Below are 230,686 nucleotides of genomic sequence, written 5' to 3' on the forward strand. Positions count from 1 at the left end.
AATCCATCGTGTTCAATGACTCTAAAACTCCAATACCGTCCAAATGTGGCATGATTAAGTCCAGGATCAACACATCAATTTCATTCTCCTGGACCTTCTCTAAAGCCTGCAGACCATCCTCTGCGACAAAAGAGACTTCTATGTCATTCTGCTGCCCAAAATAATTTTGCAGCACCTCACAGAAGTCTTTGTTGTCGTCAACAATTCCTAACTTAATTTTTCCCATACGCATAATCCTCCCTCGGGACATTTTTCAAGAAAATTCATTTTCTTATGATATTATTTTACAATGAATTCCACTATTTTTCTGCATGTATTTATCGCAATTTGTTTTTAAATTACTACAAATTCGCACAAATTCGACAGTATACCATTATTTATCTATTTCTTCTACCATCCATTCGGCGAAAATTCCATATCCTTTTTGAGGGTTATTTACAAAAACATGGGTAACTGCCCCGATAATCCGGTTATTTTGTATAATTGGGCTGCCGCTCATCCCCTGAATAATGCCGCCGCATGATGCAAGGAGGTTTTTATCCGTCACTTGAAATTCCAAACCTTTACTTTCGGCAGAACCTTGATGATGAATTTTTGTAATTTCTATCTTAAACTTTTCAACCTCGGTTCCATCAATTGTGGTCAGAATATAAGCGTCGCCCTCTTCAATTTCTTCTTTTGATGCCATTATCATCGGCTCGTTGGTTTCAAAACTCTGCGCATTATCAGCTTTCCCATAAATACCAAACTCGGTGTTCTTTTCAATAGATCCCAGCGGTCTCTGGAAATTGTAAATAATACCGCCAATTTCACCTGGTGTTCCCTTCGATCCTGCTGTAATCTGATTGACCTTTGTATTGAGTAAACTACCGTTTTTGGTCTGTAAAAGGGTGCCAGTCTCTGGTTCATAGATTCCGTGGCCCAAAGAAGCGAATTTATTCGTTTTCGGATCGTAGAAAGTCAATGTGCCGATGCCGGCAATCTTCTCTTTGATCCAGAAACCTAATTTATATTCCTTGCTTGACTTGTCATAGTACGGTGTGATTTCATAGTTGATGGGCTTTTTATTCCTCATAACGGTAATTTCCACCGTTTTCCCTTTATCCCCTACTATTTCTTCCACATCGTCCGGTCCTGCTACTTTTTCCCCATTGACGGCTACAATCATATCGCCAACCTGTGGTCCTGAATTATTCTCTACGCCGACAATCAAAGCACCTTTTACATTCATCTGAATACCGACAGACTGCCCGCCCGGAATCAGTACCCTTTCAGATACTACATTATCAGACCCTGTAATCACTGACAATTTTTCAGGGAACAACACACCTGCACACGCGACAAAAGCCAGGACACCTGCAAATAAGACTGCACATTTTTTCAGTCTGCTTTTTAATTTTGTACTTTTAAAATTTACATCAATCATTTAATTTAACTCTCATAATCCATCATTAATCTATTAAGATCATCTCTGTTCTCAACCTTGATTCCCTCACGGAATTTTGCCTGATCTCCTTGAGATAATGTCTCATAGACGATAGACGTGCTCTCTAGCTCCGTAAGTTTTCCTGTTTCATCAGAGAAATAGATCTTTATAACATTATTATCGTATTTGACCAGATAATATGACTGATAAAATTTCTCCGCATCAGATTCTGAGTCCTCGGGTTCTTGTACATCCGTTGCATTATCTGCGTTCGGTTCTGTTTGATTTTCTTCGCTAACTTTACTCTCAAGATTTGTACGTTCTGCATCTTCCGCATTTTTGTTACTCAGTGCCCCAATCAATATAAACACTGCGATAACTGCAATGAGTAATATAATGCAAACGTAAATCCAAGTTAAATTTCTTTTTTTCTGGCTGAACATATTATCACCTCGAAAGATATTCTTGCCAGATATATGCATTTTATACTAGGCTTGCCAAACAAAATATGTGGGAGTTTACTCAGGTAGTAATCTTGTCTTTCATTTTTTCATAAGTTTTATCTCCGATACCGCTGACATTCTTAATATCTTCTTTTGATGCGAAGCGGCCGTTTTCACTGCGATAGGCAATAATTTTGTCGGCTGTAGCGGGTCCCACTCCCGGAATTTCCTGCAGTGTTGTGCTGTCAGCCGTATTGATATTGATTAAACCGCTGGTAGTCATGCCAGATCCTGTCAGGCTATCATTGTTTTCTCCTTTTGCCGGGATGATGACCTTTTCTCCGTCACTGACGACTTCGGCTTGATTAAATCCGTCCTTATCTGCGTCTGCAGTCAAACCTCCTGCCATCTCGATCACTTCAAATAACCGAGTTCCATCCGTAACCTGATATACGCCTGGCTTTTTTACTTGTCCGCTGATATCGACATAAATTTCCGTCTCCCTCTTTGCTTCCGAATCAGAGTCGGTTATTCCTGCCTCTTCATTTTCTACAGGTAATTGTACTGGAATTTCATCTTTTTCCTCATTATGTCCAAAAAATACGACAGCGACAATCATGATGAAAACGATTGCCGCCATTCTTGCGATCTTCTTATGTTCTTTCAAATAATCTGTATACGACTTCAGCTTATCCATGAGTTGTTCCATCGTTTCCTTCCCCTTTCCATATACACATTTTTATTTTACATAATTTTACATGTGTTTTATGGGGAAGTCAAGCTAAAATTGTAATTTACTGTCAAAATTAATCTTCGTTCGTTCTACCTCTACGTCATATCGTTTTACATCCAGACCAGTATAGGCTAAGAAGGTTGCGATTACCTGTTCTGGACTCAGATTAGAATTACTGCCGGAGTCCAATTTCAAATGAAGCGTCAGTTTCTCGCCTGCTGTTATAGCCATTTCTCTAATCTTTCCCTTGATGTCTACAGCAACCATTTTCCTTGTTTTCTTCTGGCGCTTTTCTGCAATAATCTGTTCTTGATTCAAGTAATTTTCAACCAGCTTTTGAAAATTTACCATATCAGCAGGTACAGGGAATATGACTTCATATTCAGCCTCTGTCACTACAGAAGCCAGGGATTTTACATCCGTATCCAGTCTTCTACAGTCCAGAAGTTCCACTCCTTCCGGCATGACATTGGTAAGCCGCTCTTTGATTTCCAGCGGATCAAAGGATTTCGTCGTCTCAAACTCTAAAAGCTCGCATTTGCTTGTATAACCCAAGGATAGAGGCTGTGCAAACCCCATTTTGGGATGAGGGTTGAAGCCTTGCGAATATGCAAGTAGAATCCTCGTTTTTTTGAATGCTCTTTTGAATAATCTAAGCATGTCCAAGTGTGAAGTATATTTAATATAACCTTCCTTGGAAAATCTAATGATGTATCTATTCATAAATGCCTCCCATTTTACATTTCACTCTTCGATTAATGCCACAGCCACTGCAGCCATATCTGCAATCTTTCGTCGTCACTTCCTTCATTGCCTTTTCTGCCTCGGATTGTAGGAATTTCTTGGTAATGGAAGAATCAATGATATCCCAAGGTAACACTTCGTCATAGCGCCGTTCTCTTGTCGTATAGAAGTCTGCATCTATCCCCGACTGCTCTATAGCGGTCTTCCACTTCGTCAAGTCAAAGTGTTCCGACCACCCGTCGAGGCGGCAGCCTAGTCTGTGAGCCGCCAATAAAAGGGCTGAAAGGCGTCTGTCTCCGCGGGCAAAGATTGCCTCAAAGGTGCTGACAGCATCGTCATGATAGTTAAAAGTTACACCCTTGATTTTCAGCCTCTCATGGAGGTAGTTGTGTTTCTCGGTGAATGTTTCTGTACTGTTCTGGCTGACCCACTGAAACGGAGTATGAGCCTTAGGTACGAAATTGGAGACACTGACTGTCACGTTAAATCTACCACCATGGCCAGATTTCCTATGAATATTTACGATGTTTTGAGCGATCTCCGCAATACCGTCGAGATCTTCATAGGTTTCTGTCGGCAGCCCAATCATAAAGTAAAGTTTGATATGTTTCCACCCTAGCTCAATTGCTTGTTCGACTGCGTCGTAGATATCTTTCTCTGTAATGCCTTTGTTGATAACGTCCCGCAAACGCTGGGTGCCTGCCTCCGGCGCAAAAGTCAGTCCTGACTTCTTATATCCCTGAATTTCCTCTAAAACATTGAAGGAGAACGTATCCAATCGCAAAGACGGCAGAGAAAGGGACACATTCTCGCCTTTGCATTCTTTCATCAAATCTATAGCCAATGACTCAAATTCCGAATAATCGCTGGTTGAAAGAGAAAGCAGCGATAACTCTTCATGCCCCGTATTTTTCAGCTGTTCGCTCGCCAGGCTCATGATGGTTTCTTTGGATCGTTCTCTGACCGGCCTGTAAATCATGCCGGCCTGACAGAACCTACAGCCTCTCGTACAGCCTCTGAAGGTTTCTATAACGGATCTGTCGTGAACCGTCTCAATGAAAGGCACGATGGGTTCTGTCGGAAATTCGGTGTTCTCAATATCATCGATGATGCACCGCGTTACTCTGTCAGGCGCTTCTTCATATTTTTTTTCATAAGATGCGATTGTTCCATCTGCATGATAGGTTACATCGTAAAGCGACGGAATATACACGCCTTCTTCATTTGCGATCTGTTTCAAAAACTCGTTTTTGCTGATTCCGCTGTCTTTTGCCTCAGCATATTCTTTCATCAGGTTTGGCAGGCTCTCTTCTCCGTCGCCAATTAAGAAGACATCGATAAAGTCAGCCAAAGGCTCTGGATTAAAAGCACAAGGACCGCCAGCAACAACGATAGGGTCCGATTCTAAGCGGTCGGTCGATTTCAAGGCAATTCCCGCCAGTTCCATCATGTCCAAGATGCTAGTGAACGACATCTCATACTGCAGCGTGAATCCCAGGAAATCCATTTCTTTCATCGGCGTCTTGGTTTCTAAAGTAAAAAGAGGCACTTCTTCCTCTCTCATCAGTTCTTCCATATCCGGCGCCGGTGCAAAGACTCGTTCGCAATAAACGTCTTCTTCTTTATTTAAAATGTTATAGAGAATCTGTAATCCCATATAGGACATGCCAATCTCGTACAAGTCTGGGAACGCAAAAGCAAATCTGACTTTCACATCTCGAGGATCTTTTATTACAATATTGGTCTCTCCACCGATATATCTAGCTGGTTTTTCTACTCGTTTTAGTAAATTGTTCAACTTTTCATTCAGATTCATTTTTCAGCCTTTCATAAATAAACTATCTATAGTTTGTCCTATAGATTCTTCTATGCGGTTCATGAAGCTCTCGGTTTCTGCTTTTTTCTGTAGAATCCTTTGGGTTACTTCCGGTACATCCCCTGCCTTATGAATGATATACTCAATTCGATCGTTTAAGCCTACATATCGATCTTCTTTGACCAGCCTGTCTCCCAGACAGACTAAATCAGTTTCATCCAGTTTATCAAAAGCGTGAAAATCATATGTCATGTGAACCCTGACGATCTCTGCTTCATCTCTATAACCCAGATTCTCCAAGATTTTTGCCCCGACTTCCCAGTGCTGATCGCAGACTCTGGCCACGTCATGAACAAGGCCTGCTCCTTTGATCAATTCAAGATCCAAAGCAAAGCCTTGTTCGTTGAGTTTTCTGCCGATTGTCACAGCTGTATTGCTGACAGCCCTACAGTGACCGATTACATGATCTGGCGTATGATATTTTTTAAATAACGCCTCACACTCTTCTTCTGTAATTCTCTTTACCATGAATTCACCAGCCTTTCAACTAGCATAAGTATATCACATATTCTTCTGCAGGTCATAATAAAATTCTTTGCCAGAATTTGTATCGAAGCTACCGATGATTTCTCCTCGCTGTACTCGTTCAGATTCAAATACACTGATATCCGATAGATTTCCATAAACAGATATCGCATCTTCGTGTTTAATCTTTACGTACAGTCCCATTTTGTCATCTCTGCCCGAACTGAGCACCATACCACCTGCTACTGCATGTACCTGTTTAATATCTGTATCGGATTTTTCGTCCATCGGTTCTCCATATTTAGAAGCAGAATTGACATCAGCTACAACTGAAACTACCTTTGCCGGCGCATCAGCCAATGCTGTCGACAGTTGTTTTCCCGCCTCTTTTACATCTTCCAGATTCAACTGATACATGACTTGCGCCTTCGCCTCTGCATAATACTTTGCAAAGGTTTCGTTTTTAATATTTCCGCCATAGACCGCTACTGCAGAAATCACCATGCAGGCAGCAATCTGCCAGTACAATTTATTCTTATTCATAAAATCACCTCTATATAAAGTATTATATAGAGGTGCAAGTTATGACATTCTGTCCAGCGAAATTCATTGAGCTGCATGACATTTAATACTCGTCCCAATATTCGAATTCATAGTCGAATATCCGAATGGTATCTCCTTCTTCCAAACCCATTTCTAATAATTTTTCTATAGCGCCCTTTTTCTCGATATATTTATAGAGATATCGCAAGGACCCCATATCGTTAAAGTTCGTAGAATCAAAGATCTTTTTCAGCTGTTTTCCCGTTATCACGTATACATCACCCTCTTTTGAGGCATAAACTTCCTTGAAATCAGGCTCTTTACCGTCCACTTCAAAATCAAAGTATTCGTATTCGTCCTCTGGTTCGGGATTTTGCGCGGCTTTCTGCAGTTCTTCTGCTGCAGCTGCCATCAGCTCATGGACACCAAGATTAATTGGCGCAGAAATTGGAAAAACTCTGTAACCCTTTCCTTCAACATAATCCTTAAATTTCATATACTGAGGATCATCTTCTTCTATCATATCCATCTTGTTGGCCGCCACCAGCATCGGTTTCTCTGATACTCTCTCACTGTACTGATGCAGTTCATTGTTGATTTTTTCAAAATCATCAATGGGGTCGCGGCCTTCGCTGCCCGAAGCATCTACTACATGAATCAAAACCTTTGTTCTTTCGATGTGTTTAAGGAATTTCAGTCCTAGACCCAGCCCCTTGTGTGCGCCTTCAATGATGCCTGCGATATCCGCCATGACAAAACTGGTGTCAAAAATCTGCACTACGCCCAGATTTGGTGCGATCGTAGTAAAATGATAGTTCTCAATCTTTGGCTGTGCACTGGTTGCGGTGGCCAGGAGGCTGGATTTTCCTACATTTGGAAAACCTACTAGTCCAACATCTGCAATCATCTTCATTTCCAAAATGACACTTCGTTCTTTTGCAAAGCCGCCCGCTTCTGCAAAGTTTGGGGCTTGTCTGACGGAATTTTTAAAGTTAGTATTTCCCTTTCCGCCTTTTCCCCCTTTTGCCGCAACAAAAGAGTCACCATCTTCCGTGAGATCTTTCATGACCAAACCGGTTTCTTCATCTATAACCACCGTTCCCATAGGAACTTTTATGATCAAATTCTCACCATTTTTTCCGAAGCGTTTTTTCTTCATGCCATCTTGACCATTTTCCGCTTCGTATTTTCTCTTGTAGCGAAAGTCCATCAAGGTTCTCAGGTTTCTATCTGCCTGAAAAACAACGTCTCCGCCTTTGCCTCCGTCGCCGCCGTCAGGACCGCCTTCCGGTACAAACGGTTCTCTTCTAAAGGAAACACAGCCATTGCCGCCTTTCCCTGATTTAATATATATTTTCGCTCTATCTACAAACATAACAGAACCTCCTTACACTTTTAGTATGTGCTAGTAACTAACAGAAAAGCCCCTAAAAATTTAGGGGCTCATGGTTCTTATGCTTCTTTTGGATAAACGCTTACCTGTTTTCTAGTCTTGTCTTTTCTTTCGAACTTAACAGTACCTTCTATCTTAGCAAATAATGTGTCATCTCCGCCGATGCCTACATTATTTCCTGGATGGAATTTTGTACCTCTCTGTCTAACCAAAATGCTGCCAGCGCTAACAAACTGACCGTCTCCTCTCTTCACGCCTAAACGTTTGGACTCGGAATCACGACCGTTCTTAGAGCTACCTACTCCTTTTTTACTTGCCATAGACCAGACACCTCCTTGCTATTTCGTGGCTAATGGCTCTTACCATGATCTTCAAAGAAAATCGATGGGAAGGCCTTATGTTATAACGCCCCGGCTTCAGCCGGCTTGGCGTTAGTCCTATAACTAAAAACTTATTACTTTATTGCTGCTTCGATTGTTTCAATAATGACAGCTTTCGTTGCCTTTTCATCTACTTCAATGCCATGCTCATTAGCATAAGTAATTAACTCATCTTTTTTCATAGATGCTGAAATTTTCTTTTCAGTTTTTGACTCAGCTGTCTCTTCAGCCTTTACTTCTGCTTTTGCAGGAGCAGCCTTCGGTGCTGAACCATCCAAGGATTCAATCTTGACCATTGTATATGGCTGTCTATGACCCTGTTTCTTTCTGTAGTCTTTCTTAGCCTTGTATTTGTAGATGATGACTTTCTGTCCTTTGCCGTTCTCTACAACTTCTCCAAATACTTTAGCGCCCTCTACGTAAGGTGCACCTACCTTAAGGTCTCCTTCTTTAGCTAAAACCAGCACTTTGTCAAATTCTACTTTGTCTCCGGCTTCAACATTTAACTTTTCGATTGTTAAAACGTCGCCTTCCTGAACTCTGTACTGTTTTCCGCCTGTTTCAATTACTGCGTACATATTCTTTTCTTACCTCCTCTATCCAGTCTCGCCTTTTCAGGTAGCATCTCTTGACGCTTTCGCTGTTCTTTTGAACACCTTTTCCGAGCGGTCTAACTCAATTAGTTTAGCACATTGGACGAGTATTGTCAAATGCTTTTACCAGGTATTTGCAAAGTTTTTTCGGGTTTCGTGTTCAGCTGGCAAACAGCTCCGGCTCATTCTCAACCAAATCCTCAGCCAGATATTTGTAGTCCAAATTTTCAATGCCATATTGTCCTTGTTCGATTTCCACGGACAATCTACTCCGATAGTAAATATCCATCGCTTTTCTCAAATCAAGGTCCTTAATCTCCGCCAGATACATAATAATTCTAGTTTCCAAATCTTGTTTATAGATAAAATCCATACTATCTATTTTAACCATGATTTTCTCCCATCTGATAACTACCTTTATAAATCAAAACTTCATCTAATACTTTTTGTGTTATGATACAGATTTGATCATTTAGTTTAAAATATCGTAGCTCTTCTAATGCTTTATCCTTACTCCAAAGACCGCGAAAATACATGTCTACAGTTCTGAAAACATCATCATTTGCCACATTTCCGATTATAACATCATATTTTTGAAAGATTAATTGACCTTTACGACAGGCACATACGAAATCCAGCCACTTTTCATCATCTTCTTCAAAAGACAATACACGGTAATCCCTTAAATCATCGATAAGCTCATAGACATTTACAAATGCTGTTTTCTTTGTTCGTAAACTTTTTCTTTTTGCCCATCGCTTTGCTTGTTCTTTATAGCTGGTCACGTAGAATCCTTTGCCGAAATCTAAGAACTGCTTTGAATAAGAGATATCTGGCTTTTTGATTATGGAAATACTCCCATGATAGACAATCATAAATCTACCTCTTTTTCTTTCACATACTCAGTGATATCTTCCACCAGGTATTCTGCTCCCAAGGAATGAAGAGTATCATAACAAGGGATAATATACTCGTCCATGATTCTCGTTGTATTCAATATCCGATAGACTTCAGATGGGAGCTTTTCCCAATTTTCCGCAAGCCTGTGTATTAGAAAAATTGTAAAGTTCAACGTTTTTTCATCACACAACTCCTCCACCCCACTTTTCATCATTTTCATTTCTATTTTACCATAATTTCTGTATTTACGCACGAAAATACGCTGATTTCTCAGCGCATTTTCGACCTCCTATTACCCCTATTTTTTCCTCGACCTGACGCACTCTGTCAGAAGATATTCAATTTGGCTGTTGATGGAACGGAAATCTTCATCTGCCCACCTGGATATCTCTTCCCACAGAGAAGGTGCAATGCGCAGAATGACTTGTTTTTTTGCTTTTTCATTCTGCTTGATGGATTTTTCCTTTTCCTTAATCTCTTTTTCCATTTGCTGCAGTTTCTGCAGTCTTTGCGTGAGTTCCCGCTCTTTTTCCTCTATACTTTTATCTTTATCCATGGATCCCTCCGCTTTCTAATCCCTTGTCCCCTTTTGAACTTAGTAGATGCTTCCGCTGTTTACAATAGGCTGCGTATCTTTTTCGGAGCAAAGAACTACCATGAGGTTAGATACCATAGCAGCCTTTCGTTCTTCATCCAGGACGACGACCTCTTCTTCCCCTAATTTATCAATCGCCATTTTTACCATGCTGACTGCGCCATCAACAATTTTTGCTCTGGCAGCAATGACAGCTTCAGCCTGCTGTCTGCGCAGCATAGCCGCTGCAATCTCTTCTGCGTAAGACAGATGCGTAATTCTGACCTCCTGAATTGCAAGACCTGCAAACTCGACTTTTTTACTAAGCTCCGTCTTCATATTTTCTGCAATTTCTTGAGCGCTGCCTCTTAAGGTTTTTTCTGTCGAATTGTCGTGTTCTTCATTCTGCAACAAATCGTACGGGTACATTCTGGAAATATTTCTAATGGTCGAATCCGTCTGAATAGAAAGGAATTCTGTGTAGTCTTCTACATTAAAGACTGCCTTCGTCGGGTCGATAACCTTCCAGATTACGACTGCTCCGATAATGACTGGGTTACCCATAACGTCATTGACCTTCTGAATGCCATTGTTCAATGTCGTATCCTTTAGAGAAATCGTTTTTTTAGCATTGACTTTGACAGAGCCAGAACTACCTCTGCGTCCTTTCTCTGTATCTGCCGATGCTGCAGCTTTCGCCTTTTCCAAGGCATTCATATAAGATGGATTATTATATGTGGCAAATGGATTCACATAGTAGAATCCCTGTTTCAAAATTGTTCCGTAATAATTTCCGAACAACGTCAGCACCAGTGCTTCGTTAGGACCGACTACTTTGAGCCCTACGTACAATATCGGGCAGATCACTGTACCGAGAATTCCGATAACCAGCATTGCTACACCTGCACCAATAGACCCGTCATCCAAGAAAAATGCCCCAACGACAATCAGTGCGATGGCAGCGAGAATGCCAATTGTAATGATTATCAACATCAATATGCCGTTAATTGGTCTTATTTCCTTTTGTGTTATCTGTTTCGTTTCCATGATAGCCTCCTCATTTCTTTCTCTAATTCGATATTAATTTGATATCAAAATAGTATCACATAACATTATGATTGTCAAGTGTTGCCAGACGAAAAAAAACAGAGCATACACAAAGTATACTCTGTATCTATGACATCTGTCTAACCCCCCGCCTTACAACATTGCATTTGGCAGACGATATGGTTGCAGCCTAAACAAAGCGCACCAGTTCTTCTACTTCTTTTCTTCTTGGTGCTGCTGGTACTTCTCCTTCTGCATAACCCATGGCAATGAGTGCTGCCACTCTTTGTCCGTCTGGAAGTGAAATCGCATGAGCGACCTTTTCCTCATCAAATATGCCAAGAATAACGGTCCCTACACCTTTTTCATAGGCTGCCAAACAGAAGGTCTGTGTGGCAATTCCTGCATCAAAATGTTCCCATCTGTCTTCTTTAGATGTGGAATAACTTCCATCTTTTTCAAAGCCTGACCTGCCGGCAACATAAGTCACCGCTACCAACTGTGGTGCACCTTCAATTGTTTTCGCATTAAAAGTAAACCCAAGAACACATTCTTCTGCAATTTTCTTTTTAACAGCTTCGTTTTCGACTACTACATATCTTGTAATCTGTGTATTTTTCCAAGATGGTGCAAAGGCGGCCGCAGCTACGATTTCCTTGACGACTTTGCAGTCTACCTTTTCTCTCCTAAACTTTCTAATACTTCTTCTGTCTGTAATACATTTGATTGTTTCCATTGATTTCTCCTAAATTTTTGTAAGTATTTATTCGATGACTACACCATCTTCATCGACTTCTAAATCAACAGCCGGCTCTTCTGAAACTTCTTCTGGTTTCAAGGTTTCCAACAGCTGACCTTCAATCTTATCCAATATAGTCGGATTATCTTCCAGCCATTTCTTTACGTTTTCGCGACCCTGTCCAATTCTCTCGCCTGCATAGCTATACCAGGAACCAGCCTTTTCGACAATTTTTTCTTCTACAGCACAGTCCAACACATCCCCAGCTTTAGATATACCCTGACCATACATGATGTCAAACTCAGCCTGCTTGAATGGCGGCGCGACCTTGTTCTTTACGACCTTGACCCTGGTTCTGTTTCCCAACATCTGATCACCGCTTTTAATGGTTTCAATTCTTCTGACATCGAGACGCATGGAAGAATAGAATTTGAGAGCACGTCCGCCAGTCGTTGTCTCTGGATTGCCGAACATGACACCAATTTTCTCACGCAATTGGTTGATAAAAATAACGCAGGTATTAGATTTATTTACGGTACCAGCAATCTTTCGCAGTGCCTGAGACATCAGTCTTGCTTGGAGGCCAACGTGGGAATCTCCCATCTCTCCTTGAATTTCCGCCTTAGGTACTAATGCTGCAACAGAGTCGATGACGATGACATCCAGTGCTGCACTCCTTGCCAGCATATCACAAATCTCCAGTGCCTGTTCTCCTGTATCTGGCTGAGAAACCAAGAGATCATCAACCTGTACACCTAAATTTCTGGCATAAACCGGATCCAAAGCGTGCTCTGCATCGATAAAGGCTGCCTTTCCGCCTTTTTTCTGTGCTTCTGCAACAATATGCAAAGTCAGCGTAGTCTTACCTGAAGACTCCGGTCCATAAATTTCCACAATTCTACCCTTGGGTACACCGCCTACACCTGTGGCCAGATCCAAGCTGATAGATCCTGTTGAAACGGTTTCTATATTCATCTGCGCTGCCCCTTCGCCCAGTTTCATGATGGCGCCTTTGCCAAACTGTTTCTGGATTTGGGACATTGCGGCTTCTAGGGCCTTTTCTCTTTCATCTTTTGCTGTACTCATTTTTCACCTCCGAAAATGTGAACATTTGTTCTTAAACAATCATACCTTAAATTCTGTGAAAGGTCAAGTCATTTATCTTAAATGTAAAGAACGTGGAAATGACGGAATCAAAGATTCCCAATTTCCTGCATAATAGATAACTGTAATATCCTTATTATACCTTATTTTCCATTATATGTCAAACAGCCTTTTGCTCCAGCATCTTGTTGACGATATCCAGCATGCACAGGACTGCATAGTGCCGGTTCCACTCTCGATTCACATTTCGCATTCTGATTTCTTTCACTTCTGTTCTGTCATCAAAAATACAGCCAATATAAATCAGCCCCACTGGTTTTTCAGGGCTTCCTCCGCCCGGACCCGTGAGACCAGTTACTGAAATGCAGATTCTGCTTCCGGTTTTCTCCTTGAGGCCTTGAACCATCTCTAGAGCTACTTGGCTGCTCTCTGCAGTGTATTTCGAGAGCGTTTCTTCTTTGACAGCCAGTTCTTTCATCTTTGCATTATAGGTATAAGTTACCAGACTGCGATCAAATACTTCCGATATACCAGGTACGCTTGTCAATGCACCAGCAAACAATCCGCCAGTGCAGGATTCGCAGGCAGAGATAGAAATTTTTCCTTTAATCAATTTTTTCCCCACTACCTGAGCCAATTCTTCATCATCATAACTGTAAATATACTGGCCGACACGTTCTGCAACCTGTTCTGCCATTTCCGAAACAGCGCGCTGTGCTTCAGACAAACTGTTCCTCTTTGACGCAATTCGCAGACTGCACTCCCCTTCTTTTGCGTAGGTTGCAATCGTCGGATCCGTCTGTGCGTCAATCAAATTCAATAGTTCGGTTTCTAGTGAGGATTCCCCAATGCCAAAGAGTCTCAGTGTCTTATAATAAATCACAGCAGTCTGTGATTTTTCAAGATAAGGCTGCACCCTCCGTTCCCACATTCTGATCATCTCTCTCGGCGGTCCCGGCATACAGACAACGGTCTTTCCACCCTCAGAGAGTGCAAAGCCCGGAGCACTGCCTGCGTCGTTATCAAAAACAGTCGCTCTTGATGGCATCATTGCCTGTTTATAGTTGTTTTCTGTCATCGGTCTGCCTCGTTTTTCAGCTATTTCATGCAATGCCCTGAGACTGGGTTCATGCATGACCAACTGATCGTGAAGCGCCTGGCAGACTGTTTCTTTGGTCAAATCATCTTCCGTTGGACCGAGACCTCCCGTCGTAATAATGAGATCGCAATCACGAAAAGCCAACTCTATCATTTCAGCCAGTCTGCCGGAATTGTCACCTACCGTATAATGATACATAACGTCAAACCCCAGCAAATTAAGTTGCTGGGATAAGTAGACAGTATTTGTATTTGTGATCTGGCCAAACAGAACTTCTGTTCCAACACTTAAAATCGCAGTTTTCATCCTTACCTCCCCTTATTGAGCAAAGACATTTTTGTTCTTTGCTATGTATTCGACACCCGAATACACCGTCATGATCAACGACGCCCAGAGGAAAATCTGCGCAGCCAAATTGACATAATAAAAAACATCGAGATTGTCAATTGCCGCTGTCAAAAGCAAGAGAGGTACTGCAATCATCTGCAAGACAGTTTTAATCTTGCCGCTCATGCCTGCAGCGATGACAGTTCCATCAGATGCTGCTACAGTTCTCATACCTGCAATAGCAAATTCCCTCGCCAAAATGACAATCAGCATCCAGCCTGGAACAGTTCCATCCTCCACCATGAGACAGAAGGCGGAATACACCAAAATCTTGTCTGCAAGCGGATCCATGATTTTTCCAAAATTGGTCACCAGATTATACTTTCTGGCAATTTTTCCGTCCAGCATATCAGTGAAAGATGCCGCGATAAATAATACAAAAGCAAGAATATAATAGCCAAACATATAGGCCGCAATAAAAAACGGCACCGATATAATTCTGGCAATTGTTAATTTGTTAGGTAAATTCATTTTATGAAACCTCCCGTCCCACTAGATCATAGTCAAAAGCATCATCAATCAAAACTTTTACGATGTCTCCCGGCTTGTGCTCACGATCAGAAGTAAAAATAACCGCGTTATCAATTTCTGGTGCGTCGTATCTGCTTCTGCCGATATAACTGCCATCTTCATCTTCTTCCTCAACAAGGACTTCCAGCGTACTGCCAATCTTCTCTCGATTCAGCTCCAGGGAAACATCCAATTGACGTCTCATAATTCCATCCAGGCGCTGCTCCTTAATCTCCTCGTCAATCTGATTTTTCATTTCTCCCGCAATTGTATTCTCCTCTTGCGAATAAGCAAAGACACCCAATCGTGCAAAGCGCTCGCGTTCTACAAAATCAATCAGCTTTTCATAATCTGCTTCTGTTTCGCCTGGAAATCCGACAATCAATGTCGTCCTGATATGAATGTCCGGGATAGAGCTCTTTAATTTTTTTACAGTTTGATCAATGGATGCAGCTGTAGATCGCCTGTTCATGGCTTTCAGTACATTGTCACTTGCGTGCTGAATTGGAATATCAAGATAGTTGCATACCTTCTCTTCACTGGTTATGGTCTCAATTAATTCATCGGTGATTCTATCTTCATAACAATACATCAGTCTGATCCAGACGATGCCCTCGATCCTGCAAAGCTGTCTGAGCAGTTTCGCCAGTCTATACTCACCATATAAATCTTTGCCATAGTATGTGACATCTTGGGCAATGAGAATCAATTCTTTGCATCCAGCCGCTGCCAGTTCTTTTGCTTCTTCGATAATATCTTCTTCACGTTTACTTCTGTATTTACCCCTGATTTTAGGAATTATGCAGTAAGCGCAGATATTGTTGCAGCCCTCTGCGATTTTTATGGTTGCTGTATAGGGATTTTCATCCAGCTTTCTGACGGAACGCTCTAAAGTATCGAGATTACAGCCATTTCTGACAATCTGTCTCCCTTTAAGATTCTCCAATAGCTGTGGAAGTTGTTCATATTCGTTGACGCCGATAAAAGCATCAACCTCTGGCATCTCTTCAAAGAGTTCATCTGCATACCTCTGCGAAAGACAGCCTGAGACAATCAGTTTACGCCCATTTTCTTTGAACTGTGCCATATCAAAAATGCGGTCAATAGATTCCGTCTTCGCATCGTTGATAAATCCACAGGTATTTACGATAATGACATCCGATTCTTCCGGTGATTCCACCATAATATGATTATTCTTTTCTAATATTCCCGCTGCCACCTGAGAATCGTTAAAATTCTTTGGACAGCCTAACGTCTCTATATATACCTTCATCCATTCTCCACTTCGTATTACTCGTTTACTTCGCTTTTCATTTCTGCCAATTCCTCCTCAGACAGCAGAACCTGTCTCGGGCGGCTTCCATCTTGTGGGCTTACGATGCCCCTGGCTTCCATCATGTCTACAATTCTAGCAGCCCTGTTGTAGCCGATGCGGAATCTTCTCTGCAGCATCGATACCGATGCTTGTCCTGCTGTCACAACGCATTCGATAGCCTCCGATAAAAGTTCATCTGCATCGTCATCCTTTGACTGGGGCAAGTTTCCCTTTTCGATCGTGCTGATCACATCCCCAGAATATTCCACTTCCTCGACTTGAGATTTGACGTGTTCTATCACGCTATGTACCTCACTATCCGATACAAAGGTTCCCTGCACCCTGACAGGTTTGCCCATGCCTAATGGATTAAACAGCATATCACCTTTTCCCACCAACTTTTCTGCACCAGACATATCCAATATAGTCCTGGAGTCAAATTGAGAAGATACGGCAAAGGCGATTCTGGAAGGGATGTTGGCCTTAATTACACCTGTGATGATGTCAACCGACGGTCTCTGTGTGGCTACGATCAGGTGCATGCCTGCAGCTCTGGCCATCTGTGCTAAACGGCAGATCGACTCCTCCACTTGAGAAGGCGCCGCCATCATCAAATCGGCCAATTCGTCGATGATAATTACAATCTGCGGCAGAACCTGGTCATTCTCACCCACTAAGCGCATGGTGTCATTATAACTTTCCAAATCTCTCACTTGGTTTTCTGCAAATTTCTTGTATCTATCAGTCATCTCCGCTACAGCCCAGTTCAATGCGGCGGCAGCCTTTGCTGGCTCTGTGACCACTGGAATCAGTAGATGGGGAATACCGTTATAATTTCCCAATTCAACCACTTTTGGATCGATCAATACTAGTTTAACCTCATCAGGGTCTGCTTTATACAAAATGCTAGTGATGATGCTGTTGATGCACACGCTCTTACCCGACCCGGTGGACCCAGCAATCAGCAAATGGGGCATTCCTTTCAAATCTGCCACGATCGCTTTGCCCGCAATATCCTTGCCCACAGCAAAGGTGATCTTGGAACTGGCACTCTTAAACTCGTTAGAGTCGATGATTTCTCTCAAAGTGACCATGTTGATTTTGTCATTTTCCACTTCGATTCCCACTGCTGCCTTGCCTGGAATCGGCGCCTCGATTCGAATGCTCTTCGCTTCCAAATTTAGAGCGATATCGTCTGCCAATCTGACAATGCTGTTTACTTTGACCCCTACGTTAGGCTGAATTTCATATCTGGTTATCGCCGGACCCTGGGTTACTTGCACAACCCTCGCATCTACATGGAAGTTCTTCAGTGTTTCTTCCAGTTTAGCGGCTTTCATCTTCAAATCGATGTTAATATTGCCTTTGTTTTTTACTTGGGGCTTGTTTAGCAGACTGATGGACGGCTTTTTATAGTTACCAGTTTTCTTTGTGGCTGCAATCTCTCCTGGTGCTAAAGTGATAGATTCTGCTTCCTTCTTTGACAATTTCTGCGGAGTCTCTGCGACAACGACACCGCTGACACCCTCGCCTTCAAGACCCAAGCCCTGGGCCGGCTCAGCACTTTTCGTCTCGCCATCGAGGCCAAATCCCTCCCCATAGCTGACCTTGCCTTCCAGACCGAAAGCTTTGTTTTCTTTTTCGCTTTTCTCTCTCTGATCGGATGGGCTGAAGAGACTGTCATCGTTCATATATTTCAATACATTATTCTTTTTATTTTTCGAGACAGAACGACCTGCATTTTTTCCCAGAGGTCCTTCGTCATCGAAAGGTGTAATGATTTTTATATCATGCTTCCCCCCGGAAAACATACTCAGTTGAGAGGTCTCTTCTCTGTCCGGTGAGGTTTCATAAACCGGTTCCGGCACATACGTCTCTCTTATAGCTCTGCGTTCCTCCGCTCTACTGGAAATCTTTTCAATTCCTCTCGAAAATGGTGTGTTGATGACCAGCAATAGGCACACGATAATCACCACGATGGAAAAGACATACAGACCTACCCGTCCAATCGTCTTAATCAAAAATGTGCCTATGGTCATGCCAAAGACACCGCCACTTTCCAGTTCAATGCCGTTCTCGTAAAATTCTTTGTAAGCGTAGACCAATTCATTGCTGTCAATAAATCTGCCCGAATTGAGTAGACACAGCATTAAGAGCGCAAGAAAGACCAGTGCAAGAGACTTTCCTGAAAGATGCACTGTCTTATTTGCAAAAAGAAGGACTCCAAATCCTATCAGGTACCAAGGAAGCAACAGACCAATCATTCCAAAGACACCTTTTAAAGCATTTCCAATACTGTTGCCAAGTTCTCCAGCCGCATTAAATTGTACGGCGGCAAAGAGAAAGATTCCAATTGCTATAAAAATTACGCCCCATATTTCATCAATTACTCGTTTATCTGCTTTTCTTTTTTCTTGTATTTCCTTTATCTCTGTTTTGGCCTTGCTATTGTTTGCATTTTTTTTGTTTTTTGATCCCGGCGGTCTGCCAGGTTTTTTCTTAGCTTGAGCCACTTTATATCTCGTTCCCCCTCCTAATAAATTATGCGAAGCATTCTCAACCAGTTATGCCCAAAATACACCATATGCAATTGTACAGGCACCTAATATCCATACATAATATGAAAAATAGCTTAATTTCTTATTTGAGACGATTTTGATCATCGTTTTAATCGCAAATAACCCAGATACAGCCGCTACTACGACTCCGGCAGCTATCGGACCCATCAGAGTGGGATCCGTTCCAGCCTTAATTGCATCAGGCAACTCTAAAATTACAGACCCCAAAATCGATGGGATTGAAATTAAAAATGCAAACTTTACTGCAAATTCTCGTTTCAATCCTGTCGTCAAACCGCCTACCAATGTAGAACCAGATCTTGAAATTCCCGGATAAATAGCTACCCCCTGCAACAGGCCGATGAAGATTGCGTTTCTGAAGTTCATCTTCTCAATTCCCTTGTTAGCTGAACTCATCTTTTCAGCCAGGAACATGATAACGCCTGTAATGAGAAAACCCGCGCCAACAGCAATCATGGAAGTGTATAATCCTTCAAAGAAGTCGTTGAGCAGCAGCCCGATGACCGCAGTAGGAATCGTAGCCACGATGATCATAATTCCCAGTTTTCTGATCGGTCGCTCCTCAAGTCTGAGCCCTTTTCCAGTGCATAAATCTTTTATGGTGATCACCAATTCAACCAGCAGCTCCCAGATGTCTTTCCAATAGACGATAAAAACAGAAACTAACGTTCCTAAGTGGAGCAGCACTGCAAAGAGCAGGACTTTCTCTGCATCTACATGAAAAAGATCCTGCAGCAGCGCTAAGTGTCCAGAACTGCTGATGGGCAGAAATTCTGCCAACCCCTGTACTAATCCCAGAATAATCGCTTCAATATAACCCAATGGCTTTACCCCCTACTTTATTTACTCTCAATATATCCTTTTTCCACTAATGATTCTGCACACAAAACAGCTCCGCCGGCAGCGCCTCTGACTGTATTATGGGCAAGACCGATAAACTTAAAATCGTAAATAGAATCTTCTCTCACTCTGCCGATCGTTACGCCGAATCCATTTTCGTAATCCACATCCAGTTTCACCTGTGGCCGATCATCTTCTTCCATGTATTTGATGAACTGCTTCGGTGCATTAGGCAGCCCTGCTTCCTGTGGAAAGCCCTTGAAGTTCTGCAGTTTTTCAATTAACTGTTCCTTTGTCGGTTTCTTTCTGAACTTCACAAAAACTGCTGCCGTATGTCCGTTCAGCACGGGAACTCTGATACACTGACAAGTAATAACTGGTTCTTCAGCCTTAACGATCTGGCCGTTTTCTAAATGACCTAAGATGCGAAGCGGTTCCTGCTCGCTCTTTTCTTCTTCCCCACCGATATATGGAATGATGTTCTCCACCATTTCCGGCCAATCGGCAAAGGTTTTTCCTGCCCCTGAAATTGCCTGGTAGGTGGTGGCGACGACTTCGTACGGTTCAAATTCTTTCCATGCGGCCAATGCCGGTACGTAACCCTGAATAGAGCAATTCGGTTTTACGGCGATAAAGCCCCTCTTCGTCCCCAGCCTTTCTCTCTGATATTTGATGACATCGAAGTGATCGATATTGATTTCAGGAACGACCATCGGCACATCCGGCGTCCATCTGTGAGCGCTGTTGTTTGAAACGACTGGTGTCTCTGTCTTCGCATACTCTTCTTCAATCGCTTTGATTTCTTCTTTTGACATATCCACTGCGCTGAAAACAAAGTCAACAGTTTCAGCTACAGCTTCCACGTCTTTTACGTCCATTACTTCTATGTTCTTAACAGCCTCCGGCATGGTCGTGGTCATCTTCCATCTCCCGCCTACTGCTTCTTCATATGTCTTGCCTGCGCTTCTTGCGCTTGCAGCGATTGTTACAACCTCAAACCAAGGATGGTTTTCAAGAAGAGATATGAATCTCTGGCCAACCATTCCAGTACCGCCCAAAATGCCAACTCTTAATTTTTTCTCTAACTGTCTCATAACGTCTCCTTTTAATCTATTTATTTATACAATAAATCATATCGTTATATTTTACCATTTATTCGTTGATTTTTCAACACATAAAAAGGATGATTGAGGAGAATTCTCCTTGCCCATCCTTAAAAACCTATATTTAGATTAACTTTTTGCCCTTATCGCTTTTTTTGTATCCAAATCCAGCTTACCACACCAATTGACCACCTCTTTTCCGGCACTTTTCAAGCCATCCAGGTTCAGCTTCAAGACTTCCAAAGAAGTGCATCCCGCAAACGCACCTTTTTGTAACCTTGTAACAGTATTCGGCAGTGTAACTGCTTTAATATTCCGTTTATAAGCAAATGCATAGGCTCCGATTACAGTAATTGGTTTGCCATTTATTTCAGTTGGCACAGTGACTGCCTTTTCATTCCCAACATACTTTGTGATTTCTATATGATTTACAAATTCTTTATAGTCATAGTCTCTCGTCACACCACGTTTATAATAATTTGGAAGAACATAACTATCCAAAATCATTTCTGTCATATCCCCAAATACAGGGCCAGTCAAAACCTGATGCATCCTTAAATCACCAAAAAAATTAGCTTCAATAATTTCTGCCTCATTTTCATCATCGACGGCAATATCCCATGAAACAACCTTAATCTTTGGAATGCAGTAATGGGCTTTTTCAGCCATTTCTATAACACTGTCAAAGCAAGGAACCTTGGTAAATCCTCCCTCACCTAGTTGTACACCCGAAGGAAGTTCCGTAATTCTTTCTCTTTCGATATTTAATGCCCAGGGCAAGACCGTACCATCCAAATTGACGCCCAGCAGACATCCTCCGTATTTATAGTTGTCTACTCTCGCATTGGGACTGCCAATTTTGATTAACGCGGCGGCTGCACTAAACTTTCCTTTATGCAAAACCGTAGTCAGCCTTACTGTATTTACTGTGCTCGGGTTAAGCTTCGCCATCTCAGGATGCTGTTTTATCGCCTTCTGCACCGAAAATTTACTTTTAGTCTTAAACAGATTGCTCAGTTCTTTTGCCGTCGTACTAGAGAGAAATACTACACCCTTTCCGCCTCCTTGTCCACTTAGTTTTACAACGATTTCTGTACCGCTTTGTAAAACGTCCAGACATATCTGAACAGCCTCATTCTTGGTAATATGTTCAAACTCACTGTTATAGTAAATACCTTCTATTTTTCTAATAATCATCTCAGGTTGTTTCGCATTGCTCAGCAACCTTGGTAAATATGCCTTAATTTGAAACGGAATTGCATATTGTTCTGGTACTGTATTGGGACGTAAAAAATATGAATAGATATATTGAGGAAGATATCTGGGGTCAAAAATACCTGAACGATTATAATATGTCTTAAATGCCCTGGTATCAATTTTTCCTAGAAATTCATATTTACTCCAAAACGCGTCAATTTCCGCTACCTGTTCCGATGTTAAGTCTCTATCATCAGGAAGTGCATAATCATCTTCACTCTTTTTTCTGTTTGCAAGATCTCTTGCAAGATTTCGCTCTTCCTCCTGGATAAGCATCTGTCTTGCATGATAAATACTGCTATTTTGATGACTCTTTGAGGATTTTCTGATTCGCCCTAGTATTCCCATCTCGATCCCTTTCTTTCTAACTATTTGTGCAAAACATTTTATAACAATATCTAAAAACAATCAATAGTTATCACTAAAAATTAACACAAAAATCACTTTATGAATACTATAAGAAAAGAGCGTATGAAGGAATCTGTCTCCCATTCACTCATGCCGCCTTGCAAGGGGCAACTCTTCGCAAGGTACGTTCTTTGTCGTTTCGACCCGGCTCTATGCCCAGAGCGATACGGACAGCGAAAGGAGCGTCAGCGACTGGCGGAGTGAACAAAGCGAATGATGAAACATACGGAACTCCGCCCTTCGGACGATATTTCCTATCTTATAAAAAATCGTCAAGTTATAAAGTGCACGATCTTACGACGTTGTCGCAAGATAGAACCCATTGAAACATGTGCTGGAATGATATATTCAAAAGAAAGCACATGATGTAATAAAACATTAAAGAAAGGAGCAGCCTATGTCATTATTTAAAGGTTCTGGTGTAGCTCTGGTTACACCATTTAAAGACGGACGGATAGATTATGATGCGTTAGAAAGGCTCATTGAATGGCACGTTGAGTCCGGTACTGACGCTATCATCTCCTGCGGTACTACAGGCGAAGCATCAACACTCACTGCCGTAGAAAAACTCTCTGTTATCGAATTTACCGTAAAAAAAGTCGACAGGCGTATTCCAGTCATTGCCGGAGCTGGCAGCAACGATACATCTCACTCCATGTATCTTTCTAAAGAAATCCAGTATTCAGGCGCTGACGGTCTGCTCGTTGTGACACCATATTATAACAAGGCTACCCAGCAAGGTTTGATACGCCATTATAATATGATTGCAGACTATACAGATCTGCCCATCATTCTCTACTCCGTGAAGAGCAGAACAGGTGTGAACATAGAACCAGACACAGTAAAGGAACTCAGCAAACATCCAAATATTGTCGGTATCAAGGAGGCCAGCGGTGATATTTCACAAATCGCCCGCATCGCTTCCCTGACAAGTCGTGATTTTGACATATACTCAGGCAACGACGATCAGACCATTCCAATTATGTCTATTGGAGGCGTCGGATGTATCTCAACAGTCGCTAACATAATCCCTGCAGATTACCACCAGATGACAGCTGATTTTCTCAAGGGGAAATACAAAGCTGCCGCTAAAATGCAGCTGAAAATGGTGCCTCTGATTCGGGCAGTCTTCGGCGAAGTCAACCCGATTCCAGTCAAGGCGGCGTTGAACATGATGGGATACATCGAAAAAGAGTACCGCATGCCGATGTGTGAACCGACCAACGAGACCCTTTATTGGCTCTACGATGAAATGCTGAGATACGGAATACGCGTATAACGAGTATTCCTTGCCCGCAGCGAATAGTGCTGTCTGGACGGAAAGCGGTCCAGCCTTACCGTCCAGGCCGCATTCATTTCTATACAACAAAAAACCTGAGTGCGCACGCACTCAGGGAAAAGTACTTTTTTCTATGGTCTTAAGCTTCTACAGCTTCAGCAACAACTTCCTTGCCATCATAATAATTGCAATTAGGGCATACTCTGTGTGGAAGTTTTGGCTCGTGACACTGCGGACAAATTGAGAGCCCTGGTAAAGATTTCTTCATGTTTGGAGATCTTCTCTTGTCTCTTCTAGCTTTCGATGTTTTCCTCTTTGGAACTGCCATTGTCTACACCTCCTCGTCTGTGGTTATATGAAAAAAAGCGTTCATTTTTCGTCAACTTCTAAATTATATACGTAAAGTATTAGAATGTCAACATTATTTTATTTTCTTTGAAATATTATATGTGTCTCTAGCAATCATCAGCTCTTCGTTTGTCGGAATCAGAAGGAGTTTCACTTTTGAATCTTCTGTAGATACGATAGTCTCTTTTCCTCTGACCTTGTTCTTGATCAGGTCTAGTTTGATGCCCAGATTTCCGATATCTGTGCAAATCAGCTCCCTCATGTTTACGTCGTTCTCACCGACACCGGCAGTAAATACGATAGCATCTACGCCATTCATCTCTGCGATATATGCACCGATATAGAATCTAACCTTCTTAGCGAAGATACGAAGCGCCAAAGCAGCTCTTTCGTTGCCTTCAGCAACAGCGTCTTCCAAGTCTCTGAAGTCGCTGGAAACGCCAGAGATACCCAGTACGCCAGACTTCTTGTTGAGGATTTCGTTAGCAACACCCTGTGGCAGGTTCTCTTTCTTTCTGATGTAGGTTACGATGGCTGGGTCGATATCGCCGCAGCGAGTACCCATTACCAGACCTTCTAGTGGAGTGAAGCCCATGGATGTATCGATACATCTGCCGTGCTTGATTGCAGAAACAGATGCACCGTTGCCCAGATGGCAAGTGATCAGTTTGAGGTCGTTGATGTTGACATTGAGCATTGCAGCTGCTCTCTGTGCTACATATTTATGTGAAGTTCCGTGGAATCCGTACTTTCTGATTCCATACTTTTCGTAATATTCGTAAGGAAGTGCATACAGATATGCTTCTGGCGGCATCGTCTGGTGGAATGCTGTGTCAAATACAGCTACCATCGGAGTGTTCGGCATCAAATCTTTGCATGCAGCGATACCTAATAGGTTAGGCGGATTGTGAAGCGGAGCCAGTTCAACACACTCTTCCAATGCTGCGATTACAGCATCGTCAATCAATACAGATTCAGCAAACTTTTCGCCAGCGTGTACGACTCTGTGTCCGACTGCGCCGATTTCGTCCATGGACTTGACAACGCCGTACTCTTCGTTCTGAACCGCATCCAGAACCTGCTTGATAGCGTCTTTGTGATCCTTCATCGGAACTTCTGTCTTGACCTTGTCCATTCCGATCTTCTCGTGAGTGATGACTGAACCGTCCATTCCAATTCTTTCAACTAATCCTTTTGCCTGCAGACTCTCATTGGTCATATCCAGAACCTGATATTTCAGTGAAGAGCTGCCGCAATTTATTACTAATACTTTCATTCCAATCCTCCGTGTTCATATTTGGTATAGTGACCATAAGATTATACACCCAACGCATCGGTAAATCAAGGGGTATTTACAGCTTCCTGTATGGTTTTACAATAAAATCTGCATAATCATACAGATTATTTTTAGTGATGATATTATAGATATCTGAAGCGAGAATGTCCTTCTTCAAAGTCTCTTGAATGTCGTTATGGTTGAATAGTTCCCTATTGATATTGGTGATGATCGGCAGCGTCGCACACTCCTTTTTCTTCATCTCTTTTACAAATTTTGCGCCAATCTCGTCAAAGGCCAGAATGCGAATATATCCTTTCGCATTTTCGACTGCTGCTTTATCAATATCTAACAAGGTCTGCGTCAGCAGTCTGGATATACGGCTATAAGTGTATACCTTTGACTTGATTCTGCCGATGAGCTCTTCCGTAGATGAAGCATATCGAATTTCTTTTTTCAATTTGTTGCCCAGTCCGTCGCCAGCAGAAAGAATTTTTTCTAATTCTGCGCTATCGGATTGTAGAACTTTTGCTGCTACAAGCGCCCAATACGTCCTATCCATCTGTGCAAAAGCCTGCGGATTCTCATCTGCAAGTTTTTTCCTGATCATCGAAGCAGACTGATGATAACCGCAGCCTTTTCTCTTAATGGTAAGAGGTTTCAAAGTCTTTAATTGTTTCAAGTACTCGAGAGCCAATATATTATTCGGCTCTCGAATCAAAGTCTCATCCATACCAGGACATAGATCCGCGGCGGCAATCTGCCGTGCCTTTGGATAAGAATGTCCCATCTTCATGAAAGCCTGAATCCTGCTATGCAGTTCTTCATCTCTGTCCTTCAAAAATGCAGCGGCTGACTGTAATTGTCCAATGTCACCGCTCTCACTGCCAAAGGCTAGCACATCTATACAGCCGAAGCCCTCCAAGATGCCAACGCCGCCTTTGGCGAAGTATTCAGCACTGCTCACTGCATAGACCGTAGGAAGCTCGACGACAAGATTGACGCCATTCTTAACGGCTTCTTTCGCCCGTGTCCATTTGTCACTGACGGCAGCACTTCCACGCTGCATAAAGCTGCCGCTCATCACCGCAACACAGACTTCTGATGCAGTCTGTTTCATGGCTTCTTCTATCAAATACTGATGTCCCTGATGAAAGGGATTAAATTCCGCAATAATTCCTAAACTCTTCATGCATCTCATCATACCACAAAACTGCAAATTGAAAAAGCAAAAATTGCACTGATGATGCCTTGCGTCAGTTTCATCTTACAAATTTGACCAAATCCTATGTCACAGTTACGGAGCATGCTCATGGACTGGCCTGCAACAGATAGCCCTCCAAATGTGATAATAAAAGATGCCAGGGTGGTTCTGAGTGTATCACTGCACCCGCATACCATCAGGCTGTTACAGCCTACGGTCATTTCCAGAGCCCCTTTTATAATTGCCACAATTTCCGGACTATCGATAAACATGAAAATACCTGAAAACTGCAGCAGATCTGTCGCAATCATGAACATGACAATATATGCCAGTATAATGGCAATCGAGCGAAAACTGTCGACAATTGCATCGGTCAGTATGTTGTAATAGCTCTCATTCCTCGCTATTTTATTACCGCGCAGCGGTTTTTTGGAAGCGCTCCCCAGACCATAAAACGTACAATTGACAAGGGCGCTGGCATAATGACTCACTGCCAGGATCAGACCCAGTTTATGAGAGCCTAAAAACTCGACACCGACAGCGCCGATTAGAAAAGCCGGTCCTGTCACCATGCTGTAACTGAGAATCCATTTCATCTGATCTTTGTCGATGAAACCGTCTCGATAATAATCGCCGGTAATCCTGGCTCCCATGGGATAGCCGGATAACAGCGCCATGGCGAAGGGATAAACCTTTGGTGAAATTTTGTTGACAATGCCCGTTTTTTTCAAAAAATTTGCCACAATAAAAAAAGGCAGCAACGTCGGTACAATTGAATTCAGCCACAGATTGATTGCCTCCTTGGATGCTGTAGCCGTGACCTCGGGAAATACCACCATGATCAGACAGCAGAGAATTGCCCCGCCGATTACGATTCTGTTTTTTCCTATAAATTTAAAACCCATAGTAGAGAATATTCTCCATCCATGGGTTTTATGTGTGAATTCGTCACCTACTCTACTTTTCGCAGATTATCGATGATATTCCCTCTATTGTAAATCCGGTCAATTGTATAAGCAATCACTGCTGCAAGGAAAAGGAACAGCACCGAAACGGCAAAGGCAGGCACTACCGTAAAGTGATATTGTGAGAACCAGAAGCCTGCGGTGATGGATTTTATCACTGTTAACGACATCACACCACTGGTCAGGATACTGAAGATTAAAACGAGAACCATGTAGGAAAGGCCTTCGTATATAAACAATTTTCTCAGCTGTTTTCTCGTCATGCCAATACTTCTCATGACGGCGAATTCGTTCTGTCTGGCGATAGCGCCTGTCATTATGACATTCAGCAGGTTCAGCAGACCGATGCTGCCAAATATCAGCGCCAGAATTGCTCCACTGGCATCGTAAGTGGATGTAATGTCGTCAAAGTTCTGCTGCGCCTTCTGTTTTGTCATGACGCTGATACCATAATCACTGCTCGAGCGGTCAATATACTTCATCAATGAATCAAAGTATTCTTTCTCCGCATCAAATACACAGTGAAGCGGATTTTCTTTCGTCTGTGGATAAAGGTTTAAAAACTTTTCCGCCGGCAAAATGACACTTTCAAATCCTCCAGAACTGTAGTCTGTCAGTAACTGAGTCGGCACGCCTACCACGGCCATGACTGTATAATTTTTGACCGTTCCCTTTATATTAAGGCTGACCACATCGCCTGTGTGAAATTCCTGTGCCTCTTTATCATACTCGCTCTTATCACTTAAAAAGCCAGCCATAAGAACGTAATCCCCGGAATTCATCTTCTTATAATCGATTTCACCTTCCACAATTTTTACTCGTTCTAGAGATTTTTCGTCAAAGCCGAAAAGCTGTCTGTTAGGATCAAATTCATCAAGATTCTCTGATACCGCATCGCCATTGATAGATGTGATGCGAATCAGTTCTTTGTTTTCTGCCGTCTCTTTTTCCTGATCCACAGGGTGGTAATAGATAAATCCCAAATCCTTCACACCGTCTTTTTTCTTGATATCTGCCGCAAATTTTGCAGGGACGATTTTCTCTCCGTTCGGTACCGACTTTGTCCATGCACTGCTAGATACGTTAAAGTCGGCTATGGCATCTCTGCGCACATACGTCTCTTCGTCAAAGCACTGGGTCAGGTTTAAAACGCTGTTGAGCAAGACGATAGAAATGGAAATGGAGAGCACCACTAAGAGGGTTTTTCCCTTATTTCGTTTCAGATTAGCAAAGGCCATGGAGGCAATTCGATGACTGCTCTCCTTCCCTTTCTTTTCTCTTTTCTTTCCAGTTTCCTTTTCCTGATAGCGCAGCGCTTCCACTGGTGAAACTCTGCCTGCGAGTTTTCCTGGCTTGCTGCAACTGATCCATACGGTTGCAAAAGTAAAAACCGCAGCAGCTGCCCATACGAATAGGTCGGGTACGACAAAATCCGGTTTGCTGTAATTAGTGCTCTTCATCAGAAAGATTAAAAGCAGGTTTCCGAGAAGCCATCCCAAAACAAGACCTGCAGGCAGCCCGAAAACTAACAGTTTCAGCCCCTGTCTTCTTACCATATATTTGATCTGCCTCGGCGAAGCGCCTACAGTTTTCAACTGCCCGTAAAGGCGAATGTCTTTCAGCACCGAAATTCGGAAGATATTGTAGATAATCAAATAACCAGCAGCCAGCACTAGCAGAACACTGATCAGAGCACCGAAGATCGTTCCGCTGTCACTACTTTGGTCATAGGCATAACCCTGACAGATATCGTGTGCGGTCTTCTGCGGGTTCATTCCTGCATCCGCGAGTACCTGATCCAGGTGTTCTGCCAGATGCTCTTCAGAATCAAAAATTCCGCTTACAGCATAAGTTTTTTCAGGACTTCTTTTTTCTGCAAATACCGCTGAAATCAAAACTTGTGCTTTCTGTTCATATTTTTCCCCTTTCCAAATACCACAAAGGGTCATCTCTTTTTCCGCAATCTCTCCATTTATTTCGTATTTCAAAACAAATTTTGATCCTATCTTTGCTGGAATTCCAAGTTTTCGAATCACCTCTGTATCGCAGGCTGCCTCGTTTTCCTTTTGGGGCAGCCGTCCCTGGGTAAGGCTCTTATAAGTGTTCTGCGCATAATTTTCATCTCCCCATATCAGTTCAGCGGTGATACTGGTCAATTCTCGGTTCTGCACTGTACCTACCGTACGAGACATGCCAGCTTCTAAGAAGTCGGGATGCTCTTTGATTTTTACTGCATCATTTCTGCTCAGATAATTTGCAGTAACCATATATCTGCTGCCTGCCATTTCTAAGTCTTGCTGTTTAATTGTCTCTTCTGAACCTTGAAAAACCGTAGCGACCGCCATAAAAAGGATGGTAGTGAGGACGATGGCCAGAACTGCAATCCGGTTTCTATTCTTATTGGCCGCAAGGCAGCTTGTAGACAAGGTTTTGATGAATTTCTGATTGTCGTTTTTTAATAACATCTCTCCCGCCTCCTAAAGCTCTTTATATCCAGTGACAATTCTTCCATCTTCAATGCGGATCATGCGATCGGCAACCTGAGCGATTTCCGGATTATGTGTGATCATAACCAGCGTCTGATTGAACTCAGCCGTCGTCAGTTTCAGGAGCTGCATAACCTCCAGCGAGGTTTTGGAATCCAGATTTCCTGTCGGTTCGTCAGCGAGAATAATGGCCGGTTTGCTGGCTAAGGCTCTGGCAATAGCGACTCTCTGCTGTTGCCCGCCCGACAGGTTATTGGGCAGGTTCGTGAGTTTTTCTTCCAGATGTAATAGACGCACGATATTATCGATATATTTCTGGTCAATCTTTCCGCCATCCAGCTCGATAGGTAATACGATGTTCTGATATACGTTTAAAATTGGCACCAAATTATAGTTTTGAAAGATAAATCCGATGTTTCTCCTGCGGAAGACAGAAAGCTGTTCATCGTTCATCTTGGCAATTTCCTTTCCTCTTATGACGACACTTCCTGATGTGGGCACGTCCAATCCTCCCAACATATGCAGCAAAGTGGATTTTCCGCTTCCTGACGTACCAATAATAGACACGAATTCTCCCTGCTCAATGCAGAGGTTGACACCATTCAAGGCTTTTGTAACGTTCGGTTCACTCCCATAATATTTTTTTATTTCCGTTGCTTCTAATATATAACTCATTGACATTCTGTCCTTTCTCTGTAGATTGCCTTTAGTATAGAAAAAAATTATCTCATTCTGTTCTCAAAAAAATCACAGCATTGAGATAATTTTAATTTTCTATGGTTCTATAGGCAGATTGAGAGAAAAAAGAGAGCCGATGCCAATTTTTGACCGCACCTCGATAAAACCCTTTTCTTTGGTAATAATTTCTCTCGCCAGGTAAAGACCAATACCTACGCCTTCTACTTCTGCCGCCGAAGGTTCTCGGTAAAATCGTTTGAAGATTTCTGTAATATGCGATTCTTCGATTCCTCTGCCATTGTCTCTGACCTGGATTCTGATGAAAAAATCAGTAGCGCTGGCAGAGATTCTGATTTCTCCGCCTTCTTTTGTATACTTTACCGCATTGTCTATGATATTGAACAGAGCCTCCGTGGTCCATTTCTTATCAAAATACGCAAATAACGTCTCCTTGCAATCCACAGAAATTCCAATATTCTTGGCTTCGGCCTTTAATGCAACGTCACAGACCGCGGCTTCAACCAGCTGATACACAGATTCTAACTTAGGAGATACGTTGACAATACCGGTTTCCAGGCGAGACATTTTGATCATCGCCTGAATCAGGAACTCCAGTTTATCTACTTGCTTCTCAGCATTGCGGAGAAATTCCATTCTGTCTTCTTCATTGATACCTTGACGCATCAAAATGTTCTGATACATTCTGATGCTGGCAATCGGCGTTTTCACTTGATGTGACAAATCAGAGATGGTCTTCTCTAAATTTTTCTGGTTTCTTTGGCTGTCTTCTGTGCGGCTCTGCAAAATTTCATACAGCTTACGCATTTTGACTTGTACCTTACCCACCAGGCTGTCCTCTTCTTCTTCAAATGCTATCTCTTCATCGCCGGCAATCATACTGTCCAGACAGTCTGAGAGTTTTTTGGTATACATGATGAGACTGTGTCTGGTGTAGGCTATGATTCCTACTGCTGCCAGAAAAAGAAGCCCTGCTGCGGTGAATAAAATGATTGTTGTCATTTTTCCCCCTTCCACTGATATCCCATGCCATACATGGTTTTGATATATTGATGGGTTTCATCTTCCAGTTTTTTGCGGAGTCTATTGATATTGACCGCCACCGTATGTTCATCGACGAAATTTCCAGCATGATCCCACAGTTTTTCCAAAATCAATGTTTTGGTCACCACTTTCTGGGCATTGGCGATGAGAAGCCGTAACAGTTTAAATTCAGTAGGCGTCAGCACCAGCGATTCTCCATCCTTATATGCAGTCAAACTGTCAAAATCAATTAGCAAATAACCGTCGTTATACAGATTTTTTTGGGCGTCGTTCTTATGGACACCTCTGCGAAAAACAGCTTCGATTCTCTTATGCAGCACTGCCATGCTGAAGGGTTTTGTGATATAATCATCCGCACCACAATTAAATCCTGTAATTTCATCCGCTTCCAGATCCCTCGCTGTCAGAAAAATGACGGGCAGGTCCTCCTCTGTCTTGATTGCCCTGCAGAAATCAAAGCCGTCACCATCAGGCAAGTTGCCGTCCAGGAGAAGCAAGTCTACCTCCTCTTCTTTCAGAATCGTCATGCCCTCGCCAAGGTTTCTGGCAGAATACACCTGATAACCTTCTGCTCTCAAATCATAGGTCAGACCTAGGCTCAGGTCTTTGTCATCTTCAATTAATAGTATTTTATTCATCGTTTTCTCCCAAAGCTCCCCATGAAAAAAGGCAACAGAAAAATCCGCTGCCGTGGCATTTCTTTAATGACTATTCATCGTCTCGCCTAACAATTACGCCGTCTTGTCCATTCTGAGTCATATAGGCCATCTCTTTAATTTCGTCTCTGTTATTCTGCAGTACGCCGTTGATTTCCTCAAAAGATTTTTCCAAGTTCGCATACATTTCACCAAAATATTTAAGGTTCAAATCGTCCATCTTGGCCTGCATATCGAAGAGCATTTTGTCAACATAATCATATGTACGCATCTTCAGCACCTTGGCGTAATCTTCTGCCGTCTTCTGGATGTTTTCAGCCATTTTCTGTGCTTTTAGAGTGATATCATCAGTTTCAACTAAGTAATCGGCCTGTTTCTTCGCTTCGATGATGATTTTCTCGTATTCCGATTTAGCCTCACTTAAGATTCTCTCTTTTTCATCCTTCACCCATTTTGCCTGCTGTACGTCGTCTGGAAGACTCAATCTGATTTCCCTTACAATTTCGAGCACTTCATTTGCATCTACCATGATCTTGCCGGTAAGTGGCAAACCAGGGGCAGTATCAACTATATCCTCGATTTCCTCTAATAATTCTAATACTGTCATATTTTCTATCCTCGATTCTCTTATTTGATGTATTTTGCTTTGATCTCCTTGAGGATGATTTCTGGCACCAATCCATCTACACATCCGCCCAGAGAGACCACTTCTTTAATCATACTTGAACTGATAAATGAATACTTTGGACTGGTCATCAAAAATACCGACTCTATGCCTTTGTCAAAAAGGCAGGCGTTCATCTGTGCCATTTGAATCTCGTATTCAAAGTCCGATGTCGCTCTAAGGCCTCTGACAACCGCATCGAAGTGATTTTTGTTCACGTAGTCCGCTAAAAGTCCGTCAAAACATTCTACAGTCACATTTTTTAAATCTGCCGTGACTTCCTCTATCAGTTTGACTCGTTCTTCTTTTGTGAATAACGGTTTCTTATTTGGATTGACGATGACACCGACGACCAGTTCATCGAACATCTTTGATGACCTGGTAATAATATCCAGGTGGCCGTTGGTCATAGGATCAAAAGATCCTGTGTATAAAGCCCGTTTTGTCATTCTTCGTCCCCCGCTGCATATCTGTAAATGCTGACCAAGATTTTGCCATATTTTCGCTCTTTGACTTTCATCAATCGGCCTATTTGATCTGGCACTTGATCACGTACACCGTGTTCTGCTATTATTATACCTTCCTCTGTCAATAAATCAAGAGAATCAATCATCTCCAGACATTTTTCATATAAGCCGGCCTGATATGGCGGGTCAAGGAAAAAAATATCTGCCGGTTCCTTGATTCTGGTCAAAGCTTTCGTGTAATCTCCGGCCAAAACCACGGACTGATCTCGTGCACCGCATTTCTCAATATTTGTTTTTATCAGATTCAGGCTCTCTCTGGAATTATCACAAAAATAGCACTTTTTTGCGCCTCTGGACAGCGCTTCCAAGCCCAAATTTCCTGTTCCAGCAAAGAGATCCACACATACAGAATCCCAAATATCATTCATCAATATATTAAAAACTGCTTCTTTTACTTTATCTGTCGTAGGCCGAACGTCTGTGCCTACAGGCGTTTCTAACTTTCTTCCCCTATAATCTCCAGTAATTATTCTCATCATCTATCTCCTAAAATTTTTCCTATGCCAATATCCGCCGAAACGACCATGCCCATGAACTGTGCCGCTGCTTCGTGACAATGAATCGGTTTTCTTGCGTGAAAAGGAATCGTCAAATTCGCTTTTACACAGATGCCCGGTGCCTCGCCAGTCTTCATATCTCCGGACAGCCCGCTGGGAATATCCAATGCGGCAACATAAACGTTTGCCTCATTGATTCTGGTTATGATTCTGTCTGCCGGATAGCGAAGCTGTCCGTGGAAGCCTGTCCCATAAATGGCATCAACGACAAGGTCCGTCTCTTGAATATGCAGTATATCATGTGCTGTGAGAATCGGCATATGCTCTCGTATCAATTGATAATTTGTCTTCGCATCATTAGTCGCAGGTGGACCCTCTACGAGAATGACTTGTGTATGTACACCAGCTTCTCTCAGCTTCCTTGCTACGACAAAACCGTCACCGCCGTTATTTCCTTTTCCACAAAATACCAGGGCATTTTCTGTCTGCCCATGGTGCTGTAAAATCAATTCAGCGGCTCTCGTTCCCGCATTTTCCATCATCTGATAGTAAGACAGTCCTGCTTCGTCAGCCGCCTTTTCTAAGGCTTTCATTTCACTGCAGGTTACAATTTCTTTTTTATATAAAAATTTCACCTTTGTCACCGCCTTCTAAACTAACAGTATACCATGAATTATCAAAGAATGCTATTAATTTATGCTTTGGCTGAATGGATCTTAAAACGAAAAAGGACCGTCTCAAAGTTAATTGAGACAGCCCCTTTAAGCAAAAAGTTTATTTCAACTTCTTATTTAAGGAATCGAATTCCTTATTTGCCAGCTAACTGCTGTTCAGCCATTTCTACAAGCTTCTTAGTCATATAGCCACCTACATAACCATTCTGTCTTGCAGTTAAGTTGCCCTTATCAGTCTGTTCGTAGTTAGAAAGACCAAGTTCGTTTGCAACCTCTGTTTTCAGGTTGTTTAATGCTGGTTTCACATTAATTCCCATCTGCTGTAAACTGTTGTTATTGTTGTTGTTGTTACTCATTTTTTTTCACCTCCTGTTTACGTTATTAATTTAACCCGAACGGAGATTTCTATGTCTTGTAAAATATGGATAAAATCATAATTCTAGTTTAATGTCTTCGCCAAACATTTTTCTGATCCGATTTTTCAGCTTTACAAATTTCTGTGCCTGCAAATTGGGATCTCTGTCTATGATCGCTTTCGCCGTATTCTTTGCCTTTTCCAAAACGTCAGCGTGCCGCACCAGATCGCTGATGTGCATTTCAGGAAGTCCATGCTGTCTGGTTCCAAAAAGCTCACCTGGTCCCCGCAGCCGGAGATCTGCTTCTGCGATTTCAAAGCCATCATTGCTCTCGCACATGATTCTGTTTCGTTCTTTTGCTACATCGGTTTCATTATGACAAATCAAAAAACAATATGATTGGTCGCTGCCGCGGCCTACGCGTCCTCTCAGCTGATGCAACTGAGCCAGGCCAAATCTCTCACAGTTTTCAATTACCATGACGGTAGCATTAGGCACATTGATGCCTACTTCTATTACAACAGTGGAAACCAGCACATCGATATGTCCATCAGAAAATTCACTCATGATAAAATCTTTTTCTTCCTGTTTCATGGCACCGTGTATCAGAGCCACCTGATATCCCTTAAATTTCTGGCTCAGTTCTTTATGCAGTTCCTCTGCCGATTTGGCATCTATCTTGTCTGATTCTCCAATCAGGGGTGCTACCACATAAGCTTGTTTCTTTTCTTTCAATTGTTTTTTAACAAAATCATAGACCCGGTTTCGATTTTCCATGTCTGCCTGCAAGGTTTTGATCGGCTGTCTGCCCCTTGGCATAGTCCTGATCTGTGAAATATCTAAATCTCCATAAATGATAACCGCTAAAGTTCTTGGAATCGGCGTTGCCGTCATGACCAGTACATTAGGATTTTCTCCTTTTTTGGATAAAAGACTTCTTTGGTTGACTCCGAATCTGTGCTGTTCGTCTGTGATTACCATTCCCAGATTTTTAAACTTTACATCCGGCTGAATCACAGCATGGGTGCCTACCAAAATTTGAATTTCGCCTGTCGCCAGCTGCTGCAGAGTCTCTCTTTTTTCAGAGGTCTTCATGCTGCTGCACAAAAGCCCCACTGCTATGCCATATTTTTCAAAATCTGCGGACAGTGATTGCAGATGTTGTTTCGCTAAAATTTCTGTTGGAGCCATCATGACACTCTGATAGCCATTTTTGGCGGCAGCGAACATGGCCATTTCCGCGATCACTGTTTTTCCAGAGCCGACATCGCCTTGAATCAGCCGATTCATCACTTTTTCTGCTGCCAAGTCCTTTTGCATATCGTTCCACACGCTTTTCTGTCCTTCTGTCAGTTCAAAAGGCAGATCTTTGGCAAATTCGTCAGCGCAGGCGGCATCGATGACAATGCCGCCTGTATCTTTTCTGGTCTCATTCTTTATATAAAAAAGCCCTGTCTCTAAAGTAAGAAGTTCGTCAAAGATTAAACGAAATTTGCTTTTTAGAACCTGTTTTCCATCTTTAGGAAAATGAATATTTTCGATGGCATAGGAAGGACTGGCCAGACGATTTTCCGATACGATTTCCTCTGGCAGCCACTCTTCTACTTGTGGATAGAGTTCCTGCAGCTGCAGCTGAATTTTACGAAGTTCGTTTTGAGAGATGCCGTTGATCTGAGGGTAGATAGGAATAATACCTCGGATATCATTAGGATCTCCAATCCGGTGGAATTCTGGATGAATCATCTGTTTGCGGTCGAAGTTTTCGGAAACTCTGCCATAAAAAGAGTAATCCTGATTGATGTTAAATAAATTCGCAATATATCTTCCATTAAAGAAAAGAATTTCTATCGTTCCTGTTTCATCGGAGACTAAAAGTGTCAATGGCGTATTCTTTTTATATGGATTGCCGGCATATCTGCGAGATAACACCTTGCCACAGATCAGATATTCTTTGCTCGGCTGTAAATCTGCAATTCTGGTCTCCTGCCGTCGATCCTCATATTTTCTGGGGAACAGATAAAGCAGATCTTCTAGTGTATCAATGTTGTTTTTTGAAAGATTCTCTGCTTTTTTCGGTCCAATTCCCTTCAAGCTGCCTACTTTGTCATTCAGATTCATATCTTTTCACAACCTCTAGATTTCTTCTTGCCACCTGTCTCGATTTGACACCGGCAATTCTGATTCTAATCTGATTTGGTTTTTTGCCCTGTTTCATATCGATAACACTGGCGATATAATCACTGATATCGTCAGTAATATTTCTGATACTAGTACCAAACTTTACGATGATATTGAATTCAATATCTACGCTATCTCCATATAAGCTGCGCTCCACTTCTATATTGTTAGCAAATTCTGAGATATTATATTTTGCATCGCTGCCAATCTGACGACCTTTTTTTGTTGAAGGCCATACTTTGCCTTGACAGCTTTCTATCTTAAAGCTGTCTGCAATAATCTGTGCGAAAAGCAGATTAGAAATGGTGATCGTCCCCAGATCCGTTTCTCTTGATAATGTCAAATTACTTACCTCCATAGATTCTGTTAACCAGGCATCTGGCAGTTCGCATACCCTTACCCGGTATACGGGGCATGTTAGAAATGAAAAATGCCTAAAATGCCTGGATTTGGTGCTTAATTAGGCAGATGTCTGCAGCAAACCCATGTTTCACATCGTATCAGCCCTGTGCTCAAGGTTTTATAAGGCAATAAAAAGCAAAAGAACGGCAAAAAAACAACTCAGCGTTCGGATATCGCTGGTTAAATCAGATCATTTTTCTTATTTTGAACCGATATACCCCTGCCCATTGGTAAAATCTGCCTAAAATGCCCTATTTTTATCTGTTTTATGGCACTTTTCCCTGCGGCAACGCCGGAAGATTATAGAACTATTATAACATGACGATTCCTTTGAAATTAGAATCAAACGTCATGATTCAATGGTTCTTTCCCTGCGGCAACGCCGGAAGATTGTAGAACCATTATAACACATACAGTAACAAAAATGACCTTTAATTCATAAAATATACCGAGGTGTTTTATGAACAATAATAGAAAGAGAAAACCGATCTGTAAATATAAAGAAGCCAAAGACATCGGATTCGTCCTCATAGTCTTCGGTATCGTTACGGTATGTGCATTTTTCTTGCCGCCGAGAGCTTGGATTCTGCTCCTTGGTGGAGTTCTAGTCTTATGCGGCATCAGCCTGCTGCGTCACTACTAACATGCAGCAGGCTGTTTTTCCCTATCGAAATACAGCCTTCGAGCCCAATGCGATGACTTTATAAGCCGGGTTCTCTAATCGCTTTACAACCTGCTGTAACCCACCTCTGATGGCGATTTCCTGCGGGCAATGCATCTCACACTTGCCACAGCGAATACATAGAGAGGCATTGGTTCGCTGTACACGGAAAGTCGTACACATCAAATATTCTCTCATACCCGTAATGAAGCTGTCTGCATAGCTGGCGTTATAGCATCTGAAAATCCCAGGAATATCCACGCCTTTTGGACATGGCTGACAGTAGCCGCAACCAGTGCAGGGTATTTTAATCGTCTCATTGATTGCCGCTTTTACCGATGCAAAGACTCGATGTTCTTCATCTGTAATCTCACCTGCTTTTACCGACTGCGCAGTTCTGATGTTTTCCTGCAATATTTCCATAGAATCCATACCCGAGAGCACTGTGGATACCGCTGGCTGGTTCCAGAGCCAGCGCAGTCCCCACTCAGCCGGACTGCGTTTTGTTTCAGCTTCTGCAAAAGTCTCCTTCCCTTTCTGAGGCAGCCCTTCCGTCAAAAGACCTCCGCGAAGGGGTTCCATCACGATGACGGGAATTCCCTTTTCCGCCGCATACTCCACGCCTCTTCTTCCAGCCTGGCTGTGTTCGTCCATATAGTTGTACTGTACCTGGCAAAAATCCCAGGGATAAAGATCGAGAAGTTCCATGAACTGACTGCTGCCTCCGTGATAGGAAAAGCCGATATATTTAATCTGTCCAGAAGCCCGTTTCTCTTCAATCCAGTGCAGGATGCCCATTTTGACCAGTCGTTCCCAGATCTTCGCATCGGGAAGCATGTGCATCAGATAGCTGTCTACATAATCGGTCTGCAGTCTGTCGAGCTGCTCTTGAAATACCTTTTCCAATCCCTCGATGGACTTAATCAGATAATGGGGCATCTTTGTGGCTATCATCACTTGTTTCCGCCAGCCGTTTTTTGCCAAAACAGCTCCAAGAGCTTTTTCACTGCCCTTGTAAATATAGGCAGTATCAAAGTAGTTGATACCGTGGGAAATTCCGTAAGCAATCAATTCTTCTGTTTTTTTCATGTCGATGCGGCTGCCCTTTTTAGGAAACCGCATGCAGCCATAACCCAATATCGACATGCCTAATTTTCTCTGTTCCATAAATCTAACTCCTGAAGGCGGCGAGGGGATTCCCCTCTGCACACCCCTTTTTTGTTTAATAGGAAATTGATATTTATTATTAAACAAAAAACCCGCCATAAGCGGGTCTTGTCACCAAAATAAATTAGATGGCACGGTTAATCTTGTTGGATCTGATGCATCTTGTGCATACGTTAGCTCTTCTTACTGTACCATTGTCGTTGATTCTTACAGTCTGAATGTTTGCATTCCACTTTCTTCTAGTGTGTCTGTTTGAGTGGGATACATTGTTTCCGGAAACCTGTCCTTTTCCGCAAATCTCACATTTTCTTGACATCTACCGCACCTCCTTTAATATCATTAAGCGTATAGCATATTTTTTTAAATAATCTAGTAACATATTTTTGATTATCAGTTCAGTCGAACAAACGATATTATACCATAGTGTCTATTCGCTTTACAAGCATTTTTTCAATAATTTGCCTAGAAATTTTCTGCAAGGGCGGCTTCCCCTCGCTTCCAAGCTTCCTTCATGTCGATGATTCTTTGATTCCGACTGCCCCGGAAAGATAAAGTCAAATCTCTCTCGATCGCCTCATATCTTCCGTCTACTAGGATGTCAACATATTCTAACAGCTGGTACAGTGCCTCGTTTTCCTCCGCTAAATTCTGCAGCTCTTCAAAAGTATATCCGGAATACATCATGATATGCAGATTACGCTTCTTAATCGCTTTTGCTAAAGTCAAAAAACCCTCAGGCTGACAAGCCGGCTCTCCCCCACTGAAGGTTACACCGTCTAGCAACGGATTTTCGTCTATAGCCTTTAAGAGCTTGTCTGTCTCACATTCATAACCGCCGTCAAAATCGTGGGTCACCTTGTTGTGGCAGCCCTGACAATGATGCGGACATCCCTGGCAAAAGATGACGAAACGAATTCCAGGACCGTCCACAATAGATTCTCGCACAATTCCAGCTATGCGGATGCTGTCCTCATGATCTGTCATAGTCTTTCAAATCCTTCCCCGATTCCATGCTTCACCCTGTCTTTTTCTTCACTGGTCTTCGCATCATTCCAGTGATCCATGGTACCTACCAGATAGCCAGTAATACGTCTGATTCGCTCAAAATCCTCGTTTCCATCGCCTTCTCGTCTTCCGCAAGCCGGGCACTCATTGTCGATAATCCCTGTATACCCGCAGACTGGATCTCTGTCAACTGGATGATTGATGGAACCGTAACCGACACCACTTTCTTTCATGCATCTGACAACTTTTTCAAAAGCGTCCAGGTTCTTCAGCGGATCACCGTCCAACTCTACATAAGAAATATGTCCTCCGTTGGTCATCTCGTGAAATGGCGCCTCTTTCTTGATTTTATCAAAAGCACTGATATTATAATAAACAGGAATATGAAAGCTGTTAGTATAATAGTCTCTATCTGTTACACCAGGAATCACGCCATATTTTTCTTTATCAAGCCTGATGAATCTGCCGGAAAGACCTTCTGCCGGCGTACCGATCAATGACCAGTTGAGACCTGTCTTCCTGGCCTCCTCATCCATGCGTTTCCTCATATATGCAACAATTTCCATCCCCAGCTTCTCGGCTTCTTCTGATTCTCCATGGTGCTGTCCAATCAAAGCTTTCAGGCACTCTGCTAATCCAATGAACCCGATTGTCAGTGTTCCATGTTTCAGCACTTCTTCCAGAGTATCTTCCGGCTTTAGCTTTTCGGAGTCTATCCAAATGCCCTGTCCCATGAGAAATGGGAAATTTTTCACTTTCTTCATGCACTGAATTCGAAATCTCTCGTTGAGCTGTGCGATAGCGATATCGATGACGTGATCCAGTCCATCAAAGAAAATGTCCACATCCCCTTTGGCTTTGATAGCAAGTCTCGGCAAATTGATAGATGTAAAGGATAGATTGCCTCGCCCATATACGATTTCTCTTGATGGATCGTGAACGTTCCCGATGACCCTGGTCCTGCATCCCATATATGCACATTCTGTCTCCGGCTGTCCCGGTCTATAATACTGCAGGTTAAATGGCGCATCCAGGAAAGAAAAATTAGGGAATAATCTCTTAGCAGAAACCTTGCAGGCAAGCTTAAACAGATCATAGTTGGGATCCTCCGGATTATAGCTGACGCCTTCCTTCACCTTGAAAATCTGGATTGGGAAAATCGGTGTTTCGCCGTTTCCAAGTCCGGCTTCTGTCGCCTCCATGATGCACTTCATAACCAGTCTGCCTTCCTCGGAAGTATCTGTGCCGTAATTTAAAGAACTGAATGGAACCTGAGCCCCAGCTCTGGAATGCATGGTATTTAAGTTGTGAATCAAGGCCTCCATAGCCTGATATGTTTTCCGTCTGATCTCTTTGTCAGCGAATTTTGTTGCCATCTCCTGCAGTTTCTTCGCCTCATCCGCAGATGCAAACTCCTCCAGATAGCCGCATTCCAGTTCTTTATAATTATGGTTCCACGCCATACAAGGATAAATGCCTTCTTTTTCCTCTATGTACTGACCAATCTGTTTCGCTTTGCTAATGCCATCTTCTATATCGTACATGCATTCCAGCATTTTGCCAAGATTGGTCCAATATAATTTTTTATATGACTTTTTAACGCCCGGCGCCATACTGTAATCAAAATTCGGCACCGATTGTCCGCCATGCTGGTCATTCTGATCCGACTGAATTGCAATGCATGCAAGAGCCGCATAACTTTCGATATCGTTGGGTTCTCTCAGATGGCCATGTCCTGTTGAGAATCCGTTTTTCAACAGTTCTAGTAGGTCAATCTGGCAGCAGGTCATCGTCAGTGTATAAAAATCCATGTCGTGAATATGGATATCCCCATTGTCATGGGCCTTTGCATACTTGGGATTGATGACATACATCTTGTAAAACTCTTTTGCACCTTCAGATCCATACTTGAGCATGGTTCCCATGGCGGTGTTGCCGTCAATGTTGGCATTTTCTCGCTTTACATCGTTATCCTTCGCCTCTTTAAAAGTAAGATCTTCATAAATGCGCATCAGCTTCGTATTCATGTCTCTTACTCTGGTCCGCTCAGCTCGATATAAAATATATTCTTTTGCAGTTCTGGCGTGTCCGCTTTCGATTAAAATCTTCTCCACGGCATCCTGAACCTGTTCTACAGTAGGATATGAATTATGACAAACTTCCAACAGATACAGTTCTACCTGTTTTGCCAGATATTCTGACATCTCACGGTCTTTCCCCCCGAGGACCTGCGCCGCCTTAAATATGGCACCGGCAATCTTGTCTACATCGAATTCCACAGTCCTTCCGTCTCGTTTAATGATTTTCATGATACGTTCCATCTAGTCTCTTCTCCTTCGTAACACACAATATATAGTACCTTTTCCAAATAATCCAAACAAATTATACTATCATTGCAGGCATTGGTCAACATTGAATCTGATCAATTCCATAGGAAAAGCTGGCCAATAATCAGCCAGCTTTAGTGATTGCATAGGTTTGCGGATTCTAAAAAAATATTATTATTTTTTCCTTTTATTTTGTATGAATTTTGTCATAATATTCTGCTCTCAGCATGGATTTCAGCTGCAGATTTACATATTTTCCATTTTTCTTTCCAGCGTTCCTCATCAGCCCTTCCGTCTGGAAGCCGATCTTTTCATATAAGGATGCTGCCGGTTTATTCTTTTCGAAGTGATCTATCGTGACTCTTTCCATATGGAGATTGATAAAGGCGTACTCTAAAACCAGGCGAAGCGCCTCTTCGCCATATCCCTTTCCTCGCTTGTCAACGTCAGCGATGTATATTCGCGTGATATCCAGGGAATCATCCGCTCTGTTGATTCTTGACAAAAAAATCTTGCCGATGGGCTTGTCCTCCGGTTTGAGTGTAATAGTAAACTGCATCTTGGTCGGATCCAGATTGTTCCTTACGAACTCAGTTACAACCTGTTCGTAGGTTCTCTCCTCGTCCATTGTAAAGAACTCTGTGACCTCAGGCTGTTTCTCCCACTCTGCAAAATATTTGCAGTCGTCAAATACAGTTTCTCTCACAATTAGGTTTTTTGATTCCATCTCGTTATCTCCCGTCAAAATCTTAAGATTATGTGAAGTTTCATAAAAACGCTACTAATTTCTTCACGATTATGTTATCATTATATATGATTTTTCATACAAAATAAATGATTATTTATAAATTTTATAAAAAAATAACAATAAAAGGAGATTGGGCAATGAAGAAGTTGACAACGATAGCTTTGCTTTTCACCATGATAGGTTCTATGTTCCTTCTCTCTGCATGTGGCGAAGAGGAAGAAGACCTTTCATCAAAAATAGAGGAGAAAGTCATCGCATATCAGACAGACCTTGAAGATTCAGCCAGTACCCTGACTTCTACAGAAGCTATTAGAGATTATCTTTCAAATTGGGCAAAATCAAAGGGAATCAAATATTCCGTCGACAGTCATAATAATGTGATTATGAGTGTCAATGCAAGCAAAGAGTACAAAGAGGCTGACCCAACAGTCATTGTCTGTTCTTACGATGCGAAACAGTTCAATAATAACATAGAGCCTATGGCCATGGCTTTGTATATTGCAAAGAATAACGAATCTACAGGAAAGCTGGACGTCATTTTTACCAGTGAAGTTGGACATGATTATGCCGGTATCAAATCCTTGGATCAGAAATATTTCAAGGACAATTCCAATGTGTTCTGCCTCAATGGAGGAGAGAAAAATATGTGGTCTACAAGCACTGGTGCCAGATCGTCCTATACCTTCAGCAACAACGTAGCCTATACCGCCCCGACCGGCGAAAAGGCTTACAAAATCAAAATCAGCGGCCTGCCTGGCGGTATCCCTGATTCTAAGATTTCCTCCTACCCTAATCCCATCAAGGAGCTGGGAGATTTGTTAGCCTATTTTAAGACCAACGCTCTTATTTATGAACTGGCGGATATTACAGGCGGAAGCAGCGGAAATCTCTATCCGAAATCCTCATCGATGACCATCGTCATTGATGAAGATGATATCGACAAATTTGAGTCGAGGATGGAAACGGCAATGGAGAATTTCAACGATAACTATCTGGAGGATTATCCAGAAATGACTTACACTTACGAAGAGGTGCCTCTGCCGGAAAAAGTCGTAACAGAAGAATATCAGAACGAATTTGTCAGCATGTTATATACCCTGCTGGATGGAGTCTATTATAAAGACGACGACGATAATTTAATTTCTATTACTAGTATCGGCGCTATCCACAGTAAGGATGGGTCCTATACGATTTCGGCCGTAGGCAACAGTTTATCAGAATCCAACATGTCTGAGATTGATACCACGTACAAGACAATCTGCGGCCTCTCTGATATCAAATACAAGAAATATGATGAGCAGCTTGGATTTTCAAGCGACATGGAATCTGAATTTGCCAAAGCAGTCGCAGCTGCCTTTAACAAATATTCTGATGCTGATATGGAATATAAGGATTGTGTTCCTGCCACCAACGCCAGCTATGTATACGAAAAGAACAAAAAGAGCAACATCATCAACGTGTCGGTCAATGAAGACAAAATGGAAAGATATACGGGTACCATCATTACCTTTATGATGGAGCAAACGCATACAGAAGTGGCCGATTAAAAAGCAGCATTAAAAATTACAATCAAAAACGTGAGCCGCAGTGCCTGGGAATTTCATTCTCTATGCTGCGGCTTTCTTGTTATCTCCCCTAAATGGATATCGTCGTGGAATCAAAAAAGCACCTCTAAAGTCAGAAAGGCTTTAGAGGTGCTCTATCTCTGTAATCATCTATACGATTATTGTTTCGCCAATTTTTTCTTGTTAGCAATATCTGCAGCAGCTGTGAACAGCACGTCTGTAGATGAGTTCAGAGCTGTCTCGCAGGAGTCCTGTATCACGCCGACGATAAAACCGACGCCGACGACCTGCATGGCAATGTCATTTGGGATACCAAATAGAGAACACGCCAATGGGATTAAAAGCAGTGACCCGCCAGCTACGCCAGAAGCTCCACAAGCGCTGACAGCAGCCAATACACATAAAATCACTGCAGTTCCGAAGTCAACCGACTGCCCCAGAGTGTGAACAGCAGCCAGAGTCAGAATGGCAATGGTAATGGACGCGCCGCCCATGTTAATGGTCGCACCCAGAGGAATTGAAATCGAATAGGTATCCTTGTCCAACTTCAGTTCTTCACAAAGCTTCATGTTGACAGGAATGTTGGCAGCAGAACTTCTGGTAAAGAAGGCTGTAATACCGCTGTCTTTGAGGCATTTGAATACCAGTGGATAAGGGTTTTGTCTCGTTTTGACATATACGATAATCGGATTGACGATCAAAGCATCGAAGAACATAGCTCCTACCAATAAGCCAATCAATTTTCCATAGCTGAATAAAGTCCCAATACCGCTCGTAGCAATGGCGTTGAATACCAGCCCCATGACACCGAGAGGCGCAAACTTGATGACCCATCTGACCACCTGTGAAACGGCATTGGCAACGTCAGCGAGCATGCTCTTTGTCGAATCAGATGCAAATCTCAGAGCTACACCTAGAAGCAATGCCCAAGTCAGAATGCCGATGTAGTTAGCGTTGAGAAGCGCATCCACAGGATTTGCAACGATATTGAATACTAATGTCTTCAAAACCTCCGTAATTCCGCTTGGCGGAGTCACATCGCCGGTGCCTTCTACCAATGTCAGATTCACTTTAAAAATGAAGCTGGCAATTACTGCTACACATCCTGCGGCAAAGGTGCCCACAAGGTAGAGAATAATAATTGACTTCATGTTAGTCTTCTGACCAGACTTATGCCCTGATATTGCAGACATCACCAAGAAAAATACCAGAATCGGCGCTACGGCTTTCAAGGCGCCGACAAATAAGTCACCTAGAATCGTAATTCCAGATACCTGTGTAGGAACTGTCAAAGCCAGGATAATCCCCACAAGCAGGCCGATGATAATCTGTTTGACCAGGCTGATCTTGTTCCATGCCTTAAATAAATTTTTTAAAAACATATCCATCCTCCAAATTATAATTTCGCAGTTATACTTAATTATGCCACTTTCAAGCCGCAAAATCAATCATTATCTGTCAAACGTCGTCACGTAAGTTATCATTCCGATCCTTGATAATCGGCATGGCTACTGCAATTAAAATAAGGAGACAACTGATCAGTTTCAGCGCCGGCAGTCCCTCTCCGAGAAACATAACCCCTGCAATGACACCGGATACCGGTTCCAGCATACTAAAAATGGCAGCATTCCCTGCACCAATCAGCTTGACACCGACGATGAGCAATACATATGCAAAGGCCGAATTTGCCACAGACAAAATGAATGTATACAATAGAACCAACGGCTCCAATGCATATACGATATTGCCGCTCGGCAGATCAAAGATGCTGACTGAGATACCACAAAAAATGCACATGTAGAACATGGCCTTCATAGAATCCATTTTGTGTACTGAGGTCTGTTCGATAGCTAGTAAATAACCAGCGTAAGTAATGGCCGATGTCACAGCAAGAATGATTCCTTTTAAAGCAAAGGAATCACTGTTGCCTGTTGCCAAAGCGACGCCGACTGTTGCCAGGATTAACGCAATCACTTTGACCTTATCTGGCCTTTGCTTAAAAAGCATCCATCCAAATAAGACCGTAAACATAGGATATAAAAAGTGCAGAGTTGTAGAAAGTCCAACCCCGATATAGTCATAGGCTGCATACAGAATATATGTCGTCGGCGCACTAAAGACAACACTGATGGCGGCCAAGGTTAAAAGTTCTCTGCGCGTTACACGCAGATTCACTTTGCGTATGAGCAGCACGACCAGCAGAACAGGAACAGCCATGGTATTTCTATAAAAAGTCAGAGTGAGTGCATTGCTGCCCATGTCAAAAGTGATACTGGCAAGAACAGGTGTAAGTCCAAAGACTAGGGCCGAACAAATGGCACAAATGGTGCCCTTTTTCACATTACTTTTCATCCTGTCGCTCCATCACTATTATGCATAAATTTGTTTTGCTGCATCTGCGGATTCTTTTGCATCCTTTACGTGGAAGTCCGCGCCGATCTCCATGGCGTAGTCTTTTGTCAGCACCGCACCGCCGACCATGATCTTGCAGTATGGAGCCTGTATCCTGAGTAATCTGATGGTTTCCGCCATGCTGTGCAGCGTAGTGGTCATCAGAGCCGACAGGCCTACCAGCTTGACGTCTTTTGCCTTGACAGCATCTACAATCACTTGCGGTTCCACATCTTTGCCCAGGTCTACAATTTCGTAGCCGTAGTTTTCCAAAATAACCTTGACGATGTTCTTGCCGATATCGTGGATATCTCCCTTTACGGTAGCGATGACGATGGTTCCTCTGGATACTTGTTGCGTACCGGTAGCTTCAATCTTCTCCTTGATTACATCAAAGGCCTGCTGGGCAGTAGAAGCACAGAGCATCAGCTGCGGAATAAAGGTGATACCAGCTTCAAAATCCTTCCCTGCTCGATCGAGAATTGGAATCAAGGTATTGTTGATCACATCCAGCGGCTCTCTATTTTCCAGTTCCTTTTCTATCAGTTCTCTGCACTTGGGGCCCAGGCCATTGTTAATGGCATATTCCACTTCGCTCTCCTGTGCATGTTCCTGTTTTGTTGCCTGTTTGCTTACTGTCGTATTCGCGACAACTTCTCCACTGTAATTATTGATGTAATGCCTAGAGCCTTTATCGATGTTCATAATCAGCTTATAAACAGCTATGGCCTGCATCATTTCCGGTGAACCAGGATTCATAATCGGCAGGTCCAGCCCCGCGGTCAAGGCCATCTGCAGGAAGTTGTGGTTAATAATCGGTCTATTAGGCAGTCCAAAAGAAATGTTGGAGACGCCAAGTACCGTTTTCAGTCCCATCTCTTCCTTGATATATCTGATGGCATCCAGAGTATTGGCAGCATTTTCTTGCTCGGCAGAGACTGTCAGCGTCAGGCAATCAATATATATATCCCGCCGTGGAATTCCCAGGGCAAGCGCTCTGTTTAAAATTCGTTCTGCAATTTCAATTCTCTTTTCTTTTGTCTTGGGAATCCCCTCCTCGTCCAGCGTAAGTCCTACTACTGCAGCGCCGTACTTCTTCACTACAGGAAGAATTGAGGCCAGAGACTTCTCTTCACCATTGACAGAATTGACAATAGCTTTCCCACTGTAAACACGCAGTGCCGCTTCAATGACCTCTGGATCGCCTGAATCAATCTGCAAGGGTGCATCGGTGATACCCTGCAGGGCTTTTATGATGTTTACGATAATACTTTTCTCGTCTATTCCCGGCACACCGGCATTGACATCTAAAATTTCAGCCCCATCTCTGATCTGATCTGCCGCTTGAGAGAGAACATAATCCATATCGCCATTTTTTAGAGCTTCCTTCAGCTTCTTTTTACCCGTAGGATTAATCCTCTCACCAATGACTCTAGGCTGATCGATGATGACGGTTTTCTCTGGTGTACAGACCGCAGCTGGTATCTCTGGCTGTTGCTGACAGTAGTGTTTTCCCTCAAAAGCGTCACGGATAGCTTTGATGAAGTCTGGTGTGGTGCCGCAACATCCGCCCACCAATTTGACACCATAAGGAATCAAAGCAGCGGTCAGCTCTGCAAACTCCGCAGGCTCTATATCATAGTCCCCTGTCGCAGGGTCAGGCAAGCCCGCATTGGCCTTGGAGACAATTGGAAGTGTGGTCCATTTGGACAGTTCTTCCATCAGCGGTTGAAAGTCAGCCGGTCCCAATGAACAGTTCATGCCGATTGCATCAGCTCCCAGCCCCTCCAAAGTCAGAGCCATAGAGCGAACTTCCGTTCCCGTAAAAGTTCTCTGATTCGCTTCGAAGGTCATGGTTGCAATAACCGGCAGATTGGAGTTTTCTTTGGCTGCCAGCACGGCTGCCTTCATCTCGTAGAGATCTGTCATCGTCTCAATGATGATGATATCAGCATCACTACCGGCTTCAATCTGCATTCTGAATATCTCATAAGCTTCTTCAAAAGTGAGGTTGCCATTGGGTTCCAGCAAACGGCCGATGGGACCGATATCCAGAGCGATTTTCGTATCCGTCCCCTTTGCCGCTTCTTTGGCATTTTGGACAGCAGTACAGATTAACTCTTTTACTGAGTAACCGCAGCCTTCAATTTTGTATTTATTGACACCAAAAGAACAGGTACAGATTATGTCTGCACCTGCGTCGATATAAGCCCTTTGTATTCCCTGTACGACCTGTGGATGAGTGATATTCAGCACCTCTGGTACACGTCCCACATCCAGGTTCTCCTTCTGCAGCATGGTACCAAACCCGCCGTCTAAAAAAATAAATTCTCGATTCTTAAATAATTCTAATAGTTTGTTCAAAATAACTCCTCACTAAAACAAAGATTTTACACTTTCGCTGATTCTTCTGGCAATATACGGATTGTTCATCGTGTAGAGATGAACGCCGTCTACCCCCTGGGATACCAAATCTACAATCTGGTTTACAGCATAAGCAATACCTGCGTCTCTCATGGCCTCCGGCCTTGTCTCATATCGGGACATCATCTTGGTGAATTTAGCAGGCAGGCTGGCACCGCAGAGAGAAACCATTCTTTCAATCTGCTTCTTGTTGACCACCGGCATGATGCCCGCTTCGATTGGCACGTTGATGCCGGCAATCCGCGCCTTATCCAAAAAGTCATAAAATAAATTGTTGTCAAAGAAAAGCTGTGAAATCAAGTGCTGCGCGCCAGCATCTACTTTTTTCTTTAGATTTAAAATATCTTCAATCTGGTCCCTGCTGTCCAAATGTCCTTCTGGGTAGCAAGCACCCGAGATTCCGAAGTCATATTCGCTCTCTTTGATAAAAGTAATCAATTCACTGGCATGTTTGAAATCTTCCTTCGGAGACACATCTGGCACCAGATCACCTCTCAACGCCAAAATATTCTCTACTTCATTCTCGTGCAATTGCTTCAATACTTGTGTCACCTCTTCTTTGGTTGAATTGACACAAGTCAGATGCGCTGCAGATTCAATCCCGTATCTATGTTTGATGGCCGATGCGATTTCGCAGGTGGAATTGTCCGCCAGGCTTCCGCTAGCTCCATATGTAACACTGATAAAATCCGGCTTGAGATCTTGTAACTCGTCTAAGGTATGATAAATCGTCTCAATGGGATTGTTTCTTTTCGGTGGAAACACCTCAAATGAAAATACTGTTTTTTTGTTCTTAAATAATTCTGCTAATTTCAAATGTCTTACCTTCCTATTTTTCCTGATATATGTTCTACTGAAATCTCTACCATGATGAACTTCTCTTCTGAACTCTTGTAGATTTTTTCTGTATTACAAACCGATGATGGGGAGAGCCCTGCCAGCAGCAGCCGCAATGCCTCCTTCGTTTCTTCTTTGGAGTTGATGACCCTGGCACGTCCGAAAACAATGACACTGGTGTACATGGTATCCAGTTTTTCGGGAATCAGCTCGTGTTCTGTCACGATGGTGAAAGAAACTTTTTCGTTTTTCCTGATCGCCTCAATCTTGTGGCTCTCGGAAGAAGTGCTGTGGAAGTAGATTTTACCTTCATCATAAACGTAATTGACTGGTACGCCATAAGGGTAACCGTCATCTCCGCATACCGACAAAACACCAAAATCTCTTGATCTGAGCAATTCTTCTGCTTTTGCTATATCGGTGGCTTTTTCGCTGCGTCTCATTTTTCTAAACATCATTCTTACACCTCATAAACTTTTCCATAAATAAATATTTATTATTTCTATTTTATAACTCATGACATTTTTTTTCAATACTTTTAACCAATAGAACAGGTATATTATATTTTTGCATAGAGAAAATACTATTGCAAGCTATAGAAAGCTTGGCACATCATTTCTGAGAAAGGAAAGAAAAAATGAATTTTAATGATAATAATTTAGACACACCAAACATGGGCAGTGCTCTGGCGATAAACGCTCTTGACAGCATTCCCCAGACAAAACCAGATGCAAAGCACATCGTCGCGCTCGTTAAAAAGAGTGGCAGAATTACAGGATATCAATTATCAGATGGAAATGTCATCACCAGGGAACAAGGTGTCAACATGGCCAAAAGTGGGGATATCGCAGGCGTAGGCATTGCTCATAGAAAAGATACCGAATATCTGAAATCCATTCCCGATGGAACAGATGATAACAATCTGAGCAATCTGCCTACAGTATAACTTGCCAGTTCTCAATCAACTGGTTCAAACGGAACTTGGCGTTAGCAGGACTAGTAGATGGCAATTTGATTGCTTCAATACCTGTAACAGGTAAGGCGAATCTGTCATACAGCCTCTTTGCCAAGTTTCCATTTACATAAATTCTCTCAATCCTCGTTTTGGCGAGGAGTCCCGCTATGTCTGCTGGAATCACATTTTTGATGGAACTGTCTGAAGAACCGATGATATCGCAGCTTTCGATGACATCCCATATGGCAATATGGTGACTTAGGACCAGCGTCTTTTTCTCTTCTACTGTCTGCGGCAGCGGTTCGTCAAACAATGCCGCCATCACCTTCCAAAATCTGTTTTGAGGATGTCCATAATAAAAGTTATTTTCTCTAGATTTTACAGATGGGAAAGTGCCAAGGACTAGGACTTTCGAGTTCTCATCATAGACTGGCGTAAAAGGCTGATTATGATGCTCATACTCTGCCACAATCTTCACATCCTTTCTATAATACTAAGATTCAATAAAATACATGTTCAGATCCACATGGCCTTTGATACCGTCGATTTTGCCTGTATGCGAATACTGCCACATCTTAAAGTCATACGGGTAGTCCGTCTCATCGGCATAATGTGCCAGCCAAGTATCATATTTGGTCAGGTATTCTCGATTTATATGTTTTCTCAGCCATTGTGGATTGCCGTAAATCATCGGCCGATAACCATTTCTGTCGATGACCTGGCAAAAAGCGTCTGCAATCTCAGTCTTTTCATCTGCATTCAGATCGGTAATTCGATCTGCCCCATCGATAGGTTCCATGTCGAAAACTACTGGATATGTAATGCCCTTTCCTCTGATGTGTCTAACAACAAATCTGGCTTCCTTGATGGCTTCTGCCGTGTTCTTCGCTTGGGAGAAAAAGTAGACCCCAACGTCAAGCCCTGCTTTTTTTGCTCCTTTGAGATGCTCTTTAAATCTAGAGTCTAGAACCAGCTCACCATCCTCGTCATAGCTTCGATAGCCCACCCTGATCATAGCAAAGTCAACGCCCGCTGCCTTTACTTTTTTCCAATTAATTTCCTTTTGATAGACCGATACATCAATACCCGTAACGGATTGATAGGTGCCGTCATCATAATGGAGAAATCCGTTTTTCTCATAGACATAACTCATATCATAGGGATTTTTCGGAATGGTCTGGCGCAGACCTAATCCATCATAACTTCCCAGGATGAGGTAAAAAACGGTAACCGTACATACGAACATAACCAAGGCTGCTGATATGATGATAATCTTTATTCTCATTGATATTTTTTTCTGTTTGGTTTTTCTCATGCTAACATTCTAACATATGTTTATGATGAAGGAAAGAATATTTGACTATCCACTTTTTCTCATTTATTATAGTAGATAAGAGAGGTGCGCGTTATGATAGATTACAATCAATTGTCACATGAAATTATTCAATATCGAAGAGATTTACATCAGATTCCAGAGCTTGGATTCTATGTTTATAAGACCAGCGCTTATGTGCAGAACATCTTAGCAGGACTCGCCTGCGAAGTGGAGCAGATCGTAAAAACAGGTTTAATTGCATATTTTGACTTTGGCAGGAAAGAGACTGTCGCTTTTCGTGCGGACATGGATGCTTTACCAATCCAGGAGGAGACCGGTCTCCCTTACGCTTCCAGTCACGAAGGCTGTATGCATGCCTGCGGCCACGACGGCCATATGGCAGGACTCTTGGGGTTTGCCAAGGTTCTGGACGATTACAAAAAAAATAACGTCCAAATGCCTTGCAACGCCTTGTTGCTGTTCCAGCCAGCAGAAGAGACTATCGATGGTGCTCTCAGAATCTGCGGAACACATATCTTTGATCGCTATAACATCAAAGCAATTTTTGGGCTTCATCTATGGCCTATGCTGTCTAAAGGTGAAATCGCCTCCCGCCCCGGTCCGATGATGGCAAAATCCACTGCCGTAGCAGTCGAATTTGAAGGAGTCAGTGCTCACTGCGGAGAACCGGAAAAAGGTAAAGACGCCTTGGAAGCCGCCTGCAAATTCGTCAGCGACATCTATACTTTTAAATCCCTCTATGTCCGCGATCGCTGTGTGCTGAAATTCGGCAAGATGCGAAGCGGCAATGTGAGAAATGCGATATCCCCATTCTCCCGTCTGGATGGAACTATGCGAACCTTCCACGATGAAACCTGGGAAACCCTGGTTAATGCCATGAAAAGTCTGGGAGAAGAAATCGAAAAGGTATACGGCGTCAAATTTGATCTGGATGTGAGCAAAAGCCACCCTGCCGTCGTCAACGACGAGAAACTGTACGCAGGCGTCAAGCCGGTACTCATGGATCTGAACTTCGTTGAATTGCGCAGGCCAGTTATGATTGCTGAGGATTTTTCTTTCTTTGAGCAGCAAATGCCGGGAGTGTTCTTTTTCCTCGGAACTGGCAGTGGCATTCCTCTGCACAGCGACAATTACGATTTCGATGACAGCGTGCTGATTGACGCTGTAAGATTATTTGATACATTATTAAAGGGCGCTGATTAGCGCCCTTTCGTTTTCTTCTATACACTATTCATCACTTTCGTAAAAGCTCCAAAAATGAATTCTCTTTGCTCTTTATCCAAATGTAATTTCCATTTGCCATCTGTCTTTTCTGCTCTTAAAACAGTTGTGCACGATTCGAATTTTTGATCAGCTGCAGCCTTTTCTACACAGTCCTCTGATGCATCGACCATCTCCTGAATATCTTTCTTTGACATGGCATAGAACGTCACATCTGACAGTTTCAAGGAATCAATTTTCCTTTGGATTTCTGCATCATCCAAGCCACAGGCCTTCATGCCGATCTTCATGATTTCAGCCGACCATGTGTCAGCCACTTCTTTCCGGTCCACATTACTGAGTCTGGCCTTCACTTGGACAGTTCCATCTTTCTGCTCTTCTGAAGATAAGATTTCATAGTCAAAATGGGTAAAGAGCGCTTTGATGATGGTCAGTATCTGTTCTTTTTGTACATCGTCTTCACTAAATTCCATATTCGTAAACTCTGTAAGATCGTCTGCATTCATGTACTGGTCTGCACTTTCCACATCGCCCGACTGCAAAGCGGTAAAAGCCTTCGTAACAGCATTCTCAGCAGCTACTGTGGATTCTTCTCCGCATGAGATATACATCAAAATCATACTTATAGTAATAAATAAGATGATAAGAGTTTTAAATCCTTTTCTCATAAGACCTCTCCTTGACTTGTAAAATTATCACCTTTTTTTATTGTATCATAGAAGACTAATGTCTGCAAATCCATATCAAAAAAGAGCGTCCGAAGAACGCCCTTTCTCATGCTTCTATTTTCTTACATAAATAGTCTTTCCGTCCTTAATTGTCTCAAGAACCTTGATATCTTTCAACTCCATAGCTTCTGTTTCTAGCGGATTCCTATCTAATATGACTAAATCTGCCCGCTTGCCTTCTTTGATGCTTCCCTTGCTGTCTTCCTCAAAATACTCATATGCAGCGTTGATGGTCACAGCCTTCAGTGCCTCGTATACCGATATCTTCTGGTCAGCGCCGATGATATTTCCATCACGGCTGATTCTGTTAACCGCACACCATACGGAATGCATCATGTAAGGTTTGGTCACTGGCGTGTCCTGATGGAAGTTCACTGACAGTCCTCTGTCCATGGCGTCTTTCACCGGGCTGATATGATTTCCCCGTTCTTCACCAAAATTCTTTACATGGATGTCCCCCCAGTAATAGACATGGCCAACAAAGATCGAAGCCACCATGTTCATCTCTGCCATGCGATCCAATTGGTCGTTACGCGCTGTCTGACAGTGAATCATCACCGGGCGAAGATTATTTTTGTTGGGATTACTGCTCTTAGCTAAAGCACTCTCATATGCGTTTAAAAACTGATCTCCCGCCGCGTCTCCATTGCAGTGAGCCAACAACTGCTGATTGTCATTGACTGCCTGCAGGGCATATTTGCAGACCTCTTCATCGGGCATCCACGGATAACCACAGTAGTCTTCCTCGCCACCCAGGTATGGCTGGCTCATCCAGGCAGAACGCCCTTGCGGCGAGCCATCTAGAACAACCTTGTATCCTCCTAATTTGAGATGTTTTTTGTAGGTTCTGTCCATTTTCGGATTGTCTTTGATGACTTCCCGCCCGCCATCGTTCATCAGAGGATAAGCTACCACGTCGATCTTCAATGCTCCTAAAGCATTGCTCAATTTCAAAAGCTTCAGCGCCATCTTGTTCGTTGCGCCGTCCTGAACAGTGGTCACACCGTTTTCAATGTAGACCTTCTGCATCCCTTTCATCATTTCCCTGATATTGACTTTGACCTTCTTCATGACAGTGCCTTGAACCGAAAGCATGCCAGCTTCTTCCAAGTAACCGTCTGGTTCCTGTGATCCCTGCACTCTTCCAATTTTCCCGCCCTGCGGATCTGCGGTACTGCTGTCGATGTCCGCCAAAGCAAGCATACTGCTGTTGACACAGCCCAGATGTCCGGAAACATGCATGATCATGATGGGGATATCCCTGCTCACCTGATCCAGCACAGCTTTTCCCGGATGGCTCTGTTCCTTTAAAAAATTATGGTCATAACCAAAGCCGATAACCACGTCTTTCGATGTCAATTTCCTGTCGGCGATATATTGTTTCATGACAGCGATGATGTCATCGAAAGACTTGCACTCTGACAAGTCCGCACAAAGGGACATCTGTCCGTTCATGGAAATGTGTCCGTGAGCATCGATAAAAGCCGGCATCAGACATCTGCCGTCGAGATTGATCTTCTTTACATTTTTGTCAGCGGCGTCTAAAACTTCCTTTAACGTCCCTGTCTTCTTTATCATTCCTTTTTTAACGAGAATCGCTTCTGGGTGATCACTCTGCTTTTCCATAGTCAGAATCGGTCCGCCATAATAAATTGTTTCCATTCTCTTCCTCCTTTGATTTTTTCCAGCTGAAGGTTTTTTGTCCCCAAGTACGCGTTACTTTCATGAAAATCAGGTAAACCACACAGAGTCCGGCTAGCGCAAGCATCGCCATGTTGGTGGAAAGATCTCCTGACGCCATGGCAAGCAGAACCAGATAGACCGGAACCGTCAACAACATGACCAGATTCATCAGACCCAGCTCCACAGCAGTGGAAGTCTTGAACTCCGGATCTACAATACGAACCAATGCGATACCGCTAGGCACAGTTCCTGTAGCAGTACCGTAGAGCCCCAGGGTTCTCTCGAAGTCGTTGCTGCCGCCAATCCGCTGTCCGAAGTAAAAACAAACGATAAACGTAACGACTGTGATAATCAGGCTTTCAACGATGATTGGCACCAGCCAGCTGCCCAGAACATGAAATCCGACAGCCATGAAAGCACAGACTACCAGATAATCAGCCGTCCAGCCAGTGATTTTCGTCTGCAGTACATCTTCCTGCAGAAAGTCAATGTTCAGTTTCTTCATCAAGAATTTGACGATGTACGCTGCAACCATGCCGTTCATAAACATCAGTCCGCTCATGGACTGCCCCAGGAAGCCTGGAATCAGAGCGAAGACCTTAGAAATGCCGATGGCAAAGATGTAGCAGAGGCCCATCAGTGCGAAGTGAAAGGTCAAGGTTTCGATATTGCTGTTACAAGTGGTATCCTTGACCATGTAGTTGGTCTGTTCCTCTTTTTTCAGGTAACCTTTCAAAATACTGCTGTCTATAGCGCCACAGTTCTTTGCAATTCCACGGGAGACGCCCAGCTTTGCTGCCGGTATGCCGACCAGAAAAGCTACAACAAAACCGATCGCTGCAAAGGTGACGCCAACCATAGCCGCATTCTCCCATCCAAATTGTTCATAGAGAGCTCCGTAAGAAGCTGCCTGTCCTGGACCCTGGGTAAAGGCGAAAGGAATCAGTGTCCCGTAGACGGAATCCATGTCAAAACTCTTACCCAGCAGTGTGATGAGTCCGAATCCAATCAGCGGTGTCAAGGCATAAAGCAGACACCAGACGCCGCCCATGCCTAAAGTGCCTTTAAGAATGTGCTTTGGCGTATTGTCTTTGCTCTTGCTAGCCCCAGTCAGACAAATAGAAATAAAGGATATGGTAAACAGATGATTAACGATTTCTGTATACATCTGTGAATCCGTCCCGATATTAACTTTGAACTGGGTTGCCAGGTTCATAAATATCACGCCGATGATACCTGCGATAACACTTGCAGGTACCAACATATTCCTTAATGCCGGTATCTTTGCTCTTAAAAAGGTGCCGATGCACAGTGCCACGCTGGCAAGGCCGAATGCAGTCATAAAACTATTCATGTAATATCCTCCCAATTATATCAAATCTCAAACTCTATATAACTATAGGATAACAGATATCACAACTGTGCAGAAAGCAAGAAGCGGATAGAACAGGAATAAGTTGAATCAACAAATTCAATTTATTCCACATCGCAGAGCAGACCTGCCGCATTGATTAAGTTGTCTAACTGCTCTAAGATGAGCTGTCTTTCAGAAACGACTACATCCTGTCGGTCAATCCAAATTTTGTCGTAAAAGGTGTTGAAAATCTCCCGCAGCTTGTTATCACGAATTAATAATATATTCTTGTCATAATAGTTATTTTCTAATCTTAAATAATTAATCGAATCAGACAAAAAAATGCATGGATTCGTAATGTATCTGAAATCGTCGCTGAAACCGCCGCTGATCATTTTGATACGTAAATCACTTTGCACATCCAGCAAATCTTTGAAATGCTCCAGCTGCACCTTGCGTTCTTTTGCATCTAAGACCACCTTTTTATTGAAGAAGTCCAATTCCCCAGATAACATAAAGTTCGTCAAAGCCGAGTTGTAAATCATGATAAAAACGTCTTCCCGTGCAAACAGATTTTGAGCAATTAAGTAGGCTCTGCTCGCTTCCTTTCGTGCCAAATTATCTTCTGAAAATTCTCTTTCAAGCAAACGATCGAACAAATCTTTTGTAATAAATAGTTCCATCATGTGGCCCACCAGCCATCTGTTATTTTTCTCCAAAAGCAGCTGCATATATTCATGCGTCTCCAGCATGGACGCCAGGGTGAGACTGCTGAAGAGATTTTGATCAGGACTTTCATAAGTGATGATGTTGTCGTAGATACTGTGTCCGACCTCTCTGTCTCTGCTGGACACGGTACAGAGAATCTGTCCGTTATCCGTCAACATGCTGATTCCTGCATAATGTTTTATGACAGAAAACATCAATTTTCCTTTGGCCGCTTTGCTCTGTGATAAAGTGAAATCTAAAAGAGAATAATTGGTCAGCATATGGATAAATAAGATTACATCATAGACAGAGTGTCCATCCAGTTGTTCAATGTCGAGAATAAAATGGAGATGGATGTCACTTCGTTCTCTCGTCACGCGGAAATGATGTTCCTCCATACCAGCCAGAAGTAATTTTGACATGTGATCCAACGAGAACAAATCCGCCAGAATGGCAATCTCAACAGGTTTTGCAGTATCCACACTCTTCGCATAATCTTGCAGCAGCGGATATTGACCCTCTGGCCTGATTATGACAGACGCATTATTCACATATTTAGAATAGTCAAAATCTCCAACAGTCTCGTGATATGCTGCCAGCAAATCTCGTTTCAGCGCATCACGGAGCAGTTCGTCATCGTCAACATTGTATTCTTTTCTGATTTGATTCTTAAACGCACTGCTTCCATTATTGATTACCAAACTGCATACTAAATTGACAATGGATTCAATATTTTTCTTGGAAGGAACAGCTTTTCCTGAAATCCATTTGCTGATATAGGAGACATCATATTTCAAATTTTGTGCGACAGTCAAGTTTTTGATATCTGCTGCTACTAAAAGCTGTCCTAGTTTCTGCCCAAAACAATTATTGTGATCCATGGCTGCACCTCCGGCATAAAATATAAATAAAATTCTTTGAATCTTTTCTGATCGGCTGTTTCCTCACCACAAACATAGCTTCTCTTTATTCTACCATATATGAGGCTGATCGTCATGCCTTCCATGCCGCTTCCAGCAGAAAGTCTTTCAGGAAATGAACCCCTGCCTCAATGTCTTCTGCCCTGGTAAATTCGTTTTCGTTATGACTGATGCCCTGGACGCTGGGGACAAAAATCATATTGACGGGGAAAGACTGCGCTAAGACTTGCGAATCATGACCAGCCCCACTGACAATTTCCATATAGTTATAATTGCCATTGTCTGCAATTTGTTTCATCAATGCCACACCTTCTTCGTCCAGGGAAACTGGCGGCTCATTGCAAGGTACTACGATAGAAATTTCAATCAGTCCTTCCATTTCATCTTTTAATTGCTCCACCACTTCCGCCGCTTCCTGCATCAGTTCTGCTTTTGAAGAACGTATGTCAAAAGTAAACATGACTTCATCAGCAATGACATTGGCATTGCCCGGTTTTATGTTCATCTTACCGACAGTGCAGACCAGGTCATACTGATGGCCCATCGCCCACTGGTTTAATCTATAAATAAACTCTGCTGCAACTGGCGTCGGATCTTTCCTCATATACATCGGTGTCGTTCCAGCGTGATTCTGGTGCCCTTTGAAATACACTTCTCCGCTGAAGAGGCCTACAATTGCCGTAACGATGCCGATTTCTTTCTGTTTCTGTTCTAAAATGCCTCCCTGCTCAATGTGCAATTCCACGAAGCGCTCTAAATCCATTCGCTTTCCTGCTAAGGATTCTTTTAAATAGCCCGCCTGCTTCATCGCTTCCCCCAGAGGGATGCCTTCTGCATCCCGGTCTGCAAGTTCTATTTCACTGAATTCACCGCACAAATACCTGCTGCCCAAATAACTAGTAGGGAATCTGCTGCTTTCTTCTTCACAAAAAGCGACCACTTCCACAGTCTTCTCCGGTATACCTGCTTCTTCCTGCAGAGAACCTGCAGCCTCTATCGCTGTCAATACGCCCAGCATGCCGTCATATTTGCCGCCTCTTCTGACAGTGTCTCTGTGAGAGCCGGCCATGATCACCTCCTGACTGCGACCCGGTATACGTCCAAAGAGGTTCCCTACTGCGTCAGAGCAGACTTCCATCCCCTTTGCCTTCATCAGTTCTTTCAGCAGTGCTACTGCCCTATCATCTTCTCTCGTGTAAGTACTTCTCCAGTATTCTCCGTCTTCTCTAAGAGCTGTTTCTGCCACCGCTTCTACAGCTTCTGTAATCCACTTTGCATGCTTATCCATTTGTGCCTCCTTATGTCTTTTTCGTGTTATACTTGAAAGTCTTCCCCATCTTCCAGAAATACGACTCGCTCCTGTAATGCGCCTACTCTGATATTTTCTGGATCCTCTGTGTGGATGGGGATGATTTTTTTGGCGCAGACTGTATTTGCAGCCTCCCAAATCGCTTCCTCGGAAGCGTGACCAGATGTATGAAGTTTTATGTGATAGCGAAATCCTCCAATCATCTTTTCAATTGTCTGCTGATGTTTTTTTAAATACCCTTCCGACATCGAATAAATCACCAGGGATTCTTCATTATGTTTTTCTCTATAAGGCTCCATAATTTCCAGAAAATCTTTTTCGTTGCGTACAGCCATGCAGAATCCGTCTTGCAGCCCATCCAAGTCTTCAAAATAAACGCTGCTTCTGTCAAAGCGATAGCAGTCAGTCAGTGATGAGCCGTATTTTGCCGCTGTTTCCAGCAATGACATCTGATACGCATCACAGAGGAAACGTTTCTTCCTGACAGACGCTTTGTGAAATACTGCCAGCCTGTCAATATCTGTCGCACTACATATGACAAAGACGTACCTGTATCGCTCCATTAAAATCTCCGCCGCCTCTGCTAACAGATATTCACTGGTCACAACAGGGTTTTTATAAGATAAATTTGTCCCCTCCGTAATCATGACATCAACCAGGCCGTGAAGACTGTTCAGTCGTGGAATGACTATTTTTCCTTTGATGCCATGGGTTCTAAAGTCACCTGTATGAAGGACTCGTTTCCCGTCAGCTTCAATGAGCAGCATATACGCATCAAAGGCAGAGTGATCTGTCAGAATTGGTGTAATTTTTATATCTCCTACTGTAAAAGTTTCTCCGTCTCTGTAGCTGTTCATCTGTTCTATACGCGATATGAGGTCACTGTCTTTATGCTTCTGCGAAAGAAGAAAAATTTTCTTTGCACCCTCACCCATATACAGGGGAATTCCTTCAATCGCTTTTCCGAGTAGTCCTGTATGATCATTGTGATAGTGCGTAAACAAGATGGCATCGCACTTCTGATGTCCTATATAGGTCACCCCTTCAATCACTAGATTTTCTTTTGGCATCTTGCCGTTTCTATAGGGCAATACAGTTCCCAAATCTATGATAATTCTGGTTTTCTCTGTGGTTATTTCTGTAATGCAGCCTCCAATCTGATGGGTGCCGCGATAAATTTTGATTTTCAATTGCAAATACCTCCATACAACATTTTAGTCAGATATTCGCCTGTTTATGACTCCATCACACTGAGGTTCTTTCGCTTTATTTTACTATATTCTCAATCTATGGGCAATCCATTCCTCTCGTCCCGCAAAAAAAATGCTTTCTCCTCTTGACTTTTTTGTTAAAAGTGATAAATTATATTATAGTTTTAGCACTCATTATTTCAGAGTGCTAACAATATCCGATCTTTAAAAAATCAATATATACGGAGGCGAGATTATGGCAAAGAAACAATTTAAGGCAGAGTCAAAGAGGTTATTAGACCTGATGATTCATTCTATCTATACTCATAAGGAGATTTTCTTAAGAGAACTGATCAGCAACGCCAGCGATGCGCTGGATAAGCTGTATTATCAGAGTCTGCAGTCCGGCGATACCGGTATCAAACGTTCTGATTTTCAGATCAACGTGTCAGCAGATAAAGACGCTCGCACCCTGACCATCAGTGATAACGGCATCGGCATGTCAAAAGAAGAATTAGAAGCGAATTTAGGAACCATTGCTAAAAGCGGCAGCTTGACCTTTAAAGAAGAACATGCAGAGGAAGACAAGGACAGCAAAGAGAAAAAAGCCATCGACATCATCGGTCAGTTCGGCGTTGGTTTTTACTCAGCCTTTATGGTTGCTGACGAAGTGATCGTTACCTCAAAAGCCTATGGCAGCCAACAGGCTTACAGATGGCAGTCCAAAGGCGCAGACGGTTATACTGTAGAAGAGGCCGAAAAATCCAATTACGGCACAGAAATCGTCCTTCACATCAAAGAAGACACAGAAGGCGAAAATTACAGCAAATTCTTAGAAGAATACACCGTTCGAGACCTGATCAAGAGATATTCTGACTACATCAGATATCCGATTCAGATGATGGTAGAAAAACACCGTCCAAAAGAAGGGGCAGAACCTGAAGAAGGAACAGCGCCTGAGATGGAAAGCTACATGGAACTTGAAACCCTCAATACTATGGAGCCGATTTGGAAACGTCAAAAGAGCAAAGTAAAACCAGAGGACTATAACGAATATTATAAGAGCAAATTCGGTGACTACGAAGATCCTGTCAAGGTCATCAGAACGAGTGTGGAAGGTGTTTCAAGCTACACAGCTCTTCTCTTTATCCCTGGCCACACGCCATATGATTATTACACAAAGGACTACGAAAAAGGCTTGCAGCTCTATTCTTCCGGCGTCATGATTATGGAAAAGTGTAAAGAACTGCTGCCAGATTACTTCAACTTCGTCAAAGGTCTCGTCGATTCTCAGGATTTGTCTCTGAACATCTCCCGTGAAACCCTGCAGCACGACAGACAGCTGAAGAATATCGCCAAAAATTTAGAGAAGAAAATTAAAAAAGAACTTCTCGACTTTCTCAAGGAAAACCGTGAAGGTTACGAAAAGTTCTTCGATAACTTTGGCAGACAGATTAAATACGGGCTGTATGACGACTTCGGTATGCACAAAGAAGTGCTGGCTGATCTGGTTCTCTTCTACTCTTCTATGGAAAAGAAACGGATTACCTTTGACGAATATATCGCCAAGATGGGTGATGACCAGAAATACATTTATTATGCAGCCGGCGAATCTGTAGAAAAAATCGATATGCTGCCGCAGACCGAGTTTATCAAAGACAAAGGCTATGAAATCCTCTATCTGACCGACGAAATTGATGAATTCGTCCTGCAGATGATGCGCGATTACAAAGAAAAGGAATTCAAGTCCGTTTCGGCGGAAGACCTGGCAGAAGAAGGTTCCAGCGAACAGCAGGAAACCATCAAAAAAGCAGAGGAGGAAAACAAAGAACTGCTTGATTTTATCAAAGATTCCCTGGGAGATAAAGTAACGGAAGTAAAGCTGTCTCCACGACTGAAAAATTCTCCAGTCTGCCTGACTACCAAGGGCGGTATTTCCCTGGAAATGGAAAAGGTCTTAAACGCCATGCCGACTGATCAGCAGATCAAAGCAGAACGGATTCTGGAAATCAACCCAGATCACGAAGTGATGAACACACTGCAAGAAGCCTATGCTGCTGGAGAGGAAGGAAAAGAAAAAGTAAAGACTTACGCAAGTCTGCTATATAATCAGTCCCTTCTCATCTGTGGGCTGACCGTAGACGACCCTGTTAAATTCAGTGAGGATATTTGCAAGCTGATAGTAAAATAATATTGAAAACAAAAGCGCAGAGAATTATGAATAAACTGATTCCCTGCGCTTTTTATTTTTCTAATTTATTGAACTAGATAAATAGATTGACATTTGATTTCTCCGCATCGCCCAGATAACTGGCAACGCCAGCCAGCTCCACGCCGTCTATCAATTCCTCCGGTCTGATTCCCATGACATCCATGGACATAGTGCAGGCTACCAGCTTAACACCATTCTTCTTCGCCTGCTCCATCAGTTCTTCCAGAGAAGATACGTTCTTTTTCTTCATGACGCTCTTCATCATTTTTGTCCCCATACCCAGCATGTTCATATTTGAAAGCTTCAGCTTTGACGTTCCTCTCGGCATCATCCTGCCAAACATCTTTTCAATAAAAGACTTCTTTACTTTTACATACGTCGATTTCCGCAGCGCATTGAGCCCCCAGAAGGTAAAGAACATGGTTACCGGACGGCCCATGGCTGCGGCCCCATTAGCGATGATAAAGGATGCCAGCACCTTATCCAAATCTCCATCAAAGACGACCATTGTTTTTCCCTGCGGCAGTTCTGCGGCTGCCTGGCAAGACTGCTGCGCCATGGTCACCTGACTTCCCTTTCTGATGGTTACGATGTTCTCTTTTCCTTTGCGTTCTCTTCCTTCAAAGGTGTTGCCAGTCCGCTCGCACCAACTCTCTACGTCCTTTGCAAAACCCATGTCTGTAGCGGACACTTTGATACATTCTCCCTCTTCCATACCATTTAATGCCGCATTGACTTTCATGATCGGACCGGGACACTGCAGACCACAGCAATCCAGAATTTTGATCTCTTTATCTGACACTTCCCTCACCTCTTCTTTTATTTGCTCAAAGCCTTTTCTCTCTGGTTTACTATAAAAGGTCTTATAGAACCCTGAACCGCCTGCTAAAACCCTCACGTCATGAAAACCGTTCTGCATCAGCATTCGCGCCCCATTATAGGACCTAACACCGATCGCACAGTAGGTTACAATGGTTTTCTCTTTCGGAAGTTCACCCATCCTCGCTCTCAACTGTCCGAGAGGGATGTGGATGGAGCCTGGCATCTGCCAAACGGATCGTTCCACATCTTCTGACACATCCAATACCACCATATCATCAGAAATTTCCTCCGGCATCACGAAACGAACCAAACCTTTGATAATATTATCAGCTACGAATCCTGCCATATTTACTGGATCTTTTGCCGAAGAATAAGGAGGTGCATAAGCCAGCTCCAATTTTGCCAAGTCTCTGATCGTGCCGCCTACTCTCATGGTCGTCGCAATGGTATCAATTCGCTTGTCAACACCATCCTGGCCAACGATTTGGGCGCCAAAGATTTTTCCGTCTAGACCAAAGAGCAGTTTCAATGTCAGCGGAATCGCCATCGGATAGTAACCAGCGTGAGACTTCTGATTGATCAGCGCCACTTCGTAATCTTTTCCTTTTGTCATACCCAAACTCTGCAGTGTCTTTTCGTTGACACCTGTTGCAGCGGCTGTCAAGTCGAAGACCTGCGCCACGGAAGTACCTAAAGAGCCTTCATATTCCTCCATCTGATCATCCAGCCTGCAGATATTATTCGCTGCGATTCTGCCCTGTTTGTTGGCGGGACCAGCCAGAGGAATCATGACATTTTTGCCTGTCACCAAATTTTCTACCTCGATGACATCACCGACTGCCCAGATGTACGGGTCTTCTGTTCTCAGTGTCTTGTCGGTTTTGATGCCTCCCTTTTCGTTAAGGGGAAGTCCTGCCTCCTTTGCCAGCTGGCTGTTTGGTCTGACACCGATGGAAAGCAGAACCATATTCGCCGCTATGGATTTTCCACTGGACAGGTTGATCAGGGTTCCATTTTCTTTTCTCTCAAAAGAACTGACTCCGTCGCCCAGACAAAGCTCTACGCCGTTCAGGTCTATATTTTCGTGGAGCATCTGCGCCATTTCGAAATCTATCGGTGCCATGACCTGATTCTGCGCCTCGATGATAGAGACGTGAATTCCCCGTTTATGAAGATTTTCCGCCATTTCCAAACCGATAAAACCGCCGCCGATGACAGCTGCCGTCCTCGGATGCTGCGTATCGACCAATTTTCGAATTCGATCGGTATCATCGACATTCCACAGCGTATAGATTCCTTCACCGTCAATGCCTGGAATTGGCGGTTTCAGCGGTGAAGAGCCTGTAGCAATAATCAAGTTATCATAACTTTCTTTATAAAGTGTTCCGTCACTATTTTTTACATCAACAGTTCGTTCCTCTCTGTTGATTTTCACTACTTCATTTTCAACCCTTACATCTATGTTAAATTTCGATTTCATCGCTTGCGGCGTCTGTACTAGAAGAGAATCTCTACTTTTAATGACATCGCCAATGTAGTACGGCAGACCGCAGTTGGCATAGGAAATATACTTTCCTCTCTCCATCATGATAATTTCCATATTCTCATCTAATCTGCGAAGTCTTGCTGCGGCTGTAGCGCCTCCAGCTACGCCTCCGATAATGACTGTTTTGCTCATGATAAGTCCTCCTCGTTATCAATGTAACTTTATTTTACCTTGTTTTGAGCCCGAAGTTCTGTAACAAAGTCACAATAGCATGAATTTCTACGTTTTGGGGTATAACTAAGCACAAATCAACATTACAAATTTGGAGGTTAGAATATGTTAGAAAATAAAGTCGCAGTCATTACAGGCGGAACAAGGGGCATCGGCTATCAGACTGCAAAGACGTTCCTGAAAAACGGCGCAAAGGTTTTTATCTTTGGGACGAGAAAGGAAACGGTGGAAAAAGCTCTTGAACAGCTGAAAAAGGAGATTCCAAACGCTGATGCCGAGGGAATGCATCCCGATATCACAAATTTTGATCAGGTGCAGAAAGCGATCAAAGAAGTGAAGGAAAAGTCCGGCAGGATTGACATTTTGATCAATAATGCAGGCATTTCGTCAAAAGAGTCCTTCTATGAATATACGTCAGAGTCCTTTGAAAAAATCATCAACCTCAATGTGAAGGCGGTGTTCAACTGTGCCAAAGCGGCCGCCCCCATCATGAAAACCCAGGGAGGCGGCGTCATCCTGAATACCAGCTCCATGGTCAGCCTCTACGGACAGGCTGCCGGTGTCGGATACCCGACGTCAAAGTTTGCCGTCAACGGCCTGACCAAGTCTCTTGCCAGGGAATTGGGCAAAGACAACATCCGCGTCAACGCCGTAGCGCCGGGCATCATCGAAACCGACATGTTCAAATCCCTGCCAGAAGAGCTGCGAAAAAGCGTTACAGAAGGTATTCCGCTAAAACGTCTGGGCGAGCCGCAGGATATTGCCAACGCCTTTCTCTTCCTCGCCAGCGACCTGGCCACTTATGTGAACGGGGAAATTCTATCCGTCGATGGAGCTGCCATGGTGTAGGACATTTCCCTAAAATGGAAAAAGTACACTGCATCTCATTTGAGAAGCAATGTACTTTTTTATTTATAAGTAATTTGATAGGTATGATTCTTTGATGAAATGTTGTTCTGCCCGATAACCTGGAAATTATATTACTTTTTTGCCGTAATAAGATATAGCGACTTCATCGTATTGGGGATAAGCCCTATACTTATATCCTCAAATCCGGCCGTGTTTAAATATCCGCTTACTCTTTTTTTATCTGTAAAGATGCCGCCATCTAATTTCTGCATTAACAATCCAAGAATACGATTGCTCATCCAATCTTCAAGTAACGGATCACCGATGATAATTCTGCCGCCTTTTTTAAGAACTCGATATATTTCGCTGACTCCTCTGTTTTTTTCTTTCCAGTGATGTAACGACAGTACGGTAATAACCAAGTCAAACGATTCTGAAACAAAGGGCAGTTGTTCAACACTTCCTTTCACAAATGTTATATTGTCAGATGAAAAAGACTTGGGAACAGAAGTGTCAACAGCAGTAATATCGCTATGCGGAAATGCCGCAGAAACTGCTTGCGTAAACGCCCCATCTCCGCAGCCGACATCTAAAATAGTTTGCGGAATTGTCGATGAACAACTAATTTCATTTAAAACTGCATGATGTATCGCTCTCAATACCTTCACCTCAATCTCTATTTCTGAATAACCCAAGATCTGACAATTTCATATTTTTCATAGTACCCTAAACTGCATTTTATCTGCTCAACTCTAAAAAATATTCTCGGTTATCAAAATGACGAACACCATCAACATGGGAAACAATACCATCTCTTTCATAAACGAAGCCAAGCTTTTCAAGCACCTTTGCAGAAGCAAGGTTTTCCTTTGCATGACTGCCAGCAATTCGTTTTATTCTCAAATTGGCGGCGGCAAAACTGAGTATTGCCTGCATCGCTTCGGTGGTATATCCGTGATTCCAATGCGTTTTCATGATGTTATATCCGATTTGAAATTGTTGCCATCGTTCTTCCCAAATTAACCCACCAGAACCAAAAAGCTGCCCTGTTTCTTTCAATACAAATCCCCAAATGTAATTGTCATTTTCTAAAATATTTCCTATATCATCCTGTTTCCACTCGATTTCCTTCAGCCATTCAATTGTATCATCAATCGAACGGTGAGGAAGCCAACTTACATATTCTGCTACTTCCGCATCGCCCGTCCACCCATAATAAGCGATATCTGCATCTTCAAGTGTAAGCGGACGGAGAAACAAACGTTCTGTTTCCATAATATTTATCATCTCAGCACCCCTACAAATTCGAATTTGAATCGCAATTACATATTAACGATTTTTCTAGTGGTGTTGGCAGTTCTGATCGTCAGCTTGTCGCTGATCGTTGTACTTGCCGTCTTAGGCCACCAATTGGTTTTTTGATACTCTTTCAGACGAAAAGACCAGAATATCGTTTCTTTGTAATTCTGTATCTTTTCCAATCCTTCCTTTGGCTCACCGATTTCATGAAATACATCAGAAAATGTGGCCGGCGGTATCATAAAAATCAGATTATCATAGATTTCTTTATTGTCATCTCCCCACCACTCCGGGGCATTGAGCAGAATCTCCTCCAGTCTTTTCTGAGGGATAACAAATACAGGAATATCAAAACCAAACTGTTCTTTTATCATTGTTTCAATCTGTTTTGTCAGCTTTTCTATTTCCTCATTACCACTTGAGAAAATCACATTACCGCTGTTCAGATATGTCTTAACCTCTTCAAAATCGAGCTTTTCGAATCCCTTTTTTAACTCTGCCATTGGTATTTTATTCTTTCCGCCTACATTAATTCCTCTTAACAAGGCAACGTATCTTTTCATATCCTCAAGCACCTCTTTCGACTTCTAAACACTATTTTTTTCTTTTATGCCCGTAATATATTGCAACGGCGGCACATATGATCGCCGCGCCTATTGCTATCCACAATGCAAAGTTCATCCGAACACCTCCCCGTATTCCGTAAACAGTTTTATTTCAGAGAACATCTTGTGCAGCTTATGTTCATCAAAAGGCAGGTACTCTGCAATAGTAAAGCCGACCACGTCAGATTCCTCTGTGATAACCTTCAGCACCTCGGCGGCACTTTCCATCGTCATCTTCCCGCCGCCGGAGCCATCGCCTATGCCTTTTAAAAAGTTCTCCTGGTACTCATGCAGCGGCTGCAGGCCGACATACATCACTTCATCGGCTTTAAACCTTTTGTTCTCCATCTGTTCAGAAAGCTGTGATGCTCCATACCCCAAAAGGGAACCCAGCACCATGGCGTGAGCGTTGGGATAACCGTCTTCTGTGGTGGACACGTCAGGATGGGCATCAATCCAGATTATTACCATATTTTCATATGCATAGAATGCTTATTTCATGCGCTTGGCATATAGATCAAAATTAACATGCCACTTGCCGTCATCTTCAACCATAACGTCCTGCCAATGAAAATGCTTGTCCTCGATTTTGGCAAAGACCCATTTTCTTCTATCGTCCTCCGTATTCGTAAGGACGATTCTGTCACCCTGCTTTCTTGCCTCAAACCGCATAATTTTGCCGGTAAAGCAATATGCCACATCCCAGCCTCGCGTGTCAGGGTTGAAAACGCGAAGTGTTGTTCCGTATTCAAAACCGGGCAGGACAATCACATCCTGTATCGCCATTCCTTCAAGCACCCATGAAAAATGCCATTCGCCTTTTCGCACGCGAGAAGTGCTGTTGTCGATATAGTCGATTTTCCAGCTGCCGATCAGTTTCCCGAAATAGTTGCAGTCTTCGGGCAGCTCTGTATTTTTCCTTTCGCTGGTCAATGCTTTGATAAAGTTTTGCATATATCAGTCCCTCCTCTTCATATACAAAAAATCACGATTTCAAATAATATTATGAAAACGTCGTTAGGTCGTGAAAACATTATACCGTGCTTTCACCTCGCTTTCAATTCATTCCAGAGAAAAAACACCCCGCTTTCCGCAGAGTGTCTTTCCTTCATTTAGAAATGACCCATATTATTTATCTATCTTTTTAACCAGGCCGTTCTTCCCCATTGCCTTCGCTTCATAAAGCGCATCGTCTGCAATCTTAAATAGCCGCTCCAAACTTTCATTTTTCTTTTTCGCGATGACTGCGCCCATGCTGCAGGATATCTTAAAGTTTTCCTCATCTAACGTCAAACTTTCAAGCAGACTTAAAATCTCTTCACACTTTCTCTCAATGATTTCATCGTCAAAGATATTTTTCATCAGGACGACAAACTCATCGCCGCCAAAACGGCCTACAATATCATTGCCTCTGAAAGCTTCATGCAAAATCTCGCCCACCTGATTTAACAACCGGTCTCCAACTTGATGACCATATTTATCATTGACTTTCTTAAAATTGTCCAAATCGATGATAAGAAGCGCGCAATTGGTATTGTCAATCCTAGTCAGCAGGTAACGGCCAATTTGACTGAGGGCAGTGGATTTGTTCAGCACGCCTGTCAAAGAATCCGTCATAGATAGATGCCTGTATGTCAGTTTGTCGTAATTATCTTTGCTCCTCAATCTGAGAATGATGGCAGTCACCAGCATGCCAAAAGAAAGCCCTGCCAGTGAATAGAAAATATCCGCGTAAACAAGTATGGCGTCCTTTACCATGAACAATGCGATAATATATTCAATTTCTACCAGTATCATCGTCAAATAGATTCTGAAAAGACTCAATACGAAAGCCGCCGGTGTCACTACAAACAAGAGCGGAATAAAAGAGCTCAAAGTTTCTGGCTCGTAGAATACGTCAATTTTGATGATACATGTTGCAATCAGCAGCATATATATCATACAGAGATTCGCCACCACTTTGTCGTTTTTGTAGTGTATCGATTTCAGCTTCGCAGCTAAAAATATAAAGCCTAAATTGATCATAGCCACCTGCAAATGCTCTTGTTTCAGCACCCATGACGGTAAGAGCATTTTAGCAAAACACAATAATACCATCTCTATGACAATGGTAAAAATGCCAATCCATATCATTAAATGTAAATTTGTATCTGAAATTTCCTCCTTTGCAGTCGAAAAATATTTTTCCCTGATTTCCTTATTTTCTCTCAACACACATAACACTTTGTTCATACCCAATTTGTAACTATCAGATCCTTTCTATCTCTTTTTCCTTTCCAAGAGACAGATGCACTCTGTATGTTTCGTTCCCGGAAAGTTGTCAAAGCATTTGGCATATCTGACCGCATAACCTTCATAAACGAATTGCTGCAGGTTGATAGCCAGAGTCTTTGGGTTACAGGAAATATAGATGATCTGATCAACACCATAGCTGACAATCTTGCCTACCGCTTTGGTACTCATACCGACCCGCGGTGGATCAACCACAATCACATCAGGCTTCTCTTCGCGCTGTTCCAGCACTTCAAAGACATCGCCTGCGAGAAACCGGCAGTTTTCCAGTCCATTCAGCTTGGCATTTTCCTTTGCTGCCTCCACTGCTTCTTCTACGATTTCGATTCCCAGCACTTCTTTTGCCTTCAAAGCTAGTACCTGGCTGATCGTTCCCGTACCACAATATAAATCGAATACGGATTTGCCTGCAAAGTCTTCGACCAGCGCTAAAGCCTCACTGTAGAGTCGCTCTACCGCCTCAACGTTGGTCTGGAAAAACGAAAATGCACTGACCCGAAACTGCAGACCCAATATGGTTTCCATATAATAATCTTTTCCCCAAAGAATTTTTAGCTCTTCACAGGTTACTTTGTCGGCGATATTGTCATTTAAAGTTCTTAAGATTCCACTGATTTTATTAGTAAGCGGTAATGCTAACAAACCATTGACATAAGCTTCCTCATCAAAACCGTCCTCTCTTGAAGTGACAATATTGATTAATAGTTCACCGGTCCTGATCCCTTTTCTGACAATCAGATGCCGCAAAAGACCTGTGTGAGATTTCTTATGATAATGTTTATAACCCATCTCAACTGCAAAGTCTAGGGAAAACCGTAGAATTTTGTTGAAGTCCTCATCAACTAATTGACAGTGGTCTACCGTGACAATCGACATGAAATTTTTCTTCTTATGCATACCCAGGCAAATCGGTCCATCCTTTACAAAATCGCCAAATGTATACTCCATTTTATTCCTGTATCTATATCGATGTTCCTCGGGACAGCCCTCAATTCCGTCGAAAATATCCGCCTGAATGTCCTTTTCTGCAAAAATATTTTTTACTTCTGCCTCTTTGATTGCCAATTGTTCTTCGTAAGGTACACCTTGGTAAATGCATCCTCCACAAAATTCGTCGTGTTGGCATACTTTAAAATTTTCCATACTGATCATAAAACTCCTTCTTGAACTCTAAAAATCGATCTTCCTCTATTGCGGTTCTGATATTTTCCATCATCTTCAGCAGAAAATGGAGATTGTGATTGGACAACAGCATCGCAGACAGCATCTCATCAGCTTTGAAGAGATGACGCAGATAAGCTTTTGAGTAATTTTTACAGGTATAACAGTCGCATTCTGCATCCAGCGGTGCAAAGTCTTTCTCGAACTTGGCATTTTTGATATTGACACGTCCATGACTGGTCATCGCCAAACCGTGACGTGCAATTCTAGTCGGCAGAACACAGTCGAACATATCCACGCCTCGCTCTACCCCCTCAAAGAGATAGTCCGGACTGCCGACGCCCATCAGATACCTTGCCTTTTCCTGCGGCAGATAATCTACACAATCGTCAAGCACCTCCAGCATCAGATCCTTAGGCTCACCGACAGAAAGCCCTCCAATAGCATAACCTGGTAAGTCTAGTTCGACGATTTCTTCGGCGCTTTGCTTGCGCAGATCTTTGTACATACCGCCCTGCATGATACCAAAAAGAGACTGACGTTCTATATCTTTATGGGCTGCTTTGCATCGTTTCAGCCATCTGGTCGTGCGTTCCAGGGAATCTTTGACGTATTTTCTGTCAGCCGGATAAGGCGCGCACTCATCAAAAGCCATCATGATATCCGATCCCAAAGCGTTCTGTATCTCTATGGCCTTTTCAGGCGTCAGCATGTGTCTCGACCCGTCAATATGGCTTTGAAACTTCACGCCTTCTTCAGTAATTTTTCTCAATTTTCCCAGGGAAAAAACTTGAAATCCTCCACTGTCGGTGAGAATCGCCTTGTCCCAATTCATGAACTTGTGAAGGCCTCCCGCTTCCTTGATCAGCTCATGTCCCGGTCTCAGATATAAGTGGTACGTGTTAGACAGGATAATATTAGCGCCCATCTCCTTTACCTGCTCCGGCCGCATTGCCTTTACTGTAGCCTGGGTGCCCACCGGCATAAATACCGGCGTCTGTATATCGCCATGAGGGGTGTGAACGATGCCCCTGCGAGCTTTTGTCCTGCTATCTGTTTTCAGCAGCTCATAAGTAACCGCGTGTTTCATAAAAGAACCTCTCTATTCAAAAATATATTTCTGCAATAATTAACGGTACGTCATCTCTAGTCTGACGTACCGTATATCTGTCATAAATTATACAATTTTAGGGCACCAAAGTCAACCTGTTATACCGCGGTGCTTTTCGAGTAAAACTTCATATTCTTTCTGTAAGCCGTAATAGGTCCTTAGAATCGGCGTACACTTGTCTTTGACCTCCGCAAGAATATCATCAAAGTTCTCTCTGATGATAGAGACAATCTGAGAATTGATCTTTCCATTGGACGCCTGTTCCTCCAAAATAGACAACGTCTTTTCTTTGGAGTAAGCTTCTTTATAACTGCGCGTGCCTAAAAGCGCACTGACGATATCAGCTACAGCTACCACCTGCTCTTCCATCGACATTTCGTCTCCGCGCATACCTCTGGGATAACCACTGCCATCCAGTTTTTCGTGATGGCGAATTGCGATTTTTGTAATGTCCGGAGTAATCGTACCAGCGAGAATTTCTTCTGTTATATTGACATGGGTGCGCATGATTTTCATCGCCTGAGGACTTAATTTTCCTGGAAACTCTAAGATTTCCACAGGAATACCGATTTTCCCCAAATCGTGAAGTAAAGCGCCATAATAAATATGACGTATTTGTTTTTCATTCATCCCCATCAAGCGTGCCGTACTGGTGGTGGTAATCGTATGGGTCACTGTATGCTGGTTTCTAAAGTCGATGGCAAAGATCATCATTTTTAGATAGTCTTCGCATTCTTCAGCGCTGAGAACTACATCAGGCATGACCTTTTTCAAATCTGTCTCAGCGTTTAAATCCTCTATCACATGATAGTTCTGCTGGGTTTCCATAAAAAGATCCACAATTTCACTGCGAAAACGGCTGCCACGGCTTCTGTTTAAATACTGGTTCAACGCCTCCCGATGGGGATGATGCAGCCAAAACATATCTACTCTGTCAGCCAGATTCACAACCTGAGAGATTTTTGCGATTCGCTCCGCCACACCGTCAAGGTGATCTGCAGAAATGTGATGATAGAGAATGACATCAGCCCATTCCCTCAAAGGTGATAAATGATAGAGGAAGAGATATCCGTAGATGGAATGCTCCCAAATATCCACAGTCTCAAATTTTGCCATTTCGTTGATTTCTTCTGTCTTGTATGCACCGACATCGTGGAGCAGTGCGAGAAAGAAAATATCCTGTTTCTCCTTCTCGGAGTATTCCCCTGAGGTTTCCAGCATACGAGAGACCAGGTAGGCAACCCTCTTTCCATGGTCTACCAGTCTCGGATCAACATGGTTCAACGTTCTCTGTATCAGTCCACTGATATTATTGCTATTTACCACTGAAGTCATCTTCTTTATGCCCTCTCTATCTATGATTTAGACATATTCTACCATGTAAGACTCACTAAGTAAACAGAAATCTCTTCTACTATGTACCTCATTAAACCGATGGAAATACCTTCCTCAGATTATATTTCCTATGCATGAAAAAACAGCACCTGTCTGTAGCAGATGCTGTCAATTTTCATGCCAATTCATACGCAATATCTATAACCCGCCTATCATGTCCAGCAATTGGCGGATGTTTTTCTTACCGAACATAGGTTCTCTGTCATTGATAACCATACAGGGTACGCTCATAACCTGATATCGGTCCTTTAAATCTGGAAAATGATTCAGGTCATAAACTTCCGCTCTGACAAATTCACTTTCTGCCGCGATTCTCTGAGCAGCGGTTACCAGTTCCGGACACATGGTGCAGGACAGAGAAATCATGATTTTCATCTCCACAGGTTTTTTAATGGTCTGTATCATTTCTATCACTTCTTGCTCTACCGCCTGTCCCGGTCCTGCCGCATTATACAGACCCAGTATGAAGGAAGTGAATTCGTGACCGCCTGGTACACCATGGAAGGCGAGGCCGGTTTCAGTTCCATCCTCTGAACAGATTTTCACACAAGGATAGGATGAATCTGTTCCCTCTTCTGCGACTTCGACAGAAAGCTTCTCTGTCAGCGCAGCCAGAACCTCCATATAGTTGCGCAGCTCTGCAGAAATTGGCCGGTTGTCCAGATACAGCTTCAAAATCAAAGAATGCTGCATCTTTTCAAAGACGGCGTTGAGCTGCTTCAGCATGTCCGCAGTAAATAAGCTTTCCCCATCAGATAAATGTACTTCTTCAGAATCACGTTCTTCTGGCAGCTTAGGGCCTTGCGGTCGTGGCTGTATACCCGTTTTTCTCTGCATGGCCGCTGCGTAATGCTCCAGTTCCGTAGCAGCAAGGGCGCCTTCGCCAACTGCCGTCACCACCTGGCGCAGACTTTTCACACAGATGTCTCCGGCGGCATATAGGCCTTCTACATTGGTTTTCTGGCGCTCGTCTGTCAACACATAACCCTGGTCGTCAAGCTCTGCGATGTCGCGCACCAGTTCGGTTGCCGGCTCATAGCCGGCAAAGATGAACAATCCAAAGGTCTCGCCAGCCGGCGGCCTGTATTCAGTCACTTCTCCGTTTTTGAGGTTTCGATAACGCAGATAGCGAAGTACCGAGTCGCCCTTTACCTCTTCTACTTCTACATTTGGTAATATCTTAATCTTTTCGTGACTGCGGGCCATATCTGCAGTCGCCTTCGCACAAGTAAAATCGTCACTCCGCATGAGTATGGTCACTTGCCTTGCATACTTAGCCAGAAAGACGCTTTCTTCGGCAGCTGCAAACCCTCCGCCGACGACAAAGACATCCTTGTCAGTAAAGAATTCACCGTCGCAGGTTGCACAGTAGGCGACACCATGTCCGCGAAATATCTCTTCTCCTAAAAATCCTGCCAGCCGCGGTTTTGCACCAGCCGCCAGCAGTACGCAGAAGCAGGATAATTCTCCTCTGCTGGTCTTCACAGTCTTTATATCCCCGGAAAGTGATAATTCCTCAGCCTCAGCCATTAAAAATTCAACGCCAAAGTTCTCTGCCTGCAGACGCATGGTCTCTGTCAATTCCGGTCCGCTGGTCTTTTCTACGCCTGGATAGTTGACGACATCTAAAGTCGTCGCAATCTGCCCGCCAAATTGTTCTTTTTCTACGACGACGACTCTGTGACGGGCTCTCGCTAAATAAAGGGCGGCGGTAAGTCCCGCAGGACCTCCGCCGATGATAACCACGTCATAAATCTGGTCGTTTCTTTGATTTTTCATAGGCTTACAGCTGCCCTACCAGATCCAGACTCGGCTTTAAGGTTTCCCCACCTGGCTGCCACTTCGCCGGGCACACCTCATCGCCGTGCTCATGGACAAACTGGCTGGCCTGCACTCTGCGCAGCAGTTCGTCGGCATTGCGGCCTACGTTTCCTGCGATGACTTCGTAAGCGACGATTTTACCCTCTGGATTGACGATGAAGCTGCCTCTTTCCGCTACGCCGCCCTCTTCAATATACACTTCAAAGTCCTTGGAAATGGTGTGAGTCGGGTCTGCCAGCATCGGGTATTGGATTTTTTTAATCTTTTCCGAAACATCGTGCCACGCTTTGTGGACAAAATGCGTATCACAGGATACCGCATAAATTTCACAGCCGATTTTCTGAAACTCTGCATACTTATCTGCCAGATCCTCTAACTCTGTCGGGCAGACAAAGGTGAAATCTGCCGGATAAAAGAAAAACACACTCCACTTACCTAAAAGTTCTTCCTTTGTTACCGTTCTGAAATCACCATCCTGAAAAGCCTGTACGGCAAAATCATTTATTTCTTTATTTATCATAGACATAAAACGAATCCCCTTTTCAATTTAAATATAATCAAAAGTTAGTATTCCCTAACTCATGTATTTTATTATATTTTTTTGCACCCTGTTTGTCAATACATGTTCAAGAGAAGGAAGAATTTACATATGCAGAGTTCTAAATTTTCCGCTTCTCTCAAGGTTTTTGGGCAATTTCAAAATGATTCACAGCCAAAAAATTCAGCGAGGGAAACCCTCGGCATGGAATGCTGTAAATCCCGGATAAACGCCGCCTTCACCCAGCTCCTCTTCAATACGCAGCAGCTGATTATATTTTGCTGTTCGTTCACTGCGGCTGGGGGCGCCGGTTTTAATTTGGCAGGTATTCAGTCCAACGGCCAAGTCCGCGATGGTGGTATCCTCCGTTTCCCCTGACCTGTGAGAAACGATAGCAGTGAAACCGGCTTCATGGGCCATCTTAATGGCTTCCAGGGTTTCTGATACACAGCCGATCTGGTTCAGCTTGATCAAAATGGAATTGCCGCAGCCAAGTTCGATACCCTTAGCCAGACGCTGGGTATTGGTGACGAACAGATCGTCGCCCACCAGCTGGACACTGTCGCCCAACTCTTCGGTCAGCAGCTTCCATCCTTCCCAGTCCTCTTCGTCCAGACCGTCTTCAATAGAGTAGATCGGATATTTTTCGCAGAGTGATTTCCAATGTGCCGTCAGCTCTGCAGAGGTAAATCTCAGCCCGCTCTTAGGGAGAAGATAGGTTCCCTGTCGTTCACCTTTCCACTCACTTGCTGCCGCATCCATAGCCAGGACAAAGTCTTTTCCCGGTTCATACCCGGCTTTGTCAACTGCCTCCAAGATATAGTCCAGGGCTTCTTCGTCACTGGCAAGATTCGGTGCAAAGCCTCCTTCATCTCCTACAGAAGTAGCCAGTCCTCTGGACTTTAACAGGTCGGCTAGGGCGTGGAAGACTTCGCTGCACTGGCGCAGGCCTTCACGAAAAGACGCTGCACCTACGGGCATAATCATAAACTCCTGTACATCCACAGTATTTGCCGCATGGGCGCCCCCATTTAAGATATTCATCATGGGGACAGGCATGCGGTTTCCGGCAAGCCCGCCTAAAAACCGATAGAGGGAAAGTCCCAGGGCCTGAGCTGCTGCTCTCGTACAGGCGATGGACACGGCGAGGATTGCGTTGGCGCCCAGACGGGATTTGTCCGTAGTGCCATCTGCGCGGAACATCGCGCGGTCTACCTTGTAGATATCGCGGGCATCCATACCGCGCAGAACCTCGTCGATGACCGTATTGATATTGTTCACAGCCTTTGAAACCCCTTTTCCTCCATAGCGCCCAGAATCACCATCTCTCAACTCCAGGGCTTCCCATTTGCCAGTAGACGCTCCGCTGGGAGCCATACCACGTCCCTCGGCGCCGCCTGCAAGGCGCACCTCCGCCTCTACAGTAGGATTTCCTCTGGAATCGATGATTTCACGTCCAATCACAGTTTCAATCAAAAATGTATTCATATTCAATCCTTTCCCATTACACATAAAGTTGATAGAAGTATTATATCCCCATTTGCCTCTGTTAAATCAATTGCGACGGATTCAACGCAGCAGGTGCCCCTGCATATAATAATAAGAAAAGGAGGTGAATTATGAAATATTCAAATCAACTAAGCGACGTAGCAAAGAACTATCTCTCTGCCTATTACTGTATTTTGGATGAAATGATACGGGGGATGACCCAGGCGGAATTAACCAGCAGTATTTCCGCAAATTTTATCGTGCAGATGATTCCTCACCACATGGCAGCCATAGAAATGTCCCACAACATCTTAAAATATACGACCAATATCCCTTTACAGGATATTGCCTCAAATATTATTACATCCCAAACAGAGAGTATCCAGAACATGCGTCAGATTCAGGGAACCTGCAGTGAACACCAAAACTGCGACCGTGACATAGAACTGTATCAGCGCAGGGTAAACCAAATCCTGCAGACCATGTTTACAGCTATGAGCGGTGCTCGTGCTGACAATAGAATCAACTGTGACTTCATGCACGAGATGATTCCCCACCACAGAGGTGCAGTGGAAATGTCGAAGAACGCCCTGGGGTTCGACATCTGTCCCCAGCTAAAACCCATATTGGATGCGATTATCACTTCGCAGCAGAAAGGAATCAAGGAGATGCAGCAGCTGCTCCGCTGTCTCGGGTGCTAAATGAATCAAAGAAGGTCTCACATCATTAAAAAAGGATGGAAGACCTTCTTTTCCTTGATTAAAAATACAATTGTTGACCTTATTGAAAGATAATGCAGATAACCAGTCCCATTGCACCAATGGTCAGAAAAATCAATCCTGCTCCTGCTGATTTTTTCCGTCTCTCTATTTCTTTGCTGTCCTCTGCGGACATATTTATGACGGGGTATTTTCTTCTGCCAATCAGATACATGACCAAACCGCCCGAATTATTACCATTCATTGCAAACAGACCCCAAAATTTAGGGTGTTTTAAACCTCGTGCTTCTGCATCTATTCTGGTCATATGATAAATCTGATAGCTGCATTCAAAAGCGCCTACGAGTGTTACAGCAGCAAATGCCACCAAAAATATGATTATTTTCATTTCCATCATAGATTCCTCCTTAAAATTTCCTTATAATTTGATAAAGCAAGACTGCTGAACTGATAATCGTCAGACAAAATACTCCAATCAGAAAAAAATAGTTATTCGGGATGAACATATTTAATACGACCAACAGAACAACCAGTAAAATATTAATTATAATCGCACCAATCAATCTTTGATTGCTCTTTACAATATTTGTGCTCTCTTCCAAGTGTTCTATCATTCTGCTATCTCCTTTCAGCAACTCGTCAAGGCTGATCGCATAAAGGTCGCTTAGTTTTATGACACTTATAATATCCGGGTAAAATTTTTCATTTTCCCAGTTTGATATCGTTTGCCTTGATACGCTGATTTTTTCTGCCACATTCTCCTGTGTAAGTTCAGCTTTTATACGAGCATCCTTTAGTTTCTTCCCTATTTCCATTTGGCTGTTTCTCCTTTCACTGTTATTTTGTCATGTTACAAGCAGAATGTCTATCAAAAACCTTTTACATGCAGCAATTTTGATGGAAAAATCCTTTATACATGGTTATCAGATCAATTAAAAAAGAAGCTGATGCTGGCATACCTGTTTGCCTGCAAAAGCTTCTTACGATTGATTTCCCTTATCAGTACCATCTTACCAATGGTAAGTCATTATTAATACCTTTGGTCATCAAAATCTGGTGGATATCTATGACCCCATTGTGAAATGTCGCTGCACAAGATGCCAAGTACAGATCCCACATGCGTACAAAACTCTCATCGAACATCTGCCGTACCAGATCGATGTGCTGTCTGTAATTTTTCTGCCAACAGAGCAGTGTACGATTATAGTGGGGTCTCAGGTTTTCCACGTCCTGTATGTGAAAGCCTCGCTCAGTGGAATAGGCAATCATCTCTCGCAGGCTGGGCACTACGCCGCCGGGAAAGATATATTTTTTGATCCACGGATCGCCGGCATTTTCTCTCAGCGCACTGATAAAGTGAAGAAGGAATAAGCCTCCCGGTTTCATGACTTTGTCCACACAGTCTATGAATAGGGCATAGTTATCCCTTCCGACGTGTTCCACCATGCCTACGCTGACAACTCTGTCAAAGTGTAAGCCGCACTTGGGAAGATCGCGATAATCCATCAGTTCTACCTTGAGCAAGTCCTCTAATCCTTCTTCTGCAATTCGTCTTTCAAACTCCTTGTGCTGCTCCTGGCTCAGAGTAATTCCAAGACCGTGAATCCGATACTTTTTCGCCGCTTCAATTAAAAGAAACCCCCAGCCGCATCCGATATCCAGCAGAGACATTCCCTCTTTCAAATTGAGCTTTTCCAAGATATAATCCACCTTGTTTTTCTGTGCCTCATAGAGAGTATTATCTTCTCGTTTGAAATACCCACAGGAATAACTCATCGTTTCGTCCAGCCACAGCTTGTAGAAATCGTTGCCTATGTCGTAGTGACTGCGTACTTCTTTCTGCTGATTTTTCTTGGTAGCAGCAGTAAAGATCAGTTTTTTCAAGGCTCCCTGATCCGTAGAAAACTTTCCCATCTGTCCTAGAAAGTGGTCCAGCGCGTAATAAAGATCTCCTTCAATTTCCAAAACGCCATCCATATAGGCTTCTCCAAGTGCCAAAGATGTACTGGTAATCAAATCTGAAAAAGGTATCGTTTTTGACAGTTTTACCGTAAACGCCGGTTCTCCTTCACCTATTTCATATACCCTGTCCCTTATCTTGACGCGAAACGGGTTTTCATCAAACTTTCTCAAAAAAGAAATCAGCATGTTCTCTTCTGATACAGCGCTCTTCACTGCATTTACAACATTCATCTGTTACACCTCCATTATTTATCAGTATTATGACCATTGAAGGCTGATTATAAACCCTATGGAAAAGAAGTGATAAACGTCTTTGTCAAATTATTTTTTAAAATATTCAAATAATACTTGACATCCCTAACTGTAACTTCTATAATTACAGTATAAACTGTTACTATATTAATTACAGATTGTCAGTAGTGGTATCTCTCTTTCGCAGAGATTTTACACAGAGGAGGAAAAAATGAAACGATTATCACTGGTATTGGCTTTGGTGCTCGCCTGCATCTTAGTATTGTCAGCCTGCGGCAACGGTACCTGCCCTATGGAACGCAGAAACTCGCAAAAAACGGAAAAGCAAGAGACCAGCAGCGCCTATCATAAGATTACTGCTGAAGAGGCAAAAGAAATGATTGATAAAGGAGACGTCACAATCGTCGACGTCCGTACAGAAGAAGAATATGCCGAAAAACATATTCCTGGCGCAATTCTCGTGCCGAACGAGTCAATTGGAAACGATTCGCCGAAAGAACTGCCTGACAAGGAGGCTGTACTCCTTCTTCATTGTCGTACAGGGGTTCGGAGCAAGGAAGCGTCAGACAAATTAGTAGCTCTCGGATATAAGAAAGTCTACGATTTCGGCGGCATAACAGACTGGCCTTATGAAACAGAAAGTGAGAAAGCATAATGAATACAAGAGAACATGAAATGATGAAAATGAGAGGCAGCGCTGATGTATCTTACTTAGGGCGCACTGTCGATGAAATGATTTGGGAATTTATGGAGCAAGAGGAAATCCCAGGCCTGACCCTAGCCATCGTCCAGGCACCTTATATTCCAAGAGTCGTAGGCTACGGCCTTTCAGACGCAAAGCAAAAAAGATTGGTTTCGGCTAATACGTTATGGCCTGCCGGTCCAATTTCCCAAGCTTTTGCCGCAGTTGCCGTCATGCAGCTGTATGAAGACGGAAAATTGCAGATGGACGACAAAGCCTCTCGATTGATTCCTCAATTACCTGAACCTTGGCAAGACGTTACAATCCTGCAGCTGCTGCGCCATGCATCGGGTATTGCAGACTACAGAGAGGCTGACAAATTTGACCTTTTCAGCCAGTGGTCCTTTCAAGATCTGATCAACTTGATTTCAGATGAGCCGTTGCAATTCGTGCCAGGCTCTGAGGTGAAGCAGAGTGCCACCAACTTTCTGCTTTTGACGGAAGTTGTGGAAATCGTTAGTGGAAAATCCTATCACGATTTTGTCACGGAACGTCAAATAGAATATCTCGGTCTCCGTCACACCGGCTTTGCCGAAGATCTTGGGGATTTTGTTTATGAAGACGTCTCTTTGACGGACTACGTCCATCAGTTATTTAAAAAAGATGGAAAGTACATCGATCCGACCGAACCAGCCGCCAGCTATGAGGAACAGGGCGCGCCCATACCTCGGATTCCATCGTCGGCGCTGCGGGGGTTTTCTGACATCTGGGCCTCCGCACAGGATATCTCTACCTGGGATATCGGACTTGCAGGTTCCGTACTGATTCACGACCCTGAAAACCGCGCCCTGGTCTATGCGCCGTGGAAGCTGCCTGACGGACGAGAAGTCCCGGCAGTCGCTGGCTGGCAGTTTTACAAGCATCGCGGGCTGATGGACATCAAAGGCTCCATTCCTGGCTATTCGATGTTTCTCAGCCGTTTCACTGATCCTGAAGAACTGGTCTGTGTCACACTGATGGCCAATAAGGAGGGCGTAGATTTTACCAACCTGGGCCGCCGCATTGCCGGTGCCTTCGGGGATCTTCTTTCAACCAATTACGATGACAACAAGCTGTATCTGATGGAAGGCCAGCTCTCCGTCAGCGACACGGTAAAGAATCTGGAACGAGAACTGGAGGAACGAGAAATCCCGTTATTCGCCAAATTCGACCATGCACAGAACGCAGCAAAGGCTGGGCTCACATTGAGACCGACGACAGTATTGGTATTCGGTTCACCAAAGGTGGGAACAGCATTGATGCAGACAGATCAAAGCATCTCCCTGGAGCTGCCACTTAGAATCTCCGTGTGGGAAGATGAAGCTGGCAGCACCTGGCTGGCATTCCCTCGGATTGCGGCCATGGCTGCAGACTACGGTTTGGCGCAGCACCCGGCTGTATCCAAAATGGAGAAACTCATGGAAAGACTGGTACAGACTGCCGGAAGTGTGTATGAAAGATAGAAAACTTCGATGCCTCCTAAACGACAAAAATGACAGACTAAATTGCCTGTCATTTTTGCGTCATCCATGACTTCTTTCGATTTACTTATTCGGTCTTCTTGCTCTTGATCCCGGAATATTCGCTATAGACTTTCTTCCCTTTGACAACCCGATAAGAACGCATCTTGTAGTAATATTTGTGGTTGCTCGTCAGCCGGACGCTGGTGTAGCGTCTCAGTTTGCTGCGGGAATCCTTGATCATTCTGTAGCTGCCATTTTTGCTCTTGGCCCGGTAGATGCGGTATCCGTCCGCGCCACTCACCTTATTCCAGGAAACCTGTATTTTATGATTCCCTGCGGTCAGTTTGAAGGTCGGCGCTTTGGTCCTTGGCACGGCTTTTGTCTTAATTGAGAAGCTGCCGTAGACGGTCTTACTTCCTGATTTTTTGTAAGCCCGCACTTTATAATAATAGACTTTTCCGGTCGTCAGTTTTTCATTTGTCCAGCTGGTCTTTGCCGTCGTCCTTACCTTTTTGTATTTTCCGTTCTGGCTGCTCGCCCGATAGACCTGATAGCCGGCGGCGCCGCTGACTTTCTTCCAGGAAATTCTGGCGCTGTTATAGGTGGTAGTCACCTTGATCTTTGGTGCTACGGTTATCCTGACAGCCACCCCTGCTTTTTTCGTCGCAGTCTCTTTGTATCGCACAAACCAAGTCCCTGCTTTCACAGCTGTACTTCCGTTTTTACAGGCGCTCCATTTTTCCGCATGGGAGGAAGCCGCGTATTCCATGGATTCTGTCGTCCCCACGATGCGGCTCTCGCCGTTCTTCAGTCCGGACGGCGCATTCTGGGCCGCTTTCCCGGCAGCAGATTTTAATATGAGAGACACGTCCGCGGTTGGTATACCAAAGACGGTGATCTCTGTGTAGCTGTCCCTTTTCACTTGAATCCCCTTTACCGCCTCTATGCTGTAATCCTCTGGGAAATAGTAGCCTTTATCCGCCTTGTACACTACCGGCTTCATAGACTTTGTGTAATACACGTTCTGCTTATCAGATCCATTGCCCGCATCTACGCTGCGGGTCATGTGACTGTCCGTCGGGTTAACAATTGTCACCGTATAGAAGACGGATGGGGTAGATGGAACGGATGGAACCGATGAGCCGGATGTCACCATCAGCGAAAACGCAGCACCTGCATTCTTCATGTCTGTTTCCTTATAGCGCACGAACCAGGTGCCCGGCTCAACTGCCGTTGTGCCCTCATCACAGGTAATCCAGTTCACAGCGTCCAAAGAAGCCGCATACTCCATGGTCTTATCCGTACCACTGATCTTCCTTACACCATCGCTGATGCCGGACGGCGGACTCTGATCCGCTTTCTTTGTCGTCGGGTTTAGCGTGAGGGTCGTGTTCGTAGTCGGCGTTCCAAATACGGTGATCTGCGTATTGCTGTCCCGTTTCACTTCGACTCCGTTCACCCCATCTACCCTGTAATCCTCTGGGAAGTAGTAGCCTTTTTCCGCTTCAAACACCACGTTCTCCATTGCTCCTGTGATGCCGCTTTGTGATACTTCCCCGGAAATCTGTCGGATGTGATTCTCCTGCGGATTTACAATCTTTACGGAACATGGGATTTTCACACTGGCCTCCAGCGTTCCTACGTAAGCTTCTTTGTACGCGGTGACTATGACCTCTTTTCCCGCATCCTCTTCTTCTACTACATAGGTTTGAGCAGTTCCTTTGTTACCGACGCCTTCCACATACCACTGATATTGAAGGCCGTCTGAAGATCCTCCCTCAGTCTTGGCGGTCAATGTCTCCCCTGCCTCTGGCGTTCCTGTGATTTCCAGATTGCTGATGTCGTCGGACAGGCGAAGGCCAGTTTTGGTATATTTTGGTTTTTGGCTGCTATCCGTATAGGTTATTGCTTTTAATCTCGGGTAGTACCATGTCTGACTATAATTCGGTGCGGTTCCGGTTATCTCGCTGTCCGCTTCAAATTCCCAAATACTCTCATCAAAACCGTCCATCGTTGTCTCCGCCCTTCCCGGGCCCATGCCGGTCATTTTCCTTGGGTCCAGGGCAGTTCCCGCCTTCTCTATCTTTTGCCCGCTCCCCCCACTAGCGGTAGGCTTTACGGTGTTGTCCCAGTAGTTATTCTCAACCAACCCTGCGTTCTGGTCATTCTCTCCCAGCAGACTTCCTGCAAACACCGGACTGGGAGCATCCCCATTAACAACAGCCCCCGCAGTTCCTGCAGTATAACTTTCCGTTATACTGCCCTGATTTCCATTCTTTCCCACCAGACCCCCCGCATAGGCAGAACTCGTCTTAGCAGAAGACTTCACGTCTCCCGTACTATAGCTTGCCGTTATCACCCCTTCATTCCATCCCGCCAGACCCCCTGCAAACGCCGGATTGGTGCCACCAAGGATAGACTCACTAACAGATGTCGTGGCTCCCGTGCTCCAACTTTCCGCTATACTGCCCTTATCTCCATTCCATCCCACCAGGCCCCCTGCATGGGTAGAATTCTTTATAGCAGTAGACTTCACGCCTCCCGTACTATAGCTTGCCGTTATCTTCCCTTGATTCTCTCCCACCAGGCCCCCTGCATTAGACTTAAGTTCATTTCGATTATAAGAAGCTATCATGGCTCCCGTACTGTAACTCGTCTCTATCTCCGCCCCCTTGTCGTTTTGCCCCACTAAGCCGCCTGCTTGATTCGGGGCGTCGCCACAAGTTAATACGTATCCCGTACTATGGCTTGCCGTTATCTTCCCACTATTCTTTCCCACCAGACCCCCTGCACCTGAGATATTGGTGTACGTAGAAAAAGAATAAGACATCGCGGTTCCATCACTATAACTTTCCGTTATACTGCCCGTTTTTCCATTCCATCCTACCAGGGCCCCTGCATAGGCAGAAGTGTAAGGAGCAAAGGTAGTCTTAGCTCTCTTAGTAATAGACGCTACGTCTCCCGTGCTATAACTTTTCGTTATACTTCCGTTATTCTTTCCCACCAGGCCCCCTGCATAGGTAGAAAAATCTTGTTTCTCACCAGAATCGTAGTTAACAGCAGATAGTACATTCCCACCTGGAATTCTCAGGTTTTGAATTGTTCCACCTTTAGCAAGAACCCCAAAAAAACCGGAATACACGTTAGCTTCAGTAAGCTCATTTAAGACCACCATACCCCTAATCTCGTGATCCTTTCCGTCAAACGTGCCTCGGAATGGATGATCGGGATCAATTCCAATCGGCTTCCAGACATTGTCACAGCTCCCACTTATTTTTATCTCATACTCTGATTTGTAGCTATTGTAGCGCTCTATATTAAATTTACCTCCATTAAGCTCAATATCATCTGTTAGTTCAACATATTTGCCTTGGAAGTCATATGTTGATGATCCCGTTTCGTTAACAACCTTCGCGAAGGCTGCCAACTGCTCTGCAGTCTTAATTTGCAATGGTTCGTCCTTACTGCCATAGGAGGCTGCATAGTTCTTTTTTATTTCATCATAGAAGGACTGGTCATACATCCCCTCCTGGTCCCACGATGAGTTGACTGTAGCCTCGCTCTTGATTTCCTTTAGATTCATCTTTTGCTCTTGCTCCGACGGCGCCCACCCATAGACTGCCTGTGGATTTCCAAAGGCAAAGGCCCCCAGGAGCAGGCACAGGCACAGTGCCTGCGCAATCACTTTCATAGTCTGTCTCTCTTTATACATCGTGCTATTCCTTTCTCTTTCCTTTGTTTTCTGACAATCAAAATGATAGATGCAGCAATTGAGGCGGCATCTGCTGCCATCACTAAGTTGATTTCTCAGTTTGCTGCAAGAGCTCCAGCAAAGCGCTGCCTTCTTCTCTTATGGGAAGACTCTGCTTCTCTGTAAGGTATCCTGCGTATACTGCCATCTCAATGATGAAGTCCGCTTCTTTGATATTTTCTGCCGCAAGCTTATGCAAATCTTTTTCTTCCTCCCCTTGCCGACAGTGCATTCCTGCCTCAAGGCCGCAGGAAAGGAGCTTCTCTGAAAGCGGAAATCCTTTTTTCTGTTCCTGCAAGTACCGAACCAGTTCTGCGGTCCGTATTGAATATTGAAACCCCTTGTTTCTTATCGTATGGCTTTTCATGACGAGACCTCCAATCACAAAACTGAAGCCACTAGTTTATTAGTATTATACATTATGTACAGTGACAGGCCATTCAACCAGTATGAGGTTTTTGGATAAAATATATTGTTAATTAAATAACAGTATGAGGTTTTTGCCTTGAGGATTGTCAGCGTGTGAATTTTGTCGTATACTGATATAAGAAATCAATCACTTACATAAGGACTCATAATACGTATTACATAAATCGACAGCTAAGGAGAAAAGAAATGTCAGAATTGAATTTTCTCAGTGAAAAATTCGCTCCCAATAATCTACCCGAAATTTACGCACCGCGTCAGACGCTGTTATCTGTATTTGACCGCGCCGCCAGGTATTCCACCGTCTATGTCTGTGCGCCGGCCGGAAGCGGCAAGACGGTTTCTGCGCTTCTCTGGCTTGCCCGCAGCGGCAGAAAACCTGTCTGGATCGGACTCGATGCCTATGATAACTCCCCTTCTGTCTTTTACAAACAACTGGCTACCGGCATTTTTTCGACGCAGCCGGATAATGAAGCGATGAAACAGGTTCTGACAGATCCTGCCTTTTCAGCGACCCCGGTAGAACACATGGTACAACTGCTGACAGATATGGTACCTGAAGACGGGCACTATGCACTGGTTCTTGATGATATGCACACCATCACAAGCGGCGAGATTCGCAAGTCTCTCCCTGCTGTCATCAGAAGGCTGCCCCACTCTTTTACTCTTTTGATTCTATCTCGTCATGAAGCACCTGAAGAGTTTATGCCTCTAATCCATGACAGAAACCTGCAGATCATCACAGCTCAACAGCTTCGTTTTTCAGAGGATGAAATCCGTGAATACTTCAACAGCCTGGGACGGTTCCTGACTCCGGAAGAATCCCGTTTCGCCTATCAGGCCACCGAAGGCTGGGCTATGGGAGTCAATACAATGGCCCAGAGCGGCGAGATTGATCTGCGGAGCGGATATATCTTTGATCAGTATTTTAAAACGCAGGTGTGGGACACATGGGAGATGCCGCTTAGAGAGTTCTGTCTGGCGACCGCCATTGCCGACGAATTCGATATTTCTCTGGCTTCGCTGTTAACAGGCCGCAAAGATGCAGGGGCCGTCATGGAACATCTGAGCCAGACCAATTCCTTTCTCAGCCGCCTCCATGGCGATACATACCGTTATCACCACTTATTTCTGGACTTTCTCCGGGAGCAATTACTGCTAAACGGTCACGATAAGAATAGCGCCCTCTACAAAAAAGCCGCTATTTACTACCGGGAGCACAAAGATTATTCCAGGGCTTTGCGTTTCTGGCTGGACAGCGGCGATTATAAAGGTATTGATACTTATCTCTATTTATTTCTTTTTGAAAATAACAAGGGTATTATTGCAGATTATGCAGATTTTCTGCGAACGTTCTTTGCACGTGATTTCCCCAAGGAAGCCTTCAGGCAAGTGCCTGCCCTCCACATCCTGAGCGCCTGGTATTACTACCTTACCAGCCATCATCAGGAGTTCGAGGAACACATGGACGCAGTCTACAAAATGCTCCCCCGCATCGCACTAGGAGATTCCAAGTTTGTAGAATATGCGATCCTGGCCTACAGTGTGGATCACCGCACCAGTATGCTGACTAAGATTCGCCAGTTCAAGCGCTTTGGTCGTTATGTAAAAAAGTTTACTGCAGGCGGACTGGCAACGAACATCGCTTCCTTTAGTCACAATATGCCTTACATGCATCGAAGCAACCTGGATTATACGGATCTGGCCCTGGACCCGAAAAGTGTTGAAAAGCTGGATAAGACCTTTGCTGTACTTCTGGGGGCGGAGTGGAATTATATTAAATACGGTCTTCCCGCCTGCTTCTCCTATGAAAGGGGAGAGCTGGACACTGCCTTTGCCGAAAATGACCGTGCCTTGAAAGCCTTTCGTGACGAGAATAAAGAAGAAGGACTGATCTGTATGTTGATTCTTCATCACAGCATTTTATGGCGGCAGCGCAGATATATACAAGCCCGCCATGTACTGGATCGTCTCTCAGAGGTTACCCAGTCCCGCGCACAATTTTTTATTCCTAACCTGGAAGCCTATCAGACCAGGCTAAAGCTCTGGGATGGCAGTAAGAGCGCAGCCTCTGCCTGGCTGGATCAATATTTTGTCATTGATACGCAGCATATCGAATTGTTCCGCTCCTTTCAGCATTTTACTACTGCAAGAGCCTACATTGTACTGGAAAATACCCCGATGGCCTTGAAGTATTGCAATCTGCTAAAGGATTTTGGCAAAAATGTCCGCAGACCTCTGGATCTGGCCGAAGCCTGTGTTTTGTTGTCATCGGTCTACTGGGCCGTAGGAAAGAAAAAAGAAGCGGTGACAGAATTGGAGGAAGCGCTATTAATCCTGCAGCCTTATGGTTTTATCATGACGGTTTCAGATGAAGGGGCTTCGATTGTCGCTGTCCTGAAAAAAATTCTCACCAAGATCAGTCATGAGGATTACCATGGAGCATTACAGCGGGCCTTTGTCCATGATACGATGCTGGCGGCCTATGAAACTGCTAAACATCAAAAAGGCATTACCTTCCATCTGTCCCTAAACAGTAAACCCATAAAGTTATCGGCGCAGCAGCAGCGAATGATCGAGTTTCTGTCCCAGGGATACAAAAACGCAGAAATCTGTGATATGACAGGGCTCAAACTGACGACTGTAAAAACACATATTTCCATGGCCTATAAAAAGCTGGGCGTGAACAATGCTATGGATGCGGTTCTAAAAGCACGGGAGCTAGAGTTGATCTAACGCAAGGAGTTCACTTAAATTTGTCAGCCAAAAGAAATAATCATATCATCATCTGGTCGAGGTTTTGTCGATCCGAGGGAACAATGCGCTGCTGTACCCAAAGCTTGCTCCAGTAAGCATTCACAGTTCGTTCTCCGCGCTTAACAAAAGAAGACAACTGCAACGGTGTCTCCCATGGGTCGGCATCGTCCGGCACTTCAACATAAAAGCGTTTTACACCTTCATAGTAAACGAGATGAGCTTGATCCACACTTTGCGGATCAAGCTCATCCCTGCTTGCAAAAATCTTCATACACTTCCATCTCTATAGGATTACACCTGCTTTGCTTGTCGTATATCAAGTATCAGAAATTGTTTTAGCACGGCAAAGACAGGAAACAAACCGCGCGCCTTCATTTACTGATAATTGTTGATTTCTTGCGCGTTTCAGCGATTTAGGCGGAATATTTTCTCTTTATTTTCCATTTAAGGGATATACTGTTTTCAAAAGAGCGATGAAAATCAATAAAAAAGATAAATCTGCTTGTTTTTACCATTTTTGCAAAGGGAGTAGCGCAAGCAAATTCAAAAAAATCAAGAATGAAGGCGAGCAGTATAGCAGATCACAGTTATTTCATGCGTTTGCCGTGGTTGTTTTAGTTGCGACCGATCCGATGTGCTTTTGAGGGCGTTTCCCTTGCAGTGATAGACAAAAATATTGGTACGATTATGTGAAAGTCCCTTTCACTTCCTTATATTCTAACCTTTTAAGCCAGACGCTTCATTTTTCATCTTTTCCTGGCACTCGCTGCATTCTCTGTCGTGAATGGAAATAATGCCGCCGCATTTTGAACAGGTATATTTTTCTTTCTGCTTCCTCATAAATGCTTCCAACCCATACTGACGAACAGACTCGCTATTTTCCATAAGACTTGCCTGGTACCTCTTGTTATAGCTTTTTTCAAGATTCTTTATCATCTTACACGGATAGTCGGAACACTCGAAGCAATAAGACAAGCTTTTGTCTTTGATGCAGTCTTTGATCTTGCATTTACGGCAATGCTCCGGCTTTCCCACATCGCTGTTCAGGCACCCGGCACATGGTTTTCTGTGATAGCAATGCTTATAACATACCTTGCAATTCATTCCACAAGGAGCGAACATGACCGTATCGATATTTTCTGCTGGCATTTTCATAGACGATTATCCCTCCGCTATTTGACTCTCCGATAAACTGAAATTTAGTAAATCCCCTTGGTCCATTATGACATAACTTTTACTTTTCGCTTTTTATCAGGATAAAAGTCTAGAAACAACTTGATGTAATCCGGTATTCTTGCAAGGTCAGGAGAAAAGAACCAAAAAGCAAAACCGTCACAGAATTCATACTGTTGATTGTGAACCGTATAGCTTTTTCTATGATTACATGTCCCATCCTCTTTCATATTATGGCAATGCTTACAAGCTCCATACTCACCAGTAAATGCCTGCTGAATATAGTCAGGAGCTTGTTCAATTGCCTGCTTATGTTGATCTACATTACTGAAATACATACGGAGAATCAGGTCATTATCACGTAAATAAATTCGAGCATATGATTTTTTGCTTTTTACGCCTGCTTTTGTGTAAATAATCATTTTCCTTCCCCAACAATATCCCTCTCCTATTGTTTGGTTACAAGTATAGCCTAACTTTAACATTTCAGAATCGAAAGCCACTATAAACTGCTTATCCTTAGAATTAACGAAATCGTATTCTTCGCTTCTTAATAAATCATTCATCAAATTTATCCCTCCTCTAAAAAATTCTAATACAAAATCTAATTTTTAATCAATACTGCAAACTGGAAGTTGTCAAATCAGCTTAAACACCATTTTACAATATCTGTAATCAGTTCTGTCGGCAACGCTTTATTATAAGGAAAATAGATTGCATTTTTCTTTGTGACAAATACGCTTAACTCTGAGGCAAATTCTTCAATAGCTTCAACCCCTGCATAAAAACTAATGTGCTTTTTACAAGCAGAAAAAGAGATAGATTTTCCTACTTTTTCATAATACGGCATACTCCATAGTATACGTTCATTGATACATGGAACACTATTTTGCAATGTAATCATCATTTCTGTTAAATGGGAATGTGTTTCTAATGGTTGCGAGTCTATGTACTCTAGTACCGTTTCGGGTGCTTTTCCGCAATAATGTCCCTGATTTGTTCTTTTAAACTCTCTTCCACATTTGGGGCATGCCCACATGCTTTATTCCCTCCTTCAAAATTCCGATATGTGAAAAATCACACTCCGACTATGGGGATTTTATTTTTCCCATTTCGAACAACTCACTTCTGCTCCTTGCCTTTTTGTTCCAGTCTCTTTATAGTTTCCAGATCAGCATTTCGCCATGATTATCCACCGTAATGACCTCCTGATCTTCCCGCTTCGCAGCGGGCTCTTATATGCTCAATTCTTTCATTCACTTAATCAACATCGCATCCCCATAGCTGAAAAACCGGTACTTCTCCTCCACGGCAGCCTGATAGGCTTCCAGGATTTTTTCTCTATCGTAAAGAGCTGAAATCAACATTAGTAATGTGGACTTTGGCAGATGGAAGTTGGTGATCAGGGCATCTACGACCTTGAACTCATAGCCAGGATAGATGAAGATTCCGGTGCTGCCCTCTCCTGCCCGAATCAGATTTTTGCCGGAGGCCTCGTCGTGATAAGCCGCGCTCTCCAAGGTCCTGGTCGAAGTGGTTCCCACGGAGATAATTCTGCCGCCCTCTATAATGGTCTCGTTGATGGTCTTTGCCGTTTCCTCATCGACAAAATATTCCTCAAAGTGCATGTGATGGTCTTCCACATTCTCACATTTGACCGGACGGAAGGTGCCGATGCCCACGTGGAGCGTCACATAAGCCAGTTTGACGCCCTTGTCCTGGGCCTTTTGCAGCAGTTCTTCCGTAAAATGCAGCCCCGCTGTCGGCGCCGCCACGGAACCTTCCTCTTTGCAGTAAACTGTCTGGTACATATCCTTATCTTCTAAGGTGCTTTCCCGTTCGATATATGGCGGCAGAGGCATTTTGCCCAGTTCCTCCAGACGTTCCATGAAGATGCCGTCATACCGGAACTCTGCAATCCTGGTGCCGTCAGGACCATAGTCCAAAATATCCGCCCGGAAATGATCGCTGAAAGTAACGGAATCCCCCGGTTTCAGACGTTTACCCGGCTTGACCATGGTCTCCCATCTATCCCCTTCTATTCTCTTAATCAACAGAAATTCCACCTTTGCCCCAGTGCCTTCTTTCTCGCCGAAGAGCCTTGCCGGCAGTACCTTGGAATTGTTCAATACCAGACAGTCTCCTGGATTCAAATAGTCAATCACGTCGTAAAAGTGTTTATGTTCAATGGTTTCCTCCTGCCGATCCAAAACCATCATACGGCAGATGTCCCGCTTTTCTGACGGTTTCTGCGCAATCAATTCTTTAGGCAGTTCATAATCAAATTCATCTATTTTCATGTTTTACTCCATTCACAGATTAAAATAGTTTTTCCTGGGCATTCTCTTCTTCCTCTGGCACTGCAGAATCTTCAGCGCCTGGGAAGTCAAGTCCCAGGTGTTTATAACCCTGTTGAGATACCATTCGCCCCTTCTGGGTACGATATAGCAGACCGGACTGAATCAGATAAGGTTCATAGGCGTCCTCGATGGTGACTCGTTCCTCTCCGATAGAGGCCGCAATCGTATCGATTCCCACGGGGCCGCCGTTGAATCGTTCAATAATCGTGGTCAAAATCTCCCGGTCGAGCCGTTCCAAGCCCAGCTCGTCTACACCCAGAGCCGCCAGTCCTTTTCTCGTAATTTCAGCGTCTATGACGCCACTTCCGCGAACTTGCGAAAAGTCTCGCATTCGTTTCAGCAGCCGGTTGGCTACACGAGGTGTCCCGCGAGAGCATTTTGCCATCTCGCAGAGGGAATCGGTATCAGTCTCGATATTCAAAAGGCTGGCAGAACGTCTGATGATTTCTGCCAGTTCCTCTGTGTCATACAGTTCAAATTTGCTGATCACGCCAAAACGGTCGCGCAGCGGCGCTGACAGACTTCCTGCTCTTGTGGTCGCCCCGATCAAAGTGAACTTGGCGATATCGAGACGGATGGATCTGGCAGAAGGTCCTTTGCCGATGATGATGTCCAGGGCAAAATCCTCCATGGCAGAATATAGCACCTCTTCTACGGAACGGTTCAGCCTGTGAATCTCGTCGATAAAGAGCACGTCATTTTCGTTGAGATTGGTCAGGATCGCAGCCAGATCCCCTGCTCTTTCGATAGCAGGTCCAGAAGTGATTTTGATATCGACGCCTAACTCGTTAGCGATGATTCCTGCCAGAGTCGTCTTGCCCAGACCGGGCGGTCCGTAAAAAAGGACGTGATCCAGCGGTTCCCCTCGCAGTTTCGCCGCCTCTATGAAGATCTTCAAATTCTCTTTGGCGGTCTTCTGTCCGATAAAGTCCTCCAAATGCTGCGGTCTTAGGGTCGTCTCCTGTTTCTCCTCCATAGGCGCGGCACTGGACTGTGTAATTCTCTCTTCACTCATATTCTATCCCCTAAAATAAGTTTTTCAGTGCGTTTTTAATGTATTCTTCGCAGGTCAGGTCTTCTTTCTTGACTTTTCCCACTGCATCGGCAGCCTCGTTCTTGGTATATCCCAAAGCAATCAGTGCTGCAACGGCTTCGCTTCGTTCATCGCTGGCAGGGACAAATACGTCGCTTTCTGCCAGGATGTCGTCATCAAAACTTCCCACCTTGTCTTTCAATTCTAATATGACCCTCTCTGCCGTCTTTTTGCCCACGCCGTTGGCTGCAGAAATGGCTTTCGCATCTCCCATGGCAATGGCACGCTTCAGCTCTGACGGAGGAAGGGCGCTCATGATAGACATGCCGGCTTTTGCACCGATACCGTTGACCGTGATCAGCAGTTCGAAGAGTTCCAGATTCTCTTTGTCGGAAAAGCCGTAGAGGCTCACGTCGTCTTCCCGCACGATCATTGAAGTGTACACTTTGACCTCTTCCCCTTCCAGATTCTTGTAAAGACTGGAATTGGCAGGAATGTTCACCTCGAACCCCATCCCAGACGCTGTCTCTATGATTACGGAACCTGAAAGCCCCGGATGAAAAATACCTTTGATAAATCTAATCATATGTTTCCTCTTAATCTATTACTTGACTTTCAATAACTTTCTCACTCGATTACCTGCGGAATGGCCATGACAGATGGCTGCCGCCACTGCATCCGCCGTATCGTCCGGCTTTGGCACTTCGCTCAGGTTGAGGACTGCTTTTACCATGGCTTGTACCTGTTTTTTGTCGGCCCGTCCGTATCCTACCAAAGCCTGTTTGATCTGCAGGGGCGTGTATTCGCTGATTTCAAGTCCTCCGTTGACACAGGCTAAAACAGCAACGCCTCTGGCTTGTCCCACCATGATGGCCGTCTTGGCATTGTTGTTAAAAAAGAGTTCTTCTATAGAAGCCTCTTCTGGCTGATACTGTCCTATAATGGCAGTAAGTTCTGTATATAGATGCTGCAGTCTCTGGGGCATCTCCATCTTGGCATCGGTGGTGACGGCTCCGTAATCGACTACAGAAAAATGATTTCCCTTCATGTCCAAAACACCCCATCCTAAAATGGCGTATCCCGGGTCAATTCCTAATATACGCATTCTGATCCTTTCTAATTATAAGGTGACTTTCTCACTCTATTTCCCTTATACTCAATTGTCCTGATATACACCTTGGCTGTCTACAATTTCTTCCAATGTAGACTTAATCATCCCGAGCATGAACTCTACAAATATGGTACATTCTCCAGCCGTATTGGAAGCATTGATGGCTTCATAATATGCTTCCTGATGTTCGTGAATCATCGTTTCTACTGGAAGCCAAGCGAAAAAAGACTGCCATTTTTGTAATAGCAATGAATGCCAAAGTCTTCCTGTCCGTCCGTTACCATCGGCAAAAGGATGGATAAATTCAAATTCATAATGAAAAATACAGGACTTTATCAAAAGGTGTATTTGTGAATTCCTCATCCAAGTAAAGAGATTATACATTAACTCCGGGACATAGTTTGCCGGTGATCCTGCGTGAATCAGCTCTGTCCCGCTATATACGCCTGCATTTTTGCTCCTGAATACACCTGCTTCCTTTATTAACCCGCTCATCATATAACGATGGGCTTCTAACAAATCTTCTAAAGAGTACGGATTCAGGTTCTGCAATCTTTCATAAGCTTCATAAGCATTTTTTACTTCCCGTATATCCTGCGGTGGTGCTAACACTTTTTTTCCCTCTATGACAGCTGTAACCTGCCCTAAGGACAGCGTGTTGTTCTCAATTGCCAAAGATGAATGGATCGTCTTGATTCTATTTTCGCGACGCAGCCTCGGATTGGTTGACAACTGATCATGTGCGGTAATCTGTCCTGTCAGTTCACCAATCTCAATCACCATGTTCATAATACTCTCTGTCATGGAAAAGGGTTGCTCATATCGTTCTGCCATATCATTCACCTGCTTCTCTTTTCGACTTACCATTAACTCTAATAGACTTAATGAAATTAAGTTATAGTATACCACAAGAACGTACGTTTGTCCACAAAAGGCGCTTACCAACGATATTTTGGTAATATTTTACAAACGATTATACATCATATACAGTGGCAACGGCAACCGTTAAAAAATAAGGCAAAAAACAGCTATGCGTCTGAATCCTCGGCTTTTTGTCTCTCTCAAATAATATTTATTCTTTCTTTTTGATGTATACCATGGTATAATCATACATGAATTTAGGATTTGATTATACGGTTAAAGGAGAACATCATGCGCTATTCAAGACAAAACAAGATATTGGAACTTATAGCAAACAATGAGATAGAAACACAGGATAAACTGGCTGCCATGCTGAAGGCTGAAGGATTCGAAGTTACCCAGGCAACTATTTCCAGAGATATCAAGGAATTACAGCTGATCAAGGTATTGTCCTCTACAGGCAAATACAAGTATGCAGTCAGCGCCAGACAGGATGCACCGATTTCTGACAGATTCGTCAAGATTTTCAGAGAGACGATTACGTCCTTTGCATCCGCCCAGAATTTAATTGTGATCAAAACATTGTCTGGCTGCGGACCAGCTGCAGGCGAGGCAGTCGATTGTATCGGACTGCCCCACGTGGTAGGTTCTGTGGCAGGAGATAATACACTGCTCCTCATCATCGACAAAGAGGAACACGTAGAAGAAATTATGGCTATTTTTAACGATATGTTAATCATGAGGTCAAAAGGACAATGATCAATCACATCAGTATTAACAATTTTGCTATTATTGAGAATACAGAAATCGATTTTGAAGAGGGTCTGAATATCATCACTGGTGAAACCGGAAGCGGAAAATCCATAGTGATCGAAGCCATTAGCCTTGCTCTGGGGAGCAGGGCTGATTCTGCTTTTGTCCGTCACGGTGCCGGCAAAGCGGTTGTGCAACTGGCAGGCGAACTGAACGGAGAGGAAATCGTCATCACTCGGGAAGTCTCCGCCGCAGGCAAGAACCTTTGCAAACTCAACGGACAGCTGGTGACTCTGGGCGAGTTATCGGAGACCTGCCGCAAGCTGGCCGATATCCATGGACAATATGACAACCAATCTCTCCTCAATGCAGAAAATCACATCCGTCTGGTAGACAGCTATCACGCAGATAAGATTTCACCTCTTCGCAGCGCTTTTGACACCGCTTACCAGAAGTATCACGAAGTAAAGTCAAAGCTGAACAAACTGCTGAACATGGAAGCTGATAATTTAAAGAAAATGGACTTCTATCGTTTTGAGAAGAGCGAAATCGACAAGGCCGACTTGAAGCCCGGTGAGGACGAGGAACTGGCAGAACGAATTTCCCTACTGCAAAACAGTGAAAAGATCTTTGCCGGTATTGAAACCGCCTATGGTCTGCTCAACGAAGGCGAGGCCAGCGCTATGTCAGCATTAGGCGGCAGCTTACGCGCTTTGCAGGGGATTTCTGAGTATTCCAAAGAGGTTTCCGCTCTCACGGAAGAATTTGCCGACATGTATTATCGGATGGAAGACATCTCTGCCGCTCTACGCGATATCAGAGAAAAAATCACCTTCACACCAGAGGAACTGGATCAGGCCATCTCCCGGTTGGATTTAATTGAAAACCTAAAAAAGAAATACGGCAGCAATGTAGAGGAGATTTTGGCTTATCGGGATCGCATCAGTGAGGAATTGAATCAAATTGAGAACTTTGACGAAGTTAAAGCTTCTCTCGAAAAGGAAACGGCTAGATGTTATGAGAGTCTGAAGAAGCAAGCTGATCTGCTGACTAAGGCAAGACGTTTGAGCGCCTCTATGCTGGAAAAGTCCATCGAAAAAGAACTCCACGACCTCAACTTTGGAGAAGCGAGGTTGTCCATAGATTTTAAGAGTCCCGATGTCATCGGCCCCGACGGCAACGACATCGTGGAGATTTTGATCACCACCAACAAAGGCGAGCCGTTAAAACCACTTGTCAAAATCGCCTCCGGCGGTGAAATATCCAGGATCATGCTGGCCATCAAGAACATCACGGGAACTTACGATAACATCCCTACTATGATCTTTGACGAAATCGATGCCGGAATCAGTGGCATTACAGCCAGCATCGTCGGACGCAAGCTGCGGGAGATTTCCCAAAATCATCAGATTATCTGCATCACCCATCTGCCCCAGATTGCAGCCAACGGAGATGCCAATTACCGCATTCAGAAAGAATCCGATGAAAACAGCACTTATACTCATGTAGACAGGCTGCCTGAAGCAGAAGTCGTCGATGAAATCGCCAGACTTTTAGGTGGAGAAAATATCACAGAAACCACGCGAGCTAGTGCACGGGAATTGATTGCCTCCGCCTTAGAAAAGGGAACTGCTAAGTAAATACACCACATTTAGTACAATCAAAAAATTCTCATACCCTTTCCCTGGAGGAGTATGAGAATTTTAAATTTATGCTAACACGTTCCTGGCTTCAGCCTGAAAAAGTTTATCCAGAACAAAATTCCCGCCAATGCCAACGCACAGCCAAGTCCAGTGTAAAAAAAGCCGATGAACAATCCCGGTGCCAGGCCAGATGAACGAAGCCAGATACCCCCGCCCATCATAAAACACATGATGCAGTAGGACTTTATGTCAAAAAAATGCCAGAAGGGCCGCTTCTCCTGTTCATAACCGAGAATTCGCCTGGAATGCTTGACCGACATTCCATAAAACATCAGGCCAAAGATGCAGAATACCGCAAGGGACAGCAAAATATGAATCCAGGTGATCTGATACTCCATAAAAGACAAAATGCCCAGTCTGGCCACATTGATTCCAGCTGCCAGCCAGACCCATCCCGCAATACACAGCAGTGTTCTCTTTTTAACGTGAAATAAGGTATGTTCTCCCATGACTGCCTCCTAATTCTTCGCTATTCTCTTCAGAGACAGGATAAACAAAATCAAACCCACTCCTGTGAGAATATGGCCGATTCCCGCAATCCCTGATATGGCGGCACTGGCCCCTGTAGATAGTGTCGTTTCAAGGACCTGTGTGATACCCCGAACCGCCAGCATCACCGCAGTCAACGGCACACCGATATTGTACACCTTGAGAAAGATGCGAAACAGCTTCTCTTCTTTCAGGTCGGTATGAGCCGCAAACAACGCTACAATTAAAAAGAGCACCATACCCAGCAGAAACAAATGTGTATGGACCTTTCCCAAAGCTGTAACTCCAGTGTATCCATTCCACTTGGTAAATTCCCTGTAAAAAACGCCTCCCGCCATGGCTGCAATGGCATAAATCAGCGATAGATTCAAATATTTCTTCATCTTATTACTTCCTTTCCATCAATGTGAACAAAGTTCATATTGAGTTCTTTGAAATCCCGCCTGGCGGCGGGCATTTATTTTAGTATATGCTTCGGCGAATCATCTCGCTCAACACAGAGCAGTTCTCCTCCTCTGCGAGAGCTGATAATAAACTCCTCAGTACAAAGTCAGCAAAGGCTGACTGTGTGAAAGTGTCAGAAAATGCATCTTGTCGAACACGCTGATCGGCCTTCAAGACTTGAAGCAGTCCCTCCCTCATATGAGAAAAATACTGTTCCATCGTTTTTCGTGCGCGGCTTACAGCATTGCTGGCAAAACTGATCGAATGGGCTGTAAAAAAGTTAGGATATTGCTCAGCCCCCTTTTTTACATTTTCAAAGATCCAATTCACATAGTCAGGAAAAGGCATGTCCGTCTTGCATTTGCTCTCTGTGTGAAAAATATCCCGCCACACGCTTTCAATGGTCGACGTGACCAGATCTTCTTTAGACGGGAAATAGTTATATAATGAACCGAGAGCCACGTCACACCGTCTCGCTACCCCACGCATGTTGATTGCCTGGAGACCTTCCTCTGACACCATTTTTCTACAGGCCCGCAAAATGGCCTCTTTAGAAGTCACTACATTGTTAACGGAAATCACCCCCAAAATGAACATTGTTCATTATAGCATTTCAAAAGGTTTTGTCAATCATGGCTGCCTCAGCTTCGCCACTGCCCGGAGTTTAAACTATTTCTGACAGCTGGGGCAATATGTACTGCTGCGGCCAGCCACAATTACACGACAAAGAGGTTCACCGCAGGTAGGGCAAGGCTGTCCTTTTTTGCCATAGACTTTAAAATAAGGTGTGCTTCGATACCCCCGGCCTTTCTCTTTCAAATATTCTTCTGGCGATATGCGATTTTGCTCAATAGCCCGCAGCAGCACCTGCGGTATCAATTCAGACAATCGCTGGCACTCTTCAGCTGACAGGCTCGAAGCGGGTCTCTGGGGATGGATTTTTGCTGCGAACAATATCTCATCGCCATAGATATTGCCGATGCCTGTGACAATATGCTGGTCGAGCAGGCAATCTTTGATCGCCCGCTTCTTATTGATCAAGGCATCCTGTAGATAGCCTCCGTTGAATTCTACAGCAAATGGCTCTGGTCCCAGCTTCGTGATTCCGGAAAAAGAGTCCTCTTCATCCCGGCGCAATAGCCACAAGCGACCAAAGCGGCGCATGTCCACAAAGCGTAATTCCCTATCACCTTCCAGCTTTAAAATCACATGGGTGTGTTTTTCCAAAGGAAAATCTGTCGGTGCTGCATAGAGGCTGCCTGTCATCCGCAAATGCACGACAATATCATCTCCACTTTCCAGATTTATGAGCAGGAATTTTCCTTTTCTATCGGTCCCTTGCACCCTCTGCCCTCTCAGCGCATTGCAAAATACATCAGCTCCCGGATGCGCAATCACTTGTGGATGCAGTGCGATTCCCTGTAAAATATGCCGCCCCACAATTTGCGGCTCAATCAGACGCTTTACGGTTTCTACCTCTGGCAATTCCGGCATAATCCTCTCCTCCTGTCTTTTTTATGAATGTATCAGATTCTCGTCGAAAAATCAAGGGGAATTGGCTTTAATGTAAATGGATCACTTTTTTTAGGATTGATTTTTCTCGTTGGCTCAGCGGCTCAAATCCTTCATATGGTACATGTTATCCTGCACATCTTCCAATAGAATTTATTAAAACTAAAAGCGCTATACATGTGATACACTTTGCATAACGCTTTTTACTTTAAATTATTGAATCTGTTTGTTCTCCCCCAACTCTTTATACAACTGCGGCAGGAAACTTGCCAAATGTGAAAACTCTTCTACATTGTGAAAAGCCAGGCCCATTGGTACGATCTCTGGTACTTTGATGCCTTTCGGTAGTACACACACGGGATTGCCCTTGATGATGCGGTACCCCAGCCAGAACCGGGTTCTGGACTCGATTCCCTCTGTAGTCTCTCTGTAATAATGCATCATAATGGCAGGTGTTTTCCCTGTCGGATGTGCACGGTTTTCAGTGAGTCCATATCCGCCAATGATGTAAGCATGCTGTTTTGCTAAGTCTTCTTTTGAGAAACCCAATTCTTCTGTAGGTCTGAAGTGAATCACAACATCTTCCATCCCTCCGCCGATATCCTCCATGACAAAATGGACTACGTCAGCAATTTTTTCTTCTACAGGAAGGTTTGGATTGAGAATCTTCTCTCGATCCTGATCCGAAACAGCCACAGACTGATGGCAGTATGGGTTCCAGATTCTGTACCTCGCCTGTTCTAACGGATGCCAGGCGAACCACCACTTTATCATGTCAAGGGTAGCTCCAGGAAATTTGTTATTGACCGCCAGATATCCTGCGCCGTTATCCAAAATGCAGTAGCCTGTTTCTCCATTCACATATCCCGGCTCCAGTAATTTTGCTGCATCCTCCGGATAGATTGCAAGGCCAGCGTCCATCGGTCCTTTTAACAAGTCTGCCATCAGCTGCGGATTTGGTTCTGCCATTTGTTCGGTAAAGTACTTTGCATAGATTCGTCTGCTTTCTATTTCATTCAAAGGCATTGCCGTTTTTTCTTTCATTTCCATTATTCTACCTCCTTATTTGGATACTTCTCGATAGGAAGTTTCATCGGCTCTACAACAAAATCCGTGCCCTCACCTGTCGGCGTTGCCGTGTACCACGTCAATTCTTTGCCATGATCAGGATAATCTTCTCGCAGGAACCAGCCTCTGGATTCTTTTCTGTAGAGAGATGTCGTAAAGAACAGCTTCGCACAGAGCAGCATCGACTGGACTTCATTACACCCAAAGAGGTCGTGGGCAGATTCCGCCTTCAGCGTCCCCAATTCGGCCTGCAGTTTTTCTATTTCCACCAAAGCTGCCTGCAAGCGCTCCTCTTTCCGGTACAGGCTGTTTTCCAGCGGCTGCATCACTCTGTGGATCTTTGGCAAAAACTCCATCACCGTGACACTTCCTCCTTTTTTCATCGGCTTCCTAAACCTCTGATCGATGGTTCTGATGTCATCTTCGTCGATTGCTCCGTGCGATGTGTTCACCACATATTCCGCCACACTTCTGCCAGCAATACAGCCTGAGTTCTGGGCAAAAGCCAAACCACTGCCTCTTACTCTGCCTGGCGGAGGTGGAACTGCTCCTGCCGCAGCACTTCCGCCATAACAGATATCACCTGCCGCAAAGAGTCCATCGAGGGTCGTTTTCATATCCTTATCCACCATCAGTCCAGAAAACTCTCCAATCAACCCCGGTACGATTTCGTCACTAATCTGCTGGGAATAAGCGTTGAAGAAGAGGCTTCCCCAGAAAGCGTCTGCAAAAGGTCTATGAAAATAGTCATCGCAAGCAAGCGTCGTCATCAGATAAGGCATCAAAGGATTCTCATGCTGCCGATAATGCATAGGGCCGTTTCCCGCCACGGTCTGCTTATACCACTCAGCCAGTGAATCCTGGTCCACGTCAGGGTGCTCTCCCTGGGTATGCGCAAGACCGACATTCTCGCCTTTGTCGTTATAGAGTGCAAATTCTACTCCCATGTTGGATTCGAAGTTCTGTAGGCTGATCCAGTTGTAGAAGGAACCGAATTCACAGTTTCTGAATTTCGCACCTGCTCTGAAGGCTGCTGCCAACCCCTCTCCCCTTCCTGGCGACCACATCGGCATGATGCGGTAATTCTGAGAACCTGTAGCAAGGACCACTGCTTTTGCCTGAAAAACCGTCTGACTGCAGTCATCAATATTGTAGCCGACTGCGCCACCGATTTTTCCGTCTGCCAGCAGCAAATCCACGACACCAGTTCTATCAACAAATTTAATACCAGTCTTCTGTGCGTATTTCCTTACATTAACCATGAAGTCAAGATCTATGGCTACCAGCGTCCACGGAAAATGATCTGGTTCATCAAAGACGAATTGTCCATTCTCATCCTTTCCCTGCACCTGTGCCAGCCATTTCAGCGTCTTAAAGGAGCCGTCTTCTTTCTTGTCAATTTTACCGCCTGACCACTTATCCAGCAGTTCTACTCCTCGGTTGAGATTGTCAGCATACTGCAGCTGGGCTTCCTGATCGTTCAGATAATCCCCTATGTACTTGGTATGATAAGCGACATAGTCCTCCGGTTTTGCGTCCCCAAGCATGGTCATGATTCCAGCGCCGCGGTTTGCTTTGCCTGCATAACCTGCGGTATACTTTTCAACTACCGTGACTTCTGTCTGCGGATTTGCTTCTTTTGCCGTAATGGCCGCTGCCATTCCTGCCAGGCTGCCGCCGATTACCAAAATATCAGTTTTGATTCTTTCAGCCATTCTTTTGTTCCTCCTTGTTCATTCTGCAGATATATTCCCTTGGGAACAGATAACTGTCGTAATCCGGTTCTACTTTAATCGCCCGTTTCGGGCAGTTCAGCTCGCAGAACATGCATTGGACACACTCCTCGGGATATTGAATGATCGGTCTTTTTGCAACATCATCCCATTTGATGACATCGATAAAACAGGCTTTGAAGCAAATTTTGCAGCCGATGCACTGTTCTTTATTGACTATAATGGTATTCATCGGACATCCTCCTCTTTGTAATTTTTTACATTCTCTGTCTCCATTATATTGCTGCAACGCATTTAATTCATTTACAGAACTTACAATTTTCAGAAAAATCCGCTCATCCTTATTGTAATATCCTACAATAGGGTGTACAGTAGATGTGGAGGTAAACCGATGAAAATAACGATGGATTTGATTTTTACCAGGCTGTTCATGGAGCAGCCCCAGATACGCTTTGATATATCCGCTTTAGACAAAGAAAAAGGTCTGACTGGCGTCAGATTGCTGCCAATTGAGAAAATACATTTAAAATACGACTGTCTTTACGTGTGCGATGGCTCTCACCCAATTCTGCAGGACGGAATTCCCGAGGAACTCTACATCGTCTGCATCGACGACAGAGCAAAATCCACCATCAAAAATGGCAGGCAGGTCTTCCTGTACAGCCCTATGGAAGTCGCACTTTTTTTAAACATCTTACAAGAGATTTATGTATCTTTTAAGGACTGGCATTCTAAGTTAGAACGAATGGTTATCGAAAATGTCTCTGTGCAGGAGATGCTCAGTGCATCAGAATCGATCATTCAAGCACCTATGTTGATTTACGACCCCAGTTTGAAAATCATCGGTGCGACAGAGCATATGGATGTGGAGGATCAGATTTTCAACGAAGTAGTCAGGCAGGGATATCTGCCCAATGAATACATCAGTTTTTTTGAACACGAAAAAGTATTTCTCAGCTTGAACCGACAGGGCGCTGCGGAATCAGAGCCAAAGGACTTGCGGCAGCACAGGGATTACATCAGAATCATACAGACGAAGACGGCAGTCTTAGGCCACGGCGTGATTTTGCTGCTGGATTCTGCCAGCAGGGATTATCAGGTGTACCTGTTCAACGTCCTTTGTGACTTGATCTTGGACAACCTGAAGCTCTATAATGCCAAAAATGCCGTATATGACTATGTTCTTACAGACATCTTGAGCGGTTCTCTCAAGGACGAGACGACCATTGCCGACAGAATCAAGTATGTAGGCTTATCTTTTGATGGGGACTTTGCTCTGATGGTGCTGAGGTTTGAAGATTTCAATTCCGTACCTGTCCGCTTCATTATCAACTCTCTAGCTACACTGCTGCCTTCAGCAAAGGTCTTTTCTTACGGCAAAGATGTGTTGGTGCTGCTGCAGCTGAAGGATTTGTCCACCAAAAAATTCCGAGAGCAGATTGATGAAATCCAGGCTGTAATCGGAGAAGAATTGTCTCAAAGGCGGCTACGCTGTAGTGTAAGTAAGAGTTTTGACTGTATTACAAAAATCACCAATGCCTATGAGCAATGCCGTGTCGCCTATGATCTGGAATCTGACACAAAAAAATGCCTGATCTTATACGAGGACTACTGGCTCGAGCATTTCTTCGAAACCTGCAGCAAGGTAAGTCCTCTGGACAATTTCTGTAATCCTGTTATCCGGCAGATTGCCGCAAAGAAGCAGACAGGTACGGCTTCGCCTTTGGAGATTCTGACGGCCTATCTGGAAAATGACAGGCAGCTGACCCAGGCGGCAGAAGTCCTCCATATGCACAGAAACAACGTGCTCTATCACATCAGCAGGCTGGAAAAGGAGTACAATCTGGAGCTTGATGACAGCGACAAACGGCTGCATCTGCTGATTTCTCTAAAAATCTGGCAATATCTCAGCAAGTAGCAAGATATCTGCATACCCTGTTGTATGAAATACATTCTCAATGCCTTCAAAAAAAACGAACCTCTGCAATGTTGTACTGCAAAGGTTCGATTTTTTAATTTAGCGAACTTACCGTGCGATTGCACTCCAACTCTTCTAAATACGGTTCCGTTAATCAGTATTGCATAATCTTTTTACACCCGATACGAAACACTTAAAACTTTCTGACGTGTTTCGTGCGATATCCATATGTACTGCAATTTTTCTAGCTCCATCAATTTGCTGATGTTTAGGGATTAGTTTTTTTAACTCATCTTTTGGATTTCCGATTCTATCCGGTACCCTATATTTAGATTTTTGTGACAATTTAGCTACATCTTTCCCATATGCTGCCGATACCGCCTCTAAGTCACCAAAATACCATGATTCTAATTCCCGACAGGCTATTCGAATCAAGACATCACGGTTATATGGGCTACTCAATTCCTTTAACTTCTGCTTCACATCAACACAGTCCCCGCTATCCTGATCCCTGATAATTACAAACTTTGTATTTGGCTGATTCCAGGACTTCAGTTTTTTCGGAATTGATGCTTCCAAATCACTTTTTCCATTATGGGGGATCGTAATAAAGGTAACCTCGCCAGGCAAGATTTTAGGCAGGATAATATCCAGTACCTCCTTCATAGAACGCTCTTCTAACAAAAAAATCAAGTTCATTTTCCTACCTCTTCAAGCAACACCCCTTGTCTCCACAGTTGTCCAAGCTGGTCGCCTGCATCATATAATTCACGAATAATCTGACTTTCAGATGCCTTTTGAATTCTCGTATATCCATCTTTTTTTATCAGGCAAAATAATTCATTCAGTTCAACTGCATTCAAAAAATCCGGAGAATGTGTCGAAATGAACACCTGTCCGCCATCGAGCGCATAACTCCTGAATTCTTCCGTCAATTCCTCCAAAAGGTTGGGATACAGTTGATTCTCCGGTTCTTCGACACACAAAAGTGCATGTTTCTCAGGATCATGTAGTAAAATTAAATACGTAAACATTTTGATCGTACCGTCTGACACAAATCTAGAGACAAAGGGGTCTTCAAAATTTCCATCCTGAAACCGCAGCACAATCCTGCCATCGGCAGTCTCTTGTGCTTCGACCTTAGATATTCCCGGAACTCGTTTTTCCATAGAAACTAAAATTTCTTCAAATATTTCCTGGTGATTATCATAAATATATTTAGCAACTAAAGCAAGATTATCTCCCGACGGAGAAATTCTCTCACTGTATCCTGCATCCTTTGTTCCTCTGGCGTCTTCGATATGAAAATCTGACACATACCAATCTTCTATCAGTCTGCGCAACTGAGATACCGCAATAAATTCCTTAAACTGGCCTAGCCCCTTAATTGCCAAAATATCAGGAGAATCGAGTTTCTGGCTGTCTCGTTTGGCTAACTGAACATCTTCATATTTCACAAGATCTCCCGCAGCAGCCAAGCCCTCACCAAAAGAAAAATCAAGTATTTTCCATGGGGCGCCCATCTGTCCTCTACGAAATCTCATGATTTCTTTTTTAATCACAGGTTTTTTATCCTCAGAAAGGCAAATTTCAAGCTGATAAGTAATCAACGGCTCATTTTCTGACGGTCGAAACTTAATTTCAAATTCAATATCTCCATCTTGACCTCTGGATCTGACTTCATTAAAACCACCTCGCTTTGCCAGTGCTGCCCGCACATTAGACTGCAGTGCATCATGAAGAAATCCAAAGACATCAAAGAAAGTGGTTTTGCCCACTCCATTCATACCTAAAAAAACCGCCATATTCGGTATTTCCTTGACTTCAACATCCTGAAACACACGATAATTTTTGATCTTTATAGATTCAATCTGCATGCGGCTCCTCCTTCTTTTATTTTTTCAGTTCAATATCATTTCTTGTCTTATTAGTATACGCCAAATCAAAAAAAATCACAAGAAAAAGCATGATTTGTTATACATAATTCGAGTAGACAGTAATTCTACATCATTTTTCAATATCAGGCGAACAAAAGAACCGACTCTCGCATCTTCTGCAAAAGTCGGTTCTCACCTTCTGTATTCGTCTTAGAGTTTCATATCCAAATCCCAGTTCTCCAAATCCGTATGTAAGAGCTCATGTGCTCTATGGGAGTTTGGTTTTTCCAGATACTCCTCATAGGTCAGCTGTACCGCCGAGTTCTCATGGGAAAAGCGGAGACCGGAGAATTTGTCCAAGCCGTAGAGGATCTCGCCTCTTGGTGCGGCATATTCGCAGCCGTCGTGAACAGGCTGGCCGCCTCCGCCCACACATCCGCCAGGACATGCCATGATTTCGACAAAATCATAATGAACCTCGCCTTTTCTGATGGCTTCCATGAGCCTTCTGGTATTGCCGAGACCACTTGCGACAGCAACCCGGACCTGAAGTCCCTTGATTTCAAAGGTCGCTTCTTTCCAGCCCTTCATGCCGCGCACGCTTTTAAAGCTGTCTGGCTCCGGATTTTCCCCGGTAATCAAGAAATATGCACTGCGCAGAGCAGCTTCCATCACTCCGCCTGTGGCTCCGAAGATAACGCCTGCACCAGATCCCTCACCAAAAATCGGATCAAAGGTTTCTTCTTTCAAATCATCCGGCTGAATGTTATCCGCTCTGATCAGGCGGTCCAACTCTCTCGTCGTGAGTACCAGATCTACATCTTTTCCATGTCCCGCATCGTCCACTTGATCCACGTTGTGTTCATACTTTTTTGACAAGCAAGGCATGATAGAAACAGAAAAAATCTTGTCGGGATCAATGCCCAGTTTTTGTGCGATAAAAGTCTTTGCCATGGCACCGAACATCTGCTGCGGTGATTTTGCCGTCGATAAATTCTTCACGTAATCCGGATACTGTGTCTTTGCAAATCTGACCCAGCCTGGACAGCAGGAGGTAAACATCGGCCAGCTGTAATCTTCCTTATGGGTAAACCGCTCGATGAATTCACTACCCTCTTCCATAATGGTTAAGTCCGCAGTGTAAGTCGTATCGAAGATATAGTCAAAGCCGATTCTCCTGAGAGCGCTGACCAGCTTGCCTGTAGTCGCTTCCGTCTTTGACATGCCAATGCCCTCTGCCCAGGCAGTCCTGATAGCCGGCGCAATCTGTACCATAGTGATCTTGTCCGGATCAGCCAGGGCGTCGCGCAGGATACCGATATCGTCTCTCTCCCGGAGCGCACCTACAGGGCAATGTGTAATGCACTGTCCGCAAAGAGCGCAGTCAGCATTCGTAATTTTTCTGTTGTTGCCAACGCCTACAGATGCCCTGTAACCAGAACCTGTAATATCCCATACATTGAGGCTCTGAATTTTGTCACAAATTTGAACGCAGCGCAAACATTTTACGCATTTGGATGCCTCTCGGATAATCGGCAGATCAAAATCCCAGCGATTTACTTCATGAATATTCTTGTACGGCTGTTCAATGATACCCAGGTCGTTGGAAATTCTCTGCAAGGTGCAGTTGCCGCTCTTAACACACTGTACACATTTGCAGTCGTGATCAGAAAGAATCAGTTCTACGTTGATTCTTCTCACTTCTCTTACTCTCGGGCTGTTGGTGAGAATTTCCACCCCCTCCTCGACTTCTGTGTTGCAAGCCGTAACCAATTTATCCATACCAACTTTTTCTACGAGGCATACTCTGCACGCCGCTATTTCGTTGATATCCTTTAAATAGCAGAGATGCGGAATTTTAATTCCTACTTTTTCCGCTGCCTCCAGAATCGTTGTTCCGGCAGGAACGGATAGCTTCTGTCCGTCTATTTTTAAATTTACCATTTCTGCTCTCTGCCTCCTCTAAATGATCCATAGCCGCAGGTGTCACATCTGAGACATCTTGCGCACTCTGTCAATGACTCCTCTCTCGTCATCGGAAGTTCAACTTCTCCAAAGTCTCCGCCTCGTTCTGAAGCATAACGTTCCTTCAGTTCAATTCTGCCTCTCGCTTTCTTATCTTCAGTTAGAGGTGCCGGAATCTCTACATCCACTTCAATCTGATGATTATATCCCAGGTAAGCATCTATATTTGCTGCCGCTACCTTGCCGGCAGCAACGGCATTGATGACAGTAGAAGGACCCGTTACGCAGTCTCCTCCCGCATAGATGCCTTGTACCTTGTCGACCACATTGCTTTTTTCGGTCTTGATATTCCCTCTGAATACTGGAATTCCATAGTTTTCAAAGAATTCAAGATCAGTCGCCTGACCGATTGCCGAAATGACGATATCACAGAGGATTTTTTCTCTCGGCTGGTCTGCGTCCACCGGCCTCGGTCTGCCTGACTTATCAGCTTCTCCTGCAATCTGAGGCTGCACATAGAGACCTTTCACCTTGCCGTTTTTATCCACGATAATTTCTGAAGGCGCTTTCAGCTGGAACAGCTGGCATCCTTCTGCAATTGCACCGTTTATTTCATCTGGCAGCGCTGTCATATCATCGCGTCTTCTTCTATATACGATACAGACTTCTGATGCACCCAGACGTTTTGCTGTTCTGGCTACGTCCATTGCTACATTTCCCCCGCCGATGACCGCAACAGATCTTCCGTTGAAGTTAGGCATGGCATCGTCGCCGATACCACGAAGCATCTCTACTGCCGGAACGACACCCTTCGCATATTCACCTGGAATGCCGATATCTTTATGGTTATGGGAACCGATGGATATGTAGATTGCATCGTAGTTCTCTTTGATCTTCTGAATTGATTCTTCCGACTGCACATCATAGTCAGTTTTAAATTCGACGCCCGTCGCCGCAATGGCATCGATATCCCACTGCAGTCTTTCTCTCGGCAGCCTGTAGCTTGGAATACCATATCGAAGCATACCGCCTAACTGCGTTCTCTTTTCATATACTGTCACATGATGTCCCATAATGGACAGGAAATAGGCGGCAGAAAGTCCGGAAGGACCGCCTCCGATGACTGCAATTCTCTTACCTGTGTCGTCCATCTTCTCTGGAACCAAAACCTTTTCTGAACAATTATCAACGGCATACCTTTTGACGCCTCTGATGTTCAGCGGCGCATCGATGATATTTCTTCTGCATTTTTCCTCACACGGATGTTCACAAATCAGTGCACAGACTGTCGGGAACGGATTGTCCTTTCTGATCAGCCTGATTGCATCATCATATCTGCCAGCATGAACTAGCGAAATGTATCCCGGCACGTCTACGCCAGCCGGACAGGCGCCTACGCAAGGTACTGACTGCCTCTGATTAATGACATTGTCAGCACAGCAATGATTGAGAATGTGAGATTCATAATCTTCACGGAATCCTGCAAGCCCTTTCAGGACCATGGTTGCAGCTTCTACGCCGATGGCACAGTCAGATGAAACCTGAATTGCCTTTGCCGTTTTTTCTAATTTCTTTAATATTTTTAGATCAGTATTGGTGTCCATGGACAAAATATCTTCAATCATAATCTGAAGCTGTCCTAAACCTACTCTGCATGGAACACATTTACCACAACTTTGTGCATGGCACATTCTGAGAAACGCCGAAGCCATGTCCACAGGACACTGACCCGCGGGGCTGGAAATAATTCTTCTTTCCAGATCTCTGTACAGACCCTCTACTGCCATCTGTGCACTGTCTTTCGACTTCATGTACAGTCTTTCCATTCTTTAATAAACCTCCAATCACAGCGGCTCTCTGCCGCCAATAAAAACTATTTTTTCAGTATAGCATAATTCACCAAAAATTTACACGTTTGGGCAAAAATACAATGTATACTTTTAGTCCATCATACCATGACAATCCCTCCTTGCGACGATATCACAAGATCAGTACGTCTATTGTACCAAAAAGTTCAGAATATTTAAATTCTTACTTTTTTCTTACTGAGTAACCACGCAGTAATGCAATCAGCCGTTCAAATTCTGAAATTTCTTTTTTTAATTTGACCGATTTTTTGTTTCTTTGTCTAAGTTTGTCGCACCTTTTTCCACATCATAACTTTCCCTAAATTTAGCGTTTTCCACATCTTATGCACAATTATTTCCAAATTGTATACAATTTTCTTCACAATGACATGTGGATAATTAAAATCAATGTAATCAAGTATTATCAAGGGTTACACGTTTTTACACACTTGTCAAGATGGAAGTTATCCACAATTTTATTCAAGTATTTCCAGAGAAGTTCATAATGTGATTTTTTTCAAGCTATAGGCCGCAACTTTGTAAAATAAGCTCCTATTTACTGCCGTAAATCCTTTGCCGTCGCAGTGATCAGAAAACTCATTTTGCAATACCTGCAAAAGCGTTCGAAGTGTCAAACAGGTGCCAATACAGTGTTCACAAAATATTTCCGGCTCATTTTTGCAAACAACATTTAGAACATTCTTGCCATCATATGTAAAGATAACAGTATGCCAAGTTCCATCATTTACTAAGGCTTGTCCTCTGCCATTAATCAGTGATAGGAACTCCACTTGCTCTTTCTCAAAGCAGCCCATTCCTAGTTCTAAGGCAATTTCTGATGCAAAATCGCAATATCCTAACTCATTCAGGGCTAGAGTAAATCCACCTGCAGCCCTGCTGTTCTCTTTTCTTTGAGGAGGCAATACCCAGGATTTGAACTGTTGAAAGGAAATTGCCTCTTCGTCAAAGCAGAACATATAAGGACCGTAACTGTAGTAAGTGCCATGTACTTCGACTGTAACCTTCTCTAAAACCCGATTATATTGATTCTCATTGAGAAAATCCGTTTCTGTCACTTCTTGTACCTGACCTGGATTTCTCCACATTTTGCCCTCGACATATACTACGTCTCCAGGCAATAAGTCATGCCTATCGTCAAAATAGGTGTACAACCTGTTTACCCCCTCAAAAGCAACGTTTACCTTTTTTGGCGTCATGGCCAATATCCTCCCATTTCACATGCAGCGAGTAATTTTTAGAATATTCAATTTATTAAATTATCGCATAAAAATGGGCTATAGTAAAGTAAAATTCTCCTATAGCCCCTTATTATTTAATAGGTAGTAACCGTTTTTTCCTCGTTGTTTCACCTGATACATAGCCGCATCTGCTGCTTTGTATAATTCATGGTAATTTCTTCCATCATGAGGATAGCTGGCAATTCCAATACTGGCAGATAGAGCATATTTTTCCCAGTTTGCCAGTCGCAGCAGCAGATGCTCTGCTTTGATACAGGCTGCCTCTTCTTGATCGGTGTTCGACATAAATACGATAAATTCATCTCCGCCTACTCGTCCGATCAAGTCTTCCTGGCGAAAACTGTCTTTGATTTCAGATACAAAATGAATGAGGGCTTCATCACCTGCCGCATGCCCTAATGTATCGTTCAGCAGTTTAAAATTGTCTATATCAATCATAAATAGAAAGCCCTTTTCGCTAGTGGATAGTCTCTTTGCAATCTGATAGTCGGCTGCTTTTCGATTCAAGATACCGGTCATGGAATCCACAGAGGCTTTTTCAATCAGCCGCTGCTCTTTCAGTCTCTGTTCCTGAATATCAGAGAGTTTGCCTACAATCAGCTCTGGGATTCCGCGTACATCTGTCAAAACCCGTATCTGGCAGCACATCCAGCAATATACTCCACTATTGTCCACAAAACGAAGGTTGATGCTCTGACTTTGGCATTCTGGCTTTTCTGCTGCTTCATTTAATATATTTCGCAGCAGTTCTGCATCATCAGGATGAACGAGATCCATCTGTTCTCGCGGGTCTAAAACGCGAAAGCCTCTTTTCCCTCCACTGTGAAAACGATTTGCAAGGTTTGGCGTAAAGGTCAACATGTTAGTTCTACAGTCATATTGAAACAGAAAAGTATCCGAAAAATAGGAAAGAAGGCTGTAGTCTGCTGAACGACACCGTTGTCCGCCACTTTTTTGTCTTCCCTTATTCAGTTTTCGATTTTGTATATATTTCATTTTATATCCTCATTGAGTAGTGCTGATATCACAGTTTGTCGAATTTCGTTATACTACTATAGACGAATTTTAGCAACCATAGACGCTTAATAATTCATGCCATAGCGGATAAAATACTCCTATAGTATGGAGGAAAAAATTTATGGACAATTTATTGGCCCAAATGGGATCACGTATCCTGAAACGAAGAAAGCAGCTCAGAATGACACAGGAAGAATTAGCTGAAAAAGCTGGTGTCATGCCGCAGACCATTTCTACCGCAGAGCTGGGCAAAAAAGCACTGCGGCCTGAAAATATCGTCCGCATCTCCACGGCTTTGGACATCAGTACCGATTACCTGTTGATGGGAAAAATAACCGAAGCATCAGTGACTCTATTAGAGAAAAAAATATCCCAGCTGCCGCCGGAAAAGATCTGCCATTTAGAAGATATCATCGATAGCTTCATTGAAGCGATTATGGAATCATAATCTTCGATTCTATTTTCAGAGGAATCGTCATGGTATAGCAGCATTTGCAGCCAAGAAAAGACCACGCATAAAATGCGTGGTCTTTTGCTGATATCATATTCTTGTAATTGTTTTTCAACAGTTATCTGCGATTAGCGCGTCGCAGGCACGACTCCCGGCAGTCTTTCGCTCATCATGTTCATCAGTGCATCGGTGCAAGGCAGTTCATCTACCATCTTTGCATCTTCTGCTGCTGCAAATTTCGGCTCAACCGGTGTCAGCACACCGCCGAGAACCTCGCCGATTTCAGCGTATTTATAAAGCGGCAGGGTATCGTCCATTTCGAAGGAAATATCCACCTCATCTTCAAAACCGAATTCCTCTTCAAAGACGTGAGCAAGTTCTGCTGCAAGTTCCCAGTTGCTGAAGTCAACATCTTCGCAAATGACAGCTTCAACTGGAAGAAGTCTTCTCTCTGTATTAGTATAAGTACCGTCTGTACTTGCAAATCCAGTACCCGGCAGGAACACGTCAGCTTTCTTTGCAGTCTCTGTCAAATAAATGTCAGAAACGGCCAAGAATTCTAAGCCTGACAGATCGGCATCTTTCGGATCTTCACCAAAGATCATCAGGCCTTTGACGCCTTCAAGCGCTTCAACTCCAGCGTGAATGCCCATGTCCACAAGACCCTGAGAGTTGTTCTTTGCTTTTACTTCTAAGATTCCGTCTCTAGGCTTACCGATGTGTCCAGTCAGCAGGGCGATATCTGCAATCAGAGCCGCTGCTTCACAGGATACCACGTTCTGCTGGAATACGAACATCGCCTTCTTAGCTCCCGCATAGAGTTCAGCGACAGCCTTGATTTCCTCACAGACTTCGGCATCCGCAACGGAGGCAGCGAAAGCATCGAAGCCTTCAACATTTGAAGTTTTGCCCATGTCGATCAGAGCCTTAGCCATTCCCGCAAGGAATGCCGTGCTGTTGTCTGTATCGATGACTTTTTCAGCAAATTCAAAAGCAGTCTGTGCTTCTGGCGTGTTGATGGCAACAACCTTTGCCCCTGCTTCTGCAGCCTGTTTGATTTTATTCCATACTACAGCGTTTCTATTCTTGATGTAACCCGGTACGATGATGACATCTGTACGCAGTAATTCGTCAATCGTATTCGGTGATGCATTTACTCCCAGCACATCGGAAAGTGCATTGTGCCTTGCATTAAAGCAGAAAGTCTTAGCGCCGATCGTCTGGGCGAACTTCTTCATCGCGTAGGCTTCTTCATTAGTATATCTGTCAGAAATTGCAACAGCAATAGCGCTATTTCCGTGTCTCACTCTGACAGCTTCCATCTTCTTTGCAGCCATGACGATAGCTTCGTGATAATCTGTCATTCTAAATCCGTCGCCGTCTTTAATCATCGGATCTACTTCTTTGCCCTCAAGGAGTGCTGCATCGAAGCCCCACTTCCCTTTGCCGCAGCAGATTCCGGCGTTGACTACGCCTTCCTTGGAAGGATTTGCCTTAATCAGCATATCACCATAAGATTCTAAATCCAAAGTACAGCCGACGGAGCAGTAGGAGCAAGTCGTCTCTGTGATATCTGTTTCAAGAGGTACTTCCTTCTGTATCGTCAGTCTCTCCTGCAGAGCGCCAGTCGGACAAACGCTTACACACTGTCCGCAAGATTCGCAGCCTGACTCGCAGAGTGATTTTTCCATGTTTGGTTTTACAACAGTATCAAATCCTCTGTTCACAAGACCCAGCGCACCAACGCCCATAACCTCGTCACAAACTCTCACGCAGAGTCCGCATAGGATACACTTGTTTGGATCTCTGACGATAAACGGATGATCATCTTCAAATTCAATCATGTTCTTATCGCCAGCAAGTCTCTCCGGTTTTACATCGTACTGATTAGCGAAGTCAATCAGCTTACATTCGTAATAATCGTGACATCCGCATTCCAAACATCTGGATGCTTCAGCAACAGCCTGATCTTCAGTCAAGCCATCATACACGACTTCAGAGAAGTTATCTTTTCTCTCTGCAGCAGTCAGCTGGTCTGCCTTCTCTCTGCAGAGTCTTTCTCTATCTTCAAAAGTTTTTTCTGTTACGTCGTCTCTCTCTACGACAAACGGTTTTTCATAGCTGACCGCTTCACCGTTTAAGTAGGAGTCAATGACGATTGCTGCTTTGTTAGCATCTGCAATGGCTTCGATCGCAATGGAAATCTTATCATTACCGCAGTCGCCGCCGGCAAATACGCCTGGGATGCTGGTCATGAAGGTATCCGGATCATAACCGATAGCATTTTTTCTCGTCTTATCGAGTTCGAAAGGAGTCGCATCAACAGCCTGACCGATGGCCAGAATCATGGTGTCTACATCGATGGTCTCTGTCTTTCCTTCTACTGGAATTGGTCTTCTTCTGCCTGAAGCATCCGGTTCACCCAGCTCCATAACCTGTAATACCACCTGTTTCACATGACCGTTTTCGTCCTTGACGATTTCTAGTGGATTGGTCAGGTTCTTAAAGATTACGCCTTCTTCTTCACCTTCCTCGATTTCCAGTCTGTCAGCAGGCATTTCGTCTTTTGTTCTTCTATAGATATTATAAACTTCCTTAGCGCCCAGTCTGACAGCAGTTCTGCAGGCGTCCATGGCTGTATTTCCGCCGCCTACAATGGCAACCTTCTCACCGAAGTCGATATGCTCATTTCTGACAACCTTTCTCAGGAAGTCGATACCGCCGATAACCCCTTCTGCGTCTTCACCAGGGCAGCCGACGCCTGTGGAAACCCAAGCACCGATACCTAGTAATACTGCATCAAAGTCATTCTGAATGGTTTCAAACGGCATATCTTCGCCGATCTTTGTGTTTGGCACAATCTCTACGCCCATAGAAGCGATGATGTCGATTTCGTCATCGAGGACTTCTTTTGGCAGTCTGTACTCAGGGATGCCATATCTCAGCATGCCTCCCAGTTTCGGCATCGCGTCAAAGATGGTAACATCGTGTCCCTTCTGTCTCAAGAAGTAAGCTGCGGAAAGTCCCATCGGACCACCTCCGATGATTGCTACAGATTTTCCAGTCGGCTCATCGATTTCCGGAACAAAAGCTTCTTCTGCCATCATATCGTAATCAGCTGCGAATCTCTTCAGAGAGGCAATGCTGATTGGTTCGTCAATTAATGCTCTTCTGCAATTGTCCTCGCAAGGGTGCGGGCAGACTCTTCCGATGGAAGCCGGAAGTGGAATTTTGTCCTTGATCAATTCCTGTGCTGCTTCGAATTCTCCGTTGGCGATAAGGCCTACATAACCCTGGCAGTCAGTTCCCGCCGGACAGTTCAAAGAACATGGCGCTTTACAGTCACCATTGTGGTTGGAAATTAACAGCTCCAGATTGGTCTTTCTGGACTCAATCACGCGATCTGTATTCGTCATAACAACCATACCATCGGAAATGGTCGTTGCACAAGCCTTACAGAGTTTCGGGTTGCCTTCTACTTCCACAACGCACAGACCGCATGCGCCATAGATGGTCGTTCTCTCATCAAAGCAAAGAGTAGGAATGAAAATGTCATTTTCTCTCGCTACTTCCAAGATCGTCTGTCCAGGAAGGCCGAATACTTCTTTGCCGTCTATATTCATTCTGAATTTATTCATTGTATTTCCTCCTCCCTACTTGATCTCAATAGCACCAAATTTGCAGTTCTCTGCACACTTGCCGCACTTGATACATTTGTCTTGATCGATAACGTGCTTGCCCTTGACTTCGCCAGTAATGGCTTCAACTGGACATCTCTTCGCACAGAGTGTACATCCCTTACATGCGTCAGTGATCTCGTAAGTGATCAGCGCCTTACATGATTTTGCTGTACATTTGTGGTTATAGATATGATCTTCATATTCGTTTCTGAAGTATTTGATTGTTGTCAACACAGGGTTTGGAGCTGTCTGACCGAGACCGCACATAGCGCCGTCTTTAATCTTTGCAGCTAATTCCTGCAGCAGTTCGATATCACCGTCTCTGCCTTCACCGCGAGTGATTCTCTCTAGGATTTCCAGCATTCTCTTGGTACCGATTCTGCAGTAGTTACATTTTCCACAGGACTCTTTCTTCGTAAAGTCGAGGAAATATCTCGCCATATCTACCATACAGGTATTTTCGTCCATGACAATCATACCGCCGGAGCCGACGATAGCGCCTGTCTTGTTGATATCTTCATATGTTACCGGAGTGTCAATCAGGGAAGCAGGAATACATCCGCCGGACGGTCCGCCCATCTGTACTGCTTTGAATTCTTTATCCTGTTTGATACCGCCGCCGATGCCAAAGATGACGTCCTTTAGAGGCAGTCCCATCGGTACTTCTACCAGACCGCCCTTTTTGATCTTTCCTGCCAAAGCAAATACTTTCGTGCCTTTGGACTGTTCAGTGCCCATAGCGCCAAAAGCTGCTCCGCCGTTATCGATAATCCAGGAAACGTTGGCGAAAGTTTCTACATTGTTGATATTTGTCGGCTGCTGCCAATATCCCTTTGCTGCTGGGAATGGAGGTTTCAATCTCGGCATACCTCTTTCGCCTTCTAACGATGCGATCAACGCAGTTTCTTCACCACATACGAATGCACCGGCACCAGCTTTGATTCTCAGATCAAAGTCGTATCCGCTGCCAAAGATATTCTTGCCCAGGAAGCCTTTTTCTCTAGCCTGGTCCATGGCGATTTCCAGCCTCTTGATTGCCAGTGGATATTCAGCACGGCAGTAGATGATACCTTCTGTAGCACCCATGGCAAAGCCGCCGATAATCATACCCTCAATCAGTGAATGCGGATCTCCTTCCAGGACGGAACGATCCATGAAAGCGCCCGGATCTCCTTCGTCAGCATTACATACTATGTATTTATTTTTCCCTGGATTTCCTTTAGCGGCATTCCATTTGAACCAAGTAGGGAATCCTGCACCGCCTCTTCCTCTGAGACCGGAAGTCTTGATTTCTTCGATAACTTCGTCCTGCGTCATAGAAGTTACAACTTTTTTAGTCGCTTCATATCCGCCTACAGCCAGATATTCTTCAATTTTCTCCGGGTTGATCAATCCGCAGTGTCTCAGTACGACTCTCTGCTGTTTTCCGATAAATTGTTTATCTTCTTCTGAAATTGCATATTCCTCAACCGGTTTTCCACCCTTCAGGTGTTCTTCTACAATTTTCTCAACTTTATCTGGCTGTACCTTGACATATCTTGTCATTTTTCCATCGTCTTCATAAACATCAACGATTGGTTCCAGATAACATGTTCCAACACAACCTGTAAAATCGATTTTTACGTCCACAGCTTGTTTTTTAATCTGCTCTTCAAATGCGGCCTGGGTCTTCTTTGCGCCAGTAGCGATACCACAGCTTCCCTGTCCTATAATTACTTTCATATTCGCACCTCCTAAGCTCTTTCTCTGATTTCAGCCAGGATCTGCACTACTTTATCTTTTGTTAGATTTCCGTAGGTCTCATCTCCATCAGCACTCTGAACCATCATGACAGGTGCAAGGGAACAGCATCCAAGACAAGCGACGTTATTCAGCGTAAATACGCCGTCTTCTGTCGTCTCGCCATCCTGAATACCGAGGTATTCACAGACTGCCTCTTCAATCATCTCTGACCCGTTTACGTGACAGGCAGTACCCTGACAAAGCATGATCAGATTCTTGCCGATCGGCTGCAATCTGAATTGTGCATAGAAAGTAGCCACTCCGTAAATCTTAGCTGGTTTAATTCCTGTAGCTTCTGAAATGTGGTTGATTGTGTCTATAGATAGGTATCCATAGATATCCTGCGCCTTCTGTAAAATCGTAATCAGACTGCCAGGAACTTTTGCGTACTTGTCCAGAACGGGCTGCAGTTCTTTGAACTGATCATTCTGGCATCCGCCACAGCAACATTTTTCACTCATTAATGTTTCCTCCTGCTTGCTATATTTTTCACTCCATAGAAACCATTCCGTCTCCGAAACTTACCTCCCATTATACTTACTTTCGTGAATAAAATCAATTGTTTTGTATAGTTATTTGTTTATCAAAGTCAGAATTTCACTACAGTTTTGATTGCAGCTATATTTCCTCTTGATCTCAAGGCGGAAACCGGCAGTTTTCTGACTAGAAGATGAAAAAAAGCGGCAGCTTTCTGACAAGCGTGCCGCTTTTTTATCATACTCTTAACTATCCGCCCCAGAATTTAGTCCGCAAACTTCCAGTGCAATGGCTGTAAAAATTTTGATACCGTAAGAAAAAGATTTTTCATTTATATTTAAGGCAGGACTGTGGAGTGTTCCCGTATCCACTTCTTCCTGGCTGCAGCCCAGCATGAACATAACTCCTGGCACCTCCTCTTGGTAATAGGCAAAATCCTCAGAACCCATATGGGGACGCTCAATCAGAAAGAGATCCTCTTCTCTGTTTAATACTTGGCTGGCAGCCTTCATCGTGATTTTGGTCAGTGCCGGATCATTGTTAACAGATGGGAAGCCGGGAATGAATTCGATTTCACTTTCACCTCCCAGTGCCTGCGCCGTATGTCTTGCGATGTTTTCCATCTTTTTGCGAATTTTTTCTTTGTCAGCCTTTTCGATACACCTCAGCATTCCTTTCATCTCTACGCTGTCGGGAACCACATTGATAGCATCGCCACCATTGATTTGGCAGATTGAGAGAGTTGCTACGTCAAATGGATTGATATTGTGACTCAAGATGGAGTCCATCGCTGTCACGATATGAGAAGCAATCACGATAGCATTAACGCCTGTTTCTGGTTCTGAGGAATGGGCTCCTTTTCCCTGTACGCGGATGACAAATTCGTCATCCGTGGCAGATAAATAACCGGCTTTTATGCCTATCGTTCCGACAGGAAGTTCGGGAATCATATGCAGACCAAAGATGCCTTCTACGTCAGGGTTCTTCAGCACGCCGTCATGAATGACACATTTTGCTCCACCATTCGCCTCTTCCCCTGGCTGAAAGATGAATTTGATAGTGCCGCAGAAAGCCTCCTTTAGCTGGGAAATAATCTGTGCCGTTCCCAGCAGGATAGCCATATGGCCGTCGTGACCGCAGGCATGCATGAGGCCTGCCCTTTCTGACTCAAAGGGGAGCCCCGTCTCTTCTAAAATCGGCAGAGCGTCCATATCCGCTCTGAAGGCGATGACCGGTCCCTCCTTTCCACTTTCGAAAGTCGCCACCACGCCGGTACCGCCAACATTGCGTTTTACCATATACCCCATAGCAGTCAGTTTCTCCACTATGAAATCTGCGGTATCAAACTCTTCAAAGCTCAGTTCCGGGCGGCTATGAAGGTGCCTTCTCCATCTGACGACCTTTTCCATATTCTCTTCTGTCAGCACTTCTACGACGTGGAAAAGGGCAGTTTTTGATGCTGATGTATCCACTCCATTTGTCTTTTCTCTCATATCCATCTTATAAATCGTTCCTTTTTATAATATAATCGTCCAAAGGACGTATTACCAATTGTACGAAGTGATCTCATGCGCGTTTTACCTCGGCTATATAACTTCTAATCTTGCCAGCAGACTCTCCGTGTCTTCACAATTCGCATAGATAAATTTGATGCCTTGCAGCGCTTTCTCATGGCGCTCCTGGCTCATAGCATTCATGGCATCTTCAATCATATCCACTTCATATCCCAAATCTGAAAGGTCCCGGATAGAAGTGCTGACACATTGGTCAGTATAAAAACCGACAACGATGGTCTTTCTGATGTGCAGATTTCGCAAAACCCTGTCAATCGGTGTGCCTGTACAGATACCTGAACAGGTCTTGTCCAAAACGATTTCTCCCTCTAAGGGTCTCGCCTCATCGCAGAACTGGGAAGCCAGACCTCCTGGCGGATAAAACATGCCAGCCGATGCATGGAGTCTTCCAGTATCTTTGCCGTCGGGCAATAGAGACTGAATCCGCACGTGAATCGGACGAATTCCCTTTTCTCTGCACTTCGTGAGAATTTTCTCTATGTTTTTCAAAGATCTGCCCGTATTTTCTTCTAGTTGGTTCAAAACCGGCATCAACGGCTCTACATCGACACCCATGGCTTTATAGCCTTCGACAAAATACTCTTTCGTTACACATTTCTGTGCATCGATAATCACAAGAGCGGTGTCTTCCGCTCCTATTTCCACAGGCTTATTGTAGACACCTGCTGCCAGTTGCTGATAATACTGAGCGGTAAACTCATTTAAAGCTTTATTATGATCCATTTCTATCCTCCTGTATTTTCGTGTCTTTTGAAAAGGGCACGATTATTAGATATATATAATGGATAGCAAATACCGTGCCAAATAAATTACAAGTATATTTCAAGATGTTTGCAGGCATCCTTTTTCGACAATGCAAGATTTTGCTGCAAATATTTGCATTATTGCAAAATCTTGCAAACCTAAATGCCGAGCTTTCTACATCTGTAATATAGAGTGCGCAAGGGAATGCCTAAATCGACTGCAGCCTTGTTCTTATCACCGTTATGGCGGGAAATCGCATCCTCTATGCACTGTCTTTCTGCAAGCTCTACGGCCTCTTTCAGATTCATAGGCAGCCTTGGCTTGACTTCTTTCTCTTGCCCTGCATTTTTTAACGGCCGGATTGTTTCGCCACGTAACGCAGCATCTATGTCTTCCGCTGTCATAATGACTTCATTTTCATCCATGTTGATCAAGGCGCGGGACAACACGTTTTCCAGCTCCCTTACGTTTCCATACCACGCTCTTTGCTGTAGAATATCAATTGCTGACGGTTCAATTTCTGAGATTTTTCTATTGTAAAACTCATTATATTGATTTAAAAGGTACTCGGCGATGAGTCCAATGTCTTCCTTTCGTTCCCTAAGGGGCGGAATGAAGAGCGGAAAAACGTTGAGCCTGTAATAGAGATCTTCTCGAAAGCTGCCTTCTGCAATCATTTCTTCTAAAGGTTTATTGGTAGCGCAGATGATCCTCACATCGACAGCAATGGTTTCTGTGGAACCTACAGGCATGACTTCTTTTTCCTGTAATACACGTAGCAGCTTTACCTGCATTTTGGAAGAGATATCTCCGATTTCGTCCAGAAACAAGGTCCCTCTGTCTGCTTCTTGAAACAGCCCCCTCTTTCCTCCTCTGCGCGCCCCGGTAAACGCGCCTTCTTTGTAGCCGAAGAGTTCGCTTTCCAGAAGTTCCTCCGGCAACGAAGAGCAGTTGATTTTGATAAACTTTTCAGTCCTTCTGGGGCTGTTGTTGTGTATGGCGTTGGCAAAGATTTCTTTCCCAGTACCGCTCTCTCCACGAATCATAATGGTCGCAGGCGTCATCGCTGCAATCTTTGCAGTGTTGATCACTTTCAGCAGTTCCTTGTTTTTCCCTATAATATCTTTAAAGCTGTATTTCACTTGTACCTTACGCAGTTTTTGATTCAGGCGGTCCAATTCCCTTTTCAGACGATTTACTTCGGAAATGTCATGATATATTACGATTTTTCCTGTCTTACACGTTCCTTTATATATGTACTGTTCGTCTTCCACAAGTTCTGTATTGCTGCGCTTTATCATCTTCTCGTAATATGGATTGCTATAGACAACTTCACCTTGCATATTTTGTATGCAGATAGCATCCGAAGCTGCATCGAAAATCGGCTTTACTTCTGTTATGATTTCTTCAATATCATTCCATGACATAAGGGGCTCCTTTGCAATTTTTTGCATTTCATCTGACGATACTTCTTAAATTGTTATAAAAAAAGAGCTATCTAGTCATAGCTCCTTTCTGAAAATTTCATTCAGGACGACTGTTGATCGACATCTTCGGCCTCTGCAATGCTTGCCGCCGCTTCTTTTTTCCTGCCCAGATTTTTGAAGTCCACTTCTGTCACAAAGAGGGCAGCAATCATAATAACTGCTCCAATATAGGACTTTATCGAGAGAACTTCACCTGCCAGGAAGAAGGCCACAACGCCTGCAAAGACAGGTTCTAAGGTGAAAATAATGCCTACATGCGCCGCCGTCGTATATTGCTGTGCAATGGCCTGCACGATGAAAGCCAGTCCTGTACAGAAGATAGACAAAAATGCCACACTGATAAAAATTTGCGGCGAAGTCGGCAGATGTGGCTGTTCAAAGATAAATGCAAGCACCAGCATGTATGCACCCGTTACGCCTAACTGAAAAACGCCTAATTGAAAGGCATCGACCTTCTCATGAGAAACTGCTTTTTCTGTCAAAATCAGATCTACCGCATAAGCAATGGCTCCTACAATACAGAAAATATCTCCCTTCAAATTTCCCATATTGAAAGAAAAATCATCTTTTAAAGTCAGAAGCATAATCCCGATCAGACTCATCGTCACCGCGATGATAATTTTCCGATGGGGCTTCTTTTTAAAGAGAATCATCTCCAGCATTGGAACAAAGATTACCGTCAAAGCACACAAGAATCCTGAATTGGACAAGGTGGTATATTTTACGCCAAAAGTGGCGCCAGAATAAACGAAGATTAAAACGGTGCCAATCAGAAAGCTGTACTGCAGCGTCGTCTTATTGACTGTCTTCAATTTTTGAAAAGCAAAAATTCCCGCCACAAAAAATGCTCCTAAAAAACGATGGGCGTTAAGGGTGAAGGAATCCATATCTGCCAGAGATACATCGATCAAATAGTAAGAAATTCCCCAGCAAAGGGTTACTACGATCAACATTAAGTCTGCTTTTAACTGCGTTTTCATATTGCACCTCTCTTCATATCAAATACCAGCGATAAACATTTCCAAGGCCATTTGTCCGTCTAAAAGTCCAGTTTTAATATTCCGATCCACTTCGTAGATACCTGATAAAGTGTTTTTCAGCTTTTCGACAGAATATTTGTTAGCGTAAGGAATCAGCTTCTTAATCCGGTATTCACTGCCACCCAGTTTTTTGTGCATGGAAGAAAGGTCTAAACCATCTTCTCGCATCTGTCTGACTGAAAGCATCAGTTCAAACTGCGATACGATGGCGCCGATAATGGAAAAGGGATCACTGCCGGAATGAAGCATATTATAGAGGATTTGGAATGCTCTATCCTTCTGATTGCTGCTGATACCGTCCAGCATGTCGAAGACAAAAGTATCCAAATCGCCGCAGACAGTCCTCTCGATATCCTCCTCCGTCACCTTGCTGCCGTCGCTGTGTGCGACAATTTTCTGAATATCATTTTCAAAATTGAAGAGTCGGTAATCACTCTCCTTGTTGAAATAACCTGTAGTGTCAATGAGCATCTGCAGGGCCCTGGCCGTGATATCCACGCCAGAAGCGCGAAATCTCTTCTTTGCAAAGGATGAGAACTCCGCCTTATCAATCTTGTCAAAATCATAACGCTGCGCCTTCTTTTTCAGTGCCGCTGGCAGTATAGCAGAAGCTTTGATTTCCTCGCTGGAAAAAATTAAAATCGTTTTATCATTGCTGCTGGCGATGTATTCCGCCAGACCTTTGACTTCTTCTTTTGCATAACCTTTAGCACTATCGCTGGTCAAGGGCTTAAAATTCCTCACCCAGACGATCCGCCGCTCCGAAAACATAGAAAAAGTTTCGCAGGCTTCGATGACCTGACTGCAAGATGCATTTTCCTCGTCCAGGACTACGTAGTCCATGGAGAGGGTCGCAGGGTTGACATATTTTTTTACCAGCGTATCAACAGCCCATTTCACCAGATATTGCTCGATGCCATACATCAAAATAACCTGGCCAATATTGCCACTCTTCAGATTCTCCGAAAATACTTTAAAGCTGTGTTTTACTGGTTTTTTGTACATATTGTAATGTTTCCTTTTCTATTGATGATGCCGACTGCTCCCGATTGGTCAGTCCTAAATATCATTATACCTTTTTTTCGCAATTTTTCAATGACCACGTTGCTGGGATGACCATAATTATTTTTCCCCACACTGATCACTGCGACAGTCGGTTTTACCGCGTCTAAAAAAATATCACTCGTGCTGTAGGGGCTGCCGTGATGAGCCACTTTTAAAATATCTGATTGGAGCACAGTCGTCCCCTTATATTTCTCCACTAGCGCCCTTTCTCCTTCCTCCGTGATATCTCCGGTAATTAAAGCAGAAATGCCGTGGCTATGAATTTTAAAAATCAAACTGTTCAAGTTCTCATCATCCACATCCGGATTCTGCTCCTCGGGCCAGAGAATATCAATCCACTGCGTTTTGTTGAGGACAATCCGCTGACCAGCTCTGTCTTTCGTCAAAAGTCGTTTCACATCGAAACATTCGGATAGCTGACGTAATCCGAGATAGTGGTCCGTATGTAGATGAGTAGCTGCAGCCAGTTCTACCGTCCCTATCCCATTTTTCAGAAGGTAGGGTTTTAAAGTTTTTTCTCCAATGTTATAGTTCCTATTTCCGCCTCCATCGAAGAGCAGATTTCTCCCGTCATCGCACTTCATATGAATACAGTCTCCCTGACCCACATCGACAAAGATAATAGCGGCCCGATCAAAAGGAGTAAACCAAGCAAAAAAGGAAAAGATAACCATGAGGATCATAAAACCAGTCTGCGGTATCAGTAATCGAAACGCTTTTCTTTTGAAATAGATGCGGAAGTGTTCTGATGATATGAGGAACATCAATCCGTACAATAGGCAGATTCCCCAAAGGGGTGGCGATACCACATCAAAGGAGAACATGCCATCTGCAGCGAAAAATCGATTGATTTCAATGACGAAGGTTCCTAGTCCATTGAGGCAGTCTGACAGCAGAGGAAAGAGTTGTTCCGTAATGGTAAACCACAAGAATCCTGTGATTCCAACAGGTACCAGCAGAGAAATCATAAAAACCACAGGAATGTTACACAATATACCTATAAAAGAGATATAGTTAAAATTATATGCTATATACGGCATCAAGCCTAGCTGGACAGAAATCATAACCGATAATGTGCTGCAGAACTTTTTCTCTAACAGTGGTGAGAAAAAAATCAGAGAAAGGACAGCTAAAAATGACATCTGAAAGCTGGCACCCATGACCGCATAAGGATTATCAATCACAATCAGCAAGGCTGCCGCGGCTAAAGCTGTCGCAGTATCATACCTGCGATCCCATAAATTCCCCAGGAGGACGAGCACGATTAAAAAAATCGCCCTCGTCACAGAGATAGACCAGAGGGTGGCAGTACCATACACAGCCAGCAGGAAGCAGAAAAGCCCCGCCATGAAAGGAGACTTTCTTCTTCCAATGGCTTTTCTGTAAAGACCATAAAGAATTCCCACATGAAGTCCGCTGACAGCGAGAATATGAGCGGTTCCATTTTTCTGAAATTCCTTGTAGATATCCTCCTCCAGACTGTCGGTATCGCCAAAAAGGACGCCTTTGATGAAACCCTTTACAGCAGAGTCAACGCGCAGTTGTTCCATCAGTTTTTCTCTCCTGGTCAGAATAAAACGTTTGATTTTATCTGTAAGCGAAGGATCGTTTGCTGCAACTTGGTATCCATCAATCACAGCGGTAAAAAAAGTCTTTTTCGTTTTTAGATATAGAGCATAATCAAAAGTTCTCGGATTTCCAGCAGGCTTTGGTCTTGCCACAGCTGCAGTGAAAGTGATTTCACAGCCAATTAAGTTCCAATATTCGTTCATCGAATGATAATAAGAGCAAAGCAAACGTTCTCCGTCTACATTACAGTGTAATTTGTAGTTTTCTTCATCCAGCTGCTCTACTCCTGTCACCGTGGCTGATAACACTGAGGGTTTGCCTATTTGTTGAAAAAGCTGCCCGTGTTCCGCAGAATAGTTGGTATACGACAACAAAAAGCATCCTGTGCAGAAGGATATCAGGAGGCATCGAAAAAATTTCTGTTGTTTTGAAATCTTACAGAAGAAAGAGAGCAGTATCAGGCATAAGAACGGCAGTAACCACCGCACCTGTAGATCGATCCATTCCGTCGTCACAATACCTGCAATCATTAGAATTGCAATTGATAGTAATTTTCTTCTCATTTTGTCCTCAATGGACACCTAACTCATATTTACATATTATACCATTTATCAAATGAATGCAACTTTTTCTCATAATTTTTCTGAAAATGGAAATATCGGTTAACTTTAGTGGTGTATTATGGTATAATGGTTCCGTTCATCTTAGCAGCGTTGCTGTGAGGTGGGAACCATTGAATCATGTGCTTCGATTCTAATTAAAAGGGTTGCACGATGGTATAATGGTTCCGTTCATCTTAACAGCGTTGCTGTGAGGTGGGAACTATTGAATTGTGTGCTTCAATACTGCGTTTAGAAAGAATGCACATGATACAATACAAACTAAGGAGTTCGCTCTTTAGGGAAAGGATCACAACAATAAATGCGTAGCGATAAAAGAAAAAATAAGAACAGATTTAGAAAGAACAAAGAGGCAGGAACTTCCGTTGCCAATGCAGACGGCACAGCCACAAAAAAAAGATACCGGCTGAACAAGAAGCAGTTCTTCAAATTCCTGCTTGCATTGATTCTCGTCATGATTATCGGCGTAGCTATTTTTGTCGGCGTGGTCATCGCACAGGCTCCAAAGATTGATACCGATAAAATCTATGACATTCTGACAGAGAGCACCATCATATACGATGATAACGGAAAAGAAATCGATACCGTCTACACAGAAGCCAACCGAAGCAACGTGGAGTACAAAGATCTCCCCGAGAATTTGGTCAACGCCTTTGTCGCACTGGAGGACAAGACGTTCTGGGATCATCACGGATTTAACTTCATCAGAATTTTCGGCGCTATTAAGGAGGCTGTTTTCTCTGGAGGGGATGTCAGTGGTACCAGTACCATTACACAGCAGCTGGCTCGTAACTTGTTCCTCCGTGAAACCATGTTCGACCATTCCATCAAAAGGAAAATCATCGAGGCCTACTATACAATCATTTTAGAGAAGAATCTGACCAAAGAGCAGATTATGGAAGCGTATCTGAATACCATCAACTTCGGTTACAACAGCAACGGTGTACAGGCGGCGGCTCAAGCATATTTTTCAAAAGACGTCAAAAATCTGACCATTGCACAGTGTGCTGCACTAGCTGCACTGCCGCAGGCTCCAACACATTTTCAGCTGGTAGAAGTGGTGGGCAATGACGACGTATCCACAAAAGATCAAAACATCATCAAGAGGACTTCCAACGGGACTTACATAGCCAATGATGCCAGTAAGGAACGTAGAATTACTTGCCTCAAGCTGATGCTGGAGCAGGGATATATTACGCAGGATCAGTATGACAAAGCGTCTAAGAGATCACTAAAGAAAATGCTCAATCCGACTTACAACGGTGCGTCTACTGAAGCGGATTATTTTGCTGACTATGTCATCAATGAAGTGATCGATGATTTGATGGAGGAAAAAGGCTATAGTTACGAAAATGCATGGGATAAGGTTTATAACGGAGGAATCAAGATTCACTCCACCATGGACTCTCAGGCACAGAGCGTCATCGAAAACGAATTTGACAATGACGCCAATTTCCCTAACGCAATTATCAACTTAGACGGCAATGGAAATGTCGTCAACAAGTACGGCCAGGTCATATTATACGACTATAATGATTATTTCGATAAAGACGGTAATTTTACCTTCAAAACTGACGAAATTGTCAAGAGAAAAGATGGCTCTATGATTATCAGAGCCAACAAGAGACTCAATATCTACACTACAGAAGTCAACGGCGAGACCGATTATAGTATCGAGTTCAAAGATTTGTACTTACAGGAAAACGGCAATCCGTATTCTATCGCTGGCGGATACATCAACATCCCGCAGCAGTATAAGTCTAAAAACAAAAAGGGAAATGTCGTCATTTCTGCGGACTTTTTTAAGGATGAACAATATAAAGACTTCTTTATATTTAACGACGACGGTACGGTAACCATCCCTTCCAAGTCCTATGACTTAAATCAAAAAGTCATCCAGCCACAAGCTGCCATGACCATCGTAGAAAACAGTACCGGCAATATCAAGGCCATGGTCGGCGGCAGAAAAACTTCGGGAAGAATGCTCTACAACAGAGCGACCAGCCCTCGTCAGCCAGGATCTTCGATCAAACCGTTGGGCGTTTACTCAGCAGCAATTCAGCAGAGTGCAGAAGAAGCAGCCAGTGGAAAAAAACACACATTTACTGATTTTGGCATCGATGAGCAGGGAGCGGATCTCTGGGGCAACTACTTGACAGCCGGTTCGGTCGTTATAGATGAGAAGACTACAATCAACGGCAGTGTCTGGCCGCAGAACGCCGGGGGTGGATACTCCGGTCCGCAGACCATGCGCTCTGCGCTGCAGCAATCCATCAATACTTGTGCGGTCAAAATATTCCTGCAGGTCGGCGCTAGTTATTCGGCTGATTTAGTAAAAAAGTTCGGCATTTCCACTATCGATACAGAAGGATCTGTCAGCGACCTGAACCCAGCTGCTCTGGCATTGGGCGGTATGACTAACGGTGTAACCACCCTGGATATGGCTAGTGCCTACTCCTCTTTCCCAAACAACGGAACACGTAAAGATACTTCCTCTTACACGGAAGTTCTCGACAGCAGCGGCAAGAAGCTTTTAACAAATAAAAACGCAAAGTCACATCGCGTTCTGGATTCAGGTGTTGCCTGGATTATGACTGATATGTTGAAGTCTGTAGTTACCAGTGGACTCGGTTCACCGGCATCTATCTCCGGCGTTCAGGCCGGCGGTAAGACTGGTACTACCGATGATCAGTTCGACATCTGGTTCGACGGCTTCACCCCTTCATACTCCGCTTCTCTGTGGATAGGAAATGACCAGAATTTCCAACTGACCAGCATGAGTTCTTATGCGGCCAGCTTGTGGGGAAAAATTATGAATCAGATCAGCGGTGCAAAGGTCGGCTCATACAAGAGCGTACCTTCCAACGTCATCTATACTGGCGGAGAATATTATATCAGCGGCACTCAAGGCGGCGCTAAATCTCTCAAAAATCTGGAAAAAACCGTAACAATTTGTACTGAGTCAGGCTATCTGGCTACGCCGGATTGCCCTCATACCGAGAAGAAGACCTATAAGACCTACGGTGATGACGCAGAGGATGCACCAAAATACTACTGTAATATTCACAACAGTGATACAGACAAATATCCGATCAATCCAAAGGACAAAACAAAGCCGAAAGATCCGGTAAAACCACCTGATGAGGAGGAACCGGAGAGTCCAGAAAAGCCGGAGGATCCTGGCGGAGACGATAAGCCGCCAGTAGATCCGGATAATCCAGATGATCCAAACAATCCAGATACACCGGGTGGAGATACTGGTGATAAACCAGCGGCCTAAAAAGAATATGGATAATTTAAGAGGGTGCCTGACGGCACCCTCGTTTTTTATTATTTAGGCAATATCAAAGATTCCTATTTCTATATTTTTATTTATCTCAGCAGCGGTATTTTCACGTCAATTGACGCAGTATCTACCACTATATGCGTGACTGTATCCGGTCGCTGTGTAGCTTCAGCGTCGATTCCATATAGGATCAGTCCCAATTGATGGCCTTCCGCCAGCGTGTGGTCTGTGGGCACCATATCAAAGCTGTAGTGATACTTTCGCCCCTGCACGATCTCTTGTTTGCTCCAGAGAGACTCGCGGTTCTGCGCATTGAGCCACCCGCGCGAAATTACCTTGAAAGCTGAAGGTTCTGCTTCGTAACCGAAGGTGAATTCTCCATTTTCTGCTTTCACCTCTTCTGCAGTAAGGCGTTTTTCTTTCCCTAAATCTACCAGCATAGCACTGAGAATGGCTGTCGGCTTGTCAATCACGGCATCGAAGGAAACTTTCACTGTTCCTGTAATACGCAACGGTCCATTCCCCTCTGCGATGGGATTCCAAAGGAACTTCAACCGATTCCGATAAGAGGTTTCTTCACTGAGAATCAGCTCCTGCAGCCAATCTGCCAGGTTGTCTTCTTTCTTGTCATAAACGGTTTTCGATAAATCATCTACGATGACCTGGCTTTCATTTTTTCCTTCAATGGGAAATTGTTCATAAGCCCAGCCGGCCGGAGGCCAGGTGTCCGACTTCATCCAAAGCCCTTGATCCAAGTTGCTTTCCACTAAGACCTTTGCTTCCCCTTCAATGCCGTTCTCAATTCCATAGAGATAGTGTTCCAGCCATCTTTCCATGATTTCCAAAGTGGATGATCCCTTCAGGTGATAGATATAAACGTGTTCTCCTTGATGGAGTATCATTTTTCTCTGAATATCAAACTTCTCCAATGCTTTGAAGAATGGAATACACTGATTTGTTTTGACATTCCAATCATTGATGCCATGTATAATCAAAACCGACGCCTTTATATTGGGAACTTGATTCAGATAGTTTCGTTCGTCCCAGAAGCGATTGTAATTGGCGGAAAGACGGTCTTCTCCTTCTTCCAATCTGTCCAGTGCCTGGCGATAGACCCCCTTTACTTTCTCATAGTCCAGTGGATCTTTGGCACGGCTGAAACAATATTTGGCTAAAATATCCAGATCATCTCCCTGCCATCCGAGAGCGGGAACATTCAGTCCGTTATATCTATAATAAGCGTACCAATTAGAAATCGCTGCCTCCGGGATGATTGTTTTCAGTCCACAGACGCCAGTAGCTGCTACGCCGATACACATGGTGCCCAGATAAGATTTTGCTGACATCGCCACATTGCCGGTACACCAGCCCGCTTTTACTTCGATATTGTCCGTCTTATTTGTAAAAGCTCTGCATCTCCCGTTCAGCCAATCGATAACCGATTTAAAGGCGAGGATTTCTTCGCGGGAGCCTGTCAAAGTCAAGCCTTCCGAATCTCTCGTCCCCAAACCGGCGCAAAATACTGAAGCATATCCCCTCTGATTGAAATAGTCATAGACTTCAGATATGCATTCAAGTTCCGGCTCTTCATCGATGCAGGCGTGATCAGCAAAACCAGTAGTCGCTCTTACCTGTAAAGGTTCTGCTTCCCTTCCCCTGCTGAAATCAAATCGAAGTTCTTCTTCCTGTATATTCTGTGTTGGATAAGCTTTAACTTCCTGATTTACATCGTGGGGAATATACCAGTCCTCATTACAGCTCATCATATACGGGTTGGCCACATAGATTGCCGGCACTCTTTCGCCCCGCAGGGTCACCTGTGGCCTTCTGATATATACTGCAATGAGATCCAGCTTTCCGTCTCCGTCCGTATCCACAGGCGTTTCAACGTACACCTTCTCTAAAATACTTGTGTTTTCTTCTCTATTTCTCATAATTGTCCTTCTCTAACTGCTATTTTTTTACCTTCTTTAGATATCTCATCCAGATGCAGACAAATACAACGCCGAGGATCAGCATACCGATTAAGAAGCCAAAATACTGCCTGTATCCAGTTACACCAGGATTCTGGTCGATGAGGATACCTGCCAATACAGAGCAGAAAATTTCCGGCAGATAGCCTACTGTAGAGATGACGCCTGCTGCAGTTCCAGAGTATTTCTCCGGAATCGCGCCTTCATCCATCATTGCCCATGTCATGGCGTAATTGACATTATAGAATACATAAATGACGATAAACAAAATTGTGAAAACCGTTATGCTTCCTGCATGGGTTGGCAGCAGCAAAATACCAGTCGTACCTGCCGCCATGACGATAAATGAAATCAAGAGCATTCTGCCAGTACCGATTTTGTCTGTCACATAACCGCCTCCGACGCTGCCAAAGAGGGAAAACCACCTCTTTAAGGCTGCCAATGTCGCTGCAAAAGTGACGGTAGCCCCTAGTATTCCAGTTGCATATGGTGTAAAATAATAGAGGGATAGGGTGAAGACATAATTGCAGAATGTAACAATGCCAATGATCCAGACTGCAGGTAACTTTAGCACTTCCCCTATTCCTTTAAATGAAATCCTCTCACTTGCTTCGATTTTATCGTCCTTTACCGTCAGGAAAGCCAAAACCCCCATCAAAACAGTCAGAACGGAATAGAATATGATGACAAATCTCATTCCCTGTGCTTGATTATCCATTTGACCAGCGCCAATCCGAAAGGCTGCTACAGCTGCCATAGCCATCAATGCTGCACCAATCCCTCTGCCTCCTTCAAAGAAACCAAAGGCTTTTCCCTGGTCTCCAGAGCCCGACAAAATGCGAACTGCTTTGACGCATGCCGGCCAGAATGCAAACAAGGAGCTGATACCCCAAAATGCATATAAACCGACAAGGGCTGCGAAGTTCAGCGGCAATAGATGAATGAATCCACCGATTCCCGTACCAATCAGGGAAACGGAAAGAATTGTCCTCGTAGAAAAACGGTCTGCCACGATACCGCCGAATAGATAGGAAATCATGCCGAATACACCGAGCACACTTCCGAAGATACCCATCTGTATGTTGGTAAGATGGTAAGTCTCTAAATAAACATCGTAATAGTCAAAACGAAAATACGGCAGACCATAGATAATCGCCCCACCGAAGGCTACGATCAGGATCGCCAGAAAGTTCTTGGACATCGTTTCTCCCAGTCCAATTTTGCTAAGTATTTTACTCATTTGCTTTCTCCTTTAGATTTAATTTATATACCTCGGAATATTTCTTCCGCAAGTAGTCGATATAATATTTTGGATTGAGAGGCTCTTTCGCCGCTGCCTCCATGAGCTGGTCAAAGGAATAGACTGCTCCATATTGAAAGATATGTTCGGCAAGCCAGTCGTTAATCGTGTCGAAATGGCCGTCTGCTAGAAGCTGATCAAAGCTGCCGTGTTCTCTTTCGATGCTGGCTGTAAGTTGTGTCGCTGCAATGTTGGATACAAAGTAGAGAGGAAAATAGCCGATATAACCTGCCGCCCAATGGATGTCCTGTAAAATCCCCTCTCTGTCATTAGAGGGAGTAATCCCCAGATACTTTTCATACTTTTCTTTCCAAAGAGCTGGCAACTCACTGACTTTAATCCGTCTGTTGATCAAATCCTTTTCCAGTTCATAACGAATGATGACATGAAGTGTATAAGTCAATTCATCTGCGTCTAAACGAATTAAAGACGGCTGTAAGAAGTTCACATCTTCGAAGATCTCCTGAGCGCTGACCGTTGCCAGTTCCGGGATCAGTTTTGTCAGTTTCGGATGAAAAAAAGTCCAAAAACCTTTATTCCGTCCGATGACATTTTCGTACAATCTCCCGATAGCCTCTTCTAGGGCAAAGGACGCACCTTCTGCCAAAAAAGTCCCTAACAAGTCCTTATCAATCGACTGCTGATAAATGCCTCTTCCCCCTTCGTGCAGGACATTAAAAATTCCCGTTTTCAAATCGTCTTCTTGATAGGAATTGACGATTCTCACGTCAGAAGGTGAATTTGCCAGTATGGTAGGATGGGCTCCGATATCTACCCTGCCTGCATGGAACTGGAAACCCAAATCTGACAGCATGATTTCCCATAAGGCTTGCTGCCGGCTTCCCTCTACCGACGGTAATTTGATATGCTGCCGTTTCTCCCCGCTTTCCTGTATTTCCTTTGTAAAATCTATCAGAAATTTCTTGATTTCCTCTGTCAGTGCATCAACTTCACTGACAGTCAAATTTTCTTCGTAATAGCCCAGCAGTGCATCGTAAGGGTCATCTGCATAGCCCCAATATTCTGCAAAGCGGATAAAGGTTTCTACGATTGATTCCAGATAAGGTTCGAACAGGTGAAAATCAGCCTTTGCCTTGGCCTCTTCCCACACCTGTTCTGCTACAGCGATCAGCTCGATGTACTCCTGATATTCTTTTTCTGGAATGCGATTTACATAAGCTGAATTTCGTTTAATTCTTTTGATCATGGATTCTGTGACAACATCATTTTCTTTGTGTCCGTCAAAGAATTTGAGATAATCATCAAACTGATTGCTGGTCAAAAGTTTATATTGTTCATTTGCCATAAAAGACATGACCTTACTTCTATATTCGATGCCATCTTTGGGCATATATGTAATCTTGTCCCAATAAACCAAAGAGTTCATGGTGTACTTGATGTATTCAATTTTACTGATCAATTCTTTAAATTCTCGTAGCTTTGATGCATAAGTCACGTTACCGCCTCCTCTTTGGCTGTTATTTTAAATTGTATTGCGTAAAGAAAGGGTGGAGGGTATTGCCGCTGAAATCTTTTTTCACTGGCATCTCCTCTTCTGCTGGGGGCTCCCCTTCTATTATTTTTCGCTGTTTAACGATTGATTCATCTTCGATCTGTTCTAACAGAGCCAATAGAATTTTCGCTTCTCTCTTTGATTTCTGTAAATTGAACTTGTGACTTCTCACCGTGGCGGCGCTGATTCCCATTTCTTCACAAATTTGTTTATTGTCTTTTTCTAAATACATTCCCGTAAGCACATCTTTTTGAATCTGGGATAAACCGTTGACTTGCTTGTCCAAATTCAATAAGCCGCGAAAGACACCGCCGTGCTGATCAAAGATGTGCTCCTGCACTGCTCTTTCTGCAGTAACCATCCTGCCCTGAGAACGATAGACAATTCCCTCTTCATATATTTCGCCGCAAAAAATGCAGGTACATGATGCATCCTGTGCTGATTTGGCATACCCGAGAGTTAATTCTTCTAATGTCAGTTCTTTAAATTCCATAGTATCTCCATTTTCAAACAAATTTATCATTCGTTTACTAATAAATAAACTTTAACACATTTTGTTTGTATCATCAACAGTTTTTTGAAAATTCACGTCAACGAGGTTTCCAATATATACAAATGGCAGAAATGAGGGAATATCAAAGAACGCCTGGAATATCAATTATTCCAGGCGTTCTTTAAATTCTTTCACTCGTTTTTCTATATCCTCTGCACCGAAGACGGCAGATCCTGCTACAAAGATATCGCAGCCGGCAGCTGCCACCTCTCTTATATTATCTAAACTGATGCCGCCGTCAATTTCGATTACATACCCATACCCGTTTTTCTTTCTCTGCTGGTCTAGCTGCTTGATTTTCTCTATGGCGGCGGGGATGAACTTTTGACCGCCGAAACCAGGGTTGACTGACATCACTAAGACTAAGTCAACATCCTCTAAAATGCAATCTAAGGTGGACACTGGCGTTGCTGGATTGACAGCGACACCGCATTTTACGCCTTTCGATTTGATGTTCTGCAGTGTACGATGCAGATGTACGCAGGCTTCTTGATGTACGACGATATATTCTGTCTTTTCTGTTACAAAATCAGCTAAGTAATCATCCGGGTGTTCAATCATCAGATGGACGTCATAGGGGCTGGTGTTCCACTTGTTTAAAGATTTCATCACAGCGGCACCAAAACTGATGTTAGGTACAAAATGACCGTCCATCACATCTACATGCACATAATCTGCGCCTGCCTGACTGATCTGGCTGGCCTGTTCTCCCAGTCTGGAAAAATCGGCAGATAGTATCGATGGGGCTAATTTTTTCATAATCTGTTCTCCATTGCTCATTAATACTTTTTACGTTTTTTTATTTCTTCTAAGTTCATGAGGTAGGATTCATATCTCACTTTATGAATCCGTCCCTCGTTCACTGCCTCCAGCACCTTGCATCCCGGTTCGCTCTTGTGCCTGCAGTCATCAAACCTGCACTGTCCTTTGTAGGCGGCAATTTCTGGATAATAATCGGCTAAATCATCCTCTTCGGCTTCCAGGATGTCAAAAGAAGTGAATCCCGGTGTATCGAAGACGAAACCACCACCCAGAACTTCGAAAATTTCCACATGCCTGGTCGTGTGTCTGCCTCTGTCCGTTTTTTGACTCACCGTCCCCGTCTCCATATTAGCCTCTGGTATGATTAAGTTGGTTATAGTTGATTTCCCAACACCAGAAGGGCCTGCAAAGGCGGCTTTTCTTCCTTCGATGCGACGCAGAAGCTGGTCAATCCCCATTCCCGTCTTTCCACTGGCTGTGATGACTGGATAAACAGACGCATAAATTGATTGTATCTCTTTTAAATCCTCTTCAGAGACCAAATCGCACTTGTTGATACAGAGTATGGGATCAATGCCGTTCTGTTCCGCCATAATTAGAAACTTGTCTATAACCGTGAAATTAGGCTTTGGCTTTGCTGCCGCAAAGACCACGATAAAGCAATCAACGTTTGCGATAGGCGGTCTGATAAAGTGATTTTTTCGTTCCTCAATAGTATTGATGACTCCGTCTCCGTCAGGCAGGACTTCGAGATCTACGTTATCCCCTACGGCAAGGGTGATGCCATCTTTTTTGAATATTCCTCGTCCTTTTGCCTGATAAACGCCTTCAGCGGTTTTTACATAGTAAAAACCGCCGATTCCTTTTATGATTAATCCTTTCATACGTTGTTACCGTTAACCCTCATTTCCATTAGCGGTGTTTTCATCGTCACCGCCGTCGTCAGGCTCATCAGGTTCATCGGGCTCATCCGGTGGTGCGACAACCGGCGCCCCCTTGCTGACGGTGATTGTAACAGTGCTTCCTTCTTCTGCTTTCGTCTCGGCAGACGGATCTTGGTTAATGACGATACCTTTGGAATAAGTTGTGCTTTCCGCATATTCAATATTGACCTTAAATCCTTCTTTTTTCAATTTTTTGGTCGCTTCTTCCACGGTAAGACCCGTCACATATGGAACTGTTTTCTCTTCTTTATACTGCGAACCATTACTGATCACAATCGTCACTTCCGTGCCGGCGTCGACTTCATCATTAGCACCTGGACTTAATGCAATAATTGTGCCCTTCTCCTTATCGCTATCGTCTTCCCGCACATCACCAAACTTAAGCCCGGCAGCTTCCAAGGCCGCTTTGACTGTGGATTCATCAAACATGTCTCCAATTAAATCTGGCACAATGGTTTTTTCTTTCCCCGAACTGATCATGACGGTGATAGTATCTCCTTTTTCAACTTTCTCATTGGCATCTGGCGTCTGATGTGCGATTTTACCTTCTTCCACTTCGTCACTCGGAACATCGTCACCCTTCTTAATCTTCAGATCCATCTTCTCTAAGATTTCTTCTGCTTCTTCATAAGTTTTACCCGTCAGATCCGGTGCTTTCAATCCGCCGCCGATGACTCCAAGGGCATATAACACGCCGAAAACGGCGGCGATGACCACTGCCGCACCAACTACAGAAGCAATAATCATCTTTTTCTTATTCTTATTTGCCGCCTTTTCCTTGCTCGCTTTTGCTTTTACTTTCTTGGCTGGTTTTTCCTTGGATTTAGGCAGTACCTCCTCCACTTCTTTGCGGCGGTTCATCTCTTGAAACTCCTCCACGTCAGATGCCGCAAAAACGGAATTGCCTACCATTTTCGTGACAAATTCTATATTGTCAAGGTCTTCCAAAAATTCATCAGCAGATTTGTAACGATTCGACTGATATTTGTCCGTAGCCTTCATTACCAGCTTTTCGAGAGCTGGCGGAATGCCCGGAACCAGTTCAGACGGCGGCGTAATCTCGTCATTGATATGCATCAAAGCGACCTGTACGGGATTCTCTCCATCAAAAGGAACCTGTCCAGTCAGCATCTCATAGAGAACGATGCCCAGAGAATAAATATCTGAGCGCTCATCTACATAGGCACCTCTCGCCTGTTCCGGCGAAAAGTAATGGACAGATCCAATCACTCTGCTGGTTTCCGTAACCAGCGTCGAATCACTGACAGCCTTTGCGATACCAAAGTCCGCCAGTTTAGCCATGCCGTCTTTCGTAATCATGATGTTATGCGGTTTTACATCTCTGTGTATGATATGATTTCGATGTGCCACACTGAGGGCGGAAGCAACCTGTTTGATAATCTCAATAGAGGTCTTGTAATCCATCGGCGCCCGCTCTTCAATGATATCGCTGAGTGGACGGCCGTCGATCAGTTCCATGACGATAAAGTGAATATTGCCTTCTTTACCGACATCATAGACGCTGACGATATTAGGATGCTGAAGTCCCGCTGCTGCCTGGGATTCACGCTTAAAATTTTCTACAAACTGCGCATCTTTTGTGAATTCAGGACGCAGTATTTTGATAGCAACATATCGATTGAGCAGTCTGCATCTGGCCTTATAGACTACCGCCATACCGCCTTCGCCGATTTTTTCAATTAGTTCATATCTGCCTGCAAGTAATTTACTCATTTGATATCTTCCTCCGTAACTTTCAAGACTACCATAGTAATGTTATCACTGCCACCGTTTTCATTTGCCATCTCTACCAGTTCATTACAAATGTCTGTCATGGATTTTTCTTCTTTCAGCACTGTAATCAATTGTTCTTCGCCCACTTCTCCATAAAGCCCGTCTGTACAAATCAATACGATGTCGTCTGCCCTGATAGGCAGGGAGAAGAAATCCGCATCGACCGTATAGTCTGCTCCTACAGCCCTTGTTATCATGTTCTTATTTTCATGGTTCATCGCTTCGTCTTCAGAAATCAGACCAGCTTTCAGCAGTGTATTTACATAGGTATGGTCTTCTGTTATCTGTTGTAGAACATCATCACGGAACACATACGCTCTGCTATCACCTACGTTTATTATGTAAATGGTATTTCCTTGAACATATGCGCAGACCACCGTCGTCGCCATACCTTTGTTAGCCTCTATCCGCTGGGACAGTTCCAAAACTTTGAAATTTGCATTTTTTAAGCAGTCTTCAAAATAGTCCTGCACCTGCTCTACTGATTGTATTTCACGCAAAGGATGGGTTTCAACGTAATTTGCGATTTCATTTACCGCAAGCCTGCTGGCTATTTCCCCCGAATTGTTTCCACCGACTCCATCTGCGACAATAAAGACTTTGTCTTTCTTCATAACAAAACAAGCGTCTTCATTGTTGCTGCGTCTCCTGCCCTTGTCAGTTTTGAAACCAACTTCCATTTAAATCTCCTTTCAACTGCCGCGCCTTCTCATCTTGCAGATGAAAAAGCCATCGGTTTCGTCTACCCCAGGTAAAAGCTGTCTGCTTCTAACCAGTTCATATTCTTTATGTTTACGCAGAAATCTGCTCACCACTTCTGCATTTTCTATCTTGTTTACCGTACATGTACTGTAGAGCAAGAATCCTTCTTTTTTCACATATTGACTAGCTGTCTCCAGTATTGCCAACTGCTTATCTGCAAGTTCTCTGCCGTCATCTTCAAGTTCTTTGTATTTGATTTCCGGTTTTCTTCTGATTACTCCAAGGCCCGAGCAAGGCCCGTCGACGAGGACTCTGTCTGCCGATTGAACCAATTCTTCGCATAAAAGAGTGCCGTCGTGCTCTCCCGTTTCAATAATGGAGATACCCAAACGCTGGGTTTCCTTCTTCAAAAGTTCTAATTTGTGTTCATATATATCAAATGCCAAAACGCGGCCCGTATTGGCCATGATTTCTGAAATTGCTAAGGTCTTGCCGCCAGGAGCCGCACAGACGTCGATGATGGTTTCTCCACTCTTCGGCGCCAAAATCTCGGCTGCCAAAATTGAAGATTCGTCTTGTACTGAGAAAAGGCCGCTCTCGAATTCCTCTGTGCTCAGAAGTCCACTTCCTTTCGCAAAAAGTGACCTTTCACTGAGCCTTCCATGCTCTACCTCAAAGCCTTTTCCTCTCAATCTTTCAGCCAGATCTTTACGACTGATTTTCAGGCGGTTTACTCTGATGGAAACTGGCGGTTTACTGTTAGATGCCGCCAGGAGCTGCTCTGCCTTTTCCAAACCGTATTGTTCGCTCCAAAGCTTTACAATCCACTCCGCAAAGGAGTATTTCAATGATAAATATCCAATCGGGTTTGTGTCATAATCTGGCATTTCAAGCTGGTCTTTTTTCTTGTTATAGCCGCGTAAAACGCCATTGACAAATCCGTCTCTGCCCGGAACCAGTCTTCTCGCCATCTTCACAATCTCATTTACTGCTGCATAGTCAGGAACGGAATCCATGAAAATAAGCTGATAAAGACCCATGCGAAGTAATGTCAGAGTCTGTTTCTTCAAACCTTTCAAGCCTTTTGGTATCAGCTGCTGTAAAATATGGTCAAGATACACTCTATTTTCGATGACGCCGTAAACAAGCTCTCTGACGAAAGCGGGAGAATCCGGCTGCAATTCACCAATCTGCTTATTCAGTTCAATATTAGAATAAGCCTGATTAGTTTCCATTTCTAAAAGTGTGTTATAAGCTGTTTTCCGGTTGATATCCATACTCAATCACTCCTACCTCTTATAGCAAGGATACGCAGCAAGTTAGCCACAGCTACAGCCAATGCCGCTATATAGGTCATGGCTGCCGCCCGCAGAACTTTCTTTGATCCAGCTATATCCTCCGGTGCAACTAACGCTAATTCTTCCATCTGAATAATGGCTCTGTGACTTGCGTTGAACTCTACTGGCAAGGTAATCAGATGAAATACGATGATGGCGACAAACGCGATTACCCCAATGTTGAACAACGTGTTTCCCCAATAACTCATTTCGTAACTGCCTGCCGCCAAAAGAACAATGCCGATTACTAGCAAAGGCCATGTCAGCTTCGACGCGAAATTAACGACAGGAACAATTCCATTTCTAATTTTTAAAGGAATATAACCTCTGGCGTGCTGTATAGCATGACCTGCCTCGTGACAGGCGACGCTGACGGCACTGACTGAATTTACGCCATATACATCCTGAGAAAGACTCAGAACTTTGCTTCTGGGATCATAATTGTCGGTCAAGCTTCCCCTGATCTGCCTGACTACCACATCCTGAAGGCCATTGGAATCAAGCACGCTCCTCGCTGCCTCAGCCCCTGTTATATTACGAGTGTTTTTCACCTTTCCGTATCTGCTGAAAGCGCGTTTCACCATTCCCTGGGCAGCCATTGCAAAAATCATTGCCGGAATCAGTATGATGATACTTGTGTCATAGTAAAAAAACATTTTCATTACCCCCCTAATCGCCTTGTCTCAATTTTTGAAATAAATTGCAGCCAACGCTTTCTGTATATCTTTATTTTATCCTAATAACGTATTTTTTTCAATCTTATTACCCCTTAAATAAGATCTTATATCTACTCTTTTTTTACCCGGAAGCTGGATTTCTGTGGCGCGCAGAATACTGCCGCCGCAGCAGATATCAATCCCCTCATCAGAAACGTCTACAATCGTACCGTTTTCGGCATCGGAGTGCTGATTGAGGCATTCGGCCCGCCAAATTTTCATCTGTCCGCCTCCGTATTGGCAATAAGCACCTGGCCAGGGATCAAAGGCTCTGATCTGTCTCTCAATTTCCACAGGTGTCTTTTCAAAATCTATTTTTCCATCCTGTTTAGCAATCATTCCTGCATAGGTAGAGAAAGCATCGTCTTGTCTTTCAGGTGTGATTGTCCCCGCTTCGATTTTAGGCAAAGTCTCAATCAAAAGGTCTGCTCCAAGCTGCGCCAATTCATCATGGAGCTGCTGGCAGTTCTTCATTCCAACCATAGTTTCCGCCTTACAGAGCATATCACCAGTATCAAGCCCTGCTCCCATCTGCATAATCGTTACGCCAGTTCGCTCTTCTCCCTGCAAAATTGCATGCTGTATGGGAGAAGCGCCCCGCAGCTTCGGCAGCAGAGATGCGTGCACATTGATGCAGCCAAACTTGGGAAGTTCCAGCACTTCTTTTTGAATAATCTGACCGTAAGCTACGACTACGATAATATCAGGCTCATAATTTCTAAGAAATCCTACGGTCTCCTGGCTGTTTTTAATTTTCTCAGGCTGCAGGACCTCTATTCCATTAGCAACAGCCAATTCCTTTACCGGCGTAAACTGTACTTTCTTCCCCCTGTTTTTCGCTTTATCCGGCTGGGTAATCACACAGCCGACCTCATGACCAGCCTCGATGATTCCTTTCAAAACGGGAACAGCAAAGTCCGGGGTTCCCATAAATGCGATCTTCATTCTGCTTCAATCTCCTCTGGTTCTCTGACATTTGTCGCTTTATCAGTATATAATATCCCGTCTAAATGATCATATTCATGGCACATGACCACTGCATCCCATCCTTCAAAATCATAGACCTGTTCATTTCCATCTAAATCCAAGGCTTTGATTTTAATGCGTTCTGGTCTTTCCACAGTTCCGATGAGTCCCGGCACGCTGAGGCAAGCTTCATCTCCTACCTGAGAGCCTTCCTTTTCCAAGATGACCGGGTTAATCATATAATAAACTCTATCGGGTTCAGGTTCAGCGACGAACATCCTTCTCATGACGCCAACCTGAGGACCTGCAATTCCACAGCCCATTTCTGCTCTCATCGTCTCTCTCATATCTTCCAGTGTGGTTCTGATTCTATCAGTCACCTCTGTCACCTCTCTGCAATGTTTTCTCAGTATTTCATCGCCTTCTAATACAACATTTCTAATTGCCATTCTTTTCTCTCTCCTATTCTAAAAAGTACTATATGGATTTACATCTATAATCATGCTGCATTTGCTCTTTTTCACCGTCAGCATTTCGCCAAAAGCGTCGATATAATAGATATATTTGTTTCTAAAACCTCTTGGGCATTTTATCAGAATATAATATCGGAAACTATCTTTTCCCTTAAAATTGGTGGAAAGCTTCGGCGCGAAGATATTCTCGCCTTCTCCTTCAATTTTACACCTTATCAGATATTCTTTACAATTTTCCGCCGTTTCAATCGCTTCACTTTCGACCTCACTTGTGAATTCTACCAAAATCAAATCTGAAAAAGGGGGATAATCCATAAACTCTCTGATTTTGATTTCCATGTCAAAGAATTTTTTGTAGTCGTGTTCTGCCGCCGTCGTCAAAGCGAAGTTGTCCGGTGTGTAAGATTGAACGATGACAAGACCTTCTTCTCCGCCTCGCCCTGCCCGGCCGGCAACTTGTGTTACCAATTGAAAAGTACGTTCTGTCGATCGATAGTCCGGTACATTGAGGCTGACATCGGCAGAGATGACACCGACCAGCCCTACATTTTTAAAGTCCAGTCCTTTTGCTACCAACTGGGTTCCAATCAGGATATCCGTCTTTCCCTTTGAGAAGTTACCGATAATCCTGGTAATTTCCCTGCTGTTTTTCGCTGTATCCAAATCCAGCCGCTGGATATTCTTTTCGGGAAATAATTCCCTGGCAAACTCCTCTACCTTTTCTGTCCCCGTGCCAAAATATTTGATATAATGACTGCCGCAGGCAGGACAACGATCGGGCACGCGAAATTTTTTTCCGCAGTAATGACAGATTCCTGCATTTTCTCTTTTGTGGTAGGTTAACGAAATACCACATTCCGGACATTTCATCACTTCGCCGCATTCACGGCAGGAAATGAAGGTGGAATACCCTCTTCTGTTTAAAAAGAGAATGATCTGCTGTCCTTTTTCCAAAGTTTCAACAGATTGTCTATATAATCTGTCACTGAAGATAGTCTTATTGCCGGCTTTCAGTTCTTCACGCATATCCACCAGTTCTACTTTTGGCAGCGGCGTATTGTTATATCGCTGCTTCAATTCTATCAGCCGGTAAATTCCTTCCCTGGCTCTTTGGTAAGAAACAACTGACGGGGTCGCACTGCCCATAATCAGAACGCCGTTAAAGTACATCAGCCTTTTCAGCGCGATATCTATCGTATCATACTTTGGCGTCATATCTGATTTGTATGTTGCCTCATGCTCCTCATCTAAAATGATAACGCCGATATTGTCCAAGGGAGCAAAGACACCCAGTCTGGCACCGATGACAATCTTTGCCTGCCCTTTTCTGATTCGCATCCACTCATCAAAGCGCTCTCGTTTCGTCAGCTTGCTATGAAGAACTGCAATGTTTTCTTTTCCAAAGCGGGCGATAAATCGGTCCGTAATCTGTTTGGTCAATGCAATCTCCGGCACCAGCATGACAGCTGTTTTGCCCCTGGCAGTTACTTCAGCAATGGTCTGCATATAGACTTCTGTTTTGCCGCTGCTGGTGACACCGTGAATTAAAAAGTTTTCCTGTCTGCCGCAGGCGATTGCCTCGCGGATCTGCTCAAGCGCCGCAGCCTGCTCGTCAGTCAGCTGCTCGATAATCTGCGGCTCTCCGACTACATCCTTGTAAGGTTCCTTTTCTTTGCCTTCTCTCGCCGGCTTGCCATTGGGTGCAAAGCATCTGACCGCATCCAGATACTTGATGCCATAACGTCGTTTCATCCAGGTGCAGGTGTCCATGATTTCCTCAGTGAGGGAAATATCCGGATTCACAGAGTCGATTTCCTTGATGATGGCTGGATCGCACTCTGGAATCACATCAGCTTGAAATACATAAGCAGACTTCAATTGATTTCCCCGATTAAAGGGAACTTTCACAATATCCCCTTTCTTCACATCCAGGGAGGTTCCATACGTATAGTAGGTGTCTGTATGCCTGCTGTTGTTGTCAATCACTACATTTATGTATTTCATAAGCCTCCATCCTGCAGTTTAGAGCAGGAAAATATTGTGTTTTTTGCAATCATTTATCATCTCGTCAGACCACACTGACGCCTGCACTTCGCCGATATGTGCTTTGCGCAGGAAGAACATGCAGAGCCTGCTCTGTCCAATTCCGCCGCCGATGGAATATGGGAGCTCATCGTTGAGAATGGATTGATGGAAGGATTGTGTCCTTCTGTCATCGGCTCCTGCCAAAGTCAGCTGCCGATCCATGGCCTCTGCATCCACTCGAATACCCATAGAGGAAATCTCGAAAGCTTTTTCCAGGACGTCATTCCAGAGAATGATGTCTCCATTCAACTCCCAATCATCGTAGTCCGGAGATCTGTCATCGTGTTTTTGGCCAGATTTTAAGATACCGCCGATTTTCTCGATAAAGACCGCTCCATGAGCTTTGCAGATCAAATCTTCTCTCTCTTTATCGGTTTTATTCGGGTACAAATCCTCAAGTTCCTGGGTCGTGATAAAATAAATTTCGTTAGGAATTTCTGTCTGAAGATCTCTGTACAACCTGTTGACGTAATCTCCCAAGTTTTTGATGGCGTTATATATGGTGGTCACTGTTTCGTGTAAGTATTCGGTGTTTCTCTGTTCTTTTGTGATGACCTTTTCCCAATCCCACTGATCCACATAGACAGAATGCAGGTTATCCAGTTCCTCATCCCTTCTGATCGCATTCATATCCGTATAAATGCCGTGTCCCGGTTTGATTCCATATTTTCCAAGAGCCATGCGCTTCCATTTAGCCAGTGACTGGACGATTTCTACTTCTTTTTCGTCCAGACCCTTGAGGGTAAAGGTGACTCGTCTTTCCACGCCGCTCAGGTTATCGTTGAGCCCTGTCTCGGGGTCTACGAATAGCGGCGCAGATACTCTGCGCAGGTTCAGACCGTATGCCAGCTCCTGCTGGAAGTAGTCTTTGATCTTCTTGATCGCTCTCTGTGTCTCCAGGGAACTGATCACGGGCGTATACTCTTTTGGTGTAATTAATTCTGACATTTGCTATTCTCCTTTATATGCTTATCTTTTCGAGTATTCACATCCGCAATAATCCTGTCTATAAAGGCCATATTCCTTTGACAGTTGAATGCTTCTCTGAAAACCCGCTTTCTTTTTAAAATCTATATCCAGGTACTCTACCCTGTATTTTTCTGCAAATTTTTTACCTAATTGTGAAATTAACGAGTAGTTTTTGTGGGGACTGACCGTAAGGGTCGTCGTATAAAGACCATATCCCAGGTTTTTAGCTGTTTTGGCAGTCTCCTCGAGGCGCATGCTAAAACAAATCGTACAGCGGCTGCCCCCTTCCGGTTCATTACTGAAGCCATCCGTCAATTGATAATAGACGTCTGGCGTATACTCTCCTTCTAAGAAATGAATCTTGTGCTTTCCCCCCAGGTTGAGGTTGAAGTTCTCTATAAACTTTATCTGGCTTGCCTTTCTCTTTTCATATTCGTCTGGATCCGTAATACAAGGATTGTAAAAAAATACGGTAATATCATAATCTGGCGCTAATCGCTCTATGACTGCCGTGCTGCATGGACCGCAGCAGCTGTGCAGCAATAATGCAGGTTTCATCACTTCTTCTCCTGCCCCGGCAATCTCAGCCAGAGGTCTGCTTCTCTGTCCTATTTCACACTCACAATTCCACGAAGTCGTGGACTTCTTTGCCATATTTTCTGCCTCCTTTACCCAAAACCGATTTTTGTATTTATAACACTTTATTATACACCATATACGGCATTATGCGCAATATTCTATTTTAACGAAATACCCATTAATGCCTTTATTTTTCAACGTTTATCTGCTATAGAAAAATTTTATCCACGATTGGATAATAGAAAATAGACAGGGGTAATATCCTATGTTAAAATAAGTTATCATATCACAAAAAGAGGTTATTTATGACACAGCCAATCAATACAATCAGTTCTTATCTAAAAAAAGAATTCGGTCAAAAGACCGTAAAGTTATCTATTGACGGCGGATTTACCTGTCCCAACCGAGATGGCAGCAAATCTTATGGAGGGTGTCTCTTCTGTTCAGAAGGCGGCGGCGGTGACTTTGCCTCTACAATTGAGGACCAAATCCAATTGTTATCAGAAAAATGGCCAAAAGCGAAGTATCTTGCCTATTTTCAAAATCACACCAACACCTATGCTCCCGTAGAAGAATTGCGCAGCAAATATCAAAAAGCACTAAATCATCCGTTGATTTCAGGGATTGCCATTGCAACACGCCCTGACTGCATCGACGAGGAGGTTTTGGACTTACTCTCCGAAATCAACACAAATCACTTTCTATGGGTCGAATTAGGCCTTCAGACCATGCATCAAAGGACAGCTGACTTGATCAATCGCTGCTATGGGTTGTCCGTTTATGACTACGCCATTAAAGCCTTAAACTCGCGAGGCATCAAAACCGTAGTCCATCTTATTTTGGGACTGCCAGGTGAAAGCCGGGAGGATATGATTCAGTCGGTAAAGTACGCCTGTAATTCTGGTGCCTGGGGAATCAAACTGCATCTGCTCAATGTGGTGAAAGGCTCCAGAATGGAGATAGAATATCACGACTACAATTCCTTTGGTTCCATCGAAGAATATGTACATTTCGTCTGTGACCTGATTGAAATTATTCCTTCGGATATCGTGATTCATCGTCTAACCGGCGATGCACCGCGGAAGATTTTAATTACGCCGGAATGGAGTTACCGAAAGAGGACCATTCTCAATGGAATCAGTGCCGAACTGAAGAGAAGGGGCAGCTGGCAGGGGTGCAAAGGATAAAAAGAAATGGGGAGAAATTTCTCCCCACTAGCAGTATTTTTTCCCTAACCTTCCGTACAAAATATGCTGACTACAAAAATTACAAACAAAAAAACTCCAAGAGCAACGTAATACTTACTGTTTTTCTGTCTCTTTTCTTCCTCTCTTCTTTCCCTTTCACGAAACTGTTGTTCTAGGTCATCTACTTTTTCTTGACAGTATTTTATCTTCTCTGCAGAGTCTCTAAAATCCATAATAGGTTCCAATTTTTTGATTACTTCGAGGTAATCAATTTTATGTTTTGCACGATTAAGAAGTTCGCTGGCGGTACAATATTCGATTTCCTTTGCCTCAAATTCTCTGCGTGCTTCAATCACTCGCTCATATTCTTCTAGTCTGCATCTCAGGTCTGAGTTAGCAAAACGAATCGTTTTTTGATAATAAGGATTTTCTTTCAGAGTATATTTCAATTTCGATAATTCTTCTTCACGGCATACAAACTGTGAAATCATAAGCTTGCCTAAATAAGCTTCTGCACATTCTGGATCCATATCGAGAACTTTTTCACAATAAATATCTGCACGTTCCCATTCTTCATCTTCTAAAAAAAGGAATGCTCTTTGCATTAACGATTCTGCTGTTGGCTGGCTATGTATAACAGACTTTGTTTTCATTTCATTGCTAGAATTCCGTTGCAGAATTTTTTGTATCCCATAAACAAGGTCCTGCATAAATCCAAGCTTAGACATATCCATGGCCTGTAAATGCGAAAATTCAACAGGTAAATCATATGGATTCATATCTCTATAAACAGGAATCAACATTTTATCCGCTCCCTGCCTTATTAGCGCCAGATATCGGCTCCACTCATTTTTGACCCATGGAGAATTAAAATACTCTGCTCGTGTGCTAAGAACAATCATAATTTTTGCAGAGTTCAAAGCTGCAAAAATATAGGGCTCATATTCTATTCCCATTTTGTCATCTAAAGTAATGCGGGAAAAGAAGACCTTGTATCCAGCTTCTGTCAACTCATGATATAATTCGGCAGCAATGACAGAGTCTTCTGAACGTCTTCCATCTGTAGACAGATCTTTGTAACAAATAAAAATATCAAATGGCTCCTCATTTTTGGATATCATAATGATGTTGTTCTGAATCTCATCAATTTGTTTCGCTTCAAATTCATAAATGGCTCTTTGTGATGCATCTGCATATTTTAATGCAGATGCATAGTCTGAATCAAGGAAGATGGATGTATATTGTGTGCGATTAATTGTTGGCACCCGTTTATGGCTAGAAGGATCTTCTACATATTCAATACCATACTTACACAAAACCAATGACCAATAACTCTCAGCATCCTTTGGATCTTCTTTCAGAATTTCTTCGTAAAGCTCAGCAGCTTTGTCGTATTCATTGTTCCGTCTATATTGACCTGCGCGGTCATAGAGATTATATCTCTTTTCATCACTAAGCTTAGGCAAGGTTTGTTTTGTTCCGCAGTAAGGGCATACGGCAACGGTCATATTCTTCGTTAGCTCTAAGTCACCGCCACACATTTTACATTTAAAAATTTGCACTCTTGTATACCTCCAATTTCATCACTTCAATAACCTGCATGCATGATTTCTCTCCAATATACGATGATACAGTGTTTCACAAGCATTTTGTGCGTTAGAAAAATCTTTGGCCTGAACATAATCGTATAGCGCTTTATACGTAACAGAAATTTCTTCTTCCAGTGTGACAAGCTTTTCACTGCTAACCGGATCGCTGTATTTACAGACGTTATATAATTTCTTTAATTCTTCTTTTAACATGTCGTCAGATGTCATGTCATATAAAGTTTCTAAATAGATCGTTAGAGTTCTAATAAAAGAAGTATCCTCTTCAATATTATTTTCCACACGTTCTGCATTTTTTTGTGCAAAATGGGAACTTATGAATATCAGTAGATAACCACCTAGAAGTAAAGTGCCCACAGCGACTGCAACCCAACTTTGAACAAAACCAGCGTACATAAAAAATAACCCTGAGATGAACTGCAATATTAAATAAGTGATACTAACATGAATTCTTGACAGGCCCCAAAAGACTTTTTCTTTGTGATGTGCATACTTGAATGCCATGGAAAAATATAAAAACTGCATCATAATAGCAGCCACAGTAAATACATACGCCGGCCAGAACGCCGAGGATTGTCTATGTGGGACAGCAAAAGCAATTACATTAAATAGGATAAGCAATATCAAAATGACCCCTATGCCATATTTGTCTTTTCTCATAAAAGCCTCCTATAATTCCTTGCCACATTCTGAACAAAACCTACCTCTTGCAACAACTTTTCCACAAGATGGGCAAACTATCGATTCAGAAGCTTTTGATTCTATTTTTGTAAGGGCTCCATCAACAGCCCCGTCTAAGATCCTGTCTACTTCACTGCCAATACGAGTTACGTTATCTAGGCCAATTTCCATGCTTGTAAACTGACTCGAGGACTCTTTAGCAGCTACAGTTTCAGCTACGTCAAAACCTCTCTCTTGTTGATAGGTATAACCTTCCTGTAGTCTTTTTTTAGCAATAGCCTGTGACTCAATTATAATCTTTTCGGCTTCCGTCTGTTGATCAATAATGCCTACCTGTTGACGAAGCTTCGCCTCAGCAATATCAGCATATTGTCTAAAATACAGATTTTTGAATTTCTCATACGAATCTTCCCCTTCAGGTTTTAAAACTGTTGTGACAAAGAAACGTTCTAAGGATATCCCATAGCTTGCAAAATCAGGTAAAAGGGCTTGTTGCAATGCGATAGAAAAATCATTTAAGTGTTCGTCAATCTGGAATATATTAATTTTTTCTTCTTTAATTATCTTTGGAATGTAAGACTTTATTTTTGTCATCAAAAAAGGTCTGAAATAATCCATTAGTTCCTTTTGTCCGAACGTGCTTTCTGTCCCTACTAGATTCACTAAAACTTTCCTTGAATCATCAATGCGCAGACTCAATTCACCACAAGCTCCTATCTGTATCGGGAATTGATATTGTGGTTCTATAAATTGAACTTTAGTATCCGTCCCCCATTTTATTCCCATTTGTTCTGTTCTATTTATAAAATAAATTTCGCAATGAAATGGAGTAATTGTTTCCGTTGTGTAATTCAAAAATTTTCGTACTAAAGGAATATTTTGATTTTCAAGCGTATGTCTGCCTGGACCAAATAAGTCGAGTGCCTCTCCGTTCATCATGAAAATAGCTTCTTGGGATTCATGGACAACTAGTTGTGTATATGAATCGAAATCCTCTTGAGGATGCTTCCAAATTAAAGTTTTATTATCACCTTCATATTTTATGACTGATGTGAATTTACTCATACTAAACCTCTATTCATCATAGAACAAAGGACGATCTCTTTCTATAAAAGAGAAGATCGTCCCAATATAAACATTACCTTTTTATAGAAACCACTACTGAGTATGGGCCATATACGGTCTTATCATAGATGCTCTCCTTATAGGCTCTGACTTTATAGTAGTACCGTTTTCCCAGCGTCCTGCCCTGATTCAAAAACCTGGTCGTCTCCGCAGGGACAGTCTTTACCAGGGTATAAGTTCCAGACTTAGAAGTCGACCGATAGACTTTATAGCCTGTAATTCCACCTACTTCAGTCCATTTTACTTCAATCGATTTCGTGTACATATTTTTTAAAGTCACCGTAGGTTTCTTTAATGTATGCACAATCATTGTCTGAGAATACTCATTACTAATGAATCGAACTCCATTTATTTTCTTATATGGAGCCAATTTGAACTCATACTCCTTGCCTGCATAGGCCATTTTCTTAACAACTTCGGTTTTGCCTTCCACATAAACAGAGTTCCACTTTTCTGAGGTAGTCTGCTTATACCGGAGACGATATCCGTCAGCCCCGTCTATAGGATCCCAGTTAAATTTCATGGTCATATAGCCGCTGTACAGATCCCCTGTCAAAGTGTTAGCTTCACCAAAGGTCGCACCTTTGATTACGTCTGATTCTTTGCCGAATAATTTTTCACCTTTATATTCGTAATAGGCAGCCACTTTGTACTCGTAGATCTCGCCTCGGTACTTCATGGTCTTCGTCCAAGAGGTACCATCCTTGACTGTATTATAGGACCAGCTTGATGTGCTGGATTTTTTCCAGTAGACTCTGTATCCTGACGCTTTTGCATCTCCGTTCCAGGTCAGTGTGACCTGATTATTGCTGTCACTCTGCACTTTGACATTGGTCGGTTTCTCTGGAACATAGGCATTATCGTCCGTTTTTTCTCTAACTACAGTTACATAGTAATATCTCACTTTTCCCGAGGATGAGGTTACTTTTACTGTCACTTTGTTGGAACCAATAGACAAATTCGTGTTGCCTGTAACAGTAACCTTCGCATCACTCACATTGGTAGTCGTTTTGATTGTTACACTGCTAGAGGAAACCGAAGTCTTCAGTTTATAGGAAGAAGTGAATCGATCAAAGCTACTCGTCAGGGACTTTTGTGTGTCCCCTTCATAAACCTTCAGTGAATCGAGATAGTTATTATTGTTTCCGCTTCCAGGTTCTGGACTTGCCGACGCTGGCATGTTTTCATAGACCGGAATCTCGAAAGTGAACCCTTCATTAAAAACACCTGCGTCCTGGTAGCAGGAAGACATGATCGATGACTCTGTAGCTGCAGCAAAGATATTAGTCGCATATTGATGTGTTCCTACGCTCCCTAATCCATTGAGCACATTATAACGCGATAAATATGCGGTGTATTGATTATTATCTAAGAAATTGTTGGCAATATAAATTGCACCGCCTTTTACAGCTTTTTCTAATGTATTCCACGGTCTCAGGTAGGATGTCCCACTCCCGTCAGACCCTCCTGCTGCATAGACCAGACCCTTTGTCGCTGCACTGCCGTCTGCGCTGTCAGAAGCACCGATATTATATGTATTGTACACGCCAGAATATTTCTTGCCGCCATAAGTAAAAGAATGACCATTTATCATGAAATCCGAAGATCCCAATTCAATTCTAGTCTTTGCTGCAAGATAAGTCGGGCTGATGCTATACTTCTTTCCGTTGTACACCTGCTGTGCTGCCGACACGTAGTAGGCAGAGGCAGAAGATGGTAACGCAGTTGTCTTTAAAATAGACTTAACGACATTTTCTTTTTGATAAGATGCGTCATATGTATACGGCTCAAACATAAAAATCGACGACTCCTCCAGCCAATTTCGCGGGTCCATGTAAAAAGCGACTGCATCTTCTGAGGCGACAACCCAGTTCGCGCCATCCTTGCCTATATAAGTATGGCTTGTAAAATTATAAGTTCCACTCCTGACTTCCTTATAAGCGTCCGGCTTCGAAACAGACACAAGGTTAGCGTTGATATTGGAAAGTTGTTTTTCTAACGCCTCACTCCAACTATATCCAACATTCTTTGCTTTAAAGTTCCAAGTTGGATGTTTTTGATGCAGAGCTCGCAGTGCAGCTCTGTAGCTAGTTGGAAATTCCGCCAATTGGGATTCAAAATCTTTATTATCACTAGGTACGTCAACCGGCGGTTCAGATGAACTTCCTGTATCCAGATCAAGATAGGATGCAGAGATATAATAATAGGAGCCATTGATGTTTACTTTACACCAGTTTGAACCACCAGAAGCAACGGCCGCTAAGACGACTTTTACACTGTCGCCCTTTGCCAGCTTCTTGACGGTAGGGAATGTCGTCCCCGGTCCCGTTCTCACATTGGCCGCTTTCGTAATCTTTGCAGACGTACCAGAAACGTAGCTAATAGTAGCCAAGTCGGAGCGGATATATCCACTCCCATACGCACTGCTCACACGATACCAAATCGTCGTTTTGTCGCTGCCACCAGACACCGTGTATTTCTCTGCAGTGATCGTCACTGAAGAATTATACGGCAATGTACATACTATTGAAGAAGATGTCGAATAGCTGGATCTGACATTAACTCCATCTGACTCAGTGATTTTACCTGAAGCATTTGGTGCAGCTGCACCGAAGGATATGATGGTTAAGGCAGCCAATATGATACCTGTCATCAGCAAAATCAGTAAAGTCTCTTTAAGATTTATATTGATCTTATTCTTTATCATTTTCTCACCTGCCTTTATTTATCCGGCCCTAGTCTACCGTCGTTGTAATGTTTCCTGCACAGGGTAACATACATATCATTGCCGCCGATCACCACTTGCTCACCCTGTTTGACAAATTTACCATCTACTACGCGGGCTACCATAGTGGCCTTGCGGCCGCACCAGCAGATGGTTTTGATTTCTTCAATTTTATCTGCATAAATCAGCATATAGTAAGAGCCTTCAAAAAGCTCATTGCGAAAATCATTTTTTAAGCCATAAGCCAAAACTGGAACCTCAAAGCTGTCCACGATTTCCACAAGCTCCTGCACGTGATGTTTCTTTAAAAACTGACATTCGTCAATCAGGACGCAGTCGATCTTGGTCTTCTCATTTTCTCGCATGAAAAGTTCCAAAATGTTCGTGTCGTCCTGCACTAACATCGCCTCCCGCTGTAATCCGATTCTGGATGTGATAACACCTGTCCCAAATCTATCATCAACAGCTGGTACCAGTGTTAATACGTGTTTGCCGCGCTCTTCGTAATTATATGCGACTTTAATCAATTCAATCGACTTGCCAGCATTCATTGTACTGTATCTATAATATAATTGTGCCATTTATCCCTCCTTTTCGTCATATCCCCTTAATATTCTAATGGAATTCACAGAGAAAATCAACCATTAACGTACTGATTAAAAATTGAGGCTCCAGTAATTTATGGAAAAAGAACTTGTACAACAAAAAACAACCCTTCGGACTTAACGTCTGCGAAAGGCTGCTTAAAAATAAATGGTGCCCAGACTCGGAATTGAACCAAGGACACGGGGATTTTCAGTCCCCTGCTCTACCTACTGAGCTATCTGGGCATACATGCGTTATTCTTTTGTTATGTAATGGTGGGCCATCGGGGACTTGAACCCAGGACCTGCCGGTTATGAGCCGGACGCTCTGACCAACTGAGCTAATGGCCCACATCTTTTTAATGGTCGGGGTGGCAGGATTTGAACCCGCGGCCCACTGGTCCCAAACCAGTTGCGCTACCAAACTGCGCTACACCCCGATATTTATGTATCCTGCAAGAACCCTTATTTGGCAGGGGCAGAAGGATTCGAACCCTCGACACGTGGTTTTGGAGACCACTGCTCTACCAACTGAGCTATACCCCTGCGTAATGGCGGAGAAGATGGGATTCGAACCCATGCGGCCCTAATACGAACCCTAACGGTTTAGCAAACCGTCCTCTTCAGCCTCTTGAGTACTTCTCCAGGCTAAAATGAGATCTTGCAATATATGAATCGTTTAAAATGTCTGATGGCGGAGAGGGTGGGATTCGAACCCACGGTCCCTTTCGGAATCACTGGTTTTCAAGACCAGCTCCTTAAACCACTCGGACACCTCTCCAATGTGGAGTCAACTGTTTTCTTTAAAAATGGTGACCCATCGGAGATTCGAACTCCGGACACCTTGATTAAAAGTCAAGTGCTCTGCCGACTGAGCTAATGGGTCATAATAATTGGCTGGGGTAGCAGGACTCGAACCTACGAATGACGGAGTCAAAGTCCGTTGCCTTACCACTTGGCTATACCCCAAAATCATCAAATAAATGGTGAGCCCACAGGGATTCGAACCCCGGACACACGGCTTAGAAGGCCGTTGCTCTATCCAACTGAGCTATGAGCCCACACTAAATTTGAAAAACTGGAGCGGATGATGAGAATCGAACTCACGCCATCAGCTTGGAAGGCTGAGGTTCTACCATTGAACTACATCCGCATAAAATGGAGCGGAAGACGAGATTCGAACTCGCGACCCTCGCCTTGGCAAGGCGATGCTCTACCCCTGAGCCACTTCCGCACATTCTTGAAAAAATTGGTCGAGGGAGATGGATTCGAACCATCGAAAGCTCAGCTAACGGATTTACAGTCCGCCCCCTTTGGCCACTCGGGAATCCCTCGAAATTATTTTTCAAACTTAGTCGTGTTATTTGATGAATTGGAGATATAATTCCAACCTAATTATCTGTATTTTTTGGAGCTGGCGGAGGGAATTATACATTTGCTTCGCAAATGTCGTTCTTCGGCTCTCTTTCCGATCGCCTCGAACCTCTCGCTGTTCAAGAGTTCGCTGAACTCTTTTCCTAACGCTCGAGCCCTTTCGGGTTCGATTCCCTGCGTCAGATTTTTTGGAGCTGGCGGAGGGAATCGAACCCCCAACCTGCTGATTACAAATCAGCTGCTCTACCGTTGAGCCACGCCAGCGTGCGTGTTTATCTACCAGCGATATGCTAGTTAAAAATTGGCGACCTGGAACGGGCTCGAACCGTCGACCTCCAGCGTGACAGGCTGGCATTCTAACCAACTGAACTACCAGGCCGCATCTATGCTTGCCAATTTGCCGAAAACCGCTCGTTCCTCGCTCATCTGTGTACTCAAGTACACGAAATTTCGCTTAAACTCGCGCGCCTTGCATCTCGGACAAATTTTCTGTGCATCTGTGAATGGTCACTGTGGAAAATGGTGGGCGTTATAGGGCTCGAACCTATGACCCTCTGCTTGTAAGGCAGATGCTCTCCCAGCTGAGCTAAACGCCCGCAGTGTCCGCTTCTTGAATGCTTGGCACGTTTATAAATTATACAACATCTCATTTTCTTTGTCAAGAAGTTTTTTAATTTATTTTTCCGTGTTACTTTTCTGCTCTTCTCTGTGAAGAAGTGAGCCGAAAATTATATTATCACATCAGTGATCTTATGTCAACATTTTTTTCAAATGTTTGGTAATCATTTTCTAATCTTGTCCAACTTGACAGATTCATCCACGATTACAGCCTTACCGCCTGACAAACTGGTAACTGTCTCTTTTAGTGCTCCCGCACATGATGGATCAGTGACGATCTCACAAGTTACCGTATCGGCATAAACTATATTAGCAAATTTTACATCATAAGTAAAGTAGAAATTTTGTATTTTATTAAAAACACCGTAATCCACCCTATACGTCATCCCCGAAAGTTCTTTCACGTCACAAGGTCCGGCCGCTTGAATTCCAAGCTTTGCGCTGCTCGTATAGGCACGTACCAGACCGCCGGTTCCCAGTTTGATTCCACCAAAATATCTGGTAACCACCACCGCAAGATTAGTATAACCTTCCTGCACCAGCATCTGTACGATAGGCGCCCCAGAAGTGCCCTGGGGCTCACCATCGTCACTTCCCCACTGCACCTGAAACTTATCTCCAATGACCATAGCCGGCACATTATGGGTTGCGTCTTTATATCGTTTTTTAATTGCAGCGATAAATATGTCCGCTTCTTCTTTTGAAGAAACAGGCTTGACATGAGCGATAAACCTGGATTTTTCTATGATCTGCTCCGCCTGTCCTTCCTCGTAAACTGTACTATATCGTATCATATTCCTTCAGCCTCTGATAATCCTCTTGATTTAATTCAACGTCAAACAAAGTCCCCTCTTCCAGATATTCCATAGACTTGACCAGGGCCTTCTCGCAAAGGTAGGACGACAAGTCTCCTCTCGTAAAAGGAATCAGCAGCTTTGCGTCCACCTTGTCAGCAAATATCTTCTCTTTCACCTTATCGATGAGCTGATCAATGTGAATATTCTCTTTAGCAGATACGAACAGATTGTCCAAATTTGTTACTGGCGCCTGAAAATCCGGATTCAAATCAATCTTATTAAAGACCATGACCTTTTCCTTGGTGCCTGCACCAATTTCAGCCAAAACCTTATTGGTAACAGCGATATGGAACTCATTTTCTTCGTAAGATGCATCTACCACGTGGAGCAATAAATCAGCATAGAGCACCTCTTCCAAGGTGGCTTTAAATGCCTCTACCAAGCTGTGAGGCAATTTGCTGACAAATCCCACCGTGTCGATCAGAATAAACTCATGATTAGTATCCAGTTTGACGCTGCGCTGCTGGGTATCCAGCGTAGCGAAAAGCATATCTTTTTCTCTGACAGCTTTTTCGGATTTATCGACGACAGAAAGGAGTCGGTTCATCAAAGCTGATTTTCCTGAGTTCGTATACCCAACTAAAGCGACGACCGGAATGCCGGACTTCTCTCGTTTCGCACGCTGTACATTTCTCGTCTTGACCAACTGCGCTAATTCACTTTTGATGTCTTCCATGCGCCTCTCGATATGGCGTCTGTCCGTTTCCAGTTTCTTTTCTCCTGGTCCTCTTGTTCCGATTCCCCCGCCAAGCCGGGAAAGAGATTTTCCAAAGCCCGTCAGTCGCGGCATTCTATATTTCAGCTGGGCCAATTCCACTTGCAGCTTTCCTTCTCTGGAATCTGCTCTGGCGGCAAAAATATCCAAAATCAAAATTGTGCGGTCTATCACCCTCACATCCATAGCTTCTTCCAGATTGCGGATCTGCATTCCTGTCAATTCGTCATTGAAGACAACCATATCTGCTTCCATGTTTCTGACTAATTCTGCGACTTCTTCTACTTTGCCCTTTCCAATCAAAGTCGCCGTATTCGGTTTTTCCAGAATCTGGACGACCTTGCCCAGGACCTGCACATTTGCAGCTTCTGCCAGCCCGGCAAGCTCTTCCATAGAATAAGATATGTCTTCTTTTCTCTGCAGGCCGACCAAAATCGCCCTGTATTTTTCTTCTGTTATTATCTCATTATTTTCATTAAATCTCAACATGCCATTAGTATACCACAGATGATCAATCTGTTGCATCTAAAATATCTTCTTCTGGTACATTTACATAGCTATTTGGCACTTCACCGACGATGACTACCTCTGAAATCAGCATCTTGTTCTTAATTTTGAAATTTTCGGCCGAGAAAGGCTGTAGCACCCTGACGTTGCTTTCTATCGTTATGTAAATTTTATACTTGGTCTGATTAATTCCCTGGCTTTCGAATTCTGTCTCAAAATCGCATTTCGTAACAGATAGCGGCAAGATTTTTATGTTGATATTGAGGTGGTCTGCTTCTGACAGCAGTTTGCTGCCGACTAACGAACCATATGACAGCTTGATTGCGCGAGGTTCTATGCTGTCGTATTTTTTCTGGAGGTTCACAGCAAATTCGGCCACCATTCTATTGATCAAACTGGTATTGGACTGCACCATCTGGACTTTATCATCCTTCCCAGACTTCACGATAAAGAGGTTTTCTTCATACTCTTTACCTGAAAAATCCTCTTTGATTGTCTGATTGATAATTTCTGTAATCATACCCTTCGCCTTCAGCTGGCTCACAGCGTCGATATTTGGCTCTATTTGGCTTTTAAATCCATTGATCAATAAAATGCATGCTAAACTAAAAAGAATCAGCGAAATCGTCAATTTTTTCCAAAAAGAGAGTTTTTCATTTCTATGTCGTCTCATAAAAAAACCTCCTGCTATCATATTCTATGTTCAGCAGAAGGTTTTTGTTATCAATTAAATCTCAAAATTCTTAATCGCATCTCTCAGGAACTCATTTGTAATCTTGATTCTCGTACCTTTCATACCCAGAGATCTGGATTCAATGACGCCGGCGCTCTCCAGTTTACGAAGTGCATTTACGATGACTGAACGAGTGATACCGGATTTGTCAGCAATTTTGCTGGCAACCAAAAGGCCTTCGTCGCCCTTCAGTTCAGCAAAAATTTTCGTAACAGCATCCATTTCTGAATAGGACAGAGTGGAAAGAGCCATATCTACAGCTTCTTTCATTCTGATGTCTTCTTCTTCATCCATCGCAATTCCTCTGGCAACTTCAATTCCGACTACAGTCGCACCATATTCGCAGATTGCGATATCTTCATCGTCATAAGCTTTGTCGGCTCTTGCCAGCAGAAGCGTAGCAATTCTATTGCCGCCGAAAATGATTGGAACGATGGTATGGTATTTGCTTGCCAGCGTATACTCATCACCATAGTAAGCCTTTATGCTGTCGTAAGTCAAATTCTCCTTGGTGTCGGTAACCTGTAGGAATTTGTCATTGTACTGCGTAGGCAGAACCACCTTTTTCGTCTCTGGATCCACTACTAAAGGAGCCTCTTCGCCTGCTTCATATTTTGCGGCGAGTACCTTTCCTCTTCTATTCATGATGTAAATGTTGGAATCCAGCATTTCACTCATAATATTACACAGCTCATCAAAAGAGATGTAACCAGCTGTGCTTTCAGAAAGCACCCAATTCAGCTTTCTAATTCTTGTTAATAATTTTTCACTCATATTTTACCTCAACTTTTTAAATACTAACTAATTCTTATTTGTATAGGGGATTCATCCGCCTATAAGATATATCTGTCCACATCATCCTTGTGGATAGTATCCATAAATTTACTTTGAACAAAGGCCCTATCAATGGTAATCTGTTCTTCTTCCATCTCGGGGATGTTGAAAGAAATATCTTCCAGCAGCTTTTCTAATATTGTATACAGTCTTCTTGCTCCAATATTTTCAGTCTGCTCATTCATAAGATACGCCATTGTAGCGATTTCGTCAATAGAATCTTCTGTAAATTCTACTTTAATTCCTTCTGTTTCCAGTAATGCAATATGCTGTTTGATGATGGCATTCTCTGGAACGGTTAGAATTTGAACAAAAGACTCCTTAGTCAAATTCTGCAGTTCTACTCTGATTGGGAAACGTCCCTGCAGTTCAGGAATCAAATCCGTCGGTTTTGACGTATGGAAAGCACCTGCACCGATGAACAAGATATGGTCAGTTTTTACAGGTCCATATTTTGTGTTGATAACGCTTCCTTCTACGATAGGCAGAATATCTCTCTGGACACCTTCTCTGGACACATCTGCACCGGTATGATAGCTTGAACTGGAGGCAATCTTGTCGATTTCATCGATAAAGATAATACCGTTCTGCTCCGCGTTTTCCAGGGCTTCGTCAGTAACTTGATCCATATCCAGCAGATTCTGAGCCTCTTGTTCTCTGAGAATCTTTCTTGCTTCTTTGACCCTGACCCTCTTGGTCTTGGTCTTCTGCGGCATCATGTCGCCAAAGATATTGCCGATGGCGATGCTCATGCCTTCGTTGCTCATATCTAACTGATTGCCTTTTGGCGTATCGTTGACCTCGATTTCAACAAATTGTTCCTCCAGCAGCCCCTGTTTCAGCTGCTGTCTGACCTGTTCTCTAGCCATTTCAATATCTGTCGGGTCTACTTTCTTATCTTCCTCTTTGGCCTTGCTCTCCTCATAAAGCTTTTTCTGGCTCGGATAGCCGCCGCTGTTCAGAATAAAGTCAAAGGGATTGTTCGGTTTGTTTTCATTTTTCTTTTTCTTGCCGCCTGGAATAATCGCTTCGATGATCTTTTCGTCTGCGATTTCTTCTGCAATATCATATTTCTCTTGCAGCCTCGACTGTTTAGTGATACGAATAGCTGCTTCTACCAAGTCTCTGACCATGGAATCCACATCACGTCCAACATAGCCGACTTCCGTAAACTTTGTCGCTTCTACCTTTACGAAAGGTGCTTTCATCAATTTGGCCAGACGTCTGGCAATTTCTGTTTTACCACAACCTGTTGGTCCCATCATCAAAATGTTTTTTGGTGTGATTTCCTCTCTCATCTCGTCAGAGAGAAGACTTCTCCTGTATCTGTTTCGCAGGGCGATCGCAACTGATTTCTTCGCCTCGTCCTGTCCGATAATATACTTGTCCAGTTCTGCCACAATTTCTTTTGGCGTCATACTCTGTATTTTACCTGCCATGATTCTTCCCCCTTATAACTTTTCTACCGTGATGTTATCATTGGTATATACGCAGATTGAAGATGCAATTTTCAATGATTCCTTTACGATTTCTTCTGCGCTCATCTCTGTATGATTAAATAAAGCGTTGGCCGCTGAATATGCAAAGTTTCCGCCAGAACCGATTGCTACAAAGTCCTGATCGGGAACAATGACTTCGCCATTTCCTGATACGACCAGCAAATCATCCTTGTCCACTACGATCATCAAAGCTTCCAGACTTCTCATGCCCTTATCAGAACGCCAAAGCTGCGCGAGATCTACGGCTGCCCTTTTCAGATTGCCACCGTGCTCTTCTAATTTTTTTTCAAATTTCTCAGTCAGCGAAAAAGCATCGGCTACAGAACCTGCAAATCCAGTCAACACCTGATTTTTAAAAATCTTTTTTACTTTTTTTGCTCCATTTTTCATAATGGCTGTCTCACCCATTGTGACCTGTCCGTCTCCGCCGATGGCGATATCGTCAGGGCCTCTTCTGACAGCGCAAATTGTGGTTGCATGAAATTCTACCATTTTCTCTACCTCCATTATTCCTTTCAGGCTACTCTTTGTAGTCACATTCAGCATTAGAGCAAGCTAAATTGCCTGCCTTTGTTTTCTTTTCAATTAAAAGTGCACCGCACTTTGGACATTTTTTGTTGACTGGTTTGTACCAGAAAGACTGATCGCAATCCGGATAGCCGCTGCAGCCATAGAAGAGTTTTCCTTTTTTACTCTTCCGTGCTACGATGTCCTTGCCGCATTTCGGACATTTTACGTCGATAGTCTTTACAATAGGTTTGGTGTTCTTACATTCTGGATAGCCAGAGCAAGCGATAAATTCACCAAAACGGCCCATTTTCAATACCATAGGCTTTCCACACAGCTCACAGGTTTCTCCCGTCGGTTGGTCTTCCACTGTCACCTTTTCTATTGCATTGTCTGCAACTTCCAACTCTTTTTCAAAAGGACCGTAAAAATCGCGGATTACTCTTTTCCATTCTAGATCTTTGATTTCGACATCATCCAGCTTGTCTTCCATTGCAGCCGTAAAGTTAGCATCGACAATTTCTTTGAAGTATTCTTCCATCAGACCTGTAACCAAAAAACCCAATTCAGTAGGAACTAGTGATTTTTTCTCTCTCGTCACATACTTTCTCTCTGATAGAGTGCCCACAATGGGCGCATAGGTACTCGGTCTGCCGATATTTTTCTCTTCCAGCTCTTTGACCAAGCTGGCTTCGGTATATCTTGCCGGCGGCTGAGTGAAGTTCTGTTCTCCGCCGAGACTCACCACCTCCAGCAGTTCTCCCTTTTCTAAGGCAGGCAGAATCTTATCTTTATCTTCATCTGTACTATTCTTGTACACCCTTTGATAACCGTCAAACAGTAATTTTGATCCTGTCGTTTTGAAAGTATAATCTCCGTTTTCTATTTCTACCTGCAGATTGTCAAATTTAGCAGCTGTCATCTGGCTGGCCATAAACCGGCACCAAATCAACCTGTACAGCTTAAACTGTTCGTTAGAAAGGGATTCTTTGATTGATTCAGGGTCCAGGGAAATGTTACTCGGCCTGATGGCTTCATGTGCATCCTGGATGTCCTTCTTCTTATTAGAATAAACGTTATTTCCTAAATATTCTTTCCCGTATTTATCTGTAATAAAAGACGCTGCAGCCGCCTTGGCTTCATCTGAAATTCTCACAGAGTCAGTTCTCAGATACGTGATCAGTCCGACCGTACCTTGTCCTTTAATCTCAACGCCTTCGTAAAGCTGCTGTGCAACCAGCATGGTCTTTTTGGTATTAAAGTTCAACTTCGTAGAAGCCTCCTGCTGCATGCTGCTAGTCGTAAATGGGGCGAAAGGTTTCTTTATTCGTTCTTTCTGATTCAGCGCTGCAACAGTGTATCTTCCAGCATTTAATTCCGCTAAGATGTTATCATTTTGTTCTTTATTTTCAACAACCAGCTTTTTCTTTTTGAATTCCATCAGCTTGGCTGTAAACTTCTTCCCTTTTTTGAATTCGGCCGTAATCGTCCAGTATTCCTTCGGGTCAAAATCTCGTATTTCTTTCTCACGGTCACAGATAATTTTTAGCGCTGCCGACTGTACCCTTCCAGCAGATAGGCCTTTTCTGACCTTTCTCCACAAAAGAGGACTGATCTGATATCCTACCAGCCTGTCTAATACACGGCGCGCCTGCTGCGCATCGACCAAATTCAGGTCAATTTTTCTCGGATGTTTGATTGCTTCTTTAATGGAGCTTTTGATAATTTCGTTAAATACAATTCTGCAGGGCGTGTCTAAATCAATCCCAAGCAGATTCGCAAGATGCCACGAAATTGCTTCTCCTTCACGGTCCGGGTCAGTTGCCAAATATACTTTAGAAGCTTTCTTCGCTTCTTTTCTGAGTTCCTTGATAATATCCCCCTTGCCTCTGATGGGAATGTACTGTGGTTCAAAATCGTTTTCGATATCGATTCCCAATTTGCTTTTGGGCAAATCCCTTACATGCCCGACAGAAGCGATGACTTTATAGTTTGCACCAAGATATTTGCCAATGGTTTTGGCCTTTGATGGTGATTCCACTATGACTAATGTTTTTTTCGCAGTTGCCATTTTTCCTCCCGCACTCTTTCGTTATATTAATGTTACAGTCCTATATTGTATTAGCATTATCAGAATTTTGCAACAAAAACTTTCCCTAAAGACGAAAAAATTATTCCTTTCATTTCTAGAATTGTGATTATACCATTAATTTCCGATGGTTTTATGTTCGTTTTGTGATATATTTCATCTATTGTGACTTCTCCGCAATTTTTAATCACTTCAAAAACCTTTCTTTCGTCCTCTCCCAGGTCTAATAGATTATCTTCCTTTATATAGGGAGAAATATTCAAATCTAGGAAAATATCGTCTATCAGGATGAGAGGCGTCGTGTTCTCTCGAATCAGTTGATTTGTTCCAAAACTATAATAACTGGTAATATTTCCCGGAACGGCATAGAGGTTCTTACCTTGTTCTTCTGCACATTCTGCTGTGATCAAAGCGCCGCTTCGATTTGGCGCTTCCACGACGACCACACTTTCTGCCAAAGCGCTGATCAGCCGGTTTCTTTTGGGGAAGTCGTAAGATCTGGCGATATAACCTGGTTCATGTTCAGATAAAAGCAGACCTTCTCTGGCGATTCGTTGCTGCAGCTTCCGGTTTTCTGGCGGATAAAAATGATCGGTACCACCACCTAAGACGGCGATTGTTTTGCCGCCCGCCTCCAGTGCTCCCAGATGTCCTGCCGTATCGATTCCCTTCGCCAAACCACTGACCACCGTCACGCCGTTTTCCGCCGCCCGCCTGCCAATCGTCTTCGCTACGGTCTTGCCATATTGGGTGCATTTTCTGCTGCCCACGATGGCGATACACCTATTTTGCAGCAGTCCAGGGTCACCCTCAAAATATAATACACCCAGATCAGGCACGAAGTCCCTCAAAATCTGGGGAAATTTGTCGTCATCTATCAAAAGTTTTCCTTGCATAGTAATTTCTCCCTGTATTGCAGTGCTTCTGCCAGATGTTTGTTCTGAATGTCATCGTCTCCATCCAAATCAGCTACAGTTCTTGCCATCTTCCGGATTTTCAGCACAGTTCTCGGATTTAGTTGAAATCTGCTGTACGCCTGTTCCAACATCTGGCTTTGTTCTTTGCTGAGAAAGGCAAATTCCTCTATCAGATGGTCGTCCAGCTGATGGTTCAAGGTAATGCTTCTGCCTTGATAGCGTCTGTGTTGAATTTCCCTTGCAAATTCAATTTTCTGCTTCATCTCTTCGGAAGATTCGGCAGTCTGACAATTGAGGTCGTTGTAATCTACTGGTAAAAGTCTGATGTGCATATCAATTCGATCCATAATAGGACCAGTCAGGTGAGATTGATAGCTGCTAATTTCCGCTGGACGGCACACACACTCATGAACAGCATCACCATAATAACCGCATTTGCAAGGGTTTGTTGCAGCGACAAGCATGAAATCTGCTGGATATACGTAGGATTCTCCTTTTCTGATGAGAGAAATTTTTTTCTTCTCCAATGGGATACGTAAGGTGTCAATGATATTTTTGTCAAATTCTCCGATTTCATCCAAAAATAGTACCCCCTTATCTGCCAGTGTGATTTCCCCCGGTCTCGGAAAGGCGCCTCCGCCCAGAAGTCCTGCCGCCGTAATCTTATGATGAGGCTGCCTGAAAGGGCGTCTGCAGATATAGGGCTGTCCTTCATTGAGCAAACCAGCCACAGAGTAGATCATCGTCGTTTCGATGATTTCATCGCGATTCATCTTTGGCATGATGGACGGAATTCTCTCTGAAATCATAGTTTTCCCCGTAGATGGACTGCCTACCATCAATATGCCGTGACCGCCTGCTACAGCTACTGTGATTGCCCGTTTAACATTTTCCTGCCCTTTGACGTCAGCAAAATTTAACATTTCTTTTTCATCCGCCATCGTGTCTGAATCCAAAGGATCATGACAATAGGGTGCTATTGCACACTTTAAGTTGAAATGATCGAGGACCTCTGCTATAGATTCTACTGGCAGAAGATTGATTCCATTCACTAGCGCCGCTTCCTCTCTGTTCGCCTTAGGGATCATTACATTTTTTAGCCCCTGTTTTCTCAGCGCCGTGACCATTGGCAGAATGCCATCACATTGTTTTACGCAGCCGTCTAAGGACAACTCGCCGATAAAGCCATAATCCTCCAAACTGCGGTCAAAAACCTGTTTTGAAGATGCTAAGATGCCCATCATCATAGCCAGATCAAAATGACTTCCCCGTTTACGCATTCCCGCGGGCGACATGTTAATTGTAATTCTGCCCATCGGATACTGCAGGCCGGAATTACAGATAGCTGCACGAATTCTTTCTCTTGCTTCTTTTACGGTCCTATCACCTAACCCGACGATGTTCATTACAGGCATCCCTTTACAAATGTCTGTTTCAACGGTAATAGGTACTGCATCGATACCGTGTACCGCTGCAGAAATAGTCTTTGATAACATCTTCTGCTCCTCTCAAAATGCGTTTTCAATCTGGTTAAACAGAATTTCTATCACTTGAAAGCTGACAAAGCCGCCGTTTCTCCCATGTGATTTAAGATAGTAAGAGGCAGTGTTTCTGATGTGTCTCTGTTTTCCCAGCGTCACCGATTCTGCTGGTGTCCCAAAGTTTACAGACTTCCTGGTCTTTACTTCGACAAAGATCAGTTCATCACTCTTCTCTGCAATGATATCGATTTCTCCTGCTTTAGATCGATATTTCCGTTCCAATATCTGATAACCTTGCATGGTCAAAATTTTGGCAGCAAAGTCTTCTCCTGCATCTCCAATTAACTTTCTATCATACATCTTCTTGCGCGTCTCCATTTGTAAAATTTTACTATTTATATATTTAATTTACTACATTTTACAATATATGTCAATATATTGATCGTAAAAAAACAGGAACCACCAAAAGTGACTCCTGTCTGAAAGCGATAGCACAGTCTACAGAACAAAATGCTCGATCGCTTTTGCTACGCCGTCATTGTCGTTGGTATCTGTGATATAATCTGCTAAGGATTTCATCTCCTCCGACGCGTTGCCGACAACCACACCGATTTCTGCCAGTTTGATCATCTCCATATCATTAGGGCTGTCTCCGCAGGCCATCAACTCATCAGAACTCACACCCAATCTTCTCATGAGAAAGCGCAAAGCTTCTGCCTTGCTGGTATTGGCTCCGCCAATCTCAAAATTGTGTTGAAAGGACGAAGTCAGAGTAATCCCCTCAATTTGTTCTAGAATCCGCTGCCATTTTTCTTTTTCTTCTATGTGTTCAAAATTGATGCTGATATTCTCAATTTGATGCTTGTTTTCAATCATGTAATCACAGATATGCGGGATCGGGTTGCGCGTGCTTTTGATGTATTCCGCATCGCGGTAAGTGGAACCATTGGCAACGACGTCCTCGTATTCCGCTTTGTCGATAAAGGCTTTGCCTCCGACAAAAGTTTCGATAGAAAAGCCGGTGCCTCGCAGCACTCTTACGACTTCCTCAACAGCATGAGAGGTCAGGTAGTTTTCATAAATGGTCTTCATCGTGGCCAATTCTGTTACATGGGCGCCATTGGATGTCACAATATATTCCAATCCCTCGATGCTAAAAAGCTGTTTTGGCAGTGATTGAAAGGTCCGACCTGTAGAAACGACGATATGCACGCCGCTTTCCATCGCTTTTCTGAATGCAGTCATGGTCCGCGCCGATATTTCCTTTTGATTATTGAGCGTGGTTCCATCGAGGTCCAGAGCCACCATTCTTATCTTCTTATCTTTCATTTCCATCCCTCAATGCTAAAAATTCTGTATTATAAATTCTAACTTTCTTCATGGTACAGCCATCGTCATGGCCAGGATAAATCATGATGTCATTTTCCCATAGATCGACCACCTCGCATATGGAACGTTTCATATCGGCTTCTGAACCGCCCGCCAGATCTGTCCTGCCCAAATCCGTGTCAAAGATCGTGTCTCCTGTAAAGCACACTCTGCTTTTTGCTCCCATAATGCAGATACTGCCTCTGGTATGTCCCGGCGTATGCAAAACCTCTAGAACTTCATCATCTAGTTCAAAGGTGTCTCCCGCTTTTATACGCTGATCCACCACGCCTTTATATACAAAAGCGTCCTCCTCGTGCATGAAAATCGAACACTCCAAAGCGTCTCTCACAGCTTCTGCAGCGCCAACATGATCGTGGTGAAGATGGGTCAAGATAATTCCTCTTGGTGTCAGTTGATTCTCTTTCACAAAGTTGATAAATTTTTTAGGTTGATACCCTGGATCTATGATATAACAGGTCCCGCCTGTCTGTCCGTAAAGCACATAACCATTACTCAGCAGACTTCCGCCTATAAATCTCTTAATTTTCAATAGAATTCCCTCCCTTGTGGCAGCACATGCTGCGCAATACTCCTACGCGCGCCCAGCTCGCTTCGCTGTCCGTTTTGCCTTGCCAGCTAAAACCGGGACAAAAGGCAACGCTGTTTGATTCTGGAACCATTATACCATGTGCATTCCTTTGAGAATATAGCCGTAGCACATGATTCAATGAACGCTTCCTTGCAGCAACGCTGTAAGATCGTTTGCGTTCATTATACCATGACTATACCTTTGAAAATACAGTCGAAAGTCATGATTCAATGGTTCCTTCCTTGCAGCAACGCTGTTTGATTCTGGAACCATTATACCAAATTCCAAAACCGCTTGCAAATTCAAATGTTTTGAATTAGAATAGTGTAAGTGCTTACACGAAAATTTTGAAATTATAAAGAGGATATAAAGATGAACGTTGCTATTGTTGGCGCCGGCAAATTGGGCTTTAAAGTCGCAGAAGCCCTGCTGGGCGGAGATTATGCGATTACAATGATCGACAAAAATGAGGACGTCCTACATAAACTGTCACAGCATCTTGATGTCATGACAATCAATGCAGATGCAAAAGATATTGCAGTTCTTAAGAACACCAATATCAATACCTTTCACTATCTGCTGGCAGTAACGGATAACGACGAAACCAACATCGTAATTTCTGCTTTTGCCAAAAAACTGGGATGCAGGCATGTCATCGCCAGAGTCAGAGAACCGGAATATATGAATCAATTTGATTTTATAAAAGAAACCATGCACATTGATTCAATTATCAATCCAGATTTGGCGATTACAGTTGAAATTTACAAATATTTAGCGGAAAAATATACTTTGAGCAATGGAATCTTCACCAGTGGAAAAATTTCCCTGATTGAGTTCCCCTCAAAACGGTTTCCAAAGCTGGTGGGCCGCAGTATTCCCGAAGTCGGAGAATATCTGCCCAATATGTTGATCGCGGCTATCTCAAGAAACGGCAAAGTCATCATTCCTCATGGCAATGACCATATACAGAATGGGGACTTTCTCTACGTTGTGGGCGAAAAAGACCAGATCATCAGCCTAAATAAAAAAGTCCATGAGAAAGGACGTTATACGAACCTTCAGAAGGTTATGATCATAGGCGGCGGAAAAACCGGGTTTTACCTAGCAGAAAAGCTTTCAGAATTTGGAGCTGCCGTAAAATTAGTAGAAAAGAGCAAAGAGCGTTGCCGTTATCTATCTACGCATTTAAATAATGTCATGGTCCTCCACAGCGATGGAACAGATATTTCCCTGTTGGAAGAAGAAAATATGAACGAAATGGATGCCTTCGTAACCGCCACTGGTTATGACGAAGAAAATCTGCTTCTGGCATTGACTGCCAAGCAGCATGGAATTGCCGACGTCATTTCCAAAGTCAGTCACGAAAGTTATAAAGGCCTCATCGAGCGCATGGGAGTGGATGTCGTGCTGAATCCCCTTGACATTACAGCAAGCAATATTTTGAGATTTATTCAAGGATCGAAAAAAATCATTTCGTCCCTATTGATTCAGGGACAAGCTGAAATCATGGAAATCATCGCACACTCTCATATGACCATGATCGGTGTTCCCCTCGCAGAGCTGGAGCTTCCTGACGGCGTATTGATTGCTGCTATCCACAGAGGGAAAGACGTTATTATTCCGACTGGAACCACAAAGATAGAACTGCACGACAAAGTCATCATACTCAGCTTGCTGAGCGAAATTGGCGACTTGGAAAAACTATTAAAGAACAAAAACTAGGAGTTTAAAATGACAGTAAACTTTAATGGTGTCATAAGGATGATGGGAATTTTGCTTTTGGTACTGGGGCTCTGCCTGATACCTTCTCTTATCGTAGCCTTGGTCTATCACGAAATGCTGGCATTTCGGTGTTTCGTTTTTACAATCATCCCTTGCTTTGTCATAGGATTTATATTAATTAAGTTATTTCGCCCTTCTCTGATCAAATTAAAGGCCAGAGATGGGTTTCTTATTGTGTCACTGTGCTGGCTGGTGGCCTCTTTAATCGGTGCATTTCCACTTTGGTTCTCCGGAGCGATTCCAAGTTATATCGATGCTTTTTTTGAAACCTGTTCCGGATTTTCAACTACAGGGTCTTCTATCCTTGCCGATATTGAGGCACTTCCTAAATCTATGCTGTTCTGGCGTTCCTTCACACATTGGCTGGGCGGCATGGGTATCATCGTTTTCGCCATGGCCCTGCTGCCGTCTATCGGCGTCGGCGGTCAACTTATCGCCAGCGCAGAAACACCCGGTCCTACGCTGGACAAAATTGCTCCTCGTTTTTCTGATACTGCCAGGCGGCTGTATTTAGTATATCTGTTTTTTACCATACTTGAGACTTTGCTTCTGCTCTTGGGTGGCATGAATTTCTACGATTCACTTGTCCACACCTTTGGTACAGTTGGAACCGGTGGTTTTTCATCTTATGGAAACAGCGTCGCCCACTTCGAAAGCCCCTACCTGCAATGGGTAATCACGATTTTCATGATTCTCTGCGGTATCAATTTCAATCTCTATTTTGTGCTGGCAAGAAGAGGGTTCAAATCCATGATGAAGGATTCTGAATTAAAGCTGTATCTTTTAATCATACTTTCTGTATCCGCTCTGATTGCCGTCGATCTCTTTGTCACAGGAGTCTATGATGATGTGGAAGAAGGAATTCGCACCTCCACTTTTCAGGTGGCTTCTATCATCACGACTACAGGCTATGCCACCGCTGATTACGACATTTGGCCTACCTTCAGCAAGATGCTGATCTTCCTGTTGATGCTTGTCGGTGCGTGCTCTTCATCCACAGGCGGAGGCGTAAAAGTAATCAGAATTCTAGTATCTTTGAAGCTGATTCGAAGAGGTGTCTCCCTGAAGCTGCACCCAAGACGGGTGGTCACTGTGACACTGGGAGGAAAAGAAGTTCCTCAAGAAGTTTCAACGAATATCGCAAACTTTGTGTTTTTCTATATATTTGTAGTGTTTGCAGGTTCTTTTATTATTTCTTTTAACGGATTTGATCTGATGACGACCATTTCGTCTGTTATCACTTGTCTGGGAAATATCGGACCTGGATTCTCACTCATTGGTCCTGTCATGAATTTCAGCGAATTTTCTGGGTTTTCAAAACTGATTTTATCGCTGTTAATGATTGCAGGCAGGCTGGAACTATTCACATTTTTCATGTTGTTCTCGCCCCATTACTGGAACTCCAATAAATCATAAGGAATAGAAAAATGACATATAATCATCGAGTTATTTTAAGAACCATATCCGTCATCATGTTATTTGAGGGGTGCGCTATGCTGGTGCCCCTGGTTTGTGCTGTCTATTATAAGGAATTGGGTGCGGCGTCAGCCTTTTTCTTTACTGCCATATGCTGTATCTGTTTTGGCATGACCGTATTTAAGCACCTGCGATACTATACATTGAAAATCAAAACCCGTGAAGGTTATTTTGTCGCCTTTATCTGTTGGTTCCTGGTCTGCCTGGTAGGCACCATGCCTTACGCTTTATCAGAATGCGGTTATTCTTATGTAGACTGTATTTTTGAGTCTGTATCCGGCTGGACCACTACGGGAGCCTGGGTAATCAATATCGATGCCATGCCGCGTTCTCTGGTTCTTTGGAAAGCCATCACCAACTGGCTGGGCGGTATGGGGCTGCTCCTACTGACGATTTCCTTCTTCCCAATACTGGGAGTGCAGGGACAGAAAATGGCGGCGGCGGAAGTTCCCGGCCCTGATCTTGAGAAAATGTCTGCACGAATCAGCGATACGGCTAAGCTATCCTACAGAATCTACATCGCAATGACGATATTGGAATTATGTCTATTGCTGCCCAGCGGCCTGACACCATTTGAAGCCGTCATCAATACGATGTCTACTATCAGTACCGCCGGACTGTATAACCTGAACAATGACGTCGTAATCAACTTTACCCCTTATGTAAAGGCCGTGTTCACCTTCTTTTCCATCGCAGGGTCCGTTAATTTCATGATGTATTTCTTTATTTCCGTCGGTAAATGGAAACGCGTCGTCAAAAATGTGGAGCTTCGGACTTATCTGAGTCTCTTAACGGGCGGCTCAGTCATCATGGCTATCGTCCTGACTGCAACTGGCACATACCATTCCTTTTTCAAGGCTCTTGGAGACTCCTTTGTTCAAGCAGTAGCCTTTGGCTCCACTTCAGGTTTTGAAATAGCAGATATCAATATATGGCCGACAGCCTGCAAAATCGTATTGCTAGTCCTGCTTTTGATCGGCGGCTGCGGGAATTCTACCAGCGGTTCCATCAAAGTCATACGATTTGTCGTATACTTCAAACTGATTATGAGAGGAATCTACAAAAGGATCCACCCCCATGCAATCAAGCCTGTTATGATTCAGAAGAAACCGGTCAGCGCAGAAAGCGCTTCTTCTATCACCGTATTTCTGATGTTGTTTTTCTCCATATATATCGTTTCCTCCCTGGTGCTGTCCTTGGAAAATCAAGATATGGAGACGACACTGGCGGCCTCGCTAGCGGCTATTACGAACAATGGTACCGGCTTTGGCAATATTGCAGGCGGTAATTTCGGCATCTTCTCCTGGTTTGGCAAGCTCTTTTCCTCTGCTTTAATGCTGGCGGGAAGATTAGAGCTTTATGCAATCATTCTGCTCTTCTCCAGATCTTTCTGGAATTCTGACAGAGCAAGATCATAACATTTTAAAACAAATCAGCGCATAATTAAAATCCTCCTGTAAAGCATAAAAGCAGGAGGATTATTTTTATGACCGTAAAAGAACTTATGACGACCAGCGTATGCTTTTTAAAACCCGATGCTTCTATTTCAGATGCTGCCGCATTGATGAAAAAAAATAACATCGGAATCGTGCCAATCTGCGATAACAGAGGCTGTTTACTTGGACTGGTGACCGATCGGGACATTTTAATGCGCGTATCGACTGCAGATGCTGCCAGCGTCGAACTTACGAAAATCACAGATATCATGACAACAAATCTTGTGACCATCTCGCCAGAAATGAACGTCCACGATGCCGCCTGTCTCTTCTCAAAAAAGAAGGTCCATCGCCTTCCCGTGTTGGAAAACGGCAGACTGGTCGGTATGCTCTCATTGACTGATCTGGCCAAAAAGAAAATATTCTTGGCTGAGGTCGGCGATATCATGGGCGCCATCGCAACCAAGAAATAAATGTCCCAAAAAGAGCGAAGAGCCGGAAAATGTTTCCGGCTAATCTCTCATCTCCATACCCCTATTGATTTTAGTTTCCCCTGTTAATCATGACGATTGCCCCGATTATGGCAATAATCAAAAGAAAGAATGCAATTAAAGACACTGTAATAGTTCTTGTAATCATCTCTACCCCTTTTCTAGTTCGTATACTATAGCTTCCCCTTTTGTATTTACATGATATTACTAATACTAGACAGGGTCAATACCCTTGGGGCAAAATTAAGAATTCTTAAGAATTGTATTCCGGTCTATTTCACTGACAATGGAAAAAAATTCACAAATCCATCACGTAATATAGTTAAATACTTATTGCTTTGTTGTTTGAGATGTTTTAATATATCTGTAGAAAGGAATGATGCAATATGACACAAAGAAGTAAAAACAAAAGTAATTTTAAGAAAGGGTCAGTAGAAATGCTGTTGCTTCATCTGCTGAAAACAGAAGGGGACTGTTACGGCTATCAGCTTTCACAGCTGATCAATCAGCGATCAAACGGCGTTTTGGTGATTCCAGAAGGATCCATGTACCCGACTTTGTACAAGCTAATCGACAACAACTTTATCACCGATTACAAAAAAACTGTAGGGAAGAGAATGACACGCGTATACTATCATCTCGAGGAAGCCGGTGAGAAGCGTTTAGAGGAGTTAGTAGAAGATTATCTTGAAGTTACAGAAGCGATCCATAAAATCATGGATTTTTCACCAGAGAAAGAAAATTAGTTTACATGATAAAGGACTGCCATATGGCAGTCCTTTGTAGTATCCTATTCTTTTATCATGGCAAAGTCAATCTGTCTCTCTTGCGGACTGGCTCCCAGCACTACGATCTTTACTCTATCTCCCAAAGCATAGATTTTGCGTGTCTGCCTGCCAATGACTCGATACTTTCCTTCTTCGTAATCATAGAAATCGTCTTTCAGGCTGTCCAATCTGACCATGCCTTCTATGGTGTTCGGTAATTGCACATAAATGCCGAAGTTTGTCACTCCGCTGATAATGCCCTCGAAAATTTCTCCCACTTTGCTCTGCATAAACTGCGCTTTCTTCATTTTCTCCACTTCTCGTTCCATCTCCTGGGCTGTCCTCTCTGTCAACGACGCGGTATCTGCTGCAATTTCTGCATCCTTTCTGAACTTCTTCAAAAGCTTTTCCGTAGTCTCACCATTGATAGATGCCTTGATAATCCGATGAATCATCAGATCCGGATAACGCCTGATTGGGGAAGTGAAATGACAGTAATAGGTAAATGCCAGACCAAAATGTCCTGCACATTCAGTGCTGTAAAAGGCCTTTTTCATCGATCTGAGCATCACTGTGCTGACAATATTCTCATAAGGTTTTCCCTCTATCCGCTGCAAGATTTCGTTGAGCAGCCGAGGATGAATGTTATCAGGATTTCCGGTCAGGTTAATTCCAAATCCGGCCAAAAAAGCTTTCAGTTCTACGATTTTCTCTGTGTCTGGTTTCTCGTGGACGCGGTAGACAAAAGGATACTCCATCCAGTAGAAATGTTCTGCTACAGTCTGATTGGCAGCCAGCATGAATTCTTCTATGAGTCTATTCGCTGTACGCCGTTCTTCAATGCCGATTTCTATCGGAATTTCATCACTGTCTAAGAGAATCTCTGCCTCATCAAAGTCAAAATCGAGGCTCCCCTTCTCTTTCCTCTTCTCTCTGAGAATCTCTGCTAATTTCTCCATCAATAGCAGATCCTCGTAGATGGAAGCGTATTTTTCAATCAGCGCTCGATCTTCTTTTTCTAAAATATCGGAAACGTCATCATAAACCATTCTCGCTTTGGAGTTTATAATGCTCTCATAAATCTCATGATTGACAACGATTCCATCCCTATCAATCTCCATTTCACAAGTCAAAGTCAGCCGGTCAACCTGCGGATTTAAACTGCAGATTCCATTAGACAATACCTTGGGCAGCATAGGGACTACTCTGGAGATCAGATAAACGCTGTTACCGCGTTTAAGTGCCTCTCTGTCTAAATATCCGTCCGCTTTGACATAATGGCTGACATCCGCTATATGAACGCCTAACAGAAAGTTACCATTCTGCAGTTTTTCTACTGATACGCCGTCATCTAAATCCTTAGCCGAAGCTCCGTCTATGGTGATGATCGTCTTATCTCGCAGATCCCTGCGTTTTTCAATTTCTTCCTCTGTGATGGCCTCCTTTGACCTCGCCTTCGCTTCTGCATTCACTCTGCTGGGAAAGGTCTCAAAGAGTCCGTGGGCGCGAATCAAAGATTTGATTTCTCCTCCACTTTCTCCAAGCCGTGAAATCACTTCGGTAATTTTGCCTTCCGCACTGATATTTTTCTCTGGATACTTGGTAATCTTTGCGACAACCTTATCTCCATTTTGGGCATTTCTAAAATCTGATTTTTTCACAAATACATCATCTGTATTTCTTTTGTCGTCAGGAATCACAAATCCAAATCTTTTGTTTCGCTGAAATGTTCCCACGACTTCCGTATTTGCTCTTTCTATTACCTTGTCGATGATGCCTTCCTTATTTCTCACCCACAGGTATTTTGGCAGCAGATCAACTTCTACAGTATCGCCATGCATAGCGCCTGCCAAGTTGCTCTTCGCAATAAATATGTCTCCCCCTTCTTCCTGCCTTACAAAGCCAAACCCCGCTTTGTTCTTGTCTAATACGCCTATTGCTTTCTCATTTTTTATCTTTGTTTTTTTCTTTCTCATATCTCTATTGTAAACTAAAATGGCCAGATTTACCACAAGAATTAATAGATGAAAAAACGCAGACAAAATCTGCCTGCGTTTTGCGCCGTCTTCGCACTTGAGACAGCTTCCATGAAATTATTACTATAAGGTTGACTTGGTTCCATTATCTGCTGTATTCTTGCTGACGTCGCCATTGTTATTGACATTATTTTTGACGTTATTGTCATTTTTGTTGTTATCAACGCCGTCTTTGATGTCATCGGCTGCATCACGGGCACCATTCTCGATGTCGTCACCGAGATCCTCAACACCGTCTTTCACATCATCTGCGCCATCTTTAATATCCTGGCCGACACTATTTTGTTTGTCGTCCGGAATACCGTCAGTATTGGCATCTTTGCTTCCGCAGCTTGTGAATACTAAAACTGTCACTAGTAATAAAGCCATTAGAAAAAATCTGGTCTTTTTCATTTTTAAGCTCCTTTCTTTTTTCTAATGTTATTATCTAATTTTGCACGAAAAATATGAAAGGTATTAATAGGAATTTTTAATTTAATAATGTTTTTTTACAATAATTAATTCTATTTGGATTGATGATTAAAACATCGTCGTCCATCAAGTTTAGCAGTTCCTCTGCATTATGTTCCATTTTATATGCCATTTCTTCATCATAGAGGGGAATGACTTGATAAAAATTCACTTCACTGTCATCAGGCATAGTGCAGATATTGGCAGATTCTTCAAAATTAACCGGATTAATCAACATGCATCCACTGAGTTTCGTGCTTTCATCAAAGGGAGCCCCATTATCGACAGTGTGCCCCCATCCAAGCCAGGTATCTTCAGATATTGGCAGCCGCGCCAAAACTTTCAGCATTCTAATCGGCCAATACCATCTTTCTTCGTCACTTTGTAAGTTCCAGTCCGCAGGCAGACAGATTGCCAGTTCTGCCCGCTCTAACTTGTATTCAACCAATTCCTCTGGCACATTCATAAAATGTGCGCCCATTCCCATGGTTACCAAAACATGATAATTCCGTTCTTTTGACGGCGGTATCATGCAGACATCCACATGGATATCGGGAGAAATGATTTCGTGATATACACTATCATAATCCCCCAAATTTTTCGTGATATGTTCTTCTATAGCATCCATCTCTTCTTCTGTGTACATCTCTGGTTCATACTCGTCCTGATTGATTCCCTGTTCACGGAGCATTTCTTCCTTTGATATGTTCAAAAAATACTGTGCGTCTTCATCACCTGGCGCAAGTTCCAGACTGTGCTGGAAAGCATCGGCAGCTTCATCAAATCGATTGGCAAAATAGCAGGCATAACCCATTCGGAAATGCCAAAGAGGGTCCTCCTGTCCCATATCACTCACCATCTGTAAAAGTTCAATGGCTCTATCATAATCACCTATTTCGCCACGGTTATTATATGCTCTTGCCAGATGGCAGATAGAATCATAGTCGTGCTCTTCCATAGTTTCAATGGTGTCGATAATTTTCTGGTAATCATCCTTCTCATGCCATAGGTTCAATTGTTCTAATAGTTTCTGCTCCATTATTATTCCTCCGGGTGCTGTATTTTTAGATTTTTCCATTTTGTATATTCAGTCCCACCAAAAATACCAAATAGTGGATTTTGTCAGACAGTCTGCCAGCTCACCAATGGTGCAGCTTTCTCCACACTGATCTACCCTGTCTGGGCAAAACGCATACTGTTCCAGGGCAAGTTTTTCAGCCTCTTCCCTATCCACAGCTTCTTCAATGTAAAATTCCAGCTGATCATGACTCAGAGCCGCCGGTATCGCACCATAGGCTTCATACCAATGCTTTGCCACAGCCATCAGTTCTAATGTATCCGGGCATTCATTCCATCCTCCAAAAGGCAGGTAGGCAAATATCTCCCAGGGATGATTCACAGGGATACAAGCCAGAATAACAGGTTCCGTCAATCTTGTCTCGTAGTTCCAATAGGAGAGGAATTGATTCAGAGGTTCGCCGCCGGCAAACTCTCCCATGACCTCTTCTTCCCAATCAAAGCCATCTTCCTCAGCCTCTTCTTTCCTTTCGTTAATCATTCCATCGACACATTGCCTGCCATCAGGTAATGTGAAATCCAGTGCCTTTTTTCGGTAGGCGTTGACAGTATCATGATGAACCGTCTCATCTGCCCCTAACTGATTCTCTGAGTCGCTGTTCATCAGCAGGCACTCCCAAAGGGTATCATCAGGCGTTATCAAAATTGGGAAAAAGCCATCTTTTCGCCCCTCTTCTAACTTCTGCAGATAACGCTCTTTTATTTCATCATCATCTGGCATCGGTGCAAGCACCTCACAATAACAGTCTAGATAGTCCATAAATTGTTGTATTAATTGATTTTCCATGATATTCCTCCTCTCCCTAGTCCAATAGAGCAGGACTTAAATAAACGCCGTTTCAACCTTTGCGTGCATTATACCACAATTATACCATTAATAATACAATCGAAAATTGTGATTCAATGAACGTTTCCTCTCGGCAACGCCGTTTCAACCTTTGCGTTCATTATACCATGTGCATTCCTTCAAAAATATAATCGAAGCACCTGATTCAATGGTTTCTTCCTTGCGGCGAAGTCGTAAGATTGTGAAACCATTATACTAGATTCAGTCCCAACTTACAATCGGTTGTTACTTCCATCTTTGGAAATTAAAAAGCCGCCCTTTGCCTTAGGACGGCTCTCTGTAACGATTACTTAATATTTACGGGTACTGGTTTCTTTGCCTCCTCATGTTTTGATAGAAAATTTACAAAGGGCAGCATGCCGATGATACATCCTGCAATGGCTGGTAAAATCCAACCGATGCCCAGATCAAAAAATGGCAGCCTGGCTGCTAAAGCCCCCAGTGCACCCGTATCGATACCTGCTGTCTTCAGGCCATCAAAGATTCCGATGATAAATGCGAAAAGCATTCCAAGTGCATATGCTTCATGCTTTTTACCGATGATTTTTTTCGCAAAAGAAAGAAGCACCAAGGTTATGGCCGGCGGATATACCATGACCAGGGCTGGCAGGGTAAAGGTAATCATCGTAGTCAGTCCTACATTGGATATTGCAAAGCTGAAAACACAGACACCTGTCAAAATAGCCTTATAGGAAATCCGGGGAAATATCTCGTGAAAGTAATCTGAAAACGAGGTGGCCAGGCCGATGGAAGTGGTCAGGCATGCCAACATGACAGCCAATCCCAAAACCGCATTGCCGCCAACACCTAAAAGTCGATAGACCACAGAGGCCAAAACTTGTCCCCCATTGCCATAGGTTGTATCCTCCATAGAGGTCTGCGCTCCTACGAAACCTAACGCCAGATAGACGACGCCCAAGCCGATTCCTGCCAAAACACCAGCCATCAAAGTGTACCGCACGATGCTCTTTGACTGGGTAACCCCCATATCCCGGATCGCGTTGATGACCACGATAGCGAAAGCCAGGGCGGCTAACCCGTCCAATGCGAGATAGCCTTCCACCATACCTTTAAAAAACGGCATTTCAGCGTATTCTCCCTTTGGTGAACCGATTTCTCCTACTGGACTGATAACGCTTACTACAAAGATCACTGCAATAGAAATGAGCAAAACCGGTGTCAGCACTTTGCCCACGATATCTACAATCCGACTCGGATTCAGACATAAAATATAGGTGATGCCGAAAAACAGCGCCGTAAAGATAACTGATGGAACAATGCCGGTATTTTCTCCCAAAAACGGAATTGCTGCAATTTCGTATGATACGGTTCCCGTCCGCGGCAAAGCAAACAGTGGTCCGATCAGAAGATAGATGGTCATCCCTACAAATATAGAAAATTTAGGTCCTACCAATCCTGCTAAATCATCAAGCTTCGTTCCCACCAATACAATAGCCGCAATGCCCAATATGGACAACCCCGCGTCTGTAACGACAAACCCCAGCGTACCCTGAAAGAAGTTTTCACCGCCCAGATATCCAAGCATCGGTGGAAAAATCATATTTCCCGCACCAAAAAACATGGCAAACAACATTAAAGATATCGAAATAATCTTTCCTGCGCCTAACTTCTCATGATTCAATTTTTCCCTCTCCTTTTCACTGTGTCCCTGCAAGACAGGGCACATAAAAATACGCAGATGTCTTAACATTCTGCGTATTTATCCTTCTAATTATTCAGCATCTTCTGCAGGTTCTTCAGAAACAGTTTCATCTGCTGCGTCTAAAGTTTCTTTGATGCTCAGGCTGATTCTCTTTCTCTCTCTATCGATTTCCAAAATCTTAGCCGCTACTTCCTGGCCGATGGAAAGTTCGTCAGCGATGTTGGTCACTCTCTTGTGAGCAACTTCTGAAATATGGACAAGTCCGTCTAAGCCTGGCTCAAGTTCAACGAATGCACCGTATTCCTTAATCTGAACAACTTTTCCACTTACAACCTGTCCGACTTCGTACTTTTCGTCGATAACGGACCATGGTTCTGGAATTGTCTGTTTCAGACCCAGTGAAATCTTGCCTTTTTCTTCGTTCATAGAAAGAATCTTGACCTTTACAGTATCTCCAATCTGAAGAACTTCCTGAGGATGCTTCAGCTTACCCCATGAAATTTCTGAGATATGTAACAGTCCGTCGATTCCGCCCAAATCAACAAAAGCACCGTAATCTGTGAATCTCATTACTGTACCTTCTACGATGTCATCTACGTGAAGGCCTTCCCAGATTGCAGCAATCTTCTTCTGCTTCTCTTCGTTAAGAACAATTTTGTGTGAGAATACAGCTCTTCCTCTCTTCTGGTCAACTCTGGTAACTTTGACGTCCAAAGTCTGTCCCATAAATTCGTCAGCGTTTTCTACAAACTTATCTGACAGCTGTGACAGAGGAATAAAGCCAGTGACTTCCTTATAAGCTGCAATAACGCCGCCATTTACCTGCTTGACAACTTTTACAGTTATGATCGTTTTATTTTCAAGAGCTTCATTAATTTCATTCCAATGCTCATTAATTTCTAGCTTTTTCTTTGAAAGTAAGATTCCACCATCTCCGTCATCAGTCTTGATAACCTTTGCCTGGATCTCATCGCCCTCTTTAAATAAATCAGTCAGTTTCTGTCCTTCCTCTAAAGTAATTTCTTCCACAGGAAGAATTCCGTCCTTTTTGCAACCCATATTCACGATGACTTCTCTGTCAGTTACTTGATGTACTTTACCGTCAACGATTTCGCCAGTGCGAGGTAGTCTTAAAGACGCGTCGATTTCATCCATGAAATCTTCCATTGAATTTTTTTCGTTAGTGATCATTTCACTCATGTTAGCAATAACCTCCTTAATTACGCATTCAGGTGTTGAGGCACCTGCTGCAACTCCTATTTTATTACATTTTCGCAATTGTTTCAATGGTAAATCTTTAATATTTTCAATAAAAAAGGAATTATTGCAGTTTTTTTTGGAAATTTCGTACAATTTTCTCGTGTTGGAACTATTTTTCCCTCCGACGATGACCATCGCATCCACTTTTTTTGACAACGCTTCGCAGGACTGCTGGCGTTCTTTTGTCGCATTGCAGATGGTATTGTTGATTTCCATTGTAAAATTTTTCGATTCGATAACTGAAATAATATCATCGAGCAGTTCTTTTTTTATGGTAGTCTGGCAGACGAGAAAAAGATTTCCCTCCCGGATCGTCTCTGCCTCCTCTTTTGAATTGACAATCAGAGCAGTATTCTCACACCAACCGTTGATGCCCGTCACTTCCGGGTGATTCTCGTCTCCAATGATTACAATTTGTTTCCCCTGCTGATATGCTTCATGTACCAGTTGGTGAATTCGGTTGACAAAGGGACAGGTTGCGTCGATTACACAAAGACCCCTTTCCGTCGCACGATAAAAAAATGCCTTTGTCTCTCCGTGAGATCTGACGATGACGATATCTCCTTCTTCTGCTTCTTCTGGCTGATAGATGATGCCAACCCCCTGATCCGCCAAATTGTCTATGACGAACTGGTTGTGAATCAATGGTCCGCATGTGTAGATTTTTTTCCCTTTATTATTTCGAATCTGTAGTTCCGTTTTTTCAATCGCCTGTTTCACGCCGAAACAGAATCCCGAGTTCTCAGCTCTAATGATTTCTGCCATACTTTTCCTCTAAACTTTCTAAGAATTTTTTAAACGAACCTTCTGATCCATTGGAAGTCGGTTCATAGTATTTTATCTTTTCGCGGTACAGGTTGTCCGGCAGATACTGCTGCTGCACGTATCCCCCATAGGCGTGGGGATATTTGTAATCGCTGCCCAATCCCATCTCCTTCGCCCCTTTGTAATGTGCATCCTTGAGATGGTCTGGCACATCGTCAATTTTTCTTGTCCTGAGATCCTCAGATGCCTTTTGATAGGCCATGAAGGTAGCATTTGACTTCGGTGCTGAAGCTAGGAGGATCACGGCCTGTGCCAAGTTGATAGACGCTTCTGGATACCCCACCATTAACGCAGCTTGTACACAAGACGTAACAATGGAGATTGCTGACGGATAAGCCATGCCGATATCTTCACTGGCCATGACCAAGAGTCTTCTTCCCAGCATCTGTATATCTGCACCGCCGTCGACGAGCCTGGCAAAATAGTGAATAGCTGCATCAGGATCACTGCCGCGGACTGACTTCTGCAAAGCGGACAGCAGATTGTATCTGTCATCTCCCTTATCATAAAACCCGATCTTTCGCTGCATTGCCTCTGCAACCATTTCTTTGGTCATGGTCTCTGATAAATCCAAGTTATCAATAATAAAACCAAGGGTATCCAGGGATACTCTGCCGTCGCCATTAGCCAGATTGGCCAAAATATCCAACGCCTCTTCCTCATACTTGATATGTAAATTGCCGAAACCTTTTTCTGTATCGGTCAGTGCGCGGAGAAGCATTTTTTTGATATTGTCGCTGTCCAGCCGCTTAAATTCATAGATATTCCTTACCCTGCTGAGTACAGCATTATTGATAGCAAAATATGGATTTTCTGTAGTGCTGCCGATAAATTTAATTACTCCTTCTTCCAGTGCTTTTAGGAGAGAATCCTGCTGCAGTTTGTTCCACCGGTGAAACTCATCGATATATACATAGGTCGTCCTGTTTTCTAAACCATAAAATCGCAGTTTAGCACCCTCGATCAGCTCCTTTAATTCCTTTGTTCCCGTCGTTGATGCGTTAATTTCCGTAAAACTGCTGTCCATCTCTTGGGCGATGATTCGCGCAAGAGTGGTCTTTCCCGTTCCTGATGGTCCGAAAAAAATAGCTGAATCAAAAGTTTTATTCTTTATGGCATTATAGAGCAAAGATCCTTTATACATAAAATGTTCTTGTCCGACAAAATCTTCCAGGTTATCCGGTCTCATCCGCGTTGATAGTGGTATCATGTATGGTCCTCTTTCTTGTTACATTTTTTATTTGATCACGGTTATGAATACATCTGACACCTCTTTAGAATCTGTGTTCTTCAGTTTCTCTACTGCTTCGTCTTTGGTACTTACAATGGGACTGATGACCTTGTATTTCCCGTCGATTTCCTTAATCTTCGAGTCAATACCTTCATCCTCTAGCTTGGAAACAAGTTCTTCCGCCTTCGCCTCTGTGCTGAAAAGGCCGAACTGAAGAGCATAACCCTTGTCCTCGCCTTCAGAACGATCGCTGTCCTCATCTTTACCATCGCCCTCATCGTCGTCTTTTTGTGCCTGAGATGTATTCTTAGACTCGTCCGCCACATTGGTGTCCTCATCGTCGGTCCCATCGTCATCTCTATCCAGTGCCGCTGTCAATTTTGATGGGAGATCCAGCTTAAGAACTTCCGTATCATAGCCCAAGAGCGGGGCAATAACGAAACGAGCTGTCAGGTATCCGCAAATTACCGCTATCATCATTATACCAATAATGCCTAAGAATTTCATCCCAGAATTTTTTCTCTGGTTTCTGTACTTTCTAATTCTTCTTCTATTCACTTTGATGCCTCCAAAATTCTTTTATTTAAGCATATGCGCCAAAGAAAAAAGTAGACATCTTCTCGAAAAAAAGTTATAATAAAGCCATATTAATTTAATCAGTCGAGTTTCCTGTTATGAATATCGATTTTCATTACATTAATATAAATATTCATAGGAGGATGCACGATGGAAGACAAGACTTTAATCTGTCAGGATTGTGGATGTGAATTCACTTTCACTGTAGGCGAGCAAGAGTTCTACAAAGAAAAAGGCTTCGACAACGAGCCAAAGAGATGCAAAGCTTGCAGAGATAAGAAAAAAGCTGAAAAAAGAAATTTTAGATAAGCTGATTGAAGAGCCTGTTTCGTCTTGTAACAGGCTCTTTTAAAATAATTAAAAGTACATAAAATAAATCATTTCACGCCGCAGAGGTATGCCTCCTTGCGCAGTGTCTGCAAATGGTGGATGACTGCTTTGCTGCCGAATGTATTCTGCCTGACAAATGCAATCGCATCCTCAATGTACTCTCTGCCCTCTTCAGTTCCCTTTTCTTTCAAATACTCCAAGAGAGCCGCAATCTTATCGTTTAATAAACGCTCCTCTTTTTCTGGTATAAAGATCATCTTGATCTGACGTAGATCTCTCTGTACGTAAATACTTTCGTCATTCATCACATATTCATCAGGGAAAATATAGTGACGCTGTGCATCATCGATGCCCTCCAGCAGAGATATTGTAATACTCAATAGATCTTCTGTCTCAAATTCTTTTAAAGCTGATAATTTACAAAATCCCTCTGTCCGATAGCTGGCAATAACATCTTCTTCCGTCTGAATGAAAGCTGCAGGAAGAAAGAGTTTACAGGTTTCCAGAGTCAGCATATCCATAATGTAATTCTCCAGTTTATGTTTCTCGTACTTTAACTCGATGTTTCCCGTCATTTCAGGCACCTCCACACTTGGAACAAGGGCTATACCCTTTCTTCTCTGCGTCCTCTTTCTCAATTTCTACATAATATTTATCAATCATTCTGCAGCCGGCAAGATGATAGACTTCCCCGCTTACACGAAAACAGAACACGGGGCTTCCCACCTGTGCAGTCTTTGCCTGGCACAATCTGCAAGCAGAATACTTCCGTTTCGTATCCTGCGAGAGATATACCATCTGACAATTAGATCTGACATATGTACAGCCTTTATTGTGATATCGCTTTCCCCATTCGGGGAAGATATAGACAATATGGGATTCTTTTTCCTCTTCAAAATCACCCTTTTCAGAAGGTGCTTGTTTCTGCAATTTTCCGCTGAAAGCTCTGGCTGTAATTCTCCCATGGTAATTGACAGAACTGAACAAACCCAGAGGGTTTTTCTCTTGAAACTGCACTTGAAAACTGAAAGAAATCAAGTCGTCAATGCCTTCTGACCTGTAGAGATATCGATAAAAATCAGTCCGATAGGTATTGACCTTCTCGTTCTCCTGATAGATTCTATGCCGTAACGCTGCCGGTAATGCAGCGGGATTCTTTCGAAAGGCGCTTTTTGTGCATTCCAGATGGATCTCATCTGCTGCCGCAAAATTCACATTCTCGCAGGTGGCAATAATGGGCACGATGGACATCAGCATGACTACAGCCATGATAAAGATCGGCACGACAATGACAGATTCCACGATGTAACTGCCCTGTTTAGTATTCTTTGACCACAACATGTTCTACTCCATTTACCATCATTTGAAAGCGCAGACCGGCACTATACTCCCTGAGCAGAAAGGTACTGTAATACAGATATTTCATGTTAATCTGTATCAGATCCATGATGCGCAAAAGGCGGACTCTCTCATCCATCACATAGATAAAGAGGCTGAGAAAATCTTCATAGGTCTGTCCCTGATCTACTCCAGTATATACGTATTCATCACTTGTATTAGAGATTACTGAATCCAAATCAATGGCCCAGGTGGCTTCGTTTTTCATGACAGGCACTTTGTGATTGTTCACTAGCAGTTTGTAGTCATTGACACTCTCTGCCAGAGCCCAGGCCGCCAGCAGCGCTTTCTGTGTAGCGATAGCCGCAGGACCAGGGGTTAAGAGCTGTGCGGCTGCCAAAGCTGCCGCACTTTTCTGCGGATCTTTATTCAGATAGACAAAATTAAGTCCCTCCCGTACTGTAATAATTTTATTTCTGATTGAGTTGGCGTTTGCCGTATCAGAGGACTTTCCACAAATGATATACTCAATTTCATTTTGAAAAAAAGTTTTCCCCAAATCCCTTGTATTGGACCGATCCTTGAAATAGGCAAAGATATATTGATTCTCGAAGAGTTCGTCACCGGCTTTCGTCATCACATCTCCGAAGGAGTCTGCGTCTTTCAGCATATCTGAAATTTTGCTTATCGTTATCCCCTTTGTCGATCCTGCTGACGGCAGATTTGACAAAACTAGCTTACTCCGAATAGCTGCTGATGTTGACTCTGAAGCTGCCTCAATCTCTTTTGACGGCTTGATAAACTTTTCTGTCGCCGCCAGTTTTCCTGCTTTTACAATTTGCTTTTTCATCACGTCTGCGTTAGCGAGGGAATACGCATACAGACTAGAGGATGCGCCTTCATAGTCTATGTATTTTTTCTCTTCAAAAGATTCCTTGGCATAGAAATTCAGTTTTTTGTTGACATCAGATGGAAAGCCATAAAAACCAAAGATATTATAACGTTTCTGTAAATTCAAATCATATTCTGCCAGTATAGAATTCCCCCAGATGCTGGCCAAAGCCTCTGTAGAACCATCGACTGCTATTTTCTTAGAAACGTCTATAAAAATGAAAATCATGGAAACCAGCGTCACGAAAAAAATCATCACAAAGACAGTCACAGATCCTCTTTTCCTCTTGGACTGTATTCCCTCACTCATTGCATCATGTCTCCTGCCCGAATGATATCTGCTTCGTTGATCATGTAGATTTTACCGTCTATTTGCTTGTTCATGATCATACTGATGACGCCGCCTATCTCTGAAGAGGTTTCTTCTTTTTTATTTTTAATTTCAAAGATAGGCTTGCTATGCATCGCATCTTGTACCATCTGCCTGTGCAAGTCCACTTGGACATTGAGGCAGGCAAAATAGTAAACAATTAATAGGATCAGGCTCAAAATCGTCAGAATCAAAATCGGCAGTACCATTGCGGCCTCAACAATTTCATCACCTCGTTTATTCATCTCTCATCCATTGAGGCCTTTGAAGGTGTTGTTGACAAATTCCGTAATCTCTGTTTTAAAAATCAAGCCTAAGGCGACTGCAAGTGCAATTAATATTGCAACCTGAACCAGTTCCATCCCTTTTTTACTTTTCAACATTTCTGTTCCTCCCATCTACATTTCCATGATAGCCGGCGCAGCCGTAATCATAATCAATACCAAAAGTAAAAGTGCTAGGGGAAAAGTTAATTTTGTTTCTGCAATACGACCTTTTTCTTCAGCAATTTTCTTTCTCTCTGTCCAAAGAATTTCACTTTCGGCTTCCAGCTTTTCCGACAAGTTTACGCCCTTGTACTGATTATCGGTTATGATATTTGTAATTCTGGTAAATTCTTTAATCGAGAGTTTTTTACCATAATCATCCAGTACCGTGACCAAACTGTTGCCTGCCAAGGCCGCTTTTTTCTTAATCTCTGTAATCGTCTCTGTAAAATAAGTCTTTTCTTCTTTTCTTCTTTCATATCCTTCCGCAATTCGTATGAAAGCATCGTGAAAAATCAATCCGCTGTTCAAAAGAAGCAGCAGCTGATTATTGAATCCCGGCAGGGATTTCCGCACGATCTCCGTTTTCCTTTTTTCTGAGTCGCGTTTTTTCTGTATGCTGTCCCTATAGAGAAGTACCATCATCAGCGGGAAAAGCAAAAATGTGACAAAAGAAGGTCTGGTTTTTTCTCTATACCAGAGGATGCGTGTTCCATCTGCTAAACGGTCGGGAAGGCGGACATTTTCTGCTCCGCTTAATTCAACTTCATTGGTCAGGGATATAATTTGTGAAAGCAATTCTTCTTCCTCATCAATCTGTTTTTCTTTCTGCTTCCCAGATTCTGTTTTGCCGGGAAGCGACAATATCAAACTTTGCTCTGCCTGCAAATTTCCTCTGATAGCCTTTACTTTTATCGGTACTGATAACCCTTTATCGATATTCTCTCTGGCAATGGCCACTACCCGCCCCTTTTCATCGGTGATATAACTTCCCGATCTGCTGAAGAAACTGATCGTCTGCATGCCTGTAAGGAACAATACGGCTGCCAAAACCAGTAGTGTCACTTTTTTCTTTTCTTTACAGAAGTTCAGAAATTCTTTTCCCTGTATTTCCAATTCAGACTTCAATGTCGGTTATCCTTTCAATCATCCAATAGGCAAAAACGATTGCTCCGAGGGCCAGACTCATGAGAATCCTGCCCGCAGCTGTAGTGTACATGACTTCTAAATAATCAGGTGACATCATCTGTAGGAAGAGAATAATGACCACTGGCATCATCGTGATAATTCGTCCCTCGTACTTTTTTTGCGTGACCATCGTTTTTATCTCTCTTTCGATATTTATTTTTTCACCTATGATAGCTGCCGCTTTGTTCACTGCCACAACTAAATTCCCTCCCGTCTCTCTACATGCTCTGAAAACTTCCGTGAAGTCCTCAATATCTTCTAAGGCTGCTCTCCTGGCGAAATCCTCTATGACTGTCAAATCACTATCCCCAGTCTCTTTAATCTTTCGAAGCATATCTCTGATCTCACCTAGAAGATCACTCTCACTGCCGTAGATATCCAGTAAATTTTCCTCTGACTCTCGGAGTGCCTCTTCCATATGTCTGCCCGTAGCCAACGAAGCTGATAAGCTGTACAGTAAATCTCTGAATTGAAGCAGCAGTGCATTTTTTCGCCTGTCGGCCAAATAATTGCAATAGGCTTTTTCTGCTCGCATGTACGCCAGGGGATATAACAGCAGCGGAATAAAAGAAGCGTAAAATACATAGCTGGCTCCCAGCGCGCTGCAAAATAGCAGGATGGAAAATTGCATTCTCTCTTTTTTTGAGAGCTGATAGACACTATAATCTGTAATCATCTTCCATTCCTTTCAGGAGGAGTTTTCCTCTGCTGCAGATTCGTTTTCCCGTACTAACTAGTTCCATATCGCTATCCAGAGAATATAGCGGATTGAGTACATACTTTCCGTTTTCAAAATCTAACAGTTCCTGTACCTCAACCACCCTTCTTTTACCGTTTTCCAGGCGTCCCAGATGGACCATGATGTCGATGCCTTCCACAATCTGCGCTCTGATGGCATCCATAGGAATCTGTGCTGACATCAGATACATCGCTTCCAGACGTCTGAGCATGCCGGTGACAGAATTTCCGTGACCTGTCGACATGCTGCCGTCATGTCCAGTATTCATAGCCTGCAGCATATCAGCTACTTCTTTGCCTCTCACTTCTCCGACGATGATGCGGTCAGGACGCATCCGCAAGCTGGTCTTAATCAGCATATCCATAGAAATCTGCCCCTGCCCCATGGTATTGGCATTGTGACATTCCATCTGTACAAGATTTTCAATTTTGTCCAGCTGCAGTTCTGTCGAATCTTCAATAACGATAACTCGTTCCTCTCCCGGTATGTAGTCAGATAATGCGTTGAGAAAGGTCGTTTTGCCAGAAGAAGTTCCTCCGCTGACAAAGATGTTATAACCGCACTCCACTAGGAGTTTGAGAAAATCGGCACATTCTCTCGTCAAGGTTCCGCCGCTGATCATCTCTTCTATGGTAATTCTCTCCTTGGCAAATTTCCGTATAGTCAAAACCGGTCCGCCGACAGCGACATTCTTGTAAACCGCATTGACACGGGAACCATCTGGCAGCCTGGCATCAAGAATCGGATTCATCTCATTGATTTCCCGATGTACGCCAGCAGCAATATTTCTGATGATTTCTTCCAGTTCCTCTGTGGAGTCAAAGCAATCGAAGACAAAACCGATTCCTTCGCTGTCCTCAAAGAAAAAGTGGTCTTTCCCGTTAACCATGATTTCATTGATTGATTCATCTTTGATGTAGGCTTCCAGCATTCCCATTTTGCTTCTAGTCTTAGCGTACACTTTTTTGATCAGCTCTTCGTACTCCTCAAGTTCTAAATCATACTCTCCTTCTAGGACGGTATCTTCAATCAGTTCCATGGCTTCCAGGGTCTGTAAATTGTCGTTCAATGCCAGAATTTTATCTTTTACACATTGAATCTGTTCCTCTAATATATTCTTATTTGTCTGCCGCACTTCAGAGTTCCTCCACGATTTTCTTTGCGATAGCCGCAATTTCAATTCCATAATTTCTGGCTAAATTTATTCTCAGCCTCTGTCCATCTTCATCCAGACGAACCGCTTCCCGATCCTCGGATATCCAGATTTCTTCGCAGTTTTCCTGATGCCAGTCGTCTCCAGCAAAATTTCTGATAAACAGGGACTTCGCTCCGCCTGCTTTCTTTTTGATTTCCTGGGAAATATGCTGGTAATATACAGCAGGTTCTCCGTTCTGCCAGCGATGCACAAATACGACAAGGTCGGAATTTTCTAAGACTCTTTTATTCTCCCTGCTGAGACAACTGCCAATATCAAGGAAAAAATAGTCGTATTTGCCCAACTCATCCACCTTTTTTACCAATCTGGTCATGAGTGCAGGTTTGATATCGTTAAAACAGGCATTCACGATGTTGGTGCTTATGTAGTCCAGCTCATCCTCTCTGGTGATAAAGCTCTCTAAGGGAAAATCTCTCCCAGTATCCAGATAGTACAACAGTTTTAGCAGACCGATCTTGTCACCAGTGACAAAATATTTTTTCGAATCATCTATAGGGCAGAGATTCAGATAGAGAAGTCTGCTGCCATAGATGCTGTTGAGCATCTTTGCTGTTGAAATACAGGTTAATGTCGTACCGCTGCCTCCTGCATCAGAGGCAAATGTGATGAGACGGCATTGACAGGTTCCTCTGTATTCCAACACTCTGTCCGTCATTTTAAAATAAATAAAAAGCAGGTCATCTATCAAAGCGCGGCTCTCCTCATATTGGTAAAGCCGGTAAGGCGCTGCCTCTACCTGTTTCTGCTGCTGGCTCTTTACCAGCTGTACAACATTGGGGCGCACGTCTTCCCTCGATGACAGAATCATATCCAGTGCTTCTGTTGTATCCATGTTATCCATCAGGACAAACTGAATCGACCTGCTCTCTCTGGCAAGTCCAACGGCCAGCGCCTTGGCAAAGAGACTGTCATCGTGATAAATGCCTACTTTTACTATTTCCATATTCTTCCTCCTTTCTCTGAGGATAGAATATCATTTTTGTAAAAATATGTCAACCATATTTTTCTATTTTATTAATTATCTGCTAGTTCTTTCAATTTTGCCAGCGCATCATTGAGTCCGCCAATTTCATTAATCAGTCCCATCTTTACTGCATCAGGCCCGAAGAGAACGGTTCCTACGTCGTTGGACATATTGCCGGTCTGGTTCATTTTTGCTTCTACCTCTGCCTTTGCAGCCTGGGAATGTTCCACAATAAAATTCACTACACGGTCCTGGGTCTTTCTCATATACTCAAAGGTTGCATCTGCTGTAATCAGCGTGCCGCTGGTTCTGATTGGATGCATGGTCATGGTTGCTGTTTTTGCGACAAAAGAGTAATTTGCCGAAACCGCAAGCGGGATGCCAATGCTGTGGCCTCCTCCAATCACCAGTGTTACGGTCGGTTTTGAAAGCGAGGCAATCAGTTCTGCCAGCGCCAATCCAGCTTCTACATCACCGCCGACGGTGTTTAAAATCAGCAGCAGTCCTTTAATTTCAGGGTTTTCCTCTACCGCCACTAATTGGGGAATCAGATGTTCATATTTTGTTGTCTTATTGTCCGTCGGAAGGGCTGTATGCCCCTCGATGCTGCCGATGATGTTGATATACTGGAAGTCACTCTTAAAGGTGCTCCCTGTGGATAATAACCCCAGCTCTTTGATTAAATCTACAGAATCTGTATCTTTTTCTTCGCCAGTATTCTTTTTTTCTTTTTCTTCACTCATATCTTTCGCCCTTTCATCGTAAAATTTAAGTATAACATTCTGTCCAGCGAGTATTTGCGAGCTGCAAGACAGAATTTATGCTGGAAATCCCCAAATCTGTGATTTGGCTGGATTTCATCGTATATTATTTGCAAAGGATGTGTGATTTATGCTATTAAGCGAAATTGGCGATAAAGAAGTCATCGATTTGACGAAAGGAAGCCGCCACGGATCATTTTGGGACGCAGAAATACTATTTAACGAAAGTGACGGGAAAATCAAAGCGCTGCTGGTGCCTAATTTACAAGGGAAGAGCAGATTTACAAGCGCTCACGATACCATGCAGCTGCCCTGGGAATCCATCGTAAAAATCGGGGAGGATATCATTATTTTCAGATCTTGATAAAAAAAGATTGACAAATTCTCAAACAAGGTTTACAATTCGAGTTAGTTGAAAAGTACATAAAATGATCTTCAGGGCAGGGTGAAATTCCCGATCGGCGGTATAGTCCGCGAGCGCTTTTGCGCAAGATTTGGTGAGATTCCAAAACCGACAGTATAGTCTGGATGGAAGAAGATAGATACAAAAGTGATATGTTTTTGTTTACTTAATTTATTTGCTCTGGAATTTTTATATTTTCCAGAGCTTATTTTTTATCCAAAGGCAGACGTTTTTGTGCTACCTGCCCTGAGACTGATTTATCGGTTTCAGGGCTATTTTTTTAATATAAGGAGGCTCCCTATGAGCGACAGAAAATATATGCAACTAGCTATCGAGCTGGCAGAAAAAGCGAGAGGATTTACCAGTCCCAATCCCCTGGTCGGCGCAGTCATCGTAAAGGAGGACCGCATTATCGGACGTGGTTATCACGAAAAATGCGGACAGCTTCATGCAGAAAGAAATGCTCTGGCCTCCTGCACAGAAAATCCGCAGGGCGCCGTCATGTACGTCACCCTGGAACCATGCTGCCACTATGGCAGGACGCCGCCATGTACAGAGGCGATCATCGAAAGCGGGATATCAAAGGTCTTCATCGGCTCTCGCGATCCCAATCCCCTGGTCAGCGGCAAAGGCGTCGACGTGCTCAGGGATGCCGGAATCGAAGTGACGACCGATTTTATGAAAGAAGAATGCGATTCCATAAATCCAGTATTCTTTCATTACATCACACAAAAGACTCCCTATGTAGTCATGAAATATGCCATGACCATGGACGGCAAAATCGCCACTGCTACAGGAGCGTCAAAATGGATTACTGGCGAAAAATCTAGAGAGAACGTGCACAGGGACCGCCATCACTACACAGCAATCATGGTCGGCACTGGTACGGTCATCAAAGACGATCCCCTGCTGACCTGCAGAATTCCAGGCGGCACCAATCCAATTCGAATCATCTGCGATACAAAGCTGTCAACCCCAGTCACGGCAAAGGTGATCACCACCACTAAGGAGGCCGCTACCATCATCGCCACGGCCTGCACCGATCAGCAAAGGCAGCGGCCTTACCTCGATCAGGGCTGCCGCATCATAGAAGTCCCTAAAGACGCAGACGGTCATCTGTCACTGCCCCGTCTGATGAAGGCTTTGGCAGAAGACGGTATCGACAGTATCCTCTTGGAAGGAGGCGGCACTCTGAACTGGTCTGCTTTAAAAGCTGGAATCGTAAACAAATTGCAGACCTACATCGCACCGAAAATCTTTGGCGGAGCAGATGCAAAGACGCCGGTAGGCGGCCCGGGCGTTACCCTGCCCTCTCAAGCTTATAAGCTGCGCAGCCAGAAAATGATTTCCATCGGTGATGATATTCTCATAGAAAGCGAGGTGGTTCCGTGTTCACAGGAATTATAGAAGAAATCGGCGCTGTTAACAGCATTCAGAAAACCGCATCTGCAGCGAAGCTGTACATCAAATGTAAAAAAATTCTGCAGGACGTTCATCTGGGTGACAGTATCGCCGTCAACGGCGTCTGCCTCACCGTCACCGCCTTTGACGACGGCGGATTTACAGCAGATGTCATGCATGAAACATTGAATCGTTCTTCCCTTGGCGCCTTGAAATCCGGCAGTCATGTGAATCTGGAACGGGCTATGGCAGCCGGCGGCAGATTCGGCGGACACATTGTCAGCGGTCATATCGACGGAACCGGCAAAATCACCAAACTGGAACAAGACGCCAATGCCATCTGGTATACCATCCAGTGTGAACAGCGCCTGCTGCGTTATATCATCGAAAAGGGCTCCATTGCCATTGATGGAATCAGTCTTACTGTAGCCAAGGTCACAGGGGACGCCTTCAGCGTTTCTATCATTCCACACACCTTGGATGAGACTATTTTATCAGAGAAAAAGCCTGGGCACACAGTCAATTTAGAGAACGACTGCATCGGAAAATACGTGGAGCGATTGATGCAGTTTGAAGAGATCTCAGAAAAAGAAAGCAAGATTACGGAAAAGTTTTTAATAGAAAACGGATTTTAACAGGAGGTTATTATGAAGGATTTTAAATTCAATACGATTGAAGAGGCTCTAGAAGATTTGCGTCAGGGGAAAATCATCCTCTGTACAGACGATCCCGACAGAGAAAACGAAGGAGATTTCATCTGCAGTGCCCAGGCCGCTACGACAGAAAACGTGAACTTTATGGCCATGTATGGCAAAGGGCTGATCTGTATGCCGATGAGTCAGAAAATCTGCCGCAGGCTGCAGCTGCCTCAGATGGTAGAAGAAAACACAGATAATCACAGCACAGCTTTTACAGTATCCATCGATCACATCGATACGACCACAGGCATTTCTGCTGAAGAGAGAGGCCTCACCGCCAGAAAATGTGTCGATCAAGAGGCAAAGCCGGAGGATTTCAGACGACCAGGTCATATGTTTCCTCTCCTTTCTAAAAAAAATGGCGTTCTGGAGCGGAACGGGCATACCGAAGCGACGGTAGACCTGATGCGTCTGGCTGGTCTTGAAGAATGCGGCCTCTGTTGTGAAATCATGAGAAACGACGGCACCATGATGCGCACGCCGGAACTGAAAGAATTGGCCGCTGAGCATGGAATCAAATTTATCACCATTAAAGACCTGCAGGAGTACAGGAAAAAACACGATCAGTTGGTAGAATGTGTCGCCATCACCAAGCTGCCGACAAAATTCGGGAATTTTATGGCTCATGGTTATGTGAATAAACTCAACGGAGAACATCATATCGCCCTGGTCAAAGGTGATATCACAGATGGGCAGGATTTGCTCTGCCGGGTACATTCAGAGTGCCTGACTGGAGATGCCTTTGGTTCCACCAAGTGCGACTGTGGACAGCAGCTGGCGGCGGCTCTGACGCAGATTGAAAAAGAAGGCAGAGGGATTCTGCTCTACATGCGCCAGGAAGGCAGAGGCATCGGCCTGATCAACAAATTAAAAGCTTATGAGCTGCAGGATCAGGGCATGGACACCTTGGAAGCTAATCTGGCATTGGGTTTTGCCGGCGATCTGAGAGAATACTACATCGGCGCTCAAATACTGAAAGACCTGGGAGCAAGGACGCTGCGCCTGCTGACCAATAATCCGCAAAAGGTCTACGAGCTGAAAGAATTCGGCATGGAAATCACGAAACGGGTGCCAATTGAAATGCCCGCTACCACCCACGATCTTTTCTACCTGAAGACAAAGCAGGAAAAAATGGGTCATATCTTAAACTATTAAAAGTCTGCCTCGCCAAATCAAAGATTTGGGGCAGAACCATTAGGAGGTAAAAAAATGAAAGTATATGAAGGAAAGTTAGTTTCTAAAGAAATCAAAGTCGGCATTGTCTGTGCCAGATTCAACGAATTTATCGTGGCTAAACTCCTTGGCGGCGCTTTGGACGGACTGAGACGCCACGATGTCAAAGAAGATCAGATCGAAGTGGCATGGTGCCCCGGCGCCTTTGAAATCCCTCTCATCGCGCAGAAGATGGTTAACAGCAAGAAGTATGATGCCGTCATCTGTCTGGGCGCCGTCATACGAGGAAATACATCCCACTATGACTTCGTATGCGCTGAGGTATCCAAGGGAATCGCATCCGTCTCCCTGAACGCGGATATGCCCGTCATGTTCGGCATTCTGACCACAGACAACATTGAACAGGCCATCGAAAGAGCCGGCACCAAGGCTGGCAACAAAGGCTACGACTGTGCAGTCGGTGCCATTGAAATGGTGAACCTGATCAGAGAAATCGAAATGTAATCACGATCCTAGAGGATGTGACAAGGCAGAAGATAATCCTTCTTATCCAGCTGTTTGGTTTTTCTACAAGTACATATAATACCGCCGCTGCCCCTGACGATTGATTTGCTTTCCAGGAAATGAAACTTTTTGGTTTCCGATTCTGCAGGGGCTGCGGTCTTTTTAATTTCAAAGGGATAAAGCACGTTGCCTTCCACGATAACAGCGTCAACCTCCACACTGCTGCTATTTCGAAAGAAGCGAAGCTTGACATCATCAGTTCTGTTGGCCAACTGCTTCACCAATTCCATAATTACGAAGTTTTCAAAATAGTCGGCACCCTCTTTGCCGCTCATCAACGCTTTCGGCGTTTTCCAGTTAGAAATGTAAGAACAAAGACCTGTATCTGTAAAATACAGCTTCGGTTTTCTGATCAGCCGCGTCAACTCGTCATCTTCATAGGGCTCCAGCAGATAAATGATGCCCAGATCGATCAGAAGGTTCAGCCAGCAGGTCGCCGTGGGGCAAGAGATACCAGCAGCCAAAGCCAGCCTTCTCACTGACAAAACTTTGCAGATGTTTACAGCACAGGCGGCCAGAAAATCACTGAATTCTGTCAAACGTGCAACTTTTTTACTCTGTTGGACCTGATGCATCAAACTCTCATAAAAATAATGCCAGAAATATTTTGCCTTATCTTCCTGCCTGACGTCGATCATCTTTGGTACGTCGCCCTGCCAGATAGAACAAAAAATATCCAGCGCACTTTTTGCTGGTAGGAACTGTTCCCTCTTGTTCATCGCCTCATAGGAGAAATCGAGAGGAGATGACATCAGAAGCTGTTCTTTCTCTCTCAGTGAAAGCCCATACATCTTCAAAACGACTGCATTCTCCCCTAGAACGCTCTTAACCTCGTCTATGAAGGAGGCTTTCGGCGGGCTGGCCAGCCAGAAGAGCCCGGTTTCATCGCTGTCCTCACAGATTTCCCTTATTTTATGTAAGATGGAAGGAGAAAAATGTGCCTCGTCCATGATGATAGGCGGTTTAAAAATCTCAAAAAATAAATCAGGCTCAGTGTCTGCCAAGGTGCGCGGATGCAAGTCATCCAGCGATACATAGGTTCGCTTTTTCCCCTGAGATAGGTGTTTCATCATGGTGGTCTTTCCTATCTGATCTGCTCCGACGACTAAAACGACCTTATGTGTTCGGTTTGCATTCAAAAAATTCTCTTCTATACTTCTACTGATATATTCCATGTCTCCTCCTCTCTAGAATGTTTCTTCAATATATGCTCTTCCCTTACCGACCGTATATCAGACTATCTTCCTCAAGCTCATCAAGCAGTTTACAAAAGACCTTGTATCAGATATCAATTTGATACAAGGTCTTTTTTCCTCTGCTGAGATATTGAAAGGTGCTAAACTGCTGACATCTGTCATAACGCTCGTCTATAGATTTCCAGAATCTGGCTTCCGGTCAATGGAACATAAGTGTCAGTAAACAGTCCGTCCAGCTTCTCGGCCATCTTAGCCAGGTTTTTATCATCAATGCCGACATCTGCCAACGTTTTCGGAAGACCTAACTGGTCAAAGAATGTTCTCGTACGATCTATGGCCATCTTTGCAATCTCCATCGGCTCTTTTTCACGATCGATGCCCCATACATTAACGCCGAATTCGACAAATTTGTCCAAGGTATCTTCTGAGAGGACGTATTCCATCCAGACAGGTGTCAGAATCGCCAAACCATCGCCGTGGGTGATGTCGTAGAAAGCGCTGAGTTCATGTTCCATAGGATGTACGCACCAAGGCACGTCGCTGCCATAGGACAGCAGACCGTTGATGGCCAGACTGGAGGCCCACATCAAGTTAGCTCTCGCTTCGTAATCATCCGGCTGCTCCATGGCCACAGGGCCATATTTGATGCAGGTCTTGAGCACAGCTTCACACATCCTCGCCTGCAGATAAGCGTCTTTTTCTCTGGTGAAATACACTTCAAAAACGTGACTCATAATATCAGCCGTGCCGGCAGCAGTCTGCTTCTTTGAGACACTGTAAGTGAACTTCGGATCCAAAATTGAAAACGCCGGTTTGATCAGTTCGCTGGCTGTATCCAGCTTATCGTTTTTATCCATGTCGGAAATCACAGCAAATCCATCCATTTCTGATCCGGTTGCTGCCAGAGTGAGGACGCAGACAATCGGCAGCGCTTCTTTTATTTTTCCGCCGTCCAAGACTAAATCCCAAGGTTCTCCCTCATATTTTGCTGCCGCGGCAATCATCTTTGCACAATCGATGGTGCTGCCGCCGCCAATGGCAATCACAGCATCTATTTCTTTTTCTCTGCATAATGCTGCGCCCAAGGCGACCGTTTCAATTCTCGGATTTGGATCGACCCCAGAAAGCTCAAAAAAACTGACTCCACTCTCTCGCAGGACTGCCGCAGCTTTATCGTAAATACCGTTGCCTTTGATACTGCCGCCGCCATAGACCAAAAGCGCCTTGTTCCCATATCGGGAAACGTTGGCCAGCTTTTTGATCTGTCCTTTGCCAAAATAAATCTTCGTTGGGATTGAATAATTAAAATTCTGCATATTTCCTCCTAACGGCCGCGCCCCGATTTTAAGTAAAATCGCAGATGAGACCTTTTCAATAAACAAGTTAAATCAGCTGCAGCTCTGTAAGTTCTTTTAAAATCTGCTCCATCTCGTCTTTTCGCTTCGTCTTTGCTGTCGTTGTCTTGATGGTCGGTTTATCGGACAAGAAATATTTTTTCACCATCTTATAGGCCGGCATGCCTGCGTTGATTTCTGTCATGTCTTTTTCGAACTGTTCCTGCAGCAGTTCAAAGGTCATATCGTTCTCAGTCAGATAGTTCTTGTCGTAAACGACCTTTGCCCATAAGACAAAATCGTTGGCCTTTTCTCTCGTAAATACCATGCTCTCTTCCACGTAAGGCAGCACATTGATCAGATTTTCTATCTCTTCCGGGAAGACATTTTTTCCGTTTTTCATGACAATGACATTTTTCTTACGGCCACAGATGAACAGATAACCTTCCTCATCAAAATAAGCTAAATCTCCCGTATGGAACCAGCCGTCTTTAATGACCTCATCCGTCGCTTCCTGATTATCATAGTAACCCAGCATGACGTTATCGCCGCGGACAATCAGTTCGCCTACACCTTCTTCATTAGGTTCGAGAATCTGTCCCTCTACATTTGGCATCAATTTGCCGGTGGAACCCGGCTTGAGATAACGATAGGTCTCACTGGAAATGGTCGGTGAGGTTTCCGTCAGCCCGTATCCCTGTACGGTCAAAATGCCGAAATCATTGAGTCCCTTCGATACGACGGGATCCAGCGCCGCCGCCCCGTTGATGATAAAACGCATCCTGCCTCCCAATTGATCGATAATCGGTTTAAACAGTCGTCTTCTGAGATTGAGACCTACCTTTTCACTGGCAGCACAGACCTTCATCGCAAACTGGATTTTACTTTCCATGCCCTGGGCTTCGATGGCTTTGTTGATTTTCTTGTACATGCTTTCCAGAAGAAGCGGCACGCTCATAATCACTGACACGCCGTATTCTTTCATGTTCATGGTAATATACTTCAGCCCTTCGCAGAAACAATTTTTCATGCCTTGAGACAGGAAGGTCAGAAGGCCTGACATACCATAGCAGTGATGGAGAGGCAGAATCATCATGTTGACATCGTCTGGGAAGAACAGTTCTTCGCAGTTCATGCCATAGTTACAGCTCATGAAATTTCTGTGTGAGAGCATGACAGCCTTGGACTGCTGTGTCGTCCCCGAGGTGAACAGCAGAAAGCCCAGTGCATCCGGATCGATTTCCGCATCCAGATATCGCATATCGCCGCTTTCAACCAATTTCTGTCCCATATCGATCAAGTCAATCAGCTCTACGCCAATCTCGGATTGGAAATCCATAGCAATCAATAGGGAAAGATTGGTCGTCTTATCTGTGTAAATCTGTTCAATCACTTTCGATTGCTTCTTATCGTAGAAGATAACTTCTGCATTGCTCCTGTTGAGGCAGCTTTCCAATTCTTCTTTCTGAAGCCCTTTGTCCAGGGGCACAACGATGCCTGCTCCACAACCGGCAGTAAAGTAAGAAAGGCACCAGTGATAGCTGTTCTCACCGATGACAGCGATACGTTTATCTTTGTAGCCTTTTTCAATCAGTGCCGTGCCGAGATAGCCCATGGTTTCGAACATGTTTGCGTAAGTGGTATTGATATAGTTTACCTCTTTTGTCGCCTTGTCTTTAATCTTTGTGACAAAAGCCACCTTGTCCCCGTACTTCTCTGCGGAAGTTCTGAGCAGTTCACGCAGATCACGGAACTCATAAAATTTCTTTTCTAACTTGTAATCTTTCATTGATTCAACCTCTGTGATATAAATTTACCCTTCCCTCAGCCATAAAAAGCAGACAGCTGAAGGTCTTCTTTCCATAGTAATAGAGTACCATTTCAAAGGACTGCTGTCAATTTTTTAGGTCAATCTTTGATCACGACACCGAGAAGTTTTGCAAGATCTGCCGCCTGGTAGACGTTGACAATCGTTCCTTTCAGCTCATTACCTTCCGTCGAGATGCTGATTCCCTCCAAAATACAGGTGGAAAAATCCAGGCCCTTGAGCGGCGTTTTAAAAAATTCTGTATTGATAAACTGGGATTTCTCTAAAATCACTTGCTTTAGAGAACAAGATGCAAAAAATGCCTCAGATAAATCACTTTCTCTAATTTCGCACTTGCTCAACTTTGAAGAAGTAAAATTGACGTATTTCAGACTGCATTCGGCAAATTCAGTATTGGAAATACTGCTCTCGCTGAAGTCGGCTCCTTTCATCTGACAGTTGCTGAATTTGCACTGATCCAGCCAGCTATGTGAAAAATTGCAGCTGGGAAAAGCACATCCTTCAAAGTATACGTTTTTAAATGTACAGTTATAAAGTGAAACTCCCGTAAAGGTGCAATGATTAAAGAAGACATTTTCAAAGGTCAGCTGCCCTAAATCTCCCGCTTCCATCTCTTGACCATCTACTTTCAAGTCTGCAAGATCTGTTTCTTCTTCTCTGCTGTATCTCACATAGTTTTTAAAGTCAACAACGGTTTCCAGCTCTGTTGGTAAGTTCATGCGTTTTATTTTAATTGTGGTCATTTTCTTCTCCTATTCTGTCAAGGGTAACAAAACACCAGCTCTATCAACAGACCTGGTGTCTTATTTCTTTTCTATTTTTTCATATAAGCCGTGATGTCATAACAGGATATCAGATACGCATCTCGCTCTTCCCATTGAAATGGTTCAACATGCACTTTTGTCCATACACCATACTTCGGATTATAGACTTCCTCTATTTCCTCGTGACTCACTGGACAGTTGACACAGGGCGTCGTTCGCCCGAAAAAAGCTTCATAACAGAACATGCCCGGTTTTGCACTTTCATCCAGAAGTTTCGTTTTTTGGTTCAGATAGAACATTTTAAAGGTGCTTTGATCGATTACATAGATGTACGCGTCCTGCATATCCAATATATTTCGCAGCTGATTGACCGTCCGCTGGTCTCTTTCCAGCGCGCGCTTTTTCTGCAGGAAAGTAGAAAGCATCTGCGAAATTCTCGATAACGTCCCTACTTCTTCTTTTGTCCAAAGCCTATTTCCTGTACATTCATCAAAACCGATAAAGCCGACAAAATGGTTCTTCTCCATCATCGCGCACTGCAGAGTAGAACGGATATTCTGCTGTTCAAATAAAGCAATCTGAGCCTCCGAAGAAAGCTTGTAGATATCACGGCAGTAAAAAATCGGATCTTCTCTGAATAAGTCTGCATAAGAGTCCAGGGCGTCATAAGACATGTTCTGAAGCATCTCTTTCTCCGGCACAATTCCTTCGTTGCACCATTCGTAAGTATTGTCACAGAATTTGCCGTCTTCTGTATTTTCAAAGATGTAAGCACGGCTTACGTCGAAACGTTTGCCAACTATCTCCAGCAGCAACTGGATTGCTTCATCTGTATCGTCGGTATCGTATAAAATCTGAAACACATAGTTCACTAAATCCTCCGGTACCGTCTCTGGCGCTCTCATGTCAGAATCAATTGCTGCACCCAGGCTGGAATGATTGATGCCAGAAAACCTGCTTCTTGCCATATCTTCGTGCATTACAAAGCAGTTCTTATTGCGGCTTTTCGCCTCATACAGGGCTTGATCTGCACAACTGTACAGAGATTGAAAATCAATGCCGTCTCTGGGATACATGGAAATGCCAATGCTGCAGGTAATCTCAAATCCTCGTTTATCATTTTCAAAGAGGTGATGAAAGATGTCCAGCAGCTGCTGTGCTTTGATTTCGGCTGCCGCAGCAGAAGTGATATTCTTAACAAAGATGGTAAATTCGTCGCCGCCGATTCTGCCCACAATGTCACTCTTGCGGACAATTTTTTTCATGCCGGCGGCAATTTCTGATAATACAGCGTCTCCAAAGAGATGGCCTCCGCTGTCATTGACCAGTTTAAAATTATCTGTATCAATCATAAACAGAGCGCTGTACTCATCCGGTCTTTGTTCCAGATATGTCCTGATCTGCTTCTGTGTCTCGGCTCGATTGTATAGACCAGTGAGAGCGTCTCTTTCAGCACGCTTTCGTAGGTTTTCAATCATCCTCTTTTCTTCATCGATATCCTGAATGATACCGATGACCTTAATCAGCGCTCCTTTTTCATCGAACTGGTTGGACATGCGAACGCGGCACCACAAATAGTTCTCATCTTTGTCCCGGATGCGGAGTTCCGTTGTCAGGTACGATTTCCCCTCTTGAATCTCCTTTGATAGTTTCTGTGCTTTCAAAAGATCATCCGGATGAATATGTGCCAATTTGTAACAGCTGTCTCCTATTTCGATAGATGGCTCACAACCAAATTTCTCTTTCCAATGGGAAGAACAAAGTATTCTTTCTGTTTTGGCATCCCATTCAAACAAAATGTCAGAAGTCTGTTCCATGATAACACGGTGCCGGTCCAGAGAAAGTTCCAGTTCCTCACGAGTGTTCTCAATTTCTGTCGTTTCTACCATGATACCTAAAATCGTCTCATATTCGCCGGCATTGCCGATTGCCCTGCAGCTATCTAATATCCATTTGTAACTGCCGTCTTTGCACAGGATGCGGTAATTGCAGGCACATTTAGCATGGTCTGACAGACTTTTCCCCATCTTCGCAACTACATCTTCTTTTTCAAAAGGATGGATCATATCAATTAACCGATTATTAAAACGAGCCGCTATTTCTTCACGCGAAAATCCCACCAAATCAAAAAAATCCTGATTGGCGTTAATAATCGTAAAATATTTGTCATGCAGGCAACGGTATACGCTGCCTGGAATGTGTTTAAAAAGATCGTCATCACCTTCCAGTGATATCAGTTCATGCCTCATTACATCCTCCCGCATAAACAATTCTCCCCTACCATGATATGCTCATTCTAATCCTTTGGGGAGAAAATAGCAAGGGAGATTTTACAGAGTTCCCTTTTTTCATCATAACTAAAATAACTTCTATTTACAGTTTATTATAATATTTTTTGCTTAAATATACAATAATGTAAATAGTATATCGGGGTTGCAGTGAAAGGAATTCGCATCATGGATGATAGAGATAATGCATTTGAATTAAATTATGAAGCAATAGGACGTAGAATTAGAACTGCACGAAAAGAAGAGAAACTGACACAAGAAACTTTGGCGGAGAAAATGGATATCTCTGTCGCACATGTCAGTGGAATGGAAAACGGAAACACAGGCATAGGAATTCAAACCCTCGTCAAAGCATCTAATGTTCTGCATGTTTCCGTTGACTGGCTGCTTCATGACAATCTTGAGGACTACACAATTAATTTCGAGGCAGAAATCAGAAACATTCTCAACGGATGCAGTGATGAGCAAAAAAAAATCCTGCTCGTTCTTCTAAAAAACAATCGAAAGGCGTTAGACGAATTAGCAGAAGAAGAATAGGATCTGTTGCAAAATGAAGGCAATCTCCTGATAGCGGAGGTTGCTTTTTAGTTTTTTGCTATTGGACAAATGTCCGCCTATGCTATATAATTTTTAAATATAACAGTCGATTTTTTGATAATTTTAGGAGGAACAAATGAAAAAAATAACAGCGGTTTTTCTAATCACAGTTTTAGCTTTCGCTTTCACGGCATGTGGCTCTGGCGGAGAAGACAGCGAAGCAGAAGGAACGGCAAAAGCCTTTCCAATGACAGTGACGGACTACTTAGGAACTGAAATGGAGTTTACTGAAGCACCACAGAAAATCGCGTCCCTATCACCGAGCTGCACAGAAATACTCTTTGCTCTGGGCCTGGGTGATCAGGTAGTCGGAGTGTCTAACTGGTGCACATATCCGAAGGAAGCGCAGAACATAGAAAAGATCGGAGATACGAACAGCGGAAATGTAGAAAAAATTATAGAACTTGACGCTGACGTAGTCTTCGTATCAGGTCAGACTGCAGCAGATTCGGTATCTGCTCTCAGCGAAGCAGGGATTAACGTCTATTCTATCGGTGCTAAGGATCTGGACGGCATTTACAAGGGTATCACAGATGTCGGACAGATTACAGATACCAGCCAGAAGGCTTCCGAAATTGTCAACGATATGAAAAAAGAGGCAAAGAAAATAAAAGCAGAATTTGCTCAGTATGATAAGAAAAGTGTCTTCATCGATCTGGGTGACTTATACTCCAGCAGTAAAGAAGATTATCTGGGCAACAGCCTGGATTTAATCAATGCAGAGAACATCGCCCTCAATTTCGACTACAGCTCGCCGCAGCTTTCTGCCGAAAAGATCATCGAAGAAAATCCACAGGTTTATCTCTGTTTCTCATCAGAGAAAGAATTTGTAAAACCGGACGGATTTGATCAAATAGATGCATTTAAAAATAAAGAAGTGTATTTTATCCCTTACGAAAATCCGACTATGGACAAAATCACCAGGAACGGTCCAAGATTTTTGGAGGGTTTAGAAACGTTGGGCAAACTGATTCATACGGGAAAGTTGGACGATTAATATGAAAAAGAGGTGGATTGCCGCGAGTATTCTTTCCTTGCTGTGTGTAGCAGCAGTCATTTTAATATGTACTTTTTTTGGCGCAGCAGATATAACAATCAAAGATACTCTCATTGTATTGACAAATAAAATAACTGGGCTGCTGGGAGCTGAAGCTGATTCCTTGGGAGCAAAGAATACGATTATTTGGGACCTTCGCTTTCCAAGAAGTCTGCTGGCCTTTCTCGTGGGAGGCGCTCTCGCTCTGTGCGGCGGCGTATACCAGGCAATTTTTAAGAATCCTATGGCGGACCCTTTCGTGCTGGGAATTTCCTCTGGCGCCGCCTTTGGTGCAACCATCGGTATCATTCTGGCCATACCAGCCAGCTTCATGGGGCTGAACACCATTTCCTTTTTTGCTTTTGGCGGCGCAATCTTGGCGATATTTTTCGTATACAATATTGCCAGGGTCGGAAAGCAGGCCAACACCACATCCCTGCTGCTCTGCGGCATTGCGGTGAATCAGCTGTTGACAGCAGTCATTTCCTTTGCCATGCTGCTTTCCGCCAACCAAATGAAAAAAATATATTTTTGGACCTTAGGGAGCTTTTCCTCTAAGGGCTGGGATCACGTTTTCAATGTACTCCCCTATATCATAATCGGGCTGATTGTCATTTTCCTCTTTGCTAAGGAACTGGATATTATCGTGTTGGGTGATGAGACCGCGATACGCTTTGGCATCGACGTTGAAAAAAATAAGAGAATTCTCTTTGTCGTAACATCCCTGGTCATGGCGTCCTGCGTTTCTGTAAGCGGTATCATCGGTTTTGTGGGTTTAGTCTCTCCCCATATCGTGCGCTTGATCTTTGGACCCGCTCATAAAAAACTGCTGCCCTTGTCTTTTCTTCTGGGTGGAATTGTCCTCTGTATCTGTGATACCATTTCCAGAAGTATCATCGCCTCTGAAATACCAGTAGGCATCGTCACGGCCATCATCGGTGCGCCGTTCTTCATCTATCTGCTAAGAGCAAAAAATACAGAGGTACTTTAATTATGGAAGAAATATTGAGATTTGAAAATGTTACTATCGGCTATGGTGAAAAAGATGTCGTCAAAGACTTTTCCTGCACCGTTAAGCATGGGGAGTTTGTTTCTCTCATCGGTCCCAACGGCTCGGGTAAATCTACCTTGATTCACGCCATCACTGGAATTGTCGGGATAAAGAGCGGCAAAGTCTACATAGATGGAAAAGATAATGCGAATCTATCAGCAAAGGAACGGGCGCAGATTACCGCCGTTGTCCCTCAGACTTTTCAGGCAGGCTTTGCATTCAAAGCCAAAGAGATTGTGGCCATGGGCAGACATCCCTTTCTCAAAAGGATGCAGTCTGAAACTGAAGAAGATTACAAGCTGATCGACCAAGCACTGGAACAGACAGGAACCCTTTCTCTGAGAGAACGAAAAATCACGCAGCTCTCTGGTGGCGAGCGTCAGAGAATTATCATCTCAGCCGCTTTAGCGCAGCAGCCTCAGCTTCTGATTTTGGACGAACCCACTAATCATTTAGATATTCAATATACCTTAGAAGTCATGCAGCTGATGCAAAAACTCAATCGTGAACAGGGGATTACCATCTTTGCGGTCCTCCACGACATCAATATGGCTGCCCGGTTTTCTGACAGGATTCTTGTTTTGAACGAGGGACGAAAAGTCAGGGACGGTCAAGTCAGCGAGATCATCAGAGAAGAAGTGCTGAAACCCGTTTATAAGATTGACCTGGTCGTGCGGGAAAATCCACTGACCAACGCCGCTGAAATCGTGCCCTTGCGCAGCAACAAAATGGCACAGAGAACGAGTAACGGAAAGCGGGTTCACATCATCTGCGGAGGCGGCAGCGGCAGTTACATCATTGAAGCTTTCCACAACAAAGGCTTTGAGGTCAGCTGCGGCGTACTCAATGTAGGCGACAGCGATTACGAATTGTGCCAATCCTTAGGAATTAAAACCGTCGCGGAGAAGCCATATTGCGAAATCAGCAGCCAATCTTTTGATGAAAACCGGCAGACTATAGAGTCTGCCGACCTGGTAGTTTTGACTGATGTAGATATCGGCAGAAGCAATTTGAAAAATATAGAAGTCCTCGAGCATCTCTCATCACAAAAGCTGTATATCGTGAGAGAAAACGCTTCTGATTATACGGGCGGTATCGGAGATAGAATCATCCGTTCACTCCTCTCTGAAGAAAGAGCCCTTTCACTGGGCAAAGATCAGTTAATGAGTATTTTAAACGAATAAGGCAGCGACAAAGAGGTATCACTTTCCGCTGTCCGATGGTAAAGTCTGCATAAGGGCAAAGAAATGTTCAGGCTCTCCGGTACTAAAATATTCATACCACGATTCCAGTGTGTCTGACCCGAATACACCTAAATGCTCAATAATTTGCTTCGCCCATAACAGAGCTCCCGTGGAGCTTGCAGTAATCAGATTACAGTCTGCTACAGATGGCTTGTCTATATAGAAACTTTGTCCTTTGTAGCTTGGCGAAACCATCTCAAGAAATCCCGGCCCGTTGCTGGTATGGGAACGCTGATCCAATAGCCCAAATTCTGCAAGTGCCGCAGTAGCTCCACAGATTGCGCACACTGCAGCTCCTAAAGAGAGGAATTCCCTTGCTTTTTCGATGATTGCACCATGTTTTTGATCGTTCCATGTATTCGCGCCCGGTAAGAGCAACAGGCTTGTTTCACTGACGACAATGTCATCGATCAGGCAGTCGGGCACAATTGTCAAGCCCCCCATTGTCCGGATTGGCTCTTTTGAACTGCTGACCGTCTTGAGGGATACGCGCGGTGCGCCCTCTTTGAAAAATCGACCAGAATTCAACTCCGCAGTAACATACCCAAGCTCCCAATCGGCCAAGGTATCAAGAACATAAACATAGATTGTAAACATAACCTTCCTCCATTTTCATTGTTGCATTGATTTGTTTGTATATTTATAGTACCATGTAATCGTTGACAACAGTATGGCAACAATATTTTAAAAAATGAATGGCGGTGAAGTGATGAAAATAGACAGGCTTGTCAGTATTATTATGATACTCCTCGATAAAGAGCGGATTAGCGCACAGGCGTTAGCGGACATGTTTGAAGTATCGCTTCGCACAATTTATCGCGACATAGATACTATCAACATGGCAGGAATTCCTATTCGCTCTACATCGGGAGTAGGCGGCGGCTTTGAAATCATGCAGCAATACAAGATTGATAAAAAAGTTTTTTCTACTGCCGACCTCTCCGCTCTCTTGATGGGGCTTTCCAGTCTTTCGGGCATGATACGAGGCGATGAACTAGCACACGCCCTCGCCAAAGTCAAGAGCTTTGTTCCCGCAGACAGCGCGAAAGACGTTGAATTAAAAGTAAATCAAATCCGTATAGATTTAAGTCCGTGGAGAGGTAACAGCAATATACAACCCTATTTAGAAATGATCCAAACAGCTTTGCAAGAAAACAAGCTGCTGACTTTTGAATATATCGCCCACCATGGGAATAGAACCGTGCGGACAGTCGAACCATATCAGCTTGTATTGAAAAACAGCCATTGGTATTTACAAGGCTATTGCCATCATAGAAATGATTTCCGCTTATTCAGACTTTCTCGCATGTCAAAGCTGCAAATGGAAGAGGAAATTTTCACACCCCGCGATTTTCAAAAACCACAGTTGGATTTTGACGATATTTGGGAAACCATGCATACGAAAATCAAAATCCGTATTCATAAGTCTGTGATGGACAGGGTGCTTGATTTTTCCTCTTATGAAGATTTTTCGCCAGACGGGGAGGAGCATTACATCGTTGATTTCCCCTTCCTAGAGAACGAATATCACTACGATATTCTTTTAAGCTTTGGAAATAAATGCGAGTGTTTAGAACCGTTACATATCCGCACCGAAATGAAACGCAGAATCCATGATATCGCTGTCCTATATGAAAACAAATGAGTGCCATTTCTTTTCAGTCAATCTAAATAAGGCATATCTCGTCTGCTGTGATAGGCGTCATTTGCTTTCATGATCTTGTGCCAGCCCAAAATGTTTCCAATGGGGTTCGTCATATTAAGCAGCAGCGCCATTGGCTTCGAGATGGCGTAAGGTTTGGCAAAATCTCTGACGTAAGTTTCATCAAAATGACCGTGTTCCTCATACCATGCGCCCAGTTCAGCAAATTTCTTTTCTAATTTGCCGAATCGTTCCGGCATGATGGCAAGTCCCGCGCATTCTCCCTTTACAACAGTTCCTAAATACCCATACTGCAATCGGTCTGCCAGTCGCTTAAAGAACCGGCTGCTGATCTCACTCTCCTTGCTTTCCGGATACCCCGACTGAATGATAAAACCGAGAGACTGTCCCTCGGACCCTTTCGGCAAGTCATATAGGAAATCTAAGGTTCTGGCGGGAATCGAATGAATGTAGTTGGGCGTGATGAAGATGACTTGTTCAAACTGGCTGATATATTGAAGCAGCTTCTGCCGGTCCTCTCCATAAATTGAGCGAATTTCACAAGGTGCTTTCATACCGCTGACAAAAGCTTTGGCTAAAATGTAACTGCCAGAATTCTGCACGTTTCCCTTGGGTGAACCATTTAGCAAAATTGTCTTCTTCTTCTTCAAATTCATAATTAAAATAGAACTCGATCGCTGGATATTTTGGATAGCGAGGCACATGCCAGGTGCCTCCTCTTTCAAAAATTGTATAGGGCAGAAAAAGCGGAATCATGCGGTCCAGCAGTGTTTTTAGCTTACTGCTGACAAATCCATATTTCAGTTGGGCAAAGATGATGACTCTGTCAGCGTTGACATAGCTTCGATAAAAGTCTTCTAAATCTTTATGGACACAGATTCCTGGGGTTTTCCACCAGCAAGTCCAACAGCCGATGCAATCTGCAATATCCATTTTCGAAAGGTCAAAACACTTGGAACCCGATGTCGTGTAGTCCCCAAATTCTCTCATAATCAGCGTATTCATCTGTTTCTCCAATTCTTATGATCATTTTGCAATCATTGATAATTCTTTCGGAAGGACTCGAAGGCTGTAATCAGCAGTTTCTTCTCTTCTTCCTCTGATAGGTAAAGTGAACCCTTGCAAATTAAGCAGGCAATGCCGTGGGTGTAGAGCCAGACATGGTAAAACAGCTCCTGTGCCTGTTCGACACTCAAACTGCTCAAAGACGCCACGCTGTCTTCAATAAACCCGAATTGGCTGGATACTTCTTTCCCGATGGCATCCGGTGTAAAGAAGCCCCACTCCATCAGTGCCTCGAATAGCTTAGGGTATTCCTTGGCGTATTGAATGTAGGCAATGCCGTAGGTAAAGAACTTCTTCAGCTCATCTTTGTCAAAATCTGTTTCGGCTTCAACCGCATAACAGGGTATGATGCCAATATAACAGATAAAAGAAGAATACCGGTTCCAATGACATACACCAACAACAGATCCGAGAACGTGATGACAATTTGAATAGAGTCAAGGGTGTTGGTTAAGCGCTCTTCTGCTGTAGCCTGCTCAAATAGAGTATTACCAACGGTTTGTGCCATGAGTGAGCTGGTAAAAAAAGATAGGCCGAAAGACAATATTGCAATAGATAACATTTCCATCATATGCTGTAAGAGAATGCTGCCCTTGCTGATCCCCATTGCCAGCATCATGCCGATTTCTGGTATGCGGTTTCTTTCCCAGAGCAGAAGGATAACCGCTAGCAAAGAAATGCTGATGACAATCAGAATCGTTACAATCGTCGTCGTCAGATCTTGCAGGGCCGTCAGCTGCAGCCTCGCATTCCGGTAATCAGCATCCTCTTTGGCGATAGTGCTGTCTTTCCAGTTGATATTAGGAATTTTTTTAATCTTGGAGACAACGGTATCCAGCTGCGCTGGGTCTCCCACGCCAAAGTCACCATACTGATAGTGATTTTTTCCATCATCAAAATACAGCTGTGAATATGTCCCTTGATCAGTAAATCCGATATTTTCATACAGCAGCTCCGGCGGCGTCATTTCAGTAGATTCCATCTCTTCTGTCGGCGTAAAAATGCCAATTATCTGCACTTTCACCTGCCGATTCAAATCGTGCTCAGCGAGAATGATATGATCACCCAGCTTTAGTGAGTTTCTATCTGCAAAATCATCGCTGATTAAAATTACATTTTTATCTGATTGCTGAATGTGACGCCCCTGAATCAGTTTAAAGCCTGATTCTGTAAAGTAGGCATCCTGTACAGAGCGGACTTGCGCAATGATTTTCCCCGTGTGTGCATCTCCTGCCAGTGGCTTAGCGGCGCCGTCCTCTTTGATTGCCAATTTACTGCCGTCTTCTCTGCGATACTCAGCCCGATAGTAGGAGCGGGCATTGAAGTCTGCCAAAACACCGGCAGTTTTCAAAATCCGCGCAACTGCAGACCCATCCAGGAAATCGTTCAGATGTGTAGCGTTGATAGTAAAGCCTCCGGTAAGTGCTTTGCGAATGTCCAGTGCCGCCTTGTCGCTGGCGGACTGGATTGACAGGCAGGTCAGCATCATCGTCGACATCATTAATAAAATTAAAAGCATTAATACGCTCTTCCCTTTTTTTCGGACAGTATACAGATATGCCCTTCTCCATAAATTCATCATTACACCACCATCCTAATTTGTCTTCGTCAGAATCTCCTTTGGAGAAAGACGCATCATAGGAATGCTGGACAGTAAAACTGCTGCGATTAAGAGAGGTATGCCAAAACTGCATACAAGCGCAAGATGCTGCGTCGTAACGATAACGCCAGTTTCCCCCAACATCCTTCCAATGCCTCCGGCGATCCCTCTGCTGCACACATAGGCCAGCGGAATACTGCACAAAGCAAGCAACATGATTTCCAAAATATATTGAAGCAAGATGGAGATCTTCGTAATTCCAGCTGCTAACAATATTCCAGTCTCATGCATCCTGCTTCTTACCCACAGCGTGAGAAGCAATGTGACAATGCACATACTGATTGCGACGATAATTATCATCAACGTACGTATCAAGGAACTGATTTTCGACATAGAATCTCCTGCGCGTTCGTAGACCTCATCATTGGCAATGAGTTCGTAATCATCCCAATCAATCCCTTTGATATCTTGCACAGCCTGCATGATCCGTTCCAGATTTTTGGGATCATTCACATAAAAGTCGGTCAAATTGCAACTCTCTTCTAAAGAGTCCTTCCCATCAGAATAGTTTTTGTTCAATGCCTCCATAGACTTCATATCGGTAAACCAGTTGTAAGAGTAACCGCCATAGAGGTCATTTAACGTCATACTGTCCAAGCTATTTTTGGGATCTTCTTCATCAGCTAAAACCTCAAAAAGTCCGACGATGGTCAAAGTTACATATGGATCATCCTCCTGCGGATTAATAACCGCAGAAATCTTATCTCCCAGTTTTAGTCCCAGCCTTTTAGCAAGCTTATCACTGATGATAATCGTGTTTTGATCTGACTTTGTAATATGCCTTCCCTCTGTGAGAGCGATTTTTCTGTTTAAAAACCAAGCCGCATATTCTGTATTTGTACAGCTATTTCCCTGAAAAAGATTTAATGGATAGTCACTGCTATCTGGATCAACATCGTTATAATCATTTCTATATGGAGTTCCGTCCTCGTCATAGAAAGCCAGAACTGTGGGAAAATTAGCATTGTACGCCTTGATCCCATCTATAGACATGATTTTTTCTATCATTTTCTTAGACAGTGGTTTGGTTTCAGCAACGTTGCTGAAATTACCCGAACCGTCATTCTCAGAATTCCCCCACCGTTCCTTTGCTTTTATAGTAAAGCCTGCACCCGTCGTTCCCCGCAGTTCACGGGATTTATTGCGCTCTGCTTCCAGCGAAGCCAGACCGCATAATACGAGAGAAGCGATGATAAAAAAGATGAGAATCAGTAATAAACTTTTTCCCCGTTTCCTTATAACGTATAGAAAAGCACGTTTACTTAAATTCATATATATTATCCCCTTTTCTTAATTAGATGACCAGCCTGCACGTCATCCTGTTTCTGTTTAATATCTGTTCAGCACTTGCAGATTTCCCTTGTGCAGCTTAAAAATAACGTCCGCCTGTTCTGCAAGTTCGTGTGAATGGGTTACCACCACCACGCACTTATTCATCTGGTGAGCACTCTGCTTTAAAATCTCCACAATCTCAGCAGCCGTATTTTCATCCAGATTGCCAGTAGGTTCATCGGCCAAAATGACAGGTGCTTCACTGGTCAGAGCACGAGCAATTGCCACGCGCTGCTGCTGACCGCCAGAGAGTTTTAGTACGTTGCGCTTTGCTTCTTCTCTCGTCAGTCCCAGTTTTTGTAAAACGGGTAAGGCAGGCAGACGAGAGGTTAAGGCTACGTTTTCCACCGGAGTAAGATAATCTATCAGATTGTAGCTTTGAAAGATAAATGAGACATGCTCCCTGCGATGTTTCATCAATCCATCCTGCTCAATATCCTGCTCTGCAAAATAGATCTTACCGCTTATGGGACTGTCTAATCCTCCCAGTAACGACAATAAGGTGGTCTTTCCACAACCTGACGGACCTAAAATCGCGTAGATTTTACCTGCTTCCAATTCTTCAGAAATACCTCTTAGTACCGGTTTTCCAGTTACATAAGCGTATTTCACGTTTTCTAATCTCATAATGCTCATAAATAAATTCCCTTCTTAATCCTTTTTAGTATATAAGAAACCATCCTCTTGTACTTGTAACAGTTTACATTCTACAAAAGGATGGTTTACCTATAGTTCTAATACAATTTACTTTTGATTTTGTTTGGCCTATTCGTCACAGACTCATTTCTCTTTTTAAGCCGCGCAGTGCGAAATAGAAACTGCCTGCGCACAGAAGGAATAATAAGATTACGATTCGCGCAAGCCCGTCCATATCGATTTCGCCTTGTAAGATTAACCCTCGCAAGATGTTTATCACATGGGTAAAAGGATTGAGATTGACAGCTATTTTCAGCGGTCCAGTCAGGGTGTCCGCTGGAAATAAGGCTGTGCTGAGGAAAAATGCCGGCAGTACGATAGCATTCATCACTGTTTCATAGATGACTTCATTTGGCAGGCGCAGACTGATTGTATAGGTCAGCCCCGCCAAGAAACATGCTGTTAAAAATACGATCAGTACGATCAAAAGCATGCCGACAAATCCCGAAGCAATTCTCACAGAGAAGAAAAGACCTGCCCCGAACAGGATTCCTACCTCAAGAAAGGTACAGAAGACAGCCTCCAGAATTTGCGCCGTGATGATGGCTGCTCTCGGTACTGGCGCAATCAAGATACGATAAAAACTGCCCTCCGCTTTCATCAGGTAATTCATAATTCCTCCGCTGCTGCAGGCGCTGAAGGAGACCAAAACGACTAGACCGGGCAATATAAATGCGGTATAATTAGGAATTCCAGCGCCTTTCATGGTCTGCCCTGCCACTGCACTATACAATACCAGCCAGAGCATAGGCTGCAAAATCGTCATGACAATGGTAAAGGCGTTATGATAACGCCATTTCATATTACGCCAAAGCAATGGTACGACACTCATGTCACTTCTCCCTCTCGCAAGTTAAATGAATAAACACCTCTTCTATAGATGGTTCTACGATTTCCAGACCTTTAAACTGTAGTTTTCTGTTCAGCAAAGCCTCCGCTGTCTGCGTTAATGCCTTTTGTCTGTCTTCTATGGGAAATTGTGCGGCATTTTCCTTCCATCGCACCGTATCAACAGAAAAAATCTCAGGCAGATGGGTCATTGCCGCTTTGGCAGAAATCCCATCCTCAAAAGACACTTTCAAGAAATTTTGTCTTAAATACCTGCGCAAATCCTTTGGCCTTCCCTGGGCGGCTTCCTTGCCGTCTCGGATAATGCAGATCCTGTCGCTGAGACTGTCAGCCTCCTCCAGATAATGGGTCGTCAAAAATATGGTGGTGCCGAAATCTCTGCGTATTTTACGCATCATTTCCTGCATAGCCTGTCGTGATTGAATATCCATGCCTACTGTCGGTTCATCCAAGAATAAAATCTTTGGATCAGACATCATATTGAGGGCGATATCCAGACGTCGTCTGATACCTCCAGAGTATGAATTTACAGGATAATCTAAATATCGTTCCAGGCCAAAGGCCTCGATCAAAGCTTTCATTCGCTGCTCCGCTTCCGGCTTTGGAACTTTGTGCAGACGGCTTTGAAACATCATATTCTCACGCAGGGACAAATAAGGATCAATGGAGGTCTTCTGTGCGACACAGGCAATCTTCGAGCGGATAGAAGACGCCTCTCTGCTGACCTCCTTGCCAAACAACGCTGCTCTGCCGGATGTGGGCAGAAGGTAAGTGGTCAAAATGTTGATCAAGGTTGACTTGCCGGAGCCATTCTGTCCCAGAAGAGAAAAGATTTCCCCTTCCTCTACTGTCAGGGAGAGACCGTTCAGAGCCTGTACGCCATTGTGATACTGCTTGGTCAAGTTTTCTACAACAATCGCCTCCATCTCACTCCTCCTCAATCGGAAAGAGAATTTCCGTTATGTATTTAGCCGGATTTCCTTTGATCATCATGCCTGGTCCTTTTACGAACACCTCGCGGAAAGGCATTTGCAGTTGTAAATTGTGCTCAGCCGCATAGCGATCGATTTCTGCATAAGTATGTTGGATGGTCTCATAGGAACCGATATGGGTCGCACAGAGCGCTTTGATACGAGGCATTTCCTTCACTGCGATTCCATTACCTTTGGGCATTTCAGCCGTGGGTACACATAATTCCAAGACTCCCTGCTTGGTATCAGGATTTATTTCATAGTAACAGAAGAAAGGTGCCCCGCTTACTTTTCCGCGAATGGATTTAAAGACCTCGGGGAAAACCACGTTTGCAGCAGATGCTAGTCCTTGATAACGCATATAGGCTACGCGCACAGGTTCAATTTCTCTGATTTCTATTTGATTATTCATTTCTTTACTCTCCTTCTTTTTTAATCGCTATCCAGACCTCCGTATGGCCTTTTCGGTCCTCATTGAGGGGATACACCTCTATATTGGGAAGTTCCGTGTAAGTGTAACCGGAGAAGGGCAGCCATTCTGTCAAAAAGCGCCTGAAAACGCTCTGCACCGTTTCTTTGAAATGGCCCTCGTTTTCAAACACGGCCCAGGTTGCCGCAGGAATTTCAAGTGCATGCATGCCAGGTGGAACTGGCAGATCTGTAGCTGCCGCGATATAGTAATACATTTTGCCAGAGTTCTGATATTCTGTAATCCCCAAAACCCCTTCTGGCAGTCGATTAGACAAATGACAGATTTCTTGAAAACTGCTGCCTTGCAAGATCTCTTCCCAAAATCCCGGCACTTTTTTTTGATTTTCCTCCATGTCATCTGTAAGCGGCATCCGAATGCCGACCACTCTCATAGTTTCTTTTTCTTCAATTTTATATGGCATTACGCTACCTCCTGTAATAGCTACTGAAAATTTAATGGGCGGATAGGCGTTGATCCGCATTCCCTGGCTTTTGGCTGCCGTTGGAGAAATTCCGTGTACAGCCTGAAACGCCCGGTTAAAAGCAGTTGGGGAGGTATAGCCGTATTTCAGAGCGATATCGATCACTTTGACACCTCTGTGCTGCAGGTCGAAAGCTGCCTGGGTCATACGGCGGCGGCGAATGTAGTCTGACAAAGATATTCCAGCCACATAGGAAAACATGCGCTGAAAATAGTTAGTAGAACAGCAGGCGATTTCTGCCGCTCTATCATAAGAAATTTCGTCATCCAGATGTTGCTCGATATAAGCGATTGCATCGCTCAGATTTTTTAACCATTCCATACTTCCTACCTCCTGAAACCATCATACTGCATGTGGCTTGTGATTTCCTCGCTTTTGGTGCGCTCTTTTGTAAACATTATTCTACCACAATCCGTCACATACTAGCCAATCGGATAGGGCAAAACTCGGTGATTTCCCTTGGGACGTTTTGCCAGCTGTTACGTATATCATTTTGATGGAAGATTTTTGAAAGGAGAAATCAGAATGATAAAATCTAAAAAGTTCATGATAGCCTTTTTGGTTCTGGTGCTGATTCCGTTGTTCACGCTTCGGATTTACGCATCAGAAAGTGATGATCTGAAGACTCTGCAGCAAAATCTGCGGCAGGCCATTACAGCAGCGGAACAGATTGCAGACGCTCTCAACGAGAAGAAATCTGTAGATACGGTAGCTGGAATGATTCGGAATATCGAGGAAATCGATACTTCCGTATTGGGAGATACGCAGGACGCACCCAAAACCGGCACCATGGTGAGCGGAGCTGATTCCGGTGATTCTGTGCAGGCGATGTTCGCGAAGTTGCAGCTGGAACTTGCCAATGCAGTCAAGAATGATGCCGTGCAGCAGATTGACAAAGTCACTGCTGCTCAAAAGGAGCAACAGCGTGCTTCTCAATATCTGGAACAGGCTCGTAAACTGCTGACGCAGGCAGAAGCGGAGCCTATCTCCTTGCCGGGAGAATTGCAATACTACATGGAAGAAAAGGGGCTCTCTTACCCTGCAGCAGAATCCGGCTATTACACCACTGATGATTTTGAAAAAATCATCAGTACACTGCAGTCCTATTCGGAAAAACTAGGAACTGACATACAGTCTCAAATGGTATCCGTGCAGGATTTCATGGGGCAATACAATTCTTATCTGCAGAACGCCAATGCCTCCATACAAAACACTGCGAAATCTTTGGATTCGGTATCCCGCGGTCAAAGTCTCTTCTCGTCTGAGGCAGGAGGCGTAAACGCAGCGCCGATTGCTGTCAGCGTTTTGGTCGGTGTACTTTTGGGTATGCTCGTCATGTGGCTCATTATAAAGAAACGAATGAAAAAACAGAGTCAGGAGGAATCAGTATGACAGGGTTTCAGGCAGCAGCGGCACTGATTTCCGTAGGCTATGGAGCCTTTGCCTGCCTACGGCGGCATCAGCCTCTGTTCTTTAAAATTCTATTATACGGCCTCATCAGTTACCTTTTCGGTGCATTGTTCGTCACCAGCTACCAAGCAGTCCACGGAATCCAGCCCGCCGGATTCCACGTGGGCTATTTTGGTCATATCGGCTGTTATTTCTTTCTGCTCTCTTCCTACTATGGCGCGATGGATCGTCTGGCCGACGGCGGAGAAAAAGAATATCGCAGAATCAGGCTGGCTGCAGCTATACCGCTGGTCATTCCCACAGGATTTTTGGTTCTCAGTATTGTGAATGCCGGTCTGGCAGCCAGCCTTCCTTTTCTGTTTTTGGTCCTCCCCATGACTCTGACCCTCTATTTTGCGGTCAAGCACCTGGTCTTTCCCGATGTGGAACTGGGTATCATCCGCGTCATGCGGCCTTACAACGTCTGCGCCATATTCTTTTGTATGACAGAACTGTTCAGCCACTTTGTTTTTTTCCCCGAAAGTGTGAGGCGGATTGCAGCGATTCTCTCCTGTCTCCTGTTGATTTTATTACTGCCGCTAGCTGAAAAGGGGGTGCGCAAATGGTTTATATAGTTTTCTCCTGCCTGAGCATTCCTCTGCTTTTGATGCTCCCTCTGCTGGAATCCCGTTCCCGCTGGATGATCGGCTTCTTCCTGCTCGGTGCTTTCACCGCCTTGGCCGCTTATGAAATCAACACCATCGCTTTTCCTCTTTCGGGTCTGGATTCTCGCAGCTTCGCAGAGAAGATTCCGCCCATGGTAGAAGAATTGTTAAAAGCTTTACCGGTACTCTGTTATGCCCTGCTATTGGACGACAGCCGCAAGAGGGTGCTTCCCATCGCCATGGCCGTAGGCATCGGTTTCGCTGTACTGGAAAACACTGTCCTTCTCGTAGAATATCTGGACGGTGTCACCCTCGCCTGGGCAGTGGCAAGAGGTTTTTCCGCCAGCCTGATGCACGGTCTTTGCACGGTCACCATCGGCACCGGCATCTGCTATGTGAAAAAACAAAAAAAACTCTTCTATACCGGTACCTTTGGCTTACTCTCCATTGCGATCACCTTACATGCCCTTTTTAATCTGCTGATTCAATCCTCTTATGATTTTGTCGGCATGGTAATGCCTCTGGCACTTTATGCCCTGCTCCATATCCTGCAAAAAGGCAAACGGTTGAAACTGCCATTTTTATCTTATTAAACCATAACAAAACAGGCGTATTGCTGATAAAACCTTACGTCTGTTTTGTTCTTTTCAAATACCTTTTTGTATCAGATCTGCTTCTAACTGGTTGACCTCTCCCGCTTCAAAAGCTCTCACGGACTCGAACACGCATCTGCACATGTCGGAAACCGCTTCATCTGTATAGAATGCCGTATGGGGAGAAAGGATGACGTTTGGAAAGCTTTTCAGAATGGCCATCTGCCTATTGGATATGACGTCACCGGATCGGTTGAGAAAATACAGACCGGCTTCGTCTTCCAGCACATCCAGTGCGGCGCCGCCTACTTTACCGGACTCAATGCCCTCGATCAGTGCGTCACTGTCCACCAAAGTCCCTCTGGCCGCATTGATAATCATGGCCCCCTCTTTCATTGTCTCAATGGTTTCCTGATTAATCAGATGGTAATTCTCCGTTGTCGCCGGCGTGTGGAGGGTGATGATGTCTGACTGGGCAAGTAACCCTGCTAATGACACATATTTTGCCTTCGCTGCCACTTCTGGATTTTCATAGAGATCATAAGCCAGCATTTTGCAGCCAAAACCGGCAAGATGTTTAATCACCGTTTTGCCGATTCTGCCAGTGCCGATGACGCCCACGGTACAGCCTGACAGTTCTCTGCCCATCTTGCCTTTAAATGAATAGTCCTGCAGCTCTGCTCTTTTCATAATGTGGGCAAACCTTCTGCAGACCATCAGCATCAACATAATAGTGTAATTGGCGACACTGTCTGGAGAGTAATGCGAATGACCGACACGAATACCCAGTTCCCTGCACTTTTGCAAATTGATATGATCTGTGCCGATGCTTCTGGTCAGGATATACTTGACACCATTTTCAGCAAAGGCCGCCAGTATCTCGTCAGTACATTCCGAAGCGAGAATGGAAACTGCCTCATGTCCTTTGACCATGGGAATGTTCTCCACGGTCTGATAATCGTCATAACCCGTATAAGAAAACCCATATTCCTGTGCCAGTTGATCAAAGAAAAACTTTTCGTCATATTCTCTTAAATTATAAATAAATATTTTCACTTCAATCCACCTCTATTTCTTGCCAAACATGCGCTTTAGACGTTCAAGACCTTCTCTGATCGTTTCTTCGCTGGAGGCATAGGAAAAACGCAGATACCCCTCTCCGCTGTCTCCAAAAGCACTGCCCGGTGTTGTAAGCACCTGCACTCGGTCAAGAATCTTGACAGCCAGTTCCTGCGAGGAGACTCCAAAGCTTTTTACATTTGGGAAAACGTAAAAAGCGCCCCCTGGTTTGATGCAGGAGAAACCCTGTACTTGATTCAGACCTTCAACCAGGATATCCCGCCGTCTTTCATACTGCCTGCGCATCTTTTCTACAGGTTCCTGCGGTCCCGTAATCGCTTCGCAGGCTGCTACCTGGCAGGCCGCTGTCACGCTGGAGCCCATGCTCTCCTGAAGCAGAGTCATCTGTTCCCTCACTTGCGCAGGTGCTACCACGTAACCGATTCTCCAGCCAGTCATAGCATAGGACTTGGAGAAACTGTTTATGGTGATAACCAGATCTTTCATCTCCGGAATAGATCCAATACTGAAGTGCTTTTGTTCGTCGTAAATGATGGCTTCGTATGGTTCATCCGAAATGACGATCAAATCGTGTTCCAGCGCAACCGCTGCAATCTGCCTGATATCCGTCTCTGTCAATACTGCGCCGGTAGGATTGCACGGCGAATTCAAGATGATCGCCTTTGTCTTAGGGGTGATTTTCCTTTTAATATCTTCTGCTGTCACTCTAAAGCCGTTCTCTTCGCAAGTACGGACGATGACAGAAGTGCCGCCGGCCATGTGAATATATCCAAAGTAGTTTGGAAAGCATGGTGTGGGCACGATTACTTCATCTCCTGGTTCCAGAATGGTCTCCATGGTCAGAAGGAGCGCCTGGCCCGCACCAAAGGTAATGTGTATGTTCTCTTCTGTTACGTAATCCATCCCATTATACTTTCTCATCTTCTCCGCTAAAGCACCGAGAAGAGGCACGATACCTTGGTTAGCGACATATTTTGTCCACCCCTCATCCAAGGCGCTGCGACCAGCGTCGATGATATTTTTCGGCGTTGGGAAATCTGGCTCTCCAAGTCCAAAACTTAAAACGTTGTCATACTTAGCGGCCAAAACCGTCATGGCTCTGATTCCGGAAGCCGGCATTGTCAGAGCACTTTTACTCATTTGCATCATACTTATATTCTCCTTTTGAAATGCAGAGCTGCCGGTCGGCAGCCCTGCTTGATTGATCGTGCTATTTTCCCTTTGGTAAAAAGTTCGGGTCACTTGGCAGTTCCCCTGACAGATATCGGTCGCGGATACCCCGCCATGTTTCGGTGCCAGGCCAGTTAAACTTGTCCGGATCAAAGATCGGATCTTTTCCAGCTTTCTTCTGTTCCTCAAAGTCCAGAAGCAGCTTTCTAGCTATCGGCAGACAGGTGATGAGGAAAATCATATTGCCCCAGGTGATCAGTCCGATTCCTACATCGCCAAAAGCCCATGCAGTCGTACTCTCAATGACACCGGCATATACGACAAATGCCAGGAACAAGATTCTAAGCCCCATGGTCGCCCACTTTGGTGTAGCGCCTTTGAAGAAGAACGTTAATGTCGATTCACAATTGTACATCTGGTTCATACAAGTGGTGAATGCGAAGAATACGAGAGCGATGGAAATGAATCCAGGTCCCCAGGAAAATACTGTGCCAATGGCTGCCTGAACCCATGGGGCACCAGGGTCTGCGTTTGCACCGAGGATGCTTGACTGAATCAGGAACTCGCCGGATTCGCCTACGCAGTTGAATACGTTAGTCAGAATCATGATGATTCCTGTTGCAGTGCAGACAAAGAGAGTATCGATGTACACGGAAAAGGCCTGGACCAAACCCTGTTTAGCAGGATGAGATACTTCTGCAGCACCGGCAGACGGTGTTGCCGTGGACATGCCTGTTTCTGAGGAATAAACGGCTCTCTTCGTTCCCCAGATAACCGCACTTCCCAGTGCACCGCCAAAGACAGATCCCGGTGTGAAGGCAGATTTGAAAACCAATCCGAAAGCCGCCGGTACGCTCGTAATGTTCAGCGCTAAAATAATCAGCGCAACAATGATATAAGCAGCTGCCATGACAGGCACGACGATTTCGGCAAAACGTCCAACTCTCTTTGAACCGCCGAAAGTGATGTAAGCAACGAGGGCTGCCATAACGACTGCCGTCACCCACACTGGGACGTTAAAGGAAGTGTTCAGTGCTTGTGCGCAGGCATTAGCCTGCAGGCAGTTTTGTGTCATGGCTTCTGCTGCGATGAAAATGACGCCATAAATCAGACCAAAGGCTCTGATATTGAACCGCTTGCCAAAGTAGTAAGCGGCGTTGCCGCGATACTCCCCATCTCTCACTTCCTTATAAAGCTGTGACATAGAGCATTCGATGAAGGATGTCGCTGCGCCAAAGATGGCCACCATCCACATCCAGAAAAGCGCCCCCGGCCCGCCAAAACAGATTCCTGTAGCGACGCCGGCAATGTTGCCGGTTCCTACACGTCCGGCGATAGCCAGGCAAAAAGATTGGAACGAAGAAAGCCCCGTATCGGAAGACTTGCTTCCAAATAACATTTTTACCATGATCTTAATATGACGCACCTGCGGCGCTCTCAAAACGATGGTGAAAAGCAGTCCACCGCCCAGGCAGAGGATTGGTAAAGGTGTCGCCCACAAAATGTCGTTCAATGTGGTTACGATGGAATGAAACATAACTTAACCTCCTAATTAAATGATAATTGCTGGTACCAGATTGATAACGGACGACATAGAAAACAGCAATAAGCGTGCCAAAGGAAAGTCATCGCCATACCTATAATCGGTTCGTTTTAAGCCAGCAGTTGCATTTACTGGATTGGAGATTATTCAAAATATTTTTAATACTCCCGGATTGGTTCACGGAAGCAGCTAATTCTTTCATCAAGACGAAAAATTTGAGTGATTCCTTTTTGCATCAAAAGTGCAGGGCTGCATAAAAGCAATATAAAAAACACAAACCCTAGTCTTATTCTGATGATCACTTCCCTACATAAATGCACAAGTATGTGAAAGGGAACTTTTCTTTTTGTGTAAGTTGTGGTATAATAGTTTCACGGTCTTGCGGTATTGTCGCAATGCTCTTTGTATCGGTTATATCCAAGAACGACACAATCCAATATGCGCCTATAGCTCAGGGGATAGAGTGGCACACTCCGAATGTGAAGGTCGCAGGTTCGAATCCTGTTAGGCGCACCAAAAAGATAGGCTTCTGCCTATTTTTTTTTGCGCTGGAGTTCGCTTTTAAAAATTGACCATAAGGTCTATTTATGTTATACTGAAAATTGACCACAAGGTCTATTTTATTAAGGAGTATTACTTTATGAAAAGAGAAGAGAAAAACCAGCAGACTCGCCGGCGAATCATGGACAGCGCATTGAATGAATTTTCAAGAAAAGGGTATGGAGCCAGCTCTATTAACAATATCTGCGCTGCACAGGGAATATCAAAAGGAATTATTTATCATTATTTTGAGACAAAGGATGCTCTGTTTTTAGCTTGTATCGAGGAGTGCTTTCGTTTGCTCACCGATGAAATCAACGTGAAAATGCAGAAAACACAGGAAAACCTCGAGCAAGGCCTAGAGGAATATTTTGCTGTCCGCATGTCTTTTTTCCGTGAGCATCCAGTTTACCAGCGTATCTTCTGCGAGGGAATTATCACACCACCTGCCCATTTACGGGCAGAAATACAGACGATAAAGCAGGCGTTTGACAATTTAAATATAACTATTATAAAACGACTGCTAAAGCCCGTTCCTCTAAGGTCTGCAGTTACACAGGACGAAGTGATTGAGATGTTTCGCGAATTCCAGGATTTTATCAATGCCCGTTACCAAATGAACGACATCGATAGGTTAGAATTTGAAATGCGAGAAAGATACTGCCAAAAAGCGTTAAACATCTTGCTTTATGGCGTTATTGAAAGGAGCGATCACTAATATGTCTGAAAAAGCACTCCAAACACAATTTGTTTTAGAAGATCTGTCTCCTTCAAAATCAATTATAAAATTAGCGATTCCTGCTACCTTGGCACTATTAGCGAAGGCAGTCTATAACTTGGTAGACACTGCCTATATTGGAATGCTGCATTCCGACATCGCGTTGACCGCCGTCGGTGTCACGGTTCCGATATTACTTATCATGGTTTCGATTGAGAATATTTTTGCTGCCGGTGCTGCCGTTTTAGCGGGGCGGCAGTTGGGTGCTAAGGATAATGATGGCGCTAGTCACACAGTTACAACGATTGTTGGCATCTCTGTGGTGATTGGTGCGCTGCTGTGTGCAGGGGGCATCATTTTTATCGAACCTTTAATGTGCGCCTTTGGAGCCTCGCAGGCGTCTCTGCCATTGGCCAAAGACTACGCTTTTTGGATGTTCATAGCTGCCTTGGCTAATTTACCTGCTCAAAGCATGAATTGTGCTGCACGAGCCGAATCTTCCGTCAAGGTTTCCTCTATTGCCGTCATTTCTGGCACGTTGATCAATGTCATTTTAGATCCGATTTTCATGTTTGACTGGGGATTGGATATGGGAGTGGAGGGAGCCTCTTTAGCCACTACAGTATCTCAATTTGTCACCTTCTTTATTTTAGTTTGGTTTTACGCCAGCGGACGATCCATCATAAAAATCAAGGTTAAAGCGTTTCAACTCACTTGGGAATTAATGAAGAGTGTTACAGTCATCGGCATCCCTACAGCAATCATCCAAATTTGTCTTTCCGCTGCCGCCTCACTTACAAATATAGCCGCTGCTTCACTACCTCAATCGGATGAGATTATTGCTGCATTCGGGATTGTCCAACGATTGATACTGATTGGCTGCTATGTCGTTATGGGGTTCATGCAGGGATATCAGCCTGTAGCCTCTTACGCATTCGGCGCAAAGAACGAAGACAGATTTCATCAGTCGGTTCGTTTTGCGCTAAAGGGTTCACTGATACTGACCGTTCTAGTAGCAACAGTCTATATCGTGCTGGCGAGACCATTCATCTTACTGTTCAATCAAAATCCGATTATTGTAAACTACGGAAGATGGCTGCTTATTTCTCAAGTAGCTTTATACCCGGCCTTTGGACTGTGTTATATGATGACAATCACCTATCAGACTATCGGCGCATCACTGTATGGTTTGTTCCTCTCCTTGATTCGTCAAGGGCTGTTCTATATGCCGTTTATTCTGTTTCTTCCAAAGATATTCGGCGTAGTCGGTATTTACTTTTCACAGCCGGCAGCTGACCTTTTGACGATATTTGTTTGTCTCATTTCAATGAAATCCATGAAACATATCGCATCAGTCAGCATGGGAAACCTTCAAAACACAGGTCATATGATGAAAGGGAAATAGGAAATTGACTATGCAGGGGTTTCACAAAACCAAAAGAAAACTCCCATACCATGAAGGTACGGGAGCAATCTTATATCTTTTATCTAAATTATCTAGTCATTACATATTTTATCAGTCTAATCATTTGCCAGGTCATTGATCAGGTATTTTTCCCATGGCATCGTAACATCTTCAGGTCTTCTCTGATAGTTTTCTAAGATGGAGCTATTCTGTTCTGCATGGTTCTCCTGGAGTTCTTTTATAATTCTATTGATTGCCTTCATATCTGACACCTCCTATTCATTTCTCTATTTGTCTTTTCTTCTTGTTCATAGTATAATACATTTATCAATACATGTAAAACGAGAATTTCAGATATCAATTTGAAGAAAAACTTTTAGCCACTAGGAGGCGTCATGAATAATCCAAAATACAACGCATTTCTGAAGGTCGCAGAGATGGGCAGCATCAAACATGCCGCCGATCTTCTGGGTTATACCCAGACAGGCATGAGTTACCTGATCAATACCTTAGAAGAAGAACTGGACATCAAACTTTTTATAAGAAATTACGGTGGTACAACTCTGACCGCAGAAGGCAAAGAACTGCTTCCTTTTATCAAAGGGATCTGCAACATGGAAAATCGGCTGTACAACAAAGTCAACGAGCTAAAAAACCTGGACTCCGGCCGCCT

215 protein-coding genes, 16 tRNA genes, 1 pseudogene and 1 riboswitch (2 of these 233 only partly in view) are annotated in these 230,686 nt (G+C 43.7%); of the genes and pseudogenes, 40 read left to right on the forward strand and 192 right to left on the reverse strand.

Features of this window, described 5'->3' with window-relative positions; genetic code table 11:
• From spo0A to ACMQ5W_RS17195, 25 genes and pseudogenes are all read right to left on the reverse strand, one after another.
• On the reverse strand, positions 1–250 hold the beginning of the coding sequence (gene spo0A, locus ACMQ5W_RS17075) for a sporulation transcription factor Spo0A (protein ID WP_419026208.1). 581 nt of this gene lie to the left of the window's left edge; only the first 250 of its 831 coding nucleotides appear in the window; it begins with the start codon at positions 248–250; its stop codon lies beyond the left edge, outside the window.
• 123 nt (positions 251–373) lie between these two features.
• Positions 374–1,426: a SpoIVB peptidase gene (gene spoIVB, locus ACMQ5W_RS17080; protein ID WP_419026209.1), complete on the reverse strand. Its 1,053-nt coding sequence runs from the start codon at positions 1,424–1,426 to the stop codon at positions 374–376.
• Between the two features lie 5 nt (positions 1,427–1,431).
• Positions 1,432–1,869, reverse strand: a complete 438-nt coding sequence (locus ACMQ5W_RS17085; RefSeq protein ID WP_419026210.1) for a hypothetical protein — start codon at positions 1,867–1,869, stop codon at positions 1,432–1,434.
• A gap of 79 nt (positions 1,870–1,948) precedes the next feature.
• Positions 1,949–2,578 (reverse strand): helix-hairpin-helix domain-containing protein, encoded by a 630-nt coding sequence (locus ACMQ5W_RS17090; RefSeq protein ID WP_419026211.1) that lies wholly within the window; start codon positions 2,576–2,578, stop codon positions 1,949–1,951.
• Between the two features lie 72 nt (positions 2,579–2,650).
• Positions 2,651–3,325: a TIGR03936 family radical SAM-associated protein gene (locus tag ACMQ5W_RS17095; protein ID WP_419026212.1), complete on the reverse strand. Its 675-nt coding sequence runs from the start codon at positions 3,323–3,325 to the stop codon at positions 2,651–2,653.
• A complete protein-coding gene (locus ACMQ5W_RS17100; protein ID WP_419026213.1) occupies positions 3,318–5,162 on the reverse strand; it encodes a TIGR03960 family B12-binding radical SAM protein in 1,845 nt (614 codons plus the stop codon). The genes ACMQ5W_RS17095 and ACMQ5W_RS17100 overlap by 8 nt, the downstream gene beginning before the upstream one ends.
• A gap of 3 nt (positions 5,163–5,165) precedes the next feature.
• Positions 5,166–5,690 (reverse strand): HD domain-containing protein, encoded by a 525-nt coding sequence (locus ACMQ5W_RS17105; protein WP_419026214.1) that lies wholly within the window; start codon positions 5,688–5,690, stop codon positions 5,166–5,168.
• A 33-nt stretch (positions 5,691–5,723) separates the two neighbouring features.
• Positions 5,724–6,230 carry a M23 family metallopeptidase gene (locus tag ACMQ5W_RS17110; RefSeq protein ID WP_148491960.1) on the reverse strand — a complete coding sequence of 169 codons (507 nt, stop codon included), beginning with the start codon at positions 6,228–6,230 and terminating at the stop codon, positions 5,724–5,726.
• A gap of 82 nt (positions 6,231–6,312) precedes the next feature.
• Positions 6,313–7,605, reverse strand: coding sequence for a GTPase ObgE (gene obgE / locus ACMQ5W_RS17115; protein WP_419026215.1), 1,293 nt, complete (start codon positions 7,603–7,605; stop codon positions 6,313–6,315).
• Positions 7,606–7,682: 77 nt separating this feature from the next.
• Positions 7,683–7,943, reverse strand: a complete 261-nt coding sequence (gene rpmA / locus ACMQ5W_RS17120; RefSeq protein WP_148491958.1) for a 50S ribosomal protein L27 — start codon at positions 7,941–7,943, stop codon at positions 7,683–7,685.
• A 332-nt stretch (positions 7,944–8,275) separates the two neighbouring features.
• A pseudogene (gene rplU / locus ACMQ5W_RS17125) lies at positions 8,276–8,581 on the reverse strand (50S ribosomal protein L21); the annotation flags it as partial.
• A 175-nt stretch (positions 8,582–8,756) separates the two neighbouring features.
• Positions 8,757–8,987 (reverse strand): hypothetical protein, encoded by a 231-nt coding sequence (locus ACMQ5W_RS17130; RefSeq protein WP_419026216.1) that lies wholly within the window; start codon positions 8,985–8,987, stop codon positions 8,757–8,759.
• On the reverse strand, positions 8,980–9,471 hold the full coding sequence (locus ACMQ5W_RS17135) for a DUF3990 domain-containing protein (RefSeq protein ID WP_419026217.1): 492 nt from the start codon (positions 9,469–9,471) through the stop codon (positions 8,980–8,982). The genes ACMQ5W_RS17130 and ACMQ5W_RS17135 overlap by 8 nt, the downstream gene beginning before the upstream one ends.
• On the reverse strand, positions 9,468–9,716 hold the full coding sequence (locus ACMQ5W_RS17140) for a DUF3791 domain-containing protein (protein ID WP_419026218.1): 249 nt from the start codon (positions 9,714–9,716) through the stop codon (positions 9,468–9,470). The genes ACMQ5W_RS17135 and ACMQ5W_RS17140 overlap by 4 nt, the downstream gene beginning before the upstream one ends.
• A 78-nt stretch (positions 9,717–9,794) precedes the next feature.
• Positions 9,795–10,052 carry a hypothetical protein gene (locus ACMQ5W_RS17145; protein ID WP_419026219.1) on the reverse strand — a complete coding sequence of 86 codons (258 nt, stop codon included), beginning with the start codon at positions 10,050–10,052 and terminating at the stop codon, positions 9,795–9,797.
• Between the two features lie 39 nt (positions 10,053–10,091).
• A complete protein-coding gene (locus ACMQ5W_RS17150; protein WP_148491954.1) occupies positions 10,092–11,117 on the reverse strand; it encodes an SPFH domain-containing protein in 1,026 nt (341 codons plus the stop codon).
• A gap of 190 nt (positions 11,118–11,307) precedes the next feature.
• Positions 11,308–11,853, reverse strand: a complete 546-nt coding sequence (locus ACMQ5W_RS17155) for a nitroreductase family protein (protein WP_419026220.1) — start codon at positions 11,851–11,853, stop codon at positions 11,308–11,310.
• Between the two features lie 27 nt (positions 11,854–11,880).
• On the reverse strand, positions 11,881–12,942 hold the full coding sequence (recA, locus tag ACMQ5W_RS17160) for a recombinase RecA (protein ID WP_419026221.1): 1,062 nt from the start codon (positions 12,940–12,942) through the stop codon (positions 11,881–11,883).
• A 178-nt stretch (positions 12,943–13,120) separates the two neighbouring features.
• Positions 13,121–14,365 (reverse strand): competence/damage-inducible protein A, encoded by a 1,245-nt coding sequence (locus tag ACMQ5W_RS17165; RefSeq protein WP_419026222.1) that lies wholly within the window; start codon positions 14,363–14,365, stop codon positions 13,121–13,123.
• Between the two features lie 12 nt (positions 14,366–14,377).
• Positions 14,378–14,917 carry a CDP-diacylglycerol--glycerol-3-phosphate 3-phosphatidyltransferase gene (gene pgsA / locus ACMQ5W_RS17170; protein WP_148491950.1) on the reverse strand — a complete coding sequence of 180 codons (540 nt, stop codon included), beginning with the start codon at positions 14,915–14,917 and terminating at the stop codon, positions 14,378–14,380.
• Position 14,918: 1 nt separating this feature from the next.
• Positions 14,919–16,229: a 30S ribosomal protein S12 methylthiotransferase RimO gene (gene rimO / locus ACMQ5W_RS17175; protein ID WP_419026223.1), complete on the reverse strand. Its 1,311-nt coding sequence runs from the start codon at positions 16,227–16,229 to the stop codon at positions 14,919–14,921.
• 17 nt (positions 16,230–16,246) lie between these two features.
• Positions 16,247–18,784 (reverse strand): DNA translocase FtsK 4TM domain-containing protein, encoded by a 2,538-nt coding sequence (locus ACMQ5W_RS17180; protein ID WP_419026224.1) that lies wholly within the window; start codon positions 18,782–18,784, stop codon positions 16,247–16,249.
• Between the two features lie 51 nt (positions 18,785–18,835).
• Positions 18,836–19,672 (reverse strand): undecaprenyl-diphosphate phosphatase, encoded by an 837-nt coding sequence (locus ACMQ5W_RS17185; protein ID WP_419026225.1) that lies wholly within the window; start codon positions 19,670–19,672, stop codon positions 18,836–18,838.
• Positions 19,673–19,689: 17 nt separating this feature from the next.
• Complete coding sequence (asd, locus tag ACMQ5W_RS17190; protein WP_419026226.1) at positions 19,690–20,784, reverse strand: aspartate-semialdehyde dehydrogenase; 1,095 nt, start codon at positions 20,782–20,784, stop codon at positions 19,690–19,692.
• Positions 20,785–20,922: 138 nt separating this feature from the next.
• Entirely contained in the window at positions 20,923–22,458 is a 1,536-nt protein-coding gene (locus ACMQ5W_RS17195; RefSeq protein ID WP_419026227.1) for a sugar-transfer associated ATP-grasp domain-containing protein, read from the reverse strand.
• Between the two features lie 397 nt (positions 22,459–22,855).
• Here ACMQ5W_RS17195 and dapA point away from each other — a divergent pair, with 397 nt between their 5' ends.
• Complete coding sequence (gene dapA, locus ACMQ5W_RS17200) at positions 22,856–23,737, forward strand: 4-hydroxy-tetrahydrodipicolinate synthase (RefSeq protein WP_419026228.1); 882 nt, start codon at positions 22,856–22,858, stop codon at positions 23,735–23,737.
• A gap of 139 nt (positions 23,738–23,876) precedes the next feature.
• Here the strand turns inward: dapA and rpmF are convergent, their stop codons facing one another.
• The 15 genes from rpmF to ACMQ5W_RS17275 form a co-directional block, all read right to left on the reverse strand.
• Positions 23,877–24,065 (reverse strand): 50S ribosomal protein L32, encoded by a 189-nt coding sequence (gene rpmF, locus ACMQ5W_RS17205; RefSeq protein WP_067542087.1) that lies wholly within the window; start codon positions 24,063–24,065, stop codon positions 23,877–23,879.
• Between the two features lie 93 nt (positions 24,066–24,158).
• Positions 24,159–25,361, reverse strand: a complete 1,203-nt coding sequence (locus tag ACMQ5W_RS17210; protein ID WP_148491943.1) for an acetate kinase — start codon at positions 25,359–25,361, stop codon at positions 24,159–24,161.
• Between the two features lie 76 nt (positions 25,362–25,437).
• Positions 25,438–26,553: a nucleotidyltransferase family protein gene (locus ACMQ5W_RS17215; protein WP_419026229.1), complete on the reverse strand. Its 1,116-nt coding sequence runs from the start codon at positions 26,551–26,553 to the stop codon at positions 25,438–25,440.
• 8 nt (positions 26,554–26,561) lie between these two features.
• Entirely contained in the window at positions 26,562–27,470 is a 909-nt protein-coding gene (locus ACMQ5W_RS17220) for a hypothetical protein (RefSeq protein WP_148491941.1), read from the reverse strand.
• A 47-nt stretch (positions 27,471–27,517) separates the two neighbouring features.
• Positions 27,518–29,995: an ABC transporter permease gene (locus tag ACMQ5W_RS17225; protein ID WP_419026230.1), complete on the reverse strand. Its 2,478-nt coding sequence runs from the start codon at positions 29,993–29,995 to the stop codon at positions 27,518–27,520.
• Positions 29,996–30,007: 12 nt separating this feature from the next.
• Positions 30,008–30,691 carry an ABC transporter ATP-binding protein gene (locus ACMQ5W_RS17230; protein ID WP_419026231.1) on the reverse strand — a complete coding sequence of 228 codons (684 nt, stop codon included), beginning with the start codon at positions 30,689–30,691 and terminating at the stop codon, positions 30,008–30,010.
• A gap of 99 nt (positions 30,692–30,790) precedes the next feature.
• On the reverse strand, positions 30,791–31,714 hold the full coding sequence (locus tag ACMQ5W_RS17235) for a sensor histidine kinase (protein ID WP_419026232.1): 924 nt from the start codon (positions 31,712–31,714) through the stop codon (positions 30,791–30,793).
• Positions 31,711–32,394 (reverse strand): response regulator transcription factor, encoded by a 684-nt coding sequence (locus ACMQ5W_RS17240; RefSeq protein ID WP_419026233.1) that lies wholly within the window; start codon positions 32,392–32,394, stop codon positions 31,711–31,713. The genes ACMQ5W_RS17235 and ACMQ5W_RS17240 overlap by 4 nt, the downstream gene beginning before the upstream one ends.
• 70 nt (positions 32,395–32,464) lie before the next feature.
• The gene (locus ACMQ5W_RS17245; protein WP_148491936.1) at positions 32,465–33,019 is read right to left on the reverse strand and encodes an ATP synthase F0 subunit B; all 555 of its coding nucleotides are present in this window, start codon (positions 33,017–33,019) and stop codon (positions 32,465–32,467) included.
• Between the two features lie 20 nt (positions 33,020–33,039).
• On the reverse strand, positions 33,040–33,525 hold the full coding sequence (gene coaD, locus ACMQ5W_RS17250; protein WP_148491935.1) for a pantetheine-phosphate adenylyltransferase: 486 nt from the start codon (positions 33,523–33,525) through the stop codon (positions 33,040–33,042).
• A complete protein-coding gene (gene rsmD, locus ACMQ5W_RS17255; protein ID WP_419026234.1) occupies positions 33,522–34,082 on the reverse strand; it encodes a 16S rRNA (guanine(966)-N(2))-methyltransferase RsmD in 561 nt (186 codons plus the stop codon). Before rsmD ends, coaD begins: the two co-directional genes overlap by 4 nt.
• On the reverse strand, positions 34,079–34,735 hold the full coding sequence (locus ACMQ5W_RS17260; protein WP_419026235.1) for an NAD(P)H-hydrate epimerase: 657 nt from the start codon (positions 34,733–34,735) through the stop codon (positions 34,079–34,081). Before ACMQ5W_RS17260 ends, rsmD begins: the two co-directional genes overlap by 4 nt.
• A gap of 173 nt (positions 34,736–34,908) precedes the next feature.
• Positions 34,909–35,130: a small, acid-soluble spore protein, alpha/beta type gene (locus ACMQ5W_RS17265; protein WP_419026236.1), complete on the reverse strand. Its 222-nt coding sequence runs from the start codon at positions 35,128–35,130 to the stop codon at positions 34,909–34,911.
• A gap of 75 nt (positions 35,131–35,205) precedes the next feature.
• Positions 35,206–37,248: an ATP-dependent DNA helicase RecG gene (gene recG, locus ACMQ5W_RS17270; RefSeq protein WP_419026237.1), complete on the reverse strand. Its 2,043-nt coding sequence runs from the start codon at positions 37,246–37,248 to the stop codon at positions 35,206–35,208.
• Positions 37,235–37,651 carry an Asp23/Gls24 family envelope stress response protein gene (locus ACMQ5W_RS17275; protein ID WP_419026238.1) on the reverse strand — a complete coding sequence of 139 codons (417 nt, stop codon included), beginning with the start codon at positions 37,649–37,651 and terminating at the stop codon, positions 37,235–37,237. Before ACMQ5W_RS17275 ends, recG begins: the two co-directional genes overlap by 14 nt.
• A gap of 519 nt (positions 37,652–38,170) precedes the next feature.
• Here ACMQ5W_RS17275 and ACMQ5W_RS17280 point away from each other — a divergent pair.
• Positions 38,171–38,353 (forward strand): hypothetical protein, encoded by a 183-nt coding sequence (locus ACMQ5W_RS17280; RefSeq protein ID WP_067542124.1) that lies wholly within the window; start codon positions 38,171–38,173, stop codon positions 38,351–38,353.
• Between the two features lie 21 nt (positions 38,354–38,374).
• Here ACMQ5W_RS17280 and ACMQ5W_RS17285 read toward each other — a convergent pair whose 3' ends face one another.
• The 5 genes from ACMQ5W_RS17285 to ACMQ5W_RS17305 form a co-directional block, all read right to left on the reverse strand.
• Positions 38,375–39,538 (reverse strand): aldo/keto reductase, encoded by a 1,164-nt coding sequence (locus ACMQ5W_RS17285; RefSeq protein WP_419026239.1) that lies wholly within the window; start codon positions 39,536–39,538, stop codon positions 38,375–38,377.
• 124 nt (positions 39,539–39,662) lie between these two features.
• The gene (gene rpmB / locus ACMQ5W_RS17290; protein WP_067542145.1) at positions 39,663–39,854 is read right to left on the reverse strand and encodes a 50S ribosomal protein L28; all 192 of its coding nucleotides are present in this window, start codon (positions 39,852–39,854) and stop codon (positions 39,663–39,665) included.
• Positions 39,855–40,000: 146 nt separating this feature from the next.
• Positions 40,001–40,522 (reverse strand): anaerobic ribonucleoside-triphosphate reductase activating protein, encoded by a 522-nt coding sequence (gene nrdG, locus ACMQ5W_RS17295; RefSeq protein ID WP_148491929.1) that lies wholly within the window; start codon positions 40,520–40,522, stop codon positions 40,001–40,003.
• Positions 40,519–42,864, reverse strand: a complete 2,346-nt coding sequence (locus tag ACMQ5W_RS17300) for an anaerobic ribonucleoside triphosphate reductase (RefSeq protein WP_419026240.1) — start codon at positions 42,862–42,864, stop codon at positions 40,519–40,521. Before ACMQ5W_RS17300 ends, nrdG begins: the two co-directional genes overlap by 4 nt.
• Before the next feature lie 193 nt (positions 42,865–43,057).
• A complete protein-coding gene (locus ACMQ5W_RS17305) occupies positions 43,058–43,597 on the reverse strand; it encodes a GNAT family N-acetyltransferase (protein WP_419026241.1) in 540 nt (179 codons plus the stop codon).
• Positions 43,598–43,755: 158 nt separating this feature from the next.
• Here ACMQ5W_RS17305 and ACMQ5W_RS17310 point away from each other — a divergent pair, with 158 nt between their 5' ends.
• Positions 43,756–45,165 (forward strand): hypothetical protein, encoded by a 1,410-nt coding sequence (locus ACMQ5W_RS17310; protein WP_419026242.1) that lies wholly within the window; start codon positions 43,756–43,758, stop codon positions 45,163–45,165.
• A 176-nt stretch (positions 45,166–45,341) separates the two neighbouring features.
• Here ACMQ5W_RS17310 and sstT read toward each other — a convergent pair whose 3' ends face one another.
• The 5 genes from sstT to ACMQ5W_RS17335 all read right to left on the reverse strand — a co-directional run bounded on the left by sstT (position 45,342) and on the right by ACMQ5W_RS17335 (position 51,293).
• Positions 45,342–46,565 carry a serine/threonine transporter SstT gene (gene sstT, locus ACMQ5W_RS17315; RefSeq protein ID WP_419026243.1) on the reverse strand — a complete coding sequence of 408 codons (1,224 nt, stop codon included), beginning with the start codon at positions 46,563–46,565 and terminating at the stop codon, positions 45,342–45,344.
• Positions 46,566–46,641: 76 nt separating this feature from the next.
• Positions 46,642–47,535 (reverse strand): DMT family transporter, encoded by an 894-nt coding sequence (locus ACMQ5W_RS17320; RefSeq protein WP_419026244.1) that lies wholly within the window; start codon positions 47,533–47,535, stop codon positions 46,642–46,644.
• Between the two features lie 18 nt (positions 47,536–47,553).
• Positions 47,554–49,938, reverse strand: coding sequence for a homocysteine S-methyltransferase family protein (locus ACMQ5W_RS17325; protein ID WP_419026245.1), 2,385 nt, complete (start codon positions 49,936–49,938; stop codon positions 47,554–47,556).
• A 12-nt stretch (positions 49,939–49,950) separates the two neighbouring features.
• Positions 49,951–50,814: a methylenetetrahydrofolate reductase [NAD(P)H] gene (gene metF / locus ACMQ5W_RS17330; protein WP_148491922.1), complete on the reverse strand. Its 864-nt coding sequence runs from the start codon at positions 50,812–50,814 to the stop codon at positions 49,951–49,953.
• A 5-nt stretch (positions 50,815–50,819) separates the two neighbouring features.
• Entirely contained in the window at positions 50,820–51,293 is a 474-nt protein-coding gene (locus ACMQ5W_RS17335) for a pyridoxamine 5'-phosphate oxidase family protein (protein ID WP_148491921.1), read from the reverse strand.
• Positions 51,294–51,472: 179 nt separating this feature from the next.
• Between ACMQ5W_RS17335 and ACMQ5W_RS17340 the strand changes: the two genes are divergently transcribed.
• The gene (locus ACMQ5W_RS17340) at positions 51,473–51,781 is read left to right on the forward strand and encodes a DUF3892 domain-containing protein (RefSeq protein WP_148491920.1); all 309 of its coding nucleotides are present in this window, start codon (positions 51,473–51,475) and stop codon (positions 51,779–51,781) included.
• Here ACMQ5W_RS17340 and ACMQ5W_RS17345 read toward each other — a convergent pair.
• Together ACMQ5W_RS17345 and ACMQ5W_RS17350 are read right to left on the reverse strand one after the other, a co-directional pair.
• The gene (locus tag ACMQ5W_RS17345) at positions 51,771–52,259 is read right to left on the reverse strand and encodes a DNA-deoxyinosine glycosylase (protein ID WP_419026246.1); all 489 of its coding nucleotides are present in this window, start codon (positions 52,257–52,259) and stop codon (positions 51,771–51,773) included. The two genes, ACMQ5W_RS17340 and ACMQ5W_RS17345, sit on opposite strands and share 11 nt — an antisense overlap.
• Before the next feature lie 24 nt (positions 52,260–52,283).
• Positions 52,284–53,075, reverse strand: a complete 792-nt coding sequence (locus ACMQ5W_RS17350) for a glycoside hydrolase family 25 protein (RefSeq protein WP_419026247.1) — start codon at positions 53,073–53,075, stop codon at positions 52,284–52,286.
• Between the two features lie 123 nt (positions 53,076–53,198).
• Between ACMQ5W_RS17350 and ACMQ5W_RS17355 the strand changes: the two genes are divergently transcribed.
• On the forward strand, positions 53,199–54,329 hold the full coding sequence (locus ACMQ5W_RS17355) for a M20 metallopeptidase family protein (protein ID WP_419026248.1): 1,131 nt from the start codon (positions 53,199–53,201) through the stop codon (positions 54,327–54,329).
• A 17-nt stretch (positions 54,330–54,346) separates the two neighbouring features.
• Here ACMQ5W_RS17355 and ACMQ5W_RS17360 read toward each other — a convergent pair whose 3' ends face one another.
• The 6 genes from ACMQ5W_RS17360 to ACMQ5W_RS17385 form a co-directional block, all read right to left on the reverse strand.
• On the reverse strand, positions 54,347–55,015 hold the full coding sequence (locus ACMQ5W_RS17360) for a hypothetical protein (RefSeq protein ID WP_419026249.1): 669 nt from the start codon (positions 55,013–55,015) through the stop codon (positions 54,347–54,349).
• A 114-nt stretch (positions 55,016–55,129) separates the two neighbouring features.
• A complete protein-coding gene (locus ACMQ5W_RS17365) occupies positions 55,130–56,737 on the reverse strand; it encodes an amidohydrolase (protein WP_419026250.1) in 1,608 nt (535 codons plus the stop codon).
• A complete protein-coding gene (locus ACMQ5W_RS17370) occupies positions 56,685–58,112 on the reverse strand; it encodes a sodium/glutamate symporter (protein WP_419026251.1) in 1,428 nt (475 codons plus the stop codon). The genes ACMQ5W_RS17365 and ACMQ5W_RS17370 overlap by 53 nt, the downstream gene beginning before the upstream one ends.
• Positions 58,113–58,234: 122 nt before the next feature.
• Positions 58,235–59,701 (reverse strand): hypothetical protein, encoded by a 1,467-nt coding sequence (locus ACMQ5W_RS17375; protein WP_419026252.1) that lies wholly within the window; start codon positions 59,699–59,701, stop codon positions 58,235–58,237.
• Between the two features lie 112 nt (positions 59,702–59,813).
• A complete protein-coding gene (locus ACMQ5W_RS17380; RefSeq protein ID WP_419026253.1) occupies positions 59,814–61,028 on the reverse strand; it encodes a M20 family metallo-hydrolase in 1,215 nt (404 codons plus the stop codon).
• Positions 61,029–61,054: 26 nt separating this feature from the next.
• Positions 61,055–62,239, reverse strand: coding sequence for an MBL fold metallo-hydrolase (locus ACMQ5W_RS17385; RefSeq protein WP_419026254.1), 1,185 nt, complete (start codon positions 62,237–62,239; stop codon positions 61,055–61,057).
• Between the two features lie 256 nt (positions 62,240–62,495).
• On the opposite strand from ACMQ5W_RS17385, the gene htpG reads away from it, so the two are divergent.
• Positions 62,496–64,430 (forward strand): molecular chaperone HtpG, encoded by a 1,935-nt coding sequence (htpG, locus tag ACMQ5W_RS17390; protein ID WP_419026255.1) that lies wholly within the window; start codon positions 62,496–62,498, stop codon positions 64,428–64,430.
• Between the two features lie 73 nt (positions 64,431–64,503).
• Here the strand turns inward: htpG and ACMQ5W_RS17395 are convergent, their stop codons facing one another.
• On the reverse strand, positions 64,504–66,951 hold the full coding sequence (locus ACMQ5W_RS17395) for a DsrE/DsrF/DrsH-like family protein (RefSeq protein ID WP_419026256.1): 2,448 nt from the start codon (positions 66,949–66,951) through the stop codon (positions 64,504–64,506).
• Between the two features lie 144 nt (positions 66,952–67,095).
• Between ACMQ5W_RS17395 and ACMQ5W_RS17400 the strand changes: the two genes are divergently transcribed.
• Entirely contained in the window at positions 67,096–67,839 is a 744-nt protein-coding gene (locus tag ACMQ5W_RS17400) for an SDR family NAD(P)-dependent oxidoreductase (protein WP_419026257.1), read from the forward strand.
• 131 nt (positions 67,840–67,970) lie between these two features.
• Here the strand turns inward: ACMQ5W_RS17400 and ACMQ5W_RS17405 are convergent, their stop codons facing one another.
• The 12 genes from ACMQ5W_RS17405 to eno form a co-directional block, all read right to left on the reverse strand.
• On the reverse strand, positions 67,971–68,507 hold the full coding sequence (locus ACMQ5W_RS17405) for a class I SAM-dependent methyltransferase (RefSeq protein ID WP_419026258.1): 537 nt from the start codon (positions 68,505–68,507) through the stop codon (positions 67,971–67,973).
• Between the two features lie 70 nt (positions 68,508–68,577).
• Positions 68,578–69,126 carry a GNAT family N-acetyltransferase gene (locus ACMQ5W_RS17410; protein ID WP_419026259.1) on the reverse strand — a complete coding sequence of 183 codons (549 nt, stop codon included), beginning with the start codon at positions 69,124–69,126 and terminating at the stop codon, positions 68,578–68,580.
• Between the two features lie 35 nt (positions 69,127–69,161).
• The gene (locus tag ACMQ5W_RS17415) at positions 69,162–69,701 is read right to left on the reverse strand and encodes a DUF1697 domain-containing protein (protein WP_419026260.1); all 540 of its coding nucleotides are present in this window, start codon (positions 69,699–69,701) and stop codon (positions 69,162–69,164) included.
• Between the two features lie 114 nt (positions 69,702–69,815).
• On the reverse strand, positions 69,816–70,214 hold the full coding sequence (locus tag ACMQ5W_RS17420; RefSeq protein WP_419026261.1) for an arginase family protein: 399 nt from the start codon (positions 70,212–70,214) through the stop codon (positions 69,816–69,818).
• Positions 70,215–70,235: 21 nt separating this feature from the next.
• Positions 70,236–70,697 carry a hypothetical protein gene (locus ACMQ5W_RS17425; RefSeq protein WP_419026262.1) on the reverse strand — a complete coding sequence of 154 codons (462 nt, stop codon included), beginning with the start codon at positions 70,695–70,697 and terminating at the stop codon, positions 70,236–70,238.
• Between the two features lie 174 nt (positions 70,698–70,871).
• Positions 70,872–71,954, reverse strand: a complete 1,083-nt coding sequence (locus tag ACMQ5W_RS17430) for a GGDEF domain-containing protein (RefSeq protein WP_419026263.1) — start codon at positions 71,952–71,954, stop codon at positions 70,872–70,874.
• A gap of 48 nt (positions 71,955–72,002) precedes the next feature.
• Entirely contained in the window at positions 72,003–73,178 is a 1,176-nt protein-coding gene (rlmD, locus tag ACMQ5W_RS17435) for a 23S rRNA (uracil(1939)-C(5))-methyltransferase RlmD (protein ID WP_419026264.1), read from the reverse strand.
• A complete protein-coding gene (tgt, locus tag ACMQ5W_RS17440) occupies positions 73,165–74,286 on the reverse strand; it encodes a tRNA guanosine(34) transglycosylase Tgt (RefSeq protein ID WP_419026265.1) in 1,122 nt (373 codons plus the stop codon). The genes rlmD and tgt overlap by 14 nt, the downstream gene beginning before the upstream one ends.
• A gap of 111 nt (positions 74,287–74,397) precedes the next feature.
• A complete protein-coding gene (locus tag ACMQ5W_RS17445) occupies positions 74,398–75,633 on the reverse strand; it encodes an HD-GYP domain-containing protein (RefSeq protein ID WP_419026266.1) in 1,236 nt (411 codons plus the stop codon).
• A 207-nt stretch (positions 75,634–75,840) separates the two neighbouring features.
• The gene (locus ACMQ5W_RS17450) at positions 75,841–77,481 is read right to left on the reverse strand and encodes an FAD-dependent oxidoreductase (RefSeq protein ID WP_419026267.1); all 1,641 of its coding nucleotides are present in this window, start codon (positions 77,479–77,481) and stop codon (positions 75,841–75,843) included.
• A gap of 4 nt (positions 77,482–77,485) precedes the next feature.
• Complete coding sequence (ahpC, locus tag ACMQ5W_RS17455) at positions 77,486–78,049, reverse strand: alkyl hydroperoxide reductase subunit C (protein WP_419026268.1); 564 nt, start codon at positions 78,047–78,049, stop codon at positions 77,486–77,488.
• 195 nt (positions 78,050–78,244) lie between these two features.
• Positions 78,245–79,549 (reverse strand): phosphopyruvate hydratase, encoded by a 1,305-nt coding sequence (gene eno / locus ACMQ5W_RS17460; protein ID WP_419026269.1) that lies wholly within the window; start codon positions 79,547–79,549, stop codon positions 78,245–78,247.
• Positions 79,550–79,680: 131 nt separating this feature from the next.
• On the opposite strand from eno, the gene ACMQ5W_RS17465 reads away from it, so the two are divergent.
• The gene (locus ACMQ5W_RS17465; RefSeq protein WP_419026270.1) at positions 79,681–80,250 is read left to right on the forward strand and encodes a DUF305 domain-containing protein; all 570 of its coding nucleotides are present in this window, start codon (positions 79,681–79,683) and stop codon (positions 80,248–80,250) included.
• Positions 80,251–80,329: 79 nt separating this feature from the next.
• Here ACMQ5W_RS17465 and ACMQ5W_RS17470 read toward each other — a convergent pair whose 3' ends face one another.
• From ACMQ5W_RS17470 to ACMQ5W_RS17480, 3 genes are all read right to left on the reverse strand, one after another.
• Positions 80,330–80,665, reverse strand: coding sequence for a hypothetical protein (locus ACMQ5W_RS17470; protein WP_419026271.1), 336 nt, complete (start codon positions 80,663–80,665; stop codon positions 80,330–80,332).
• Between the two features lie 10 nt (positions 80,666–80,675).
• Positions 80,676–81,083, reverse strand: coding sequence for a helix-turn-helix transcriptional regulator (locus tag ACMQ5W_RS17475; RefSeq protein WP_148491895.1), 408 nt, complete (start codon positions 81,081–81,083; stop codon positions 80,676–80,678).
• A 184-nt stretch (positions 81,084–81,267) separates the two neighbouring features.
• Complete coding sequence (locus tag ACMQ5W_RS17480; protein WP_419026272.1) at positions 81,268–82,461, reverse strand: class I SAM-dependent methyltransferase; 1,194 nt, start codon at positions 82,459–82,461, stop codon at positions 81,268–81,270.
• Between the two features lie 232 nt (positions 82,462–82,693).
• Here ACMQ5W_RS17480 and ACMQ5W_RS17485 point away from each other — a divergent pair, with 232 nt between their 5' ends.
• Together ACMQ5W_RS17485 and ACMQ5W_RS17490 are read left to right on the forward strand one after the other, a co-directional pair.
• Positions 82,694–83,137: a rhodanese-like domain-containing protein gene (locus ACMQ5W_RS17485; RefSeq protein WP_419026273.1), complete on the forward strand. Its 444-nt coding sequence runs from the start codon at positions 82,694–82,696 to the stop codon at positions 83,135–83,137.
• Positions 83,138–83,157: 20 nt separating this feature from the next.
• On the forward strand, positions 83,158–84,666 hold the full coding sequence (locus tag ACMQ5W_RS17490) for a serine hydrolase (protein ID WP_419026274.1): 1,509 nt from the start codon (positions 83,158–83,160) through the stop codon (positions 84,664–84,666).
• An 85-nt stretch (positions 84,667–84,751) separates the two neighbouring features.
• Here the strand turns inward: ACMQ5W_RS17490 and ACMQ5W_RS17495 are convergent, their stop codons facing one another.
• Entirely contained in the window at positions 84,752–88,378 is a 3,627-nt protein-coding gene (locus ACMQ5W_RS17495; RefSeq protein WP_419026275.1) for a GLUG motif-containing protein, read from the reverse strand.
• Between the two features lie 82 nt (positions 88,379–88,460).
• Positions 88,461–88,784, reverse strand: coding sequence for a hypothetical protein (locus ACMQ5W_RS17500; protein ID WP_419026276.1), 324 nt, complete (start codon positions 88,782–88,784; stop codon positions 88,461–88,463).
• A gap of 248 nt (positions 88,785–89,032) precedes the next feature.
• On the opposite strand from ACMQ5W_RS17500, the gene ACMQ5W_RS17505 reads away from it, so the two are divergent.
• Positions 89,033–91,579 (forward strand): LuxR C-terminal-related transcriptional regulator, encoded by a 2,547-nt coding sequence (locus tag ACMQ5W_RS17505; protein WP_419026277.1) that lies wholly within the window; start codon positions 89,033–89,035, stop codon positions 91,577–91,579.
• Between the two features lie 40 nt (positions 91,580–91,619).
• On the opposite strand, the gene ACMQ5W_RS17510 is transcribed toward ACMQ5W_RS17505, so the two are convergent.
• The 9 genes from ACMQ5W_RS17510 to ACMQ5W_RS17550 all read right to left on the reverse strand — a co-directional run bounded on the left by ACMQ5W_RS17510 (position 91,620) and on the right by ACMQ5W_RS17550 (position 98,111).
• Entirely contained in the window at positions 91,620–91,871 is a 252-nt protein-coding gene (locus ACMQ5W_RS17510) for a hypothetical protein (protein WP_419026278.1), read from the reverse strand.
• 446 nt (positions 91,872–92,317) lie between these two features.
• Entirely contained in the window at positions 92,318–92,755 is a 438-nt protein-coding gene (locus ACMQ5W_RS17515; RefSeq protein WP_419026279.1) for a DUF3795 domain-containing protein, read from the reverse strand.
• A gap of 65 nt (positions 92,756–92,820) precedes the next feature.
• Positions 92,821–93,339: a hypothetical protein gene (locus ACMQ5W_RS17520; protein ID WP_419026280.1), complete on the reverse strand. Its 519-nt coding sequence runs from the start codon at positions 93,337–93,339 to the stop codon at positions 92,821–92,823.
• Between the two features lie 77 nt (positions 93,340–93,416).
• Positions 93,417–93,812 carry an iron chaperone gene (locus ACMQ5W_RS17525; protein ID WP_419026281.1) on the reverse strand — a complete coding sequence of 132 codons (396 nt, stop codon included), beginning with the start codon at positions 93,810–93,812 and terminating at the stop codon, positions 93,417–93,419.
• A 217-nt stretch (positions 93,813–94,029) separates the two neighbouring features.
• The gene (gene queA, locus ACMQ5W_RS17530) at positions 94,030–95,073 is read right to left on the reverse strand and encodes a tRNA preQ1(34) S-adenosylmethionine ribosyltransferase-isomerase QueA (RefSeq protein WP_419026282.1); all 1,044 of its coding nucleotides are present in this window, start codon (positions 95,071–95,073) and stop codon (positions 94,030–94,032) included.
• A gap of 19 nt (positions 95,074–95,092) precedes the next feature.
• Entirely contained in the window at positions 95,093–96,148 is a 1,056-nt protein-coding gene (gene ruvB / locus ACMQ5W_RS17535; protein WP_419026283.1) for a Holliday junction branch migration DNA helicase RuvB, read from the reverse strand.
• A 10-nt stretch (positions 96,149–96,158) separates the two neighbouring features.
• Positions 96,159–96,752 (reverse strand): Holliday junction branch migration protein RuvA, encoded by a 594-nt coding sequence (gene ruvA, locus ACMQ5W_RS17540; RefSeq protein WP_067542329.1) that lies wholly within the window; start codon positions 96,750–96,752, stop codon positions 96,159–96,161.
• 18 nt (positions 96,753–96,770) lie between these two features.
• Entirely contained in the window at positions 96,771–97,271 is a 501-nt protein-coding gene (gene ruvC, locus ACMQ5W_RS17545) for a crossover junction endodeoxyribonuclease RuvC (protein ID WP_419026284.1), read from the reverse strand.
• Positions 97,272–97,322: 51 nt separating this feature from the next.
• Positions 97,323–98,111 (reverse strand): Fic family protein, encoded by a 789-nt coding sequence (locus ACMQ5W_RS17550; RefSeq protein ID WP_419026285.1) that lies wholly within the window; start codon positions 98,109–98,111, stop codon positions 97,323–97,325.
• 318 nt (positions 98,112–98,429) lie between these two features.
• On the opposite strand from ACMQ5W_RS17550, the gene ACMQ5W_RS17555 reads away from it, so the two are divergent.
• Together ACMQ5W_RS17555 and recN are read left to right on the forward strand one after the other, a co-directional pair.
• Complete coding sequence (locus tag ACMQ5W_RS17555) at positions 98,430–98,897, forward strand: arginine repressor (protein WP_067542334.1); 468 nt, start codon at positions 98,430–98,432, stop codon at positions 98,895–98,897.
• A complete protein-coding gene (recN, locus tag ACMQ5W_RS17560; protein ID WP_419026286.1) occupies positions 98,894–100,531 on the forward strand; it encodes a DNA repair protein RecN in 1,638 nt (545 codons plus the stop codon). The genes ACMQ5W_RS17555 and recN overlap by 4 nt, the downstream gene beginning before the upstream one ends.
• Positions 100,532–100,605: 74 nt before the next feature.
• Here recN and ACMQ5W_RS17565 read toward each other — a convergent pair whose 3' ends face one another.
• The 7 genes from ACMQ5W_RS17565 to ACMQ5W_RS17595 all read right to left on the reverse strand — a co-directional run bounded on the left by ACMQ5W_RS17565 (position 100,606) and on the right by ACMQ5W_RS17595 (position 106,072).
• Positions 100,606–101,043, reverse strand: a complete 438-nt coding sequence (locus ACMQ5W_RS17565) for a hypothetical protein (RefSeq protein ID WP_419026287.1) — start codon at positions 101,041–101,043, stop codon at positions 100,606–100,608.
• Between the two features lie 9 nt (positions 101,044–101,052).
• Positions 101,053–101,466: a DUF2871 domain-containing protein gene (locus tag ACMQ5W_RS17570; protein WP_419026288.1), complete on the reverse strand. Its 414-nt coding sequence runs from the start codon at positions 101,464–101,466 to the stop codon at positions 101,053–101,055.
• Positions 101,467–101,545: 79 nt separating this feature from the next.
• Positions 101,546–102,067, reverse strand: coding sequence for a TetR/AcrR family transcriptional regulator (locus ACMQ5W_RS17575; RefSeq protein WP_419026289.1), 522 nt, complete (start codon positions 102,065–102,067; stop codon positions 101,546–101,548).
• Positions 102,068–102,196: 129 nt separating this feature from the next.
• Positions 102,197–103,021, reverse strand: a complete 825-nt coding sequence (mutM, locus tag ACMQ5W_RS17580) for a DNA-formamidopyrimidine glycosylase (RefSeq protein ID WP_419026290.1) — start codon at positions 103,019–103,021, stop codon at positions 102,197–102,199.
• A 231-nt stretch (positions 103,022–103,252) separates the two neighbouring features.
• Positions 103,253–104,089, reverse strand: coding sequence for a DAPG hydrolase family protein (locus ACMQ5W_RS17585; protein WP_419026291.1), 837 nt, complete (start codon positions 104,087–104,089; stop codon positions 103,253–103,255).
• On the reverse strand, positions 104,089–105,822 hold the full coding sequence (locus ACMQ5W_RS17590) for an FAD-dependent oxidoreductase (RefSeq protein WP_419026292.1): 1,734 nt from the start codon (positions 105,820–105,822) through the stop codon (positions 104,089–104,091). Before ACMQ5W_RS17590 ends, ACMQ5W_RS17585 begins: the two co-directional genes overlap by 1 nt.
• On the reverse strand, positions 105,815–106,072 hold the full coding sequence (locus ACMQ5W_RS17595) for a 4Fe-4S dicluster domain-containing protein (protein ID WP_419026293.1): 258 nt from the start codon (positions 106,070–106,072) through the stop codon (positions 105,815–105,817). The genes ACMQ5W_RS17590 and ACMQ5W_RS17595 overlap by 8 nt, the downstream gene beginning before the upstream one ends.
• Positions 106,073–106,231: 159 nt before the next feature.
• Between ACMQ5W_RS17595 and ACMQ5W_RS17600 the strand changes: the two genes are divergently transcribed.
• Complete coding sequence (locus ACMQ5W_RS17600) at positions 106,232–107,758, forward strand: PucR family transcriptional regulator (protein ID WP_419026294.1); 1,527 nt, start codon at positions 106,232–106,234, stop codon at positions 107,756–107,758.
• Between the two features lie 150 nt (positions 107,759–107,908).
• Here ACMQ5W_RS17600 and ACMQ5W_RS17605 read toward each other — a convergent pair whose 3' ends face one another.
• From ACMQ5W_RS17605 to ACMQ5W_RS17630, 6 genes are all read right to left on the reverse strand, one after another.
• Entirely contained in the window at positions 107,909–108,457 is a 549-nt protein-coding gene (locus ACMQ5W_RS17605; RefSeq protein WP_419026295.1) for a DUF4276 family protein, read from the reverse strand.
• Positions 108,454–109,635 (reverse strand): AAA family ATPase, encoded by a 1,182-nt coding sequence (locus ACMQ5W_RS17610; protein ID WP_419026296.1) that lies wholly within the window; start codon positions 109,633–109,635, stop codon positions 108,454–108,456. The genes ACMQ5W_RS17605 and ACMQ5W_RS17610 overlap by 4 nt, the downstream gene beginning before the upstream one ends.
• A 210-nt stretch (positions 109,636–109,845) precedes the next feature.
• Entirely contained in the window at positions 109,846–111,579 is a 1,734-nt protein-coding gene (locus tag ACMQ5W_RS17615) for a [FeFe] hydrogenase, group A (protein WP_419026297.1), read from the reverse strand.
• A complete protein-coding gene (locus tag ACMQ5W_RS17620) occupies positions 111,573–113,426 on the reverse strand; it encodes an NAD(P)-binding protein (RefSeq protein WP_419026298.1) in 1,854 nt (617 codons plus the stop codon). The genes ACMQ5W_RS17615 and ACMQ5W_RS17620 overlap by 7 nt, the downstream gene beginning before the upstream one ends.
• Before the next feature lie 521 nt (positions 113,427–113,947).
• Positions 113,948–114,664, reverse strand: a complete 717-nt coding sequence (locus tag ACMQ5W_RS17625; RefSeq protein WP_419026299.1) for a hypothetical protein — start codon at positions 114,662–114,664, stop codon at positions 113,948–113,950.
• Positions 114,665–114,763: 99 nt separating this feature from the next.
• Complete coding sequence (locus ACMQ5W_RS17630) at positions 114,764–115,702, reverse strand: diguanylate cyclase (RefSeq protein ID WP_419026300.1); 939 nt, start codon at positions 115,700–115,702, stop codon at positions 114,764–114,766.
• A 142-nt stretch (positions 115,703–115,844) separates the two neighbouring features.
• On the opposite strand from ACMQ5W_RS17630, the gene ACMQ5W_RS17635 reads away from it, so the two are divergent.
• The gene (locus tag ACMQ5W_RS17635; RefSeq protein ID WP_148491864.1) at positions 115,845–116,171 is read left to right on the forward strand and encodes a helix-turn-helix domain-containing protein; all 327 of its coding nucleotides are present in this window, start codon (positions 115,845–115,847) and stop codon (positions 116,169–116,171) included.
• Positions 116,172–116,302: 131 nt separating this feature from the next.
• Here ACMQ5W_RS17635 and ACMQ5W_RS17640 read toward each other — a convergent pair whose 3' ends face one another.
• The 9 genes from ACMQ5W_RS17640 to ACMQ5W_RS17680 form a co-directional block, all read right to left on the reverse strand.
• On the reverse strand, positions 116,303–119,812 hold the full coding sequence (locus ACMQ5W_RS17640) for an FAD-dependent oxidoreductase (protein ID WP_419026301.1): 3,510 nt from the start codon (positions 119,810–119,812) through the stop codon (positions 116,303–116,305).
• 15 nt (positions 119,813–119,827) lie between these two features.
• Positions 119,828–121,576, reverse strand: coding sequence for an NADH-ubiquinone oxidoreductase-F iron-sulfur binding region domain-containing protein (locus tag ACMQ5W_RS17645; protein ID WP_419026302.1), 1,749 nt, complete (start codon positions 121,574–121,576; stop codon positions 119,828–119,830).
• 11 nt (positions 121,577–121,587) lie between these two features.
• Positions 121,588–122,097: an NADH-quinone oxidoreductase subunit NuoE gene (nuoE, locus tag ACMQ5W_RS17650; protein WP_067542376.1), complete on the reverse strand. Its 510-nt coding sequence runs from the start codon at positions 122,095–122,097 to the stop codon at positions 121,588–121,590.
• Positions 122,098–122,358: 261 nt separating this feature from the next.
• On the reverse strand, positions 122,359–123,612 hold the full coding sequence (locus ACMQ5W_RS17655) for a M20 metallopeptidase family protein (RefSeq protein WP_419026303.1): 1,254 nt from the start codon (positions 123,610–123,612) through the stop codon (positions 122,359–122,361).
• 87 nt (positions 123,613–123,699) lie between these two features.
• Positions 123,700–124,410, reverse strand: a complete 711-nt coding sequence (locus tag ACMQ5W_RS17660) for an isochorismatase family cysteine hydrolase (RefSeq protein ID WP_419026304.1) — start codon at positions 124,408–124,410, stop codon at positions 123,700–123,702.
• A gap of 179 nt (positions 124,411–124,589) precedes the next feature.
• Positions 124,590–125,858: a sigma-54 interaction domain-containing protein gene (locus ACMQ5W_RS17665; RefSeq protein ID WP_419026305.1), complete on the reverse strand. Its 1,269-nt coding sequence runs from the start codon at positions 125,856–125,858 to the stop codon at positions 124,590–124,592.
• Between the two features lie 101 nt (positions 125,859–125,959).
• Positions 125,960–126,898 carry a DMT family transporter gene (locus ACMQ5W_RS17670; protein ID WP_419026306.1) on the reverse strand — a complete coding sequence of 313 codons (939 nt, stop codon included), beginning with the start codon at positions 126,896–126,898 and terminating at the stop codon, positions 125,960–125,962.
• 18 nt (positions 126,899–126,916) lie between these two features.
• Positions 126,917–127,963: a DNA polymerase III subunit delta gene (gene holA, locus ACMQ5W_RS17675; protein WP_419026307.1), complete on the reverse strand. Its 1,047-nt coding sequence runs from the start codon at positions 127,961–127,963 to the stop codon at positions 126,917–126,919.
• Positions 127,945–130,155, reverse strand: coding sequence for a DNA internalization-related competence protein ComEC/Rec2 (locus ACMQ5W_RS17680; RefSeq protein WP_419026308.1), 2,211 nt, complete (start codon positions 130,153–130,155; stop codon positions 127,945–127,947). Before ACMQ5W_RS17680 ends, holA begins: the two co-directional genes overlap by 19 nt.
• A gap of 358 nt (positions 130,156–130,513) precedes the next feature.
• Between ACMQ5W_RS17680 and ACMQ5W_RS17685 the strand changes: the two genes are divergently transcribed.
• The gene (locus ACMQ5W_RS17685) at positions 130,514–133,492 is read left to right on the forward strand and encodes a transglycosylase domain-containing protein (RefSeq protein ID WP_419026309.1); all 2,979 of its coding nucleotides are present in this window, start codon (positions 130,514–130,516) and stop codon (positions 133,490–133,492) included.
• A gap of 92 nt (positions 133,493–133,584) precedes the next feature.
• Here ACMQ5W_RS17685 and ACMQ5W_RS17690 read toward each other — a convergent pair whose 3' ends face one another.
• The 15 genes from ACMQ5W_RS17690 to ACMQ5W_RS17760 form a co-directional block, all read right to left on the reverse strand.
• A complete protein-coding gene (locus tag ACMQ5W_RS17690) occupies positions 133,585–135,432 on the reverse strand; it encodes a Xaa-Pro dipeptidyl-peptidase (RefSeq protein ID WP_419026310.1) in 1,848 nt (615 codons plus the stop codon).
• Between the two features lie 19 nt (positions 135,433–135,451).
• Positions 135,452–136,711: an MFS transporter gene (locus ACMQ5W_RS17695; protein ID WP_148491853.1), complete on the reverse strand. Its 1,260-nt coding sequence runs from the start codon at positions 136,709–136,711 to the stop codon at positions 135,452–135,454.
• Positions 136,704–138,227, reverse strand: a complete 1,524-nt coding sequence (locus tag ACMQ5W_RS17700; protein WP_419026311.1) for a carboxypeptidase M32 — start codon at positions 138,225–138,227, stop codon at positions 136,704–136,706. The genes ACMQ5W_RS17695 and ACMQ5W_RS17700 overlap by 8 nt, the downstream gene beginning before the upstream one ends.
• Before the next feature lie 22 nt (positions 138,228–138,249).
• Positions 138,250–138,777 carry a helix-turn-helix transcriptional regulator gene (locus tag ACMQ5W_RS17705; protein WP_419026312.1) on the reverse strand — a complete coding sequence of 176 codons (528 nt, stop codon included), beginning with the start codon at positions 138,775–138,777 and terminating at the stop codon, positions 138,250–138,252.
• A gap of 165 nt (positions 138,778–138,942) precedes the next feature.
• Positions 138,943–139,596, reverse strand: a complete 654-nt coding sequence (gene rpe / locus ACMQ5W_RS17710; RefSeq protein ID WP_419026313.1) for a ribulose-phosphate 3-epimerase — start codon at positions 139,594–139,596, stop codon at positions 138,943–138,945.
• Positions 139,597–139,616: 20 nt separating this feature from the next.
• Positions 139,617–140,483, reverse strand: coding sequence for a ribosome small subunit-dependent GTPase A (gene rsgA / locus ACMQ5W_RS17715; RefSeq protein ID WP_419026314.1), 867 nt, complete (start codon positions 140,481–140,483; stop codon positions 139,617–139,619).
• Between the two features lie 12 nt (positions 140,484–140,495).
• The gene (gene pknB, locus ACMQ5W_RS17720) at positions 140,496–142,277 is read right to left on the reverse strand and encodes a Stk1 family PASTA domain-containing Ser/Thr kinase (RefSeq protein ID WP_419026315.1); all 1,782 of its coding nucleotides are present in this window, start codon (positions 142,275–142,277) and stop codon (positions 140,496–140,498) included.
• Positions 142,274–143,017, reverse strand: coding sequence for a Stp1/IreP family PP2C-type Ser/Thr phosphatase (locus ACMQ5W_RS17725; protein WP_419026316.1), 744 nt, complete (start codon positions 143,015–143,017; stop codon positions 142,274–142,276). The genes pknB and ACMQ5W_RS17725 overlap by 4 nt, the downstream gene beginning before the upstream one ends.
• Positions 143,018–143,029: 12 nt before the next feature.
• Entirely contained in the window at positions 143,030–144,316 is a 1,287-nt protein-coding gene (gene rsmB / locus ACMQ5W_RS17730) for a 16S rRNA (cytosine(967)-C(5))-methyltransferase RsmB (RefSeq protein ID WP_419026317.1), read from the reverse strand.
• A 2-nt stretch (positions 144,317–144,318) separates the two neighbouring features.
• Entirely contained in the window at positions 144,319–145,032 is a 714-nt protein-coding gene (locus ACMQ5W_RS17735; RefSeq protein ID WP_419026318.1) for a zinc metallopeptidase, read from the reverse strand.
• Between the two features lie 75 nt (positions 145,033–145,107).
• The gene (gene fmt / locus ACMQ5W_RS17740) at positions 145,108–146,037 is read right to left on the reverse strand and encodes a methionyl-tRNA formyltransferase (protein WP_419026319.1); all 930 of its coding nucleotides are present in this window, start codon (positions 146,035–146,037) and stop codon (positions 145,108–145,110) included.
• Positions 146,034–146,507, reverse strand: a complete 474-nt coding sequence (gene def / locus ACMQ5W_RS17745) for a peptide deformylase (RefSeq protein WP_148491843.1) — start codon at positions 146,505–146,507, stop codon at positions 146,034–146,036. Before def ends, fmt begins: the two co-directional genes overlap by 4 nt.
• Positions 146,508–146,525: 18 nt before the next feature.
• Positions 146,526–148,535: a replication restart helicase PriA gene (gene priA, locus ACMQ5W_RS17750; RefSeq protein WP_419026320.1), complete on the reverse strand. Its 2,010-nt coding sequence runs from the start codon at positions 148,533–148,535 to the stop codon at positions 146,526–146,528.
• A gap of 18 nt (positions 148,536–148,553) precedes the next feature.
• Positions 148,554–149,564, reverse strand: coding sequence for an aspartate--ammonia ligase (gene asnA, locus ACMQ5W_RS17755; RefSeq protein ID WP_148491841.1), 1,011 nt, complete (start codon positions 149,562–149,564; stop codon positions 148,554–148,556).
• 21 nt (positions 149,565–149,585) lie between these two features.
• Positions 149,586–150,239 carry an epoxyqueuosine reductase QueH gene (locus ACMQ5W_RS17760; RefSeq protein WP_419026321.1) on the reverse strand — a complete coding sequence of 218 codons (654 nt, stop codon included), beginning with the start codon at positions 150,237–150,239 and terminating at the stop codon, positions 149,586–149,588.
• Positions 150,240–150,469: 230 nt separating this feature from the next.
• Here ACMQ5W_RS17760 and ACMQ5W_RS17765 point away from each other — a divergent pair, with 230 nt between their 5' ends.
• Entirely contained in the window at positions 150,470–151,351 is an 882-nt protein-coding gene (locus ACMQ5W_RS17765) for a TIGR01212 family radical SAM protein (RefSeq protein ID WP_419026322.1), read from the forward strand.
• A gap of 44 nt (positions 151,352–151,395) precedes the next feature.
• On the opposite strand, the gene ACMQ5W_RS17770 is transcribed toward ACMQ5W_RS17765, so the two are convergent.
• The 32 genes from ACMQ5W_RS17770 to ACMQ5W_RS17925 form a co-directional block, all read right to left on the reverse strand.
• Positions 151,396–152,913, reverse strand: a complete 1,518-nt coding sequence (locus ACMQ5W_RS17770) for a TIR domain-containing protein (protein WP_419026323.1) — start codon at positions 152,911–152,913, stop codon at positions 151,396–151,398.
• Positions 152,914–152,934: 21 nt separating this feature from the next.
• Complete coding sequence (locus ACMQ5W_RS17775; RefSeq protein ID WP_419026324.1) at positions 152,935–153,618, reverse strand: hypothetical protein; 684 nt, start codon at positions 153,616–153,618, stop codon at positions 152,935–152,937.
• A gap of 9 nt (positions 153,619–153,627) precedes the next feature.
• Entirely contained in the window at positions 153,628–154,704 is a 1,077-nt protein-coding gene (locus ACMQ5W_RS17780; protein WP_419026325.1) for an SPFH domain-containing protein, read from the reverse strand.
• 73 nt (positions 154,705–154,777) lie between these two features.
• A complete protein-coding gene (locus ACMQ5W_RS17785; RefSeq protein ID WP_419026326.1) occupies positions 154,778–157,471 on the reverse strand; it encodes an SH3 domain-containing protein in 2,694 nt (897 codons plus the stop codon).
• A gap of 14 nt (positions 157,472–157,485) precedes the next feature.
• Complete coding sequence (locus ACMQ5W_RS17790) at positions 157,486–158,070, reverse strand: thymidine kinase (RefSeq protein ID WP_419026327.1); 585 nt, start codon at positions 158,068–158,070, stop codon at positions 157,486–157,488.
• Positions 158,071–158,243: 173 nt separating this feature from the next.
• Positions 158,244–158,319: transfer RNA gene (locus ACMQ5W_RS17795), tRNA-Phe, on the reverse strand.
• 28 nt (positions 158,320–158,347) lie between these two features.
• Positions 158,348–158,424 (reverse strand) — tRNA-Ile (locus tag ACMQ5W_RS17800).
• Positions 158,425–158,436: 12 nt separating this feature from the next.
• Positions 158,437–158,513 (reverse strand) — tRNA-Pro (locus tag ACMQ5W_RS17805).
• Positions 158,514–158,543: 30 nt separating this feature from the next.
• A tRNA-Trp gene (locus ACMQ5W_RS17810) sits at positions 158,544–158,619 on the reverse strand.
• 6 nt (positions 158,620–158,625) lie between these two features.
• A tRNA-Ser gene (locus ACMQ5W_RS17815) sits at positions 158,626–158,718 on the reverse strand.
• 47 nt (positions 158,719–158,765) lie between these two features.
• A tRNA-Ser gene (locus ACMQ5W_RS17820) sits at positions 158,766–158,854 on the reverse strand.
• A gap of 29 nt (positions 158,855–158,883) precedes the next feature.
• Positions 158,884–158,959, reverse strand: a tRNA-Lys gene (locus ACMQ5W_RS17825).
• An 8-nt stretch (positions 158,960–158,967) separates the two neighbouring features.
• Positions 158,968–159,042, reverse strand: a tRNA-Gln gene (locus tag ACMQ5W_RS17830).
• 15 nt (positions 159,043–159,057) lie between these two features.
• Positions 159,058–159,134, reverse strand: a tRNA-Arg gene (locus tag ACMQ5W_RS17835).
• A gap of 18 nt (positions 159,135–159,152) precedes the next feature.
• Positions 159,153–159,226 (reverse strand) — tRNA-Gly (locus ACMQ5W_RS17840).
• Positions 159,227–159,232: 6 nt separating this feature from the next.
• Positions 159,233–159,307, reverse strand: a tRNA-Gly gene (locus ACMQ5W_RS17845).
• A 16-nt stretch (positions 159,308–159,323) separates the two neighbouring features.
• A tRNA-Tyr gene (locus ACMQ5W_RS17850) sits at positions 159,324–159,408 on the reverse strand.
• Positions 159,409–159,636: 228 nt separating this feature from the next.
• Positions 159,637–159,711: transfer RNA gene (locus ACMQ5W_RS17855), tRNA-Thr, on the reverse strand.
• Between the two features lie 38 nt (positions 159,712–159,749).
• Positions 159,750–159,826: transfer RNA gene (locus tag ACMQ5W_RS17860), tRNA-Asp, on the reverse strand.
• Positions 159,827–159,967: 141 nt separating this feature from the next.
• Positions 159,968–160,043 (reverse strand) — tRNA-Val (locus ACMQ5W_RS17865).
• A gap of 186 nt (positions 160,044–160,229) precedes the next feature.
• The gene (locus tag ACMQ5W_RS17870) at positions 160,230–160,859 is read right to left on the reverse strand and encodes a YigZ family protein (RefSeq protein ID WP_419026328.1); all 630 of its coding nucleotides are present in this window, start codon (positions 160,857–160,859) and stop codon (positions 160,230–160,232) included.
• On the reverse strand, positions 160,846–162,162 hold the full coding sequence (gene hflX / locus ACMQ5W_RS17875; RefSeq protein WP_419026329.1) for a GTPase HflX: 1,317 nt from the start codon (positions 162,160–162,162) through the stop codon (positions 160,846–160,848). Before hflX ends, ACMQ5W_RS17870 begins: the two co-directional genes overlap by 14 nt.
• Positions 162,149–162,817, reverse strand: coding sequence for a sporulation protein YunB (yunB, locus tag ACMQ5W_RS17880; protein WP_419026330.1), 669 nt, complete (start codon positions 162,815–162,817; stop codon positions 162,149–162,151). The genes hflX and yunB overlap by 14 nt, the downstream gene beginning before the upstream one ends.
• 54 nt (positions 162,818–162,871) lie before the next feature.
• A complete protein-coding gene (gene codY, locus ACMQ5W_RS17885; protein WP_419026331.1) occupies positions 162,872–163,651 on the reverse strand; it encodes a GTP-sensing pleiotropic transcriptional regulator CodY in 780 nt (259 codons plus the stop codon).
• A gap of 59 nt (positions 163,652–163,710) precedes the next feature.
• The gene (gene hslU, locus ACMQ5W_RS17890; protein WP_419026332.1) at positions 163,711–165,150 is read right to left on the reverse strand and encodes an ATP-dependent protease ATPase subunit HslU; all 1,440 of its coding nucleotides are present in this window, start codon (positions 165,148–165,150) and stop codon (positions 163,711–163,713) included.
• 12 nt (positions 165,151–165,162) lie between these two features.
• Positions 165,163–165,702, reverse strand: a complete 540-nt coding sequence (gene hslV, locus ACMQ5W_RS17895) for an ATP-dependent protease subunit HslV (RefSeq protein ID WP_148491832.1) — start codon at positions 165,700–165,702, stop codon at positions 165,163–165,165.
• A gap of 28 nt (positions 165,703–165,730) precedes the next feature.
• Positions 165,731–167,788: a type I DNA topoisomerase gene (topA, locus tag ACMQ5W_RS17900; RefSeq protein WP_419026333.1), complete on the reverse strand. Its 2,058-nt coding sequence runs from the start codon at positions 167,786–167,788 to the stop codon at positions 165,731–165,733.
• Positions 167,789–167,847: 59 nt separating this feature from the next.
• Positions 167,848–168,702: a DNA-processing protein DprA gene (gene dprA / locus ACMQ5W_RS17905; protein WP_148491830.1), complete on the reverse strand. Its 855-nt coding sequence runs from the start codon at positions 168,700–168,702 to the stop codon at positions 167,848–167,850.
• Complete coding sequence (locus ACMQ5W_RS17910; RefSeq protein WP_419026334.1) at positions 168,684–170,219, reverse strand: YifB family Mg chelatase-like AAA ATPase; 1,536 nt, start codon at positions 170,217–170,219, stop codon at positions 168,684–168,686. Before ACMQ5W_RS17910 ends, dprA begins: the two co-directional genes overlap by 19 nt.
• Positions 170,220–170,231: 12 nt before the next feature.
• Positions 170,232–170,564 (reverse strand): YraN family protein, encoded by a 333-nt coding sequence (locus tag ACMQ5W_RS17915; RefSeq protein WP_419026335.1) that lies wholly within the window; start codon positions 170,562–170,564, stop codon positions 170,232–170,234.
• A gap of 138 nt (positions 170,565–170,702) precedes the next feature.
• Positions 170,703–171,533: an HAD family hydrolase gene (locus ACMQ5W_RS17920; RefSeq protein ID WP_419026336.1), complete on the reverse strand. Its 831-nt coding sequence runs from the start codon at positions 171,531–171,533 to the stop codon at positions 170,703–170,705.
• On the reverse strand, positions 171,523–172,125 hold the full coding sequence (locus ACMQ5W_RS17925) for an MBL fold metallo-hydrolase (protein ID WP_419026337.1): 603 nt from the start codon (positions 172,123–172,125) through the stop codon (positions 171,523–171,525). The genes ACMQ5W_RS17920 and ACMQ5W_RS17925 overlap by 11 nt, the downstream gene beginning before the upstream one ends.
• A 411-nt stretch (positions 172,126–172,536) precedes the next feature.
• Between ACMQ5W_RS17925 and trkA the strand changes: the two genes are divergently transcribed.
• The 5 genes from trkA (at position 172,537) to ACMQ5W_RS17950 (ending at position 178,095) form a co-directional block, all read left to right on the forward strand.
• Positions 172,537–173,886 (forward strand): Trk system potassium transporter TrkA, encoded by a 1,350-nt coding sequence (gene trkA / locus ACMQ5W_RS17930; protein WP_148491825.1) that lies wholly within the window; start codon positions 172,537–172,539, stop codon positions 173,884–173,886.
• Between the two features lie 9 nt (positions 173,887–173,895).
• Positions 173,896–175,362 carry a TrkH family potassium uptake protein gene (locus ACMQ5W_RS17935; RefSeq protein WP_148491824.1) on the forward strand — a complete coding sequence of 489 codons (1,467 nt, stop codon included), beginning with the start codon at positions 173,896–173,898 and terminating at the stop codon, positions 175,360–175,362.
• An 11-nt stretch (positions 175,363–175,373) separates the two neighbouring features.
• Positions 175,374–176,840, forward strand: coding sequence for a TrkH family potassium uptake protein (locus ACMQ5W_RS17940; RefSeq protein ID WP_419026338.1), 1,467 nt, complete (start codon positions 175,374–175,376; stop codon positions 176,838–176,840).
• 68 nt (positions 176,841–176,908) lie between these two features.
• Positions 176,909–177,331 (forward strand): CBS domain-containing protein, encoded by a 423-nt coding sequence (locus ACMQ5W_RS17945; RefSeq protein ID WP_419026339.1) that lies wholly within the window; start codon positions 176,909–176,911, stop codon positions 177,329–177,331.
• Positions 177,332–177,735: 404 nt separating this feature from the next.
• Positions 177,736–178,095, forward strand: coding sequence for a PadR family transcriptional regulator (locus tag ACMQ5W_RS17950; protein ID WP_148491821.1), 360 nt, complete (start codon positions 177,736–177,738; stop codon positions 178,093–178,095).
• A 44-nt stretch (positions 178,096–178,139) separates the two neighbouring features.
• Here ACMQ5W_RS17950 and rnr read toward each other — a convergent pair whose 3' ends face one another.
• The 8 genes from rnr to ACMQ5W_RS17990 form a co-directional block, all read right to left on the reverse strand.
• A complete protein-coding gene (gene rnr, locus ACMQ5W_RS17955; protein WP_419026340.1) occupies positions 178,140–180,092 on the reverse strand; it encodes a ribonuclease R in 1,953 nt (650 codons plus the stop codon).
• Between the two features lie 123 nt (positions 180,093–180,215).
• Entirely contained in the window at positions 180,216–180,545 is a 330-nt protein-coding gene (locus ACMQ5W_RS17960) for a hypothetical protein (protein WP_419026341.1), read from the reverse strand.
• Positions 180,546–180,621: 76 nt separating this feature from the next.
• Positions 180,622–181,641, reverse strand: coding sequence for a suppressor of fused domain protein (locus ACMQ5W_RS17965; protein WP_419026342.1), 1,020 nt, complete (start codon positions 181,639–181,641; stop codon positions 180,622–180,624).
• Positions 181,642–181,689: 48 nt separating this feature from the next.
• Positions 181,690–182,466 carry a DUF4253 domain-containing protein gene (locus ACMQ5W_RS17970; RefSeq protein WP_419026343.1) on the reverse strand — a complete coding sequence of 259 codons (777 nt, stop codon included), beginning with the start codon at positions 182,464–182,466 and terminating at the stop codon, positions 181,690–181,692.
• A 346-nt stretch (positions 182,467–182,812) separates the two neighbouring features.
• A complete protein-coding gene (gene brnQ / locus ACMQ5W_RS17975) occupies positions 182,813–184,168 on the reverse strand; it encodes a branched-chain amino acid transport system II carrier protein (RefSeq protein ID WP_419026344.1) in 1,356 nt (451 codons plus the stop codon).
• A 90-nt stretch (positions 184,169–184,258) separates the two neighbouring features.
• Positions 184,259–186,214, reverse strand: coding sequence for a bifunctional 4-hydroxy-3-methylbut-2-enyl diphosphate reductase/30S ribosomal protein S1 (locus ACMQ5W_RS17980; RefSeq protein WP_419026345.1), 1,956 nt, complete (start codon positions 186,212–186,214; stop codon positions 184,259–184,261).
• The gene (locus tag ACMQ5W_RS17985) at positions 186,198–187,484 is read right to left on the reverse strand and encodes a replication-associated recombination protein A (protein WP_419026346.1); all 1,287 of its coding nucleotides are present in this window, start codon (positions 187,482–187,484) and stop codon (positions 186,198–186,200) included. The genes ACMQ5W_RS17980 and ACMQ5W_RS17985 overlap by 17 nt, the downstream gene beginning before the upstream one ends.
• A 27-nt stretch (positions 187,485–187,511) precedes the next feature.
• The gene (locus tag ACMQ5W_RS17990; protein ID WP_419026347.1) at positions 187,512–188,063 is read right to left on the reverse strand and encodes an SPOR domain-containing protein; all 552 of its coding nucleotides are present in this window, start codon (positions 188,061–188,063) and stop codon (positions 187,512–187,514) included.
• A 168-nt stretch (positions 188,064–188,231) separates the two neighbouring features.
• On the opposite strand from ACMQ5W_RS17990, the gene ACMQ5W_RS17995 reads away from it, so the two are divergent.
• The gene (locus ACMQ5W_RS17995; RefSeq protein ID WP_419026348.1) at positions 188,232–188,390 is read left to right on the forward strand and encodes a zinc-ribbon domain-containing protein; all 159 of its coding nucleotides are present in this window, start codon (positions 188,232–188,234) and stop codon (positions 188,388–188,390) included.
• Between the two features lie 68 nt (positions 188,391–188,458).
• On the opposite strand, the gene ACMQ5W_RS18000 is transcribed toward ACMQ5W_RS17995, so the two are convergent.
• The 10 genes from ACMQ5W_RS18000 to ACMQ5W_RS18045 all read right to left on the reverse strand — a co-directional run bounded on the left by ACMQ5W_RS18000 (position 188,459) and on the right by ACMQ5W_RS18045 (position 196,126).
• Entirely contained in the window at positions 188,459–188,986 is a 528-nt protein-coding gene (locus tag ACMQ5W_RS18000) for a DUF6382 domain-containing protein (protein ID WP_419026349.1), read from the reverse strand.
• Position 188,987: 1 nt separating this feature from the next.
• On the reverse strand, positions 188,988–189,752 hold the full coding sequence (locus tag ACMQ5W_RS18005; RefSeq protein WP_148491809.1) for a hypothetical protein: 765 nt from the start codon (positions 189,750–189,752) through the stop codon (positions 188,988–188,990).
• On the reverse strand, positions 189,730–190,950 hold the full coding sequence (locus ACMQ5W_RS18010; RefSeq protein WP_419026350.1) for a DUF5702 domain-containing protein: 1,221 nt from the start codon (positions 190,948–190,950) through the stop codon (positions 189,730–189,732). Before ACMQ5W_RS18010 ends, ACMQ5W_RS18005 begins: the two co-directional genes overlap by 23 nt.
• A complete protein-coding gene (locus ACMQ5W_RS18015) occupies positions 190,947–191,255 on the reverse strand; it encodes a hypothetical protein (protein ID WP_419026351.1) in 309 nt (102 codons plus the stop codon). Before ACMQ5W_RS18015 ends, ACMQ5W_RS18010 begins: the two co-directional genes overlap by 4 nt.
• A 3-nt stretch (positions 191,256–191,258) precedes the next feature.
• Positions 191,259–191,393: a Flp1 family type IVb pilin gene (locus tag ACMQ5W_RS18020; protein WP_419026352.1), complete on the reverse strand. Its 135-nt coding sequence runs from the start codon at positions 191,391–191,393 to the stop codon at positions 191,259–191,261.
• Positions 191,394–191,408: 15 nt separating this feature from the next.
• On the reverse strand, positions 191,409–192,404 hold the full coding sequence (locus ACMQ5W_RS18025) for a type II secretion system F family protein (RefSeq protein WP_419026353.1): 996 nt from the start codon (positions 192,402–192,404) through the stop codon (positions 191,409–191,411).
• On the reverse strand, positions 192,394–193,140 hold the full coding sequence (locus ACMQ5W_RS18030) for a type II secretion system F family protein (protein ID WP_419026354.1): 747 nt from the start codon (positions 193,138–193,140) through the stop codon (positions 192,394–192,396). Before ACMQ5W_RS18030 ends, ACMQ5W_RS18025 begins: the two co-directional genes overlap by 11 nt.
• A complete protein-coding gene (locus ACMQ5W_RS18035) occupies positions 193,124–194,338 on the reverse strand; it encodes a CpaF family protein (protein WP_419026355.1) in 1,215 nt (404 codons plus the stop codon). Before ACMQ5W_RS18035 ends, ACMQ5W_RS18030 begins: the two co-directional genes overlap by 17 nt.
• Position 194,339: 1 nt before the next feature.
• Positions 194,340–195,362, reverse strand: a complete 1,023-nt coding sequence (locus tag ACMQ5W_RS18040; protein ID WP_419026356.1) for a hypothetical protein — start codon at positions 195,360–195,362, stop codon at positions 194,340–194,342.
• Positions 195,363–195,433: 71 nt separating this feature from the next.
• Positions 195,434–196,126 (reverse strand): ClpP family protease, encoded by a 693-nt coding sequence (locus ACMQ5W_RS18045; RefSeq protein ID WP_148491800.1) that lies wholly within the window; start codon positions 196,124–196,126, stop codon positions 195,434–195,436.
• Between the two features lie 148 nt (positions 196,127–196,274).
• Here ACMQ5W_RS18045 and ACMQ5W_RS18050 point away from each other — a divergent pair, with 148 nt between their 5' ends.
• The 5 genes from ACMQ5W_RS18050 (at position 196,275) to ribE (ACMQ5W_RS18070) (ending at position 200,323) form a co-directional block, all read left to right on the forward strand.
• Positions 196,275–196,508 carry a YlmC/YmxH family sporulation protein gene (locus ACMQ5W_RS18050; RefSeq protein ID WP_148491799.1) on the forward strand — a complete coding sequence of 78 codons (234 nt, stop codon included), beginning with the start codon at positions 196,275–196,277 and terminating at the stop codon, positions 196,506–196,508.
• A gap of 63 nt (positions 196,509–196,571) precedes the next feature.
• A riboswitch (FMN riboswitch) is annotated at positions 196,572–196,688 on the forward strand.
• A gap of 159 nt (positions 196,689–196,847) precedes the next feature.
• Complete coding sequence (gene ribD, locus ACMQ5W_RS18055; RefSeq protein ID WP_419026357.1) at positions 196,848–197,954, forward strand: bifunctional diaminohydroxyphosphoribosylaminopyrimidine deaminase/5-amino-6-(5-phosphoribosylamino)uracil reductase RibD; 1,107 nt, start codon at positions 196,848–196,850, stop codon at positions 197,952–197,954.
• The gene (ribE, locus tag ACMQ5W_RS18060) at positions 197,936–198,583 is read left to right on the forward strand and encodes a riboflavin synthase (protein WP_419026358.1); all 648 of its coding nucleotides are present in this window, start codon (positions 197,936–197,938) and stop codon (positions 198,581–198,583) included. Before ribD ends, ribE (ACMQ5W_RS18060) begins: the two co-directional genes overlap by 19 nt.
• 12 nt (positions 198,584–198,595) lie before the next feature.
• Positions 198,596–199,801 carry a bifunctional 3,4-dihydroxy-2-butanone-4-phosphate synthase/GTP cyclohydrolase II gene (locus tag ACMQ5W_RS18065; protein ID WP_419026359.1) on the forward strand — a complete coding sequence of 402 codons (1,206 nt, stop codon included), beginning with the start codon at positions 198,596–198,598 and terminating at the stop codon, positions 199,799–199,801.
• Between the two features lie 54 nt (positions 199,802–199,855).
• Positions 199,856–200,323, forward strand: coding sequence for a 6,7-dimethyl-8-ribityllumazine synthase (ribE, locus tag ACMQ5W_RS18070; RefSeq protein ID WP_419026360.1), 468 nt, complete (start codon positions 199,856–199,858; stop codon positions 200,321–200,323).
• Between the two features lie 8 nt (positions 200,324–200,331).
• Here ribE (ACMQ5W_RS18070) and ACMQ5W_RS18075 read toward each other — a convergent pair whose 3' ends face one another.
• The 5 genes from ACMQ5W_RS18075 to ACMQ5W_RS18095 all read right to left on the reverse strand — a co-directional run bounded on the left by ACMQ5W_RS18075 (position 200,332) and on the right by ACMQ5W_RS18095 (position 207,754).
• Complete coding sequence (locus ACMQ5W_RS18075; RefSeq protein ID WP_419026361.1) at positions 200,332–201,558, reverse strand: ATP-binding protein; 1,227 nt, start codon at positions 201,556–201,558, stop codon at positions 200,332–200,334.
• Positions 201,559–201,737: 179 nt separating this feature from the next.
• The gene (locus tag ACMQ5W_RS18080; RefSeq protein ID WP_419026362.1) at positions 201,738–202,895 is read right to left on the reverse strand and encodes an iron-containing alcohol dehydrogenase; all 1,158 of its coding nucleotides are present in this window, start codon (positions 202,893–202,895) and stop codon (positions 201,738–201,740) included.
• 67 nt (positions 202,896–202,962) lie between these two features.
• Positions 202,963–204,702 carry an AMP-binding protein gene (locus ACMQ5W_RS18085; protein ID WP_148491791.1) on the reverse strand — a complete coding sequence of 580 codons (1,740 nt, stop codon included), beginning with the start codon at positions 204,700–204,702 and terminating at the stop codon, positions 202,963–202,965.
• A gap of 119 nt (positions 204,703–204,821) precedes the next feature.
• Positions 204,822–205,484, reverse strand: coding sequence for a pentapeptide repeat-containing protein (locus ACMQ5W_RS18090; RefSeq protein ID WP_419026363.1), 663 nt, complete (start codon positions 205,482–205,484; stop codon positions 204,822–204,824).
• Positions 205,485–205,555: 71 nt separating this feature from the next.
• On the reverse strand, positions 205,556–207,754 hold the full coding sequence (locus tag ACMQ5W_RS18095) for a diguanylate cyclase domain-containing protein (RefSeq protein WP_419026364.1): 2,199 nt from the start codon (positions 207,752–207,754) through the stop codon (positions 205,556–205,558).
• A gap of 207 nt (positions 207,755–207,961) precedes the next feature.
• On the opposite strand from ACMQ5W_RS18095, the gene ACMQ5W_RS18100 reads away from it, so the two are divergent.
• The 4 genes from ACMQ5W_RS18100 to ACMQ5W_RS18115 all read left to right on the forward strand — a co-directional run bounded on the left by ACMQ5W_RS18100 (position 207,962) and on the right by ACMQ5W_RS18115 (position 211,661).
• Positions 207,962–208,330, forward strand: a complete 369-nt coding sequence (locus tag ACMQ5W_RS18100; RefSeq protein ID WP_419026365.1) for a helix-turn-helix domain-containing protein — start codon at positions 207,962–207,964, stop codon at positions 208,328–208,330.
• A gap of 136 nt (positions 208,331–208,466) precedes the next feature.
• Positions 208,467–209,387, forward strand: a complete 921-nt coding sequence (locus tag ACMQ5W_RS18105) for an ABC transporter substrate-binding protein (RefSeq protein ID WP_419026366.1) — start codon at positions 208,467–208,469, stop codon at positions 209,385–209,387.
• 1 nt (position 209,388) lies between these two features.
• Positions 209,389–210,417 (forward strand): FecCD family ABC transporter permease, encoded by a 1,029-nt coding sequence (locus tag ACMQ5W_RS18110; protein WP_419026367.1) that lies wholly within the window; start codon positions 209,389–209,391, stop codon positions 210,415–210,417.
• A 2-nt stretch (positions 210,418–210,419) separates the two neighbouring features.
• A complete protein-coding gene (locus tag ACMQ5W_RS18115; RefSeq protein ID WP_419026368.1) occupies positions 210,420–211,661 on the forward strand; it encodes an ABC transporter ATP-binding protein in 1,242 nt (413 codons plus the stop codon).
• An 18-nt stretch (positions 211,662–211,679) separates the two neighbouring features.
• On the opposite strand, the gene ACMQ5W_RS18120 is transcribed toward ACMQ5W_RS18115, so the two are convergent.
• Positions 211,680–212,318 (reverse strand): type 1 glutamine amidotransferase family protein, encoded by a 639-nt coding sequence (locus tag ACMQ5W_RS18120; protein ID WP_419026369.1) that lies wholly within the window; start codon positions 212,316–212,318, stop codon positions 211,680–211,682.
• A 112-nt stretch (positions 212,319–212,430) separates the two neighbouring features.
• On the opposite strand from ACMQ5W_RS18120, the gene ACMQ5W_RS18125 reads away from it, so the two are divergent.
• A complete protein-coding gene (locus ACMQ5W_RS18125; protein ID WP_419026370.1) occupies positions 212,431–213,366 on the forward strand; it encodes a helix-turn-helix transcriptional regulator in 936 nt (311 codons plus the stop codon).
• 17 nt (positions 213,367–213,383) lie between these two features.
• Here the strand turns inward: ACMQ5W_RS18125 and ACMQ5W_RS18130 are convergent, their stop codons facing one another.
• From ACMQ5W_RS18130 to ACMQ5W_RS18175, 10 genes are all read right to left on the reverse strand, one after another.
• Positions 213,384–214,013 (reverse strand): hypothetical protein, encoded by a 630-nt coding sequence (locus tag ACMQ5W_RS18130; RefSeq protein WP_419026371.1) that lies wholly within the window; start codon positions 214,011–214,013, stop codon positions 213,384–213,386.
• On the reverse strand, positions 213,922–214,389 hold the full coding sequence (locus ACMQ5W_RS18135) for a hypothetical protein (RefSeq protein WP_419026372.1): 468 nt from the start codon (positions 214,387–214,389) through the stop codon (positions 213,922–213,924). Before ACMQ5W_RS18135 ends, ACMQ5W_RS18130 begins: the two co-directional genes overlap by 92 nt.
• 32 nt (positions 214,390–214,421) lie before the next feature.
• Positions 214,422–214,673, reverse strand: coding sequence for a hypothetical protein (locus tag ACMQ5W_RS18140; RefSeq protein ID WP_419026373.1), 252 nt, complete (start codon positions 214,671–214,673; stop codon positions 214,422–214,424).
• A 71-nt stretch (positions 214,674–214,744) separates the two neighbouring features.
• Complete coding sequence (locus tag ACMQ5W_RS18145) at positions 214,745–215,968, reverse strand: ABC transporter permease (RefSeq protein WP_419026374.1); 1,224 nt, start codon at positions 215,966–215,968, stop codon at positions 214,745–214,747.
• Positions 215,969–216,043: 75 nt separating this feature from the next.
• Positions 216,044–217,381, reverse strand: coding sequence for an ABC transporter permease (locus ACMQ5W_RS18150; protein ID WP_419026375.1), 1,338 nt, complete (start codon positions 217,379–217,381; stop codon positions 216,044–216,046).
• A 57-nt stretch (positions 217,382–217,438) separates the two neighbouring features.
• The gene (locus ACMQ5W_RS18155) at positions 217,439–218,077 is read right to left on the reverse strand and encodes an ATP-binding cassette domain-containing protein (protein ID WP_419026376.1); all 639 of its coding nucleotides are present in this window, start codon (positions 218,075–218,077) and stop codon (positions 217,439–217,441) included.
• A gap of 136 nt (positions 218,078–218,213) precedes the next feature.
• Entirely contained in the window at positions 218,214–218,969 is a 756-nt protein-coding gene (locus tag ACMQ5W_RS18160; RefSeq protein ID WP_419026377.1) for an ABC transporter permease, read from the reverse strand.
• A gap of 1 nt (position 218,970) precedes the next feature.
• A complete protein-coding gene (locus tag ACMQ5W_RS18165; RefSeq protein ID WP_419026378.1) occupies positions 218,971–219,912 on the reverse strand; it encodes an ATP-binding cassette domain-containing protein in 942 nt (313 codons plus the stop codon).
• A 1-nt stretch (position 219,913) separates the two neighbouring features.
• Complete coding sequence (locus ACMQ5W_RS18170; RefSeq protein ID WP_148491777.1) at positions 219,914–220,369, reverse strand: GyrI-like domain-containing protein; 456 nt, start codon at positions 220,367–220,369, stop codon at positions 219,914–219,916.
• Positions 220,370–220,373: 4 nt separating this feature from the next.
• Positions 220,374–221,231 carry an AraC family transcriptional regulator gene (locus tag ACMQ5W_RS18175; protein WP_419026379.1) on the reverse strand — a complete coding sequence of 286 codons (858 nt, stop codon included), beginning with the start codon at positions 221,229–221,231 and terminating at the stop codon, positions 220,374–220,376.
• 204 nt (positions 221,232–221,435) lie between these two features.
• Here ACMQ5W_RS18175 and ACMQ5W_RS18180 point away from each other — a divergent pair, with 204 nt between their 5' ends.
• The 3 genes from ACMQ5W_RS18180 to ACMQ5W_RS18190 are packed head-to-tail and all read left to right on the forward strand — an operon-like array spanning position 221,436 to position 223,557.
• Positions 221,436–222,302, forward strand: a complete 867-nt coding sequence (locus tag ACMQ5W_RS18180) for a hypothetical protein (RefSeq protein WP_419026380.1) — start codon at positions 221,436–221,438, stop codon at positions 222,300–222,302.
• Positions 222,299–222,934 carry a hypothetical protein gene (locus ACMQ5W_RS18185; RefSeq protein WP_419026381.1) on the forward strand — a complete coding sequence of 212 codons (636 nt, stop codon included), beginning with the start codon at positions 222,299–222,301 and terminating at the stop codon, positions 222,932–222,934. The genes ACMQ5W_RS18180 and ACMQ5W_RS18185 overlap by 4 nt, the downstream gene beginning before the upstream one ends.
• The gene (locus ACMQ5W_RS18190) at positions 222,922–223,557 is read left to right on the forward strand and encodes a PrsW family glutamic-type intramembrane protease (RefSeq protein WP_419026382.1); all 636 of its coding nucleotides are present in this window, start codon (positions 222,922–222,924) and stop codon (positions 223,555–223,557) included. Before ACMQ5W_RS18185 ends, ACMQ5W_RS18190 begins: the two co-directional genes overlap by 13 nt.
• Before the next feature lie 54 nt (positions 223,558–223,611).
• On the opposite strand, the gene ACMQ5W_RS18195 is transcribed toward ACMQ5W_RS18190, so the two are convergent.
• From ACMQ5W_RS18195 to ACMQ5W_RS18205, 3 genes are all read right to left on the reverse strand, one after another.
• Positions 223,612–224,613 carry a D-isomer specific 2-hydroxyacid dehydrogenase family protein gene (locus tag ACMQ5W_RS18195; protein WP_419026383.1) on the reverse strand — a complete coding sequence of 334 codons (1,002 nt, stop codon included), beginning with the start codon at positions 224,611–224,613 and terminating at the stop codon, positions 223,612–223,614.
• Between the two features lie 12 nt (positions 224,614–224,625).
• Positions 224,626–225,786, reverse strand: a complete 1,161-nt coding sequence (locus ACMQ5W_RS18200) for a pyridoxal phosphate-dependent aminotransferase (RefSeq protein ID WP_419026384.1) — start codon at positions 225,784–225,786, stop codon at positions 224,626–224,628.
• 61 nt (positions 225,787–225,847) lie between these two features.
• Entirely contained in the window at positions 225,848–227,344 is a 1,497-nt protein-coding gene (locus tag ACMQ5W_RS18205) for an alanine/glycine:cation symporter family protein (RefSeq protein ID WP_419026385.1), read from the reverse strand.
• A gap of 446 nt (positions 227,345–227,790) precedes the next feature.
• Between ACMQ5W_RS18205 and ACMQ5W_RS18210 the strand changes: the two genes are divergently transcribed.
• From ACMQ5W_RS18210 to ACMQ5W_RS18220, 3 genes are all read left to right on the forward strand, one after another.
• Positions 227,791–227,866 (forward strand) — tRNA-Arg (locus ACMQ5W_RS18210).
• Positions 227,867–227,990: 124 nt separating this feature from the next.
• Complete coding sequence (locus tag ACMQ5W_RS18215) at positions 227,991–228,608, forward strand: TetR/AcrR family transcriptional regulator (RefSeq protein WP_419026386.1); 618 nt, start codon at positions 227,991–227,993, stop codon at positions 228,606–228,608.
• A gap of 1 nt (position 228,609) precedes the next feature.
• Positions 228,610–230,013, forward strand: coding sequence for an MATE family efflux transporter (locus ACMQ5W_RS18220; protein WP_419026387.1), 1,404 nt, complete (start codon positions 228,610–228,612; stop codon positions 230,011–230,013).
• 116 nt (positions 230,014–230,129) lie between these two features.
• Here the strand turns inward: ACMQ5W_RS18220 and ACMQ5W_RS18225 are convergent, their stop codons facing one another.
• On the reverse strand, positions 230,130–230,276 hold the full coding sequence (locus tag ACMQ5W_RS18225) for a hypothetical protein (RefSeq protein ID WP_419026388.1): 147 nt from the start codon (positions 230,274–230,276) through the stop codon (positions 230,130–230,132).
• A 132-nt stretch (positions 230,277–230,408) separates the two neighbouring features.
• On the opposite strand from ACMQ5W_RS18225, the gene ACMQ5W_RS18230 reads away from it, so the two are divergent.
• Positions 230,409–230,686, forward strand: the 5' portion of a protein-coding gene (locus ACMQ5W_RS18230) for a LysR family transcriptional regulator (RefSeq protein WP_419026389.1). The gene runs 610 nt beyond the window's last position; only the first 278 of its 888 coding nucleotides appear in the window; it begins with the start codon at positions 230,409–230,411; the stop codon falls past the right edge of the window.

It is taken from the genome of Emergencia sp., from assembly GCF_048465375.1.
Taxonomy (GTDB): domain Bacteria; phylum Bacillota; class Clostridia; order Peptostreptococcales; family Anaerovoracaceae; genus Senimuribacter.

Coding starts and splice junctions, on each gene's coding strand:
- ACMQ5W_RS17150 (WP_148491954.1), bottom strand. CDS start 11,117: ATGGAAACGAAACAGATAACACAAAAGGAAATAAGACCAATTAACGGC.
- ACMQ5W_RS18175 (WP_419026379.1), bottom strand. CDS start 221,231: ATGGAATGGTTAAAAAATCTGAGCGATGCAATCGCTTATATCGAGCAA.
- ACMQ5W_RS17100 (WP_419026213.1), bottom strand. CDS start 5,162: ATGAATCTGAATGAAAAGTTGAACAATTTACTAAAACGAGTAGAAAAA.
- ACMQ5W_RS17940 (WP_419026338.1), top strand. CDS start 175,374: ATGACATATAATCATCGAGTTATTTTAAGAACCATATCCGTCATCATG.
- ACMQ5W_RS17425 (WP_419026262.1), bottom strand. CDS start 70,697: ATGCAAAACTTTATCAAAGCATTGACCAGCGAAAGGAAAAATACAGAG.
- ACMQ5W_RS17220 (WP_148491941.1), bottom strand. CDS start 27,470: ATGGGTTTTAAATTTATAGGAAAAAACAGAATCGTAATCGGCGGGGCA.
- ACMQ5W_RS18190 (WP_419026382.1), top strand. CDS start 222,922: ATGGTTTATATAGTTTTCTCCTGCCTGAGCATTCCTCTGCTTTTGATG.
- rsmB (WP_419026317.1), bottom strand. CDS start 144,316: ATGGATATCAACCGGAAAACAGCTTATAACACACTTTTAGAAATGGAA.
- ACMQ5W_RS18125 (WP_419026370.1), top strand. CDS start 212,431: ATGAAAATAGACAGGCTTGTCAGTATTATTATGATACTCCTCGATAAA.
- ACMQ5W_RS17970 (WP_419026343.1), bottom strand. CDS start 182,466: ATGGAAAATCAATTAATACAACAATTTATGGACTATCTAGACTGTTAT.
- hslV (WP_148491832.1), bottom strand. CDS start 165,702: ATGGTAGAATTTCATGCAACCACAATTTGCGCTGTCAGAAGAGGCCCT.
- ACMQ5W_RS17420 (WP_419026261.1), bottom strand. CDS start 70,214: ATGGTAATAATCTGGATTGATGCCCATCCTGACGTGTCCACCACAGAA.
- rpmA (WP_148491958.1), bottom strand. CDS start 7,943: ATGGCAAGTAAAAAAGGAGTAGGTAGCTCTAAGAACGGTCGTGATTCC.
- nuoE (WP_067542376.1), bottom strand. CDS start 122,097: ATGAGTGAAAAATGTTGCTGTGGCGGATGCCAGAATGATCAGTTCAAA.
- ACMQ5W_RS18200 (WP_419026384.1), bottom strand. CDS start 225,786: ATGATGCAAATGAGTAAAAGTGCTCTGACAATGCCGGCTTCCGGAATC.
- rsmD (WP_419026234.1), bottom strand. CDS start 34,082: ATGATGAGAATAATTACTGGAGATTATAGGGGAAGAAAGTTAGAAACG.
- ACMQ5W_RS17935 (WP_148491824.1), top strand. CDS start 173,896: ATGACAGTAAACTTTAATGGTGTCATAAGGATGATGGGAATTTTGCTT.
- ACMQ5W_RS17485 (WP_419026273.1), top strand. CDS start 82,694: ATGAAACGATTATCACTGGTATTGGCTTTGGTGCTCGCCTGCATCTTA.
- asd (WP_419026226.1), bottom strand. CDS start 20,784: ATGAGACAGTTAGAGAAAAAATTAAGAGTTGGCATTTTGGGCGGTACT.
- hslU (WP_419026332.1), bottom strand. CDS start 165,150: ATGGCAGGTAAAATACAGAGTATGACGCCAAAAGAAATTGTGGCAGAA.
- ACMQ5W_RS18080 (WP_419026362.1), bottom strand. CDS start 202,895: ATGCAGAATTTTAATTATTCAATCCCAACGAAGATTTATTTTGGCAAA.
- ACMQ5W_RS17370 (WP_419026251.1), bottom strand. CDS start 58,112: ATGAATAGTTTTATGACTGCATTCGGCCTTGCCAGCGTGGCACTGTGC.
- ACMQ5W_RS18040 (WP_419026356.1), bottom strand. CDS start 195,362: ATGGAAATAGTAAAAGTAGGCATTTATCACGATGACAGTCTCTTTGCC.
- ACMQ5W_RS17605 (WP_419026295.1), bottom strand. CDS start 108,457: ATGAACTTGATTTTTTTGTTAGAAGAGCGTTCTATGAAGGAGGTACTG.
- rsgA (WP_419026314.1), bottom strand. CDS start 140,483: ATGAAAGGATTAATCATAAAAGGAATCGGCGGTTTTTACTATGTAAAA.
- ACMQ5W_RS17105 (WP_419026214.1), bottom strand. CDS start 5,690: ATGGTAAAGAGAATTACAGAAGAAGAGTGTGAGGCGTTATTTAAAAAA.
- ACMQ5W_RS17410 (WP_419026259.1), bottom strand. CDS start 69,126: ATGATAAATATTATGGAAACAGAACGTTTGTTTCTCCGTCCGCTTACA.
- ACMQ5W_RS17760 (WP_419026321.1), bottom strand. CDS start 150,239: ATGGCAAAGAAGTCCACGACTTCGTGGAATTGTGAGTGTGAAATAGGA.
- ACMQ5W_RS17365 (WP_419026250.1), bottom strand. CDS start 56,737: ATGGAAACAATTTATTATGGCGGACCGATTCTGACTATGGAAAAGCAG.
- ACMQ5W_RS18165 (WP_419026378.1), bottom strand. CDS start 219,912: ATGGAGGCGATTGTTGTAGAAAACTTGACCAAGCAGTATCACAATGGC.
- ruvB (WP_419026283.1), bottom strand. CDS start 96,148: ATGAGTGAAGAGAGAATTACACAGTCCAGTGCCGCGCCTATGGAGGAG.
- ACMQ5W_RS17945 (WP_419026339.1), top strand. CDS start 176,909: ATGACCGTAAAAGAACTTATGACGACCAGCGTATGCTTTTTAAAACCC.
- ACMQ5W_RS17775 (WP_419026324.1), bottom strand. CDS start 153,618: ATGAGAAAAGACAAATATGGCATAGGGGTCATTTTGATATTGCTTATC.
- ACMQ5W_RS18150 (WP_419026375.1), bottom strand. CDS start 217,381: ATGAATTTAAGTAAACGTGCTTTTCTATACGTTATAAGGAAACGGGGA.
- ACMQ5W_RS17500 (WP_419026276.1), bottom strand. CDS start 88,784: ATGAAAAGCCATACGATAAGAAACAAGGGGTTTCAATATTCAATACGG.
- ACMQ5W_RS18135 (WP_419026372.1), bottom strand. CDS start 214,389: ATGAATACGCTGATTATGAGAGAATTTGGGGACTACACGACATCGGGT.
- ACMQ5W_RS18015 (WP_419026351.1), bottom strand. CDS start 191,255: ATGAATAAACGAGGTGATGAAATTGTTGAGGCCGCAATGGTACTGCCG.
- ACMQ5W_RS17630 (WP_419026300.1), bottom strand. CDS start 115,702: ATGAAATATATACAAAATCGAAAACTGAATAAGGGAAGACAAAAAAGT.
- recG (WP_419026237.1), bottom strand. CDS start 37,248: ATGAATCTGAATGACAAAGTAGGCAGCTTGAAGGGAATTGGACCGAAA.
- ACMQ5W_RS17335 (WP_148491921.1), bottom strand. CDS start 51,293: ATGATGTTTAGAAAAATGAGACGCAGCGAAAAAGCCACCGATATAGCA.
- ACMQ5W_RS18050 (WP_148491799.1), top strand. CDS start 196,275: ATGCTATTAAGCGAAATTGGCGATAAAGAAGTCATCGATTTGACGAAA.
- ACMQ5W_RS17790 (WP_419026327.1), bottom strand. CDS start 158,070: ATGGCACAATTATATTATAGATACAGTACAATGAATGCTGGCAAGTCG.
- ACMQ5W_RS17450 (WP_419026267.1), bottom strand. CDS start 77,481: ATGAAAAATCAAAGAAACGACCAGATTTATGACGTGGTTATCATCGGC.
- ACMQ5W_RS17145 (WP_419026219.1), bottom strand. CDS start 10,052: ATGGATAAAGATAAAAGTATAGAGGAAAAAGAGCGGGAACTCACGCAA.
- ACMQ5W_RS17570 (WP_419026288.1), bottom strand. CDS start 101,466: ATGAAGAAATATTTGAATCTATCGCTGATTTATGCCATTGCAGCCATG.
- tgt (WP_419026265.1), bottom strand. CDS start 74,286: ATGAAACACGCGGTTACTTATGAGCTGCTGAAAACAGATAGCAGGACA.
- ACMQ5W_RS17165 (WP_419026222.1), bottom strand. CDS start 14,365: ATGAAAACTGCGATTTTAAGTGTTGGAACAGAAGTTCTGTTTGGCCAG.
- recA (WP_419026221.1), bottom strand. CDS start 12,942: ATGAGTACAGCAAAAGATGAAAGAGAAAAGGCCCTAGAAGCCGCAATG.
- ACMQ5W_RS18020 (WP_419026352.1), bottom strand. CDS start 191,393: ATGTTGAAAAGTAAAAAAGGGATGGAACTGGTTCAGGTTGCAATATTA.
- nrdG (WP_148491929.1), bottom strand. CDS start 40,522: ATGACAGATCATGAGGACAGCATCCGCATAGCTGGAATTGTGCGAGAA.
- ACMQ5W_RS18170 (WP_148491777.1), bottom strand. CDS start 220,369: ATGAATAATCAAATAGAAATCAGAGAAATTGAACCTGTGCGCGTAGCC.
- ACMQ5W_RS17140 (WP_419026218.1), bottom strand. CDS start 9,716: ATGAAAATGATGAAAAGTGGGGTGGAGGAGTTGTGTGATGAAAAAACG.
- ACMQ5W_RS17355 (WP_419026248.1), top strand. CDS start 53,199: ATGATAGATTACAATCAATTGTCACATGAAATTATTCAATATCGAAGA.
- ACMQ5W_RS17660 (WP_419026304.1), bottom strand. CDS start 124,410: ATGGATCATAATAAAGCTTTAAATGAGTTTACCGCTCAGTATTATCAG.
- ACMQ5W_RS17230 (WP_419026231.1), bottom strand. CDS start 30,691: ATGAGTTATATATTAGAAGCAACGGAAATAAAAAAATATTATGGGAGT.
- rnr (WP_419026340.1), bottom strand. CDS start 180,092: ATGAGAAAGAAAAAAACAAAGATAAAAAATGAGAAAGCAATAGGCGTA.
- ACMQ5W_RS18205 (WP_419026385.1), bottom strand. CDS start 227,344: ATGTTTCATTCCATCGTAACCACATTGAACGACATTTTGTGGGCGACA.
- ACMQ5W_RS18115 (WP_419026368.1), top strand. CDS start 210,420: ATGGAAGAAATATTGAGATTTGAAAATGTTACTATCGGCTATGGTGAA.
- ACMQ5W_RS17480 (WP_419026272.1), bottom strand. CDS start 82,461: ATGAATGTTGTAAATGCAGTGAAGAGCGCTGTATCAGAAGAGAACATG.
- ACMQ5W_RS17910 (WP_419026334.1), bottom strand. CDS start 170,219: ATGTTATCAAAGACTATTTCTGCAGCGGTACACGGTATCGATGCAGTA.
- ACMQ5W_RS17615 (WP_419026297.1), bottom strand. CDS start 111,579: ATGGTAAATTTAAAAATAGACGGACAGAAGCTATCCGTTCCTGCCGGA.
- pknB (WP_419026315.1), bottom strand. CDS start 142,277: ATGAGTAAATTACTTGCAGGCAGATATGAACTAATTGAAAAAATCGGC.
- ACMQ5W_RS17645 (WP_419026302.1), bottom strand. CDS start 121,576: ATGAAAGTAATTATAGGACAGGGAAGCTGTGGTATCGCTACTGGCGCA.
- ACMQ5W_RS18180 (WP_419026380.1), top strand. CDS start 221,436: ATGATAAAATCTAAAAAGTTCATGATAGCCTTTTTGGTTCTGGTGCTG.
- ACMQ5W_RS17690 (WP_419026310.1), bottom strand. CDS start 135,432: ATGAGAAATAGAGAAGAAAACACAAGTATTTTAGAGAAGGTGTACGTT.
- ACMQ5W_RS18065 (WP_419026359.1), top strand. CDS start 198,596: ATGAAGGATTTTAAATTCAATACGATTGAAGAGGCTCTAGAAGATTTG.
- ACMQ5W_RS17680 (WP_419026308.1), bottom strand. CDS start 130,155: ATGAGAAGAAAATTACTATCAATTGCAATTCTAATGATTGCAGGTATT.
- ACMQ5W_RS17110 (WP_148491960.1), bottom strand. CDS start 6,230: ATGAATAAGAATAAATTGTACTGGCAGATTGCTGCCTGCATGGTGATT.
- mutM (WP_419026290.1), bottom strand. CDS start 103,021: ATGCCGGAATTGCCAGAGGTAGAAACCGTAAAGCGTCTGATTGAGCCG.
- ACMQ5W_RS17695 (WP_148491853.1), bottom strand. CDS start 136,711: ATGAGTAAAATACTTAGCAAAATTGGACTGGGAGAAACGATGTCCAAG.
- ACMQ5W_RS17520 (WP_419026280.1), bottom strand. CDS start 93,339: ATGAATGATTTATTAAGAAGCGAAGAATACGATTTCGTTAATTCTAAG.
- dapA (WP_419026228.1), top strand. CDS start 22,856: ATGTCATTATTTAAAGGTTCTGGTGTAGCTCTGGTTACACCATTTAAA.
- hflX (WP_419026329.1), bottom strand. CDS start 162,162: ATGCAACAGATTGATCATCTGTGGTATACTAATGGCATGTTGAGATTT.
- ACMQ5W_RS17525 (WP_419026281.1), bottom strand. CDS start 93,812: ATGTGGGCATGCCCCAAATGTGGAAGAGAGTTTAAAAGAACAAATCAG.
- ACMQ5W_RS17225 (WP_419026230.1), bottom strand. CDS start 29,995: ATGTTATTAAAAAACGACAATCAGAAATTCATCAAAACCTTGTCTACA.
- ribD (WP_419026357.1), top strand. CDS start 196,848: ATGAGCGACAGAAAATATATGCAACTAGCTATCGAGCTGGCAGAAAAA.
- ACMQ5W_RS17515 (WP_419026279.1), bottom strand. CDS start 92,755: ATGAAAATGCCAGCAGAAAATATCGATACGGTCATGTTCGCTCCTTGT.
- ACMQ5W_RS17870 (WP_419026328.1), bottom strand. CDS start 160,859: ATGATACGATATAGTACAGTTTACGAGGAAGGACAGGCGGAGCAGATC.
- ACMQ5W_RS17915 (WP_419026335.1), bottom strand. CDS start 170,564: ATGTATGATAGAAAGTTAATTGGAGATGCAGGAGAAGACTTTGCTGCC.
- coaD (WP_148491935.1), bottom strand. CDS start 33,525: ATGACAAAACGGGCTTTATACACAGGATCTTTTGATCCTATGACCAAC.
- ACMQ5W_RS17565 (WP_419026287.1), bottom strand. CDS start 101,043: ATGGGAGAACATACCTTATTTCACGTTAAAAAGAGAACACTGCTGTGT.
- ACMQ5W_RS18075 (WP_419026361.1), bottom strand. CDS start 201,558: ATGGAATATATCAGTAGAAGTATAGAAGAGAATTTTTTGAATGCAAAC.
- ACMQ5W_RS17310 (WP_419026242.1), top strand. CDS start 43,756: ATGAAGAAGTTGACAACGATAGCTTTGCTTTTCACCATGATAGGTTCT.
- ACMQ5W_RS18045 (WP_148491800.1), bottom strand. CDS start 196,126: ATGAGTGAAGAAAAAGAAAAAAAGAATACTGGCGAAGAAAAAGATACA.
- ACMQ5W_RS18000 (WP_419026349.1), bottom strand. CDS start 188,986: ATGACGGGAAACATCGAGTTAAAGTACGAGAAACATAAACTGGAGAAT.
- rpmF (WP_067542087.1), bottom strand. CDS start 24,065: ATGGCAGTTCCAAAGAGGAAAACATCGAAAGCTAGAAGAGACAAGAGA.
- ACMQ5W_RS18100 (WP_419026365.1), top strand. CDS start 207,962: ATGGATGATAGAGATAATGCATTTGAATTAAATTATGAAGCAATAGGA.
- ruvA (WP_067542329.1), bottom strand. CDS start 96,752: ATGATTAGATTTATCAAAGGTATTTTTCATCCGGGGCTTTCAGGTTCC.
- ACMQ5W_RS18160 (WP_419026377.1), bottom strand. CDS start 218,969: ATGAGTGTCGTACCATTGCTTTGGCGTAATATGAAATGGCGTTATCAT.
- ACMQ5W_RS17305 (WP_419026241.1), bottom strand. CDS start 43,597: ATGGAATCAAAAAACCTAATTGTGAGAGAAACTGTATTTGACGACTGC.
- ACMQ5W_RS17735 (WP_419026318.1), bottom strand. CDS start 145,032: ATGTTTTTTTACTATGACACAAGTATCATCATACTGATTCCGGCAATG.
- rpmB (WP_067542145.1), bottom strand. CDS start 39,854: ATGTCAAGAAAATGTGAGATTTGCGGAAAAGGACAGGTTTCCGGAAAC.
- ACMQ5W_RS17465 (WP_419026270.1), top strand. CDS start 79,681: ATGAAATATTCAAATCAACTAAGCGACGTAGCAAAGAACTATCTCTCT.
- ACMQ5W_RS18105 (WP_419026366.1), top strand. CDS start 208,467: ATGAAAAAAATAACAGCGGTTTTTCTAATCACAGTTTTAGCTTTCGCT.
- ACMQ5W_RS17595 (WP_419026293.1), bottom strand. CDS start 106,072: ATGAATACCATTATAGTCAATAAAGAACAGTGCATCGGCTGCAAAATT.
- ACMQ5W_RS18085 (WP_148491791.1), bottom strand. CDS start 204,702: ATGAAAGATTACAAGTTAGAAAAGAAATTTTATGAGTTCCGTGATCTG.
- holA (WP_419026307.1), bottom strand. CDS start 127,963: ATGTACAAAAAACCAGTAAAACACAGCTTTAAAGTATTTTCGGAGAAT.
- ACMQ5W_RS17375 (WP_419026252.1), bottom strand. CDS start 59,701: ATGGATCACAATAATTGTTTTGGGCAGAAACTAGGACAGCTTTTAGTA.
- ACMQ5W_RS17635 (WP_148491864.1), top strand. CDS start 115,845: ATGGACAATTTATTGGCCCAAATGGGATCACGTATCCTGAAACGAAGA.
- ACMQ5W_RS17240 (WP_419026233.1), bottom strand. CDS start 32,394: ATGAATAAAATACTATTAATTGAAGATGACAAAGACCTGAGCCTAGGT.
- ACMQ5W_RS17280 (WP_067542124.1), top strand. CDS start 38,171: ATGAACAATAATAGAAAGAGAAAACCGATCTGTAAATATAAAGAAGCC.
- ribE (WP_419026360.1), top strand. CDS start 199,856: ATGAAAGTATATGAAGGAAAGTTAGTTTCTAAAGAAATCAAAGTCGGC.
- ACMQ5W_RS18010 (WP_419026350.1), bottom strand. CDS start 190,950: ATGAGTGAGGGAATACAGTCCAAGAGGAAAAGAGGATCTGTGACTGTC.
- ACMQ5W_RS17995 (WP_419026348.1), top strand. CDS start 188,232: ATGGAAGACAAGACTTTAATCTGTCAGGATTGTGGATGTGAATTCACT.
- ACMQ5W_RS17765 (WP_419026322.1), top strand. CDS start 150,470: ATGACACAGCCAATCAATACAATCAGTTCTTATCTAAAAAAAGAATTC.
- ACMQ5W_RS17665 (WP_419026305.1), bottom strand. CDS start 125,858: ATGTCATGGAATGATATTGAAGAAATCATAACAGAAGTAAAGCCGATT.
- spoIVB (WP_419026209.1), bottom strand. CDS start 1,426: ATGATTGATGTAAATTTTAAAAGTACAAAATTAAAAAGCAGACTGAAA.
- ACMQ5W_RS17590 (WP_419026292.1), bottom strand. CDS start 105,822: ATGGCTGAAAGAATCAAAACTGATATTTTGGTAATCGGCGGCAGCCTG.
- ACMQ5W_RS17920 (WP_419026336.1), bottom strand. CDS start 171,533: ATGAAAGATAAGAAGATAAGAATGGTGGCTCTGGACCTCGATGGAACC.
- ACMQ5W_RS17155 (WP_419026220.1), bottom strand. CDS start 11,853: ATGGAAACAATCAAATGTATTACAGACAGAAGAAGTATTAGAAAGTTT.
- ACMQ5W_RS18215 (WP_419026386.1), top strand. CDS start 227,991: ATGAAAAGAGAAGAGAAAAACCAGCAGACTCGCCGGCGAATCATGGAC.
- rimO (WP_419026223.1), bottom strand. CDS start 16,229: ATGAAGGTATATATAGAGACGTTAGGCTGTCCAAAGAATTTTAACGAT.
- ACMQ5W_RS17780 (WP_419026325.1), bottom strand. CDS start 154,704: ATGAGTAAATTCACATCAGTCATAAAATATGAAGGTGATAATAAAACT.
- ACMQ5W_RS17400 (WP_419026257.1), top strand. CDS start 67,096: ATGTTAGAAAATAAAGTCGCAGTCATTACAGGCGGAACAAGGGGCATC.
- ACMQ5W_RS18155 (WP_419026376.1), bottom strand. CDS start 218,077: ATGAGCATTATGAGATTAGAAAACGTGAAATACGCTTATGTAACTGGA.
- ACMQ5W_RS17555 (WP_067542334.1), top strand. CDS start 98,430: ATGCGCTATTCAAGACAAAACAAGATATTGGAACTTATAGCAAACAAT.
- queA (WP_419026282.1), bottom strand. CDS start 95,073: ATGAAAATAGATGAATTTGATTATGAACTGCCTAAAGAATTGATTGCG.
- ACMQ5W_RS17640 (WP_419026301.1), bottom strand. CDS start 119,812: ATGAATAAATTCAGAATGAATATAGACGGCAAAGAAGTATTCGGCCTT.
- ACMQ5W_RS17130 (WP_419026216.1), bottom strand. CDS start 8,987: ATGGTTAAAATAGATAGTATGGATTTTATCTATAAACAAGATTTGGAA.
- def (WP_148491843.1), bottom strand. CDS start 146,507: ATGGCAATTAGAAATGTTGTATTAGAAGGCGATGAAATACTGAGAAAA.
- ACMQ5W_RS17340 (WP_148491920.1), top strand. CDS start 51,473: ATGAATTTTAATGATAATAATTTAGACACACCAAACATGGGCAGTGCT.
- ACMQ5W_RS17300 (WP_419026240.1), bottom strand. CDS start 42,864: ATGGAACGTATCATGAAAATCATTAAACGAGACGGAAGGACTGTGGAA.
- topA (WP_419026333.1), bottom strand. CDS start 167,788: ATGGCAACTGCGAAAAAAACATTAGTCATAGTGGAATCACCATCAAAG.
- ACMQ5W_RS18090 (WP_419026363.1), bottom strand. CDS start 205,484: ATGACCACAATTAAAATAAAACGCATGAACTTACCAACAGAGCTGGAA.
- ACMQ5W_RS18005 (WP_148491809.1), bottom strand. CDS start 189,752: ATGTTGTGGTCAAAGAATACTAAACAGGGCAGTTACATCGTGGAATCT.
- ACMQ5W_RS17725 (WP_419026316.1), bottom strand. CDS start 143,017: ATGGAAGTTGGTTTCAAAACTGACAAGGGCAGGAGACGCAGCAACAAT.
- codY (WP_419026331.1), bottom strand. CDS start 163,651: ATGAGTGAAAAATTATTAACAAGAATTAGAAAGCTGAATTGGGTGCTT.
- ACMQ5W_RS17245 (WP_148491936.1), bottom strand. CDS start 33,019: ATGACAGTATTAGAATTATTAGAGGAAATCGAGGATATAGTTGATACT.
- ruvC (WP_419026284.1), bottom strand. CDS start 97,271: ATGCGTATATTAGGAATTGACCCGGGATACGCCATTTTAGGATGGGGT.
- ACMQ5W_RS17350 (WP_419026247.1), bottom strand. CDS start 53,075: ATGAGAATAAAGATTATCATCATATCAGCAGCCTTGGTTATGTTCGTA.
- ACMQ5W_RS17380 (WP_419026253.1), bottom strand. CDS start 61,028: ATGGATAAGCATGCAAAGTGGATTACAGAAGCTGTAGAAGCGGTGGCA.
- obgE (WP_419026215.1), bottom strand. CDS start 7,605: ATGTTTGTAGATAGAGCGAAAATATATATTAAATCAGGGAAAGGCGGC.
- dprA (WP_148491830.1), bottom strand. CDS start 168,702: ATGCAAGGAAAACTTTTGATAGATGACGACAAATTTCCCCAGATTTTG.
- ACMQ5W_RS17510 (WP_419026278.1), bottom strand. CDS start 91,871: ATGAAGATTTTTGCAAGCAGGGATGAGCTTGATCCGCAAAGTGTGGAT.
- pgsA (WP_148491950.1), bottom strand. CDS start 14,917: ATGAATTTACCTAACAAATTAACAATTGCCAGAATTATATCGGTGCCG.
- rlmD (WP_419026264.1), bottom strand. CDS start 73,178: ATGGAAAATTTTAAAGTATGCCAACACGACGAATTTTGTGGAGGATGC.
- ACMQ5W_RS18185 (WP_419026381.1), top strand. CDS start 222,299: ATGACAGGGTTTCAGGCAGCAGCGGCACTGATTTCCGTAGGCTATGGA.
- ACMQ5W_RS17135 (WP_419026217.1), bottom strand. CDS start 9,471: ATGATTGTCTATCATGGGAGTATTTCCATAATCAAAAAGCCAGATATC.
- ACMQ5W_RS17610 (WP_419026296.1), bottom strand. CDS start 109,635: ATGCAGATTGAATCTATAAAGATCAAAAATTATCGTGTGTTTCAGGAT.
- ACMQ5W_RS18030 (WP_419026354.1), bottom strand. CDS start 193,140: ATGATTACAGATTATAGTGTCTATCAGCTCTCAAAAAAAGAGAGAATG.
- ACMQ5W_RS17470 (WP_419026271.1), bottom strand. CDS start 80,665: ATGATGGAAATGAAAATAATCATATTTTTGGTGGCATTTGCTGCTGTA.
- ACMQ5W_RS18095 (WP_419026364.1), bottom strand. CDS start 207,754: ATGAGGCATGAACTGATATCACTGGAAGGTGATGACGATCTTTTTAAA.
- eno (WP_419026269.1), bottom strand. CDS start 79,549: ATGAATACATTTTTGATTGAAACTGTGATTGGACGTGAAATCATCGAT.
- ACMQ5W_RS17960 (WP_419026341.1), bottom strand. CDS start 180,545: ATGAAAAAGACCAGATTTTTTCTAATGGCTTTATTACTAGTGACAGTT.
- fmt (WP_419026319.1), bottom strand. CDS start 146,037: ATGAAGATCGCATTTATGGGAACCCCGGACTTTGCTGTTCCCGTTTTG.
- ACMQ5W_RS18120 (WP_419026369.1), bottom strand. CDS start 212,318: ATGTTTACAATCTATGTTTATGTTCTTGATACCTTGGCCGATTGGGAG.
- ACMQ5W_RS17085 (WP_419026210.1), bottom strand. CDS start 1,869: ATGTTCAGCCAGAAAAAAAGAAATTTAACTTGGATTTACGTTTGCATT.
- ACMQ5W_RS17785 (WP_419026326.1), bottom strand. CDS start 157,471: ATGATAAAGAATAAGATCAATATAAATCTTAAAGAGACTTTACTGATT.
- ACMQ5W_RS17415 (WP_419026260.1), bottom strand. CDS start 69,701: ATGAAAAGATACGTTGCCTTGTTAAGAGGAATTAATGTAGGCGGAAAG.
- ACMQ5W_RS17090 (WP_419026211.1), bottom strand. CDS start 2,578: ATGGAACAACTCATGGATAAGCTGAAGTCGTATACAGATTATTTGAAA.
- ahpC (WP_419026268.1), bottom strand. CDS start 78,049: ATGTCTATGATAAATAAAGAAATAAATGATTTTGCCGTACAGGCTTTT.
- ACMQ5W_RS17475 (WP_148491895.1), bottom strand. CDS start 81,083: ATGGAAATAGGGAAGAAACTAAAGGATGCTCGTATAAAAGCTGAACTT.
- ACMQ5W_RS17670 (WP_419026306.1), bottom strand. CDS start 126,898: ATGAAAACGCAGTTAAAAGCAGACTTAATGTTGATCGTAGTAACCCTT.
- ACMQ5W_RS17215 (WP_419026229.1), bottom strand. CDS start 26,553: ATGAAGAGTTTAGGAATTATTGCGGAATTTAATCCCTTTCATCAGGGA.
- recN (WP_419026286.1), top strand. CDS start 98,894: ATGATCAATCACATCAGTATTAACAATTTTGCTATTATTGAGAATACA.
- ACMQ5W_RS17495 (WP_419026275.1), bottom strand. CDS start 88,378: ATGTATAAAGAGAGACAGACTATGAAAGTGATTGCGCAGGCACTGTGC.
- ACMQ5W_RS17705 (WP_419026312.1), bottom strand. CDS start 138,777: ATGGAATTTAAAGAACTGACATTAGAAGAATTAACTCTCGGGTATGCC.
- ACMQ5W_RS18140 (WP_419026373.1), bottom strand. CDS start 214,673: ATGGAGTGGGGCTTCTTTACACCGGATGCCATCGGGAAAGAAGTATCC.
- ACMQ5W_RS17210 (WP_148491943.1), bottom strand. CDS start 25,361: ATGAAAGTATTAGTAATAAATTGCGGCAGCTCTTCACTGAAATATCAG.
- ACMQ5W_RS17395 (WP_419026256.1), bottom strand. CDS start 66,951: ATGAGCAAAACAGTCATTATCGGAGGCGTAGCTGGAGGCGCTACAGCC.
- ACMQ5W_RS18220 (WP_419026387.1), top strand. CDS start 228,610: ATGTCTGAAAAAGCACTCCAAACACAATTTGTTTTAGAAGATCTGTCT.
- yunB (WP_419026330.1), bottom strand. CDS start 162,817: ATGAGACGACATAGAAATGAAAAACTCTCTTTTTGGAAAAAATTGACG.
- htpG (WP_419026255.1), top strand. CDS start 62,496: ATGGCAAAGAAACAATTTAAGGCAGAGTCAAAGAGGTTATTAGACCTG.
- trkA (WP_148491825.1), top strand. CDS start 172,537: ATGAACGTTGCTATTGTTGGCGCCGGCAAATTGGGCTTTAAAGTCGCA.
- asnA (WP_148491841.1), bottom strand. CDS start 149,564: ATGTCAGAATTAATTACACCAAAAGAGTATACGCCCGTGATCAGTTCC.
- ACMQ5W_RS17600 (WP_419026294.1), top strand. CDS start 106,232: ATGAAAATAACGATGGATTTGATTTTTACCAGGCTGTTCATGGAGCAG.
- ACMQ5W_RS18145 (WP_419026374.1), bottom strand. CDS start 215,968: ATGCTTTTAATTTTATTAATGATGTCGACGATGATGCTGACCTGCCTG.
- ACMQ5W_RS17320 (WP_419026244.1), bottom strand. CDS start 47,535: ATGAAAAGTAATGTGAAAAAGGGCACCATTTGTGCCATTTGTTCGGCC.
- priA (WP_419026320.1), bottom strand. CDS start 148,535: ATGAAATACATAAATGTAGTGATTGACAACAACAGCAGGCATACAGAC.
- ACMQ5W_RS17235 (WP_419026232.1), bottom strand. CDS start 31,714: ATGACAACAATCATTTTATTCACCGCAGCAGGGCTTCTTTTTCTGGCA.
- ACMQ5W_RS17985 (WP_419026346.1), bottom strand. CDS start 187,484: ATGATACCACTATCAACGCGGATGAGACCGGATAACCTGGAAGATTTT.
- ACMQ5W_RS17620 (WP_419026298.1), bottom strand. CDS start 113,426: ATGGAAAGACTGTACATGAAGTCGAAAGACAGTGCACAGATGGCAGTA.
- ACMQ5W_RS17360 (WP_419026249.1), bottom strand. CDS start 55,015: ATGAGAAAAGGATTTAAAACTCTTATCATCTTATTTATTACTATAAGT.
- ACMQ5W_RS17095 (WP_419026212.1), bottom strand. CDS start 3,325: ATGAATAGATACATCATTAGATTTTCCAAGGAAGGTTATATTAAATAT.
- rpe (WP_419026313.1), bottom strand. CDS start 139,596: ATGAAAAAATTAGCCCCATCGATACTATCTGCCGATTTTTCCAGACTG.
- ACMQ5W_RS17505 (WP_419026277.1), top strand. CDS start 89,033: ATGTCAGAATTGAATTTTCTCAGTGAAAAATTCGCTCCCAATAATCTA.
- ACMQ5W_RS17550 (WP_419026285.1), bottom strand. CDS start 98,111: ATGGCAGAACGATATGAGCAACCCTTTTCCATGACAGAGAGTATTATG.
- ACMQ5W_RS17585 (WP_419026291.1), bottom strand. CDS start 104,089: ATGGAAATGAAAGAAAAAACGGCAATGCCTTTGAATGAAATAGAAAGC.
- ACMQ5W_RS18110 (WP_419026367.1), top strand. CDS start 209,389: ATGAAAAAGAGGTGGATTGCCGCGAGTATTCTTTCCTTGCTGTGTGTA.
- sstT (WP_419026243.1), bottom strand. CDS start 46,565: ATGTTTTTAAAAAATTTATTTAAGGCATGGAACAAGATCAGCCTGGTC.
- ACMQ5W_RS17490 (WP_419026274.1), top strand. CDS start 83,158: ATGATGAAAATGAGAGGCAGCGCTGATGTATCTTACTTAGGGCGCACT.
- ACMQ5W_RS17285 (WP_419026239.1), bottom strand. CDS start 39,538: ATGGAACAGAGAAAATTAGGCATGTCGATATTGGGTTATGGCTGCATG.
- ACMQ5W_RS18225 (WP_419026388.1), bottom strand. CDS start 230,276: ATGAAGGCAATCAATAGAATTATAAAAGAACTCCAGGAGAACCATGCA.
- ACMQ5W_RS17265 (WP_419026236.1), bottom strand. CDS start 35,130: ATGAGTAACAACAACAACAATAACAACAGTTTACAGCAGATGGGAATT.
- ACMQ5W_RS17950 (WP_148491821.1), top strand. CDS start 177,736: ATGACACAAAGAAGTAAAAACAAAAGTAATTTTAAGAAAGGGTCAGTA.
- ACMQ5W_RS17625 (WP_419026299.1), bottom strand. CDS start 114,664: ATGACGCCAAAAAAGGTAAACGTTGCTTTTGAGGGGGTAAACAGGTTG.
- ACMQ5W_RS17655 (WP_419026303.1), bottom strand. CDS start 123,612: ATGGATATGAGAGAAAAGACAAATGGAGTGGATACATCAGCATCAAAA.
- ACMQ5W_RS17980 (WP_419026345.1), bottom strand. CDS start 186,214: ATGGCAGAAATCATTAGAGCTGAGAACTCGGGATTCTGTTTCGGCGTG.
- ACMQ5W_RS17965 (WP_419026342.1), bottom strand. CDS start 181,641: ATGGAGCAGAAACTATTAGAACAATTGAACCTATGGCATGAGAAGGAT.
- ACMQ5W_RS17685 (WP_419026309.1), top strand. CDS start 130,514: ATGCGTAGCGATAAAAGAAAAAATAAGAACAGATTTAGAAAGAACAAA.